Genomic DNA, 227,523 nt, shown 5'->3' on the forward strand with positions numbered 1-227,523 from the left:
CTCGGCTAGCGTGCAGCTGGTAAAGCAGAAAGAAGAAGTAGCTGCCTAAGCGGCACCTGCCACACACCTATTGCCTTCATAGCAAAAGCGCCGGCTGCCCCAGGGCGGCCGGCGCTTTTGCTATGAAGGCGGGGGTAGGGGCTGGGGTTGCAACTCCAATAGCCTGTTGCGACTGCAGCCCGATACGGTGCACAGCGGCAGCAATAACCCATTGGGCGCCGTATAACAGGCTTTTTGTTGCGTTGTTGCGGCGGTTAATGCCGTATACTTGAGTCAGAAACCCCTTGCTATGCCTTCTTCCCAGCCTACCATCCTGTTCCTGCACGGCTTCGCCGAAAACCGGGAAATCTGGACTGAGTTTACCCGCGAGTTTCCGGAAGGCTACCGCCTGCTGACCCTGGATCTGCCCGGCCACGGCACCAACGTGCACCACATCCTGGACTACAGCATGGAAGCCCAGGCCGACTATGTGGCCGAGCAGTTACGCGAAGAAACTATTGACCGAGTTTTAGTGGTGGGCCACAGCATGGGTGGGTACGTGGCTCTGGCGCTGGCCGAGCGCTACCCCCACTTAGTGGCCGGACTGGTACTGTTCCATTCTACTGCCCTCCCGGATACTGACGAGAAGAAGGCTAACCGCGACAAAAACCAGGACTTCGTGCACCGCCATGGGGTAGGGAAGTTTATGGATTCCTTTATCCGGCCCTTGTTCGCGCCCGCCAACCGCGACACTCTGCGAGAACAGCGCGAGCAGCTGGAAGCCATTGGCCGCGCCACGCCCGAAGCCACCGTGCTGGGTGGTCTGGAGGCCATGAAAAACCGCCCCGACCGCACCAGCGTGCTCCGGGAGGCAACCTTCCCCGTGTTATTTATTGCCGGCAAAGACGACGTAGCCGTGCCCACTGAAAGCCTGCTACCCCAACTGGCCCTGCCCACCCAAAGCCACGCCCTGCTGCTGAGCAACGTTGGGCACCTGGGCTACCTGGAGGCCCCTGAGCTGACGCGCCGGGCGTTGCTAAACTTTGCGGGGGTAGTGTTTGCGTCCGGGCAATAACCGGGGGTAGGCGCGCCGGCACAACAGTAAGGGCGCTTGTTCCAGTGCTTTGAATACGAAGTGGTTATAGTGTCCTGAACGTCAGAGGGAATATCTGGCACACACGGACGGGTTGGCCGTTGTACTGAACCGGCTGGCAGGGTAGCGCGGCTTCTACGGCGCGCTTAGCTTCGTCATCCAGCGCTTTAGATACGGAACGGATTACCTCCACCCGCTCCGGCCGGCCCTGCTCCGATACTTCCACGTAAAGCAGCACTACTCCCTGTACCCTGTTATGGATAGCGCTGGGTGGGTAGCGCAGCGCCCGCGCTACCATTTCCATGGCCCGGGGCTGCAGGGCCGGCAGCTCTCCGGTATTGACCAGAGGAACCGACTCCGGAGTACCGCCGAAAACCACCGGCACCCGCTGCACCGAAAAATCGGGTTTCCCTTTGTTTACGGCGGGTGTCCAGGCGGGCATGGCGGCAATAAGCTCGGCGGCGGCGATTAGCAGCTCGGCCGGGGCAGCAGGTAGCACGGGCTGCTGGTGCAGGCGGCGCTGGTCCTGAACGGGTAGGGGCTGCACGGGCGTAACGTGGGTTACCTGGCCGGTAGGAGCTACCACAAACTCTACGTACACTCGCGTGGGCTTCTCGGTGGGTTGGTAGCCCGCCGGATAAGGTGCCGAAGCAAGATAGGTCCGAAGCGCGGCCAGGCCCCCCGGAAAGCGGGCAACGCTGTTGGCGGAGGCTGCGGGCAGCACCTCGGCCTGCGGCACAGCTGCCAGGGACGGGTGAGGAGGCTGGGCCTGAGCCAGGCTGAGAAAGGGCAGAGCCAACAGGCAAACACTGCCGGGTATAGCGCGTAGCTGCATAAAAATGAGGTTATAGTGTGGGTAACGTAGCCATAAAAGCCCCAGAACATCAATAGCGGGGCGGGCGGCGGGCAAAGTAAGCAAAAAGCCTTGGCTGCGGTGGCTACTGCCGGGCGGTATTGCGGGCTGCCGGAGGGGTAGCGGGGCTGATATGCCGATGAGGCCCCGCCCTGCACCCTGGGCCCAGCCAGTCCGTAAGAGGCAAGTGTATGCCCCATGCCAGCCCTACCCTCGTTTTTCTGCACGGCTTTCTGGAAAGCAATGAAATCTGGGATGATTTCCTGCAGGACTTTCCGGCCGAATTTCAGACCCTGCGGCCCAACTTGCCCGGCTATGGGCCAGACCCGGCCCCCAGCCCCAACTACTCGCTGGAAGCTGCCGCCGACTACGTGCAGACCCAACTGCAGGCTGCCGGCGTACACCAGGCTTTGCTGGTGGGCCACAGCATGGGCGGCTACGTAGCGCTGGCCTTCGCCGAGAAATTTCCGGCCCAGGTCGCCGGCCTTTGCCTGTTTCATTCGTCCGCCCTGCCCGATTCGGAGGAAGACCGGGAGCGGCGCCAGCGCAACCGCGAGTTTCTGGAGCAGCATGGGGTAGCGGCCTTCACCGAGGAGTTTCTGAAACCACAATTTTCCGCTGCTCACCGCGAGTCCATGGAACACCATGTAGAAATGCTGCAACGCATAGGGGCCGCCGTGCCGCTGGCAACGGCGTTGGGCAGTATGGATGCTATGGCCCACCGTCCCGACCGGCGTCAGGTGTTGGAAAAAGCTACTTATCCCGTTCTTTTTATTGCGGGCAAGGACGACAAAGCGGTACCCTTAGCGAAAACTCACGAGGAAAGCCTGCTGCCTGATTACTCTACCGTGCTCTGGTTGGCTAACGTAGGGCACCTAGGGTTTCTGGAACGCCCCGCCGATACGCGCAAGGCTATTGAAGGCTTTGCGGAGCTGGTTTTCGGTAAATAGGGAATGTGCTCAGCTCTTCCAAAAACTGCTTATAAAACAACAACGTCGAGGCTTATATAGCCTCGGCGTTGTTGCCCTGGGGAGTTTAGGATAACTGAATCTGCTCTTCATTTGAAGCACAGGAAGATGCTAGAGCTGGGAGACTTATTTAATGGCAAACGTCACCGGAACGACGAAAAACATGCTGGCTGGTTTGCCGTTCTGGCGGCCTGGGGTGAAATCGGCGAAGCCCTTTACCACGCGCAACGCCTCCTCATCGAGGACCGGGTCCACGGAGCGAATGACCGTTGGCTGCGTAACTTTCCCCTGTTCATCTACAACGAAGTACACGAGTACTTCCCCTTGAATTTGGTTACGCAGGGCCGAAGCGGGGTACCTGATACGATAAGACGAAGCGCTGATCAGGTCTTCCTTCAGCGGGACCGGCATCTCATCCAGGTACGGGTAAATAGGCTGGGCCAGAAGCTGTGCTAAAAGATTAGCAGAGTCTTCTTGATAGCTAACAGGCAGCGTAATCGTGCTGGCGGTTGGCTGCCCTTTGGCAACGGCTGGCTCCCAAGCCGGCATCTGGCTCAGATATTCTTGTGCAGCCGAGTGCAAGGCCGCCACATCTGCAGGCAGCTTTTTGCCTTTGCCCGAAGGGACAATAGATGTGGCCTTGGTTACGTGACCATCTGCGTCAAGGTCAACTGTCACAAATACTTTTCCTACAAGCTTGCTAGAACGAGCAGACTCGGGGTAAGGAGCCTTGCGCAAGTAAGAATACAAGGCTTCTGGGCCGCCCGGAAATCGGGCATGCCTCTTTTCAGGTAGGGCTGGGGCTTTTCCAAGTCGCTCAGCCAGAATCTCCTCCACATTTAAGGGCAGCCGAAAGGTGATAGGCACGGCATAAGACACTGCCACGGGGCGACCTACCTGCCTACCTGGCTCCCAGGCCGGAAGGTTGTTGATGGCCTTAACTGCCTCCGCGTCGAGAAGCGGATGCAGGCTTTTTACTACCGTGGCTCCTTCTACCTTACCTGAAGCGGCTACAATAAACTTCACGAATACTCGCCCCTGCAAGCGTTGCTGTAACGCTTCCGTAGGGTAAATAATAGACTGGCCAATTGCCTGATACAGGGCGGTTTGTCCGCCAGGGAATACAGGCATCTGCTCCACATAGGTGTACACTGTGCCATTGGCCGGAGCCTGCTCAGGCGCTTGCGCCTGAGCAGTACCACATGCCGCTAGTATAAGGCCGCTGACAATCAGCCGCCGAAATTCAGAAAGCATATAATCGACTATAATAGCTAGGATAAAGTGTGCTGGCTAGGCCTGCAGCAGGCCCATCTGCAGCATTTTTTCGGCAATCTGGACGGCGTTGGTAGCGGCGCCTTTGCGCAGGTTGTCGGCCACTACCCACATATTGAGGGTGCGGGGCTGGGTTTCGTCGCGGCGGAGGCGACCTACGAGCACGGCGTCACGGCCATGGGCGTCTTTGGGCATGGGGTACACGTTGTTCTTCACGTCGTCCACCACTTCCACGCCTTCCGTTTCGCGCAGGATGCGGAGCACGTCTTCCAACTCGAATTCCTGCTCAAACTCCACGTTCACGGCTTCGGAGTGGCCGCCTACTACCGGAATCCGCACGGTGGTAGCCGTCACCCGGATGCTGTCGTCGCCGAGGATTTTCTTGGTTTCCTTCACCATCTTCATCTCCTCCTTGGTGTAGCCGTTGTCCTCGAACACGTCGATGTGGGGCAGCACGTTCAGGTCGATAGGGTGGGGGTAAGCTTGGCTCGTTACTTCCTGGCCGGAGCGCTCCTGCATGAGCTGGTCCACGGCTTTTTTGCCGGTGCCCGTCACGCTCTGGTAGGTGCTCACCACAATGCGCTGCACCTTGTAGGTTTCGTGCAGCTTGTTGAGGGCCACCACCATTTGAATGGTAGAGCAGTTGGGGTTGGCAATGATTTTATCGTCGGGGGTAATTTCCTTGGCGTTGATTTCGGGTACCACCAGCTTTTTAGTGGGGTCCATGCGCCAGGCCGAGGAGTTGTCGATAACCACGGTGCCGACTTCAGCGAAGCGCGGGGCCTGCTCTTTGGAAATGGAGCCGCCGGCCGAGAAGATGGCCACGGCCGGGCGGGCCGCAATGGCGTCGTCCATGCTCACCACCTTGTATTTCTTGCCCTGGAATTCGATTTCCTGACCTACCGAGCGTTCGGAGGCCACGGGCAGGAGTTCAGTGACCGGGAAGTTGCGCTCGGCCAGTACTTTCAGCATTTCGCCCCCGACCAGGCCGGTGGCGCCTACTACGGCTACTTTCATGGGGTTTTGGTGTTTACGAGGGCGTAAAGGTACATCACGATTTGTGGTTATATTTCACCCAGTGAAAGAAGGAAGGTAGCCCTGGCTTCGGCTGATTATCAGGTTGGTCGCCTTCGCTCACAGTGTATTTTATCCTACCCCCTGATTTCGCGTGAAACTATTGCTACTGCTGGCCCTGTGCCTGGGCGCCACCACAGCTACGGCCCAGCTGACCGATTCCTTTGCCGACGGCAACTTCACCCAGAATCCCGCTTGGACCGGCGAGGTGGCCGCTTTTCAGGTTAACCCGGCCCAGCAGCTGCAAACCAACGGCCCCTCCGTAACGGGGTCCGAAGTGCAGCTGGTTACGCCATGCGCCGCCACCACGGGCACTACCTGGGAGTTCTGGGCCAACCTGAAGCTGGCTACCAGCGGCGGCAACTACGCCGATGTGTGGCTGATGGCCGATGCTCCCGACCTGAAAGCGGCCGGTACCAAAGGCTACTTCGTGCGGCTGGGCGGTACCCCCGATGAGGTGGCCCTGTTCCGGAAAGATGCCACCGGCAGCCCGGTTTATGTGATTAACGGGCAAGATGCTACCCTTAACTCCGCCACCAATAACCTGGTGCGGGTGCGCGTGACGCGCAGCACCTCCAACGTCTGGACCCTGGAGCGCGACCTGACCGGCGGCACCTCCTACACTCCCGAAGGCACGGCCACCGATGCTACCTATCAGCGCAGTGCCTACTTCGGGGTGTATGCTACCTACTCTTCAGCCAATAACCGCGGGTTTTACTTCGATGATTTCCGGGTGACGGATAGCACGGCGCCCCTGCTCTTGCGGGCCGCCGCGCCCGGCGCCCGCCAGCTCACCCTGACCTTCAACGAGGCGGTAGCCGCTAGCCAGTCGGCCGGCAATTACCGGCTGGCAGGCAGCGGCGGCCCGGCCGTAACTGCTGCCCTCCGGGATGCCACCGACCCTACGCTGGTGCACCTGACCCTGGCCGCCGACCTATCACTGGGCAGCGTAACGGTAGAGGCCCGTAACGTGGCCGATGTGTTCGGAAGCGTGGCGGCGGGCCCACTCACGGCGACTTTTCAGAACAACGGCTTTGCGGTAGCACCGGCGCTGAACCAACTGCTCATCACCGAAATTCTGGCCGATGAAACGCCCAGTGTAGGGCTGCCGGCTTCTGAGTTCGTGGAGATTCACAATCCTTCAGCCACCGCCGTACTGGATTTGGCCGGGGTTCGGCTCCTGAAGCAGGGTAGCACCGGCAACCCGGCCGTGTTTCCGGCCGGCGCGGTACTGCTGCCAGGCGAGTACGCGGTGGTGTGCGGGAGCACCCGCACAGCGCAATTCGCGGGCTACGGTAAAGTATTCGGGCTAACTAACTTCCCCAGCCTGACCAACAGCGGCGACCAGCTGGTGCTACGGGGAAAAGACGGCCGTACCCTGTTTGAAGTCAGCTACTCCGATGCCTGGTACCGCGACGCCCGCAAGAAGGAAGGCGGCTGGACCCTGGAAATAATAGACCCCGCCAACCCCTGCGGCGGCCCCGAAAACTGGCAGGCCAGCCAGGATGCCAGCGGCGGTACGCCCGGCCGCACCAACTCCGTGCGCGCCACCAACCCCGACCGCACCGCGCCCACTTTGCTCCGGACTCTGGCCCTTACCCCAACCACAGTGCGGCTGTATTTCGGGGAAAAGCTGGACAGCGCTGCGGCGGCCGTTCCGGCCCTCTACACCCTCACGCCTGCTACTGCCATTACCCGCGTAGTGCCTGTTGGCCCCAATTTCCGGTTGGTGGATTTGACCCTAGCAACTCCCCTGACGGCTAACCAGCCCGTGACGGTAATCGTGCAGCGCTTCCTCGATTGTGTAGGCAACGCCAGCGGCCCGGCTACCTCGGCCACGTTTGCTTTGCCCGCCTCGGTAGCCGCCGGCGACGTGGTTATCAACGAAATTCTATTCAACCCGCGCTCTGGTGGGGTTGATTTTGTGGAGGTGCTGAACCGCTCCGGCAAGTACCTAGATGTGCAGGGCTGGCAGGTGGGTAGTGAGCGGGCCGGCGGCACCCTGGATGCGGAACCCGTGAGCGGCTCCCCGGTATTGCTGCCACCCGGCGGCTTATTGGCCTTTACCACCAGCCTGCCGGTGCTGCAAAGCCAGTACCCCGCCAGCATCAATCCGGCCAATGTGCTGCAGGTGCCTGCCCTGCCCACCCTGCCCGATGATGCCGGGGTAGCAGTACTGCTCGATGCCCAGGCCCGGCCCCTGGACCGTGTGGCCTACTCCGAAAAACAACACCTCAAGCTTCTTGACGACGTGAATGGCGTGTCGCTGGAGCGGATTCGGGCTACGGGGCCGAGTGAGGCCGGCAATTTTCACTCGGCAGCCGGCAGCGCGGGCTACGCTACACCCGGCCGCCCGAACTCCCAGCAGCAGGCGGACCCTACTGGCTCAGATGTATTGACCTTGGCGCCCGAGCTGTTCACCCCCGATGACGACGGCCAGCAGGATTTCACTACCCTCAGCTATCAGTTAGATGCTCCGGGCTACGTGGGCTCCGTGAAGATTTATGACGCCCAAGGCCGCTTGGCCCGCCAACTGGTGCGCAACGAAACCCTGAACACGAAAGGCTTCTGGCAGTGGGACGGCCTCACCGACCGGGGCCAGAAAGCCGCCGTGGGCTACTACGTGCTGCTCATTGAGCTGTTCAAGCCCAGTGGCGGACAGAAGCAGCAATATCGGAAAACGGTGGTGGTAGGAGCCCGTTTCTGACCAAGAAAGCTCCCGGTTTACGGTTGAGTCGTCAGCACCGAATCAAGCTCAACCTTGCGCGGGAATCTAAATAAAAACTGCAAAAAAATCTATACTCGACAATATCCTTTCGAAAAACAGGGCGTAAGAAGAGGCAGTCAAGGACTTCAACCTCAAACTGTCTACCCCATGAAAGTTATATCACCCCGCATGCACGGCATGCTCGACTACGGCACCATCGCCATTTTTGCTCTGGCTCCCACGCTGTTCAACTTCGATGGCCCCTATGCCACGGCTTGCTACGTGCTGGCCGCCGGCTACCTGCTGATTACCCTGATGACCGACTTCCCGATGGGCGTCATGCGGATGATTCCCTTCCCCATGCACGGCGGTCTGGAACTGGTGAGTGGCCTGGCCCTGCTGGCAGCCCCTTTCATCTTTGGCTTCAACGATGACAACACCGTAGCCCGTAATTTCTTCATGATTATGGGTGTGGTATTTCTGGGTTCCTGGATGCTGACCGACTGGCGCGCCAATACCCACACAGCGAATGATATGAACGCCCGTGGCCATAAAAACATGGCTCCCCAGCACTAAGCTGCGGTAGCTAGTATTGATTAAGTGAAAGAGCCTGATGACGCTATGTTATCAGGCTCTTTTGCTTGAGCGGTAGCGTGTTATAAGCAAGCTTGGCTATACCCTTGCTGCTTCGCCGCCGTACGAGTTTTATCCTTCCACCCCAACTTCTGACTTTATGAAAATCCTGTCACCAACTGCGCACGGCTTCATCGATGTAGCCTTTATCACGGTGCTGGCCATGGCCCCCATCATGTTCGACCTGGAACCGGCCGTAGATACTGCCTGCTTCGTGCTGGCTGGGGGCTACCTGCTCATTACTCTGCTCACCGATTTCAAGCTGGGCATCTTCCGCGTAATTCTGTTTCCGGTGCACGGCTGGCTGGATTTGCTGACGGGTATTGCCCTGCTGGCCGCACCGTTTCTGTTTCATTTTGAAAATGGCAGCGCCGAGCGAAATCTGTCGTGGCTGCTGGGGGTAGTATCGATAGTGACTTGGTTTATCACCGACTGGAAAGGCCAGACTCGCAGCATGATGACCGACCGGGGCTAACCCACCAGAAAATACCGGCCGCCAGCCAACCAAAAGGCCCGGCAATCCAGACCAAGGAGTGCCGGGCCTTTTGCTATAGCATGCTTTGCTACCTACCGCCGAAACGTGAACCCCACAAAAAACTCCCGGTCCATTTCTTTGCTTAGGGCCAAGTGGGTGCCGAAATCTACCTGCAGGTTTTCGTTGAGGGTGAAGATGGGAGCAAGGTTGAGGGAGGAGCGCCAGCCTTTCCGCTGGGCATCCCACTGCGTTACGCCCTCTGCCAGAAAGCTGAATACGTCCGTGAATTCGTGGTCGAGGGCAATGGAAGGCATCACGCGGGCATAATGCTTGCCCTGTTCCCGGTCGTAATTCAGGTCGCCCTGCACCTGCAAATCGAGGTTGAATCGGTCGGGTAGCTCGATATTCACGGGCACAATCAGGCCGCCTTCTACGGCGCCGCTGCCGGTTTTGCTGCCCGTAGGCAGGCGAGTGTAGGCTACCACGGCCATGGCAATGGGGCCTTCCTGGTCGTCGCCGAGGAAGTTGTGCTTGAGCCGCACGGCCACGTCGCCGAAGCTAGCCTGGCGCTGCCAGTCGGTTTCGCCGGCTTCGCGTTCCTTCTCTACCTTGTAAAGCGGCATTTCCACCTGCACATCAGTACGGCGACTCAGGCCCATTTTCAGGGTAGTGTAAGCCACCTTCAACTCCCGGCCGCGTGAGGTGCCTTCCCGCTCATTCACCACGCGGAGGGCGTCGGTTTCCGTCTGGAAGTGTCCGGCATCCACTGTAAATGGGCTTTCCGTCACGCCGGGGCGGTCGGGCCGCAGGGGCCGCAGCTGGTTGCGCGGCACCGGCTTGAACAGGTTGAAGTGGGCCGAGTCGTAGGGACAAGTCTTGGGCTTGTCCTGGGCCTGGGCCAGGCCGGCCGAAGCCAGTAGGCCCAGCAGTGCGAGGTAACGGGAGATGAACATGAAATGAGGGGAGAAAAGAGTACGGTGCCCCTCATACGCAGTCCGCCCCCAATTGGTGCCCGCCCTACCCCCTGGGTAAAACCAAACGTCTGCTGTTCAAAGGGAAACTTGCTTACAACGTATACCGCACCCCCAAAAACAGCCGCCGGCCCTGAATAGGGGCGTAGTTGTAGCTGGTATCGAAGGTGTAGCCTTGCGGATTATCGACCCCCACGTTTTTGTCGAAGGGGTCGAAGGGACGCAACAAGGCGTGGCGGGGCAGGAAGTTGAAAAGGTTCTTCATGCCCCCGTACAGCTCCAGTCCTTCGCGCAGCTTGCGCGTAGCCTGCAGATTCTGTAAAGCGTACCAGGGCGAGCGGCCGGGCCGAAAGTCATTCGGGAAGACAGGCAGCGCCATGGGGCTGCTCACCTGACCCGTATAATCCAGGGCGAGGCCCAGCTTTTCCCAGGTGTAGCTGACAGCCCAAGTACCCGAGAAAGGTGGCGAATGGAACTGCGCTACCCGGCGCCGCGGACCGCCTTCCAGGGGCTTTTCCCGCCGAAATACGTCCAGCAAGGTCACGCCCAACATCACCTTTAGGGGGCGGGACAGGGCCAGATCCGTGTTCAGCGTTACGCCCCGGCTGATGGCGTACCCATCGAGGTTGCGGTAGATAATCTGGTTGGGGTTGGTGTCGTAGTCGGGGCTGATTTTGTTGGTGAAGTAGGTGTAGAACACGCTGCCATCGAGGGTGAGGGTAGCGCCGCCGGGCAGCTGCAGAAAGCGGTTGTAGTTCACGTTCACGTTCCAGCTGCGCTCGGGCTCCAGAGCTTCGGGCACCACTACCTGCCGGGCGCCGGTAAGGGCCGCGTGGTCCTCGGTGAACAGATTTACTACCCGGTAGCCGTTGCCCAACCCCACACGCCACACCTGGCTGCCATCGGGCCGCCCCCACTTGTAGTTCAGGCGCGGACTCAGGATGCTGCCGTGGCGGGAGTTGTAATCGTAGCGCAGGCCCATGAGCAGGGTCGCGTCGGGCGTGAGGCGCCACTCGTCCTGCACGAACAAGCCGGGCAGCTGCACCAGGTCGGGGGCGTTGCGGCGGGTATCGTTAGGGCCAACTGAGGCGGTAGCAGGCGTATTGTCGTCGTACCAGGTGAGGCGGTAGGTAGCGCCCGTGAGCAGGTTGTGCCGGATGCTCAGCTCCTTGGCCCAGGTCAGCTGCCCGAAGCCGACCCGTTGCACCGCTTTATAGAGGGTAGTGCCGTAAGCCGAGTTCTGGTTGTGCTGGTTGAAGGTGCCGCTGAGCAGGAGCTTCTGCTCCCGCACCGGCAGCTGGTACTGGCCCAGTAGTTCATACCGGCTTGTGTACACGCTTTCCCCATAAATGCTGTCCAGACCGCGGTGCTCGGGGCTCCAGTTCAGCTGGCCCCCAAACCGGTCTTCGTAATAATAGCGCCCGGCTAAGCTAGCTACTTGCTGCTCGGGCCGGGCCCAGGTCCACTTGTTGAACACCGATACTCGCTGCTGGGTAGGCACGTCGGTAAAGCCGTCGTTGTTTACGTCGCGGCGCTGGTTGTAGTGGTAGAGGTTGGTGCTGAGTAGGGTAGAGGCCGCCCCGATTTTGCGCGCTACCCCAAGATCGAGGTTCACGTCGCGGTGGGAGGTAGCAAACACATCGGCCGAGAAGCGCGGGGCCTTCGCCGGGTTTTTGGTGATGACGTTGATGAGCCCCCCCACGGCCTCGGAGCCGTAGAGCGTGGATGCAGGTCCTTTCACTACCTCCACCCGCTCAATGAGGCTGCTCGGAATGCCGCTCAGGCCGTACACCGTGCTCAGGGAGCTCACCAGCGGCATGCCATCAATCAGCACCATGGTGTACGGTCCTTCCAGCCCGTTGATGTGGATGTCGCCGGTACCGCACACGTTGCAGTTCAGCTGAGGCCGCACCCCGTTGATCATCGTCAGGTTCTCGAACAGGCACACCGCCGGATTTTTCCGAAACAGTTTGGGCGAGTACAGCTCCACCGCCACCGGCGACTCACTTTTTATCACCTCGTTTAGCGTCCCGCTCACCACCACGTCGCCGAGGGCGTTGGGGCCGGGGTTCAGGCTGAGGTGGAGGGTAGTAGTTTGGCCGGCCGTTACGGTTATGTTTCGCTCGGTGGGTAGCAACCCCACGGCGCTACCCACCAGCCGGTAGCTGCCCGCCGGCACGCCCGTCACCACGTAGCTACCGTGCTCGTCGGCAGTGGTACCCAGGGTAGTACCCTTCAGCCCGATGCTGGCAAACGGCACTTCTTTCCCTTCTGAGCGCACAACACCCCGCACGGTTCCGGTAGGTTGAGCTACAGCGGCTACACCGCTCATCATCAAGGCCAACCAAAGTAAGAGCTGTTTCATTTTAGCGGGGTATGGTGATAATATTTAGATGAGTCTAAATCTGTCGAGCTTAAAAAAGCGCGGCAATGCGCGCTGGGGTTCTTTAGTGGCCTCACCCCTAGCCCCTCTCCGGAAAAGGAGAGGGGCTAGGGGTGAGGCGTACCCTACCCGAAGAATGTCTCCCAGAGCAGGTACACGTTCAGCAGAATGATGACGCCGGATACCAGCCAAGCCAGTAACTGCACCCAGGACTTGTTGGCGAATACGCCCATTTTAGCCTTACTGCCGGTAAACATCACCAGCGGTACTACCGCGAAGCTGAGTTGAAATGACAGAATTACCTGGCTCAGGACCAGCAGCTCGCCGGTGCCTTTTTCTCCGTAGAGCAGGGTCACGATAAGGGCCGGCACCACGGCAATGGCGCGGGTAATCAGGCGGCGCAGCCAGGGCTTGAGGCGCAGGTTCAGGAAGCCCTCCATTACAATCTGCCCGGCCAGGGTGCCCGTGAGGGTAGAGTTCTGGCCCGAAGCCAGCAAGGCCACGGCAAACACAATGGACGCCGCCCCGGCCCCCAGCACCGGAGCCAGCAGCTCATAGGCCTGGTTGATATCAGCTACCTCGTGGTGGCCGTTTTTGTGAAAGGCGGCCGCGGCCGTAATCAGAATGGCGGCATTCACGAAGAAGGCTAGAAACAGGGCCACCGTGCTGTCGATGGTGGCAAACTTGATGGCCATGCGCTTGCCCTGCTCCGTCTGCTCAATGGCGCGGGTTTGTACAATGCTGGAGTGCAGATACAGGTTATGAGGCATGACGGTGGCGCCCAGAATACCGATGGCCACATACAGCATGCCCGGTGTGGTGACTACCTCCGGTCGGGGTACCAACCCGCTCAGAATCCCGAAATAATCGGGGTTCGATACGATGATTTCGTACAGAAAGCAGCCGAAAATCAGCACAATCAGGCCAGCCACGATGCTTTCCAGCACCCGGAACCCCTTGTTCTGAAAAAAGAGCACCACCATCACGTCCAGAATGGTCAGCACTACCCCCCAGGGCAGGGGCAACCCAAATAGCAGGTTCAGGGCAATGGCCGAGCCGATAACCTCGGCCAGGTCGCAGGCGGCAATGGCTACCTCGCACAAAAACCAGAGCACCATGCTTACCGGCTTCGAAAAATGGTCGCGGCAGGCCTGGGCCAGGTCGCGCCCCGTTACAATGCCCAGCTTGGCCGCGAGGTGCTGGAGCAGCATGGCAAACAAATTGGAAATCAGAATGACGGAAAGCAACGTATAGCCAAAGCGGGAGCCACCGGCAATGTCGGTGGCCCAGTTGCCGGGGTCCATGTAGCCCACGGCCACCATCAGCCCAGGGCCCCAGAAGGCCATGAGCTTTCGCCAGAACGAGGCATCGTGGGCGGGCACCCGGATGGTGGCAAACACCTCCTGCAGCGAGGGGGCCGTGCGGGCACGGCGCCAGCCCGCTTCGGGTGGCGTTTGAGGAGTAACTTCCGTATCGGGGGTAGAGGGTAACACTGAAGGCATATCGGCAGGCAGAAGGTCCGGCTAGTAACCGGAGGCACTGGAAGTCACAAAGAAAGGTAAATTTAGAGTAGCCTAAATTTATTTTTAAGACAGTCTATCTACTGCTTTTGTTTGAAAAAGTTGCCGCCGCTGTCACATCCGAGGATTTTGCCGGAATTTTGCGCCCCTTTTCCGTGTCTTTGCTTGCCCGACCCCGGAACCTGAAGTAGCCGCCCCGCGCTATACTACTCCCCTCATTGCTCCTCATGGCCTCTCGACTGCTTGCCCGCTCCATGTTTTCGTTGCCGCTGAAAACGCGCTTCGCCCTGCTTTCCCTGGTTGTAAGCGTGGTGTTGGTAGCCGTGAAGTTCTACGCCTGGCTGCTGACCCGCTCCCAGGCCGTACTGACCGATGCGCTGGAGTCCATTATCAACGTGGTAGCCAGCGGTTTTGCGCTGTACAGCATCTACCTGGCCAGCTTGCCCAAGGACGAAAACCACCCTTACGGACACGGTAAAGTGGAGTATCTGTCGGTGGGCTTCGAAGGTGGGCTGATCTGGATGGCGGGCGTGTACATCTTCTATACCGCGCTGCAGTCTTTGCTGCACCCACACGCCATAGCCCGCCCCGACTGGGGCATGGGCCTGCTGGCCTTTACGGCCCTGGTCAACCTGGGCACCGGGTTTCTGCTGGTACAGGCGGGCCGCAAGCACCATTCGCCTACCCTGGTCGGCGACGGGCAACACCTGTATTTAGATGCCGTGAGCACTCTAGTTTCGTGCGCGGCCCTGCTGCTGGTGGTGTTCACCGGCAATGTAGTCTATGACTCGGCCGCCGCCCTGATTCTGGGCGTGTTCATCGTGGTGAATGGGTACCGCATGGTGCGCCGCTCCGTTTCGGGGCTGATGGATGAGGTGGACGTAGCCACCGTGCAGCACGTAGTGGCTGAGCTGCAGGAGCACCGGGAGCCGGCCTGGATTGATGTGCACAACTTGCGCGTGGTACGCTACGGGGCCAATCTGCACATCGACTGCCACATCACCATGCCCTACTATTTCAGTCTGGAGCAAACCCATGCTGAGGTGCACCGCATTGAGGTGCTGGTGGATCAGGAGTTTGAGGTGCAGGTAGAAATGTTCGTGCACGCCGACCCCTGCAACTTCGCTGCCTGCTCCCACTGCCGGATGCCCGAGTGCCCCGTACGCCAGCATCCCTTCAGTCAGGAAATCCCCTGGACCCTAGCCAACGTCGTGAAAAACGAACGGCACCAGCTGGCAGAAGTGGTGGAGTGAAGAGGTGAATGGAAAAAAAAGACTGTCATCCTGAGCGCAGCGAAGGACCTTATCACGCAAGAACGACCATCGTAACAACGACTCGTTTTACCGTGGTAAGGTCCTTCGCTGCGCTCAAGATGACAGTTGCTACCACAACGTCAGCACGCGAGATTCCTCGGCTGCACTCGGAATGACGTGCTGTTTGTCACCTTTCACCATTCACCTCATCACCTCAAAACTATTCTACTACCAATCGTTGCGTCCCCAGGTCTGATTTCACGGAGTAGAAGCCGGGTTGCAGGCCTTGGAGGGGTAGGGAAAGGCTGGACTGGCCGGCCGCGAATTGCGCGGTGCGTACCGTCCGGCCCAGGGCATCGTGGACCTGTACGGGGCTGGTCGCGCTGGCGGGGGTAGGGCGCTGCAGGGTTACGGCGTGGCGGGCGGGGTTAGGCCAGAGGTTGAGCTGACTGGTGCGGCGGGCCGTGGTGGAGGTCGGCACGAAGGCCCGATTTTCCAGCACCAGAATCTGGTCGTCGGAAGCGCCAGGGGTAGCGCGGCCGTCGCGGTTGCTGGTGCTCACGTACACCCGGCCCTGCGGCGAAACGCAGATGGCCCGGAGCCGCCCGAACGAGGTAAGTGTAAACACGCCCTCACCGGCCGTGGTACCCGCCGCGTTCAGCGGAATCTGGGTGAGCTTGTTGCCGCGCAGGGTAGCCGCCAGCAAACTGTTGCGCCAGCCCGGAATGGCGGGGTGGTCGTAGTAAGTGATGCCAGCTACCCCTACGGTGGGAGCCCAGGTGAAAATGGGCTGCCGCACGTTGTTGGCCGTGCAGAACGACTGCTCGGCAGCAAGGTTGCAAAGGCCTTCCACGGTAGGCCAGCCGTAGTTCTGGTTAGCCTCGATGATGTTTACTTCATCCTCGGCGTTTTCGCCGTGCTCCGAGCTGTAGAGGCGGCCGTTGCTGGCGCGCACCAGCCCCTGTGGGTTGCGGTGCCCAAAGCTGTAGCTGGCGTTACCAGCCATGGGGTTGTCGGCCGGAATGGTGCCATCAAGGTTCAGGCGCAGGATTTTGCCGTTGAGGGAAGCCCGGTCCTGGGCCGACGGACGATTCTGGGCGTCGCCGGTGGTCATGAGCAGGGTGCGGTCGGGGAGGATGAGCAGACGGGAGCCGCTGTGGGTACTCACGGCCGGAATATCGCCCAGCAACACCTGGGGGCTACCCAGCGCGCCGTTGGCGTAGGTCAGGCGCACCAGCTTTTCCTTGTAACCATTGTCGTTGTAGTTATACACCACATACACGTAGGGCGAGGTAGCAAAATCGGGGTGGAGCACCATGCCCAGCAGGCCGCCTTCGGAGGAAGTAGCCACATCGGGCAGGGTAGTAAGCACTGTTACCTGGCCGGAGGTGGGGTCAACGCGACTGATACGGCCGCCGCGCTCCGTCATCCAGATAAAGTTATCGGGGCCCCATACCAGCTCCCACGGAACCTGCAGGCCCGTAGCCAGGGCCGAAACCGTAACCGTGGTAGCACCCACCGGAAAGGTTGTCAGGGTAGGAGCGGTTTGGCCAAGCGCCTGGGCGCTGCATAAAAAACTGCCAATAAGAAGCGTGTTCAGGTATTTCATAGCCAGATAGTTAAGTGAAAGATGAAGTATAGGGCTAACGTAATGCCTCAGCTTTTGGATGAGGATCAGCCGTAGTTTTACCGGAACCCCCGTTCTTCCAGCATTCATCTGCTTCTCCTTGGTCATGTATACCGTCAGCACCGATCCTCACCGCCTGGATATTCCCCTGATTCACCGCTACCTGGCCGAGGGCTCGTACTGGGCTACCAACATCCCGCTGGAAACCGTAGAGCGGGCCATTGCCAACTCCCTCTGCTTTGGCGTGTATGGCCCCGATGGCGAGCAGGTGGCCTTCGCCCGCGTCATTACCGACCGGGCCACCTTCGCCTGGCTCTGCGACGTGTTTGTGCTACCCGAGTTTCAGGGGCAGGGCATCAGTAAGCAGCTGATGCGGGAAGTCTGGAGCCACCCCGATATTCGGGATGTGCGTCGCCAAATGCTGGCTACCTTAGATGCGCACGGCCTCTACGAGCAGTTCGGCTTCCGCCCAATAGCTAACCCTGAGCGGTACATGGAGGTAAAACGGAGCAACCCCTACGGCGTCCCAACCGGCAACTAGCGTTTCAGCTTAATTTTCTATTTCTGCTACACCGCCCTGATTTTACCCGATTCGATTATTGGCTATGAATACGACTCTGCTTGCCCGTTGGAACCGACTTACTACCCCGCTACTGTCGGACGAAGCGCGGCAAAAAGCTACCTATCAGCAACTCTCTGAAGCCTATGGTGCCTCTGACCGCCATTACCACGGCTTGGCTCACATTCGGACCCTGCTGGATGCTGTTATCCAGCACCCTACCCTCATTCAGGACCGGGAAGTGGTAGAGCTAGCCATCTGGTTTCATGATGCCGTGTACAGCACCCTGCGCGACGACAACGAAGCCCGCAGCGCCGCTCTGGCCCTGGAGTTTCTGCGGCATACCACTCTCTCGCCGGAGCGCCGCCAGCGCGTGGCCTACCTCATTGAGCGCACCAAAGACCACACCCAGCCCCAGCCCGCCGCCGACCCGGACCTGCACTTTTTCCTGGATGCGGACCTGCAAATTCTGGGCGCTTCGGAGGCCGATTATTGGCAGTACGCCCGCCAGGTGCGCCAAGAGTACCGCCTCGTGCCCGACTTTATGTACCGCCGCGGCCGCCGCAAGGTGCTGGAGAAGCTGCTCAACGTTCCGGTCCTTTATCAAACTCCCGCCTTCCGGGAGCGGCTGGATGCTCTGGCCCGCCGCAACCTACGGGCCGAGCTGAAGGTGTGGGAAAGCGGGGGAGAAGTGTGAGGTAATAAGAGTGGAGTCAGAGTATAGCCGACGGATTAAGATTGGCCATGACACGGCACTCCGGCCTGTTCACGTCAATCAAATTTCACCCAGTCAATTTCAACGGGCATGGTGGTTTTGGCTGATACCACCAGCGTGTGCGTGCCGGGCTTAAAGGCAGATAGAGGGGCTTTCACCTCCTGCCAGCGGCTTCCCTTCGGTACAGCAACCTGAGCTAGCATGGGGCCAGAGGCTCCATCAACCCTGATCTGCACGGTGGCTCCGGCCGCGGCTGTTACGCGCATGGTCACCGTCTGGAGGGGCTTTGTGCCAAAGGCTACCCCATTGTACCGCACCCAACCCTGGCTGCCATTGAATACCGTCTTCCAGCCCTGAAACGTGTTGGCCGTATCTAGGAAGGCAATGGAAGCACCGCCGGGGCTGAGCTGGCTGTAACGGTCCAGCTGAATTTTCTGCCGGGCATCCGTCAGGCCTACACCGCGCAGGGTCGGGACTACTTTTCGGATGGCGCCATCTGGCTCGAAGAACAGGCTGTCGAGCCGCACGGAACGGTTTTTATCGAAAGCGGGCGACAGATCATTGTGGTGGTAGAACAGGTACCACTGATTTTTGAACGGAAGAATAGAGTGGTGATTGGTCCAGCAGCCCGTCGGCGACTCGTCCATAATCACGCCCTGCACTTTAAACGGCCCCAGGGGGGTAGGGCTGGTGGCGTATTCGAGGCGCTCGGTTTTGTTGGCTACGTGGGGGTAGGTCAAGTAATAAGTGCCCTGGCGCTCAAACACGTACGGTCCCTCCTTCAGGCCCTGCGTGGGCAGCTCGCCCAGCACTTGGGGCTCGGAGGCCAGCTCCAGCATATTTTCCTTGAGCTTGGCCCCGTAAATATGCCCCTCCGACCAGTAGAGGTAGGCCTGCCCATCCTTGTCGATTATCACGTTGGGGTCGATGCCGCGCACGCCTTTGATGGGCAGTGGCTGCGGCACGAAGGGGCCCGTAGGGCTGTCGGACACAGCTACGCCAATGGTGAAGCCCTTCACGTTGGTCGTGTCCTTGGGGGTAGAAGGGAAGTAGAAGTAGTACTTGCCGTTGCGGAACACGCAGTCCGGAGCCCACATGCTGTAGCTGTTGGGCTTCACCCAGGGCACCTTATTCTGGGTTATAATAACGCCGTGGTCAGTCCAGTCGGTGAGGTTGGCCGAGGAGAAAACGTGGTAGTCTTCCATGACAAACCAACCGGCGCGCCCGCGCCCCGGAGCAGCCGGAATATCGTGCGAGGGGTACACGTACACCTTATCCCCGAATACGCGCGCCGTGGGGTCAGCCGTAAACTGGTTGGTGATAAACGGGTTTTGCGCCAGGGCACTACCCCCAACCAGGCAGGCAAGTACACTCAGAAAATGCGGTAGTTTACGAAGCAGCATGAGTTTATTTTCGGTGGTGGAGGTAATCAAGTAGGAGGGATGCAACTGGATCAAAAGAGGCCTTACCCATCGTAGTGTGCTGAGCTTCTCAAAGCAGTAATACACTAAGCTTAGAAACTAGCTCCCCTCCTCAGATGAGGAGGGGTTGGGGGTGGCTGATGTGGTAGGAAGGACTTCTAGAACTAGCCTACTGTTCAACGATTGGTCAACCACCCCCAGCCCCTCCTCATCTGAGGAGGGGAGCTAGACTCTAGCCCTAGTCTGCCGCTTGCTAAGGTTTCTCTCCTGTTATCGGATTCGCAATCCGGAAGTAGTCGAAATCGGCGTAGCCGCCGGCCTTCTTGGTAGCGTAGTTGAAGAGCCCGAACCGGTAGCCCATAAAGTGCGGCAGGGTGTAGGCCATTTTCAGCGGCTGCCCGATGGGGTGCCACGCCTTGCCGTCGAGGCTGTAATAGAAAGTAGCCACGTCCTTACGCTCCCGAAAGTCGCACTCCGCTTTGAAGTGAATGACCGACTGCGACAGGGGTAGGCGCTGCAATTCCACGGGCTTTTCCGATTCCGCGCTTATCATCACAATGAACTTCGCGCCGTTGCGGGCTTCAACTCCCACTAGGCCGTACCTTTTTTGCAGCAAGGCTAGACCAGCAAAATCCCCCTCCTGCAGGTGAGTTACGTCGAGGGCGGTGGTGCCGGCGCAGGTGGGCCCGATGGTGCGCTGGGTTAGGGTGTTGCGGGCCAGCAGAAAGGTGGTATCAGTGCGGTCGGTTTTCAGACGCAGGTAGCCGGCGCGGTCCGTCACCGACCAGAGCGAGTTTTCGGGGTTGTGGTTCCACTGCCACACCAGGGGTAGGGCAGGCTCACCCTTGCGCCGCTCGAACTCATCCGAGGCGACGATACCCGGAATCAGGCCTTTGCTGGGGGGTAGGGGTAGCGTGGTGGGTACCTTACCCGCCGTGCCCGGCACGGGCCAGCCTTCGGCCCAAGTCACGGGCACCAGGTAGGGGATGCGGCCCACGGCTCCGTAGTCGCGGAACAGGTAGGAAAACCAGCGCCCGTCGGGCGTGTCAATGAGGCCACCTTGCGCTACACCCAGATCTTGCAGCGCCACCCGGCCTTCGTAGGGACCCATCAGCTTATCGGCCCGGTGCACTACTACCGTGCGCATGCCGTCCTTGGGCCACACAATGTTGAAGAGGTAATACTTGCCTTTGATTTTGAAGAGCTGCGAGCCTTCCGCCTGCAAATTAATATTCGGGCCGGCCGGGGCACTGGCGTTTTCAATCAGTACCTGCTCGGTAGCGCCGGGCTTCACGGCGGAGGCATCGGCCGTTAGTTCCAGTAGCCGCAGCTTACCCGCCCCGTACACCAGATACACGCGGCCGTCGTCATCGAAAAACAAGGAATGGTCGTGGTAGCTGGGCCTGAATGACGCGACCTTCCAGGGACCTTTCTCAATGTTTCGGGTGGAATACACGTAGGTCTTGCCGGTAGTTTGGGCGAACGTTGTGACGTAGTACGTGCCGTTGTGAAACCGCAGGCTGCTGGCCCAGGAACCCCGACCGTAAGTGCTTTTGCCGTTCCGGAGCGCCAGCTCATCCAGGCTGCCTAGCGTGTCGGACGCGTAGCTGACCAGCTGCCAGTTCACCAGGTCCGTGGACTTCATAATGGGCACGCCCGGACTCATGTGCATGGTCGTGCTGCTCATGTAGTAGGTCTTGCCCACCCGAATCATCGACAGGTCCGGCACATCGGCGAAGACGATGGGGTTCTGGGCCTGCTTTTCCTGCGCAGCCAAAGGCAACATAGCCCCCGCCGCCAGGAATATGCCGAGGAGTAAAGCACTTCGCTTAAAGTAGTAGGGCATGAGAAGAAGCACCGGAACCGGTAGATTAACGCTGCTGAGGATGAATGGCCTGGTATTTTCCGCTCAGGTGGAGCAGGCTGAACAGGTACAGAATGCCGTCGTAGTAGGGGTCGAAGTAGCCATCGGCGTAGGGCTCCATCTTGGCGTTCCAGAGAGCGTGCACAAAGTCGAGGTCCTTGGTGTTGCCCCGGATCAGGGAGGCCGAGGCGCTGGTAGCTACCAGCCCCAGGGAGTGGCGCAGCTTCTTGACGTTGCCGGCGGGTAGGATAAAGTCGGGCCGGGAGCCATCCACGTTGAACTGATCCTCGAAGGTGGTCAGCCCCTTGCCGCGCAGGAAGCCCTGAAAGCGCTGGGCGTACTGCTCCTGCCAAGCTTTGTCCTTGCCAAACCACACGTAGTCCATGGCAATATTCATGGGCACCCGCCAAGAGTCGTAGCGGAAGGCAGGCGGCGCCCACTTGGTTTCCCGGGGCTGCCCGCTAAACTCGGTATAGTCGTAGTTGAGGCCGGTAGGGGCACGGCAGGCGCGGTGCAGAAACGCCCGCGAGGTATCGGCGCAGGCCCGGTAAAACGCCTCGTGCCCGTCCTTGGCGTACTCGGCCCACACCTCCATAAAGGCCGGAACGTGGTAGGACGGATCGGTCCAGTTGTACATGTCGCCGACGGGCACAAACGTTATCTGCTTGTGCTGGGTGTTAATCAGGTTGTACACGTCGCCGGTGCCATCTTTCTTCCACATGGCATCCAGAATGCGGCGGGCCTCCTGGTAGTAATTGATGCCGGTGGTGTTTCCCCAGCGGTTGGAGGCAAACAGCAGGCTGGTAATAAAGTACAGCTCCCCATCAGAGGCCGGCCCTTCCGAGTTACGCTTCAGTGTAGTGGGGTCGATGCTCCAGGCAAAATAGCCTTCCAAGGGGCCGCTTTGGTGCTGTAAGTACTTTTTCGACCAGCGCCACAAACGGTCAAACTCGCCTTTCTTGTTCAGCTGCACGGCTATCATCATGCCGTACGAGAGACCTTCGGTGCGGGCATCGTGGTTTTTCAGGTCCGATACGTAGGCCATCGAATCGCCTACCTCGAAGTACACCTTGTTGGGGCCCTTGAAAAGCGCCTGATAAGTTTGGGCTATCTTCTGGTCGATGTCGGCCTGACTGTAACCCGCCTCCCGAAATAAGTTGGGGTACTTGCGGGTGTAAAAAGCCCCCTTCTGGCTGGCCGAAGCCTGTTTGGGCGCGCGTTGGGCAGCCGCGCTACCCAGGCCCGCGTACAGCAGGCCCAGCAGCAACAGGCTAACCCGGCTAAGGTGAGGGAAAGTGAAGCGTGTTTTCATAGAGTCAGGGCACCCGGGCCTCCGTGCGGCGCTTCGCACAGGTTGCCCGCTGGGTGAGGGGTAGGAGGAAAATGCTAGCCAATGGCTTAAGGCTGCACCACGAAGCCGCCCTGCGCGGGTAGCGTCACGCTGATAGTATTGCCTGCCGCCCGCGTGCTGAAGCTACGGTTGGTGTTTCCGTCGGTGATGAGTGTGCCGCTTTGAAGACCCAGCTTGCTGAGGTTAACCTGAATGGTTTTGGGTGCGTCGGTGGCGTTGATGCCGGCCACGTACCAGGCGCCGCCGGGTGCCTGCCGGGCCAATACCACGTACTCGCCAGGGAAACCGTCGAGCAGCTTCACATCGGCCCAACGCGGCGGCAGCTTCTTCACGAAGTCCTGCACATAGGTCGGCTGCGCGGCCATGCCCTCAGGCACCTCGGCGTAATGCTGTATGCCCGATTGAAACAACACCGACAAGGCCAGCTCGAAGGCGTTGCTGGTGCGGCGCTCTTTGCCCCGTATCTCCGAAAACGCCATGGGCGTGAAGTCCATCGGGCCCACGGCGTTGCGGGTGAAGGGCAGCGTGGCGCAGTGAGTGGCCTCCTGGTCGGTGTTGCGCTGGTCGAAGGTCAGGAACTCAAAGCCCTTCACGGCTTCCATGGTCATCAGGTTGGGGTAGGTGCGGTTCCAGCCCCGGGGTAGGGTAGCGCCGTGAAAGTTCACGAGCAGGCCCGCCTGCGCGGCATCCACGAGCAAATCCTGGTAGTAGTTCATGAACGACTGCCCATCGCCCCCGAAGAAGTCGATTTTCACTCCGGCCACGCCCATCTGCTTGATGCGGGCAAACTCCTGGCGGCGGCTTTCGGGCTCAAACAGCACGTTGGTGGGCGTTTGCGGAGCCTCGTTCCAGCGGCCGTTCGAGTTGTACCACACCAGCAGGCCCACGTTTTGCGAGCGGGCGTACCGGGCCAGCTCCTGGGTTTTGTCGTAGCCGATTTGCTTGTCCCAGAGCGCATCGACCAGGCAGTAGCGCCAGCCCATGCCCGCGGCGTAGTCGATGAAGCGGCGCTGCACGTCGTAGGTGGTGTTTTGGTCGCCCATCAGCACCCACGACCACGACGATTTGCCGGGCGCCTCGGTGAGCACCGGCGTGGTGGCGGGTGCGCTCAGGTCCGTCGTCAGCGTCGATTCAACGATGGGCGCCAGCGAGTTGCCGACCACCACTACGCGCCAGGGTGTGCTCCACGGCAGGCGGCTTTCGGGCAGTAGGGCCGCGTCGGGCGTGGTTTTTTCGGGGGGCTGCGGAAAGGCAATGCCGTACTCCGCATCCGGCGACTCGTGGGCTAGGTGGGTGCCCGCGTAATTGCGGCCCATACCGGCCTCGGTCAGCAGCACCCAGTGCCCATTGGTTTGAAACAAGGCCGGGAATGACCAGCCCTGCCCGATGGTAGAGGGCGTGCCGGCTGCTATACCACGCTGGTAATTCTCCTCGTACGAGGGCTGGGTGTTGGCAAACCCGGTTTGGGCTTTGGCATGGGGGTGCAGCCAGCCCTTGGCCCCGGCCGGCAGGTGAAACGTAGTGCTTTCGGCCGTGATGCGCTGCACCTCCTGGCTTGGTCCTTCCAGTACGTACTGAAATGCTACCCCATCATTCGACACCTGAAACACCACACTAAGCTCCGGCGCTCCGGCTGCCCCCGTAAAGTGCAGCACGCGCCGGTTGGCCTGGTAGCGGCAGTTTTCGCGCTTGTCAGTGGTCAGCTGGTAGCTGTCGGTTACGGTGGTTTGCTTGTCGGCTTTCTTGAATTTGAGTCCCTGGGTGAGGTCGGCGCTAGCCAGGCGCAGGCCCAGGTGGGAGGGCCGCAGCAGCTCGGTCTGGCGGTAGCGCACGGTGTAGGTGGGCTGCCCCTGAGCGGTTACAGCTACCGTCACCTGCACGTCCCCATTGGGGCTTTTGATACGGATGGGCTTAGCGGCCTGGGCTGCGGCGAGGGGCAGTACCAGCAAGCAAAGCAGTGGAAAGAAGCGCATAGAAAAAGAAGGTAGGAGCTGGCAAACCGCGGATTATTTCTTGTACATGGGGTCGTGCCCTTCGTACTTCAGCCACTTGAAGGAGGCCGTATTGGTAGTGGGCTGCCCGGCCGAGGTGCCGTACATGCCATATAGGCAGCCAATGAAGCCGCCCGCTACCTGCGTGCTCAGGAAGCGCGCATCCACCTTGTCTTTCAGCAGCGTGTAGTTATTCCCGTCCTCCGAAAAGCGGAAGCTGTAGGTGTCGCCATCGGCATTGATGCGCAGTTGCACCTTGCCGGCTGCTGCTTTCAGGGGCGCTTTGGCCAGCAGTTCGGTGTTCTTCGCGTCGGCGGTGCTCTTGAGCAGCTGCACCACGGGCTTGCCACCTTCTACCGATTTGCAGAGGTAGTAGAAGTGCTTCTCATCCTGGAACACCACCAGGCCCGCCGTTTCATTTTCGGCCTTGGCGGCAAACGTCAGCTCGGTTTCGGCGCTGCCGTACATGTGCTGCTGCCGCTTGCCGATGAATGCCGGGTTGCCGAGCTCGGCTATGGTTTCGGGTTTCAGCTTCAGCGTAAGGCCTTTGGCTTTACTCAAGGAGAAATTGGTGCTGTCCACGGTGCGCATGAACAGCAACGCAGGGTCGAGTTGCTTCTCGAAGGTGAGCGTGTAGCTGAAGTTGCCGCTTTGGGGCCGGGCATCTTTTTGCTTGACTTCCGGGAACTTGGCGGGGTAGGAGTACTGCACGCCGTTCGGGCCCGGCACCGTAACCGGCCACTCGTCTTTCCACTCCACGGGCACGATAAACGTTTCGCGGCCGGTATTATAGAAATTGCCCTCGTAAGGCCGCACAGCCAGGAAAATGGCGTAGGTCTTGCCATCGGGCCCTTCCACAAACTGCGCGTGGCCTGCCGAGGTAATGGGGTCTTTGCGGTCTTTGGGCAGCTCACGCTGCGAGAGGATGGGGTTTTTCTCGTAGGGTACAAACGGCCCCAGCGCCGACTTGCTGCGGAACACTACCTCGGTGTGGTTCACCGAGGTGCCGCCCTCAGCTGCATAGAGGTAGTACCAGTCGCCGCGCTTCATAATGTGCGGCCCTTCAATCCAGACGGGCTTTTTGCTCAAGTCCACGCCACCGTTCACCAGCATTTTGGCCTCGCCCACGGTTTGCAGCTTCACGGGGTCCAGCTCAATCATCTTGATGGAGCGGTGGCCGTCGTAGAGTGGCTTGTTATCGGGTGGGTCGCTGTTGTAGATGACGTAGGCTTTGCTACCCTCGAAGAACAGGGAAGGATCAATGCCCTTTACCTCCGGCAGGAAAATAGGGTCGCTCCAGGGGCCAGCGGGGTTTTTGGCCGTCACCACGAAGTTGCCTTTGTGGTCAATCAGCGTGCAGGTGACGTAAAATGTGCCGTTGTGGTGTTCAATAGCCGGGGCAAACAGACCGCGCGTCATCCGGTCGCCCAGGAAGTTCATCTGGGAAGGCCGGCTAATTACATTGCCGATCTGCTTCCAGTTTTTGAGGTCTTTGCTGTGAAAAACCGGAATGCCGGGGAAATAGGAGAAAGTAGAGTTAACCAGGTAATAATCAGAACCTACCTTGATGACGCTGGGGTCAGGGTAGAAGCCTGTCATGATAGGATTAGTCAACTCAATCGATTGTGCGGAAAGCACGAAGCTGCGAAGCAGCAAGGCCATCAGGAAAACAAAAGATGTCTTCGTTCGTGGTAGTCGCATGCGGAGGAAGGAAGGTGAATGTTCTGCAATGTTTAAGCAAGTTGCCCGGCAATGACAAGGATTTATTTGAAAGGCCGCATAAGAGGGGCTCCAGCTTGGGGCCCGACAGCTCGTCAGTATTATTCCTGCTGCTTCCTGTTAAACTGCGCAACGCCGAAGCATAAGAAGCACCCTCTAGCTGCTGCCGCGTGAGTTGCGACCGGACATTTCCTACCCTTATGTTTATGGCGAAGCCTTTCGTGTTGCTGCTAGGTGTGGCTTTGGGGCTGCTGAGCGGTTCGGCGCGGGGGCAGGCTCCCACACCCCTGCACGCATTCCTGCAGCAGAATTTCGACAGCACCGTTGTCTTCCAGAGCTGCTCTGGTTCGATCAATTCGCCCGACTACCTGATTCTGGCTAAGTACCAGGGGCGGCTGGAGTTTTTTACTTACCGCAGCCCGTACCGTCAGGCCCTGGGGCACTACTTCCCCGGCCGGCTGCAGCAGAAATTCGCGGAGGAAGAACGCCGATTCCGGGCGACTCTGCCGGATACTAACCGGTATCTGCTGCCCCAGCTGGTGGGCAGCGCCACCCTTGGCGGCAGCTGGCGCCTCCTGAATCCGCCCGGCTTATGGGAGTTGCGAGGGGATCAACAGCTTCCCAAAGCCGCCTCCAGGTGCGTGATAGAAGATGGGGAAGAGAATACCTTCTATTTGATTACCAGGAAATCAATCCGGGTTGCGCGCTTTTACGCGCCTGAATTTTATGAGCAGTGCGCCGGAACCGACCCGGACCGGCAACGGGCCATCAGGGCCAGAGATGCGCTGCGTGCCTTGCTTCAGGAACCCCGGTAGCAGCCAAGCGGGTGGTAAGCGGGAGCGTGCCTTTCTGCCGCAACGTAATGCAACGCCGGCCCGCTGGCTATGTCCATTGCAAGCCGTGGCGTAAGTTGCGGCTCGACACACTTCCTACCCCTGCTTTCATGTTGAAGTCTTCCGTATTGCCGCTGGGTGCGGTGCTGATGTTGCTGGCCGGCTCGGCCAAAGCCCAGCAGCTGGGCCCGCTCACCGTTGAGAAGATTATGCGCGACCCGGCCCAGTGGCTGGGCAGCTCCCCTAATAATATTGCCTGGGCCGAGGATGGCAAAACCATCTACTTCACCTGGAACCCCGAAAAAGCCCGCCGCGACTCTCTCTACCGCCTTTCGCCTACCGGGGGCGCCCCGCGCAAAGTGAGCCTGCGGGAGCAGCAAAGCCTGCCCACCCAGGCCGGCGAGTACGACCAGCGCTACACCCGTAAGGTGTACGAGAAGGACGGCGACATCTACCTGCTCGACCTGAAAACCCAGCGCGTGCGCCGCGTAACCAACACCGCCGAGCGCGAAACCGATGCCCAGTTTGCCCTCCAGGGCCGCGCCATCAGCTACACCCGCGCCGGCAACCTGTTCACCTGGGACCCTACCACCGGCGAAACCACCCAGCGCACCGATTTCCGCCGCGGCAACAAGCCGGCCTCGGGCGAGCCAACCGATAAATCGGAGAAGTTTCTGAAGGCCCAGCAGCTGGCTTTGTTTGAGGTGCTGCGCGGCAAGGATCAGGACGCCAAGGCCCGGCAGCAGCTGCAGAAAGCATTGTCCAAATTGCGCCCTAAGGCCATTTGGCTGGGCCAGCAAACCGTGCGCAACCTGCGCCTCTCACCCAATGGCCGCTACGTAACCTACACCCTGGTGCAGGAGCCCGCCGCGGAGAAAGTAGCCTTGGTGCCCAACTTCGTGACGGCCTCCGGCTTCACCGAGGACATCAGCACCCGCACCAAGGTAGGCGCCGCCCAAACCGCCTACCAGCTGGGCCTCTACGATGTGGGTCGGGATACTACCTTCGTGCTGGGCTATAAGGAGTTGAAAGGCCTCGATGAGCAGCCGGCCTACCGCAAGGAGTACCCGCTGCAGGCCAAAGCGCCTACCCCCCCCGACGCGGCCAAAGCCTCCGACGCGAAAAAAGAAAAGCCCGCCACTGAGGTGCGCCGCGTGATTCCGTTTGGTCCGTTCTGGTCTGATAACGGGCAGCATGCCTTCCTCGTCATCCGCAGCACCGATAACAAGGACCGATGGATTGTGGCCCTCGACCCGGCCACCCAGAAAATCAGCCTCCTGGACCGCCAGCATGACGACGCCTGGATTAACGGCCCTGGCATTGGCTACGATGAAGGCAATGTGGGCTGGATGCCCGACAACCGCCGTATCTGGTTCCAGAGCGAAGAAACTGGTTTCAGTCACCTCTACACCGCCGATATTACTTCGGGCCAGAAAAAGGCCCTGACCAATGGCCGCTGGGAAGTGCAGAAAGCCCAGCTCAGTCGCGACCGGAAAACCTGGTACCTCACGGCCAACAAAACCCACCCCGGCGAGCAGCACTTTTACCGCATGCCCCTGGAAGGCGGTGCCATGACCCAGATTACGACCCTGCCCGGCGCCAGTGAAGTCACCCTTTCCCCCGACGAGAAGACCCTCGCCGTGCGCTACAGCACCTCCAATAAGCCCTGGGAGCTGTTTGTGATGGATAACAAGCCCGGCGCCAAAATGCGCCAGCTCACCCACAGCACTACCCCCGAGTTTGAGAGCTACCCCTGGCGCGCCCCCGAAGTCATCAGCTACAAGGCCCGCGACGGAGCCGAGGTGTACGCCCGCCTCTACCGCCCGGCCAATGCCGTGGCTCAGGGCCCGGCCGTGATTTTCGTGCACGGGGCCGGCTACCTCCAGAACGCTCATAAGTGGTGGAGCCAGTACTTCCGGGAGTACATGTTTCATAACCTGCTGGCTGACAAGGGATACACTGTACTCGACATCGACTACCGGGGCTCCGCTGGCTACGGCCGCGACGTGCGCACGGGCATCTACCGCTACATGGGCGGCAAGGACCTCACCGACCAGGTGGACGGGGCCAAACTCCTGACCGAGAAGTACGGCGTCAGCCCCCAGCGCATTGGTATTTACGGTGGCTCCTATGGCGGCTTCATCACCCTGATGGCCATGTTCACCCAGCCCGACGTGTTCCAGGCCGGAGCCGCCCTACGCTCGGTTACCGACTGGGCCCACTACAACCACGGCTACACCGACAACATCCTCAACGAGCCCTACAACGACAGCCTGGCCTACGCCCGATCCTCGCCCATTAACTACGCCGCCGGCCTGAAAGGCCACCTGCTCATGTGCCACGGCATGGTCGATACCAACGTGCACTTCCAGGACATTGTGCGCCTCTCGCAGCGCCTCATCGAGCTGAAAAAGGACAACTGGGAGCTGGCCGTGTACCCGGTGGAGGACCACGGCTTCGTGGAGCCCTCCTCCTGGACCGACGAGTACAAGCGCATTCTGAAGCTGTTCGAAGCCACCCTGAACCCTGCCGCGCCGGCCGCGCGCACAACGGGCGGGCAGTAGCCGATGGCCAGCCGATTTTCCGGGCTGCTCCGGCAGGCAGTAGGGTGTACCTTGCTGATGCTGCTGGCAACCGTCTCGTTTCTGTTTTCGCCTCCGCCCCGTACCGAAGCTGAATACTGCGGCACCTACCTGCACCTGACCTCATGGGCTGGCTTCACGGCCAACTGCGACGGGTTTGTGTACATGGAAGACGCCCGGCACCCCCAGCACCTTCTGGAGCCGAAGGAAGTCCGCCAGTCGCGCCCCTTGTTTATTCTGCTGGGTACGGCCGTGGGCTACCCCTGCACATGGTTGGTAAAAGGGCTTACGGCCAGTGGCCTGCTACCCCCGCAGGTACTGGCCCACCTGCCGGCCAAGTATCAGCCCCTGCTGGGGTTTTACATCGGCTATGTGCTGCTCAACTACTTGGTGCTGCTGGGCAGTATGCTGCTCTTCATCCGGCTATACCATCAGCTAAGGCCAGGGCGTAATGAGTCTGTAATGTTGGGTACCCTGCTCGTGTTTTTCGTTTCGAATCAGGTAACCAAAGCCTTTTTCTGGACGGTGCACCAGCAGATGTTTACGTTTCTGGTGCCGCTGTTTTGCGTGTACCTGCTCCTGGAGCCCACCCGGCCTGCCCTGCGCACTCCCGCCCAAATAGCAGGCTGGGCTTTTTTGACGGGAGCTCTGGCGCTGGTGTACGGCAGCTTTGTGCTGGTGCTGCCCTGCCTGCTCTACAGCCTGTGGCGGCAAAACCGACCCATGCGCCTGCCTTACCTCCTGGGGCTGGGGGTAGGCGCCGGACTGCTGTTCATGCTCCCAACCCTGGCCTGGATTGGCCTGCTGCGCCTGCGGGGCGTTACATACTATAATCACGAGGCCCAAGCCTACCACCAGCTGGTCTGGCTGCTGGAGGTGTTTCGGCTGCCCGCCGCCGGTTTTGCGGCCTTGGTGCGGCAGAATGCCGGCCGCTACTTCGCCACGTTGCCCGCCGTGGGAGTGTTTATCGGGCTGGTACTGGGGCTGCTAGGGCTGCGGAGCTACTTCCAGTGGCCGGTTAAGCGGCCGGCGCTAGGAGTGCTAGCCGGGCTCCTGGGGCTGTTTGTGGGGTTTTTCGCGGTGCTGGGTTACTACCAGGAGCGCCTTACGTTTATTTTGGTGTCGCTGCTGCTGTGCCTGCTGGTAGCCCTGCTGCCGCCCCGGTTACCCCGGTGGTCGGGGTGGGTAGCGGTGGGTGGAGCCCTGGGGTGGCACTTATGGCAGGTGGTATCCTACGGTCCGTTTTCCTGATGGCAGGTAAGGGTAAACTGCTTTGGTTCACTGGCATGCGACTGGCCTGTAGTGCGCGAAAAAGCAAATCCGGGTACTTGGTACAGTAGGTTTCAGGTTGCTGCTTCGGGTAGGTAGCGGCCCGGGGGTAGCAGTTAGGGGCGTTATATCGAAAGACACATTCACGGCCAAGCACCCCGGCTGTATTCGATAGTATCTGGTAGAGGAGGCACTTAGCGGGAATTGATAATTCAGCCGCTCACCCATCTATAAAACTTGTAGCTTTGCAGCCCCATCCGACAGTTCCGGCTGGCTGGGGCAGGGGCTGCCGGCCCCTCGCGTACTTCTACCTTACAAGCTGATGCCCTACCTGTTCACCTCCGAATCCGTTTCGGAGGGCCACCCCGATAAAGTAGCCGACCAGATTTCCGACGCCATTCTCGACGAATACCTGCGTCAGGACCCCACGGCCAAAGTGGCCTGCGAAACCTTGGTTACCACCGATTTTGCCCTGGTGGCCGGTGAAATAAAATCGACGGCCCACGTAGAGGCCGAACCCATCATCCGGGAGGTTATTCGTGGCATCGGCTACAACAAGCCCGAGTACCTGTTTAATGCCGACACCTGCCAGGTGATGAATCGCCTGCACGAGCAGTCGGCCGACATTAACCAGGGCGTGGAGCGTGCCAAGCCTGAGGAGCAGGGCGCCGGCGACCAGGGCATGATGTTCGGGTACGCCACCCGCGAAACCGAAAACTACATGCCCCTGGCCCTCGACCTCTCGCACCGCCTGTTGCGCGAGCTGTCGGCCATCCGCAAGGCCGGCCAGGAAATGACCTACCTGCGCCCCGACGCCAAAAGCCAGGTAACCATCCGCTACAACGACGACAACACGCCGGAGGCCATCGAAACCATCGTGGTCAGTACCCAGCACGACGAGTTCAGCGAGGATGAGCAGGCGATGCTTCACCAGATTGAACAGGATATCAAGAACATTCTGATTCCGCGCGTGAAGGCGCAATTGGGCGAAGAAGTGCAGGCTCTGTTCACTTCCGACATCAAGTACCACATCAACCCCACCGGCAAGTTCGTAATTGGGGGGCCCCACGGCGACTCCGGCCTGACCGGCCGCAAAATCATTGTGGATACGTACGGCGGCAAAGGGGCGCACGGCGGTGGCGCCTTCTCCGGCAAAGACTCCTCGAAAGTGGACCGTTCGGCGGCCTACGCGGCTCGTCATATCGCCAAAAACCTGGTGGCGGCCGGCGTCGCCGATCAGGTGCTGGTGCAGGTAGCCTACGCCATTGGGGTAGCCGAGCCGGTGGGCGTATTCGTGACCACCTACGGCACCACCAAGGCCACCGGCTCCTTCGGCCACCAGCTCACCGACGGCGAAATTGCCGAGAAGGTGCAGCGCCTCTTCGATCTGCGCCCTTATGCCATTGTGCAGCGCCTGGGCCTGCAGAACCCCATCTTTGCCGAGTCGGCCGCCTACGGGCACATGGGCCGTCAACCCGGCACTAAGCAGGTGCAGCTGGCTGATGGCACCACCAAAACCGTCGAAACCTTCACCTGGGAAAAGCTCGACTACGTAGATAAAATCAAGGCCGAGTTCAGCCTGTAGCGGCTGCGCTTCACTTAAAAAGCAACAGCCCCTGGCTCATACGGAGCCAGGGGCTGTTGCTTTTTGCTTATGCTATATCTGTCATGTATCAGTGGCTGAGCAGCTTCTCCTTGTATTTCGTGATTTGGCGCTTCAGGTTTTCGGCGGCGGCATCGGCAGCGGCTTCGAAGGTACCGGCATCTTCCTGCGAGAAGAGGGTAGTGCCGGGTACGTGCAGCTTTACTTCTACCGTTTTATTATTGATTCCATCTTTGTTATTCAGGCGAAGAATAACTTCACCCTCTGTCACGCGGTCATAGAAGGTTTCGAGCTTATCGAGGCGCTTCTGGATGAAGTCAAGCAGTTTTTGGTCGGCGTCGAAATGCACCGATTGCATCTGTAATTTCATCGGTTGGGGGGTTAAGGAGTACGAAAAGAAACAAAATCAGGCCTTGGGGTGGGCCTTCTCAAATACGGATTTCAGCTTGTCAATGCTCAGGTGCGTGTACACCTGGGTAGCCGCCAGACTAGCGTGCCCGAGCAGCTCCTTAATGGCGTTCAAATCAGCCCCTTTGCCCAGCAAGTGGGTAGCAAAGGAATGACGAAGCACGTGCGGATGCTGCTGACCCGAAGCCGTGGTTATCTGGCTTAAATAGTGCTTCACGGTCCGGTACACAAACTTTTCATAGAGCGGCTCTCCTTTATCCGTAACGAGGAGGACCGGCCGGGCGTTGCTCTCCGGGCCAAATTCCCGTTGCTTGGTTTCTATATAACGGCTGAGCACGAGCAGCAGAGTAGGGTTCAGGGGCACTACGCGCTGCTTGTTGCCCTTGCCCGTTACGCGCACCGTTTTGCCCGGCAGGCTCAGCTCATCCGTCCGAATGCCAATCAGCTCCGAGAGCCGGATGCCGGTGCCGTACAGCAGCTCCAGCACCAGCTGGTCGCGCGCGCCGGCAAACGTATCCGGAAACTCGAAGGAGTTAAGCAGGCCGTTCAACGAGTCCTCCGCCACGAAATCGGGGAGCTTCTTGGCAGCTTTGGGCGCCGTGATGCGCAGCATAGGGTTTTTCTGGATAACCCCTGTCCGTAGCAGATACTTGTAGTAGGAGCGGAGGGTAGCAATTTTGCGGTTGACGGTGCGCGGGTCCTGTTGCTTCTGCATCAGGGCCACCACCCACGAGCGGATCAGCGTATGGTCGGCCTGGGTAGGGTCGGTTAGCTCGTAGGTAGCCAGCAGAAACTCCGCGAACTGCCGCAGGTCCGTCTGGTACGAAAGCAGGGTGTGCGGGCTGTAGCGTCGCTCGAAGCGCAGGTAGTCAAAAAATAATTCCATACAAAGGCGCTGGCCATCTAGGGCCGGACAACCAATGTATGGAATTCAGGAGAAGAAAACGAACCCGCCCGGACGCGAAAAAGCCGGCTGACTTGCTTCGGAAAGCAAATCAGCCGGCTTTTTCGTCCTGGCTTCGGCAGGGCTACAGCTTACGCGTTGTTAGCGTCGGGGCCGTAGGTAGCCAGCTTGTAGATGGCCTTCTGCTTCTGCTTGCGGTTGGTGATGGAAGGCTTCTGGAAGAAAGTGCGACGACGCAGCTCTTTCAGAACGCCCGTGCGCTCAAATTTCTTCTTGAAGCGCTTCAGCGCACGGTCAACCGACTCGTTTTCTTTGATTTGGACGATGATCATATCTTCAGTGAACTTAGAAACCCGAACTTGGAGGGGCCGCAAAGATAAGAAAGTCTGAACCGCAGATGCAAATGATTTAAGGATTAACTGTGATTCAACGACCTAATCAACAGGTAGAATCTGATTCAAAGCTTTCCTTTAATCATTCGCGGCTGCGGTTCAGGTGGTTATTTAAGCAAGGCGCGGGCAATTACCAGCTTCTGGATTTCCGAGGTGCCCTCACCAATGGTGCACAGCTTGGCGTCGCGGTAATACTTTTCGGCGGGGTAGTCTTTAGTATAGCCGTAGCCCCCGAAAATCTGCACGCCCTCGTTAGCTACCCGCACCGACACCTCCGAGGCATACAGCTTGGCCATGGCCGACTCCAGGTTTACGTTCAGGCCGCGGTCCTTCATATCGGCAGCCCGGTAGGTAAGCAGCGAAGCCGCTTCAATTTCGGTAGCCATATCAGCCAGCTTGAAGCTGATGCCCTGGAAGTTGCTGATGGGCTGGTTGAACTGCTGACGCTCTTTAGAATACTGCAGGGCAGCCTCGTAAGCGCCCTGGGCAATACCCAGGCTCAGAGCCGCGATGCTGATACGGCCACCGTCGAGCACCTTCAGAGCTTGCACGAAACCGTCGCCTACCTGCCCGATTACGTTTTCCTTGGGTACGCGGCAATCCGTGAAAATCAACTCAGTGGTTTCTGAGGCGCGCATGCCCAGCTTGTCTTCCTTGCGGCCCGCCTCAAAACCGGGGGTCCCTCGCTCAATGATAAAAGCCGTCATGCCCCGCGAGTCGCCTACCTCACCTGTACGGGCAATAACCACGGCCACGTTGCCGCTCTTGCCGTGGGTAATAAAGTTCTTGGCCCCGTTCAGCACGTAGTCGTCGCCGTCCAGCACAGCCGTGGTACGCATGTTGCCGGCGTCGGAGCCGGTGTTGGGCTCCGTCAGGCCCCAGGCCCCAATCCACTCACCGGAAGCCAGCTTGGGTAGGTACTTGTGCTTCTGCTCTTCGGAGGCGTGCTGCAGAATATGGCCGGTGCAAAGCGAGTTGTGGGCGGCCATGCTCAGGCCAATGCTGCCATCAATTTTGGCCAGCTCGGCAATGGCCGTTACGTACTCCACGTAGCCAAAGCCGGCTCCGCCGTATTCCTGCGGAACCAGTACCCCCATTAGGCCCAGCTCGCCGAGCTTATGAAATACTTCAATGGGGAATTCCTGCGTTTCATCCCAGCGCATCATGTGGGGCTTGATGTATTGGGCGCCGAAGTCGCGCACCATCTGGGCAATCATTGTCTGGTTTTCAGTAGTGACCAGTTCCATGGTAGTGGGGGGTGGGGTGGTGGAGTTTAGTGGGAACCAAGCAAGCCGGTTGCGAGTAACAGCAACCAAAATGGCCCGGTTTTGGGTCCGCGAAAGTAGGATTTTACTGGCGTACAAGCCAGTGCAGGATTAGGGCCTCCACAACGGAATTTTGAAAGGGGGCACTAATTCGGTTTCTTTGATGGTTTTTTAGGGGAAAACTGCCCATGCGAAGGTAGCCCTAGTTATTCTGATCCTCCATCTGGTTTTTCCAGTCTGCATGAATCAAGCTTCTCCGCGTTCTTTGTTGCGTCTCTGGCTGTTAGGCCTGCCTCTGCTCCTGCTTACCTTTTCGTGCACCACTTCCCGGGTCCGGCAGCAGAACATCCTGTTTCGCACCGATGGAGCCGGGCGCCTGGATACGGCCCGGCTGCGGGACGTGGTAAATCGGGCAGAGCGCAACTACATCATTCAGCCCAATGACTACCTGGATGTGCGGGTGTACACCAACAAGGGTGAGCGAATTTTGGACCCTAACGGGGAATTGTTCTTCGGCTCTCCCGGCGGAACCAATACTGGTGGCGGAGGATTTTCCCGGCAGGGTACCAGCGGCGGCATTCAGCGTGGTGGCGGGCAGCAACAACAGCAGCAGCGCGGCAATGGTCAGCAGGGTGGTATCTCCGAGTTTCTGGTGCAGCATGATGGTATCGTGAAGCTGCCGATGATTGACTACGTCAAGATTTCGGGGTTAACGCTGCTGCAGGCCGATAGTTTGTTGCAGGTGAGGTACACGGAATTTTACAAGGATGTGTTTGTAACCACCCGGGTCACCAACAACCGCATCATCGTGCTGGGAGCCACGGCCGGTGGGGCGCGCGTGGTGCAGATGTTCGACGACAATATGAACTTGCTGGAAGTGCTAGCTCAGGTAGGCGGTATATCCGGCGGCTTTGTGGGGCCTTCCGGCGGTGGAGGTGGGTCTGGCCGGGCGGATAACATCAGACTGATTCGGGGAGACCTTAAGAATCCTCAGGTGCAGATCATCGACCTGACTACCATTGACGGTATGCGGCGGGCTAACCTGCAGGTAGAGCCCAATGATATTATTTACGTGGAGCCTATTCGGAGACCTTTCTACGAGGCCTTGGCTGATGCAAATCCTCTCTTCTCATTTCTGGGCGGACTCTCGGGTATTGCTACTCTCATCATTGCCATTTCACGATAAGTACAAGCCTGCAGCATTTCTTTTAGGCGTTGCCTAAAAGATCGTCTCACTACTCATTATTACATGGCGGCAAAAGAAGAGGCTGAACTGGAAGAACTAATTCGTAATGCGGGCGGTGGCGAGGCCGAACAAGCCGACGAAGGCGAAGGCCTTGATTTAACCACCCTGCTCATGGTGGTGCGCAAGAGTATCCCCTGGATGCTCCTGCTTATCCTGCTGGGTCTCACCGCATCGTGGTTGTTTCTGCGCTATACGCCCCCTCTCTACAAATCCAGTTCATCCATCAAGATTGATGAGAAAACCGAGGCCGGGGTACTGGGCCTGGAAGGCATTGGGGGCGCCGTGGAAAAGCAGCAGAGCATCAACAAGCTTTCTGGTGAGGTAGAACTTATTAAGTCCGATATCATTTACCGGCGGTTGAAGGATTCCCTGAACCTGTCGGTGAGCTACTACGCCCAGGGCACGGTGCTGGAAAACGAACTGTATCGGAGCTCTCCGTTCCGGGTGGAATACACGGCTTCTTCGCAGGCGGTGTATAACGTGAAAATTGGAGTGCGGCTGTTACCGGCCAACCGGGTGCGTATTCAGTATGAGTACCAGAATCAGGAAGAAAGCGGAGAGTATGCCTTTGGGCAAACCATTCAGGCCCTGGGCTTCACGTTCCGGATTTATCCCACGAATCTGTACTCGACTGACAAGCTGGAGGCTGACTACCAGTTCGTTATTCATGATGAGGGCAGCCTGAATGCCTACCTGAGTCAGAATCTGCTAGTGGAAATTGGGAATGCCGACGCCAATGTGATTGGTATCTCCTTCACGGACCACAATCCGCTGAAAGCCCGGGATATCGTCAACAAGGTTGACTCAGCATATCTGGTTGAAAAGCTGGCCCGGAAACAGGAGCAAGCCGCCCGGGCTACCCGCTACATCAACGAGCAGCTAGGCGAGAATCGTAAGGATCTGCAGAGCGCGGAGGAAAACATGCAGGCCTTCGTGAAGCGCAATGGCACGTATGATGTGAAGGGTGAAGTAGGGCTGATTACAACTGCGTTGGAGGAGCAGGAGCAGGAGCGGGAAAAGCTGCAAACCCAGGTTGACATGCTGGATGAACTTGGCCGACTACTAAACCAGAAGCGCCTGACCGAGCGCGAGGACGGGGATATCTTCCAGACCATTCCGGCGCTAACCGAAGTCAAGGATCCGCAGCTGGCCCAGCGCATTACCGAGCTGAGCGACTTGCAGCTGGATCTGAAGCGGGCGGAACTTTCTTATCAGCCAGGGGCTACCACGGCGCTGCAGCTAAAGGAGTTGCAGATAACCAATACCAAAAAGGTTATCCGGGAGCTGCTGCAGCGAAACCAGCAGCTGGTGCGACGGCAGCTTGCCAAAATGGACGGTAAGCGGGCAGAGCTGGAAGCTCGTCTCCGGGCGCTACCCGAAAAGCAAACCGAGCTGGCCCGTCTGCAGCGCCCATTGGAGTTATACGAAAAGTATAACCTGAGCATGATGGACAAGAAGATAGAGTTTGGTATTTCGATGGCAGGTACCACTGCCGATTTCCAGATTCTCTCGCCGGCGACGTTGCCTGCTACCCCCATTTCGCCCGTGAAGCTGATGGTGTATGCCATCGGGCTGGCTGCGGGTATTCTTCTGGGCCTGGGCCTAATAGCCGTGCGCTACCTGATGCACAATACTGTCACGAACGTGCGGGAGCTGGAACGCAATACATCCGCCTCGGTGCTGGGTATTATTCCCACGTATGACAAGGAAAAGATGGCCGTCTCGAAACTGGTTGTGGATAAGAATCCTAAATCGGCATTATCGGAAGCTATTCGCTCTATACGGACCAACCTGGAATTCATTTCCTCCTCCAAGAAAAAGCGCCTGATTTCCATTACCTCCACTATCAGTGGGGAGGGTAAAACCTTCGTGACGGTAAACCTGGCTGGCATCATTGCCGCCTCTGACCAGCGGGTGATTATCCTGGACCTGGACATGCGCAAGCCCAAAGTAAACTTAGCCTTTAACGCCGAGAACGTGAAGGGCGTGAGCACCGTCCTGATTGAGAAGCACAGCTGGCAGGAGTGCGTACAGCACACGTCCATTCCTACGCTGGACTTTATTTCGGCCGGTCCTACCCCCCCCAACCCCTCGGAGCTGATCTTGAGCCCACGCTTTGATGAGCTGATTCAGGCCTTGCATGAGCACTACGATGTAGTGATGATTGACACCCCGCCGGTAGGCTTGGTAACGGATGGCATCCTGATTATGCGCAAGGCCGATGTCCCGATTTATATTGTCCGCAGCAACTACTCGAAAAAGGCCTTCCTGAAAAATATCAACAAGCTGATCCGAGTGAACGGCTTTACCAAGCTCAGCACCATTCTGAATGATGCGAAGGGCAGTGGGGGATATGGCTATGGCTATGGTTACGGCTACGGCTACGGCTACGGACAGGGGTATTACGAGGAGCCTACGGCCAATCGGGGGTTGCTGAGCCGTTTCCGGAAGCGGGCATCTTAATACCGTATTCCTCGGGGCATGTCCTTTCTGCAGAAGTTATTTGGCTCGGCCGCTAAAGAACCCGCGGCTTTTGCTACGCTGGCCGGGCTGGGCACCGATATGCACTCTCATGTGCTGCCTGGCCTCGACGATGGTGCCGAAACCCTGGAACAGTCCCTGGAGCTGTTGCGCCAACTGCAGGAGCTAGGCTACCGCAAGCTGGTCATGACGCCCCACATCATGGGCGACTTCTACCGCAATACTCCCGATGGGATTCGGGGCGCCCTCGGGGCGCTCCGAACTGCCGCGGCCCAGGCCGGTATTACAGGTCTGGAGCTGGATTGTGCCGCCGAATATTACCTGGATGAATGGCTGGGACGCAAACTGGAGCAGAAGGAGCCCCTCCTGACCTTCGGGGGCGAGCGGCGTTACGTCCTGTTTGAAACCTCCTACATCAACGAGCCTTTCAACTTCGCTGAAACAGTGTTTAATATGCAGGCGGCTGGCTACCAACCGGTGCTGGCCCACCCCGAGCGGTACACCTACCTCTACGGCCGTTTTGAAGAGCTGATCCGGATTAGGGAAAACGGCGTGCTGCTGCAAGTAAACTTGAACTCCCTGGTAGGCTACTACTCGGCCGGCGCCAAGCGGGTAGCCGAGAAGCTGATTGACGCCGGCATGGTGGATATGGTAGGCTCGGACGCACACAATGGAAAACACCTGGAAAGCATCCGCAGCAAGGTACTGCGCAGCGACTACCTGCCCCGGCTGCTGAGCCTGCCGCTGCTCAACGCTTCCTTGTAGCCTTTTTATCCCTTTCTCCCCACCCTCTGTACCTCGCATTCATGATTTTTGTCACCGGTGGCAGCGGCCTGGTTGGAAGCTTTCTGATTTCGGCGCTGCTGGAGCGAGGCCTGCCGGTACGGGCACTTTACCGGAAACAGCCCCCGACCTTCACGGGTGCTGAGCGGGTAGAGTGGATGGAAGGAGATATCCGGGATGCCCTGGGTCTGCGCACCGCGCTGGAAGGCGTAACCCATGTGTTCCATTGCGCCGGGCTGGTGTCCTACGCCCCCCAGGACGAGGAGGCGCTGCTGCACATCAACGTAGAGGGGGCTGCTAACCTGGTAGATGCCTGCCTGGAGCGGCCCGGCATTCGGTTGGGCTTTGTGTCGTCGGTGGCGGCGCTGGGTGGGGGCGCAACGCCGGAGCATCCGGAAACAACCGGCCCCCTGGTGCTGGATGAAAATAGTAAATGGGACCTGGGTGCTGAGCACAACGCCTATGCTACCTCCAAATACCTCGGAGAGTTGGAAGTGTGGCGCGGGGTATCAGAAGGATTGCGTGCCGTAATGGTTAACCCGTCGGTTATTCTGGGGCCGGCCGACTGGGACCGGACGAGTACCCGCCTGTTTCGGTATGCTCATAATGAGCATCGGTTCTATACCCCCGGCAGCATTAACCTGGTGGACGTGCGCGACGTGGTGGATGCCCTGCTGCGCCTCACGCTGGACACCGACTACAGCGGGGAACGGTACGTGCTGAACGGCGGCTCCTTACCCCTGCGCGAGTTCTTAACCCAAGCGGCCTCCTGCTTCGGTAAGCGTCCGCCTTCCGTGGCCGTACCCGAGTGGGCCGCTGAAATCATCTGGCGTCTGGAACACGTGCGGTCCTTGCTGACGGGAGCCCGCCCCCTCATCACCAAGGATACCGCCCGTGCCGGCCGCCGGCCTACCGAGTACCGCACCCGCAAGATTGAACAGGCGCTGAACATGCGGTTTCGGCCCCTGTCGGAAACCATTGCCTGGTGCTGCGCGGGGCTGCGCGAGACGAATAACGGAATTCTAGCGTAGCGTAGTAATCGTTTCAATAGCGCATCCGACGTTATTGAACGACTGCTCCGCTCCGCGGGAATTCTGTTGCTCCCAACCAGATAACTCCTCAAGAACCCATCGGGCTCCGGTGCGGTTATTGTATATTCAGGGCATAAGGTTTTCCTGAGAAAAAGAGCCTTATTGGCCCCACAAAGTCTGCCGTTTTGGCGGCTGCGTGTCGATTGAAGCAGTATGAGAATGAACGAGAACTTTGAGGACCGGGACGAAGTGCTGGCTACTGTGCGTCGGTTTGAGCACATGGTAGCTCAGAACGAGCCCGTGTTTTTTGACCTGGCCGATTTTGAAAACATCATCGACCACTATACCACTAACACCCAATACGATAAAGCCTTGCAGGCCTGCGAGGCGGCCATTGCGCTCTACCCTTTCAGCACCGAACTACTCATTGACCGCTCGCAGGTACTGGCCATGAAGGGCGAATACGCCGCGGCCAGCACCCAGATTGAGGACGTAGCCCAACTCGACCCCGATAACCCCGACGTAGCCGTGACGCGCGGCATCATTGCCACCCAGAAGGGGGAGTTTGCCGAGGCCGTGGCCTTTTTCCACCAGGCGGCTGAGCGTGCCGAGGACCGCGACGACATCTTCTTCAACCTGGGCCTGGCTTACCAGAGCTGGCAGAAGTTCAAGAGTGCCGCCAAGTTCTACAAGCAAAGCCTGCGCCTGAACCCCGACAACGACGTGGCCGTGCAGGAACTGCTGTACTGCCTGGAGGTGAGCGAGCGGCTGGAGAAAAACCTGGAGTTCTTCCGGCGCTTCACCGACGAAGACCCGTACTCGGCGGTGGCGTGGTACAACCTGGGGCAGGCCTACTACCGGGCCGGCAAGCTCGATGATGCCATCAGTGCTTTCGAGTACGCTATCCTGATTGACGGTAAGTTTCACGAGGCGCACGGCTTCCTGGCCAGCGTGTACGTGAGCCAAGAGCGCTACCGGGCGGCCATCAGTGAGTTTGAGCTGAGTTACCCCGAAGGCCAGCCTACCCCCGAGGCGCTCTGCAACATTGGCGAGTGCCACGAGAAACTGGCTGAATGGGACCTGGCCCGCCGTTTCTACCAACGCTCCATCGACTTGGATCCGGAAATGGACGAGGCCTGGTTCGGCATCGGCATTGTGATGAACGTGCAGGAAAAGTACTTCGAGGCCATTCACTTCTTCCGGAAGGCGGTGAGCCTTTACGAGGAAAGCGTAGAGTATTGGATGGCCCTGGCGGCGGCAGAATACCAGATTGGCAACATCGTATCGGCCATTGAGGCTTATGAGAAAGCCGTGGAGGTAGCCCCCGACAATAAGGACGCCTGGCTGAACTGGAGCATCATCCTGTACGAGCAAGGCAACTTCGATGGGGCCATTGACCTGATGCGCAATGCCGTGGAAATTCAGCCTCTGGAGGCCGAGTTGCACTACCGCCTGTGCGCCTACCTGCTGGCCGGCGGCCGCTACCGCGAAGCCTACCAGTGCCTGGAAAACGCCCTGGTGCTCGACTTCGACAAGCACCGCCTGCTGTTCGATTACTTCCCGGAGCTGGAGTCGCAGAAGGCGCTGGCCCGGCTGATTGACCAGTACCGGAAGTAAAGAAGACAGTACCAGAAACAAGGGCCTTACCTGCCGGATCGGGGGTAGGGCCCTTTTGCTTTTTAACTGGTTACAGAATTCGGGCGTACTTTTGGGCCTAGCGGCGGCGCTATATAGTCGGCGCATTTGGTTCTTCGTCCCCCGGACTTTCCGTCTTTAAGACCCTACAGCATGAATTACACGCTTAACCAACTCCCCGAACGCACCCAGAAACCGCGCGAGCAAGGCTTTACCATGGTCATGGATAAAGGCCTGAGCGTGCGCGAGGTAGAAGACTTTCTGGAGGTAGGGGCTACCTACACGGACATTGTAAAGCTGGGCTGGGCTACGTCCTACGTGAACCCCAACCTCAAGCGCAAGCTGGCGGTGTACAAGGAGGCCGGCATTCCGGTGTACTTCGGCGGAACGCTGTTTGAGGCCTTCATCATCCGCAATCAGTTCGACGATTACCGCCGCCTGCTGGATACGTTCGGGATGGAGTACGCCGAGGTATCGGACGGGTCCATCGACCTGAACCACGACAAGAAGCTGGAGTTTATCCGCACCCTGAGCCAGGACGTGAAGGTGCTCTCGGAGGTAGGATCCAAGGACGCGGAGAAAATCATTCCGCCCTACAAGTGGATTTCGCAGATGAAAACGGAGCTGGAAGCTGGCGCCGTGAAAGTAATCGGCGAAGCGCGGGAGGCCGGCAACGTAGGCTTGTTCCGGAGCACCGGCGAGGTGCGCTCGGGCCTGGTAGAAGAAATTCTGACCCAGATTCCCTTCGAAAAAATCATTTGGGAAGCACCCCAGAAGGCCCAGCAGGTGTGGTTTATTAAGCTGCTGGGGGCCAACGTGAACCTGGGCAACATCGCGCCCAACGAAATCATCAGCCTCGAAACGATTCGGCTGGGCCTGCGCGGCGACACGTTCACCGACTTCCTGGACATGGACAACGTGGACGAGATGTTCAAGCCCGAGCCCAAGGTAGCCGGCAAGCCCGGTACCTCCATGCCCCGCGGCTAACCGCTTGCAGAAACCACCGTTTTGCGGTACACTTACGAAGGCTGCGTCAACTGTTGGCGCAGCCTTTTTCTATGCCTATGCTTCACTTTCTACGACGCGCCGGTTACCAAACCCTTCTGGGACTAGCTCTGCTGCTGCCCGGCCTAGCCTGTGCGCAGGCACCGGCCGCCCCTGCGGATACCACCACTTACAACCCCGCCAATACCCTGCTGTGGCGGGTTTCCGGGCCCGGCGTTACGGGCGCTTCTTACGTGTTCGGGACCATGCACGCCCTCTGCCCCGACGACGCGGCCATGCCGGCTGAAATGGCCACCGCCTTCCAGGAAAGCCAGCAGCTGGTACTGGAGCTAGATATGGACGCGCCCGATTTCAACAAGCAGATGCGCCGGGCCGTGCAGCTGCCCTGGCCCAACAGCCTGCGCCGCGTGCGCAAGCAGAGCGACTACCGGGTGGTGCGCAAGTTTTTCAAGTTCCGCCTGCACCAGCCCATTCTGCCGTTTATCCTGATGAAGCCCGCCTTTGTGGAGTCGTACGTGTACAGCACCCTGCTGCCGTGCACGCCGGTAAGCTACGAGGAACAGCTGGTGCAGCTGGCCCAGCAGCAGCACAAGGAGCTACTGGGGCTGGAAACCATTCAGCAGCAGATGGCCTCGCTGGATAGTATTTCCTACCCCCGGCAGATGCTGGCCCTGGTGAAAGCCATTCAGGAGTACGACACCTACGCGCCCCTCATGCAGCAGATGGTGGCCATGTACCAGGCCCGGAACGTGGACGCCCTCTACCGCTTCGTGGTGGACCCTACCCGCAACCCCGACCAAAGCGAGGTAGCCGACCTGGCCCAGCGCAATCAGAACTGGATTCCGCAGATGAAAACCCTGATGCAGGCCAAGCCCACGTTTTTTGCCGTAGGGGCCGGGCACTTGGGCGGCCCTACAGGCGTGCTGCAGCTTCTGCGCCAGCAGGGCTACCAGCTGGAGCCCGTACTGCTCTCGAAAGCCCCGGCGGCTCAGGCGCCTACCCCCGTGCGGTAGCCCAACCTCAACGCCTTCAATTCAGTAAGAGAAAAGCCCGGCCGTATCAGGTCGGGCTTTTGTTGTCTTCTATGCTTACTGAAATGAATCGGAATCTTTCGGGCCCTGCCCTGAGCCTGCTTACGTTGCTGGCGGCCTGCGGCGGCCCCTCGAAGCAGGAAAAAGCCGAAGCGGCAGCCACTACCCCCGCCGACACGGTTGCTACCCCCACCACCGCCGTAAACCTGCCCGAGCCCTACGCTTCGGAGTCAACGACCAAGCGCAGCAAGGTAATTGGCTGGCCCCAGGGCAAAACGCCCACCGCGCCGGCCGGTTTTGTGGTAACCAAGTACGCCGATGGCTTCGAGAGCCCGCGCAACGCCTACGTGCTGCCCAACGGCGACGTGTTGGTGGCCGAGTCGAACACCATTCCCAAGGACCCGAAGAAGAAAGTAGTAGCGGCCCTCGATCTGGACCCCTCCCGGTCGTTGCGGGCCACCAGCGCCAACCGTATCACCCTGCTCCGCGACGCCGACAAAGACGGCAAGCCCGAGCTGCGCGAAACGTTCCTGGCCGGCCTGAACCAGCCCTTCGGCATGCTGGTGCTCGATAAGTATTTCTATGTGGCCAACACCAACGGCGTGTGGCGCTACCCCTACCAGGTGGGCCAAACCAAAATTGCGGGCCAGGGCCAGAAAATTATGGATTTGCCCGCTGGCGGCTACAACAACCACTGGACCCGCAATCTGCTGGGCGGCCCCAAGGGCTCCAAGATTTACGTGTCGGTGGGCTCGTCGTCGAACGTGGCCGAGCATGGCATAAAGGAGGAAGAGCGCCGGGCCAACGTGCTGGAAATAAACCCCGATGGCTCGGGTGAGAAAGTGTACGCCGCCGGCCTGCGCAACCCCGTAGGCCTCGACTGGGCCCCCGGCACCCAAACCCTCTGGACGGCCGTGAATGAGCGGGACGAGCTGGGCGACGAGCTGGTGCCTGACTACCTGACCAGCGTGAAGCCGGGCGCTTTCTACGGCTGGCCCTACGCCTATTTCGGGCAGCACGAAGACCCGCGCCGCAAGGGTGAGCGGCCTGATCTGGTGCAGAAAACGGTGGTGCCCGAGGTGCCGCTGGGGGCACATACGGCCTCGCTGGGCTTGGCTTTCTACAAGGGCGACGCCTTCCCGGCTCAGTACCGCAACGGCGCCTTCATTGGGCAGCACGGCTCCTGGAACCGCTCCGAGTTTTCGGGCTACAAAGTGGTGTTCGTGCCCTTCAAAGACGGTAAACCCAGCGGCCCCATGCAGGATTTCCTGACGGGCTTTATTGCCAACGCCGCCGAGAAGGAAGTGTACGGCCGCCCCGTAGGCATCACCTACCTGCCCGATGGCTCCCTGCTGGTGGCCGATGATGCCGCCGATACGCTCTGGCGCGTGGCTGCCCGCTAAACCCCCGTGGCCCTTTGCCCTTCCTGCTACCCCGCGCCTGCTTCCGAAGGCGCGGGGTTTATTTTGCCAGCAAACAAAATCATCCTTAAAAAGCAGTTCCCGAAGCTGCTAAGTTTGCGACCTATGAACAGGTTGTTGGCTACCCTGCGTCGCTGGCTTCGCCAGGCCGTTCCTCCCTCGCGCCGGATAAAATCGGAGCACAGTGGGGTACTGGAAATTACCTGGCAGGAAGGCCGGAAGGTGCTGAATACGGCGCACGCCAACTACTCCTACGGTCCTCTGCACACCGTAATGCGCTATGGCCTGCTGTTCACGGAACCCGCCACCGCCGGGGCCATACTGGTGCTGGGCCTGGGCGGGGGCTCGGTGGTGCAGATGCTGCGTCAGGAGTACCTGGCCCCGGGCCCTATTACGGCCGTGGAGCTGGACCCAGTAGTTATCGGGGTGGCGGCGGAGGAGTTTGCCATTCGGCCCGACGATACGCTGCGGATTGTGTGCGCCGACGCCTTTGCGTGGGTAGCCACGGCCCCGGCGGGTGGGTTCGGCCTCGTGGTAGTCGATTTGTTTATTGACCTCGACCTGCCGGCCGGATTGTACCAGGCGGCCTTCTGGCAGCATTTGTGGCGTTTGTTGCGGCCCGGCGGCCACGTGGTGTTCAATACGTTGCTCAGCACGGAGGTGTGGGTTGAAAACCAGGAGGTGAGCCAGTACCTAGAGCAGCTGGGGTTTGAGGTGAAGGAAGTGGAAGTGGAAGAGTTTAACCGCCTGCTCATTCTGCGCAAGCCTGCCTGAGCCTCGCCAGGGGTTGAGTGCTTTGGGTGGGGTAGGGTTTTGCCGGGCAAGTGCTTTCTTTGCAGGCTCAACCCCCGTTCTATGGAAATCCTGAAGCATCTCATCGATTTTGTTCTCCACCTCGATAAGCACTTAGCCGAAATTATTCAGGACTATGGCGCCTGGACGTATGCCATCCTGTTCCTTATCATTTTCGTGGAAACGGGGGTAGTGGTGCTGCCCTTCCTGCCCGGCGATTCTCTGCTGTTCGCGGCGGGCTCTTTGGCTGCTATGCCGGCCAACGGGCTGAACGTGTGGACCATGATGGGCCTGCTGATTCTGGCTGCCGTGCTCGGCGATACGCTCAACTACCACATCGGCGACTTCCTGGGGCCCCGGGTGTTCCGCGAGAACTCGCGGTTTCTGAAGCGCGAGCACCTCGAAAAAACCCAGGCCTTCTACCAGAAGCACGGCGCGAAAACCATCATCATTGCCCGCTTCATTCCCATTATCCGCACGTTTGCGCCGTTCGTGGCCGGGGTAGGCACCATGAGCTACGCCAAGTTTCTATCGTACAACGTGGTAGGAGCGGTGCTGTGGGTGGTGCTGCTTACAGGCGCCGGCTACTTCCTGGGGAGCATTCCCTGGATTCAGAAGAATTTCGGTCTGTTCACCATCGGCATTATCGTTGTATCGGTGCTGCCGGCCGTGTTCGAATTTATGAAGGGCCGCCGGACCAGCAGCCGGCGGGTGGCTTAAGCTGGACTATTAAATAAATGATAAGAACCGTTCGGCCTGGTTTGGGGCCGAACGGTTTTTTGTTGTTGTTTACAAAGCAATTATCTGTGCCTTATGCCTGAATTCGGACTTCTGGGACGTTCCTTGCGTCACTCCTTTTCTCAAACCTATTTTTCCCAGAAATTTCACAATCTGGACCTGTCCGATCATCGGTACGAGCTGTTCGAGCTGGCTACGATGGACGAGCTGCCTGCCCTGCTGACCCGCCACCCGGACCTGCGGGGCCTGAACGTAACTATTCCCTATAAAGAGCAGGTGTGGCCCTTTCTGAACGAGGTAGCGCCTTCCGCCGCTCGCGTAGGGGCCGTGAACGTAATTGAGTTTCGGGAAGATGGACAGCTGATCGGGCACAACACCGACTACCTGGGCTTCCGCGACTCGCTTCGTTCGTTTCTGCCCAAAGGCGGCCTTGCCGGGGTTCGGGCCCTGATTCTGGGTAGCGGGGGCGCCTCTAAAGCCGTGGAAGTGGCTCTGCGCGAGTTGGATATTGCTTACTGGGTGGTGTCGCGCAACCCGCTGGGCCCCGGGCTTACCTACCAGGACCTGACGCCCCAGTTGCTGCAGGAACATGCCCTCATCATCAATACCACTCCTTTGGGCACCACCCCAAACGTAGAGGAGTGCCCGCCCATTCCCTACCCCTACCTGCGCGCCCATCACTACCTCTACGACCTCATCTACAACCCTACCGAAACCGAGTTCATGAAGCGCGGCGCTGCGGCCGGGGCACAAACCAAAAACGGCTTCGAGATGCTCTGCCTCCAGGCCGAAGCCGCCTGGAAAATCTGGAATCAGTGAAATAACACCTGTCATCCTGACGAAGGAAGGACCTCTACCTAGGGCACTTACTCCCGGTAGAGGTCCTTCCTTCGTTAGGATGACAGGGTTTCCTTTACCTCGCCACCTCACTACCCCACCACTTCTCCGCTAGCCTCCCGTGTTGCCGCTGCCTTGCTTGGAGTCGTCGTTGCGGATGGTGCGGCGCTGGCGCTGGGCGCTGTTGTCAACTTTGCCGAAGCGGTAATTGAAGGATAGCCGCATGGAGCGCTGGTACTGGTAGAAGCTGCCAACGCTGCGAAACTGGTCGGTAACAGTTGTATTGCGGAACTCGCGGCCGGGTGCAAGAAAGTTGTTGGCGCTCAGCGTCAGGTCGGCCTTCTCCTGCAGAAGCATCCGCTTCAGGCCCAGGCCGTAGTACACGCCCCCGGAGTAGCGCGTCTGGAGCTGCACGCCGCCCGTCCAGAAACCGCTGTAGCCCTGCAGGGTATAATGGGTCCTGAACTTCCACGACGAGTTCAGGTTCATGAACATAGAGGCTCGGCGGCTGGTGCGGTTGAGGGCTGTGCTGCGCAGCTGCGTGTAGTCGGCACTGATGTTGCTGCTCACGTTCCAGTCTTTGGCGGGCTTCAGGGAGCCGTAGAAGCTCAGACCGTAGGTAGTGTTGGTAGCCAGGTTGCCAAAGGTGGTTTCGGAGCGGGCCAGTTCCTCGTTGTAGCGGTAGAACTGCTCAATAGAGTTGCCGGTGCGCCGGGCGTAGGCCGAGAGGTTCAGGGAGCTTTTCTCGCCGTAGGTGCCGTAGCTCAGCTCGTAGCTGTCGGTTACCTCGGGGCGCAGGTTGGGGTTGCCAAACTGAATGCTGTTGGGCGTCACCTGATTTACGTACGGGTTGAGAAAGTAAATGTGCGGGCGCTGGATGCGCCGCGAGTAGCTGAAGCGCAGGGTCTGGCCTTCTTTCTTAAGCGTGCGGGTGGCGCTCAGGTTCGGCAGCACATTGAGGTAGTCGTTCGAGAAACGGCCGTTTTCGCCCTGAAACTCGCCGGCAATAGCGGTGCGCTCCAGGCGGGTACCCAGGCTAAGCGTGTGCTTTTTGCCCCAGGCGAAATTGTAGGTGCCATAAGCCGCCAGCACGTTCTGCTGGTAGTCGAAGGCGTTGGAGCGGCGCGGGTTTCGCACAAACCCGTTGTGCTGGTCCGTCAGCAGGGTGTCCAGAGTGTAGTCGCTGGTTACCTGGCGCAGGATCATCTTGGCCCCCGTTTCCAGTGTGTTCTTCTCGCCGAAAGGGTGCGTGTAATCGGTCTGAATGGTGGTTTCGAGGTTGCGAGCCAGGTTGAGGCTTTGCTCCCGGTATTCCAGGGGGCCACCCCGCAGCTCGGCGGCCCCATACTGGTCGAGGCGGTAGCTTTCATCGGAGCGGTTGCGGGTGTGCTGGGCCAGCACGGCCCACTCCCGCCGGGGCTGGCTTTCCCCAAAGGTACGGGTGTAGCCGGCATTCAGGTCGTAGTTGCGGTTTTCCCCGCGTCGGGTAATGTCGCGGGTATAAAGGGTATCGAGCTGGGGCTGGCCGCGGTACTGATTGAAAAAATCCTGGGGCGAGCGGCTGCTGTACAGGTTGCCGTTGCCGCTGAGCGTGAAGCTGTGCATAGCCGAGGGGTCGTAGGTAAGCTCTACCTGGCCGTAGCCGCCGCTGCCCACGTTGCGGGAGGTAGTGCGCTCCGTGAGCTGGCCGGTAGCGCCGTCGGGCAGGAAATCGGTGCGCTCGTTGCTGCTCTTGTACGGGTACACGTTGTGAAAGCCACTGAGCTTGGTATTCACCCCCACTTTGCCGCGCCGCGCGTTCAGGCTGCCATTCAGGCCCTGGTTGCGGTTGCCGGTGTTGGCTCCTACGCTGCCATTTACGCCCTGCAGGCTGTTCTTCTTCAGTACAATATTGATAACCCCACCCGAACCCTCGGCATCGTAGCGGGCCGAAGGGGCTGTTACCACTTCAATGGCCTTGATCTGGTCGGCCGGAATCTGCTTGAGCGCCTCCGCCAGGTTGCCCGCAAGCATGGAGGAGGGTTTGTTGTTGATGAGGATGCGCACGTTGCCGGTACCGCGCAGCTGCGGGTTGCCCTCGGCATCGAGGTTCACCATGGGCGTTTTGCGCAGAATGTCGGCCGCCGTGCCGTCGGCGTTGGTAGCATCCTGGTCGGCGTTGTAAACGAGGCGGTCGGGCTTGGTTTCGATAACGGGCCGCTCGCCGGTTACTTTCACCTCACCCAGGTTCTGGGCTGCGGCCGGCAAGGGTAGCGCGCCCAGGTCAGTGGCCTGCTCAGTTACGGTTACTTCTTTCACCTGGGTGCTGTAGCCCACAAAGCTGATTTGCAGCCGGAATGCGCCCATAGGCAAGTCCTTCAGCTCAAACCGGCCTTGCGCATCGCAGGTGGCGCCGGTGAGCGGGGTAGGGCCGCTGGCGGGCAGCAGGGCCACGGTAGCGTATTCCACTGGCTTTTGGGTGGCGGCATCCACTACCCGGCCGGTCAGGCGGCCTGGGCCTTTGGGGGCAGTAGCGCGGGGAGGGGAGGTAGTTTGCGCCTGAACCGCAGGCGCGGCCAACACGGCCAGCAGCAGCAGAGTAGCAGTATGTTTCATGCAGGTATAGAAAGAGAGTAGATAAAGCAGCCGGAGGCCAGGTGACAAGGCCTTGGCAGGTAACAGAGCCTCGTCCGATAAGAATGGTGGCAGAACGCTGCGAACCTACTCTCTATTTTTAGCCTACCCCGCAGAAATCAACCAACCGATGGTTTTCCTCAACTATTACTATAGAAAAGCGAACCAGAGGAAATAGCTCCGCTCCCAGAATACCCCGGTTTGGGTAAGATACCCGGGTAGGGGCCGGAGTACTGATAGGCCAGAAGCAGGCGGTAATTGAGCTGGTTAGCGCAGTGGTTGAAAAAGCGGCGGTACTTGCAGCGGGCTTACTACATTACTTGCTCTGCGGCTCTGTTTCACGCTGCTGCGCCTATGCTTCCTTCTTCCACCCGCCGTACGTTGTTGCCATTGGGGCTGCCGCAACTGCCGTGGCCGCATCTGGTGTGGCTGGGGCTGCTGGTGTACACCGATGTCCAATTATGGCTTACCCGGGCCGGGCTGTACTACCAGGCGCCCGAAAGCCCGGCGGTGTTCTGGCGCAACGCCCTGCTGGCCGATGCGCTTAACAGCGGCTTGTTCTACCTCAACTACCTGGTGCTGCTGCCCCGGCTGTTCAGGGCGCGGCGGTGGCTGATGTTTCTGGGGGCAGCAGTGGTAGCGCTGCTGCTGTTTGCCGCCGCCCGGATAGGCGCGAGCGTGCTTTGGCAGGAAGGGGTACAGCAGGGGCTTATGCGTCTGAACCTGGCGGCGCACGTGCAGCTGCTGCTGGCCTACCATGTGCCCTTGGGCGGACTGATTCTGCTGCTCAGCAGCGGCCTGCGCCTGGCCGGCGACTACCTGCGGGAGCGGGAAAGCCGCCGCGAGCTGGAACAGCAGCACCTGCGCACCGAGCTGTCGTTGTTGAAAACCCAGCTGCATCCGCACTTCCTCTTCAACACGCTCAACAACATCTACTCCCTCACCTTGCAAGCCTCGCCGCAGGCCCCCGAAGCGGTGATGCGCCTGGCTGAGCTCATGCGCTACCAGCTCTACGACAGCCCCGACGACCTGGTCCCGCTGGCTCGGGAAATCAACCACCTGCGCGGCTTTTTGGCCCTGCAGCTGCTGCGCCTGCCGCCCGAAGACGCCGATGAGGTACTGCCTTTTATAATTCTTTTGCCGCCTGGTGCCGAGTATGCCCGCCGCCTGCCGCCCATGCTGCTGCTACCCCTGGTAGAAAATGCCTTCAAACACGGCGACTTAGCGGCCCGGCCTCACGTAGCCCACTTTCATCTCCAGCTGGAAACAGATGGGCGGTTGCGGTTCAGAGCTCAGAACTACGTAGCCGCGGGCGGCGGACCGGCCCTGGAGGCGGCCGGTGGGGTAGGGCTGGCTAACCTGCGCCGCCGCCTGCAACTGCTGTACCCGGGGCGGCACGCTCTGTCCACCACAACTACTGCTACCACGTTTTGCGCTACACTGGAAGTGAAGCTGTAGCCGCCTGCCCTCACTTGCCGGGGTGTATGTTTACTGTCTTATGATGCATGCCATGGAACCTGCCTGGGGGCGCCGCCCGCTTACCTGCCTTCTTGTGGATGACGAGCCTCTGGCCCTGAACGTGCTGGTAGAATATTGTGCGCAGGTGCCTTTCCTGGAGCTCAAAGGACGTTTTCATGAGGCGCTGGCGGCAGTAGAGTTTTTGCACGAAAACCCCGTGGACGTACTATTTCTGGACATTCACATGCCGCGCCTGAGTGGGTTGCAACTGGCGCAGCTGCTACCTCAGCCAGCGCCGCGCATCATCTTCACTACGGCCCACGCGCAGTACGCCGCTGAAAGCTACGAGCTGCCCGCCCTGGATTACCTCCTGAAGCCCGTGCGCTTCGAGCGGTTTGTGCAGGCGGCTCACCGGGCCCAGGCTGCCCTGCGCCCAACCCTTGCGCCTACCCCCACCGAGCCCCTGGAACACGCCGACGAAGTGTTGTTTATTCGTCAGGACAGCCGGCTGCACCGCGTGCCCGTAGCCGATCTGTACTATGCTGAGGGGCAGAAGGAGTATCTGATGCTTTACACCGCTGCGGGCCGCATGCTCACGCTACAGTCGTTTCGGGGGCTGGAGGAACTGCTGCCGCCCGGCCGCTTTGCCCGTATTTACCGGTCCTACCTCATCAACCTGCGCCACTTGGAGTTTGTGGAGCGCAACCGGGCGCAGGTGCACGGCACGCTGCTGCCCATAGGCGAAACCTACCGCGAAGCCTTCCTGGAACAGCTCCGCTTCCACGGCCGGGCGGTGAAATGGTGAGTTGATGAAACAGTGAGCTAAGTGAGCGAAACAACGCCCGTCATCCTGAGCAACGCGAAGGACCTCTACCGTTACGTTGTATAGTAACAGTAGAGGTCCTTCGCGCTGCTCAGGATAACAGCCTAAGTCACCAGTTCACTACTCGCCATTTCACTTATTGCTGGCCCTGGCCGTTGCTTTCGCCCTGCTTCACGTCATCGTTCTGGATGCTGCGGCGGCGCTTCTGGGGCTGGGCGGTAGTTTTACCGAAGCGGTAATTGAAGGCGAGGCGTACCCCACGCAGGTAGATGTAGTTGTTGCTGACCTGACGGAACTGCTCCGTGTTCAGTTCTGAGCGCAGGTTGCGGGTAGCCTGCAGGAAGTTGTCGGCGTTCAGGGTGAGGTCGGCTTTGTCCTTGAGCAGGTTTTTACGCAGACCCAGCGAGTAGAACGTCCAGGCGGCTTGCTTGCCCTGCAACTGTACCCGCGGCGAGTTCAGGCCGCCATAGAACTGTACGCTCAGCCCCTTCTCAAACTTGTAGCTGGAGTTCAGGTTCAGGTTGTACATCACCCCGTCGTTGGAGTAAGCCGATGTATTGACGGTGCCTTCCGCGAGGCTGAGCGCGGGGCTTTTCAGCGACACGTAGTACACGTTCACGTTGCCGCTCAAATCCCACTTCGGCACTGGCTTCACAGAGGTAAACAGGCTCACCCCGAAGGTAGCGTTGCGGCCGATGTTGGCAAACGTCTGGTTATTAATACCGTTACGGATGAAGCGCACCGCTTCAATGGCATTGCCCGTGCGGCGGGCGTAGGCCGAAAGGTTCAGCACCGAGCCCTTAATAAAGGTAGTGTAGTTCAGCTCGTAGCTGTCCGTCAGCTCCGGGCGCAGCTGCGGCTCCCCATAGCTCACGTTCAGGGTATCGGAGGTGTTGCGGAAGGGGTTCAGGTAGAAAATCTGGGGGCGCTGAATGCGGCGCGAATATGCCAGACGCACGCTCTGGCCGGGCTTCTTGGGGTTCTGGGGCTGGTAGCTCAGGCTCAGGTTCGGCAGCAGGTTGAAGTAATCCTGCTGCACGCCCGAGTTCTGGCTTTCCTGCTGTTGAAAGCTGCCCCGAATGCGGGTATTTTCCATGCGTGCCCCCAGCTTGAAGCTTACTTTCTTCGAGGCCGAAAACCCATACGTCCCGTAGGCCGACAGCACATCCTGGTTGTAGTCGAAGAGGTTGGAGCGGTTGGGGTTGTACACCGGGTCAATGCCGCCGCCGTTGCTGCCCGGGCTGTTGAATACGTCGTAGTCGCTGCTCACCCGGCGCAGAATGGCCTTGGCGCCGGTTTCCAGCAGGGCTGTTTCGGAGAAGGGGTGGGCGTAGTCGGTTTGCAGGGTGGTTTCCAGGTTGCGCGAGAGGTTGTTGCTTTCCTCGCGGTAGTCCTTGTCGGAGTTACGTTCCGAGCGGCCCCGGAACTGGTCGAGGTAATAATCCTGGAAGTTGCGATTGCGGGTGTGCTGGGCCAGCACGCTCCACTCGCGGCGCTTTTGCTCAAAGGTGCGGGTGTAGGAGCCGCTCACGTCGTAGCTTTGGGTGCGGAAGCGGCGGTCCGTGTCGCGGGTGAACTGGTTGGCCAGAGTGGCAGGCAGCAGCACGTCGTTGAACTGGTCGTAGTTGCCGCTGTTGCGGAACAGGCTGCCCTGCACGTTCAGGGTCAGGTTGTGGTACTGAGCCGGGTCGTAGTCCAGGCCCAGCCGCCCGAAGCCGCCACCCCCGAGGGTGTTGCCGTCGCCTTCCTGCCGCAGGGAGGTTACTTCCGTGCCTTCGGGCGTTTTCAGGTAGCGGGTCAGGTCGTTGCGGTTGGGGCTGTAAAAGCCGAAGCCGCTCAGGGAGCTGGTCAGGCCCACTTTGCCCTTGCGGTAGTTGAGCGAGGCGTTGCCGTTGGAGCTGCGCGTGCCCGCCGCCAGGCCCAACGAGCCGTTTATGCCCTCCAGATTATTTTTCTTGAGAATGATGTTGATGATACCGCCCGTACCCTCCGCATCGTACTTGGCCGAAGGCGTCGTAATCACCTCCACGCTCTTGATCTGGTCGGCCGGAATCTGCTTCATGGCATCGGCCACCGAGGAGGCCACAATGCCCGAGGGCTTGTTGTTGATGAGCACGCGCACGTTGCTGGTGCCGCGCAGCTCCACGTTACCATCAGGGTCCACGTTTACCAGGGGCACTTTGCGCAGTACGTCGGCAGCCGTACCGCCCGCATTGGTCAGGTCCTTATCGGCGTTATATACGATGCGGTCGGGCTTGGTTTCCACCACGTCCCGCTCCCCGGTTACCGTCACCTCGCCCAGCTTCTGCGCCGAGGACTCCAGCTGAATGGGGGGTAGGGTAGCGGCACCCGTGCCCACCGTTACGTTGCGCGTTTGGGTGGCGTAGCCCACAAAGCTGATTTGCAGCCGGAACTCGCCGGCGGGCAGGCCCCGCAGCGAAAACCGGCCCCGCTCGTCGCACACGCCCCCATCTACGGGCGTATTGCCGCTCAGGGGCAGCAGGGTAACGGTAGCAAATTCCACCGGCTTTTTGGTAGCGGCGTCCAGCACCGTACCATCCAGCCGGCCGGCGCCCCTGGACGCTGTGGGCAGCACCGGCTTGGCCGTTGCGGGCCCGGCGGGCGCTCCGGCCGGGCGCTGGCCCGCCGCCGGGGTGGTTTGGGCCAGTGCTGGGGCTGTAAGCAGGGTGGTCAGGAGCAGGGGCAGGGTAGCGTGTTTCATGAGGATAAGGTAGAAGCAGGTAGCAAAGAGAGGGGTAGGCGCCGGGCGCCGCAAACGGTAGTTGCTGAAGTGTAGGGAGAAGGGGCCGAAGCGTAGAAAGCGCCGGCCAAGGCAATGGTTGAGCTAAAGGACTACAAAGCGCCGGGGCAGTTGCCGGAGCCGGCCGTTTATTCAACCAACCCGATATAAGTGGCCCATAACGCCGGCTGCGGGGCCCGCTACAGAGGCGCAGGTGGACGAAGCCCAGCCGAGTTTTATTGGGTCATGTTGCGGCGGTAGAGCAGCGCGTAGCCCAGCACCAGCGCGCCGCCGAACCACGCCAGCGAGTACCATTCGTGGTTGGTCAGCGTGTGGCTGGCTTCCAGCACTCCGGCTTTGCTCATGCGCATGGAAACCGAGGTAAGCAGGGGCGCGGCGTACGGAATTTTGTTGGCGTGCTCCCAGGAAAGCAACGCCACGGTAGCCACCACGGCTCCCATTCCTACCCCCACCGGAACCACGAAGGAGCGCCAGTACAAGCTTACGATATACTGCACGGCCAGCAGCCCCAGGGTGGCTACGTACGTGCGGCCCAGCATCCAGAGTACCGCTTCCAGCGGTACGGGGTGGGCCTGGAAGCCCAGCTTAGGCCGAAGCAACCCCAGCAGGGCGCCGGCCCCCAGCACCAGCCCCACAAACAGGAGCAGGGCTACCGCGTTCAGGGCCAGAATCAGCAGCAGCTTCGACAAAAAAACGGCTCCGCGGCCCACGGGCTGGGCGTAGAGGTGCTTCCAGGCCGTGGCCTTGGTTTCGATGTTCACTACCAGGCTCGTCAGCAGCACCACAAACAGCGGCAGCAGCAGAGTGCCGGCCGTTTGCCAGGCCATGCTGATAAAGCGCGGCCAGGGCGTACCGCCCGCTTTCAGAATCTCGTGGCCTTTGAAAAAGAAAATCAGGAAGGCGAGCAGCACCGGAAACGCGCCGCTAAGCAACGTCAGACGCAGGGCGGCCGTGCGGCGCAGCTTCAGGGTGTCGGCGGCCAGGGTGCGGCGGAGTTGGCGGAAGGGCGCCGCCGCGGCGGGCAGGGTGGCTAGCTCAGGAAGGGTAGGCGTCAGGACAAAATTCATACCTCGGCAGCTAAAGGAAGAAAGTAGTAGGATGAAAACGGGCACTACCGCGCCAGCTCAGAACGAGTTTCGGTGAGGTGCAGGAACGTGTCTTCGAGGCTGGGCTGCTCCAGGTGCAGCCCGTACAGAGGTTGCCCGGCGGCGGTAATGGCGGCCGCTACCTCGGCGGTGTGCTCCCGCGAAACCCAGGGCAGCCAGAGGGTGCCTGGTCCGACCGGAGTGGCGCCTTCCAGCAGGCGGGGCAACAGGTTGCGGCAGGTATCGGCGTCCTGGGTTTCCAGCACCAGGCGGGCCCGGCCGGTTTGCAGGCGCTGCAGGTCTGGCAGGCTGCCCTGAAACACCAGCTTGCCCTGCTGAATCACGCCTACGTGGGTAGCCACCTTCTCAATTTCGTTGATGAGGTGGCTGCTGACCACAATGGTTTTGCCGTGCTCCTGGCGCAGGTGCCGCATCAGCTCCCGCATTTCAATGATACCGTTGGGGTCAAGGCCATTGGTAGGCTCATCCAGCAGCAACAGATCGGGGTCAGAAAGCAGGGCAATAGCCAGGCCCAGGCGCTGCCGCATACCCAGGGAGTATTCACGGGCCGGGCGGTGGGCATTGTCTGAGAGGCCCACCAGGGCCAGCACCTCGGCGGTGCGGTGGACCGCTACCCCGCGCAGGCGGCGGGTAGCTTCCACGTTTTCGCGGCCTGTAAGGTGGTCGTAGAGAGAGGGGTTTTCGATGAGGGCACCCACCCGGCCGAGCAGGGCCACCCGATGCTGGGCCAGATCATGCCCGAATAGGTGTACTGAGCCGCTGGCCGGCCGCAGCAGGCCCAGCAGCAGGCGCATGGTAGTGCTTTTGCCGGCCCCGTTCGGCCCCAGAAAACCATAGATGCTGCCCGGCTCTACCCGCAGGTTTACATCGTGCAGAATGGGCCGCTTCCCGAAGCTGAAGTGCAGGCCGTGGGTTGTAAGCAGGGCAGGAGAAGATGGGGTCATAGGAGTGGCTGGAAGAAAGACGTCAGCAAACCTAGGATACCTGCTATACCGTGGTGGTACTATTCAACCAACCTGCCGGCCGTTTCCCGTAACAAGCGCTTTTGGTAGCCCAACCCCGCCCAAGGCGCCTTAAACCAGCTGCCGTAGGGTTGAGCGCAGTAGCAGGGGCGTTGGTGGGCGCCGGTGCGGAGTTCATTGAAAAGAAGGACGTTTTGGACCCCCAAAGGCGTATGTTTAAGCATGGAAGTCCCTCTTTCGCCCAGTGCTGCCCCCGTCATGGAAGAACGAGCCGCGCCCCGGCCGGGCCGGCGGAACTGGCTGCGGCTTATGCTCTGGCCTGCTACCTGGTCCGCAGCGTCGGAGCATAGCCCCATTCCGCGCTCGGTGCATGTGCTGCTCTGGCTCTGGCTGTTTGCCCTCGATGCGCTGAAGCTGGGCAACGCCCTATCCATGCTTCCTCACTGGCCGGCCACGGCGGCCGAATGGCAACCCATGCTACCCCTGCTGGGGCGCCTGCTGCTGGAGGATGCGTGCGGAGCCCTGCTGTTCTACCTGACCTGGCGCTGGCTGATTCCGCGGACCCTGGGCCGGGCCCGGATAGGGCAGTACGTGGCGCTGGCTACCCTGCTGGTACTGCCCTATGCCACGCTGGTGGGGTGGGGCACTACCCAGGCCTTACGCAAGAGCACGCAAATTTCAGCGTACCGGGTGCCGGCCACGGCCGACAAGCAGAAGGCAGTAGCTGAGGCTGTAAAAGCACACGAGGAAAAGCCCCCGATGCCGGAGTCGTGGATGCGCATCATCAGCGCCGGCATTATTGGGGTGTTTATTGTAGGAAGCAGCTCGGCCCTGCGCATCACCGGCGACTACATCCGGGGGCAGCGCAACCGCCGCGAAATGGAGCGCCAGCAGCTGCTTACGGAGCTGGCCATGCTCAAAACCCAGATCAACCCGCACTTCCTCTTCAACACGCTCAACAACATTTACTCCCTTACCAGCCGCAAATCGGACAAGGCCCCTGAAGCCGTGCTGCGCTTGGCCGAAATCATGCGCTACCTGCTGTATGAGAGCAGCACCGATACCGTGCCGCTAAGCCGGGAGCTGGCCCATTTGCGCAGCTTTCTGGACCTGCAGCGCCTACGCCTGCCGGCCTCGGCCCAGGAGGCCATTCAGCTGGAGGTGAGTGGCACCTCGCCCGAGTGCGTCCACCCGGTTGCGCCCCTGCTGCTACTACCCCTGGTAGAAAACGCCTTCAAGCACGGCGACCTGACCGCCCGGCCCGTGGCCGTGCACATTTCCCTGGTGCTGGCCCCCGACGGGCTGCTGCGCTTCTCGGTGCTCAACCACGTAGCCCCCGCCGATGCCGAGCGGGAGTTGCCCCGGCAGCCCGGCGGGGTCGGCCTCGTGAACCTGCGCCGCCGCCTGGAGCTGCTCTACCCCGGCCGCTACGCCCTGGATGTGCAAACCCCGCCCGGCCGGCACTTGGTTACCCTGGTGCTGTTGGGGTAGGGGATTTTTTAGGGTAGGAGGGTGTGAGGGTAGGAGTTTAGGAGGGGTGATGGGAGGAAAGGGATAAACGGACTGGTTGCAACCTTAGGCAGCTTCGCCGTTAGAGTTGCTTGGGCCAGCCTCACAGTTCCTGCAGGTGTAATGGCTCGTGGTTTTTTCCGTTCTTTCTGCTCCTCAGTAAATTCAGCTCAACGCCTCCTACCCCTGCCTGAGGCCGGAAGTATTTCTGCCCATGCCGTTGCGACTCACCAAGAGTCGCTGCAGTAGCAAAGCCAAGCAAAGTGTCGGTTTCAATTCCGGAGCGGGGTAGGGACTCCCCGGGCGGCTCCCGACTTGCCTTACTTCCCGTCGGGCAGTGGAAGCCAGAAATGTGCCGCTAGTCCTGTTTACCTCATCACCTTCTCACCTCTCCTAAACTCCTACCCTCACACCCTCCTACCCTAAAAACCCATGACCTGTGCTATCCTCGATGATGAGCCCCTGGCGCTGGACCTGCTGGCCGACTATTGTACCCAGGTGCCAGGCCTGGAGCTGAAGGGGCAGTTTGACGATGCCCTGGCCGGCTTGGCCTTTCTGCAGGATAATCCCGTGGATGTGGTGTTTCTGGACATTCACATGCCCCGCCTTACGGGTCTGCAGTTGGCCCAGCTGCTGCCGCAGCCCGGGCCACGCATCGTCTTCACCACTGCCTACGACCAGTACGCCGTGCGCAGCTACGAGCTTAACGCTGCCGATTACCTGCTGAAGCCCATTGCCTTCGAGCGGTTTGTGCAGGCCGTGCAGAAAGTGCGGCAGCAGCTGAGCGCAGCCCCTGTGGCATCCTCCGTTGCCCACGCCGCTGAGGCACCACCCACCGCGCCGGATGCCATGTTCGTTAAAAACGAGCACCGGCTGCAGCGCGTCGCCTTCGACGACATCCTGTACATCGAGGGCATGAAGGAATACCTCATGATTTATACCACCACTGGCAAGGTGCTCACCCTGCAGTCGTTCCGGCGGGTAGAGGAGGTGCTGCCACCCGAGCGGTTTGCCCGCATCCACAAATCGTACCTGGTGGCCCTAAGCCGCATTGAGCACGTAGAGCGCGGCAAGGTGCAGGTGGCCGGCCGCCTGCTGCCCATCGGCGACACCTACCGCGACTCGTTCAACGCCCTCATCAAAGCCTACAACCAGCTATAGCGCGTTGGAGCCGCGGTGGCTTTAGCTAACGGAGCGCAGCCACTGGCCGGCCTCCGCCGGGTTGTCGAAAATCCGGGCCTCGAAGGCCGTGAGCAGGCTGGAGAAGCTGTCGGCGGAACTTTGGGCCAGCGTTTCGGGGCTAGTTACCATGGCAAAGTACCGCAGCCCGGCCTGGGCCGCGCTGGGCGCCCACTCGTTTACCACCCACTCCAGGGAATGGTCCCAGGGGCCGCGCACGGCGCGGGTATCGTTGAGCACGCACGCGAAGCCCGCCTGGGCCAGGGCGGCGGTGTAAGCCCGGGCCCCAGCCTGCACGTTGGCGGCCGTGAGGTAGCCCTGCCACTGTACGGCTATCCAGCGGTTTTCGTAATCCGTGTCTATGGTGAGAAACACCCGGCCCAGTGAAGACGTTAGTTCCTGCATTCGAATCAGATAAAGGTGCTGAGTAAAGTACGGCTGCTCTTGCCAAAGCGCAAGCCTGGCCAGGTAACAAGGGGGTAGGCGTGCATCAGTTAAGCGCAGGCCCAGGCGCGGGCAGTTGGTAGGTCAGTGAAGGCTTGTACCTCGAAGGCTAAATCGGGGGTAGCCTCCTGGTACATGGAGCCGATCAGCATGCGGTTCAGGGTTTCCTGCGACTCCAGGCGGGCAAAGCGCCTGATGCCCAGGGCCACCATAGCCGGCAGCACCTCCTGGGCCACCCACTCCAGGTCAACGGGCCGCACCGCCCCCAACCGGCTGTCGTTGGCAATCCAGCCCCTCGCGCCGTGCTGCCGCGCCAGCTCCAGAGCTTCCGTGATATAACGGCGAAAGTTGGAGCTGCTGGTAAACCCGAGCCACTCGGTTTCCAGCGCAGAGTGCAGCCCTGTGTGCAGGTGTAGTACCAGGGAGGGGTAAGAAGTAAGAACAGCCATGCAAAAGCAAGTAAAGAAACGGGGCGCGCCCGGCCTATCGTGAGGTCCGGCGCCGCGCACTTACTGCTACGGCGCGGTACGCTTTATACGCAGGCACTGCCCCCGAAGGCGAAAAGAATCCCAGCCAGTGCTTGGCGGCCCCGCGTTGCATGCTATGCCTTTGGGCAGGTGGCCGGCCCCGACCTTTGTAACGTGCAGCCCCCGTGTATAGCGGCAGAATACTACCTTAGCCTACCCGCCGTGGGTAGCCGGAGGTGGCCCGGCCGCAGTTTGGCCGAAATCAGGCGGCCGGGCGCCGGGGCCGCTCCCATACTACATAGCCCCGCCGCCTGCCCTCGCCCGTATTGTTTGCCCGTCCTCTGTTTCGATGCTTGCCCTGCCTGATTCCGTTTCCGCCCCCGACCTGCTGCACGATGCGCTGGACCTCTCGCTCACGCCGCTGGCGTTGCTGCGTCCGGCCTATGCTGCCACGGGCGAGCTAACGGATTTTTATCTGGAGTACCTGAACCCGGCCAGCCAGCGGGCCACGGGCCTACCCCAGCGGCCGCCTCAAACCCTGGCTACCTACTTCCTGACCATCGAGGCCACCGGTACGCTGCCGTTTCTGCGGCAGGTGTTCGAAACCGGCGAGGCCGGCCAGCACGAGGTCAGCTACCAGGACCCCAGCCTCAATGTAAAGCTCCGGCTAACCGCCCGCCGCCGTGGCAGCCTGCTGATTGTTGCCTTCACTGAACCCTCTGGTACCGACCGCTCCGCCGTAGAGCAAGCCCTGCGCGAAAGCCGGGGCCGCGAGCAGGTAGCCCGGGCCGAGGCGGAAGCGCAACGCCAGCAGCTGCAGGACCTGTTTATGCAGGCTCCCGCCTGCATTGCCCAGCTGGAGGGCCCCGAACTGGTGTTTACCATGGTAAACCCCCTGTACCAACAGCTGGTAGGTGAGCGGCCCCTGCTGGGCTTGTCCCTGCGCCAGGCCTGGCCCGAGCTGGCCGGGCAGCCCTTCTATGACCTGCTGGAAAGCGTTTACCGAACCGGCAAAACAGTGTACGGCACCGAGCAGGTAGCCTACCTGGACCGCACCAACTCCGGCCGGCTGGAGCCCGTGTATTTCAACTTCATCTATGAGCCCGTACGCGCCGCCCCGGAGCTGATAACGGGCGTAACCATTTTTGCCTACGACGTTACGGAGCAGGTAGTGGCCCGCCAGCAGGTGCAGCGGCTCAACGAGGAGCTGGCCGAGGCCAATGAGGAGATGCAAGCCGCCAACGAAGAGCTGCAAACCAACAACGTGGCCCTGCAGCAAGCCCAGCAGCAGCTCCGGCAGCTCAACCTCGAGCTGGAGGCCCGGGTGCTGAGCCGGACCCGCCAGGTGCAGGCCGCCCGGGCGGCCGCCGAAAACCAGCGGGCCCACCTGGAGCGCCTGTTTATGCAGGCCCCGGCCGCCATCTGCATCCTCACGGGGCCGCAGCTGGTGTTTGAGCTGGTGAACCCGGCCTACCAGCAGCTGTTTCCTAGGCGCGCCCTGCGGGGGCGGCCTCTGCGGGAGGCTCTGCCCGAAATTACCGACCATGCCGTGTACCACACGCTGGAGCAAGTGTACCAAACCGGCCGGGCCCACGAGGAGCTGGGTATTCTCATTCCGATTGAGGGGCCGGATTCCGGCAAGCTGGAGGAACGCTACTTCGACTACGTGCAGCAAGCGTACTACGACGAGCAAGGCCAGATTAAAGGCGTGGTGGTATTTGCCTTTGAAGTAACGGCGCAAGTAAGGGCCCGCCAGGCCAGCGAGGCAGCTGCCCGCCAGCTGCAGCTTATCACCGACTCGCTGCCCATCCTCATCAGCTACGTAGATCGGGCCCAAACCTACCAGTTTGCCAATCAGGCCTACGAAACCTGGTTTCAGATCCAGCCTCAGCAGATGCTGGGCCAGCCGGTAATCGAAATCATCGGGGAGCAGGCTTATCAGAACGTGCAGGGATACATTCGGCGGGCCCTGGCCGGCGAGCGGCTCGATTTTGAAGCCCGCATGCCTTACCGCAATGGCTTTACCCGCCACATCCGTACCAGCTACGTGCCCGATGTGCAGGATGGGCAGGTGGCCGGCTTCTACAGTATGGTGCTGGACATTACGGCCCAGGTAGCAGCCCAGCAGGAGGCCGAGCGCCAGCGCCTGCTGCTGCATACGCTGTTCATGGAGGCCCCGGCCCCCATCGTGATTCTCGACGGCCCGACGTTTGTGTATCAGCTGGTGAACCCGGCCTACCAGCACATTTTCCCCGAGCGTGAGCTGCTGGGCCGGCCGTTGGTGGAGGCCTTTCCCGAGGTGAAGGATACCTCCTTTATTGATATTCTGGAGCAAGTGTACCGCACCGGCGAAGCCTTTGTGGCCCAGGAGCTGCCCCTGATGCTGGCCCGCCACGAGGGCGGCCCTTTAGAGGAAATGTACTGGACCTTTACCTACCAGGCCCGCCGTAACTTAGAGGGGGCTGTGGACGGAATTCTGGCGTTTGCCCACGAGGTAACCGACCAGGTGCAGGCCCGCCGGGTAGTAGAGCAAAGCGAGCAGTACGTGCGGGAGCTGGCCGATAATGTGCCGGCCATGATTTGGGTAACCGACCCCGAGGGCAGCTGCACCTACCTCAACCAGCAGTGGTTTGCCTACACCGGCCAGACCCGCTCCGAAGCCCTGGGTATGGGCTGGCTCCAGGCCATTCATCCGGAGGATGTAGCCAAAACCACCGAAGTATTTCTGGAAGCCAACGCCCGGCAAACCTCGTTTACGCTGCTTTACCGGCAGCGCCGCCATGATGGGCAGTACCGCTGGGCCATTGATACCGGTTTGCCACGCTTCAACGCCCAGGGCGAGTTTGAGGGCCACATCGGAACCGTATTCGACATTCATGAGCAGAAGCAGGCTGAGCAGTCGTTGCGCCGACTGGCCCAGCAGCTGCGCGCCACCAACCAGCAGCTGGTGCGCACCAACGTGGACCTGGACAACTTCATCTACACCGCCTCTCACGATCTGAAAGCACCCATCACCAACATCGAAGGCCTGGTGGATGCCCTGCAGTCGCAGCTACCCCCCCAGGAGGCCCTAACCCAGCAGGTAGCTCCGCTGCTGACCATGATGAAGGAGTCGGTGGAGCGCTTTCAACGGACCATCAACCACCTCAGTGATGTAACCAAGCTCCAGAAGGAGTACGGAGAGCCTACCTCGCTCGTGGCCTTACCGCCCGTGGTAACCGATGTACTGCTGGATCTGCAGCGGCTGGTGGAGCAGGTAGGGGCCCAGGTAGAGGTGGACGTAGCCGAGTGCCCCAGCGTGTTGTTTTCGGCCAAAAACCTGCGCTCGGTGGTGTACAACCTGCTCAGCAACGCCCTCAAGTATCATCACCCCGGGCGGGTGCCGCGCATCCGGGTATCGTGCCGACAGGAGAGCGGCTTTACGGTTCTGGTGATAGAAGACAACGGCCTGGGGCTCGAAGCCAGCAAACAGGCGCAGCTTTTTACCATGTTTCGCCGCTTTCATACCCACGTCGAGGGCTCGGGCATTGGCCTCTACATGGTGAAGCGCAGCGTAGAAAACGCCGGGGGCCGGGTAACCGTGCAGAGCGAGCCCGACCAGGGCTCCGTCTTCTCGGTGTACTTCCGCAACGCCGCCCCGGAGCCACCAGCCGCCACCTGAGGCGCACCAACGGCTTGTTAGGGTTTAGTTGCTCAGGACCCTTGCTTTGGCCGGTAAATCAGCTTCTGCTTTACACAGTAGGCCGTAGCCAAAACATGAGAAGGGGCAAGGTCAGCCGTGACCTTGCCCCTTCTCATGTTATGCCCGCTGCAGGCTTATTTGGCTAGCTTGCTGGCAATCTGGGCGGTATGTTCGCCTTGGTGGCGGGCGCCTTCCAGCTCGTTGGCGCTGGGCTGACGCTCGCCCTGGCCCCCGGCCACGGTGCTGGCGCCGTAGGGCGTGCCGCCCGTAACTTCTTCGTGGCCCATCTGGCCCTGCCAGGCGTAGGGCAGGCCTACTATCACCATGCCGTGGTGCAGCAGCTCGGTGTGCAGGGCCCGGATGGTGGTTTCCTGGCCGCCGTGCTGGGTGGCGGTGCTCACAAAAGCGCCCCCTACTTTGCCGATCAGCTTGCCCTGGGCCCAAAGGCCGCCGGTAGCATCCAGGAAGGCCTGCACCTGTCCGCACACGTTGCCGTAGCGCGTGGGCGTCCCGATGATGATGGCATCGTACTGCTCCAGCTCCTGGGGGGTAGCCACCGGAACATGCTCAAACGCCTTCTGTGCCTGCGTAGCCCCAATCTGGTCAAGCAAGGCAGCGGGCAGGGTTTCGGGCACGCGCTTGAGGGCTACCTCGTTGCCAGCCACGCGCCGGGCGCCTTCGGCCACGGCTTCCGCCAGCTTGTACACATGACCATAGGTGGAGTAAAACAGCACAAGAGTTTTCATAAGCAGGAAGTTGAGTTGAATGATGAGGAAAATCAGAAAAAGGAAACAGCCCAGTGCGTCAGCCGGGCTGCCTACCCCCTCTACGGCTCCCAAGCCTGAACAGCCGAGGTTAGTGGGGGCAGGACAACGCATGTATGTACATAGCAAGGCCGAAATAGGTTGTGCTGGTCTGTGTTTTTAGAAGCCTGATTTTCAGGGAACAGAGGCTCAGCGCAAGCTCCCCGAAAAAAGGCGGCCCCGGCATGCAACCTTCCCGGGCGCTGGTAGCATCTACCCTGCACAACCTTCCTTTCCAGTCAGAAGGCATCCTTATCTTTATCTGTCTGTCATTGCAGCGTATGCAGCATTCTTACTTGCGCGGAACCGGGCCCCTGTGGAAGGCGCCGGCCGCTGGTGAGCCTCTTAAAGCCGGACCCCGTCAGGGCCGGAGCGCCCGATGAGCGCCCTGTCGGCCGCCTTGGGAGGGAGCGGGCTACGCAGCCTGTTACCGGGCAGTGCCCCTGCGGCCCGCCCGGAATCCCTGTCTTCGTCGTTATCCGCTCCCGTGCGCACCCTTACCCCGCCTTCCCAGCTCTCCGATCTGGAGCTGATTGACGGTTGCCTGGCCGGTAGCCGCCTGATGCAGAAGTATCTCTACGAACGATTTGCCGGCCGCATGATGGCCGTTTGCCTGCGCTACGCCCAAACCACCTTCGAGGCCGAAGACGTATTGCAGGAAGGCTTTCTGACTGTGTTTAAGAACCTGGCCAGCTTCCGCCGCGAGTGTCCGCTGGAATTTTGGATTCGCCGTATCATGGTGAATGCCGCCCTCCGGCAGCACCGCCGCAACGCCCCGCTGGTGGCAGTCAGCGACGGAGGCGAGTACCCCGAGGACCTGGCCGGGGAGGAGTTCACGCTTTCCAATTACAATTTCGAGGAGCTGCTGAATATGATTCAGGACCTGGCTCCGCGCTACCGCATGGTGTTCAACCTGTTCGCCATTGAAGGTTACGGGCACAAGGAAATCGGCGAGATGCTGGGTATTTCGGAAGGAACCAGCAAGTCGCAGTATTCCCGGGCCCGGGCCATTTTGAAAAGTAAACTCGAGCGTCTCGACGCCCACCGTACCCATGGCAGCATCCGCTCCTAATACCTCTGATACTCCCGACCAGCGCCCCTCCGGCAACCTGGAGCATCTGTTCCGGCAAAAGTTTGCCGAAGCGGAAGTAGCTCCGCGCGCCAGCTTCTGGGACCAGCTCGACCACGAGCTGGTAGTGCAGCAGAACGAGCAGGTGGTGCAGGAAAACGTGACCTACCGCCGCCGCCTGCTGGTGCACCGCTGGGTGGCCGCCGCCTGCCTGCTGCTGGCCCTGGGCTGTGGCGGCTGGGCTTTCCTGTGGCAGAAGGGCTCCGTGGCGGGCCCCGATCTGGCCGTACTGCTGCCGACTGATTCCACTGACCAAACTGCTACCCCCGGCGCCGGCCTGAACCCCCGAACCACCACGCCCGGTGCTGAAATGTCGGTTGCTTCGGCGGCCGCAGAGGAAACGGCCGGTCTGGCCCTGGCGGCTGGCAGCGCCGCTGAATCGGCAACTGCCGCTGAGCTGGGCTACGCCGCAATGGCGCCGGGTAGCACTTACAACCGTAGCGGCCAGGTAGCCGGTGAGCGGGCCGCATCGGGCCTGTTCTATTCTGCTGCCCCGTCAAACTCCGGGGCCGACCATTACGCTACCCTGTACCGGGCGGTAGGGGCCGGAGCTGAACGCCGGGCGCTTGAGGGCGGCTCTTCCTTCCTGGCCAGCTTTGCCGGCATGCAGCCCCGGGCTGCCCAGCTGCGCAACTACCTGGGCCTACTGCACCCCGACAGCCTCAAGCCCGCGCTTGTTACCGTACCGCAGCCCGTTACCATCCCGGCTGAGCTGGCCGATGTGGCAGAGCCCGAGCAGAAAGAACCCCCGAAGCTGTGGCGGCGCCTGCGCCTGGGCGGCGGCTACGCCGTGGGCTCTTACAATCCCAACATCAACTTCTCGCGCGCCGATGGCCGCATGAGCTCCAGCACCGTTACCAATGCCCTGCGCAGCTACTACCAGGATGAAGCCGAGGAAGAGTACCGCCGCAACCTGCGGGCCGGCGTCAGCCAGCGGGCGGCCCTGATGGTTTCCTATGCCCTGAACAACCACTGGACCGTTACTTCGGGTGCCGAAGTGGCTGAGCAGCGCGCCAGCTCCGCTACCTCCTACGGGTTTGTGAATGGCAAGCAGATTGGCCCCACGGCCGCTGACCTGTTCAACCGCCCGGCGGCCTACAGTGCGGCTCCCGCCCAGCCGCGCGTAACCAACTACCGCTACCGCTCCGCCGCCGTGCCCGTGAGTGTGCGCTACGGCTCTACCAAACAGGGCCTTTCTCTGTACGCCAAGGTAGGCGCGGCGGTAAGCGTGCTGCTAAGCAGCCGCTCCGATGTGGAAGGCACCCCGGAGGCTACCCTCAACTACACCCTGAAGTCGGCCGAGTCGCCGTACCGGCAGGTGCTGACCTCGGTGCGCGGCGGTACGGGTGTGCGCTATCAGCCCACGGCCTCGGGCTGGAACGTGGTGGTAGGTCCCACCGCCGAAGCCGGCCTGACGACGCTCAATGCCAACCCCAACCAGCGCGGCTCGCGCCAGAACCGGCCGTACAGCTTCGGGCTGGAAGCCAGCGTGGAGTTTGGCGCAGCCAAGCCTCAACCCATTGTTCAATAGTCGGAGTCCGGGAGCTCCTTAATTGTTTCATGAGCCGCTTACGCCTACGCTTTCTGTTGTGGCTTTTCCTGCTGGGCCTCGGGGCTACTTCCTGCTCCGATGCGCTGGAGGAGCCCTCCAGCCTTACCTGCCCCGGCAACTTTTCTGCTACCCTCATTGAGGAGCTTAAGCAGAAACCCAAGCAAACACCCGCGGCCGAGGTAATCCAGTACACCTATCAGAACCGCACGGTTTACCTTGTAACGGGGGGTAGCAGCTTCAACTACCTCTTCGATGCCTGCGGCAACGTGCTGTGCGCGGCCACCCTGGGACCCAGCAACGCCGGCGACGGCCGCTGCCCCGACTTCGCCACGGCCGCTACTAACCCCCTCGTACTCTGGCGCGACCCGCGGTAGGAGCCGTGCATTCCTGATCAGCAGATCAGTTTACTATAAACCACCTTACTACTGGAAGTATGAAGCGGTACTGTTACCTGTTGTGTGCGTTTTTGCTGCTAGGATGCGACAAAAAGGAAGAGGCGCTGGATTTTGTGCCAGGGCAAGTAGCAGTTGGTACCCAGGATGCCACCACGATACCTCAAGTATTCACGTTGGTGAACGCGCGCAGCCTGTCCATAGCCTATCTGTTTCCGGCCAGGTATGGCTCTACCTTGCCCGCCGACAGCCTCGACTACCTGCGCCAGCAGTTGGCTACTAAATCCTACGCCAACGCCCCCGATTGGCCCGTGCAGATAGCACGCAACGCCCAAACCAATGCCGTGCAGCTCACCGTCCGGCTCGTGGACATGACGGCTCCCAACCAGCAGGATTGGCTGACTACAGTGCAGCAGCTGCAGCTACGGGAGCTGCCCGGCAGCAAATCGTTTATGCTGCGGGTGCCCGTAGGTGAGGAAAAGCGGTGGGTGGCGGAGCTCCAGCAGAATGCGGCGCTTCGTTGGGCCGAGCTCAACCACATAAACAAGCGTACGCCGCAGTAACGGCTTCGCAATTCGCCGGGAAAACCTGTCCGCCAGCCGGACGGGTTTTTTCTTTTTCCGGGAAACCTCCCTCTAGTGAATTCAGTTATCATAGGCTACCCTTTCTGGCCTATCTTTCCCCGCATGGAATACCAACTGACCTCGGAATTCAAACCCACCGGCGACCAGCCCCAGGCCATCCGCCAATTGGTGGAAGGCATCAACAACGGGGAACCGGCGCAGGTGCTGCTCGGGGCCACGGGTACGGGCAAAACGTTCACCATGGCCAACGTTATTGCCCAAACCGGCAAGCCCACGCTGGTGCTCTGCCACAACAAAACCCTGGCCGCCCAGCTCTACGGCGAGTTCAAGCAGTTCTTCCCCAACAATGCCGTCGAGTACTACATCAGCTACTACGACTACTACCAGCCCGAGGCCTATATAGCCTCCACCGACGTTTTCATCGAGAAAGACCTGGCCATCAACCAGGAAATTGAGAAGCTACGTCTGCACTGCACCTCCACGCTGCTTTCGGGCCGCCGCGACGTGGTGGTAATTGCGTCGGTGTCGTGTATTTATGGTATCGGTAACCCCGAGGAGTTCGGGAAAAACGTGATTTATCTGGCGCCGGGCCTGCGCTATTCGCGCAATAATCTGCTTTATTCCTTCGTCCAGATTCTGTACTCGCGGACGGAGCAGGAGTTTACCCGTGGTACCTTCCGGGTGAAGGGCGACACCGTGGACCTGTTCCCGGCCTACGCCGACCACGCGTTCCGTATTTTCTTCTTTGGGGACGAAATTGAGGCCATCCACAAGATTGATCCGGTGAGCGGCAAAAAGCTCAGCGACGAGAAGTCGGTGACGCTTTACCCAGCCAACCTGTTCGTAACCGGCAAGGACACGCTCAACCAAGCCATCAAGGAAATCCAGTTCGACATGGTGCAGCAGCACGCCTACTTCGAGAAGGAGGGGCGCGATGCCGAAGCCAAGCGCATCATGGAGCGCACGGAGTTCGACCTGGAAATGATTCGGGAGTTGGGCTACTGCTCGGGCATCGAGAACTACTCGCGCTACTTCGACGGCCGCCAGCCCGGCTCCCGGCCCTTCTGCCTGCTCGACTATTTCCCCGATGACTTCCTGCTGGTAGTGGATGAAAGCCACGTCACCATGCCCCAGATTCGGGCCATGTGGGGCGGCGACCGTAGCCGCAAAACGGCGCTGGTGGAATACGGCTTCCGTCTGCCCTCGGCCATGGACAACCGCCCCCTGACGTTCAATGAGTTTGAAGGGATGGTGCGCCAGGCCGTGTTCGTGTCGGCCACGCCTGCCGACTACGAGTTGACCCAGGCCAACGGGGTAGTGGTGGAGCAGGTAATTCGCCCGACGGGCCTGCTCGACCCTGAAATCGACCTGCGCCCCAGCGTGAATCAGATTGACGACCTGCTGGATGAGGTGGACAACCGCGTGAAAATGGGCGACCGGGTGCTGGTAACAACCCTCACCAAGCGCATGGCCGAGGAGTTGCAGAAGTACATGGAGCGCCTGGGTATCAAATCGAGCTACGTGCACTCCGATGTGAAAACCCTGGACCGCGTGGAGATTCTGCGCCAGCTGCGCCTCGGCGAAATCGACGTGCTGATTGGGGTAAACCTGCTCCGCGAGGGCCTCGACTTACCGGAAGTAAGCCTGGTCGCCATTCTGGATGCTGATAAGGAAGGCTTCCTACGCGACCAGCGCAGCCTTATCCAGACCATGGGCCGCGCTGCCCGTAACGACCGGGGCAAGGTGATTATGTACGCCGACCGCATCACGGGCTCCATGCAGCGCGCCATCGACGAAACCAACCGCCGCCGCGCCGTGCAGATGGCGTACAACGAGGAAAACGGCATCACGCCCAAAACCGTGCGCAAGTCGCGAGAGGCTATTATGGAGCAAACCTCGCTGTCGGACTACCGCATTGCGGAAACTCCGAACTACGCCAGTCCCGAAGCCGACGTGGCCCTGGCTATTGCCGCCGAGCCGGTGGTGTCGATGATGAGCAAGGTGGAGCTGGAAAAGCTGGTGAAGCAGACCGAAAAGCAGATGGAAGCCGCCGCCAAGGACCTCGACTTCCTCACGGCCGCTAAGCTTCGCGACGAGCTGGCCGCGCTTAAGCAGGTACTCAAAACCAAGCGCGACTAACGCTCTGGCATAATAATAGGAGAAGGCAGAGGGCGCCGCCACCGTAGGCGGCGCCCTCTGCCTTTTTTATGAAATATACTGTACTCTTAGCCGTACTCTTACTTCTGCAAAGCGCCGCCTACGCGCAAGCTACCGCCCCACCGAAAGCTGCGCGGCCGGTGCCGGCCTTCCCGGCACTGCCCGAAACGGCTATGCAGCCCACGGCCACCGTAACCCGGGCGCCGGGCACTCCGGCCGGTACCCGCTTTCAGTACCAGCTGCTGAAAATTACGGATGGGCAGCTGGCTATTCTGGCGCCGGCCTGGCGAGGCATCACGAAGCTGGAGCCTGAGCGTGTTCAGAAAGGCCTGTGGCGTGAGGCAGTGCCGGGCTCCCTGGACAGTAAGGTGATGGACGTCCTCAACGAGCTGTCCGCTGAAGGCTGGGAGCTGCTGGAAGTGTACAACCTGTCGCAGCCGGTAAGCGCCAAGCAAAGCGTTGAAACCAGCCTGACCTTCAACGACCCCAACCGGCCCACGTACTCGGGCACCACTTCCATCACTACGTACACCGAAACCCGGTATCTGCTGCGCCGCGCCCTGCCCTGACGCCTACCCCAGCTCCGTCAATAAAGCCGGTATTTCGGCCAGGGAGGCTACCTGCCGGTACGGGATGCCTGCCAGCTGTTCGGCGGGCACTTCCTCCATCACCCAGGTGGTGTGGTAGGGTACGTGCACGGCGTGGGCGCCCAGCCGGGCCACTGGCAGCACATCCGACTTCAGGGAGTTGCCCACCATCAGAAACTCCTGGGGGCGCACCTGGTAGCGCGTGAGCAGGCGCTGGTAAGTATTTTCGTTTTTCTCGCTCACGATTTCCACGTAGTCGAATAAGTCGCCGAGGCCGGAGCGGGCCAGCTTGCTTTCCTGGTCGAACAGGTCGCCTTTGGTCAGCAGCATCAGCGGGAAGCTCTGCTGTTTCAGCGTTGTCAGAACCTCGGGCACGTCGGGCAGCAGTTCAATCGGGAAGCTGAGCAGGTACTTGCCGTGGTCGAGAATGTGCTGAATTTCCGTGCCGGTTACTTTGCCCTCGGTCAGCTGAATCACGGTTTCAATCATCGAGAGCATAAACGACTTGGCCCCGTAGCCGAACAGGTGCATGTTCTGGCGCTGCACCTCATAAAAGCGGCTCCCGATAACGGCCGGCTCGCCGTAGTGCGTCAGCAGCTCATAGAGCTGGGCCTCGGCGGAGTCGAAGTACGGTTGGTTGGGCCACAGGGTATCGTCGGCGTCGAAGGCAATCAGGCGCGGGGTTGGCATAGAAAGCAGGGGTAGGGGACAGGTAACAGCAAGGCAAAGTTACCGAACTTGCCGGCCTATGAAGCAGCTGATAGACCTGAGCACCTGGAACCGGCAGGAGCACTTTGCCTTCTTCTCCGCCTTCGAAGAGCCGTTTTTCGGGCTGGTAGCCGAAGTGGACGCCCGCCAGGCCTACGCCCGTGCCAAGGCCCTGGGCGTGTCGTTTTTCCAGCTCTACCTGCACTGCGCCCTCCAGGCCGTGAACCAGGTGGAGGCCCTGCGCTACCGCATCGAGGACGGGCAGGTGTACTGCTACGACCAGATTCACGTCTCGGCAACTCTCACCCGCCCCGACCACACCTTCGCGTTTTCCTTTGTGCCCTACGCGGCTTCCCTGGCAGAGTTCGGGGTAGGGCTGGCCGCCGAAATGGAAGCCGTGCGCCAGAGCACCGGCCTGCGCCTGACCCCCACCACTGCCCGCCCCGATGTTATCCACTTCTCGGCTATTCCCTGGGTTTCCTTCACCGGCCTCACCCACGCCCGGGCCTTCGCCCACCCCGACAGCATTCCGAAGATTTCAGTGGGGAGGGCGCGCCAACAAGGCGAGGCCCTGCTGCTGCCGGTAGCCATCAACGTGCATCACGGCCTGGCCGACGGCTACCACGTAGGCCTGTTCCTGGACGCTTTTCAGCGGGAGCTGAATGCTGGGTTATAGTCGCCTTACTGCTAAATAGAAGTGTGTTACTTGGGTCGCCAGGTAAAGCGCAAACCCGGCCCGCCCCCAAAGGCGCTGACCTGGCCGGGGACGTAGCCGCTTTGCCAGGTGGGCGTGAAGCTCATGCCCTCGGGTAGGCGGGGCTTGCGGCCCCAACGGTTGCGGTGGGTGAGGTAGCCCAGGTGGGCCGACAGAATCCCGAAGCCCGCACCGGCCACCACGTCGCTCTGCCAGTGCTTGTTATTAATCATGCGCAGGGCCGCTACGCTGGTGGCAATGGTGTAGGCCCCAATGCCGTACCACTGGCTTTTGTCGCGGAATTCGTTGTGTACGATGCTGGCGGCCAGAAACGCCTGCGCCGTGTGGCCCGAGGGAAACGAAAGGTTATCCGAGCCATCGGGGCGGGTTTCGCGGGTCAGGTTTTTCACCGCGAATACCGTCGTGAGCATAATCAGCTCACTTTTCAGCACCACCAGCCCCACGTTAATCCGGTCGTTTTTCGACTCTACCCCCGCCAGGGCCACCAACCCCAGCTCGGCGTACGGCGCGAAAATCAGGATGTCATCGGCCTTGGTGCGGAACGTAGGGAACAGCTTGTGAATGTCGCGGTTGGCATCCTGGTTGGTGTAGAAACCGCCTCCGTTGAAGGTGTAGGCCCCGTAGCCGATGAGTACGGCCGGCACGGCCACCGCCTTCACCAGCTTGCCCTTGTACCAGGGCTGCTTCACCGGGGCCGGCACCCCAGCCGGGTTTTCGAACTTGTGGGTGGTATCCGTGGGAGCGGCTGGGGTAGGGGCCGGGGCAACCTGGGCCGTAACGGGAGCCAGAGAAGCAGCACCAAGCGCAAAGCTCAGCGCCGCCCGATGAAGAAAGGAGCGTATCAAAGCACGAGGGGGTAAAGTGGGCAGGTCAGAAGGGTAGGTAAGCGCGGGGAAGTGTGTACGGACAAGGCGCCTACCCCGTCGAAGTATGTGAACGTTTTGTTAGCCCAACTTTCGTATTTCGTGCCAGTAGAGGTAGCAGGCTCGCTGCGTTGTATGCATCACGGTGGGCACTGCCAACAAAAAATCCACTTGCCTGGAAAGGCAAGTGGCTGATTTACAACGAGCGGGAAACGAGGCTCGAACTCGTGACCCTCAGCTTGGGAAGCTGATGCTCTACCCGTGGAAGTCCCCCGAAGAAGGGCTCCGTACACGAGAAACACGCTTCTGGAGACTACGACACACTGTTTTTCATCCTGGTTGGCATCACTTGTATGCCCCGTTGTATGCCCCGGCAACAGCGGTCAAAACCATGAGTAAGTCAACTGACCACAAAGAAGGACGGGCCACTGTCAAAGTGTTCTACAAGACCGGAAAAACACTCGCTGACGGTTCACACCCTTTCTACATCCGAGTCACCAAGAACCGGAAACAGATTTATCGATCTACGGGATTGTCACTGCATCCACGGTACTGGAACGCCGAAAAACAGGAGATAAGACGTAGCTATCCTGAGCCGCAACGGACTGATTTACTGCAGAAACTCGACAAATGGTTGCAGAAGTATGTTGGAGCAGCTGAGGCCTTATCGGATGCGGACGAGCACCATGAGGCTGATGATGTGCTCAGCAGAGCTGCGGAAGAGCGTAAACAACTCCGTCGAGTCAAGATTCTGGGTTTTATACAGGAATTAGTCGACGAGCTCATGACAACTGGCCAGATCGGAAATGCTAGTGTGTACCGTGACTTGCGTAATCAACTCTCAAAATTCATTAGCAGCGAGTACCATGCAGATGACATGCCCTTTGATCGGGTAAACGTACTGTTCTGTAATCGATGGGAAACTGTCCTCCGCACTTCAGGCATCAAGGAAATCACGCTGTCGTTTCGTTTCCGTACCCTCCGCGCTGTGTTAAACAAAGCAGTTGCCAATGGTGACGCAAAGCTTGAGCACTATCCATTCGCACGGAATGCTGCAGAAAAACACAAATTCAGCATTGGCAAGTTCGATGTCACAACACAGAAGCGAGCTGTCAGCCGTGATGCCGTGCGTCTACTGGAACAGTACAAGCCTCTGACCGAGCGACTGAAACTCGCAAAAGACGTGTTTTTATTTTCGTTTTACTGTGGAGGTATCAATTTCGTCGACCTAGCACAACTTCGCTGGTCGAATCTGAGTGCTGAAGATGCGGATTGGCGGATCTTACGACTGCGATACGAGCGACAGAAGACTGGAGGTAAGTTCTTCCTGAAATTACTTCCTCCGGCTGTAGAAATCGTGAGGTGCTACCGGTTGTCCCCTGACAATGCATTGATGAGTTATGTCTTTCCAATCTTAAGACACGACACGCATACGACCCCTATACAGATCAAGAATAGGTTGCATAAAGTACTTGGTCAGGTGAACAAAGACCTGAAAGTCATTGCTCAACAGGTAGGCATCGACACTGTGTTAACGACTTATGTTGCGCGTCATTCATTCGCGACTAGTCTGAAAAAGAGTGAGGTAGCTACAGGTATTATCAGTGAGGCGATGGGACACAAGTCTGAAGCGGTGACTGCGATATACCTCGGATCATTCGATTCTGAAGCGCTGGAACAGGCTTTCGAAACCCTACTGTGACAAAGAGTACGGAGTAGATGTGATGCCGAATTGAGGACTTCATTCCATCTACTCCGTGCGGGTTTCTGTATTATTTCGTGATTCTGAGTAGAAGAAAACACCTCAGTAAATACATTACTGACGAATACTGGTAAATTGGTTCGCGTAAATCACTTATGATCTCGATAACGCTATGACGAGAAAGTTACCCCACCTATTACTTGTGAATGAGCACGAGCGTGCATCAAAGATTAAGAAGCGACCTCGTGGAAAAGCGCGAGATGAAGAGAGTTTACCTCAAGTCATAACCGAGGAGGCTATTCAAGAGAAGGCAGCGGTGTTCAGTGCCAATCTCGCAGCGTTCGGGCGAGAGCAACGGCGTCGAGAAAGTGAGCGCAATCCAGAGTTACAGGTGCCCGCGACGCTTACGTCCGTGGAAATAGAGTTCCATGACTGGTTCGATGCCTTTACTTACGAACGAAGGTATTATGGGACTTTTGGACTACGCCTGAACAAGTATGCAGAATACAATACACGTGGTCTTGAGGTGGTCTAGCTAAGCCGGACACAATTGGGACGTTGTTTGAAGATAGGTTTCGAAGTGGTTGGGCGAGAGGTAGCCGAGGGCGGAATGTCGTCGTTCGGCATTGTAATAGGCGATGTGGTGGCTGATTTCGAGCTTGGCTTCGGCCAGACCGGGGAAGCTGCCGCCGTCGAGCAGTTCGGCCTTGAAGCGGCTCCAAAACGATTCGGCGTGGGCGTTATCGTAGCAGTTGCCCCGCCGGCTCATGCTTTGCTGGGCGCCGTGTTTGGCGACCAGGCTTTTGAAGCGGGTGGCTGTGTACTGGCTGCCCTGGTCCGAGTGCACGATAAGCCCGGCCGGGGGGCGGCGCACCACCAGGGCCCGGCGCAGGGCTTCGCTGACCAGGTCTTCGGGCATGGTGTCGCGCACGTCCCAGCCGACGATTTTGCGCGAGCAGCGGTCGAGCCACACGGCCAGGTAGAGCCAGCCCCCGCCCTGGCGGGGCAAATACGTGATGTCGCCCACCCAGACCCGATTCGGGGCCGTGGGGCTGGCTGGCCGAGCAAGCGGTTGGGTGCGGCCCGCACGGCCGGGTCCGAGTCGGTGGTGCGCGGCACGAACGAGCGCGGCTGCTGGGCCCGCAGGCCGTGGGCGTGGAGCACGCGGCGGATGCGCCAGCGGCCGACGGCATGGCCCTGGGCCTGCACTTCGGCGCGCAGCCGACGCGTGCCGTAGCGCTGGCTGTGGTAGGCAAACGCTTCACGCACGGCCACTTGCCAGGCCGGCTCGACCACTGGCTGCTGCCGGCGGCGCTGCCAGGCGTAATAGGCGGCCGGGGCCACGTGCAGCACCTGGCAGAGCTGGCGCACGGGCACGTGGGCGGCACGCTGGGCGATGTGCTCGTAGGTGCTCACCGGGTCGGCTGGCCGAAGATGACCAAGGCTTTTTTTAAAATGTCGAGCTCCTGCTCCGCCCGCTTCAGCCGGGCGCGCAGGGCGCGGACCTCCGGGTCACGGGCCACTTCCTCACTGCCCACTTCGGCCACGAGCTGCGCCTGCTGCCAGCGGTAGAGCAGTTTGGGACTGATGCCCAGCTGCCGCGCCGCCGCCTGCGTGCTGCGGCTTTCGCTGGCCAGACGCAGCGCCTCGGCCTTAAACGCCTCGTCGTATTTACGCCGTTTGTCGGGCGACGCCCCGCTGGGTTTTGCTGCCATAACAGAAGAAAGATACGTCCTTCTTCTGTCCACCTTGCTTAGACCACCTCAGTCGTCTTTGTGCATATTTGTTGACTGAACACAAGACGTTAGTACAGCTCTTTCAAAGGGTTTCCAGCTGTGATGGTAAACCTGGGTTTCCTCTCCACGCCGGCCATGGTGGTGAGCAGTATGACCCGTAGTATGCCCCAAAAGCAAAACAGGCACCTAGCCTTATAGCTAAATGCCTGTTAATGAATGAGCGGGAAACGAGGCTCGAACTCGCGACCCTCAGCTTGGGAAGCTGATGCTCTACCAACTGAGCTACTCCCGCGTGGTAAGGCAAAAGTACGGCTGGAAAATCAAATTCCAACTGCTTGCGTATTTCTGAGCTCCTTTGTGTTGTGTTTCACCACCGGCGTGCTTTGCGCCCGGTTCAGCTGCTGCTTATGTCCTGGCCCCTTCCGCCTACAACGCGCCGCCTGGTTGGCTGGCTTTTCCTGATTGCTGGGTTTTTGCTGCTGCTGGGGGTAGGGCTGCGGCTGGGCGTGGTGTACTACGAGTACCAGCAATTGGGCGAAGGCGCCCTGAACTCAACCCGGCTTATCCTGAGCCTGATGATGCTGGTAGCAGCCATGCTGATGCTGCGCTACGGCTGGCGCGAGCGGCGCGGCAACGATACCGTGGATTAGGAACTGTTAACAGTCACGCAACCACAGGACGGTTGCAGCCAGGTGAACAAAAGCTAAAAAATGCGCATCCAATTTGTCATAGCGGGTGGCTACGCGGCGGAACTGCTTGAGGCGGCTGAACAGCCGTTCGATGGGGTGGCGCTGCGCGTAGCGAGCCGCATCGAAAGGGCGCGGGTATCGGCGCTTGCGCCGGGGCGGAATCACGGCGTGGGTGCCGCGGGCGGCCAAGGCGGCCACCAACGGGTCGGAATCGTAGCCGCGGTCGGCGATGACGTAAGCCGGGGCCAGCCCGTCAAGCAGCGGCAAGGCCTGCGGGGCGTCGTGGCGCTGGCCCGCGCTCAAGCCCAGGCGCACGGACCGGCCGCGGGCGTCGGCCACGGCGTGCACTTTGGTCGTCAGCCCGCCGCGGCTGCGCCCGAGGGACTGCGGTCCGTTTTTTTGCGCGCGCCGCTGGCGTGCTGGTGGGCCCGCACCGTGGTCGAGTCCACCAGCAGCGTGTGCAAGGCGTCGTCCTGCTGCACGGCTGCAAAAATCCGGGCCCAGATGCCGGCCCGGGCCCAGCGCTGGAAGCGCGTGTACGTCGTGTGCCAATTGCCGCGTTCGGCCGGTAGCGCCCGCCACCGCGCCCCGTTGCGGGCCAACCAGAGCACGGCTTCCACGAACTGGCGGTTGTCGCGTCCGCGCCCGCCACTCGTGCCGGCCCGGCCCGGCAGTAGCGGAGCCAGCCGCGCCCATTGCGCATCGGTAAGCATCGTTTCCATGCCACAAGTTACTACTCACTGTTAACAGCTCCTAGCCCCTTACCTTTGCCGCTTTCCGCCGAACTGGTTTTCTGCTATGTCTTTTCCGCTCCGCATTCTGGTAGCCAAGCGCAACGCGGCCACCGCCGCTCAACTCGCCGAACTGGGCCAACGCCTGTTTCATGAAACCTATGCCGACCAAAACTCGGCCGAGGACATGGCAGCCTACGAAGCGGCTACCTTCCACCCCGAAAAGCAGCTGCGTGAGCTGGAGGACCCCGATACCGTGTTTTTGCTGGCCCAGATGGAGCAGGAGGTAGTAGGCTACGCCAAGCTGAAGCTACACGCTACCCTTGGCCTCGACCCCGAGAAAACCCCCGAGGAGCGCCTGGAGATTGAGCGGCTTTACGTGAGTGAAGACTGGATTGGCACCGGTCTTGGGGCAGCCCTCATGCGGCGAGCTATTGAGGAGGCGCGCCAGCAGGGCTGCCGGGCCGTAGTGCTGGGCGTGTGGGAGAAGAACGACCGTGCCCTGGAGTTTTACCGCCGCTTTGGCTTCCGCCAGATCGGGCAGCATAAGTTTGTAATCGGTTCCGATGAGCAAACGGATTTTATTTTGCGCAAAGGCCTGCACTAAAGGCGCTGGCCGCCAGGTGCCAGACTGTTGTTGCTGATCCGGGCTTGCTTCCCGGGCGTGGTTGTACTTAGCCTTCTGTTCTTGAAATCGATACGGTCCGTGTATAGTATTGGCGCCCTGGCGGTGAGCGGGGCCGGGCTGCTGTTGCTGGCCGCCTGTTCCGCTGATCCGGACGGCAGCCAGGCCGATGCTAGCGCGCCCCTGCCCACAGGCCACTACGAAGGTCCCATCAGCTACCAGGGCACCGAGCTGCGGGTAGCTCTTGACTTGTGCGAGGTAGCGCCCGGCAAGCTGCAGGCCGATGTCAGCTTCCCGCAGGTGCCCGGCCTGGAGTTTGAAGCCGCCCGCCTGAAGTACCAGGAGCCGCAGTTGCGGCTGGAGCAGGGGGTAGGGGGCATCAGTCTGCAGGCCGTGCGGGAGGGCGACTTTTTGCGCGGCGTGCTGAGCTGGGACAGTGTGCGCACCGATTTTGTGTGGGCCCGCCGGGGCGAGGCCGCCCCGCGCCCGTTCCGGGAGCAAACCCTGGCTGTGCGAACCGCAGGGGGTGCCCAGGCCGGGCAGCTGCGCCTCCCCGATGATACCGTGACCCACCACCCGGCCGTGGCCCTGGTGGCCCAGCCCCAGACCCTGGCCGCCGCCCAAACCCGGGCCGCCTACCTGGCGCGGCGCGGCTTCGTGACGTTGGTGGTAACGGCTGCTACCCCCGCGCAGCCTACCGACTCCGGGGCGTACCAGGTCGCGGCAGCCGCGTTGGCCGCGTTGCGCCGGCAAGCCGCCGTTGATTCGGGAAGGGTAGGGTACTGGGTGCGCGGGAGTCTGGCTCCGCAGGTGGCCGTGGCGGCTGGTAAGGATAAGCCCGCAGCTTTTGTGGTGATGGAAGCCGCGCCCGCCGCCACCCGCGAGCAGGCCGCCGCCTACCTCCCCCTGAGCCGCCAACGGGTGCCGGTGCTGGCCCTATATGCCGGCCTCGATACCACAACCAATGTGCGCGAGAGTGCTCAGCGCCTCCGTGCCGCGCTGGGGTACCGGAGTGGCTCCCAGGTGCGCGTGTATCCCCAAGCCGGCTCCGAGTTCCGGCAGCGCGGCCGCCTCGGCCCCGATGGGCAATGGCAATGGCCCAGACCGGCGGAGGGCTACTGGGAAGGCCTCGTGGAGTGGCTGCGGCAGCGCGGCAAGTAGCACCCCTAAGCAGCCTGGCAGGCAACTACAGAATCAGCAGGCCTTTCTCTCGCAGCAGCTGCCACCCCTGCGACAACAGGAACTGCTCCCAGGGTTGGGGCGCGCCCGAGGGGTAGGAAGCTGCGGCGTCTTTTAGCAGCAGCTTCGTATCGTAGTCGGTGGCGAGGCGGGTGAGCAGATCCTGCAGCCAGGGGCCCAACACGGCCGGCACCTTCACCTCGAAGTCCTCGGCCTGCTCATAGAACGTGAGGATGGCGCGCTGGCCTTTTTTGGCGGGCTCATAGCGCAGCTCTGGGGCATTGCCCAGCCAGAACAGGCGGTTGTTAGGCCGGGAAGCATCGGGTTTGCCGGGCTCCTGCAGGGCCTGCTGAATCAGGTGGCGGGGCAGGGTGGGCTTGGGCGTCCGGAAATCAAACCAGAAGCTGAGCGGCTCCTGCAGTGCTACCCCGTGCAGGTAGTTGTACAGGGCTTTGGTCAGGCCGGGGCCGAAGGCTTCGTGGTCGGTGCCGGTGGGGTCCTCATGCCACAGGTCGTTCCAGGCAAACGGGCCGGGCTCGGGGCCTACGGCGGCCACTTTATACTTGGCCGGGTTCTTCCCAACCGGCGAGTGGGCCGTCATCGAGAAGCGGTGCCAGTAGCCGCTCTGCACAATGCCCGCCTGAAACAGCTGCCGGACCACTTCCAATGAGTCCACGGTTTCCTGGGTGGTTTGGGTGGGGAAGCCGTACATGAGGTAGGCATGCACCATAATGCCGGCTTGGGTGAAGCCATCCGTCACGCGGGCTACCTGCGCTATGGTTACGCCCTTTTCCATCAGGGCCAGCAGCCTATCCGAAGCTACCTCCAGGCCCCCGCTCACGGCAATGCAGCCCGAGGCGGCCAGCAGGCGGCACAGGTCGGGGGTGAAAGTTTTCTCGAAGCGGATATTGCCCCACCACGTAATGCTTACCCGCCGCTTCAGCAGCTCCACGGCCAGGTCACGCAGGGCCAGGGGCGGGGCGGCCTCATCCACGAAGTGGAAGCCGGTCTGGCCGGTTTGGGCAATAATCTGCTCGATGCGGTCCACGAGCAGGGTAGCCGGAGCCGTTTCGTAGCGACTGATGTAGTCCAGCGTCACGTCGCAGAAGGAGCAGCGCTTCCAGTAGCAGCCGTGGGCCACCGTGAGCTTGTTCCAGCGCCCGTCGCTCCAGAGCCGGTGCATGGGGTTCAGCACCTCAATCACCGACAAATACTCCGTCAGGGGCAAATCGGAATAGTCCGGCGTACCTACCTCCGGGTGGGGCACATCCGGGAAGGGCTGATTGATGTACTCAACTTCCCCGGCTTCGTTCCGCCGGAAGGTGCGTTGTAACTGGTCAGTTGCTAAGTGCTGGTTGCCGGTTGTTAGTGGCAGACTTTCTGGAAATTCAGTGGGGTATCCTGAAAGTTGATTATCAACTAGCGCTTCCTGGTAGTTGGCATCCACTTCCTGATAACTGCCAACCGACACCTGAGAACTGGCAACTGACAACTGGTGACTGATAGCCTCCAGCAGGCGCAGCCAGGGGCCTTCGCCATCGTCCAGCGTCAGGTAGTCGATGTAATCGAAAAAGCGGGGCTCCTTGATGGTTCGGAGCTCGGTGTTGGGGTAGCCGCCGCCCATTAGGGTCAGGGTGCGGGGGCTGATTTCCTTGATGCGGCCAGCTAAGCGCAGAGCTCCGTAAAGGTTGCCCGGAAACGGCACCGTAAATCCAGTCACATCGGGCTGCACGCGGGCCACCAGCTCATCTAGTAGCTCCTGCAGCATCTGGTCCAGCAGGTTCGGCGGGGCCTGCAGGGCTTCGTGCAGGCCATCGAAGGTAGTGGCCGACATAGCCAGCTTCTCGGCGTAGCGTGAAAAGCCGAACTGCGGGCCCACGGTTTCCTTGATCAGGTCGCCGAGGTCTTCCAGATAAAGCGTGGCCAGGTGGCGGGCCTGATCGGTGAGGCCCATGGTGCCGAAGGCCGATTCCAGATCCGCTACGTTGTCGAAGCGGCCGGCCTCGGGCAGAAACCGCGAGTGGCAGATGCGTGGGGCCAGGGTGTTGTCCTTATTCTGCAGAAACCGGATGACCGGCCCGATGGTGCTCAGGTAGCTCTGCTGCAGGCGCATCATGCGGCGGGCGTTGTCGCTGAGCTCGAAGCTGCCCGTTTCAATGGCCCGGAAAACGCGCGTCAGTCCTTCCCGCGAAAACAGCTTCAGCACCAACTCCAGCCCGAGGTCGGCCTGGGTTACCTGATAGCCGCGCGGGGCCAGAAAGCCCTTGAGGTAGGCCGTGGCCGGGTAGGGCGTATTCAGCTGGGTAAGCGGCGGAGTAACAAGCAGGATGCGAAGCGAGGACGACACGGGCACTGGGTCAGAAAGAACCACAAAGATACGCCAGTTTAACCCGTAGCCGGCGGGCTCCGTTCCCCGGCCACGCCGGGGCCGGCGGTTTTCCTACCCCCATAAACGCAGCAAAGCCCCGAAGCGCCGGTGGCAGCTTCGGGGCTTTAAGCAGCAGGCAAAACGTGCGTTAGGCCAGCTGATCCAAGGAAAGGCGCTTGGGCATCAGGTCGCGGCGGAATTCGCTGACGGAGCGGCCGGTTACCTGCCGGAACTGATTGCTCAGGTGCTGGCCGGAGCTGTAGCGCATTTGCTCGGCAATTTCGCTCAGCGTCATTTCATTATAGCTCAGCATCTCCTTCACGCGCTCAATTTTCAGACGGATCAGGTATTTCTCGATAGTGAGGTTCGCCGTGCGCGAGAACACCTTGCTCAGGTGCGAGTAGGTAGCGGCAAACCGGTCGGTGAGGAAGGCCGAGGTAGTCAGGGGCATGCGCGCCGTGCGCAGGTGCTCCAAGTACTCGACCAGGGCGCTCTTGATTTGCTCGGTGAGCTGATCGGCGCGGCCCATCAGCACATCGAAGCCCGCTTCGCGCAGAATGGGTGCTACGGAGGCCGGATCGGCCGGCGTGCTGTGGTCGAGCTGAGCCTGGCCCAGCGTAACATCGGTGGGGCGGTAGCCCGCTTGCTCAAGCAGGTTGCGCACGGCTTCGATGCAACGTGGGCAAACCATATTTTTAATGTGGAGGAGCGTCGTTTTCACGGTTGTTGGGTTGAGTTCAGCCGCGTTGCGGTTCGCGTGGGTTTACGAGTAGGAGCCGGGTTTGGGTTAGGTCGCGGACGCCGCAGGGGTTCCGCGTGGGATTCTGCCCAACCTTTCCCGAACCAATTCATGGCCGCCCAGTTTACAAAGGGAACAACCCCCATAAATGTTACGGCCAACAGGGAGAAAAATACGAAAAAAGCGCCGAAGAGCCGGCCGAAGAAGGAGTCCTGCACTCCAAACAGGTAGGCTACCAGCGCCAGCGCCAGCACGAGGCTGATGCCGGCCAGCACGATAACCCGCCGCAGAGGCGCTTTAGAAGTGGCAAGCTGAAGAACAGAACGGTTCATGGCAACAGGGACAGGAGGACAAATATAAAGGTCTATCCTATTCGGGAGCCAGGGCGGGCCGAGGGGCCGAAGCCGTCAGGAGTAACAACAACGCATACGGATGGGGTAGGTTTTGGTCGTGGAAAATAAAAGGAGAGGCAGGGGAAATCATCTTACGTAAAAACCAGCGGCGCGGTCAGCCGTACAGGCCAAAATAGCATACGTCTTACTTCTCTTCCCTACCAAGCACATGAAAACCTCTGTTTTTCTTCGACTTATAGCCGCTACGGCCCTGCTGGCCGGCCCGCTTACTGCCTGCAACACCGGTAACGAAGCCGGTGACACCAATGTAGAGCGTGGCGCCGCCAAAGACCTGGGCATGGACACCAACATGCCCAGCCAGAACCCCTCAGCTGATTCTGCTACCTCGGGCATGAACCGCGACACGATGAAAACGCCCACCGGCCGCCAGGTGTATGAGGGTGCCGCTGACCGCAAAGACCGCAACAACGACGGCCTGGCCGACTAGCGTTTTCCTACCCCCCTACACACGCCAAACGGCCCGCCTCCTGCAAGGGAAGCGGGCCGTTTGGATTTCGGAGAATCGGTGGGGCTTAGTTGAACACGAAGCCGTTGGGGCCGATGTTGACCGTGAAGGAATCGATGGGGGCGCCGGTGGGCCGGTAGCGAATTACCTTGTCGGTGCTGGTGAAGGACGCTACCCCACCGTAGATGGTGCGGTCCGTGGGGTCCACGGCCAGGGCATACAGGTTGCGCCGAATCAGGGGCTGGGTCGGAAGCGTAGTGTTGCCGATGGTGTACATATACACGCCGCCCTGGTAAGTATAGTACAGCTCGTTTTTGGCGCCGTTGGTGGTCAGGCGGCCCGGCGAGCTGGTGTTGGTGGGCATTTCGAGGGTAGTAACCCCGGCCTGGCCCGGCACAATCTTCGAGAGGCTACCCTTGGTCGTGCGGGTATAGTCCACCGAAAAGTCGGCGTTATAGGCTACCCGGCCCCCGCTCAGCACCCAGATGTTGCCGTCGCTGCCCTGCACAAGGCTGTTAGGCGCATCCCCAACCAGTATGTTGCCTATGGCCTCGTCGGTGTCGGTATTGATGATGGTGACGGTGCTGCCGCCGCTGTTGGTTACGTACAGGCGGTTGCCTATGGCCAGGAGGCGCTCCGGCTGCTTGCCCACGGCAATGGTTTTCACTACTGAGTTGGAGCGCAGATCAATCACGGAAACCTGCCCGGCCGTAGCCGAGTACGACACGGTTTCCGTGACGTAGCCCTTGGTGCCGGAAACCGCCGCGAAGTAGCGCGGGAGCTTCAGGCCCTCAATAGTAGCCACCGATTTGAAGTTGGGCAGCGATACTACCTCCAGCTTGTTGCTGTTATTGACCACGATGTACGCCGTGGAGCCCTGCAGGCTCATGCTCTGGGCTACGTCGCCGAGGCTGCGCTTATTGGCCGCACTGAACGCCGACGAGTACAGCACCGAGCTAGAAGTTTTGCTCAGCACGCTGACCTCGGCGTTGGCTTTCTGGAAGTTGCCCTCATTCAGCACCAGTACGCTGTTGTTGGGGATGGTAACGGCCTCAGGGTCATCGTCGGAGCCGCAGGAGACCAGGCCCAGGGCCAAGAAGGAGCCCCACAGCAGGCGGGAAGTAGCAGGGGCGAAGGGAAAAAATCGGGTCATGAAGGGAAGCGTATATAAAAAAAGAGTAAGGAAGAAATTGCGGTAAGCAGGGCCCACCTAGTGCCACAGCACCCGCAAACTCAGGGTGCCGTAGCGCAGGGGCGTGGCGCGGTTGTCGTAGCTTTGGTAGCTATGGTTGGTGAGGTTGTAACCCTGGGCCAGTACCAGCAGCTTCCAGTCGGTACCCACAGCCACTGTGCGCCCCAGGGTAGCGTTCAGCAGTGGGTAAGAGGGCAAAAACCGGGTGGCCGAGGCATCGGTGTAGCGCTGCCCCGTGAAGGTGAGGGTGGTGCTTAGCTGCCAGTCGCGCCAGCGGTGGTCGGTGCTCAGGGCGGCTGTATGCAGGGGGACAAAGGGCAACTGCCGCCCGGCCGGGTCGGTGTCGGCAGCCGTGCCTTTGGTCTTTTCTGATTGGGTAAAGGCGTAAGAAGCCCGGGCCGTGAAGTAGTAGGCTCCTGGCTTCCAGCCCAGCTGGGTACTGGCCTCCACCCCGTGGGCGCGCACCTGCCGCAGGTTGCGCGGCGACCAGTAGGTAGCCCCCGGCGTCCATTGCACCCAGTTATCTACCAGTTGGTGGTAGGTCGTCAGCTCCGTTTGTAGCTGCAGATGAGTGGGGGCCAGAGTCAGAACGTGTACTACCCCGCCCTCATAGCCCAAGCCTTCTTCGGGCAGCAGATCGGGGTTACCGCCGGGGCGCCAGTACCGCTCGTTGAGGGTAGGAACCCGGTAGCTGCGCGAGGCGCTGGCCTTCAGGCTTACCGTGTGCCGAAGGGCCCGCAGAGCCTCCCATTCGGCGCCGGCAGTGGGGGTAAGCGGGGGCTGCCGGCCGGGCAGCAGGGCCTGGCGCACGTTCAGGGACAGGTGCAGGCGGGGGCGCGGGTCGTAGCGGAGCAGGGCAAAGCCCGAGAAACGGTTCTCGGTGTGCCGGCCGGCGCCGTAGCCATCTACCTGCGCCGCGAAGTGCTGAGCCTCGGCTCCAACCCGCAGTGAAGCGTTGGGCGCGAAGCTCCACGTATGCTCGGCCTGCGCCTGCGTAGTGCGCACCCCGGATTCACTCAGCCCACTCACCTCGTCGCGGTAGTTGATGATGTCTTCAAACCAAGCCACCCGGGCGGCCCACTCGTGGCGGAAGCTTACGTGGCGGTAGCCGGCCATCAGGCGGCGGCTCTGGTCCCGCTCCCGGGCCTGGGTGTTGTTCGTGCCGATGCCGGGCTGAATCTGCCGGTCGGCGTCGGTTAGCCAAACGGCTGCCGTTAGTTCGCCCTGCTGGCCCAGGCGCAAGCTCAGGTCCTGGCTAAGGCTGGCCTGCTGCAGGGCCGCATTGGCCTGGCGGCGGCGGGTACGCCCCGCCGCAGTCTGCTCGTAGTACGTGAAATCGTTCTGGGCCTGCCGGTACAGCAGGCTGGTACGCACGGCCAGCTTGTGATTGCTGAAACTGGCCTCCAGGTTACCAGCCCGCAGCCCGAAGCTGCCGTAATCGGCCTGGGCTACCGCCCGCGCGCCCGCTCCCCACCTCACCCCCGACGAGAGCAGGATCGTTCCGCCTACGGCGCCGTTGCCGTAGGTAGCACTGGCCGGCCCCGGCTGAATGTCCACCTGGGTCGCGCCAGTGGTTGTTAGCAGCGAAAAGTCGGTTTCGCCCAGGGAAGGGAGGCTAATGTTGAAGCCGTTCCAGAGCACGGCCGTGTGCCGGGCCGAGGTACCGCGCATGGTAATGGACGCCAGCTGACCGGGTCCGTAGTTTTTCAGGTAGAGGGCTGTGCGAGCCGTCAGCACATCGGCCAGCGTACCGGAGCGGTAGGTGTCCAGGGCCAGAGAATCCAGCGTGAGCCGCCGGCTGCCCACCGCAAACCGGTCGGGGCGGGTGCCGGCCACGCGCACGGTAGGCAGGTGCTGGGCGCGGGCCGAGTCGGGAGCCAGCAGGGCCGATTGAGCCGCAGCCGGCAAGCTCGCGGCGACCAGCAGCCCGCTGCCAAGCGCAGCCGCCACCCAGCCACACGGCGGGAAAAGAGAAAAACGCATCTTCCGAACCAAATTTTCGCAATCGAAAAATTCAGTTCAAAACCTCAGGAACCAGACAGCCGCCAGGCAGCTACCCCCTCCCCGAAGCCGAGGCCGAAAACAGATGATAATTCTGCGCCGCCGAAGCGCCGCCACTGCATTCATTCTCCGCCCTTCCTCCGCAGGCGCTGAACATAGGAAATACAGAGGCAGGTCTCCTGGCTTGCTCCGGGCGCGTCGCCTTCCCATTTCTCCGGCCTGCCGGGGCAGGGCCTTCTTTGAAACAGTGGCCGGTGATGACGCGCCGACTCATGAAGCGTACAGTTGCGGGGACAGCTCCGGATTTTAACCGGATTCCCTTTTCAGCCTCGCCCCGCATTTAGGGTCCGGCCACCTCTACGGGGGCAAAGGTAGGGCAAATTGAGGAAGAAGCCAGCCCTAGCCAGGGTGGAGGTGCCCGAGGGGGTAGGGCAGGCACAGGGCCCGCAACCTTCCGACGCTAATCGGGTAACATGCTAGCGCCTACCCCCGCTTTCCGCATGAAACTTCCCGCCGCCTTTTACCGCCGCCCCGATCCTGTTGCCATTGCCCGCGAGCTGCTGGGCAAATACCTGTTCACCCGCATCAACGGCGTGCTTACCGGCGGCCGCATCGTGGAAACCGAGGCCTACGCCCACCTCAACGACCAGGCCTGCCACTCGCACCTGGGCCGCTATACGGCGCGCACCAAGGTAATGTACGAGCCCGGCGGCGTGGCCTACACCTACCTGATTTATGGCCGCTACGTGCTGTTCAACATTATCACCAACGAGGCCGGCAAAGCCGACGCGGTCCTGATCCGGGGCCTGGAGCCTACCGAAGGAATTCCGGAAATGCTCCTGCGCCGGGATATGACCCAGGTGCGCCGCAACCTCACCGGCGGCCCCGGCCTGCTTACCCAGGCCTTGGGCATTACCAAGGCCCATTATGGCTTCGATGTAACCGGAGACACCATCTGGCTGGAAGACCAGGGAGAGGTAGTGCCCGAAGCCGAAATCCTCGCCTCACCGCGCGTTGGCATTGACTACGCCGGCGAAGACGCCGCGCTGCCCTGGCGCTTCCGCATCAAAAGCAGCCCCTGGACCAGCCCGGCGAAGTGATGATAAGGTGAAAAAATGAGGTAAATGGTAGCACGGCTTCTGTCACTTGCTACCACTTACCTCATTTCTTCCTCACCTCATTACTTTATCACAGCTTCTCACACACCAGTACCATCAGCTTGCCTTCCAGATTGGTGGTGGCAAACAGGTACAGGTCGCCGCCCTCGCGGATGCCGGTACGGTGGCGGAACTCGGCTACCGTGTCGGGAAAGTTGCGGGTCGTGACGTGGGCGCGGGCTTCGGGGCCTAAGTGAGTGCGCAGGGCCTGACCATCGTATTTCTCCACGGCCCGGATGCGGAAAATACGGCCCGGAAACTCCGGTCGCAGCGTATCGGAGGTGTAGAGGTGGCTGTGCTGGTGCAACTTCAGCATCTCGAAGGCCGTGCCTACGCTGCGGAAGGCGCCGGCTTTCAGCACGGCCACGTTGGGCTCGTAGAGAAACTGCCGGGGCTCAGCGTAGCGGGCAACGGCACGGGCCTCGCGGGCGCGGTTCAGCCGGAACTCCTGCTGCTGGCCGCTACGGAGCAAATTCACCGTAAACCGCTCCGGGTCGATGGCCGGCTCGGGTCCCAACTCATAGAGTACCTCCTTGCACTCATTATCCACGGCCACTACCCACAGCCGCCGCACATGCCGCAGCTCCTGAATAGCCTGCTCAATATCGAGCATGGGCGAGGTTTTCAACAGCACGCTCCGGCCCTTCTGCAGCAGCAACGGCATCAGGCGTAGTACGTCGGGCTCACAGTCCTGCAGTCGGAAAATCTTCTTGGCGGCCGTATCGCGCCGGGCCGGGTCGAGGTAGAGCCAGTCGAAGGTGTCGGGGGTGTTGCGCAGAAAGTGTACCGCGTCCTCGTTGTGGCACACCACATTCCCGATGCCCAGCTGGGCCAGGTTAAAGCGCACCACTTCCGTCAGGGCTGCGTTGCGTTCCACATAGTGCACCTCCGCCACCGTAGCCGCGAAGTGAGCCGAGTCAACCCCGAAGCCGCCGGTGAGGTCGGCCAGGCGCTGGCCCTGCACCAGGGAAGCCTTGAAAGCCGCCGTACGGGCCGAGGAAGCCTGCTCTACCGAGAGGGTAGGCGGAAACACCAAGTCGGGGTTATCGGCCCAGGCAGGGAGCTTGGTGCGGGCCTTCTGGCGCGCCTGAATCTGGCGCACCAGGTCGGGAACGGGCAGGCCGGGGTAGCGGCGGGCCTGCAGGGCAAGCTGAGCGGGGTCGTCGTGCAGGTGGTCGGCAACGTATTGCCGAGCCGCTGCCGGCAGGGGGTATTCCATGTAGGGGGCCTACGAAAATGCGGCAGGCCCAGGCGCAGCGCCGGACCTGCAAGATCAACAGATAGCCAAACGTAAGCAGGAATCGGGCAAGAGCCAGCAGCCCGGCCTGGCGTTTGGATGGGTATAAACAAAAAATCATTCCGGTTAGCGCCAGCTTTCGGGGTAGAAAGCCGGCCGCTAACCGGAATGATTTGTAACGCGCGTAAGGCTAGCGCAGGTTCCAGGTAAGGGCTACCAGTGGGCGCCCCGTAGCGCTGGCCGTGAGGCCCACGGCGCTGGGCCGCAGCTGCACGGCCCCGGTGCGGGCTGCTGGCCGGTCGGCATTGTAGGCCTCCACCGCCCGCTGAAAGTGCGAGTTGGTGTTTCTGGAAATAAAGACGTTGCTCAGCAGGCTGGCCAAGGCAATGCCGGCGGCGGCCTTCTGGGTATTGTTAAAGTACTGCTGCTTCTCATCCAGGGCCAGTACCTGCTGACTGTACAGGCCTACGGCTCCCACAAACGTGAGGCGCTCGGCCAAGAACAGCCACTTCTGACGGCGGTAGCGGTTGAGGTTGTCCAGGGCCTCCTCGTTGCCTGCCAGGTAAGGGCGCAGCCGATGTCCGAAGAAACCGGCGTTCTGGTATTCGGCCTCCGTGGAACCGTTGCCGGTGGTAAAAAAGAAGTTTTTCTGCGCCCCGTTCAGGCCCCGCTGCTGATCCTCGGGGCTCAGGCGGATAACGGTAGGAGCCTGCTGGGCCTGGGCGCCCAGTGCCAGACCAAAGGAGCAGGAAGCAACAAGTACAGAGCGGCGCACAAGGCCCAGAAGCCGGGCGGAAATCGGTTGAAGCATGAGTACAAATCTATACTACTATCATTGAGTGTCCTAAGCGCTCCGGCGGGAAAAAAGTGCAATTCGCCGAGGAAAATTTCTGCTTCCACTCAACAAAAGCCCAAAGGCCTTCGTTCTGACGGGCGATTCACTAAGCTACGTGCTATGAAAACCCTGACATCCTTTTTGCGCCCCGCCGTTTTGCTGGCCGCTTTGCCGGCCGCGCTAACCTTCACGGCCTGTTCCGATGATGACGACAACACCAATACCCCTAAGCCCGACCAGGGCAGAGTAATGGTAGTGCATGCCGCCGCCGCGACCAACGTGCGGGTAAAAGCCTTTATTAAAAATAATGAGGTAGGGCAGCTCGACTACGGCCAGGCCAGCCCGTACGTGGCAACCAATGTCGATACCACCACAGTGAGTGTTAACGTAGCCAGCACGAATATAAAGGCCGCCAGAACTGTGGTAAAAGTCGAAAAAGACCAGAGCTACTCAGTGTTTGCCTATTCGCCCACAGCTACCATCGGCAGCATTTCCCTTCTCACTACCGCCGATGATTTGACCGCCCCGGCAGCTAATCAAGCCAAAGTGCGGCTAGTGCATCTGGCCGTGGGGGCACCCACACCGGTTCGGCTGAGCGTACCTTCTCCCATTCCGGGCGGGGCCGTCACTGACCTTACTCCCGACGTAGCCTTCGGGGCGGCCTCCGGCTTTGTGGCCGTAAATGCCGGCTCGCCTACTCTTACCATCACCTCCACCGCTACTCCCCGTACCCAGGTGCTGGCCGTAGGCGACGGTTCAGGTTCGGGTACTGGCGCCAAGGCCTTCGAGGCCGGCAAGATCTACACCATCGTAGTGCGCGGTATTGTCGGGGCCGGGGTTCCGGCAAACCAGCAAGCACAAGCGGTTATTATTCAGAACAATTAGGTTTAGGTTGTCCCGGTTCGAGCGCCTGCTCCGGCTAAGCTGGGGCAGGCGCTTTTCGTGATAAGCAGTTGGCAATCAGGAATGACAGAAAAGGATAACAAATCAAGTATCTTTGCAGTTGAAACGCGACAACGCATCCAGTATTCTGCATCATGGTTGATACCAAGACCACGGCCTACGTTCCGTACAAAGTAAAAGACATGTCTCTGGCCGAGTGGGGCCGGAAAGAAATACGTCTGGCCGAAGCCGAAATGCCCGGCCTGATGGCCCTGCGCGAGGAGTATGGCAGCAGCCAGCCCCTGAAGGGCGCCCGTATTGCCGGCTGCCTGCACATGACCATCCAGACGGCTGTGCTCATTGAAACGCTGATTGCGCTGGGCGCCGACGTAACCTGGTCCTCGTGCAACATCTTCTCAACCCAGGACCATGCTGCTGCTGCTATTGCTGCAGCTGGTATTCCGGTGTATGCCTGGAAAGGCATGAACGAAGAGGAGTTTAACTGGTGCATTGAGCAGACGCTGTTCTTCGGCGAAAAGCGCGAGCCCCTGAACATGATCCTCGATGACGGTGGCGACCTGACCAACATGGTGCTGAACCAGTACCCCGAGCTGGCCGCCGGCATCAAAGGCATTTCGGAGGAAACCACCACCGGCGTGCTGCGCCTGATTGAGCGCGTGAAAAACGGCACGCTGCCCATGCCCGCCTTCAACATCAACGACTCGGTTACTAAATCGAAGTTCGACAACAAATACGGCTGCAAAGAGTCGGCGGTGGATGCTATCCGCCGGGCTACCGACGTGATGATGGCTGGCAAAATTGCTGTGGTAGCCGGTTACGGCGACGTAGGAAAAGGTACCGCCGCTTCACTGCGTGGTGCTGGTGCCCGCGTTATCGTGACGGAAATTGACCCCATCTGCGCCCTGCAGGCCGCCATGGACGGCTACGCAGTGAAGAAGATGGCCAATGCCATCAAGGAAGCTGACATTGTGGTAACTGCCACCGGCAACTGCGACATCATCACGGAAGAGCACTTCCGCGCCCTTAAGGACAAAGCCATCGTCTGCAACATCGGCCACTTCGACGATGAAATTGACATGGCCTGGCTGAACAAAAACTACGGCCACACCAAAGACACGGTAAAGCCCCAGGTGGACCTGTACAACATCGAAGGCAAAGAGGTAATTATTCTGGCCGAAGGCCGCCTCGTGAACCTAGGCTGCGCTACCGGGCACCCTTCCTTCGTGATGTCGAACTCGTTCACGAACCAGACGCTGGCTCAGCTGGAGCTGTGGCAGAACGCCGATAAGTACGAGAATAAAGTGTATACCCTGCCCAAGCACCTCGATGAGAAGGTGGCCCGCCTGCACCTCGCCAAAATTGGCGTGGAGCTGGATGAGCTGAAGCCCAAGCAGGCCGACTACATTAACGTACCGGTGGAAGGCCCCTTCAAGTCGGACCTGTACCGCTACTAGGCGGTCCTACCCCCGCAGAAATACTAAACCCCGCCCGGCACTGCGCCGGGCGGGGTTTTCTGTTAAGCCGGAATTACGGACGAGTATGCAGGGGAATGAATATGTGGTATTTATCGGCCTTTAGATAGTATATTAGCTGCCATTCCTGCCGTGCTTATTTCTTTGATCTGTGACTTCAATTTCCCTGCGGATGTATGCCTCCTGGCCCGACGCGGCGTTGCTCGATGCGATGCGCACGGATGAGGAAGGCGCGTTCGGGGAATTGTACAAGCGCTATTGCTACCGCCTGTTCACGGTGGCTTATCAAAAGCTCAAAAGCCGTGAGGTAGCCGAGGAACTGGTGCAGGACCTGTTCGCTGACCTGTGGAGCCGCCGCGCTACCCACCAGGTTCAGCAGGTGGAATATTACCTGTTTGCGGCCTTGCGCTACCGCATCATTAACTATATCAAGGCTCAGAAAGTCAGGAGCGGCTACGAGCTGTACTGCCGCCTTGCCCCCACGGAGGCCAGCACCGAAACGGAAGAAACCCTGGCTGCGCAGGACTTAAGTGCGGCGCTGCTGGCCGGCGTGCGGAATCTGCCCGAAAAGTCACGCGAAATCTTTCAGCTCAGCCGGCTGGAGCATTACTCCGTGCCGGAAATATCGGTGCGGGTAAACCTGTCGGAGAAATCGGTGGAGTATCACCTGACCAAATCCTTGAAGCTGCTACGGAGCTACCTGCGCGATTTTCTGGTGGCGGCCCTGCCGCTGTTACTGCTACAGCTATATAAGTAGCGCCCGCCTGCGGTGTGGTGTAGATGGCGGGGTAGGGAATATTTTTTATAAAAAGTTTGCGGTGGGTTTAGGGCTGCGGGCCGGTTGGCTGACTTGTTAGATAGAAGCCTCCCTAACTTTTGCCTCCCGTGACGGAATCCGAGTTCCATCTGCTACTTCAGCGCTACCTCGACGGGCAGTGCACACCCGCTGAGCAAGCGGTGGTGGAACAGTGGTATAACCGTTTGGAAGAAGCGGAGGGGGTAGCCCTACCCACCCAAAACCAGGAAGCTGTGGAAGATGCCATCTGGCAGCGGCTCCCGCACCCGCTGGTGGCTCCCGCGCCCGTTGCGCCCCAGGTACGGCAGCACCCGGCATCTCAGCCGAGCTGGGTGTGGTGGGCGGCGGCCATGCTGGTGTTTGCCTTGGGCCTTGGCGCACTATTCACTTACGTGCACGGGCCTTTGGGGTCGCTGGTAGGGGTAGCACAGGAAAACTGGACGCGCCACCGCAACGCTACCCGCCACGAGCAGGAGCTGCAGCTGCCCGATGGTACCCGCGTGACGTTGCATCCTGGTAGTCAGCTGCGGTACGCTACCTCCCTGGCAGGGCCCAAGCGGGAAGTGTACCTGGAAGGGGAAGCCTTCTTCAAGGTCAGTAAGAATCCGGCCCGGCCTTTCCTGGTTTTCTCCAAGCAAGTGGTTACCACGGTGCTGGGTACCAGCTTCCGGGTGAAAGATTACGCTGATGGGGTGAAGGCCTCAGTAGCGGTAAGTGAAGGCAAAGTGTCGGTGCAGGCCCGCGAGAAAGCGGAGCTGGATGCTACCCCTGCCAAGCCCGCCGAAGCCGGCGTAATACTGCTACCCAACCAGCAGGTCGTGTATTCGGCTGCCACGCGCCAGCTGCGCAAAAAGCTGGTGGAAAAGCCCGTGGTATTGTCGGCGCAGACGCTGGAGTTTGATGCACGCCCGGTGCCGGAGGTACTCACGGCGCTGGAAAAGGCCTATGGAGTTACAATCGTGTATGATGAGCAGAAGCTGGCGGGCTGTACCGTAAGCATTGCTTTCTACGATGAGCCCCTACTGGAAAAGATAGGTCTGCTGTGCCAGTCGTTGGGGGCCTCCTATAGCTTATCCGATGCTCAGATTATCATTCACAGTTCCGGCTGCCAAGCGCGCCCCATTGAATAGAGTTACCTGGCGCGCTGATTAGCCGCCGTCCGTTCCCTACCCCAGCCTTGGGCTGAAACACACCTCCTGTGCAAGTTACTGCATTGCAGCTTGTTACGACGTTTTCCAAAACGTCGCCCGCTACTGTTTTCTCTTTAGTTCCCACCACATAGTGAAAATCAGTCATGAAAAACCTCGTCCACATCCCACCCCCTTTTTCGAACCCCGGCCAAAGCACTGATTTTGCAAGGCGTACTGGGCTGCCTGCTGACCAGCATGGCTACCGCCCGGCCCGTTTTCGTGCAAACGGTACTGGACCGCAAAATTACCCTGCAGGTAGAAGGTCAGACCATTAAAGAAGCTCTTAACCGCATTGCCAAGCAGGCCGACGTGCGGTTTGTGTACAGCCAGCAGCTGATTAAATCGGACCGCCGCGTGACCGTGCGCGCTACCGATGAGCCCCTGGCCACGGTACTCGACGAAGTGCTGGCTCCGCTGAAGCTGGAGTATGAAGTAAACAATGGCCGCGTGGTGTTACGGATTCCTGCGAAACCCACCTCCGCAAACGCTTCCAACACAAACGATTTCGTAGTAGCGGACGTCACCATTTCGGGGCGGGTAGTAGATGCCAAAGGAGCGGGGTTGCCGGGCGTAACGGTGGTAGTAAAAGGTACTACCATTGGCGCCAGCACGGGCTCCGACGGCGAGTTTACTTTGCAGGCTCCCGAAAACAGCGTGCTGATATTCAGCTTCGTGGGGTTCACGCGCCGCGAGGTGCCCGTAACCGGTGCTACCACCAATCTGTCGGTGACGCTGGTTGAGGATTCGCAGGCGCTAAGTGAGGTAGTGGTTATCGGCTACGGCACGGCCCGTAAAAGCGACCTGACGGGTGCCGTAGCTTCCGTAAGCGGCACCCAACTCACCCAGGTAGCCACCTCCGACCCCGTGCAGTCGTTGCAAGGCCGCGTGTCGGGCGTGGAAGTAACCTCGAACAGCGGGCAGCCGGGCTCCGGCACGCGCATCCGGGTGCGCGGCGTGGGCACTATCAACAACAGCGCCCCGCTGTACGTGGTGGACGGCATCCAGACCAGCGACATCGGCTTTTTGCTGCCCGCCGATATCGAGTCGACGGAGATTCTGAAGGATGCTTCGGCCACGGCCATCTATGGCTCGCGCGGCGCGAACGGGGTAGTGCTCATCACCACCAAACACGGCAAGGCCGGCGCTACGCAGTTCAACCTGTCGGGCTATACGGGCTTTCAGCAGATTCGGCGCACGCTGCCCCCTTACCACCGCCGCGCAGTACGCCACGCTTGTAACGGAGGCCTTCAACAATGCCAATAAGCCTCTACCCGACTATGCGCCGCAGCTGCAGGAGGCCATTGCTACCAACGCCAAAGGCGTTGACTACCAGGACTTAGTTACGCAGCGGGGCCTGATTACCAACTACAGCTTGTCGGCCTCCGGCGGCACCGAGCAGAACCGCTTCCTGGTAAGTGGCAGCTACTTCCAGCAAGATGGTATCATCAAGAACTCGGGCTTCAAGAAGTACGTGCTGCGGGTGAACGACGACATCGTGCTTACCAAGCGTATTAAGGCGGGTGTGGCAGCCACCTTTACCCACAACGACCAGACCGGCTCTGGCGACGGCCAGGGCGGCTCGCAGCCTTACCTGGTGCTGCAATACGCCCTGCAAACCAACCCGGTGCTCAACCCGTTCGGCCCCAACGGCACCTATAACGAGGACGTTATCACGCGCAATGCCCTGAACGTGCCGCGCTACCTCGACGAGCAGAAATACAATAAGGTTCAGAACAACAACCTGTTCAGCAGCAACTACCTTGATATTTCGCTGTTCAAGAACCTGTCGTTCCGCTCTACGTTTGGCATCAACTACTTCAACAACCACCCCAAACTATACCAGCCGCAGTACTACATCGGGCCGGTAGACCAGCGGGCTCAGAGCGCGCTCATCGAAACGCGCACGGAAAACGTTTCGTGGGTGTGGTCGAACTATGCCAACTACAACAAAACTTTCGCCGACAACAGCTCCTTTTCGGCTACGCTAGGCCAGGAGGCACAGCGCGGCTATGGCAACGGTATTTCCATCACGGCCTACAACGTGCCGGCTGCTACCTCGCTGCAATACGCTTCGGCCTCGCGTAGCACTGGCAACGTAGTGCGCAGCTCCCAGTACGACGGGGGCCTGATATCTTACTTTGGCCGGGCCAACTACAACTTCCGCGACAAATACCTCATCACGGGTACTCTGCGCTTCGACCAGACCTCGAAGTTCCTCGGGCCAGTGCGCACGGGCACGTTCCCGTCGGTGGGGGCCGCCTGGAATATCTCCAACGAAAACTTCCTGAAGAGCGCCAGCTACCTGTCGGTGCTGAAGCTGCGGGCCAGCTACGGCCAGGTGGGCAACCAGAACGCGGCCCCCAACTATGGCTATGCCTCGGTGGCGGCCAACAACCAAACCTACTCCTTCAACGGCGTGGCGGCTCCGGGCCTAGCCATCAGCCAGATCAACAACCCGGACCTGAAGTGGGAAACGGCCGTCACTACCGACGTGGGTATTGATGCCGAGCTGTTTAACAGCAAACTGAGCTTGACGGCCGACTACTACGAGCGGCGCACCCGCGACATGATTGCCCTGCTTCCGGTGCCCGATTACGTAGGTCAAGCACCCGCCAGCGCCAACGTGGGCGCTCTGCGCAACCGTGGCCTAGAGTTGGCCCTTAACTACCGCAACGCGGTGGGCAAGCTCCAGTACAACGTAGGCCTCAACTTCACCAAAATCAACAACGAAGTAACCAGCCTGGGCGGCGGCAACCCCATCTCCAGCGGCAACGTGCTGACGCAGATCGGTAACACCACCCGCACCGGCGTGGGCCGCGAAATAGCCTACTTCTACGGTTTGAAGGCCGATGGCGTGTTTCACAATCAGGGCGAGATTGACGCGTATAAAAACGCTGCCGGAGCCCTGGTGCAACCGGGCGCGCGGCCCGGCGACGTACGGTACCAGGACACCAACGGCGACGGCACAATTACGGCGGCCGACAATACCTACCTCGGCAGCGCTACCCCCGATTTCAGCTACGGCGCCTCTGTTAACCTGAACTACTCGGGCTTTGACTTCAAGATTCTGCTGTACGGGGTGCAGGGGGCCGAAGCCCTGAACGGCGCGGCCTTCAACCTGAACAAGTCGGCTGACTTTGTGGGCGTGTGGAGCAACTTCTACGCCAGCCGCATGGACCGCTGGACGCCCAGCAACCCCAACAGCAACCAGCCCCGCGTCACCTCCGACGATACCAACGGCAACGACCGCCTCAGCAGCCGCTACGTGGAAGACGCCAGCTACCTGCGCGCCCGCAACATGGAGCTGGGCTATACGCTGCCCCAGGCTTTCCTGAGCAAGATTCAGGTGAAGGGTGCCCGGGTGTTTGCTTCGGTTGATAACGTGTTTACCATCACCAAGTACACCGGCTACGACCCCGAAATTTCAACGGCGGCCTTCTACAACAACCCCCTGGCCTACGGCGTCGACTACGGCAACTATCCGCAGGCGCGCACCTATCGCCTGGGCTTCAATGTGCAGTTCTAATTAGCTTTTCCTACCCCCGCATATGAAATTCACCCGCGTTGCTTTGCTCGGCCTGCTCCTGACTACGGTCCTGGCTCCGGGCTGCCAGAGCTTTCTGGATAAGGAACCCCTGGGTACTACCACTCAGGATAATCTTTTCAAAGATCCCACCAACGCCGTACAAGCCATCAATGCCGTGTACGATGTGGCTGCCTGGGACCAGGGCCCCAAATGGGGCGACCCCAGTGGCGAATACGTGCCCCAGACCTACGAATGGATGTTTGGGGACTTAATGACCGATGATTCTGAAAAGGGTGGCAGCTCACCCAGCGACTTCCTTCCCCTGATTGAGCTCAAATCCTGGAATATTCCGCCCTCTAACGGGCCCGTCACCACGCTGTGGGTGCACAGCTTTACGGGTATTGCCCGCGCCAACACAGTCATCAACAACGTTGATGCGGGTACTATTGATGCAGCCCTAAAGGCACGTTTGAAGGGTGAAGCGCTCTTCCTGCGGGCGTATTTCTATTTCAACCTGGTGAAGGGCTTCGGGGGTGTGCCGCTGTTTGAGAAAACGCCTACCCCTACGGAAGCGCCCAACGTAACCCGCGCCACCATCGCCCAGACGTATGCATTCATTGAGAAGGATTTGAAGGAAGCCGCCACGCTGCTGCCGGAGAAAAGCGCCTACCCCGCCGCCGACCTGGGCCGCGCGACCAAAGGGGCGGCCATCGGCTACCTGGCCCGCGCCATTATGTACCAGCTGGGCACCGTAAATGGCAACAACCACACCTGGCAGGAGGTGTACGACCTGACGAGCACCATCATCAACTCAGGCCAGTACAGCCTGTTGGCCAACTACGCGGCCATTCACCAGGATATCGGCGAGAACAGCAGTGAGTCGTTGTTTGAAATTCAGTTCGGCTCCTCTAACGACACGTATGGTCCTATCTCGATAGGTACCACCAACAACATCTTCCAGAACAACCGCCGCACGTTTGGCTACGGTTTCAATAACCCCACCCAGAACTTGGTGGACGAGTTTGAGTCTAACGACCCGCGCCTCGAAGTCACGGTTATCAAGAACAACGACATCGTGCTGGGCGTCCTCAACCCCGTAGACCTCACGCAAAACGCTACGGGCTATTTTAACCGCAAGGCGGCCATTCTCGCCCCCAATGCTCCGGAATCGGGACCCCAGAACATTCGGAAGCTGCGCTATGCCGACATTCTGCTGATGAAGGCCGAAGCCGCTGCTCAACTCAACCGGTCGGCCGAAGCCGTGACTTTGGTTAATCAGGTACGGCAGCGGGCGCGCATGTCTACCCGGCCGCCCGGCACCCGGTTGGGTACCCTCTCCTACGATCCGGCCAACACCCCGGCCGGCACCCTGCCCGACCTGTCTCCTGGCCTTTCGGGGCAGGCGCTGCTGAATGCCATCTGGCACGAGCGTCGCGTGGAGTTTGGCGAGGAGTCGCTGCGCCTGTGGGACCTGATTCGGACGGGCCGCTACATGGCCACCCTGCTGCCCGATGTGCGCGGGCGGGCCATGTCGCACCTAGCTATGGAGTCTTCCGTAAACCCCTTCCCGCTGCTGCCCATCTCTCTGAACGACGCCCAAAGCTGGAAACTCCCCCAGAACCCCGGGTATTAAATTGCTTCTGTGCGGGCCCTGCGGTGGGTTTACTCATCGGATGGTGGTAGCACAGGTTAACGAAAAGGGTCGTTCCTGCGCAGGAACGACCCTTTTCGTTAACCTGTGTTAGTCGTGGCTACTAGCTATAATACCTGTGTACTCGTCGGAGTTGGTGTATATAGTGTTGCCGAATAGCTTCCAGTTGTGCAGTACGACTATCTGGTAGTGCAGCTGCTTTTCATCGGCGTTTACTGCTCCCGCTATTGGCTTCCATTCATGGCCTGCCAGCAGCCCGGAAACGGTAGCATACAGGCCGTATGCCTGGAAGGTAGAGTCCGTCCATTTGCCTTCTATGATAAGATTGAGCTTGTTATTCACGTTCATCGGAATAACCGCATGCGTACTCCAATTACCCAGCCCCTTGCGTGTAGGGTCAGGCGTGGCCAGGTTTTGAGCCTTCCCTGAAGCCTCGTCGCGGCCGCTTCTGAAAGCACTAAGGCTTAGCAGAAACAACAGGGCCAGGCCTACTCCTATTTCTCGTCGCAAGAGCTTGAAGACTCTTACCCACGCATACACAACCAGAACAAACAATAGAACATTCAGGGCGGTCCAGGCTAATGCTAACATATTGGTAAATAGTAAGTGAAACGCGCGGTAAGATGGGAAGAAGTAAGCCCTTCTCTCTATAGTTTTACATGAATAGCAATGAATTCTATTTCACAGGGTAGGGCAAGTCGCTCTAACTTCGTCGCACACGGTGCTGAATATGCTTGCAGAAAACCCTACCCCCTCCGGCACGGTTAATCCTGATAAATAGCGGAAACTAGTGCTCTGCAGTCTAATTGTATCAGAGTACCGGAAACAACAACGCCACCCCCGAAAATCAGAGGTGGCGGTTTGCATTAGAATTTGGTAGTACTTACACCGCCTGTGGTGCCAGGGCCCGCTGCACGGCCGGGGACACCACCTGCCCGAATAGCTCGGTGGAACGGAGCACTGCCTCGTGAGGCATGCCTTCTAGCATGAGCTGGCCAATGAAGCGGGTATTCTGGAACAGGCCGTGCAGGCGCACGAGCTTATCGGCTACCTGCTGGGGCGTGCCCACAAACAGCGGACCTTCCGGGCCGCAGAGGTAGTCGAACTGCTGACGCGACATCGGGCGCCAGCCCCGCTCCCGGCCAATGCGGTTCATGACCAGGGAGTAGGCCGGGAAAAACTCATCGGCCGCCTGTTTCGAGGTGTCGGCTATATGGAAATGACAGTTCAGGCAAAGCGGGAGGGTAGCGGGGTCGTGGCCGGCCTGTTGGGCCGAGCGACGGTAGAGGTCGGCGAAGGGTACGTACTGGTCCGGGGCGCCGCCCAGGATGGCAATGGTAAGCCCCAGGCCCAGGGAGCCGGCCCGCGCCGCGGAGGCCGGCGTGCCGCCCACGCCAATCCAAACAGGAATCCGGGGTTGTAAGGGACGCGGATATACGCCTTTGCCCGTAATGGCCGCCCGGTGCCGGCCCTGCCAGGTTACCACTTCCTGCTCATTGAGCTGCAGCAGCAGCCCCAGCTTCTCGGCGAACAGGGCATCGTAGTCATTCAGATCCTGCCCAAACAGCGGAAACGACTCAATAAACGACCCGCGGCCGGCAATAATTTCGGCCCGACCGTTGGAAATCAAATCGAGGGTAGCAAAATTCTGGAAGGTGCGCACCGGGTCGGTGGAGCTGAGCACCGTAACGGCGCTGGTGAGCCGTACCCGCTGGGTTACGGCCGCAATAGCCGCCAGCACCACTTCCGGCGCCGATACCACGTAGTCGGCGCGATGGTGTTCCCCGATGGATACCACATCGAGGCCGGCCTCATCGGCGCGGCGCCCCAGGGCTACCAGCTCCTGCAGGCGTCGGGCGGCTGCGGTGTCGCCGCCAGCTACGTGGGCGGGGGCTATTTCCCCGAAAGAGCTTATGCCGAGTTCCATAGGAAAGAGAAATCAGGTAGGTACATAGATTTATCAGCGTAAAGCCGCTACCCCGGGAAATGTTTTGCCTTGCGCCTGTATTCTGCTTTATGCCCCCGGAGCTTCAGCCAGAAACGTGGTACCAGTAAGCTCTTCGCTGCACTGCCAGAGCCGGCGGGCATTTTCGAGTGTATTGAAGCCCGATTTCACGGCTTCGGGCCGTTTCTTTACAAAATATCCGCCACTGATGTCGGCCACTTCCGGAGCCGTAGCCAAGTAAATGCTGGTCTGAGCGCCTTCCTCCGCCGACGTCATGAACGGAGCAGCCGCTTTGTAGAAGGCCCGCGTGAGCCACGTTGAGCCGCTCCCGAAACTGCTGGCCACCACGCCCGGGTGCAGGCTGTTGGTAGTCACGTTGCGGATGCCTTGCTGCCGCAGCCGTCGGGCCAGCTCCTGCGTGAACATAATGTTGTAGAGCTTGGAGTTGGCGTAGGCCCGCATGGGCGAATACTTGCCGGCTACTTCCAGCGTTTCAAAATCGGGCTTGGCAAACATGTAGGCCATAGAGGCCACGTTCACGATGCGGGCCGCCGGGCTCTGCCGCAGCTTCTCCAGCAGCAGGCTGGTGAGCAGAAACGGGCCCAGGTGGTTGGTCGCCAGCGTCAGCTCATGGCCTCCGTTCGATTCTTGCCTTTTATCTCCCAGCACCAGCCCGGCATTGTTCACCAGCACGTCGAGGTGACCGTAGCGCTGGCTGAACTCCTCGGCCGCCCGCCGCACCTGGGCCAGGTCCGACAGGTCGCAGAGCAGCACATCCACGCGGCGGCCGGGCCAGGCCAGCTGCTGAATTTCGTGGCGGGTGCGTGCGGCTTTGTCGGCGTTGCGGGCCAGCAGCACAACGTGGTAGCCCTGCTGGGCCAGGGCCCGGGCCGTAACGGTGCCGATGCCGGCCGTGGCCCCCGTTACCAGGGCCAGAAGAGACCGAGAAGTTGTCATGGGAAAGAAGAATGGTTGGCTGCCTATACGCAGGCCTCAGTGCGGAGTTAGAGCCAGTTACGCAATATCCGCTCCGCATTGGCGCACCCGCGGTGGGTAGGAGAGAGGTGCTTCGGCACCGTTTACTGTTCGGAGAAGACACACCGATTCCTGTGCCGCGCTAGCGCGTTACTTCCAGCCGAAGCGTTGCCGTGGCCCCGGTTGCAATGGTTAGCACGCGCAGAAAGTAGGTGCCGGCTGGCAGGTGCGTAACCGACAAGGCAAGTTGGGAGGCCAGGCAGGGGTAGGAACCCAGCATCGCTCCGGCCGCATTCCGCACCGGAATCATACGCTGATCAGCTGAGCCAGAATCCAGGGCGGGAGCCGATGAAAACGAATACACCAGGCCTGCTGCAGGCAAGCGCGGGCTACCCGCGCAAAACCCCCGATATTTGCCCGCGCTATGCCCCAGGTTCCGCTGTCCGTCGTCATCATCACCTTCAACGAAGAAGCCAACATTGCCCGCTGCCTCGAAGCCGCTCGTCCCATCGCCGATGAGCTGCTGGTAGTGGATAGCTTCTCTACGGATGGCACCGTGGAAATTTGCCAAAAGCTGGGCGCGCGGGTAATTCAGCATGCCTTTGCCGGCTACGTGGAGCAGAAAAACTACGCTACCCAACAGGCCCGTCACGACTACGTACTCCAACTCGATGCCGATGAAGTGCTGACTGAAGAGCTGCGCCAGAGCATTCAGGCGGCCCGGCAGAACTGGCAGGGGGCCGGCTACACCCTGGCCCGCCTCACCAACTACTGCGGCTCCTGGGTGCGCCACGGCGGCTGGTATCCCGACCGCAAGCTGCGCCTCTACGACCGGCGCCTGGGTCGGTGGGAAGGCCTGCTCCTGCACGAGCGGTACGAGCTGCAGCCTCATCAGCCGGCACCCCTGCCCCTGGCCGGCGACGCCCTACACTATTCTTACGATTCCGTGGAGCAGCACGTCAGTCAGCTCAACCGCTTCACCAGCATTGCCGCCCATGAGCTCTGGCTGCGGGGTAAGCGCCGCGTTTCCGTGTTTCATCTGCTCCTGAAGCCCTGGTGGAAATTCACGCACGGCTACTTTTTCCGGTTGGGTTTTCTCGATGGATTCGCGGGCCTGAGCATTGCCGTTATTTCGGCCTGGGGCGTGTTTTTGAAGTTCGCCAAGCTCAAAACCAAAGCCGCCGCATGAAAACCTTCCTGATTAGCCGCACCGATGCCATCGGCGACGTGGTGCTGACCTTGCCGGTGGCGGGCCGGTTGAAGCAGCTGTACCCCGGCTGCCGGGTAGTGCTTATTGGGCGCACCTACACTCAGGCTGTAGCCGAAGCCTGTCCGTGGGTTGATGCGTTTCTCAATATTGATGAGTTCCAGCAGCTGACTCCCGCCGGACAGGTAGCCGCCCTGCAGGCCCAGCAGGCCGATGTTATCCTGCACGTATTCCCGAACAAGCTGCTGGCCCGGGCCGCCCGTCAGGCCGGCATTCCGGTCCGCATTGGCACCCGCAACCGGTGGTTTCACTGGCTTACCTGCAACCGCCTGGTAGCCCTGAGCCGGAAAAACTCCCCGCTGCACGAGGCGCAATTGAATCTGCAGCTGCTCCAGCCGCTTACTCAAACCGCCGAGGTGCTACCCCTCACAACGGTGGCAACTCTCGTGCAGCTGGTCCCGGCGGTAGCGCTGCAGCCAGCCCTGCGCGAGCTGCTGGCGGCCCGTTCTCCCGCGCAGTGTAACGTTATTCTGCACCCGCGCAGCCGGGGCAGCGCCCGGGAGTGGGGTTTGGCTCACTTCGGTACGTTGGCTCGCCTGCTCCACCAGGCCGGGCACCGCGTGTTTATCACGGGCACGGCGGCGGAAGGGGAGGCGCTGCGCGACTGGCTGCGGGAGCACCAGCCCTTCATCGCCGCCGACCTTACTGGTACGCTCGCCCTCCCGGAGTTCATTGCCTTCATTGGGGCAGCCGATGGGCTGGTGGCCGGTAGCACGGGGCCCCTGCACCTGGCAGCGGCCCTGGGTCGTCAGGCTCTGGGCCTGTATCCGCCCATCCGGCCCATGCACCCGGGCCGCTGGGCTCCGCTGGGGCCCCACGCCGATTATCTGGTGTTCAACCGCCCCGATTGTGAGGATTGCCGCGCTCAGCCTGCGGCCTGCAGCTGCATCAAAGCCTTGGAGCCCGTGCAGGCATTAGCCCGTATTCAGCACTGGCAAGCCTTGTCGTCTGCTGCTTTCTAAGCTACTTGCCGGCCGAATGACCGTACCAACCACTTCTGCTACTACCCCCACGCCGGTATGGAAGGCTTGGTGGCGCACCGGCCGCCTGTCGCAATACCTGCTGCTGCTGGCCTGTGTGGCGGGGGTAGCCGGGTTACTCACGTCCCGGGCACTGGTAGCCCTCAGCCCGGTGGCAGGGGTGCTGGCCGCGCTAACCGCGCCGCAGCTGCGCCAGCAGCTGCCCCGCTACCTGCGCCTCCGGACCGTGTGGGCGCCGGCCGCGCTCTATGGGCTGCTGCTGCTCAGTAGTCTCTACACCCAGGAGTGGGCTACCTGGCGCCACGAAATGTATCGGCTGCTTCCTTGGCTGGGAGTTCCGCTGGCGTTTGGCCTGGCCGTGCCCCTAAGCAGCCGGCAGCGGTTTGGCGTGGGGTTGCTATTTGTGGGCGGGGTAGCCCTTGTTGGGGCGGCCACCACAGTTCAGTATTTTCTGGACCCGGCCGCCGCCAACCTGGCATTTGGGTTGGGCCAGAGCATGCCTTCCATTACCCGCATCTTCCACATCCATTTCGGGCTGATGCTGGCCTTGGCTACCTTCTTCGGCCTGTCGTTACGCCGCGAGGCGGTAGCTACGGCTGTGGTCCGCGTTGGCCTGCTGGTCGCCGTTGCCCTTTGTGTGCTTACGTTGCACGTGCTGGCGTATCGTACCGGGCTCATGGTCCTGTACGGCATGCTGCTGATAGATGCGCTGCTAGTACTGGTAGTGCAGGGCCGGCTTTGGCTGGGTATTGCGCTGGTGCTGGCCCTGGTCTTGGCTCCCTGGGCGGCCTACAACACGCTGGAGTCCGTTCGGCAGCGGGTCAGAGCCACTACCTACGATATCGAGCAGTTCCAGCTCAACCGCGACATCAACGAGTATTCCTTATCGCGCCGGCTGGCTGCCTGGCAAACGGCTTTGGTGGTAGCGCGGCAGCACCCGGTAGCCGGCGTAGGGCCCGCCGATGCCTACCAGGCTATGATGCAACAGTACGATTGGCAGAATTACGGCCTGCGGCCCGAAAACCGCGTAATGATTCATAATCAATACCTCCACCAGCTGGTGGGAGGCGGCTTAGTGGGCCTGAGTCTATGGCTTCTGGTGTTATTCGGGCCTTTGGTGCAACCTGCCCAGCGTCGAAACCCGTACGTGTATCGGTTCCTGCTGCTGCAGGCACTGGCCATGATGGTCGATTCGCTGCTGGAATTGCAGACCAGCTTTAACCTGTTCGTGTTTCTGTACGGGTTTCTGGTAGTAGCAACCGAGCGGCGAGCAGCCGGTAAAACCTTCCTTCCCGCGGATGGTATAAGTTCTACACTTGTCTAACGGCGGTATTTTTCCAATATTCAGCCGAATTTTTTTTGTGTCCATGAGCGACTCCCCCGAACGAGTACCAAAACTGAGCAAAGAGGAAAAAGACCGGCGTTTTCAGGCCGAACTGATGCCTGTGCTCGATTCTCTGTACAACTTCGCCTTCCGTCTCACCCTCGATGAAGATGATGCAAATGACCTCGTACAGGAAACTTATCTGAAAGCATATCGCTTCTTTGAGTACTTCGAGCCGGGAACGAACGCCAAAGCGTGGCTGTTTCGCATCCTGAAAAATTCGTTCATCAACGACTTTCGCAAGAAAAGTAAGCAACCCGCCAAGGTTGACTACAGCGAAATCGAAGGGTACTACAACTCGGAAGATGTGGAGGCCGAAGGCGACGCCGGCAGCACCTCAACCGACATGCGGCAGCAAGCCGTGCGCGACCTCATCGGCGACGAAGTAGCCAGCGCACTCAACTCGCTGCCCGTGGATTTCCGTACCGTCATTATCCTCTGCGACCTGGAAGGGTTCACCTATGAGGAAATGGCTAAGGTGCTGGACATCCCCATCGGAACGGTGCGCTCTCGGTTGCACCGGGCTCGTAACTTTCTGAAGGACAAGCTTGAACGCTATGCCAAATCTATGGGTTATGGCTCTGAAGGCGAAGGCGACGACGAATTGACAAACGACGACAACGAATAAACTCCTCAAGGATAGGACCCCGTTATGGAAACGACCTCTACTAAGCAAACCAACCAGAACTCGGCGGCCGCCAACGGCCCCGACTGTGAACGCGTGAATACAATTCTTGACCAAATCATCGTAGGGCAGGACCCCACGGCTGAGGATGAGGACTACTTTGTCCATCATGCCCAAGATTGCTCTCCGTGCTTCGATAGCATCGAGAAGCAGCACATATTCATCGACTTTCTGGCGCAACACGTAGGACGTAAAGGGGCACCTTCTTCGTTGTCGAACTCAATTCTTGCGCGAGTTAAAGCGGAAATGGCCTAATTTTGCCCGATGCAGGGTAAAATCATCGCCTTTTCGGCTCCTTCCGGCGCCGGTAAGACCACTATCGTTCACCGGCTGCTGGAGCGAATTCCGGAGCTAAGTTTCTCTATTTCAGCGTGCACCCGCGATAAGCGTGGCCGCACCGAAGCCAACGGCAAGGACTACTACTTTATCTCCGTTCAGGAGTTTCAGGAGAAAATCCGCCACGATGACTTCGTAGAATGGGAAGAGGTGTATGAAGGTGCCTTCTATGGTACGCTGAAGTCGGAGATTGAACGCATCTGGAGCAACGGCCAACATTCCGTGCTGGATGTGGACGTGAAAGGCGGCCTCAGCATCAAGGAGTTTTACAAAGACCGCGCCCTTGCGGTGTTCGTAAAACCTCCGTCGCTGGAGGTTTTGGAGCAGCGCCTCCGCAACCGCGCCACCGACTCTGATGCCAGCATCTCTGCCCGCCTTTACAAAGCCAACTTCGAGCTGACATTCGAGGACCGCTTCGACGTCACTATCGTAAATGATGACCTCGAGCGAGCTATTGACGAGGCCGAAAGGTTGGTTCGTAACTTTATTACCGCCGAGCCTGCTATCTTGTGAGCAGCCCCGCTTCTGTCCCTGATGAAGGCCGGAAAGTGGGGCTGCTTTTTGGTTCGTTCAACCCCATCCACACGGGGCACCTGATTCTGGCCAACTTCATGGCAACCCATACCGATCTGGAGGAGGTCTGGCTGGTGGTATCTCCCCAGAGCCCTTTCAAAGTAGGGCAGGAACTGTTGCCCGAGCAGGATCGGTTGCAGCTGGTAGAACTGGCTATTGCCGGTAATACCCGGCTGCGGGCGCTGGATGTGGAGTTCACCATGCCCAAGCCCAGCTATACCGCCGACACGTTGAGTAAGCTTCGGGGCCGCTACCCTGGTACGCGCTTCGTGCTGCTGATGGGAGAAGACAACGTGGCGGGCCTACCCCGCTGGAAACACGCCGACCAGATTCTGGCTGAGCACGAAGTGTATGTGTACCCGCGGCCGGGAGTAGCTGGCTCCGAGCCAGGCACTTATCCGGCCGTGCGGATAGTAAAAGCTCCCTTGTTGGATATTTCGGCCACCTTCATACGCGACTGTGTGCGGGCAGGCAAGTCTATTCGCTACCTAGTGCCTGAGGCTGTGGAGCAGCACATTCAGGCTTCCGGTTACTGGCAGCAGTAGAAGTCAGCTATATGAAATAACGCAAAGCCCCGGCGGATAGCATCCACCGGGGCTTTGCATTGAGAAGGGGGGTAGGGAAATCAGATGGTCATGATTTCGGATTCCTTCTTGCCGAGCAGCTCATCTACCTTGCTGATGTAGGTATCGGTAAACTTCTGCACTTTGGCCTCCGCGTCTTTAATATCATCCTCGGCGGCACCGTCTTTCAGCAGCTTACGCAGGGAGTCATTAACATCCTTCCGGATACCACGGATGCGCACCTTGCCGCTTTCCGATTCGTTTTTGGCTTGCTTCACCAGGTCGCGGCGGCGCTCCTCCGTCATGGGCGGAATGTTCAGGCGTACCCCTTCCGCATCCGACTGGGGGTTCAGGCCCAGGTCGCTGTTCTTGATGGCCTTGGCAATTTCGCTGATCATGTTCTTTTCCCAGGGCTTGATGAACAGCGTCCGGGCGTCGGGGGCAGCCACGTTGGCTACCTGCCCAATGGGGGTAGGGGTGCCGTAGTAGTCCACCCGCAGCGAGTCGAGCATGGCGGGAGTAGCCTTACCGGCCCGGATGCGGGCAAACTCCTGCTGCGTGTGCTGCAGCGCTTTGCCCATCGACTCTTCTGCCTCGTCCAGATAAAACTTTATTTCTTCGTCCACTTCTAAAAAGTTAAGTGTTGAAAGGTGTGTGTTGAGTTACGCTTGTAAGGCCCGGCGACTGCCAGGCACTTGCGGAAAAATTAGGCTTGCTGGCCCGGAGCGCCTTTTACCGCCGGCTGCAGAACGCTGGGTCTGGCGGCCTGGTAGGCTTCGGAGCCATGCATGCTCACCAGCGTACCCACGCTTTGCCCGTCCAACAGGCGCTGTAGGTTGCCTTCCTTATTCATATCGAATACAATGATAGGAAGGTTATTTTCCTTGCAGAGCGTGAAGGCCGTCATGTCCATCACGTTGAGGTTTTTCTCCATTACCTCATCAAAGGTAATTTCGGGGTAGCGAACCGCCGTGGGATCTTTTTCCGGATCAGCCGTATAGATACCATCTACCCGGGTACCTTTCAGTACCACATCGGCCTCAATTTCGATAGCGCGCAGGGAAGCTGCCGAGTCGGTGGTGAAATACGGAGAACCTATGCCCGCGCCGAAAATAACCACGCGGCCCTTCTCCAGGTGGCGCAGGGCCCGCCGGCGAATGTAGGGCTCGCACACCCGCTGAATGGTAACGCCTGAAAGCAAACGGGTATTCACATCGAGCTTTTCCAGGGCGCTTTGCAAAGCCATGGAGTTGATGACCGTAGCCAGCATACCCATATAGTCGCCCTGCACCCGGTCTAGCCCGAAGGCCTCGGCCTGTACGCCCCGGAAGATGTTACCTCCTCCGATAACCACGGCTACCTGCGTGCCGGTGGCGGCTACGGCCTTAATTTCTTCGGCGTATTGCATGAGCCGGGTGGCATCAATGCCGTACTGTTGCTGGCCCATCAAGGCCTCGCCGCTTAGCTTCAGCAGGATTCGGTTGTACTTCAAAACGAAAGAGGTTAAGCGTGGAACGCGGATGTACGTAGTGAGGCCGCAAGGGGTGCCGGGGCGGAAAGCCACATGGCACCCATTACGGCCGTAATGGAAAAACGAAAAGCAGGTTAGCTGAACTGAATCAGAACCTGCCCCTTGGTTACGTTGTCGCGTAAATTGACTTTGATGGCTGCTACCGTGCCTTCGCCCGGGGCTTTCAGAATATTTTCCATTTTCATGGCCTCCAGTACCAGCAGCGGGTCACCCTTCTGCACCGTCTGGCCCGGCGCTACCCGGATATCTACAATCAGGCCGGGCATAGGAGCTTTCAACTCATTCACCTTGCTGGAGGCGGCATTGCTCATGCCCAGCTTGTCCAGCAACAGATCAAACCGGTCTTTCGCCTGCAGCTCAAGCTGCTGCCCATTTAGCTTAAGCACTACCGTTTTGGTAGCGTAGTCCGCCGAAACCAGCTCAACCGTGTAGGAGCGGTTTTCATGTACCACATGATAGCGGCCATTGCCGAGCGGCAACAGGTCCCAGTGGAAAGGCTGGCCATTAACCGTAATCGCCCCATTCGGGCGATAATCAACCTCCCAGGCATGGTCGGGGGTAGTGCCAGTGCGTACCTGTAGCATATAACGAGGGCAGGGGTGGGTGGAAAAGGCCTTAAAGATAGGCCAATTCTGAAATAAATTCGGAACTTGACCCTCCAATACCCTAGTGCCTTTCTGCATGAAATACCCGGTCCTCGGCGCCCTTGCTCTAACACTATTGTGTCAGTTTACGGCTTCCGCTCAGGCAGTTAAATCCAGCCGCCCGGCTTCTACTGTCAGCCACCCGGCTCGCAAGAAAACTCCTGTTACCGAAGCTCCTGTTTCTGCTCCGGCCGCGTTGCCCATTCCCAACTGGCTACCCTCCACCAACCCGGTACAGCCGGCGGCTACCCTGCTGCACGATCTGATCGATACCAAGCTGGACGTCCGCTTCGACTGGGCAAAGCAGTGGCTGCTGGGCACAGCTTCGCTTACCGTGCGGCCCCATTTTTACCCCCAGAACCAGCTGGTGCTCGATGCGAAGGGTCTTGATATAAAAAGCGTAGAGCTGCTCAATGGTGGGAAGAAAGGCAAGGACCTGAAGTACAGCTACGATAAGAAAAAGCTGACTATCAGCCTCGACCGGCAATACCAGCGCACCGAACAGTATCAGGTGCGGATTCAGTACGTGGCCAAACCCAATGAGCTGCCCAAAGGTGGGAGTGAGGCTATTACGGAGGACAAAGGCCTGTACTTTATCAATCCGCTGGGCACCGAAAAGGACAAGCCGCGTCAGGTCTGGACCCAGGGCGAAACGGAGGGCAGTTCCTGCTGGTTTCCGACCATTGATAAGCCCAACCAGCGGATGACCCAGGAAATCAGCTTAACCGTGGAAAGTGGGTTTAAGACTCTTTCCAACGGATTGCTCGTTTCCTCGCGCCGCAACCCTGATGGTACCCGGACCGATGTCTGGAAGCAAAGCCTACCGCACGCGCCCTACCTGGCCATGCTGGCCGTCGGCGATTTTGCAGTAGTTACGGATACATGGCGGGGCAAGCCGGTGGAGTACTACGTTGATCCGCCTTTTCAGCACACCGCCAAGACTGTGTTTGGCAACACGCCCGAAATGCTGGAGTTCTTCTCCAAAAAGCTGGGCGTAGAATATCCATGGGAGAAGTATGCCCAGGTAGCCGTGCATGACTTTGTATCCGGGGCCATGGAGAATACTACGGCCTCTACCTTTCAGCAACAGTTGGTGCAGTTCAGCGCCCGCGAGTTGCCCGATATGTCCTACGAGCCGGAGTCAGTTATTGCGCACGAGCTTTTCCATCAGTGGTTCGGCGACTATGTAACAACCGAATCGTGGGCCAACCTGCCCCTAAACGAGTCGTTCGCCGATTATTCAGAGCTGCTGTGGGCCGAACACAAATACGGTCCCGATGCCGCTGCCCTGGTCCAGCAAACCAAGCTTCGCAACTACCTTGAAGAAGCCCAGACCAAGCGTGAGCCACTCATTCGCTACCGCTACGCCGACCAAGAAGACATGTTCGACCGCCACTCCTATGACAAAGGTGGCCGGGTACTGCACATGCTGCGCAACTATGTAGGCGACGATGCCTTCTTCGTGGCCCTGAACCGTTATCTAAACCAGAACAAGTTTTCGACTACCGAAATAGCCAAGCTGCGCTTAGCCTTTGAGGAAACGACAGGTGAGGATTTGACGTGGTTTTTCGACCAGTGGTTTATGCAGCGCGGCCACCCGGAGTTAAGGGTTACGCATTCCTACGAGAGCAACCAGGTAGTTGTGCGCGTGCAACAAGTACAGGATACCCTGTACCAGCCCGTATATCGGCTGCCCGTGGTGGTAGCCACTTGGAATAACAATCAACCCACCGAGCACCGGATTCTGGTCACCAAAGCCGACCAAACGTTTCGCCTGCCCGCCAGCCAGCGTCCTAGCCTAGTAAAATTCGACCACGAAGGCGTACTGCTGGCCCAGATAGATGAGGTCCAGAGCCAGGAGGAGTTGCTATACCAGCTAAGTCATGCCCGCGGTTATCAGCAGAAATACGATGCTATTCAGGGACTGCGCAGTAAATCCGCCGACTTGACCGTCAGTTCCGCGTTTCGGAATGCATTAAACGACCCCTTTTGGGCCGTGCGCGTAGCCGCACTTGATGGTTTGCGTCGCTACCGTGGTGCGGAAGGCAACGCTGTCCGCAAGGATCTGCAGCGGGTTGCCATGACGGAAAAGAGGGGGGTAGTACGCGCCACAGCTATTAGCGTCCTATCCTCCTTTCCTAACGAGGATTTTAATGAAGTGTATGCCGCTGCCCTCAAGGATAGCTCTTACTTAGTAGTAGGGGCGGCTGTAGAGGCTTTATCTAAAGCACCTACCCCCAATACCCGGGCTCAGATGGCAGCCCTGCAGGAAACCAAAAATTCTGCCTTGCTTACGGCGCTTTCGAATTATTATGGCCTCAATGGTAATCTGGAAGACTACCAGTGGTTTTTGCGCCGGAGTCAGGACGCACCTGCTGAGGTGCTTTACGTAATGCTGGAAAACTTCGGAACGCTTATGCAGCGCATCCCGCCTATAGAGCGAGAAAAAGGTATTCAGCGCTTGGAGTCCCTAGCCAGGAATCACTCCCAGATGTATGTGCGGTTGGGCGCTTATAAGGGTTTACACCAGCTCGTAGCCAGCATGCCTACCCTCAAGCCCATCCTGCAGGACATCCGTAACAAAGAGAAAGACGCTGACCTAAAGTCAATGTATAGCCTTATTCAGTAATTTTTTTCAGGCTTGCGCCGCGTATTTTATTTCTTTGTTTCAGATAGGAAGTCAATAGGTTAGCTAGTCTCGAATCCAACAAAGACTGTAAACAGAAAGAAAAAAATAAAACCTTTTTAATCCGGAGACTTGACTTACGTCAGAAAGCCTCTAATTTTGCAACTCCAATCGACACAGTAACGGCTTCGGCCGCTTAAGGTTGAAAGGGTAATTTCCTTGTAAGCGACAAGGAAAACAAGCTGGGGGGATTCCAGAGCGGCCAAATGGGACGGACTGTAACTCCGTTGTCTTACGACTTCGAAGGTTCGAATCCTTCTCCCCCCACACGTGACATAGTGAGATGGTGAAATGGTGAGTTAGACTCGCGGTTCACCATTTCGCCGTATCACTTACGCGGGAGTAGCTCAGTTGGTAGAGCGGCAGCCTTCCAAGCTGCAGGTCGCGGGTTCGAACCTCGTCTCCCGCTCGGTGCCCGGAATGGCAGCGAGAAGTAACAAGCTCCAGTTGTACTGGCATAAGTTCTTTCGCTGTTGTATCTTTGCCAAACCAAAATAAGCCGTTTTAGCTCAGTGGTAGAGCACTTCCTTGGTAAGGAAGAGGTCATGGGTTCAAATCCCATAAATGGCTCAGAATTACGAGTACCAACGGGGCAGCGCGACTGCACCGTTTGGAAACTGTCAGCAAAGTAAAGCGACGTGCAGTCCCGACTAAACGGAGCTGTGTTTCGCTTTCTTACTGTATAGTCTAGTCGCGTTTCCCCCTCTTTACCTCAAAATTCCTCTTAATCTCTTTACAATGGCTAAAGAAAATTTTGACCGGTCCAAGCCGCACGTAAACATCGGCACGATTGGTCACGTGGACCACGGCAAAACCACCCTTACCGCTGCCATCACCACGGTTCTGGCTAACAAGGGTCTGGCTGCCAAGCGCGACTTCTCTTCGATTGACAATGCTCCCGAAGAAAAAGAGCGTGGTATCACCATCAACACCGCTCACGTAGAATACGCTACCGAAAACCGTCACTACGCTCACGTTGACTGCCCCGGTCACGCTGACTACGTGAAGAACATGGTAACGGGTGCTGCTCAGATGGACGGCGCTATCCTCGTGGTAGCTGCTACCGACGGCCCGATGCCCCAGACCCGTGAGCACATCCTGCTCGCTCGTCAGGTAGGTGTACCTCAGCTGGTAGTGTTCATGAACAAAGTGGACATGGTGGATGACCCCGAGCTGCTCGAGCTGGTGGAAATGGAAATCCGCGAACTGCTCTCGTTCTACGACTTCGACGGCGACAACATTCCGGTTATTCAGGGCTCGGCTCTGGGCGGCCTGAACGGCGACGCTAACTGGGTTCCCAAGATCGAGGAGCTGATGGCTGCTGTTGATAGCTACATTCCGATTCCTGCTCGTCTGACCGACCTGCCCTTCCTGATGCCGGTAGAGGACGTATTCTCTATCACGGGTCGTGGTACGGTTGCTACCGGCCGTATCGAGCGTGGTATCATCAACTCGGGTGAGCAAGTTGACATCCTGGGTATGGGTGCCAAGCAAGGTCTGAAGTCGACGGTTACGGGTGTGGAAATGTTCCGCAAAATCCTGGACCGTGGCGAAGCTGGTGACAACGTAGGTCTGCTGCTCCGCGGTATCGAGAAAGACGATATCCGTCGCGGTATGGTAATCTGCAAGCCGGGTTCGGTTAAGCCGCACACCAAGTTCAAGGCTGAGGTGTACGTGCTGTCAAAAGAAGAAGGTGGTCGTCACACCCCGTTCTTCAACAACTACCGTCCCCAGTTCTATTTCCGCACCACCGACGTAACCGGCATCATCACGCTGGCTGAGGGTGTAGAAATGGTAATGCCCGGTGACAACGTAACCATCTCGGTTGAGCTGATCAACGCCGTAGCTATGGAAAAAGGTCTGCGTTTCGCTATCCGCGAAGGTGGCCGTACCGTAGGTGCCGGTCAGGTTACTGAAATCACCGAGTAGTTTCTAACCAGATTCTGGTGAAATAAGATAATCCGCCCCCGAAATTTTCGGGGGCGGATTTGTTTTGTGTAAAGAGTTCCATACATTTGCAGTCCCAATCCAGCACCTTGACTGGTAAGGATACATACACGGGCGTAGTTCAAGGGTAGAATAGAGGTCTCCAAAACCTTTGATGGGAGTTCGAATCTCTCCGCCCGTGCCAATGAAAACTACGGCTGCTTCGGCAGCCGTAGTTTTAACACACCAAACCGGTGCCATCACTATGAGCAAGCTAACAAACTACTTCCGGGAAACCTCTGAAGAGATGCGCTACAAAGTGACGTGGCCTTCGCTAGAAGAGCTGCAGAAAAGCGCTGGTCTTGTCCTGATCGGCTCGCTGCTTTTCGCTGCAGTAGTAGGTTTGATGGATGTGATTTTCAACAAAGGCTTGGATGCCTTCTATAACTCGTTCCGTTAATCGGTAGAACTAGACGACAGCAATGGGCGAGTTGAAATGGTACGTAGTCCGCTCCGTGAGCGGACAAGAGAAAAAAGCCAAAACCTACCTGGAAACTGAGATTGGCCGCCATGGCCTTTCTGATCTAGTGCCACAGGTATTGATTCCGGTGGAGAAGGTGTTCGAGATGCGCAACGGTAAGAAGCGTGTGCGTGAGCGGAACCTTTACCCTGGCTACATCATCATCCACGCCGACCTTACGCACGGGGAAGTTGACCACATTATTACTAGCACACCTGGCGTAATTGGGTTTCTCAGCGACAAGGAAGGCAAAGCTGCCAACCAGAATACTAAGCCCGTTCCCCTGCATATTTCTGAAGTAAACCGCATCCTTGGGATTGTGGATGAAGTGGAAGAGCAGGCCGCTACCTTGGAAACCCCATTTGTAGTAGGCGAACTGGTTAAGATTGTGGACGGTGGATTTGCAGGTATGTCGGGCACAGTGTCCGAGGTATTTGAGGAACGGAAGAAGCTGAATGTTATCGTGAAAATTTTCGGCCGTAGCACGCCCATGGAGCTGAGCTACACCCAGGTTGAAAAGGAAGCGTAAACCAATAAAACGTCACCGGTTATCCGCTCCGGGCCGGTGGTGCTTCCACTTTGGAGCAATTTTCATCTGAGGGCAAGTACGTGTTACCGTAGGAGCCCGAAGCCTTTCAAACCAAATGGCCAAGGAAATTAGAGGTTATCTGAAGCTTCAGATAAAGGGAGGCGCCGCGAACCCCGCGCCGCCGGTTGGACCTGCACTTGGTAGCAAAGGCCTTAACATCATGGAGTTCTGCAAGCAGTTCAATGCTCGCACCCAAGATAAGGCCGGCCAAGTTTGTCCTGTACTCATCACCATGTACACCGACAAGTCGTTCGACTTCGTGGTGAAGACCCCGCCGGTGCCGGTTCTACTCATGGACGCTGCCAAGCTCCAGGGCGGCTCGAAAGAGCCGAACCGTAACAAGGTAGGGTCGGTATCATGGGACCAAGTGCGCACCATCGCCGAAACGAAAATGCCCGATCTGAATGCCTTCAAGGTGGAGTCGGCTATGCGTCAGGTGGCTGGTACGGCTCGCAGCATGGGCATCACCATCTCGGGTACTTCTCCCTTTGCTGAATAATATAACGACGGAGAAGACACATGGCAAAGATTAGCAAAAAGCGCAAGGAAGCCCTTGCCAAGCATGACCTGACCGAAGTTCGGAACTTGGTGGAAGCCGCCAAAGTGGTGAAGGACATTACCTACACCAAGTTTGATGCTTCTGTTGACATCGACGTTCGCTTGGGCGTTGACCCCCGCAAAGCCGACCAGATGGTACGTGGCGTAGCCACGCTGCCCCACGGTACTGGCAAAACCGTTCGTGTTCTAGCCCTGGTTACCGCCGACAAAGAAGCCGAGGCTACTGCAGCTGGTGCTGATTATGTTGGTCTGGACGACTACATCTCGAAAATCGAGAAAGGCTGGACCGATATCGACGTAATCATCACGATGCCGTCGGTAATGGCCAAGGTTGGTCGTCTGGGCCGTGTACTGGGTCCTCGCGGCCTGATGCCGAACCCCAAGTCGGGCACCGTAACCACGGACGTAGCCAAGGCTGTGCAAGAGGTGAAAGCCGGTAAAATCGACTTCAAGGTTGACAAAACCGGTATCATCCACTGCTCGGTTGGTAAAGTGTCGTTCGATGAGCAGAAGCTCGCCGAAAACGCCATTGAGGTTATCCAGACGCTCCAGCGACTGAAGCCTTCCTCGGCCAAAGGCACTTACATCAAGAGCATCACGCTTTCGAGCACGATGTCGCCTGCTGTTCCGGTTGACACGCAAGTAACTTCCGCCTAAGTTTTAATCAACACGACGATATGATCCGGGAAGACAAACAAGCCCTCGTCGACGAGTTGAGCGAGAAGTTTCAATCGCACAACGCGTTCTACATCGCCGATGCTTCGGGGATGTCGGTGGCGAAAATCAACGAATTCCGTCGCCTGTGCTTCAACCGCGGCATGGAGTTCAAAGTGTACAAGAACACGTTTATCCGCAAGGCTCTCGACACCCTCGGTGGCGATACCGCGGAGATGGACGCAGCTCTGCAAGGCCAGTCGGGTATCCTGTTCTCGAAAGAGTCGGGTAATGCTCCTGCCAAATTGCTGCAGGACTTCTACAAAGCTCAGAACTACGGCAAAGGTGTTGAGCCTAAGCCCGCTCTGAAAGGTGCTTATGTAGATGCCAGCATCTATATCGGCGCTAACCAACTGACTAGCCTCAGCACGCTGAAAGGCAAAAACGAGCTTATCGGTGACGTTATCGGTCTGCTCCAGTCGCCCGCCAAAAATGTTATCTCTGCTCTGTCGAGCGGTGGCAACAAACTGGCTGGCATCCTCAAAACGCTTTCCGAAAAAGAAGAGGTTGCAGGCTAACCGCTGCTCATCTTTTTCACTTTCAATTTCCAAAGTTCAACAACCCCCTTTTTAACAATCTACAGAAATGGCAGATTTGAAAGCATTCGCCGAGCAGCTCGTTAGCCTGACGGTAAAAGAAGTAAACGAACTGGCTACTATCCTGAAAGACGAGTATGGCATTGAGCCTGCTGCTGCTGCTCCCGTAATGGTTGCTGGTGGTGCTGGCGCTGGTGCTGCTGACGCTCCTGAGGAGAAGACTTCGTTCGACGTAATCCTGAAGTCGGCTGGTGCTGGCAAACTGGCTGTGGTGAAACTGGTGAAAGACCTGACCGGTCTGGGCCTGAAAGAAGCTAAAGAACTGGTTGACGGTGCTCCCAAGCCCCTGAAAGAAGGTGTTGCTAAAGACGAAGCTGAGTCGCTGAAAAAGCAACTGGAAGAAGCTGGCGCTGAAGTAGAAGTTAAGTAATTTCTGCTGCCTGCTCTTAAAACCAGCAAATATGGAGAGGCCTGGCAACTAAGCCAGGTCTTTTCCTGTTTGTAGGCAACAAACTAGTCGGAAGTTCGTTTGCGTGCCGCTTAGCGGCTTTTTGTGCCTACGGACGCTAGGAGCGCAAGGTTGAGGCTTTGCGCTTTCGTGCGCCCGAAACTTCCGTTTTTGTTCAGGCTATCGGGACTCCTGACTGCTTGAACCGGATTCTCTCAGTATCCATTTCCTAACCCCACATACATTGGCTACATCGAAAGCACAGGCAGGGCTGCAGAAATTGTCAGCCGCTGACGAGCGGATCAACTTCGCCAAGATTAAAAAGGTTATTGAGTACCCGGATTTCCTAGACGTGCAGGTTCGCTCGTTCATGGATTTCTTCCAGTTGGAAACGGCTGCCGAGAACCGTACCGATGAAGGCCTTTTCAAAGTATTCGCCGAGAACTTTCCGATTTCGGACTCGCGCGAAAACTTTGTGCTGGAGTTCATCGACTACCACGTCGATCCGCCGAAGTACTCCGTGGACGAGTGCATTGACCGGGGTCTGACGTACTCGGTACCGTTGAAAGCCAAGTTGCGCCTGATCTGTAATGATACGGACAACGAGGACTTCGAGACGATTGAGCAAGAGGTTTTTTTGGGGAATATTCCCTACATGACCGAAAAAGGCTCGTTCGTAATCAACGGAGCAGAGCGTGTAATCGTATCGCAGCTGCACCGCTCACCGGGTGTGTTCTTTGCTCAGAGCAAGCACACCAACGGTACCAAGCTGTATTCGGCCCGTATCATTCCGTTCAAGGGTTCGTGGATTGAATTCGCCACGGACGTGAACAACGTGATGTACGCGTACATTGACCGGAAGAAGAAATTCCCGGTTACTACGCTGCTGCGTGCTATCGGCTACGGCACCGATAAAGACATCCTCGACCTGTTCGGGCTGTCGGAAGAGGTGAAAGCCGATAAGAAGAACCTCAAGAAGGCTGTAGGCCGCAAGCTGGCCGCTCGGGTGCTCCGCACCTGGACAGAAGACTTCGTGGACGAGGATACCGGTGAAGTGGTGTCCATCGACCGAAACGAGGTTCTGCTGGAGCGTGACTCAACCATTGAAGAGGAGGACATCGACGTAATCCTGAACGCTGGGGCCAAGTCGGTTATTCTGCACCGCGAGAACGTAAACATTGCGGACTACGCAATCATTTACAACACGCTACAGAAGGACAACTCCAACTCGGAGAAAGAAGCCGTTGAGCAAATCTACCGTCAGCTCCGTAACACGGAAGCTCCTGACGAAGAAACTGCCCGCGACATCATCCAAAAGCTATTCTTCTCGGATAAGCGCTACGACCTAGGTGACGTAGGCCGCTACCGTATCAATAAGAAGCTGGGTATTGACACGAACTGGGACGCCCGCGTGCTGACCAATGAGGACATCGTTCTCATCGTGAAATACCTGATCGGTCTGATCAACTCGAAGGCCATTGTCGATGACATTGACCACTTGAGCAATCGTCGGGTTCGCACGGTAGGGGAGCAGTTGTACGCCCAGTTCGGCGTAGGCTTGGCCCGTATGGCGCGTACCATCAAGGAGCGCATGAACGTGCGCGACAACGAGGACTTCAAGCCGGTTGACCTGATCAACGCCCGTACGCTGTCGTCGGTTATCAACTCATTCTTCGGCACCAACCAGTTGTCGCAGTTCATGGACCAAACCAACCCGCTGGCCGAGGTGACGCACAAGCGTCGCGTATCGGCCCTGGGGCCGGGCGGTCTGTCGCGTGAGCGGGCTGGTTTCGAGGTGCGTGACGTTCACTACACCCATTACGGCCGTCTTTGCACCATTGAAACGCCGGAAGGACCGAACATCGGTTTGATTTCGTCGCTTTGCGTGCACGCCCGGGTAAACTCGATGGGCTTTATCGAAACTCCCTACCGCACCGTTGAAAACGGCAAGGTAGATACCACGGAGAACGTGAAGTACCTGACGGCTGAGGAAGAGGATACCCACCACATCGCACAGGCCAACGCCCGGATTGATGAGGAAGGCAACTTCGTAAATGAGCTTGTTAAAGGCCGTTTTGAAGGTGACTTCCCGGTAGTAGGTCCGACTGAGTATTCCTACATGGACGTAGCACCGAACCAGATTGTATCGGTAGCTGCTTCGCTGATTCCGTTCCTGGAGCACGACGACGCCAACCGCGCCCTGATGGGTTCGAACATGCAGCGTCAGGCCGTGCCCTTGCTGCGTGCAGAAGCACCTATCGTAGGTACTGGTCTGGAAGGACGTGTGGCTATTGACTCCCGCACATTGGTAGTGGCCGAGGGCGACGGGGTTATTGACTACGTGGACGCCAACAAGATTGTGGTGAAGTACGACCTGACGGAAGACGATATCCTCGTAAGCTTTGATGCAGAGAAGATTTCGTACGACCTGATCAAGTTCCGTCGTACCAACCAGGATACCTGCATTAACCTGACGCCCATCGTGAAGAAGGGTGAGCGGGTAACCAAAGGTCAACCTCTCTGCGAAGGCTATGGCACGAACCAGGGTGAACTGGCATTGGGTCGCAACATGCAGGTAGCTTTCATGCCGTGGCAGGGTTACAACTTCGAAGACGCCATCGTTATTTCGGAGCGTGTAGTTCGCGACGACATCTTTACCTCGATTCACATTGAGGAGTTTGAGTTGGAAGTACGCGAGACTAAGCGCGGCGAAGAAGAGCTGACCTCGGAAATTCCGAACGTGAGCGAAGAAGCCGTACGCAACCTCGACGACAACGGCATCATCCGTCTGGGTGCTGAGGTTCGCGAAGGCGACATCCTCATCGGTAAGATTACGCCCAAGGGCGAAACTGACCCGACCCCGGAGGAGAAGCTGCTCCGTGCCATCTTCGGTGACAAAGCCGGCGACGTGAAGGACGCCTCCCTCAAGGCGCCGCCTTCCCTGAACGGGGTAGTAATCGGCACCAAGCTGTTCTCACGTCCGAAGAAAGACAAAAACCTGCGGGCCAAGTCGAAGAAGGAAGTAGAAGAGCTGAAGGAGTCGTATGCTCGCGAACTGCGCGGTATCAAAGCCGTGATGATCGAGAAGCTGGTGCAACTGCTGGAAGGCAAAACTTCCCAAGGCGTGAAGCACAAGTTTGGCGACGAAATTCTGACTAAGGGTGTGAAATTCGGGAAGAAGAACATCACGGAAGCGCTGTTCCCCGAGAAGAACCCCTATAAGGACGAGAGCAACTATGCTGTGCCGGAGGAGGTGAACATGTTCAAAGACCTCATTCTGGAGAACTGGACCGCCGACGATAAAGTGAATGGGATGCTGTCTGAATTGGTGAAGAACTACACCAAGAAGCGCAACACCATCACGGCTCGTTTCAAGCGCGACCGGTTCACGCTGGAAGTGGGCGACGAACTGCCCGCCGGTATCGTGCAGCTGGCTAAAGTGTACATCGCCAAGAAGCGTAAGCTGAAAGTAGGTGACAAGATGGCCGGTCGTCACGGTAATAAAGGGGTAGTAGCCCGCATCGTGCGCGACGAGGACATGCCCTTCCTGCCCGACGGCACCCCGATGGATATCGTGCTCAACCCGCTGGGTGTACCGAGCCGCATGAACATCGGTCAGATTTACGAGACCGTACTGGGCTGGGCTGGCCTGAAGCTAGGCCGCACCTACGCTACCCCCATTTTCGACGGTGCTACTGAAGAGGAAGTATCGCGCGAACTGACGGAAGCTGGGCTACCGCACTTTGGCCGTGCTTACCTGCACGATGGTCTCACGGGTCAGCGTTTCGACCAGCCGGTAACCGTGGGCGTGATTTACATGCTCAAGCTTGGTCACTTGGTTGACGACAAGATGCACGCCCGTTCCATCGGGCCGTACTCGCTCATCACGCAGCAGCCGCTGGGTGGTAAGGCGCAGTTCGGTGGTCAGCGCTTCGGTGAGATGGAGGTGTGGGCGCTGGAGGCCTTCGGTGCTTCCAACGTGCTGCAGGAAATCCTGACAGTGAAGTCGGATGACGTGGTAGGCCGCGCTAAAGCGTACGAAGCCATTGTAAAAGGCGACGTACTACCCAAGCCGAATATCCCTGAGTCATTCAACGTACTCATCCACGAGCTACGTGGTCTGGCCCTGGAAATCACGCTTGACTAATTTTTGAAGGGTAGGGGCTGACGTTTCGATGTTGGCACCTACCCCTTCAAAGCGTATAAACCCGCGGTTCGGGAAACCGATAACCGCCGCTGCCGGCGTCGTTCCGAGATATGGTCAGAACGACACCAACCTCCGGCAGTAGTTGGCCGCAACCGGTTCAGCTAGCTGAGCCACCCGATTGCCAGACCTGGCGAAAAACTACTGCGCGGCGTACCTATCCGACCCACAGAGCACTTTTCGCAGAGTCGAACTGTTATGTTCTTTCCGACTACTCTTAAGAATAGCGGAACCAACGAACAGATAAAAGCCACCAGCTAACAACAGCTACCCTACATGGCGTTTGCAAAAAACAAGAAACTGGTACAGGACTTCTCGAAAGTTACCATTTCGCTGGCCTCGCCCGAATCCATTCTGGAGCGGTCGAACGGTGAAGTTGTAAAGCCCGAGACGATCAACTACCGGACGTACAAGCCCGAGATGGGCGGCCTGTTTTGCGAGCGGATTTTCGGTCCGGTGAAGGACTGGGAATGCCACTGCGGCAAATACAAGCGGATTCGCTACAAAGGCATCATTTGCGACCGTTGCGGCGTGGAGGTGACCGAGAAGAAAGTACGTCGGGAGCGGATGGGCCACATCGAACTGGTGGTGCCCGTTGCGCACATCTGGTACTTTAAGTCCCTGCCCAATAAAATCGGCTACCTGCTGGGCCTGCCCACCAAGAAGCTTGATCAGATTATCTATTACGAGCGGTATGTAGTAGTACAGCCGGGCGTATTGGCCGAAGAAGGTGTGCAGCAGCTCGACTTCCTCACCGAAGACGAATACCTCGACATCATCGACAAGCTCCCCCGCGAGAACCAGATGCTGCCGAACGAGGACCCCAATAAGTTCATCGCCCGCATGGGTGCCGATGCCCTGCAGCTGTTGCTGGAGCGCATCAACCTCGACGAGCTGTCATACTCGCTGCGTGACTCTGCTGCGCACGAAACTTCGCAGCAGCGTAAGGCGGAAGCTCTGAAGCGTCTGCGCGTGGTGGAAGCTTTCCGCGACGCTGCTACTCGCATCGAGAACAAGCCTGAGTGGATGGTAATCCGCATGGTGCCGGTTATTCCCCCGGAACTGCGTCCCCTCGTTCCATTGGATGGTGGCCGTTTCGCTACTTCCGACTTGAACGACTTGTACCGTCGCGTAATCATCCGCAATAACCGCCTCAAGCGCCTGATTGAAATCAAGGCTCCCGAGGTGATTCTGCGGAACGAAAAGCGTATGCTGCAGGAAGCCGTTGACTCGCTCTTCGACAACTCGCGGAAAGTAAACGCCGTGCGTGCCGAAGGTAACCGCGCCCTGAAGTCGCTGTCCGATATGCTGAAAGGTAAGCAGGGCCGCTTCCGTCAGAACCTGCTTGGTAAGCGTGTGGACTACTCCGGCCGTTCGGTTATCGTGGTAGGCCCTGAGTTGAAGCTACACGAGTGCGGTCTGCCCAAGAACATGGCCGCCGAGCTGTTCAAGCCGTTCATCATCCGCAAGCTCATTGAGCGCGGCATCGTGAAAACGGTGAAGTCGGCCAAGAAAATCGTTGACCGCAAGGACGCCGTGGTATGGGACATTCTGGAGAACGTGCTGAAAGGCCACCCAGTGCTCCTGAACCGTGCTCCTACCCTGCACCGTTTGGGTATCCAGGCGTTCCAGCCTCGCCTCATCGAGGGTAAAGCTATTCAGCTGCACCCATTGGTGTGTACGGCTTTCAACGCTGACTTTGACGGTGACCAGATGGCTGTGCACGTTCCGCTCGGACCGGCCGCTATTCTGGAAGCCTCTATGCTGATGCTGGCCTCGCACAACATCCTGAACCCCGCTAACGGCGCGCCCATTGCGGTACCGTCGCAGGACATGGTTCTGGGTCTATATTACGTGACCAAAGGCAAGCGCAGCACCGACGACGAGAAGATCCAGGGCGAAGGCCGCATGTTCTACTCCGATGAAGAGGTAGTAATTGCCATCAACGAAGGTCAGCTGTCGAAGCACGCCTATATTAAGGTGCGCACGAAAGTTCGGGACGAGGAAGATAACCTCGTAACGAAGATCATCGAAACCGTAGCCGGCCGCGTACTCTTCAACCAGCTCGTGCCTGAGGAAGTAGGTTTCGTAGATGAGCTGCTGACCAAGAAAAAGCTCCAGCAAATCATTTCGCTGGTGTTCAAGCGCACGGGTATGGCTCGTACCGCGCAGTTCCTCGACGACATCAAGACGCTGGGTTTCCAGTCGGCTTACAAAGGTGGCCTGTCGATGGGTCTGGGCGACATCAACATCCCCGCCGAGAAAGACGCCCTTATTGCCCAAGCTCAGGCCGACGTAGCTGCCGTAACGCAGAACTACCAGATGGGTCTGATTACGGACAACGAGCGTTACAACCAGGTTATCGACATCTGGACCCGCATCAACAACCAAATCACTGAAACCCTCATGGGTCGCCTCGAAAAGGAGAACCAGGGCTTCAACTCGATTTACATGATGATGCACTCCGGTGCCCGTGGTTCGCGTGAGCAGATTCGTCAGCTCGGCGGTATGCGGGGTCTGATGGCTAAGCCACAGAAGTCGCTACAGGGTTCGGTAGGCGAGATTATTGAAAACCCGATTCTGTCTAACTTCAAAGAAGGTCTGGACGTAATCGAGTACTTCATCTCAACTCACGGTGCCCGTAAGGGTCTGGCCGATACCGCTCTGAAGACGGCTGACGCCGGCTACCTGACCCGTCGTCTGGTGGACGTGTCACAGGACGTAATCGTAAACGAAACTGACTGCGGTACGCTGCGCGGTATCGAAACCTTCGCCCTGAAAGACAACGAGGATATCGTGGAGCCGCTGGCCGAGCGTATCCTGGGCCGCGTGGCGGTACACGACATCGTGGACCCGCTGACCGACGAGGTTATCCTGCCGGCTGGTACGGAAATCACCGAGGACATTACTCGCCGCATTGATGCTACCAGCATCGAATCGGTAGAAATCCGCTCGGTGCTGACCTGCGAATCGAAGCGTGGTATCTGCGCCAAGTGCTACGGCCGCAACCTGTCGTCGGGCCGCATGGTACAGAAAGGTGAGGCTGTCGGCGTAATTGCTGCTCAGTCTATCGGTGAGCCCGGTACTCAGCTGACCCTGCGTACCTTCCACGTAGGTGGTACGGCTTCGAACATTGCTGTAGAAGCTAGCCTGCGGGCCAAGTTCAACGGTGTAATTGAGTTCGAAGACATCCGCACTGTAGACACCGCCAACGCCGATGGCGAGCCGGTGAAAGTAGTAATGGGTCGCTCGGGCGAGATTCGCATCGTGGAGAAAGGCACTGGTAAGGTGTACATCACCCACCACGTACCGTACGGCTCGTTCCTGCTGGTTGACGAAGGCCAGGAGGTAGAGAAAGGCCAAGAGCTGAACAACTGGGACCCCTACAACGCCGTTATTCTGGCCGAGTTCGATGGTACCGTTCAGTACGACGCCATCACCGAAGGCATCACCTACCGCGAAGAATCGGACGAACAGACCGGTCACCGTGAGAAGGTGATTATCGAATCGAAGGCGAAGGATCAGAACCCGGCCATCATTGTTCGCCCTGGCAAGAAGGGTGACATGGAAGGCTCGAAGGGCTATTCCATCCCCGTAGGTTCGCACTTGAACGTAGAGAACGGCGAGAAAATCAAGGCTGGTCAGATTCTGGCCAAGATTCCGCGTGCTGTGGGCAAAACCCGCGACATTACCGGTGGTCTGCCCCGCGTTACCGAGCTGTTCGAAGCACGTAACCCCTCGAACCCGGCCGTTGTGGCTGAAATTGATGGGGTAGTAACCTACGGTACGGTGAAGCGTGGTAACCGTGAAATCTTCGTGGAGTCGAAAGACGGCGTGAAGAAGAAGTACATGGTGCCGCTGTCCAAGCACATTCTGGTGCAGGACAACGACTTCATCCGGGCCGGTGCTCCGCTTTCCGACGGTGCCATCACCCCGACTGACATCCTGAACATTCAGGGTCCGGGCGCGGTGCAGGAATACCTCGTGAACGAGATTCAGGAAGTATACCGCTTGCAGGGTGTGAAAATCAACGATAAGCACATCGAGGTGGTCGTTCGCCAGATGATGCAGAAGGTGGTTATCCTCGATGCTGGCGACACGACCTTCCTGGAACACCAAGTGGTGGACAAGATTTCCTTTATGGAGGAAAACGATACCATCATCGACATGAAGGTGGTTACCGAAGCCGGTGACTCCAGCAACCTGAAGCCTGGCCAGATTGTAACGGCCCGCCGTCTGCGCGACGAAAACTCGTCGCTCAAGCGTCGTGACCTTGCCCTGGTACAGGTGCGTGACGCACAGCCGGCCGTATCGCGGCCCACACTGCAGGGTATCACGCAGGCGTCGCTGGGTACGCAGTCGTTCATCTCGGCCGCTTCCTTCCAGGAAACGACCAAGGTGCTGTCGGAAGCCGCCATCCGTGGCAAGGCCGACGAACTGCTGGGCCTGAAGGAGAACGTAATCGTAGGTCACCTCATCCCGGCTGGTACCGGTCTGCGCGAGTACACGCGTCAGATTGTGGGCTCGAAGGAAGAGCTGGAAGCCGCCCAAGCTGCCAAGACCGACGATACGCCCGCTCCCGCCAAGCGTGGCGCCCGTGCCTCGCGCCGCGAGTCGGTATCGGAGTAATCTGAACCGGAATACATAAGAGAAGCCGGCTGGGGAAACCCGGCCGGCTTTTTCTTTACATAAAGGGTAGTAGTTTCAAGCTATGACACGATATGTATTGCTAATTGTATGCGCAATCTGGCTACTCGCGTATCAGATAATAATGGGTGTATTCAGGTTTGCTAACATCTACAATAGCTCAACTCCCTTAGATAGCTTTGTTTTGATCGATTATGTTAGCAATCTGATAACTGTTATCGTATGTCTTTTTACCATTTCCGTCGCCAAGCAAAAGCGTCGTCAACTAAAAGCTGACCGCAAACAACAAGCAATATGAACCAACCAACCCAACCCGAAACTGACGCTACCCAACCCCAGGACCCCAACGCCATCAGCATCGAGCTGTCGGAGGAAATTGCCGAGGGCGAGTACGCTAACCTCGCCATGATTGCGCATAGCAACAGCGAGTTTGTCATTGATTTCATCCGGCTGATGCCCGGCCTGCCCAAAGCCAAGGTAAAGTCGCGCATCATCCTCACGCCTGAGCACGCTAAACGGCTGGTAGCTGCCCTGAACGAGAACATTGAGCGGTTTGAGAAAACTAACGGCGCTATCAAGGAGCAGCCCAACGAAGGCCCGCTGTACCCCATGGGATTCGGGGGTAAGGTAGGGGAGGCGTAAACCAGGAAAAGTTATACGCAGGTAAGGGCTTTTATCGAGAAGATAGAAGCCCTTTCTTCTTTATGTCTTATTCGTGTACTTCGTGAAGGCTGAGGTATGGTCCGTTATCTTTGCCAGATGAATTACCTGATCTACCTGGCGTACGGCTCAGAAGCCATCCGGTGCGAAGCATACTTCAGCATCCTGTCGTATTACGAGCAGGTAGCTAGCCTAGCACCGGATATGCATATCCTGGTGTACACCGATGCCCCGGACGCTTTTCAGCAGGTGCTGGGCAACCGGCCCGATGTGCACTACCCCCCCGTGAGCCAGGAACAGTGGCAGGCCTGGCGGGGCGGGGCCAACAAGGTATATCTGCTCAAAATTGGCGTTCTGCAACACGCCGCGTCTCACTACCCTGGTAACCTGCTGTTTCTGGATACGGACACCATCTGGCGGCGCGACCCGGCGCCGCTGTTCGTTTCCATTGCGGCCGGGCATTTCTACATGCACCAGAACGAGGGCCAACTCATCAGCGGGAATACCTTGAGCCGCAAGGTGTATCGCCACCTCAAAACACACCAATGGGAAGTGGCAGGCCGCGTGTTTCGCGTAACACCGGAAACAGACCTGTACAACTCCGGCGTCATTGCCCTGCGAAGCGACAAAGCTTACCTGCTACCGGAAGTTATGGCACTTGCCGAGCAGCTGTACGCTACCTATAACAAGCACATGATGGAGCAATTGGCCTTCAGCCTGCGCTTTGCCGCCGAAGGCCCCATCGCCGACGTACCCGACTACTTATGGCATTACTGGAACCTGAAGGAAGTGCGGCCAACTCTGGTTCGTGTCCTCGCCGCAGCAGGTAACCAAAGCTCTACAAATCTGCTGGCCCGGTTGCACCAACTGGCGCTACCTAAGCTGCATGAGGAGGAACTAGCCTACCGGAATCTGCCGGGCTGGCGCCGGACGTTGCGCAAGATCACGGGGCGCCGTTGGCGCTTACCCCCACTGGAAGGTTAAGCTTAGAGAAAGTGGTAGGAGAGAGGCCGCAGCCATAAGGAGTAAGCAGGGCCGTGACCGGGGCAGAAGACTCGCCGGGCCCTCCTAAAATTAACTCTTTCAACCCGTTTGCTATTTGATCTGAACTTCTCTACCTTTGCAAGCCTAATTTTTGGGAGAGAACCCTCCTTGACAAAACCTACCGTAGATGCCTACTATCAACCAGTTAGTACGAAAAGGCCGCGAGAAACTGACGACCAAGTCGAAGTCGCCGGCTCTTGATTCGTGCCCGCAGCGCCGTGGCGTTTGCACCCGTGTGTACACCACCACGCCTAAGAAGCCGAACTCGGCTATGCGTAAAGTTGCCCGCGTGCGCCTCACCAACGGCAAAGAAGTTAACGCCTACATCCCCGGTGAAGGCCACAACCTGCAGGAGCACAGCATCGTGCTGATCCGTGGTGGCCGTGTGAAAGACCTTCCCGGTGTACGTTACCACATCATCCGTGGCGCTCTTGACACCGCCGGCGTAAACGGCCGTCTGCAGCGTCGTTCCAAGTACGGCGCTAAGCGTCCGAAGCCCGGCCAGGCTCCCGCAGCTGGCAAAGGTGGCAAACCCGCACCCGGCAAGAAAAAGTAATTGAAAACGAGGGCGGCAGCGCCCGGCGCCGGCTAGCAAATGGTTCTTAGTCCGTTGCCTGCTGTCCGTCGCTCATTTCTACTCCCATGAGAAAGTCAAAACCGAAAAAGCGCATCCTCCTGCCTGACCCCAAGTTCAAGGAGACGCTGGTAACCCGCTTCGTCAACTACATGATGTACGACGGGAAGAAAAACCTGGCCTACACCATTTTCTACGATGCCTGCGAGTTGGTTGAGCAGCGCACCAAGGAAAGCGGCCTGGAAATGTGGCGCAAAGCCCTTAACAACGTAATGCCGACTGTGGAGGTGAAGAGCCGCCGCGTAGGTGGTGCTACCTTCCAGGTGCCCACCGAGGTTCGTCCGGACCGTCGTATTGCCGTTGGCTCGAAGTGGCTGATCCAATACGCTCGTCGTCGTGGTGAGAAAACCATGAAGGACAAGCTGGCTGGCGAAATCATTGCCGCCGCCAAAGGTGAAGGTGCTGCCGTGAAGAAAAAGGACGACACGCACCGGATGGCAGAAGCCAACAAGGCTTTCTCGCACTTCCGCTTCTAATCAGACCGAGCAGGGGCTTTAGAAGTTGTAGGCTCCGGGAATGAGAAAAGAGATTTTCGCGTTCTACGAGCTCAACTACTGAAGTCCCTACGTCACAAAAAAAGCAATGGCTGTTAATAAAGATCTGCAATACCTCCGGAACATCGGGATTATGGCGCACATCGACGCCGGTAAGACCACCACGTCGGAGCGCATTCTCTACTACACCGGTAAAACCCACAAAATCGGGGAGGTGCACGAAGGTGCTGCCACGATGGACTGGATGGAGCAGGAGCAGGAGCGTGGTATCACCATCACGTCGGCCGCTACTACTACCTTCTGGAACTACCCGACCGTACAGGGCGACCCGACTCCGGAGACCAAACAATACAAAATCAACCTGATCGACACTCCCGGTCACGTGGACTTCACCGTGGAGGTGGAACGTTCGCTGCGTGTTCTGGACGGTGCCGTAGCTCTGTTCTGTGCCGTTTCGGGCGTAGAGCCGCAGTCGGAAACCGTTTGGCGTCAGGCTGACAAATACAAAGTACCGCGCATCTGCTTCGTGAACAAGATGGACCGCGCTGGTGCTGACTTCTTCAAGGCCGTATCGGAAATTAAGGAGAAGCTGGGTGCTAACCCTGTGCCTCTGCAAATCCCGATTGGCGCTGAGGATACCTTCAAAGGCGTAGTTGACCTGCTGACTGGAAAAGCCATCGTATGGGACGACGCTACCCAGGGCAAAACCTACAAGGAAGTGGAAGTTCCCGAAGACCTCGTGGACACCGTTGCCGAGTGGCGTGAGAAGCTCGTGGAAAGCGTAGCCGAGTATGATGACACCTTGATGGAGAAATTCTTCGAGGATCCGGACAGCATCACCCGCGAGGAAATGATGACGGTAATCCGCAAAGCGGTTATTGACATGAAGTTCTCGCCGGTAATGTGCGGCTCAGCCTTCAAAAACAAGGGTGTTCAGGCTATGCTGGACGCTGTTATGGCCTACCTGCCTTCGCCGCTGGACATGCCCGCCATCATCGGTACCAACCCCGACACTGGTGAGGAAATCGAGCGTCACCCCGACAACGACGAGCCCTTCACAGCTCTGGCGTTTAAGATTGCTACCGACCCCTTCGTAGGTCGTCTGTGCTTCTTCCGTTGCTACAGCGGTCAGTTGGATGCTGGTTCGTACGTGTTCAACAACCGTACGGGCAAGAAAGAGCGTATCTCGCGCCTGATGCAGATGCACTCCAACAAGCAGAACCCCATTGACAAAATCCAGGCTGGTGACATTGCTGCGGGCGTTGGTTTCAAAGACATCAAAACTGGTGATACGCTGACCGACGAGAAGTCGCGCGTAGTACTGGAGTCGATGTCGTTCCCTGAGCCCGTTATCGGTTACGCTATTGAGCCGAAAACTCAGGCTGACGTGGATAAGATGGGTATGGCTATTGCCAAACTCGTAGAAGAAGACCCCACCCTCGTGGTACAGACCGACCAGGAAACTGGTCAGACCGTACTGCGTGGTATGGGTGAACTTCACCTTGAAATCATCATCGACCGTATGCGTCGTGAGTTCAAGGTTGAAATCAACCAGGGTGCTCCTCAGGTAGCCTATAAGGAAGTTCTCACCAAGAAGGTGGAACACCGCGAAACCTATAAGAAGCAGACCGGTGGTCGTGGTAAATTCGGTGATATCGTGTTCGAACTGGGCCCGAAAGAAACCGACCCCGAGAAGCCTGGCCTGGAGTTCGTGAACGATATCACGGGTGGTGTAATCCCCCGCGAATTCATTGCTCCGGTACAGAAAGGTTTCGAAGAAGCTATGAAGAACGGCCCGCTGGCTGGCTTCCCGCTGGACAACATGAAAGTGCGTCTGTTCTTCGGTTCTTACCACGATGTGGACTCGGACGCTCTGTCGTTCGAACTCGCTGCTCGTGGTGGCTTCCGCGAAGCTGCCAAGCAAGCTGGTCCGAAACTGCTCGAGCCCATCATGGCCGTTGAAGTAGTAACGCCGGATGAGTACACGGGTTCGGTAACCGGTGACTTGAACCGTCGTCGGGGCATCATGAAAGGCATGGACACCAAAGGCGGTGCTAACGTGGTAAAAGCTGATGTTCCGCTGTCGGAGCTGTTCGGCTACGTAACCTCGCTGCGTACCATCACTTCGGGTCGTGCTTCGGCCTCGCTGACCTTCTCGCACTACGACCAGGTTCCCACGAACTTGGCTGAAGGCATCATCGCTAAGCAAAAGGGTAACGCCATCCGCTAATACCGCTTCCTCATTACAGACATGAACCAGAAAATTCGCATCAAACTGAAATCCTACGACCACAACCTGGTGGACAAATCGTCGGAGAAGATTGTGAAGGCGGTAAAGGCTACGGGCGCTATCGTAAGCGGCCCCATTCCGCTGCCGACCGATAAGGAGAAGTTCACCGTACTCCGTTCGCCCCACGTGAACAAGAAGTCGCGGGAGCAATTCCAGCTCTGCACCTACAAGCGCCTCGTGGATATCTACTCGACTTCGTCGAAGACGGTAGATGCCCTGATGAAGCTGGAACTGCCCAGCGGCGTTGACGTAGAAATCAAAGTCTGAGGACTGGTTTCGGCGTCTGAATAAGACCAACACCCCACTGGTTCTACGGAGCCGGTGGGGTGTTTTCTTTTATTGGTTGCAACTTGTGCCTAAGGTAAGAACTCCACTGTAGGTGGGGCTTACTCATAGGTTTAGACAGGTGCAGTTTAGCTGCTCCCTCATTTTGTTGCATGATTTCTTCTCTGGGCTCAATATTCACACTTCACCGGCTACAGATAGCTGCTGCCTTTTTCTGCGTTTGCGTTATTCTGGGGTTGTTCACGAGCTCTTTCTTCCGGATTCTGCCCAGTATTGGAATGGCCGGGCTACTGGCAACCGGCATTGCAAGTTTCAGCTTGCACAGAAAGGCTTACCTCCGACCAAATGGCGTAGTCTATGGAGCTTTCTTTTTGGTATATCTTATCCATTTGGCATCAGGACTGGTAAGCTCAGATGCAAACTGGGGCGAGTTTCAGCAGGATATAGTGCTGCAGCTACCATTTCTGATTTTGCCACTAGCCTTCTGGCTGCTACCGCCCCTGCCTGCCCCAACTCTCCGGGGACTGTGGCTCTCCCTTGTCGGAGCCGCCGTAGTAGCAGCCTTGCTCAGTACAGTCAACTACATCCTGCACTTCGAGCAAATCAATGAGTTGTATCTGCACTCCAAGGTGATGCCCACTGAGCCGGATCATATTCGCTTTAGCCTGATTATTACTCTCGCTATTGCTGCCGGCGGGGTGTTATTGTGGCACCAGAGCGTAACAGGGATTGGCAAGAAGCTACTCGCGGGAGCAGTGCTTTTTCTGGCGCTTTACCTACACCTGCTGGCCGTGCGCAGTGGTCTGCTGACGTTCTACTTTCTGGGAGGGGTAGGGTGCTTATGGCTTATTGTGCGCCGGCGGCACTACTACCAGGCCCTACGACTGGCAGCCGGGCTATTGCTGCTGCCGGTGTTGAGCTACGTGTGTTTTCCAACATTCCGGAACAAGTCAGCAAATACTCGCGAGGATGTCGGTCGTGTAGAGCATACTGCTTCTGCCAATAATTATTCGTTGGTAGGACGAGTGTATTCTTACAAAGTGGCTTTGAAGGTTATTGAGGATAATCTATGGTTCGGGGTAGGCAAGGCAGATATTAAAGCAGAAATGGCTGTGCATTACCGCCGCGACTACCCCACTATTCAGCCCGAAGCCTATATCCAGCCTCACAATCAATACCTGTATTCCACGGTGGCGTTTGGCGTGGTTGGGCTGCTGTTGTTTATCATCGGCTTTTACTACCCAGGGCTGAGCATGTGGCCCCGGCATGCTCCTTTGCTGCTGGCCCAGTACATTATTACTACCCTGTCGTTTCTGGTTGAGTACACGCTGGAAACCCAGATAGGGCTGGCTTTTGCCCTGTTTTTCCTGCTGCTGGCACTAGAGGGATGCAAAGCCCCCACAAGCCCAGAGCAAGAGTGGCGCCCAGCCTAGTATCCGTGCGCTAGGTTCATTCCTTACACTGGATTGGATTTTCCCGCAACAGCCTCGAGCCCTCCAGCTCTTTATAGGCAAAGAAGAGCGCATTGCAGGAAGCATAATCGTGCTATACATTCAGAAAGCAAGCCCCTGAGTGTCAGAGCAACCTGCTTTAAAAGGGGATACCTGAGTGAGTCTAGAAATATTTCGAAACTCAATTAGATAATCAGGTAACAATTCCCTAGCTTTGCACTCCATTTCCGAAAACGCCACTTGGGCGTTTTCAAGTGTGTCTTTTTCTAAAACCCCAATCGAATGCCTGGCATCATCGGTAAAAAAATCGGTATGACAAGCCTCTTCACTCCGGACGGGAAGAACATCCCTGTTACGCTCATTGAAGCGGGTCCGTGCGTAGTGACGCAGGTTAAGACCATCGAAACGGACGGCTATACGGCCATCCAGCTCGGCTACGGCGAAAAGAAGGCGAAGAATACCACCAAAGCACTGGCTGGTCACTTCGCTAAAGCCGGAACCACTCCCAAGAAAAAACTCGTTGAGTTCCGCACTGACGAGGCCAGCTCCTTCACGGCTGGTTCCACTATCGATGCTACCTTGTTTGAAGAAGGTGAGTTCGTTGATGTGGTAGGCACCTCAAAAGGCAAAGGTTTCCAGGGCGTTGTAAAGCGCTACAACTTTGCTGGTGTAGGTGGTCAAACGCACGGCCAGCACAACCGCGGCCGTCACCCCGGTTCTATCGGTGCCTGCTCTTGGCCCTCTCGCGTGTTCAAAGGCATGCGCATGGGTGGCCGTATGGGCAACGACCGGGTGAAAGTGCAGAACCTGAAGGTGATGCGCATTGTAGCCGACAAAAACCTCATCGTGGTGAGCGGCTCGGTTCCCGGTGCCAAGAACTCTTTCGTGGTCCTGGAAAAATAAGCTAGCAAGATGGAACTGTCAGTAATTAACATCAAAGGCGAGGACACCGGCCGTAAGGTTACCCTGTCCGACGCCATCTTCGGCCTCGAGCCGAATGAGCACGTGATGTACCTCGACGTGAAGCAGTACTTGGCTAACCAGCGCCAAGGCACGCACAAGTCGAAGCAGCGTAACGAAGTACACGGCACTACTAAAAAGCTGAAAAAGCAAAAAGGTACTGGTGGCGCCCGTGCTGGCTCCATGAAGTCAGGTGTATTCGTAGGTGGCGGCCGTATTTTCGGTCCCCAGCCCCGTGACTATGGCTTCAAGCTGAACAAGAAAACCAAGCGTCTGGCCCGCCTGTCGGCTCTTTCTAGCCTGGCTAAAGACGGCAAGGTAGCCGTAGTGGAAAACATCACGCTGTCGGCTCCTAAAACCAAGGAGTTTGCTGCCATCCTAGCTGATCTGAAGCTGAACAATGGCCGCAAGACCCTGCTGGTAACTGGCTCGGTTGACAAGAATGTGGTGCTGTCGGCCCGCAACATTCAGCGAGTGAGCGTGGCTACCCCCGTAGCCCTGAACACCCACGACCTGCTGAACACCGACACCCTGTTGCTGTCGGAAGATGGGTTGAGCGCACTGGAACAACTCTATACCACTGCTGAGTAATGAGCATCCTGAAGAAACCCATCGTAACTGAAAAGGCTACGGGTCTGAACGAGAAAAGCCAGTACGCTTTCGAAGTGGCTATCGACGCCAACAAGGTTCAGATCAAAAAAGAGATTGAGCAACTGTACGGAGTGACGGTAACGGGCATCAGCACCATCCGCACCATCGGCAAGGTGAAATCGAAATTCACGAAAGGCGGTGCCGTTTCTGGCCGTCGCCCTCATGGCAAAAAAGCCATCGTGACCGTGAAAGAAGGCGACGTTATCGACTTCTACAGCGGCCTGTAAGCCTGCTTCCCGCCAAGATTTTTTTCCTAAGCAAGAGTAATGGCACTCAAAAAACTAAGACCAACATCACCGGGTCAGCGCTTCCGCATCGCCCCGGCCTTCGACGAGATTACCGCGTCGACGCCGGAGAAGTCGCTGTTGGCACCCCTCAAAAACTCCGGTGGCCGTAACAATTCGGGCAAAATGTCCAACCGCTACATCGGCGGTGGTCACAAAGCCAAATACCGTATCATCGACTTCAAGCGTGACAAGGCCACGGTGCCCGCTACGGTGAAGACGATTGAGTACGACCCCAACCGCACCGCCCGTATTGCCCTGCTGCAGTACGCCGATGGTGAGAAACGCTACATCATTGCTCCCGCCGGCTTGGCCGTGGGTGCTACCGTTGTATCGGGTTCGGGCGTAGCTCCGGAAGTAGGCAATGCCCTGCCCCTGCGCGAAATTCCGCTGGGTACCATCGTACACAACATCGAGCTGATGCCCGGTGGTGGTGCTGCTATGGCCCGCTCGGCTGGTACTTACGCCCAGTTGGTAGCCCGCGAAGACAAGTACGCCACCCTGAAACTGCCTTCCGGCGAAATGCGCATGGTACTGGTTACCTGCATGGCTACGGTAGGCACCGTTTCTAATGGCGACCACATGAACGTACGTCTCGGCAAGGCTGGTCGTAACCGGTGGTTGGGTCGTCGTCCGCGCGTACGTGGTGTGGCTATGAACCCTGTCGATCACCCCATGGGTGGTGGTGAAGGTAAGTCGTCGGGTGGTCACCCGCGCAGCCGTAACGGTATCTTCTCGAAAGGCCAGAAGACCCGTAACAAGAACAAGTATTCCGAGAACCTGATCGTAAGCCGGAAAGGCAAGAAATAAGCAATGGCACGTTCACTAAAAAAAGGGCCGTACATTGACTTCCGGCTCGAGAAGAAAGTATCGGCAATGGACGAATCCGGCAAAAAATCGGTGGTGAAGACCTGGTCGCGCCGCTCGATGATTTCGCCTGATTTCGTTGGCCACACCTTCGCCGTGCACAACGGCAATAAGTTCATCCCGGTGTATGTAACGGAGAACATGGTAGGACACAAACTCGGCGAGTTTGCCCCGACCCGTAACTTCCGTGGCCACATCGCCAAGAAAGATAAAGGCAAGCGCTAAGATGGAAGCAGTAGCTAAACTCCGTAACGTGCCCACCTCGCCGCGCAAAATGCGCTTGGTGGCCAACCTGGTGCGCGGTCAGAAAGTAACCCGTGCCCTCGGCCTGCTGAAATTCGAGGCTAACTCAGGTGCTGCCCGTGTTGAAAAGCTGCTCCTGTCGGCCCTGGCTAACTGGCAGCAGAAAAATGAGGACGAGCGTATCGAAGATGCCAACCTCTATATCAAAGAGATTTTCGTGGACGAAGGCCGCCAGCTGAAGCGTCTGCGCCCCGCCCCCCAGGGTCGTGGCCACCGTATTCGCAAGCGTAGCAACCACGTAACGCTGGTTATTGACAGTAAAGTAGAGCCCCTCGGCAGCAAAGCTGCTGCTAAACAGGCTGCTGAAACTAAACCAGCTGCTACGGTTGTTGACGAGGCTCCCAAGAAAATTCGTCGCAGCTCGGCTAAGAAATCCAACGAAACCACGGCAGAAGCCACCGCATAAGCACTATGGGACAGAAAGTAAATCCGGTTGGCTTCCGTCTGGGCGTCATCAAAGGATGGGACTCGAACTGGTACGGCGGCAAGGACTTTGCCGACAAACTGGTTGAGGACGAAAAAATCCGCAAATACATCAACGCTCGTATCCCGAAAGGTGGCATCAGCCGCATCGTAATCGAGCGTACGCTGAAGCGCGTTACCATTACTATCAACACGGCTCGTCCGGGTGTTGTAATCGGTAAAGGTGGTGCTGAAGTTGACAAGATCAAGGACGAGCTGAAGCAGATTACTGGCAAAGACGTTCAGATCAACATCTTCGAGATTAAGCGTCCGGAACTCGACGCTAAGCTGGTAGGTGAGAGCATTGCTCAGCAGCTCCAGGCTCGTATCTCGTTCCGTCGCGCTATGAAAATGGCGATTCAGGCTGCGCTGCGTGTTGGTGCCGAAGGCATTAAGATCCAATGCGGTGGCCGTCTGGGCGGTGCTGAAATTGCTCGCTCGGAGCAATATAAAGAAGGCCGTACTCCACTACACACCCTGCGTGCTGATATCGATTATGCTCTGTCGGAAGCTCAGACGGTGTATGGCAAAATTGGCATCAAAGTGTGGGTTATGCGTGGTGAGGTGTTCGGTAAGCCCGACCTCTCCCCGAACCAACAGCCTGCCGGTAGCCAAGGCGGCGAAAGCCGTGGCAACGACCGTGGCCCGCGCGGCGAGCGTGGTGACCGGGGTGGTGACCGTGGCCCACGTCGTGACCGGAATGACCGAGGCGGCGAAGGCCGTGGCGGTGACAACCGGGGCGGCCAAGGTGGTGGACAGCGTCGCGGTGGCGGCCCTGGCCAAAACCGTGGCGGTCAGGGCGGTGGTGCTCCCCGTCGCTAGCCTTTTTCTTTTCTCTCGAATTTCAATTCAAGATAACTCATGTTACAACCGAAAAGGACCAAGTATCGCAAGATGCAAAAGGGTCGCGTGCATGGCTTAGCCCACCGCGGCAGCTCCATTGACTTCGGTTCGTTCGCTATCAAGTCGCTGGAACAAGCATGGATTACGGCTCGCCAGATTGAGGCTGCTCGTATTGCCATGACCCGCGCCATGAAACGCGAAGGTCAAGTATGGATCCGCATTTTCCCGGATAAGCCTATCACTAAGAAGCCCGCTGAGGTTCGTATGGGTAAGGGTAAAGGTTCGCCCGAGTATTGGGTGGCCGTAGTGAAGCCCGGCACTATCCTGTTCGAATCCGACGGTGTTTCGCTGGAAGTGGCGCAGGAGTCGCTGCGTCTGGCTGCTCAGAAGCTGCCGGTACGTACCTCGTTTGTTGTTCGTCGCGACTATCAAGAAGCTTAAGCAAGATGAAGAACACCGAAATCCGCGCCCTCTCCCTGGAGGACCTCAAAAATCAAATCAAGACGGAGCAGACTAATGGCCAGACCCTGCGCTTTGCGCATGCCATCTCGCCCTTGGAAAACCCGATCCGTTTGAAGCAAGCCCGCAAAAATGTCGCCCGTCTGCTGACCGAGTTGAAGCGTCGCGAGAACGAGCAGGCAACTAACTCTGCTAACTAACGATGGCAAGCAACGAAGAACAGCAGGCAACCACCGCTACTGAGCGGAACCTGCGCAAAGAAATCATCGGGCGTGTTTCCTCTTCCAAGATGGACAAATCCATCACGGTAGTAGTGGAAAGCAAAATGAAGCACCCCATCTACGGCAAGTTCGTTACCAAGTCGACCAAATTCATGGCTCACGACGAGAACAACGAATGTGGCGAAGGGGATACGGTCCGCATCATGTCGACTCGCCCCCTGAGCAAGAACAAACGCTGGAGACTGGTAGAAATCGTAGAACGCGCCAAGTAAGATGATACAGCAAGAATCCCGTCTGACCGTCGCTGATAATAGCGGCGCCAAAGAAGTTCTCTGCATTCGTGTCCTCGGTGGCACGGGCAAGAAATACGCCAGTGTAGGCGACAAGATTGTAGTAGCAATCAAGTCGGCTCTGCCCTCCGGTAACGCCAAGAAAGGTGCCGTATCGAAAGCCGTAGTAGTTCGGACGAAAAAGGAAATCCGTCGTAAAGACGGTTCCTATATCCGTTTCGACGATAACGCAGCGGTACTGCTCAACAATAACGACGAGCCCCGCGGTACTCGCATCTTCGGCCCCGTGGCCCGCGAACTGCGCGAAAAGCAGTTCATGAAGATTGTTTCGCTGGCTCCTGAAGTTCTCTAAGCAATGGCAACGAAAACGAAAGCAACGCCCGCGAAACTGCACGTAAAAACCGGCGACACCGTTCTGGTGATTTCCGGTGACGAGAAAGGCAAAACCGGTGTAATTAAATCGGTGAACCGTTCTACGCAGCGTGTTATCGTGGAAGGCCTAAACCTGGCGACCAAGCACAACAAACCCAGTGCGAAGAACCCCCAGGGCGGCATCACCAAGATCGAGGCACCGATTCACGTGAGCAACGTGAAGCGCGTTGAATCGACCAACGCCTAAACCGCTCTACGACCATGGCTCGACTAAAAGATAAATATCAAAAAGAAGTAGTACCCGCGCTCCAGGAGAAATTCCAGTTCAAGAGCATCATGCAGGTACCGCGCATAACCAAGATCTGCATCAACCGCGGCATTGGATCAGCAGTAGCTGACAAGAAGCTGGTGGACAATGGTGTTGACGAGCTGACGACCATTACTGGTCAGAAAGCCGTTGCTACTATTGCTAAACGGTCGGTATCGAACTTTAAGCTGCGTGAAGGCATGCCTATCGGGGCCCGCGTTACTCTGCGCGGCAACCAGATGTACGAATTCCTTGACCGTCTGCTGACCGTGGCTCTGCCCCGAGTTCGTGACTTCAAAGGCATTAACGATAAAGGCTTCGATGGCCGCGGTAACTACACCCTGGGCATTAAGGAGCAAATTATCTTCCCGGAAATTTCGATTGACAAAATCAAGTCGATTGCCGGTATGGATATTACCTTCGTAACGACGGCTGAGAATGATGAGCAGAGCTACGAGCTGCTGCGCGCCTTCGGAATGCCGTTCGCTAACGCCAAGAAACAGAACAATGGCTAAGGAATCAATGAAAGCACGGGAGCGGAAGCGTATTGCTACCGTAGCCCGTTACGCTGAGAAGCGCAAGGCTCTGAAAGAGGCTGGCGACTACGAAGCTCTGGACAAGCTGCCCCGCAATGCTTCACCTGTGCGTCTGCACAACCGTGATAAGATTGACGGTCGTCCTCGTGGTTACATGCGTAAGTTTGGCATTAGCCGCGTACGCTTCCGTGAGATGGCTCTCGCCGGCAAAATTCCTGGCGTAACCAAATCCAGCTGGTAGTACTACTATTTTTGCCTAACCAGATTTTTCTGTAAGGCATTGTTACTTGGCAGGTTGCCGAAAGAAACCATCAGCCGAGCCCTTCAAAGGCCGAGTTGAGTAGTCTTAACCGAAAATTTCGTCGCCTCTTTCCGTGGCGGCGAAATTTTCATATCTTTGCGGCTCCCTAAAAATGGGTGCTTCATTTTCATAATCAAATGAACACAGATCCGATTGCCGACTACCTCACCCGGGTGCGCAATGCCATTAAGGCTAACCACCGGGTAGTAGAAATCCCGGCCAGCAACATCAAAAAGGAGATTACGAAAGTGCTCTACAAAAAGGGCTACATTCAGAGCTACCGATTTGATGACGCCGCTGTACAGGGCACGATCAAAATCGCGCTGAAGTACAACCCGGCTACCAAGAAACCCGCCATTACGAAACTGGAGCGCATCAGCACCCCGGGTCTGCGTCAGTATGCTCACGTGGAAAATCTGCCGCGCGTACTGAGCGGTTTGGGTATTGCAATCCTGTCGACGTCGAAAGGCGTAATGACCGAGAAAGAGGCGAAAGCCGAGAACGTGGGCGGCGAAGTGCTGTGCTACGTCTACTAATCTGAAAGGAAAACGAGACTATGTCACGCATTGGTAAACTGCCCATCAGCCTGCCCACTAACGTGCAGGTTGAAGTGAGCAACGAAAACACGGTTACCGTGAAGGGCCCTAAGGGTACCCTGACCGTTCCGGTTGACCGCGACATTACCGTAGCTACCGAAGACGGCCAGCTGGTAGTGACCCGTCCTACCGAGCAGAAGCGTCATAAAGCTATGCACGGCCTCTATCGTTCATTGCTGAATAACGCCGTTAATGGTGTTAGCAACGGGCTGGAAGAAAAGCTGGAGCTAGTAGGTGTAGGTTACAAGGCCTCTATGTCGGGTACTACGCTGGAACTGTCGCTGGGTTACTCGCACAACATCTTCCTGGCTCTGCCGAAGGAGGTGACGGCTACGGCTGTAACGGAAAAGGGTAAGAACCCCATCGTTACGCTGACCAGCATTGATAAGCAACTGCTGGGCCAGGTAGCCGCTAAGATTCGCTCGTTGCGCAAGGTTGAGCCCTACAAAGGCAAAGGCGTGCGCTTCGTGGGTGAGCAGATTCGTCGTAAGGCTGGTAAAACAGCTTCGAAATAACATCACACCATGGCTTTCGATAAAGCAACTAGAAGAAAACGGATCCAGCGCATCATCCGCACCAAGGTCGCTGGCACGTCCGAGCGTCCGCGTCTGTCGGTCTTTCGTAGCAACACGGGCATTTACGCCCAGATTATTGATGACACGAATGGTCACACGCTGGCGTCTGCTTCCTCGAAGCACGTTTCGGTGGAAGGGGGTAACGGAGTAGCCCTCGCTGCCGCAGTCGGCAAAGAAATTGCCGCCCGTGCTCAGGCAAAAGGAATTTCGAAAGTGGTATTTGACCGTTCCGGTTACCTCTACCACGGCCGCGTAAAATCATTGGCAGAAGGAGCCCGCGAAGGCGGCCTCAATTTCTAAATCATCATGGCAGAATTTAACACCGGCAACCGTGGTGGTGGCAATGACCGTGGCGGCAACGACCGTCGGGGTGGTGGCAATGACCGTCGCGGCAATGACCGTAACAACGAGCAGCAGTCCCGTACTGGCGACTCTGATCTGAAAGAAAAAGTGGTTGCCATCAACCGCGTAGCTAAAGTAGTGAAGGGCGGTCGTCGCTTCAGCTTCTCGGCTATTGTGGTAGTAGGTGACGGTAACGGCACGGTAGGCTACGGCCTCGGTAAAGCCAACGAAGTAACCGACGCCATTGCCAAAGGCATTGACGATGCGAAGAAAAACCTGGTGAAGGTGCCGCTGTACAAGCATACGGTTCCTCACGTTATGGAAGGTAAGTACTCGGGCGGTTTCGTATTGGTTCAGCCGGCTGCTGCTGGTACGGGTGTAATTGCGGGCGGTGCTATGCGTGCCGTATTCGAAAGCGCTGGTATCAAAGACGTACTGGCTAAGTCGAAAGGCTCGTCGAACCCTCATAACGTAGTAAAAGCTACTTTCGACGCACTGCTGAAGATGCGTGACCCGATGCAAATCGCGCAGGCTCGCGGCATTACTCTCTCCCAAGTATTTAACGGCTAAGAGCAGATGGCGCAGATCCAAATCAAACTCGTTAAGAGCGTTATCGACCGCCCCGAGCGGCAGAAGCGCACTGTGCAGGCCTTGGGCCTCGGCAAAATCGGTAGCACCAAGGCGGTAGAAAATACGCCCCAGGTAGCTGGCATGATTAACGCCGTAAAGCACTTGTTGGAAGTAACCGAACTCTAGGAATCTCCCGAAAATGAATCTCAGCAATCTCCAACCTGCCGCTGGCTCTACGCGCAACGAAAAGCGCATTGGTCGTGGTACAGGTTCCGGCCGTGGCGGCACGTCAACGCGCGGTCATAAAGGTGCCAAGTCCCGTTCGGGTTACTCCAAGAAGTCGGGCTTTGAAGGCGGTCAGATGCCTCTGCAGCGCCGGGTACCGAAATTCGGTTTCAAGAACATCAACCGTGTTGAATACAAAGCCGTCAACCTTGATGTGCTGGCTGCTCTCACGGAAAATGGCACCACTACCTTGGATGCCACGTTCTTTGTAACTGCTGGCTTGGCTTCTAAAAACGCCAAAATTAAAGTTCTGGGTCGTGGTGAAATCACCAAGGCACTTGAAGTACATGCCCATGCTTTCTCTAAGTCAGCTGTTGAAGCTATCGAGAAAGCTGGTGGCAAAGCTGTGACGCTGTAAGCCTGACTGGCAATGAACAAGTTCATCACCACGATTAAGAACATTTTTGCGATTGAAGATCTGCGTATGCGGATCTTCAATACGCTTTTTTTCATTGCCATCTACCGGCTGGGTTCTTACGTGGTGCTCCCCGGCGTCGATCCGACTCGGCTAACCCAAGGAGGCGCTACCGGAGTATTAGGTATCCTAGATACCTTACTCGGGGGCGCCTTCAGCCATGCCTCGATTTTCGCGCTAGGCATCATGCCTTATATCTCGGCCTCCATCGTGTTGCAACTCCTCACGATTGCGGTTCCTTACTTCCAGAAATTACAGAAGGAAGGCGAATCGGGACGTAAGAAGATCAACCAGTACACGCGCGTACTCACGATTCCAATTGTAGCATTACAGTCAGTTGGCTTTATTGCTACAATTAATGCGGATGCCATTATTAATCCGGGCGTCTTTTTTACCATCTCTACCGCCATGATTGTAACGGCTGGCACGCTGTTCTGCATGTGGCTGGGAGAGAAAATTACCGATAAGGGTATTGGCAACGGTATTTCTATGATCATTATGATCGGGATTGTATCGCGTCTGCCTGGTGCCCTAATCGGGGAAGCTACGGCCCGTACTATGCGAGGCTCGCTGATCTTCCTGATTGAGCTGGTAGTACTGTTCCTAGTGGTTATGGCGGTTATCATCCTGACCCAGGCTGTGCGTCAGATTCCGGTGCAGTATGCCAAACAAATAGGCGGGGCTGCCAGCCTCAGCTCACAGCGCCAGTATATCCCGATGAAAGTGAATGCAGCCGGCGTTATGCCGATTATATTCGCTCAGTCGTTGATGTTTGTCCCTGCTATTGCTGCATCAGCTTGGAATAAGAATAGCGATACTGCAACTCTTATTGGAACCTGGTTTCAACCAGACCATCTGGTGTACAATGTGGTATTCGGCTTACTCATCATCATCTTTACTTACTTCTACACGGCTATCAGTGTTAATCCCAATCAAATTGCGGATGATCTGAAGCGCAGTGGTGGTTTCATCCCGGGCGTAAAGCCAGGGCGCGATACCTCGGAGTATATTGATGAGGTGCTTACCCGCATTACCTTGCCTGGTGCAGTAGCCTTGGCCGTCATTGCCATTCTGCCTTCTCTGGCAACAGTGGCTGGCGTAACCCGTCCGTTCGCTCAGTTCTATGGCGGTACCTCGCTCATCATTATGGTAGGGGTGGTACTGGATACCATGAACCAAGTGAAAAGCTACCTGCTCATGCGTCATTATGATGGCATGATGAAAACGGGCAAGGTGCGTGGCCGCTCGCAGAATATTGCTCTCGCCTCGTAAGATGATTTTTTACAAGACCGAAGAGGAAATAGCACTCATGCGGGCCAGCGCCAAAGTGCTAGCCCAAGCCCACGGAGAAGTGGCCAGCATGATTCGGGAAGGAGTTACCACGCGCGCATTAGATCAGCGGGCTGAGGAGTTCATTCGCGACCATGGTGGACAACCTTCATTCAAAGGTTACAATGGCTTTGAGTACAGCCTCTGTATCTCACCTAACTCAGTTGTAGTACACGGTTTTCCGGGAGGCTATACATTGAAGAGTGGAGATGTTGTCTCAATCGACTGCGGAGTCCTACTCAACGGTTATCATGCTGACAGTGCTTATACTTACCCAGTAGGGGAAGTTGCTCCAGAAGTCGCCAAATTGCTGGAGGAAACCAAAAAGTCATTGTATCTCGGTATCGAGCAAGCAGTAGCAGGTAACCGAATGGGTGATGTTAGCTATGCCATCCAAAACCATGTTGAGAAACAAGGCTACGGAGTGGTTCGCGAATTGGTAGGCCATGGTATTGGTAAAAAGCTACACGAGCGGCCTGAAGTACCTAACTACGGAAAGCGTGGTGCGGGTCTGAAGCTGCAAACCGGGCTAGTGCTTGCCATCGAGCCTATGGTGAACCTTGGTAAGAAGGATGTAATCCAAGAGAAGGATGGTTGGACCATCCGGACCAAGGATTTGAAACCTTCTGCACACTTTGAGCACACCGTAGTTGTTCGCAAAGACAAGGCGGAAATACTTACCTCCTTCGAATACATAGAAAAAGCCTTACAGTAGCCTTATGGCCAAACAAACTTCCATTGAGCAGGACGGTGTCATCCTGGAAGCCTTATCCAACGCCATGTTCCGTGTGGAGCTGGAAAACGGTCACCAGTTGATTGCCCACATTTCGGGCAAGATGCGGATGCACTACATCAAGATCCTGCCGGGAGATAAGGTAAAACTCGAAATGTCGCCCTACGATTTGTCGAAGGGACGAATTGTGTACCGTTACAAATAACCCGACGACATGAAAGTCAAAGCGTCAGTAAAAAAGCGTAGCGTTGATTGCAAAATCATTCGCCGCAAGGGCAAGCTCTACGTGATTAACAAAAAGAACCCGCGCTATAAGCAGCGTCAGGGCTAGTAGCACCAGACTTTTTAAGAAAGCACATGGCTCGTATTGCAGGGGTAGATATCCCAGACAACAAGCGCGGTGAAATCGCGCTGACCTACATCTTCGGCATTGGCCGTCCTTCTGCTCAGCAGATCCTTACCAAAGCAGGCGTTGACCTGAACAAAAAGGTTAAGGATTGGACTGAAGCCGAAGCCGGCGAGATCCGCGGCGTGATTGCCGCCGAGTATAAGACCGAAGGTGTGCTGCGCTCAGAAGTGCAGTTGAACATCAAGCGCCTGATGGACATCGGTTGCTACCGGGGTCTGCGTCACCGCAAAGGTCTGCCGGTTCGTGGTCAGCGCACCAAGAACAACTCGCGTACCCGTAAGGGCAAGCGCAAGACCGTTGCTGGCAAGAAAAAGGCTACTAAATAATCTGTAGCGGGAATCGAAGCCTAGCTTCTCGTGTTAGAGGCGGGCTTCAACACCTTCCGCAGTTTTTTGCGATAACCAAATGGCACAAAAAAGAAAAGACAAAGCCAAAAAGCGCGTTGTCGTTGTAGAACCTGTAGGTCAAGTACACATCAAGGCCTCGTTCAACAACATCATCATTTCCATCACCAACAACAATGGCCAAGTAATCTCCTGGGCTTCTGCTGGTAAGATGGGCTTCCGGGGTTCTAAGAAGAACACCCCCTACGCAGCTCAGATGGCTGCTACGGACTGCGGCAAAGTAGCCCACGACCTGGGTCTGCGTAAAGCTGAGGTGTTCGTGAAGGGTCCGGGCGCTGGCCGTGAGTCGGCTATCCGTACGCTGGGTAACGTGGGTATTGAGGTAACGACCATTAAGGACGTGACGCCGCTGCCCCACAATGGCTGCCGTCCTCCCAAACGTCGTCGCGTTTGATTTAGTGAACAGGCCTGCACTGCAGGTCACCGGTGTCGGATTCCGGTTGCGCCTTTTCACCCCTGCAAGGTGCGCCTCGGGAGTCCGACACGCGCGGTTCAACCCCCTCAAAACTCAACAAACCTGAAATGGCACGTTATACTGGTCCTAAAACCAAGATTGCCCGTCGCTTCAATGAGCCGATTTTCGGCCCGAGCAAGGCACTCACCAAAAAAGCATATCCTCCGGGCCAGCACGGCCGCGGTCGTCGTAAGAAGCAGAGCGAGTACGCTGTCCAGCTGATGGAAAAGCAGAAAGTGAAGTACATGTACGGCGTACTGGAGAAGCAGTTCGAAAACTTGTTCCACAAAGCCGCTACTCTGCCCGGTATCACCGGCGACAACCTGCTGGCTTTGCTGGAGTCGCGTCTTGATAACACGGTTTACCGTTTGGGTATCGCCCCTACCCGTCGTGCTGCTCGTCAACTGGTGCTGCACAAGCACATCACGGTAAACGGAGAGGTAGTAAATATTGCCTCTTACCGTCTGCGTGCTGGTGACGTAGTTGCCGTACGTGAAAAATCAAAGTCGCTGGAGGCTATTACGACCAGCCTGAGCGCCCGCAACGCCCGCGCTTTCTCGTGGCTGGAGTGGGATGGCAAGGAACTGGTGGGCAAGTTCATCAGCGCCCCCTCGCGTGACCTGATTCCGGAGAAAATCACGGAGCAGCTCATCGTCGAGTTGTACTCGAAGTAATTCTTGGAACGGCCCGGCAGTCCGGGCCGTTTCTCTGCTTCGGCTTTTAATGGATTCAAGTATTGGGTATTAGGTATTAGGACTGTTTTAGCTGTCTTACTACCTGATACCTTTTACTCAATACTAATAAACCGCCCCACTTATGTCAATCTTAGCTTTTCAAATGCCGGAGAAGGTGGTAATGGAGAAATCCGACGACTTCTACGGAACGTTTGAATTCAAACCGCTGGAGAAAGGCTACGGCGTCACGATCGGCAACGCTTTGCGCCGTATCCTGCTGTCGTCGCTGGAGGGCTATGCCATCACGTCGGTGCGCACCAACAGCGTTCTGCACGAGTTCATGACGATTGAAGGGGTGATTGAGGATATGTCCGAAATCATCCTGAACCTGAAACAGGTTCGCTTCAAGAAAGTGAGCGACGCCATCGAGGATAAAATCACGGTGCGCGTAAAAGGGCAGGATACCTTCTCGGCCGGCGATATCAATAAGTTTACGACTGGCTTCCAGGTGCTGAACCCGGAGCTGGTAATCTGCAATGTGGACCCGGCTACCGAACTGGAGTTTGAGTTCACGATTCAGAAAGGCCGTGGCTACGTTCCCGCCGAAGAGAACAAGCCCGCTGATCAGGTATTTGGTCAGATTGCCATTGATGCCATCTTCACGCCGATCAAAAACGTGAAGTACAGCATCGAAAATACCCGTGTGGAGCAGAAGACGGACTATGAGAAACTCGTTATCGAGATTCACACGGACGGCTCGATTCATCCGGAAGACGCACTGAAAGGGGCTGCCAACATCCTGATCCAGCACTTCATGCTGTTCTCCGACAGCACCATGACCTTCGAAACGGCCAAGGCTGAGGAAGAGGAAACGGTTGATGAAGAAACGCTGCACATGCGCAAAGTGCTGAAGACGCCCCTGGCGGACATGGACCTGAGTGTACGTGCTTACAACTGCCTCAAGGCTGCCGACATTAAGACGCTCGGTGACCTGGTGCAGCTTGACATGGCCGACATGATGAAGTTCCGCAACTTCGGCAAGAAGTCGCTGACCGAGTTGGAGAACCTGGTAGAGGAAAAAGGCCTGACTTTCGGCATGGACCTGAGCCGCTACAAGCTCGACGAAGAATAGTAAATTCGATGAGACTGGGCTGAATGTGAATGGTGTGTTGTGCACATATTCACTTCAGCCCATTTTTCATAGCAAGGTATTGTGTACCTTTGCACTCCGTTTTCACACTTTATTAACTCAGTAGGCCCTGAGGGACAGCGGTTCTAATGTGAGAGTAGTCTGGTAACAGACCGTTTTCCGCCGTGGTCGTTGTCCGCAAGCTTACACCTCTTTTCATTTTATGCGTCACGGTAAAACCATCAACCACCTCGGCCGGACGGCCTCGCACCGCAACGCCATGCTTTCAAACATGGCTTCGTCGCTGATTCTGCACAAGCGTATCTCAACGACGGTTGCCAAAGCAAAAGCACTGCGCAAGTTTGTAGAGCCCCTGCTGACCAAGTCGAAAAACGACACTACGCACTCGCGTCGTCTGGTTTTCGCTGAGCTGGGCAACAAAGAAGCGCTGAAAGAGCTGTTCGGCACGGTATCGAGCAAAGTAGCTAACCGCCCGGGTGGTTACACTCGTATCATCAAGCTGAGCGACGTGCGTCTGGGCGACAACGCTGAGATGTGCATCATCGAGCTGGTTGACTTCAACGAAACCCTGCTGGAAGCTAAGAATGCTGGCGAAGCTAAAGCTGCTGCTCCGGCTACCCGTCGTTCGCGCAGCAAGAAGAAAGCTGACGCTCCGGCTGGCGAGGCTGTAGCTCCGGCTGCAGTAGTAGAAACTGCTGCTCCTGCTGACACGGCTACTACCACCGTACAGGAAGGTGAAACCCGCGACGAAGCCAAGGCTGACGAAGAAGCTGCTTCGTAAGCTGTAGTCACGGCGTCATTAGAAAAAGAGGCTGCTCCATTCGGGGCAGCCTCTTTTTTATTGTCGGTGCTATAATGACAAGGAAGTAAACAGACAGGCTTAGTAACGTGCTGACGAGCTTTAGCTGATGGAGAGGGGTAGGAGGCTAGCAGAATCCTTTAGTTTGATTGAGCGAGCCTGGGTTACATACGAGCTTAGGCTTAACGGCACATGAGGGGTAGGAGGGGAAGCGCAGGAATGAGCGAAATTCTGAAGCTGAAACGTCGGGGCTAATTTTTACCTTGCGGCGCAAACCCTGACAGGCAGCTGTCGGGCTTCAACCTTGATTCATTTCACCCATTTCCTCATTCCTTATGAGCATTATCACCGAAATTCACGCTCGTCAGATTTTCGATTCCCGCGGCAACCCAACCGTTGAGGTGGATGTAACCACTGAAAACGGCACTGTAGGCCGCGCGGCTGTGCCGTCAGGTGCCTCTACAGGCAAACACGAAGCCGTGGAACTGCGCGACGACGACAAGTCGAAGTATATGGGCAAGGGCGTGCTGAAGGCGGTGGAGAATGTAAACAGCAAAATTGCTGAAGAGCTGATTGGCTTCTCAGTATTCGAGCAGGGCCTGCTCGATAAAATTATGCTGGAGCTGGATGGCACCCCGAACAAAGCCAACCTGGGCGCCAACGCTATCCTGGGCGCTTCGCTGGCCATTGCCCGCGCTGCTGCTGCCGAGGCCGGCATGCCCCTGTACCGCTACGTAGGGGGGGTAAACGCTACCACGCTGCCCGTGCCGATGATGAACATCCTGAACGGTGGCTCGCACGCCGACAACAGCATCGACTTCCAGGAGTTCATGATTATGCCTGTAGGTGCTTCTTCGTTTTCGGAGGCTCTGCGCTGGGGTACGGAAATTTTTCATCACCTGAAAAACGTGCTCAAGAAGCAAGGTCTGAGCACGAACGTAGGCGATGAAGGTGGTTTTGCCCCGAACATCAAATCCAACGAAGACGCCATTAAGGTAGTACTGCAGGCCATTGAAACGGCTGGCTACAAGCCCGGCGACGACGTGATGATTGCCATGGATGCTGCTGCCTCGGAGTTCTACTCCGATGGGCACTATCACTTCAAGAAGAGCACCGGCGACAAGCTGACTTCTTCGGAAATGGTAGCTTACTGGACCGATTGGACCAAGAAGTACCCCATCATCAGCATTGAGGACGGCATGGACGAAGACGACTGGACCGGTTGGAAAAACCTGACGGACAGCATCGGCTCGACTACCCAGCTGGTGGGCGACGACCTGTTTGTGACCAACGTAAACCGCCTGCAGCGCGGCATTGACGAGCAAATTGCCAACGCCATCCTGATCAAGGTAAACCAGATTGGTACCCTGACCGAGACGATTGACGCCATCAACCTGGGCCGCCGCCACGGCTACAAGAGCATCATGTCGCACCGCTCGGGTGAGACGGAAGACAACACCATTTCTGACCTGGCCGTGGCCCTGAACACCGGCCAGATCAAGACGGGCTCGGCATCGCGCTCCGACCGGATGGCTAAGTACAACCAGTTGCTCCGCATTGAGGAAGAACTGGGCGAAACGGCTTACTTCCCGGGCAAGAAAATGTAGTAGGAACGGCCACGCCGACTTTCGGTGTGCCTACTCACGTAAAAAGGCACCGCTGGCTTAGGCTGGTGGTGCCTTTTTTAGTGCGCAGCGGCCGGTTGAAGCCAGAGCGAGGTAGGTAGCTGGGATGTGGGCAGAAAATAGGATATTTGCTCAACGGCCTACCCCCGAATCAGTCCTCAACCAGCGTCTTTGCGATGAGCTTCTCCGGAATATTTGAGCGGATTCCCCGCCTGTTGCGCAGCTTCTACTTTCTGACGGGACTGAGCTTTATGGCGTGGATGTTTCTGTTTGATGCCAACGACTTCCTGAAGCAGTACGACATGTACGCCAAGTGGCAGGAGTTGCAGAATGACAAAGAGTACTACCTCCGCGAAATCGATAAGGTGAAAAAGGATCGGGCCGAGCTACTGAGCAGCCCTGAACTGCTGGAGAAATTTGCCCGCGAAAAGTACATCATGAAACGCCCCGGCGAAGATGTGTTTGTACTCGTGCCCCCCGCGAAAGACGGAGAATAAGCCAGGTTTTATCTGACCCTGCCCAATCCATCGTATGAAATCTGCTGTTATCTTGGCTGTAAGCCTGCTGCTTGGCTGGTTGCCGTTGTACGCCACTGCCCAGATCAGGCCCGACCTGGTGGTAGTAGAGCCTTACTTGATACCTGCGCTGATGTACAGCGGCGCTACCTACCCTTTATCAGCTACCATTCGGGTGCAGGGTACAAACGGTTCCCAGTTCAACTGCATTGGCTATTATCTGTCGGTTGATGCGACCTGGGATGCTACTGATGCTTATCTGGGCTCCAGCTGCCGGTCGTTGATGTTTCCTGGGGAAAGCGGCACCTGCCCCATCAACGGCACGATTCCGCCGCTCACCCCGGCCGGAAAGTATTACATGTTGCTGGTAGCCGACCCGCTAAACGCGGAGCAGGAGCTGAATGAAACCAACAACGTAGTGAGCGTGCCCGTTACGGTTATGCGTGGGGTTACGCCACTACCGGATCTGATGCTCTGGCGCCCTTCTCTGTCGTTCGGGGAGGTGCCGACAGGGGGCAGCACCGGGGCTTTTACTTTTATTCAGAACCGGGGAGCTGGGGACAGCGGAGCCTACGAGGTGGGGTTCTACTTGTCGGCGGATACTGTATTCTCAGCCAGCAACGACATTTTTCTGGACTTGATAGGGGGCGGTATCAACCTGCCCCCGAATGGCGGTACTATTCACTCCGCGCCGATGCTCACTATTCCGGCCTCTACCGTGCCCGGCAACTATTACCTGCTATTGATAGCGGACCCACGAAGCCGCATCAGCGAATCGGATGAAACCAACAATTCGCGGGCCCTACCCCTGCGCGTGACCGGAACGGTAACGGCCGCTGCTACCTCCCGCGAGGCGTCTGTGGAAGTATTTCCGAACCCGGTGGATAACCGTGGGTGCACCGTCCGGTGGGTTGGCTCCGGCATCAGCCGGGTAGAGGTGTTTAATACCCTGGGGCAACTGGTGGCCTCGGATGCTACTTCTGGTAGCCCACGCTCCGAGGTACTCCTGCATACGCAGGGCTGGGCGGCAGGCGTTTATACGCTGCGGCTTTTTGGAGGGAAGGAACAGGTCATTACCCGTCAGCTCATCTGCCAATAGGTCGGCTTTCGATTCTTCAGGCCGTAGCTACGCACAACCGTTTCCTATGACTTCTGGTGTCTTGTTTTTTCTGTTTGGACAGTTGGTTGGACCGGCGGAGCCGGCTGGCCCTCCGCGGACGACATTAGCGCCAGCACCAGAGAGCCGCCATAGCGTCGCGGGCCAGAATCAGGCCGCTCCTCTCTCGCAGGTGCAGGTAGCGCGCCGGTTTCTGCTGGCAGTAGTACAGGGCGAGTGGGCCGTGGCCTATGCCTACCTGGCGCCCGACGTGCGGCAGTCGATAACCGTAGAGCAGCTACAGGTGGCTGCCCGGCCTTTCGGGGTGCAGGCCGGCCGCTATGGCAAAACCATTGATTTGTACAAGCTGGGTTACCGGCTGCGCGGCGCGGAGACGCCTGAACCGTTCGTTGGGTTTTCCTTCCGTGCCGACACCCTGCGGCGCGTACCGCATTTTCAGTTGGATGTCACTTTCCGCGACTCCACCAGCCGGCAGGTAGCCGGTTTCACCCTGATACCCCTGGCTGGCGCCGAAAACTAGCTCACTGCTACCCCGGCCATGAAATTTTACCCATGCTGACGGCCGGCACCCGCTGCCGTCCGCTGCTGAGGCTGATGGGCGTGCCCGCTACGGCTTCATTGGCCAGCACAGCGAAAAGAATGGCTTCCTTGGCATCGGGTAGCAGGCCCAAGGCCTCGGTGGTGGCAAAGCGGCAGGCCGGCAGATGGCGTCGCAGGGCCGCCAGCAGGGTAGGGTTATGAGCCCCGCCCCCACTTACATAAACAGCCAGCTCTGGCCTCGGTCCGAAAGTCTGGCCGGCTGCCCGGGCTACGCCCAGGGCACTAAACTCAGTTAGGGTGGCCAATAGGTCCTCGGGGGCCAACGTGAGCGTAGCGCTGCTTTCCTGGGCCTGCCGGAGGTAAGCGGCATTAAACAGCTCCGGGCCGGTGGTTTTAGGCAGAGCGGCTGCGAAGAACGGGTGATGGAGCAAAGCAGCCAGCAAACCCTGGTGCACGTGGCCCACGGCAGCCAGCCGGCCATCGGCGTCATAAGCCAGGGTAGGGAAATGGGCGCGCACCGTGGCATCGAGCAGGGTGTTGCCGGGGCCGGTGTCGGTGCTGAATACCGTGTGGGCATCCTGCCCGGTACGAGGCAGGTAAGTGAAGTTGGCAATACCACCCAGGTTCAGGAGCAGCCGCTCTTCGTGAGGGCTGCTAAGCAGCAGATAGTCGCCGTAGGCGGCCAGTGGGGCTCCTTCACCGCCCGCGGCTATGTGTTTCTGTCGGAAGTCGCTGACGGTGATAATGCCCGTGCGCACGGCAAGATGGTCGGCGTCGCCGAGTTGCAGGGTAGCGTTCAGCGGAAAATCGGGGTGCTGGTGCTGGTGTTGGGGGGCATGGTACACGGTCTGGCCGTGGCTGGCAATCAGGTCAACCTCGGCAGGGGCTACTTGCCACTGCTTCAGGCAGGCTGCTACCATATCCCCATGCGTACGGCCTAGCCAGGCGTGCAGTAGCGTCAGGTACTCTAGGCTTACCTGCGGGCGTGCAAATACCTCCCGGATGCGCTGGCGCATATCGGTGGGGTAGGGCACAGTCGTAAACTCTTCCAGCTCCAGGCGGGTAGCCAGTCCGTGTCCGTGCAGGCGGCAAAGCGCCACATCCAGCCCATCCAGCGAAGTACCCGACATCAGACCGATGATGCGGCGGCTGCGCTGTTGGGCGAGTTGAGCAAGCCGGGAGAGGTAGGGATTCATCTAAGCAGAGGTTTGTACTGTTTACTACCGAGTTCCCGGGAAGAAATTATTTTTTGTACTGCCTAATACTAAACCAGCGGCGCAGCCCGTAAACCAAGTCGGAGCGCAAAGAAAGGAAAAGGGCCTTACCAGCGTATGGTAAAGCCCTTTTCCTTTCTTTGTTGCTCCGGCGTGGCTAGCCTGTTACTCTATTTTTTTGCCGGCCATAGCTTGGCTGATGCTGATATTCATGACGCGCTCGGCGAAGGGGCGGGTGAGTTCTTCCAACTCGTCCACGGCTTTCAGAATAGTGTCCTTGTCCTGAGTGTCCAAGGCTGCCTTCAGGCGGTCCACACCAGCCGTGGTCTGGCTGATTTCTTCCTCGGTGAGGTGCTGGCTATTCTTCGCCACAAAGCGCTCCACTTGGTACAGCATCTGCTCGGCTACGGTGCGGGCCTCGATGACCATGCGAGCCGCCACGTCCTCGCGGGCGTGGGTTAGGGAGTCCATCAGCATCTGCTCCACCTGGTCGTCGGTGAGGCCATACTGGGGCTTGATTTCCACGGCCTGCCGGGTGTTGGAGCGCAGCTCAATGGCTTCTACCTTCAGAATACCGTCGGCGTTCAGGATGAAATTCACATCGACTTTGGGCAGGCCGGCGGGCATGGCCGGAATACCGCGTAGGTCGAACTCAGCCAGTTTGCGGTTTTCCTTTACCAGGTCCCGCTCGCCCTGGTACACCGAAATCTTCAGGTTTACCTGCCCGTCAACGGAGGTAGTATACTGGCGGCCGGCTTTCGTCGGGATTTTGGAGTTACGTGGAATGATGGGGTCCATCAGGCCGCCCAAGGTTTCAATGCCCAACGTGAGCGGCGTAACGTCCAGCAGCAGCACGTCGCGGCGGTTACCCCCCAGAATATCGGCCTGAATGGCGGCTCCCAGGGCCACTACCTCATCAGGATTGAGGGAGTTATTAGCCGGCTGCTGGAAAAACTCCGAAACCGAATCATACACCAGCGGCACGCGGGTAGAGCCGCCCACCAGCAGCACGGCATCCAGGTCCTGAGGCGCAAGTTTGGCATCGGCTAGGGCCTGGCGGCAAGAAGCAATGGTGCGGGCCACCAGGGGCTGCACCAGCTCGTTGAATTTCGCCTTGGTGAGGGGTAGGGTCGTGCCCCCGAACTCGGCTGCAAACGTGTCCTGCTGGCTTAGCTGCCGTTTGGCCTGCTCGGCCAGCAGGCGCAGCTCCTGCTGGGCCGAAGAATTCTGATACAGCACCGTCGAGAGCTGATACTCAGCGGCCCAGTAGTCATAGATGGCGCGGTCCAGGTCGTCGCCACCCAGGTAGGTGTCGCCGTTGGTGCTTAGTACCTCAAAAATGCCCTGCTGAATGCGCAGAATGCTTACATCGAAGGTGCCACCGCCCAGGTCGTACACGGCCACGGTTTTTTCTTCATCAGGCGAAAGACCAATGCCGTAGGCCAGGGCCGCGGCCGTGGGCTCGTTCACAATGCGCAGCACCTCCAGGCCAGCCAGGCGGCCGGCGTCGCGGGTAGCCTGGCGCTGGGAGTCGTTGAAGTAGGCGGGTACCGTAATAACGGCCTTATTGACGGGCGTTTTCAGGGCGTGCTCCGCCCGGAAGCGCAGCTCCTTCAGAATCTCGGCCGACAGCTCGATGGGAGAGTAGAACTTCTCGCCCACCCGGATTTTCACCAGGCCTTCCGAGTTGTCGTCAATTACCTTGTAGCCCAGCTCCTGGGCGTGCTGGCCCAGGTCATGGTAAGATTTGCCTAGCAGGCGCTTCACCGAATAGATGGTGTTCTGCGGGTCAGTGAGCAGATACTGCTTTGCATCGGTGCCCACAATGGGTGCGTCGGCAGCGCCGGGAAAGTGCACTACCGAAGGCACAATGGTACCGCGGCCCTGGTCGTTGATGGCGAGGGGGTGGCGGCCGTCGGGGTGAATATAGGCCACCAGGGAGTTGGTGGTACCCAAATCAATCCCGACGATAATTTCTTCCTGCTGGATGCTGCCAGTGGAGAGGTTAATTGCAACTTTAGCCATAAGCAACAAAGCGCGCCGCGGCGCGCCGAAGAAGTACGAAAACAAAGAGAGCAGCTCTTATAACCAGCCTACGCCCCGAATGGCACAAAAGTACGGAACAAATAAGCGCAAAGCCGAGGCCACTCCTGACCAGTGCCTGCCCCTGGCAGGCAGGGGTTTCGGTGGTGGGTAGGGGTAGGGGCCGGTGGCGGTGCTCAAGCTACTGGCGTCGAGGCCGGACGGTAGAGAGAAAGTAGCCCGGACCCGGCTTGTGTAGTGTGGCATAAATGCGGATTTTTGGCTTCCCCAACCGTATTTCTATGATACTATCCGCTGCTCCTGCCCCTATCACTTCTGCCCAGGGTAGCGGGTGGCGGCGCTACCTGTTGCTGGCCGCCGTGGGCGCGGCCATGGCCGGGTGTCAACCCTCGGGGGCAGAAGTAGCCGCCTTACGCCGGCCCGCAGTGGCTGTGTCCCGGCCGGCCGGGGGAGCCCCGGGGGCCACCTCGCCGGCAGCCGTCGTGCCCGATTCTCTGGAGCTAACGCCCCTAACCCCCCTGTCCGCCGTGCCCGATTCGGTGCGGCAGGCCGTGGAGGCACTGCATGCCAAACTAGGGCCGGCTGCGGCCGGACTGCGCCTGCAGGTGCTGGAACGCGCCTGCGTGGGCTACCTGAATCTGCGCAAGGCCGGCCTTGTGCGGCAGGCCGGTATCCTGGCCGTAGCCGACATGGATATGCCGTCCTCGGAGCCGCGGCTGTGGGTGCTCGATCTGGCGGCAGGGCAGGTGCTACACCACAGCCATGTAGCACACGGCCGCGGCTCCGGTCATTTGCGGGCCCGGCGTTTTTCCAATGTGCTGAAATCGGCCTGTACGGCCCTGGGATTTTACCAGACCCTGGATACATACCAGGGCAAGCATGGCCTCTCGCGGCGGCTGCGCGGGCTGGATGCCGGCCAGAATAACAACGCCCTGCGCCGCTACGTGGTGCTTCACGCCGCCGATTACGTGAGCCGGCAGTACCGCGAGCAGCACGGGCAGGTGGGCTACAGCCGGGGCTGCCCGGCCCTACCCCCCGATCAGTATCGGGCCATCATCCGGACTGTGGGACAGGGGGCTTGCCTCTACCTGAGCGGTCCTGGGCTGGAGTCGGAATGGCTTAAGGGCTCCGTAGCAGCAGAGCGGCTGGCAGCATACGGCTGGCGCTGAGAACCAATCTATGAGGTGCCACGAAGGATAAATTCTATGGAGTTATAATTATATAAATATGATAAGTGATTTTATTACATTACTTATATTTGAATCATTTGTAAATTGTTTGTTCAATTGATTGAATTATGAAATAAAAACATATAACTATTTGTAGGACAGTGTTTAGACATTAATTTATGTAAAATAGTTATAAATTTACTTGGTATAAGTAAAAATTAAAAATTCCATGTTTAGACGGGGGCAAATCCTACTTCGTCGGGCGATTAGTGAGTTTCAGCTAAAAGGGAAGGCCGATTAAAGCCGGAGCTTAGTTCCCTACGTAGATTTGGAATCCAAAATGGGAGTTGTGTTCCCGTTTTGGGTATTGCCTTTTATTATCAACTAGTTTTCTCCAAACGATACGCTGCCAAAGTAATCTGCAGGCTAAGAGGGCCTTTGGGGGCTTGGTCAGGCTCCGTTGCAAAGCGTCGGCAGACCTGGGTTGAGCGAGCAATATTGGTATTCCCTTTTTGGGAATGAAATTATTGTTCAGTCTCCGGGGTGCTGATCGAAGCAGGTCACCATTGGGTAAACCAGCTATAACATAGCAATGTGAGTATTCTACAAATCCGCTTAGACCTCCTACCCCTGGGCACTGTGCCTAGGGCAGCCTGCTACGCATCGTACACACCTAACTAGAGGCCGCGTGAAAGCTTGCCTGGCTTTCTCTACCTCTGCATACCGTTTTTCAATGACTAAAATCTCTACTGTGCTGTGCTTACTGCTGAGCTTTATGCTAGGCAGCTGCGCTTACGATAAAGCCGATGAAATAGCAGGGCCCAAAGTGCCCTGTACCACCCCGGATGTAGTTTCTTACAGTGTTTCCATCTCGCCTTTGCTGGATAGAAACTGCCGGAGCTGCCACAACCCAACCCTGCTCACGGGCAGCGTTAACCTGGAGGATTTCTCGGTAATTCAGAAGTACATTCGCTCGGGCGAGCTGATGGGAAACGTGAAGCACCTGCCGGGTTATAACCCCATGCCCCAGGGCGGAGCGAAGTTGTCGGATTGTGATATAGAGCTGTTGCAGAGATGGGTAGATGCGGGCGCTCCTAACAACTAAGAAGGATGCGAAGCCTGATCCGATCCGTGAGCTTACCAATTTGTGGCCTGCTGCTCTCCGTTGCCGGAGGCATTACCTCGGGGCAGGCCCAGGGCAAATACATGACCCAGAAGGGGGTAGTGAGCTTCTTTTCCAGTAGCATCCTCGAAGATATTGAGGCCCACACCGAGCAGGCTGCCGGCCTGATAGATCTGCAGACCCAGCAGCTGGCCTTCAGCATCCCGATCAAGTCGTTTCAGTTTAAGCGCACCCTCATGCAGGAGCACTTCAACGAGAACTACATGGAGTCGGACCGCTTTCCGAAGTCGTCGTTTCGGGGAAAAATCCTGGATTTCGACCCGGCCACCCTGGCCAGCGGCCAGTCGCAGCGGGTAACGGTGGAGGGTGACCTGACCATTCACGGCGTCACGAAGCACCTGACTGTAACCGGAGCCCTGCAGCAGCAAAGCGGCCAGCTGATGGTAAACGCCTACTTCAGCGTAGCGCCGGCCGACTACGGCATTGAGATTCCGCTGCTGGTGCGCGAGAACATTGCCAAAATCGTCGGGATTAAAGTGGTTATGTCCTGCGAGGCCGTTTCCCAGCTCACCGCCAAATAAGTTCAGTCTTTATACCGCCGGCCCTGGGGGCCGGGCCTGGTTTCACCGCGTTTGCTTTTCTATATGCATCCAACTTTTCCTCTCTACCGGGGCCGGCTGGCCTCTTTACTTGTGTTGCTGCTAACTGCCTGGGCCGGGCCTGCCTGGGCGCAGGATGATCTGCTGGGGCAGCTGGAAACCCAGGCTACCCCCACGGCAACCACGGAGGTAGTAGCCGCTACCTTCAAAAGTACCCGCCTCATTAACGGGCACACCGTGGAAACGCCCGGGCAGGGCACCATGGTGTTCCTCATTTCGCACCGCTTTGGTACGCTCAACAGCGGAGCCTACAACTTTTTCGGCCTCGACCAGGCCAGCATCCGGCTTGGGCTGGAGTACGCCCTTACGGATAAGCTGGAAATAGGCATCGGCCGCAACTCCCTGGAGAAAACGCTGGATGGCTTCGTGAAATACCGTGCCCTGCGCCAGAGCACCGGCCGCCGGGCCATGCCCGTGAGCGTTACCCTGTTTGCCAGCTCAGCTCTGAATACGCTGCGCGACGACCGGACGTGGTACACTACCTCGCACCGGATGAACTACTCCTACCAGGCCTTGATTGCGCGCAAGTTCAACCCCAGCCTGTCGTTGCAGCTGATGCCCACCCTGATTCACCGCAACCTGGTGGAAGACAAAACCCAGTCGAACGATGTGTACGCCATAGGCGTGGGAGGCCGCCACAAACTCACCAAGCGCACCTCCCTGAACGCGGAGTACTACTACCTGGTGCCGCGCACGGCTCCTACGGGCGTGCGCAATGCCCTGGCTCTGGGCTTCGATATTGAAACGGGCGGCCACATTTTCCAGCTGCACGTGACCAACTCGCAGGGCATGATTGAGAAGTTCTTCGTGGCCAACACCCGGGGCAATTTCTTTAAAGGCGACCTGTATTTCGGGTTCAACGTGAACCGCAATTTCACCATCCGTCCTAAAGAGGGCTTCCGGAAATAGGCATTTCTCCCCCATTTTTTACATTAACCTTCTGCTGTATGAAGCTGAAAATTACCGCTCTTTCCCTGCTGTTGCTGGGCTCCGCCGCTTTGGTCGCCTGCGAAAAGGATGAAACCACCACCGCTACCCCTACCAACTCCGTTGAACTCACGGCTACCCTCGACGGGAAGCAGGAGGTAGGCCCCAACAACTCGGCCGCTACCGGCACCATGACGGGCACCTTCGATAAAACGACCCGGGTGCTCAGCTACCGGGTAACTTACCAGGGTGTCACACCTACCATGGGCCACATTCACCGCGGCGCCGCGGGCACCAACGGCGACCCGTTCATTGCGTTTTCCAACGTTACTACCTCGCCCATAACGGGTACGGCTACCCTCTCGGAGGCCGATGCGGCGCTGCTGCTGAAAGGCGAAACCTACGTGAACCTGCACACCCAAGCCTACGCCGGCGGGGAAATCAGAGGTAAGGTGACCCTGAAGTAACCCTTCCTTCTTTGCCCGGTCCAGAGTTTCGTTTGATGTAAGCAAAACGCGTGAAACACAACCGCTTTCTACAGGCAGGCCTGGCCCTGCTGGTCCTGCTGCTGGTATGGGCCAGCTGGGAAGAGCCCAGCCTGCACAATTACGCGAGGCCCGTCCGCTTTTTGCAGGTTCAGGTAGATGGCCTGGCGGCCCCGGCCGAGGCCGCCACGGTGCAGCGGCAGGTAGCCGCCGTGCCGGGCGTGGCGGCCTGCGTTATCAACAGCAACACACAGATGGCCACCGTCCTCTTTCACGAAGAGGATATTTCGGAGGCTGATATCGAGCGGGTGCTTTCCGTAGGCGGCACCTTCCGGATAACCCGGCCGCAGCTGGCACCGGCCGCGCCCACGGGCCGGCAATGCCCGGTGCCCCCCAGCTACCTCGAAGCCGTGGACAAGATTCGGTTTGCCCTGAATCTGCGGCGGCTGTTCATTTCTGTATAAACACAACTGTCCGTAGCCGGAACCGCATGGTTGCCGGCTACGGCATTGTCTATTTCATCCACCTTTTACCAGTTCTTTTATGTTTCTGCCTCGACTTCAGTTTCCGGCGGTTCTGCTGCTGGCCGGCACCCTGTGTTTCACCACGGCCTGCGGCTCTAAAGAAGCCGACCCCACCCCGACCCTGTATGAGCGCATGGGTGGCCTGAAGGGCGTGGAAGGGTTTGTGGACGTGCTGATGGCAAACGTAGCCGCTGAAACGGAAGTGAAAAACTCCCAGATGCTGCGCACCCACACGCCCCTGCTCACTGACCCCGACAAGCCCGCCCGCCTGGCCCGCCTGCGCAACAACTTTATCAATCAGATGGGGGAAGCTACCGGCGGCCCGCTCAAGTACACTGGTCTGACCATGCTGTCGGCCCACAAAGGCATGATGATTACCGAAACGGAATGGGCCGTGTGGCGCCAGGCAGCGGATGCCTCCATGGCAGCCAACAAACTCGGCGACAAGGAAAAAGCCGAACTGGCCGCCATTCTTGACGATATGAAAGCCGCTACCGTAGGCCACTAAGGCATACCCACAGCTGAACTGCTGCCAGTAAAAAAGCCCCGCCGGATTATCCGGTGGGGCTTTTTTACTGGGAGTGGGGTAGGGCCCCGGCTTATTTGATTACCACTTTCCGGCTCAGGCCCAGCTCCGGCACATGCAGCTGGTACACGCCGGCTGGCAGGGCCTGGCTTACGTGCAGACGCTGCTCCGTGGAGCCAGGGTAGAGGCGCACTGCCTGCTCGTGCACGAGGCGGCCGGTCAGGTCCAGCAGGCGCAGAGTGGCCGTCAGGTCCTTCGGCGACTGCAGCACCACATCAATGCGGTCGGGGCTGGTGGGGTTGGGGTACACGGCCAGGTCGGCGGTGGTGACGGCCTCCGTGGCCGGGGCGGCCGCCAGTACGGCGCTTTCGCGCAGGGCGGTAGTACTCAGCACCGCTGGGGCAGTGTAGGTTACTTTCACGAAGGCCCGCTGGGCGGGGTTGGTGGCCGCGGCGTTCTTGGCACGCAGGGTAATCCAGCCGGTAGCCGTGGGGGTGTAGGTGCCCGTGAGGGTGCCCGTGCCGGTTTGGCTGCTTAGAATAGTACCGCTGCCGTTCACCAGCTCCACGGCCAGGCTGCGGGTAGCGTCCGTCGGAATCAGGCTGTAGGTTACGGCTTTGCCCGACGCCACGTAGATGCGGCCCGCCGTGCGGTAGGCCGTGGAGGATGCCGGCAACTGCCCGCCCTGCTTCAGCGAGGAAGCGTGGGAGTCGCCCAGGTCATCGGCCAATTCCCACTCCTGGGTAGTAGCCAGGGCGGCCCGGATGTAGTTGGTGCTGATGCCTGTGGGGGCCCACACCGAGTAGCCCCGGCGGCCGCCGCTGGCCGTGCCGTTGCAGGGCGGCGTGTTAATGGTCACGGTCTGGGCGCTACTCACCGTTACGGTAGCCGTGCCGTTGGCGCCGGAGTAGTCCTTCAGGACGGTGCCCGGCGCGAAGTCGCAGGAAACGGTGTTGTTCTGCCAGGCCGAGAAGTTGTCGTTGATGCCGATCAGGGCCTTGGTGCTGCGCTCAATCACGAGGTGGTCGGGGGCCTGATAGCGCACTTTGTAGGCCCCATCCTTGAACCGCAGGTTCTGATGGCACCAGATCAGGTTTTCCAGGTCGGAGCGCTGGGGCAGATCGGTGGTGCTGGTGGGCTGGTGCGAGTAGCGCTTACCAGTGCTGCCCACATTAAACAGGTCCTCGAAGAAAATCTGGGGCGAGCCATCCACGGCCAGGGCCGCAGCGTAGGCCGCCGAGAGGCGCGGATCAAACGGGTCGATGTGGGGAGCCAGCTCGGAGCCGGTGTTCCAGCCCGTGTAGTTGCCCCCGGCATCGGTCTGGGGCCGGAAGGTGTCGTGGTTGTTCACGAAGGGCACGGTACGGTGCACGTACTGCCCATTGATGTTCACCACCCGCGCGCCCTGCTGGTAGCCCGGCAGGGAGCCTATATCGAAGTTGCCGCCCCCGCTGATGATGTTATAGAGGCCGTTGCGCAGAGAGAAGTCGAAGGTGCCGGCGCGGTTCTGCACGTTGGCTACCCAACCGTCCATCTGCCCCGCCGAGCCTACCCATTCGCCCACGGCAAACATAGTAGCCCCGCCCGAGGCCCAGCCGGCGTTGCTTTGCAGGTTATAAAGAAAATCCTCGGAGGCGAAGTCCGGGAAGTGTTTCACAGCATCCATGCGCACGCCATCAAAACCCACCTGCTTCTTGTACCACACCAGCCAGTTGCGCACGTTGGTGCGCACGTGGTCGGCGCTTTGGGCCGGGTTGAAGGTAGCGTTGGAGCTTTGCCCATAGGAGCCGCTGTAGTAGCTCACGTCGGGCCCGAAGTACACCGCGTTCCAGTCGCCGGAGGTAGAGTTGTTGCCGGGGTTGGGGTTGAAGTTCTGCCAGTTTTTGGGGAAACGGCCGTTGCGGGCCAGGTAGTTGGCGGCGTCTTCCGAGGTAGCGGGCTTGCTGTAGCTCACGTAGCGGAAGTTCTTGTACTTGCTGGTGGAGCCATCTTCCCAGGCGGCGGGGTCCTGGCCGCCGGCCCCGGTCTGGGAGCCGGCCCCGTCGTTGTGGTTCAGCACAATGTCCTGCACCACCTCAATACCGTTGGCATGCAGCACGGCCACGGCCCGCAGCAGCTCATCTTTGGTGCCCAGGCGCGTGGCCACGAAGCCCTTCTGGTATTTGTCGCCGAGGTCGTAGTTATCGAAGGGCGAGTAGCCGTTGCCCTGGTTGCCGTTCTTGATGCTGGGCGGCAGCCACACGGCATCTATGCCCATGGCTTTCAGGCGCGGGGCCAGCAGGGCAACGTAATTAGCCCAGCCGTTGGGGTAGTTGGTGTTCCAGTAGTCCCACCAGTAGCCTTGCAGAACTACTTTTTGGGCTTGGACTGGTTGTCCGCCCAAAACCAGCAGCGCGGCGGCGGCCAGGGTGAGCTTACGCAACCAGGAGGAGGTACACGTGTGCATGTGGGAAAGTGGGAATTGAGTGGTGGGAAAAAGACATGGCGCGGCATGCGCCGTAAAGAGCGGATTTGGGGCCTCTAATGTGAAAAATCGGGTAGTAAAAAGCTGGTGGTATATTGTCGGATGCCGGTGTTCTTTTTGCCGTTTTTGGCAGAGGGGGAATCTATCAGCCGGAAATAACATTATAGCTGCGGGTGCATATTTTCGTCACCTGCGGCGCATCTGCAACGGGCCAAGTCTCGTAAAGCCTATGGTGTCTGTTTGTAGTAAAGCAAGCGCCTTATCGAAACCCGAAACCAACCTGTGCTGATGGAAAATCAAAGTGTTGTTCGTCGCCAGCGTCTGAAGCTGCGGACCCGCCGGATGGCGCGGCGCGTACTGCCCTTTGTAGCCGCCCTGTTCCTGGCTACTCCGCTGGCTGCCCCGGTAGCAAAATCAAAAGCCGCTACCACCAACCACCAGGCCCGCCTGGTAGCCGCTCCCGTAGTTACCCCCGCTTCTCTCTTCGACCAGCGCCTCCACGACCTGTACCGTGACCTGGGGGTAGAGCAGCAGGGTCTGCGCTACGCAGTGTTTGAAAAGGCTATGACGGGCTACCTCAACCTGGAGGCCGAAGGCAAACTCAGTGGCAAGCAGCTGCTGACCGTCGTGGATTTTGAGCTGCCCTCCACTGAAAAGCGCCTCTGGGTGCTGGATCTGGCCGCCAAGCAGGTGAAGTTTCATACCCTGGTAGCCCACGGCCATAACTCCGGCGAGAACATGGCCACCAACTTCTCCAACGAGAATGAGTCGAACATGAGCAGCCTGGGCTTCTACGTAACTCAGGGTGAATACCAGGGTAAGCACGGCCGCTCCCTGAAGCTGCAGGGCCTCGATGAAGGTTTCAACACCAATGCCTTCTCTCGGGCCGTGGTGATGCACGGCGCCGACTACGTGAGTGAGGACTTTATTCGGCAGTACGGCCGCCTGGGTCGCAGCTTAGGCTGCCCGGCCCTGCCCATGGACCAGAAAGATGCCATTATTGAGGCCGTAGAAGGCCAGACCTGCCTGTTCCTGAACGGCTCCAGCCAGCAGTACGCTTCCAAGTACCTTAACCAGGACGTGGCCATGAGCAAGCTGCTCGGCGAAACTCAGCTGATCTGAGACTCCTGAACTGATATAGAAAAAGCCCGCCCGGTACTCCGGGCGGGCTTTTTGCTGTCGGGTGGGGGTAGCAATTACAGCTTCACGCCAAACTTGGCGCCCACCGTTTCGAGGTCTTTGAGTACGGGTTCCAACAGCGGAATACCCTCCAGCAGCCGGTGCCCCGACATTTCCCGCTCCGGGTCGCCGGGGATGAGGACGTGCTGGCCTTCGGTGGCGCGGGCGTTGCGGAAGGTGGTAATCCAGTTGTCCATGTGGGCTTTGAACTCGGCGGCCGGACGAAAAGCATCGACCCGCATAGCCCCAAAGAAATGGCCCAGGCCTTCACCCACGGGGTTAGCCGAGGGCTGCAGGAAGGCCACGAAGGGCGGAACCCAAGGGCCATAGTTGGCGCCGCTGAGTACGGCCGAGAAAATATCGACCACGGCGCCCAGGCCGTAGCCCTTGTGCGAGCCAGTGGCCCCCCCGAGGGGTAGCAATGCGCCACCATTTTTCACGGCGTTCGGGTCCGTGGAGCCTATGCCGGCCGGGTCCTGGGCCCAGCCTTCGGGGATGGGAATGTTCTTGCGTTGAGCAATTTCGAGCTTACCGTTGGCCGCCGTGGTGGTAGCCATGTCCAGCACGAAATCTGGCTGGTCGCCGGCGGGCACAGCTACGGCAATGGGGTTGGTGCCGAGCAGCCGCTCTAGGGAGTAGGTAGGCGCCACCAAGGGCGAGGCATTGGTCATGGCTACCCCAATCATATCCAGGGCCAGAGCTTTCATGGCGTGGTAGCCGGCAATACCGAAGTGGTTGGAGTTCTTCACCGAAACCCAGCCCGTGCCTACCTGCCGGGCCTTCTCCATCGCCACCTGCATGGCTTTGGGGCCTACCACTAGGCCCAGGCCCCCGTCGCCATCCACTACGGCCGTGCTGGGCGTTTCGTAGGTGACGCCCACGCGGGGGGTAGCATTGATGCGGCCGGCTTCCCAGAGGCGTACGTACCCAACCAGGCGGGCCACGCCGTGCGAGTCGATGCCGCGCAAATCGGCGGAAAGCAGGGTTTCAGTGGCAAGCGTTGCGTCCTCATCGGAGCAGCCCATGCCTTTGAAAACAGATTCCGTGAAGGTGAAAAGCTGGGTATAGGGGAGGGTTGTCGTCATGAGGAGGGGTAGGGATTGGGCCCGGAAACTGATGGGAAAGAAGGCGCCCGCGGAGGCTGTTCTCCGCTGGCGCCTTCATCATAGCCCAAACTTACGCCATCCGAATTTTACTGCTGCTGTTGCATCTGCATTTGCATCTGGAGCTCCAGGTGGCGGCGGTAGGAGTTCACGGCGGCGGGCTTGTCCTTCACCTCGTAGGTATAGCTGGGCTGCTGGGGTAGGGCGTTCTGGCTTTCCGGCTTGCCACTTTCAATGTGCACTGAAACATCGAGGCGGTGGGAGCCGGTGCCTTTGTAGGTGCCTTTCACGGGGGTGCAGTCGGGGAAGTTGCGGCCGATAGCCAGGCGCACGTGCCCATCGTTGACGATGCAGTTATTGGTCGGGTCGAGGCCCAGCCACCCGTAGAACGGAATGTAGGCCTCGACCCAGGCGTGGGTAGCGCCAGAGCCCCGCACCCCTTCCCGGTCAGGGCACACGTAGCCGCTCACGTAGCGGGCCGGAATGCCCACTATCCGCAGCATAGCCAGCAGCATGTGGGCAAAATCCTGACAAACGCCCGCTTTCAGCTGCCAGATTTCCTCGGCCGGCGTTTCTATGTTGGTCACTCCCTGGCGGTACTGGAAATTGTCGTACACGTACTCCGAGAGCACCAGGGCATTTTTGAGGGGCTTATCGGCGCGGTTTACCAACTGGTCGAGGGTAGCCTTCAGGTCCTGAGCCGAAGTGAAGCACTCCTCGCACAGAAAGTCAATGAAGGCCGGGTCGTGGTGTAGCTCCCGCAACTGCTGCCACTGCTGTTCGGCGGGCTGCTCGTCCATCGGAAACTGAATCGGGTGCGTTACCACGTCCTTCGTCGATTCAATAACCAGCACGGTGTGCGGCTCCAGCACCGTGAAAATCCCCACGGTATTACCGAAATAGTCAGTATACGTGCTAATGGGTGTGTCGTGCGTGATGCCCGAATCGTGGGAGATAGTTACCTCGTGACTGGTTACCTCCAGTCGGTCATCCTCGAGGGGGTAGAGCATGACCTGATTGACGCAGTCGATTACCTCGGCCGCGTAGGTATAGCGCGTGATGTGCTTGATGTTGTAGGAAGGCATGAGATTAGCTTCTTCCGAAGTAGTATTTACCGAAGGCCACGGCTACATCCAGCAACTGTTGGCGGGTTTCCAGCAGAAACTCATTGAGCTGCTCCGGCTCCGCCGCCGAGACGGTGCTGTACTTGACGTGGTTGGCCAGGCGGCCTACCATAAACTCCAGCCGCTCGTAGCTTTCGGGCAGGCTGTCGGCTCGCAGGCGCTCAAAGTACCAGCTAAGCCGGCTGAGGCAGGAGGAGAGAGAATGGGCGAAGTGACTGTTGTGGAGCACGAACTGCAGCACGCTGTCGGGGTTGAAGTTGCCGCGGTAGGTTTTCAAATACAGCTCGTGGCCGAACAGAGAGTGCAACAGGTAGCGCAGCTCGGGCGCATCCAGGCCACTGGTCATCGAATCGGCGTTGTTGGCCCACCGGATGCGCAGAATGTCGGTGGTTTGCAGGGCCCGCTCCAGCAGCCGACCCATGGTGAGGTAGCCGTAACCCTCGTCGCGGGGCATGGTGTTCTGCACGGCCCCGGTAAACACCAGTCCATGCCGCATCAGCGCATCAATGCCCGACATGGGGTCGCCCTGCCGAATTTGCTGGGCTATTTCCTCGCTCCGGATGGCATGGTAGTAATCGTTCAGGCACTGCCATACGTCGCGGGTAATGTGGTCCTGGGCCGAGCGGGCGTTTTCGCGGGCCTGCAGCACGTTATTATAGACCGAGGCATCGTTGTGCCGGTCCAGAATCAGGTGCTCCAACACCCGCACCGTGTCGCCCTCCGTGGCGGCCAGCTCCTCCGGCGTCAGGTGTCCGTAGCTGTACAGTACCGGGCGCCAGCTGAAATCCTGGAGGCTGTCCTGGGAAGCCTGGTAGTAAATGCGGATAACCTGCAACATGGCCTGGGTGCGTTCCATGTAGCGGGCCAGCCAGTAAATTGTATCGGCAACGCGACTGAGCATAGTAAGGGGTAGGAGGGTAGGAAAGTGTGAGGGTAGGAGTTGCTAGGGCGTTAGGGTAGATGGGTGGAAGGGGTAGATGAGTTCAGTAGAGTTGATACCCTCTTGCCCTCCTACCCCCATACCCTCTTACCCTAGCTTTCCGGCCCCAGCACCCAGGTGTCTTTGCTGCCTCCGCCCTGGGAAGAATTCACAACCAAGGAGCCTTCCTGCAGGGCCACCCGGGTCAGGCCGCCGGGCACGATGTCGATGCCGCCGGGGCCGTAGAGGGCGAACGGGCGCAGATCTACGCGGCGGGGTTGGAGCACGCCGTTGAGGTAGCAGGGGGTAGAGGACAGGCTGATAATGGGCTGGGCAATGAAGCTGCGCGGGTCTTCGGTAATGGCCTCCCGGAAGGCTTGCATCTGCTCCTCGGTGGCGCTGCTACCAATGAGCATGCCGTATCCGCCCGACTCATTGGTGCGCTTAATCACCATCTTATCCATGCGCTCGAACACCATGCGGCGCTGGTCCGGGTCGCTCATCTGGTAGGTGGGCACCGTTTTCAGAATGGGCTCCTCGTTCAGGTAGTACCGGATCATGTCGGGCACATAGCTGTACACGGCCTTATCGTCGGCCACGCCGTTGCCCATGGCATTTACAATGGCCACGTTGCCTTTGCGGTAAGCCGCATAGATGCCCGGTACGCCCAGGGCGCTGTCGGGCCGGAACACCAAAGGGTCCAGGAATTCATCGTCCACGCGGCGGTAAATCACGTCCACCTGCCTCAGACCCTTCGTGGTTTTCATGAACACATGGTGGTTGTGCACAATCAGGTCGCGGCCTTCTACCAGCTCAATGCCCATGAGGCGGGCCAGGGTTGTGTGTTCGAAGTAGGCCGAGTTGTAGATGCCCGGCGAGAGGAGTACCACCGTCGGGTCGCTGACGTGGCGGTTGCCCAACGCCAGCAGGTTTCGGAACAGCAGGTCAGGGTAGTCTTTCACCGGCTGCACGTTGCTTTTGGGCAGCAAATCGGGGAAGATGCGCGAGGTGATGCTGCGGTTTTCCAGCATGTACGACACCCCCGAGGGCGTGCGCAGATTGTCTTCCAGCACGTAGAACTGCCCGTCCGCGTCCCGAATCAGGTCCACGCCCGCAATGTGGGTGTAGATGTCGTAGGGCACCTGCACATTCACCATTTCGCGCAGAAACTGCGGGCAGGAGTAAATGAGGGCGGCCGGAATCACACCATCCTTCACAATGAACTGCTGGTGGTAAATGTCCTTGAGAAAGATGTTCAGGGCCAGCAGCCGCTGCTTCACGCCGGCCTCAATATGCTTCCACTCCTGGTGCTGGATGATGCGCGGAATGATGTCGAAGGGAAAAATCTTCTCGATGCCTTCGCCGCTGTTGTACTCCGTAAACGTGATGCCCTGGCTCATGAACAGCTTTTTCGCCAGCTCATCTTTGCGGGTCATTTCAGCGTGGGGCAGATTTTCGATGGCCGAAACAAAGCTGCGATACTCCGGGCGAATGTGCTCGGCATGGAACATTTCGTCCCAAACGTTGGGCTGCTCCTGATAGGCGTGCAGAAGGGAGTGGCCTTTCATGATGGGTGGGGGTAGGGAAGGGCATTAACTGCGCGCGTTTCAGCTCTTATTTCTGCCTACGATTAAGAAAATGTGAAGTTGTATTTTGCTTATAGATGGAAGGCTTGTTAGAGCTTAATTCCTCATACTCACGGATAATTATTTTTCAAAGAATGATTTCCGGTAGTGCACCGGCTGAGCTTGCTGAAAGTAGCCTATCTGAGCAGTAAAGGCATTTTAAGCCCGCAGCTGAATTGCTTCCTGGCAGGCATGTAACCAGGCATAAGAAAGCAATGCTACCCTCGATCTATACTCGAAGAGGTATAGAGTAAGTTGGATATAAGAAAGTTAAGCTGCTACCAGAAAACTGGCGCCACGGCAGAAGCTAAACCAGAACCTATCCGCCGGCCGCGCGTTTGACTGGCCTTGAGGCCCCCGGCGGGGGTAGGAAGCTGACCACGAGGAACCGGTATGAAACTGTTTAGGTGCACCCACTGCGGGCAGGTAGTCTATTTCGAAAACACTCACTGCGAGCAATGCCATTACCCCCTGGGCTTCGAGACGCGGCAGCAACGGCTGGTAGCCCTGGAGACACGTGAGAAACAGCGTTTTGCTCAGTATGGCCAGCCCACCGCGGGCCTGTACCGCTACTGCGCCAACCACACGCACGAGGTCTGCAACTGGCTGGTACCCGCCGACAGCACCACCGAGTTTTGTTTGGCCTGCCAGCTCAACCGCACCATTCCGAAGCTCACGGAGCCCGGCCACATAGCCCGCTGGCAGGAGTTGGAAAAGGCCAAGCACCGGCTGGTATTCAGCCTGCTGCAGCTGGGCTTGCCAGTCGTCAGCAAAACGGAAAGCGAGGAAACCGGCCTGGCTTTCGACTTTCTGGCCAGCGAGCAAAAGCCCGAAGGCGAAAAGGTGCTGACCGGGCATGATAACGGCCTCATCACCCTCAACATTGCCGAGGCCGACACCGTGGAGCGGGAAATGGCCCGCAAGGCCATGCACGAAGTGTACCGCACCGTGCTGGGCCACTTTCGCCACGAAGTAGGCCACTACTATTGGGAGCGGCTCATCGAAAACACGCCTTGGATAGAGGAGTATCGCCAGCTATTCGGTGATGAGCGGGAAGATTACGGCGAGGCGCTGAAAAAACACTACGACCAAGGCCCACCCGCCGATTGGGCCGAGCACTACATCAGCGCTTACGCTACCACGCACTCCTGGGAAGACTGGGCTGAAACCTGGGCCCACTACCTCCACATCATGGATACGCTGCAAACCGCCTATGCCTTCGGCCTCAGTGTGAACCCGCGCCGGGCCACCGACGAGCAGAACCTGGACACTACCATTTCGGAAGACCCCTACGAGGTAGCCGACTTCAGCCGCGTGCTGGATATGTGGCTACCCCTCACCTTCGCCATGAACAGCCTGAACCGCAGCATGGGCCAACCCGATTCCTACCCTTTCATCATTGCCCCCGACGTGGTGCGCAAGCTGGATTTCATCCATCGGGTGTGTCGGCAGGCCAAGGCTGAGGGGGTGAAGATGGATGGTTGAGCTGATAGAAGGGGGTAGGGGAGTAGAGAGTAAGGTGCGACTTTGTTCTAAACGCTACGCTTAAATCAAGCTGTGAGGTATAGGGCTCAAATTAAAACCCAGTTCCTCTCCTCATGCGAGGAAGGGAACTGGGTTTTAATCTACAGTTTGAACTGACTACTTTTCCAGCATCTCGGCCAGCAGCCCTTCCTTAAGAGCGTAGGCCGAGGTTTGAATGCGGGTGATGCCGGTCATCTTCAGCACGAAATCAATCAGCACGGAGGCCACCACCAGCATATCGGCGCGCATGGGCAGAATGCCGGGCAGAGCCACGCGCTGCTCGTGGTTAAGGCCAAGGAGCTGTTGGTAGCTGGTTTGGAAGCTGCTGAGGGCCAGTTCCGTGCTGGGCGGCAACTCCGCTTCGGTGCGCAGTTGGCCCAATTGCATATCGGCCAGGCTGTCGAAGCTGCCTGAGGCGCCTACCAAACCTACGGGCCGAAACTCGCGCACTGCGGCTGCCAGCGGGGCCAGTACCTCTGTCAGGTACTGCTGCTCTGCGGCCACGGCTTCGGGCGGAAACACGCCGCTGGGGTCCGGAAAGAACCTGTCGAGCAGCCGCTGGGCGCCAATTTCGAAGCTTTGCTTCCAGAAAATAGTGGTGGCATCGGCAATGATAAACTCCACCGAGCCGCCACCGATGTCTATAATCAGGTGGGGCTGGGTGCCTAGCGGTACGGCCCGGCGCACGCCCTTGGCTATCAGTTCGGCCTCCCGCTCCCCCGGTATCACCTCCACCCGAATTCCGGTTTGCTCGAAGATGGCCTGGGCCAGGGCTGGCCCGTTGCGCGTGACGCGCATAGCGCTGGTGGCCGTAGCCCGCACATCCGTGACTTGATGCAACTCAATTTCCTCTTTGAAGCCCACCAGCGTGTGCAGCGCCCGCTCAAAAGCCGTCGGCGCGATTTCGCCTTTGCTGATGCCGCCCTCGCCCAAGCGCACGCCCACCTTAGTGCGCAATAGCGTAACGGGCTGTTGGTGGCTGGGCTCCGGCAGCTCCACGATGAGCAGGTGAAACGTATTCGTGCCCATATCAATCAGGGCCAGACGGCGGTGGCGCATAAGGGAAGGGTTTGTATAGGGCGTGAGGGTAGGAGGGTGCGCGGAGCAACAGGGAAGTGCGAAGGCCGAAACTCTATCAGAACGTCATTCCGAGCGTAGCCGAGGAATCTTGCGTGCTGACGTTGCATTAGCATTACAACATCAGCACGCGAGATGTCTCGACAAGCTCGACATGACGTTCTTTGTTTCTTTTCACCTCCTCACCTCATTACCTCCTTAGGTCGCAAACCGGCAGAACGTGCCCAGGGGCAGCTTGCGGGCGGCTTTATCGTGCAGGTAAATCTCCCCAATTTCACGGCTTTGGCGGGCCTGCGGAAATATCTCGTGGACCAGGTTTTCCAGAATCAGGGCCGAAAAGCCCAAGGAGTACAGGTTGATGAGGAAGAAGTGGTCTTCGGGGTCCAGTAGCTCCTTGCAGAGTTTAAGCATTTCGTTCAGCTCATCTTCCAGCTGCCACTTCTCGCCGTTAGGGCCACGGCCGTAAGCGGGTGGGTCCAGAATGAGGCCCTGGTACTTGCTGCCGCGCTTCACCTCGCGCCGCACGTATTTCATGGCGTCTTCTACCAGCCAGCGTACGCCATCCAGGTTAGAAGCTTCCATGTTGTCGCGGGCCCAGAAGTTTACCTGCTTTACCGAGTCGAGGTGAGTGACGTCGGCGCCGGCGGCGCGGGCGGCCAGGGTAGCCGCGCCGGTGTAGGCAAACAGGTTTAGCACTCGGGGCTGCGCGGCTTTGCGTTGGCGCGTCTGGTTATAGATGAACTGCCAGTTGGGGTCCTGCTCCGGAAACAGGCCTACGTGCTTAAACGACGACATACCCAGCCGAAACCGCAGCTTCAGCCCATCGGGCCGCTCGTAGCCGATAACCCACTGCTCGGGCGTACCCGGCTTGATTTTCCACTGGCCGCGCTCCTGGCTGCCCTTCTCGCGGGTGAAAATGGCGTTGGCTCGCTGCCACTCCGAGGCAGGCAGGTGCGGGTCCCAGATGGCCTGGGGCTCGGGGCGGGACAGAATGTGTTTGCCGAAGCGCTCCAGCTTCTCAAAGTTGCCGGCGTCGATCAGCTCGTAGTCGGCCCAGGGGCTGGTGGTGAGGAACGTGTACATAGAACTACCGTTAGCTGCCCGTGGGGGCAGGCGGGCAAAGGTACGGCATGGCACAGTCTCGGTGGGCACCGTATCTTCAGGGGAATACGAAGCAGAAGGAAGATGCCACACGAAATCAACCGAATTACCGACCAGCTGCAGCGGGCTTTTGATGGGGATGCCTGGTCCGGGCCTTCCCTGCAGCAAACCCTGGCCGACATCACGGCAGCGCAGGCCGCTGCCTACCCCCTGCCCGGCGTGCATAGTGTAGGGGAACTGGTGCGCCACCTTACTACCTGGGCTGCTACCGTAGCCTGGCGCATAGAGCAGCGGCAAGTAACTCCGCTCACCAATGAGGACTGGCCTGCCTACCCCACAGCGCCCGATGAAGCCCGCTGGCAGCAGGCCCAGCAGGAACTCCGGCAAGCCCACGAGCGGTTACTAACCGCCACCCAAACGCTGACGGAAGCCGACCTGGATACCGTGCTGAAAGAGGCACCCGGCCAGACGGCCAGCTCCCAAGTTTCGCTCTATATTCTGCTGCATGGCACCGTGCAGCATTATCTTTACCACGCCGGCCAAATAGCGCTGCTGCGCAAGTTTCTTTAATCTCTTTTTGCTTTCCCTCAGTGACGCTTTCCTTCTACAAATACCAAGGCACCGGCAACGATTTCGTGATGGTGGACGACCGTGCCCATCAGTTCGATGAGCACAACCACCAGCTCGTGCGCTTCCTCTGCGACCGGCGCCGCGGCATTGGGGCCGATGGCCTGATTCTGCTGCGCCAGCACCAGCAGTACGATTTCGAGATGGTGTACTTCAATGCCGATGGTTACGTGGGCTCCATGTGTGGCAACGGCGGGCGCTGCACCGTGGCCTTTGCCAAGCAGCTGGGGGTAGTAAAAGACACTACCCATTTTCTGGCCGCCGATGGTCCCCACGATGCCCGCGTGGATGCTGATGGCACAGTACACCTGCGCATGCAGGACGTCATCGGGCAGCAGGAGGTAGAAGAATACGGCGTGTTCCTGGATACGGGCTCGCCCCACCTTGTGCGTTTCCAGCCCGCCAGCACCCTGGCCGAGCTGAACGTGTTTACTGAGGGCCGGGCCATCCGCTACAATGAGCGGTTCCGGGAGAAAGGCACCAATGTGAATTTCGTGGAGGCCCCCGCTACCCCCGGCCAGCCCTGGCAAGTGCGCACCTATGAGCGCGGGGTAGAAGATGAAACCCTGAGCTGCGGCACCGGTGTTACGGCCGTGGCCCTGGCCGCCTCCCGCCGGGGCGCCACCAGCCCGGTGCACCTGCGCACTCCCGGCGGCGACCTGCGCGTGTCCTTCGAGGCCCATCCCGATGGCTCTTTCACCAGCATCTTCCTCAGCGGCCCCGCCACGCGGGTCTTCAACGGAAAAATTGAGGTAGCTGACCGGGCAAAATAGCTTTCTGGTAGAAGCAGCACAGTCAGCACAAGAACAGTCATGCAGAGGCGCAGCCGAAGCATCTCGCGTGCTGAGGTTGCCATGGTACTTGTCATTCCGAGCGCAGTCGAGGAATCTCGCGTGCTGACGTACGATTAGCACCACAACATCAGCACGCGAGATTCCTCGACTGCGCTCGGAATGACGTTCTGTTTATATAGGTTCCTCGCTCGGCTCCGAAAAACAGCTGTTTGTTAGCTTATCAATTATCCAGATGGCGTTTTGGCAAACGTTTTAAGCCGGATAGGTATGCCTAGTGTAGCGCTAAAGCCTGTTCCACGCACATGGAGCGTAGTGAAGCCGCGTTGCGAGTTGTATTGATAGTCAACGGGTACCAGAACCATGTCGGTAAGGCCTTGCGTGTAAAACACGCTTAGGTTTAGCCTTTCTTTACCCAGACGGTAGAAGCGTGCTGTTACACCGCCTATCAGAAAGCCACCCCATTTCCTTTTGACGGTAGGTGTTTCTCTAAACTCAATCGTATCGTAAAGCAGGCCTCCTCCAAGTTGGCCACACTCAAGGCAATTGTTGCCAATCCGGTTCAGGCCGCCGCCTAGTACGGCATCCAGCCTGAAGCTGGCAAGGTAAGTGTGCCGGATAGTATCTATTTCCTTGAGGTTATAGGCTCCGATGGTTCTGCTGACCAGCAAGGGCAGCTGGTGCATATACAGACTGGCTCCGTGCCCCTTCCATTCACCGTGGTACGGGTTGACGGTGTACTGTTGGGGCATTTGCAGACTATAAGACCACGCCAGGGCGCTACCGCTGTAACCAGCCGCGATACTCCATTTTTCTCTCATCTGCAAGCGTAGCATGGCTACTGCCTGTTCATCGAAACTGACGTCGCGAAGGGTGCTGTGCGCTTTAAAAGGCTTGGTGCCTTTGCCGAAATATGCTCCCTCCGCCTCATTGTGACTAATGCCCAGCTTCAGGTCAAGATACAGCTTGCTTTGCGCCTTCGCTCCTAATGCGAACATGGAGAGGGGTATAAGCAGTAAATAATATATGAAATTCATTGAATATATAAGCAGTAGTTAGAGCTAAGTAAATGAAACAACGAAAAGTATAATCGGATTAGTGTAGTCTGGTATATAAACATGAGGTTATAAATGCGCTTAAACCAACAATAAAAAACGCCGCGGACCCGGCGGGCTCACGGCGGTAAAACAATCGGTCAGCAAGCCAGAAGCTAGTTACAGCTGCCGGTCGCCTTTGGTGAAGTCCAGCATCCAGCCCGGGTACTCAGGAGCTAGCTTGCTAACCTCATCTAGCTGCTGCAGTTCTTCGGGCGAGAACTGTACGTCCACGGCCTTCAGGTTATCCTCCAGCTGGTCCATCTTTTTGGCCCCGATGATAACGCTACTCACCACCGGTTGGTGCAGGAGCCAGGCCAGGGCCAGTTGAGCCACTGTAGCGCCTTTGGCTTCGGCCATGGGCCGGAGCACGTCAATAATGTCGAAGGCTTTTTCCTTGTCCACGGGCGGGAAGTCGAAGTTGACGCGGCGGGCGCCTTCCTCGTTCTGGTTTTCGCGGTTGAACTTACCGCTGAGGAAACCACCGGCCAGCGGGCTCCACACCATCAGGCCTACCTTCTGATCCTGCAGCAAGGGTACCAACTCCCGCTCCAGGTCACGGCCTGCAATGGTATAGTAAGCCTGCAGCGAAACGTACTTTTCAACGTGGTTGTAGGTGGAGTAGCTCAGCGCCTTCATCAGTTGCCAGGCTGCCACGTTGCTGGCCCCGATGTAGCGGACTTTGCCGCTGCGCACTAAATCATCGAGGGCGCGTAGCGTCTCTTCCAGGGGCGTCAGCGGGTCGTAGCTGTGGGTTTGGTAGAGGTCGATGTAGTCGGTTTTCAAGCGGCGCAGGCTGTCATCCACCTGCTGAAAAATGTGCTTGCGGGTCAGGCCGGCATCGTTCGGACCTTCGCCCATCTTGCCGCGCACTTTGGTGGCCAGCACCACATCATGCCGCGAAATGCCCAGGTTGTGCAACGACTGCCCTGTCAGCTCCTCCGACAGGCCCTCGGAGTACACGTTGGCCGTGTCGATGAAGTTGATGCCGGCATCAAGGGAGCGTTTTACCAGCTCGTCAACAGCTTGCTGATCCAGGGAGCCGATGGCTGCCGCCCAGCCTTTGCCACCAAACGTCATGGTGCCCAGGCATAGCTCCGATACCTTCAGGCCGGTATTGCCTAGCAGGTTATATTTCATGTCAGGAAGATTAATTTGGATGATACCTGACTCAACTTCGCGGCCTGTAGGAATGTTGAAGTAAAATTTGGGCCTCATCCCTTGTTTAGCGGCAAGGCCCGTAGGTTTGCTACCCCCACTCACAGCCTGAACCATGCTCCGTTCCGAATTGATTTTTTTGCGCCCCCTGGAAGCCGAAGACCTCGATTTTCTGTACGCGCTGGAAAATAATCCGGAAGTCTGGGGTGTGTCCGACACGCTGGTTCCTGTGTCGCGGCACGTGCTGCGGCAGTACCTGGATAGTGCCGCAGCCGATTTTTTTGAGGTGCGGCAGCTACGGTTGGTTATTTGTGCAGTAGCTACTAGACAGGCCGTAGGTACATTGGATATTTTTGGGTTTGAGCCTTTGCACCAACGGGCGGGGGTAGGAATTACTATTTTATCGGAATTCAGGCAGCAGGGATACGCCCGCGCGGCTCTAATCCTGCTGCTATCCTACGCCCGGCAACAACTGCAACTTCACCAAGTCTATTGTACTATTTCGGTATTAAATGTAGCTAGCTTGCAGCTGTTTGAGGGAGTAGGATTCAGTAGGGTAGGGGTCCGGAGAGAGTGGCTTCGAACTCCTGATGGGTGGCAGGATGTTGTAGAAATGCAATATATTCTGGGCTGAGGTAATAAATATCCCGTATGTTAGGCTCAACAGAGCCCAGCGCATTTAGTTAGAGCTCATCTATACCCTTTTTTCACGGGTGGCGTATGAGGGATAAACAGTAGCCTGCCATCGTGCTGTACGGTCCGGCGAAAGCGTTGCTGTTCTAACGTATTATCCCGCCTTTATGTCGCTGTCTCCACCAGCGGAGCCGCCAGTGCGCGCCTCCCAGTCTTCCCTCGCTACCCAATCTGCTGCCCCTGCCGAAACGCTACCCTACGCCCTGCCTGATTTAGTTTGTTTTGCCCACCTGCACTGGGATTTTGTATGGCAGCGGCCCCAACACCTGATGTCGCGCTTTGCGCAACAGGGTCGGGTGTTCTACGTGGAAGATGCCTTCTACCACGCCGATAATCTGATTGAGCCGCACATGGAAGTGAAAGAGCGGCAACATGGCCTGAAAGTGCTGGTAGTTCACCTGCCAGATCATTTGCGCCACAACGAGGAAGCCTCCGAAGAGGCCCAATATGAAGTATTGCGTCAATACTTCACGGAGCACAACATCGAGAATTTCATTGCCTGGTACTATACCCCTATGGCCCTGGGCAAGTCGCGCAAATTCACGCCGGCGCTTACCATCTATGACTGCATGGATGAGCTGGCAGCTTTCAAGTTTGCGCCGCCGGCCCTGCGCGAGCGGGAGCAGGAGCTGTTCAAGAAGGCTGACTACGTATTCACGGGAGGCCATACGCTCTACGAAGCCAAAAGCCAGCAGCACTCCGATGCGCACCCCTTCCCCAGCAGCATCGACAAAGACCACTTCGGGCAGGCCCGCCAGGAAATGCCCGAGCCCGCCGACCAGGCTGGCATTGCCCACCCCCGCGTGGGTTTCTTTGGAGTAGTAGATGAGCGCCTCGACATTGAGCTGCTCCGCCAGCTGGCCGACGCCCACCCCGAGTGGCAGTTCGTGATTATCGGCCCGGTAGTGAAAATCGACCCGGCTATGCTGCCCCGCCAGCAAAACATCCACTACCTCGGGGGCAAAGACTACCAAGAGCTGCCCGCCTACCTGCGCGGCTGGGATGTGGCTACCCTGCTCTTCGCCGACAACGAAAGCACGAAATTCATTTCGCCCACCAAAACGCCCGAGTACCTCGCGGCTGGCCGCCCGGTAGTAAGCACCCCTATCCGCGACGTGGTGCGCCCCTACGGGGACCTGAACCTGGTGCACATAGCTGATAACGCCAAGGACTTTGGCGCCGCCATTGAAAAAGCCCTGCTTCAGCACCAGGATGCCGACTGGCGCCAGCGCACCGATGATTACCTCGCGACTATCAGCTGGGACCAGACCTGGCAGCAGATGGTGGCCTTGATGCAGAAAAAACTGACCGCTACCCGCTAGCGGATCATCTTAAGTTATCTGCCAACCGGCTGGTGCACGCAAGGGGCCGAAAGGCCACCAGGCTACCCAGCTACCCAGCTACCCTCCCCGGAATTCTCGCCCTCCTGTCCAACCCTGCCCGTTCATCCCCCTCATTCTTTCCTTAAAACTCCGCTTAGCTATGTTCGATTATCTCATCGTCGGAGCCGGATTTGCCGGCAGTGTATTGGCCGAGCGGCTCGCTACGCGCTCCAATAAAAAAGTGCTCATCGTAGATAAGCGCAGCCACATTGCGGGCAACGCCTACGACCACTACAACGAGGAAGGCATCCTGGTCCACAAGTACGGACCTCACATTTTCCACACCAACTCGAAAGACGTTTTCGAGTACCTCTCCAACTTCACCGATTGGCGCCCCTATGAGCACCGCGTACTGGCTTCCGTGGATGGCCAGATGGTGCCCATGCCTATCAACCTCGACACCATCAACAAGCTCTACGGCCTCTCGCTCAATAGCTTCGAGGTAGAGCAGTTCTTCGAGTCAGTAGCCGAGCAGGTACCGGTTATCAAAACGTCGGAAGACGTAGTGGTAAGCAAGGTAGGCCGCGAGCTGTACGAGAAGTTCTTCAAGAACTACACCCGCAAGCAGTGGGGCATGGACCCTTCGGAGCTGGATAAGTCGGTAACGAGCCGGGTGCCTACCCGCACCAACCGCGACGACCGGTACTTCACCGACACCTACCAGGCCATGCCGCTGCACGGCTACACCCGCATGTTTGAGCGCATGCTGGACCACCCCAACATCAAGGTGATGCTCAACACCGACTACCACGACATCGTGGACTTCATTCCCTTCAAAGAGATGATTTTCACGGGCCCCGTGGACGAGTACTTTGACTTCAAGTACGGCAAGCTGCCCTACCGTTCCCTGGAGTTCAAGCACGAGACATTGAACCAGGAAAATTACCTGGCGGCGCCGGTGGTGAACTACCCCAACGACAACCTGTACACGCGCATCACGGAGTTTAAGGCCCTCACCGGCCAGAAGCACCCCAAAACCAGCATTGTGTACGAGTATCCGAAGGCTGAAGGCGACCCGTACTACCCCGTGCCGCGCCTCGAAAACGCCGAGCTCTACAATAAGTACAAGAAGCTGGCCGACGAAACCCCGAACGTACACTTTGTGGGTCGCCTGGCTACCTACAAGTACTACAACATGGACCAGGTAGTAGCCCAGGCCCTGACGCTGTACAAGAAACTCACCGAAAAAACCGAAGAAGCCCAGAAGGCTGCCAAGCCCACCATCATCGGCTCGGCCTCCATTATGGAGAAACTGGTGCCCCGCGACCCGGCCAAGGAATAGCGCGCATCAAAATACCTGGTACCCAGAGTCTGTCACTCTGAGCTGGTAGCAAGAAGCCGATGGTAGCGGCTGCCCGGTGCGGGTAGCAACCCTCCGGCGCTTGCTCCCTGCTCAGGGTGACAGAGCTGTTTTCAGATGGTAGTAACTCAACACTGCCACCCTGATGCAAGGCAGCTACAAACGGATGGAAGTATGGAAAATGTAGAAGTATGGGGAGGTGTAGAGTGCACCATTCGGCGGGTTGGCGAGGGCTACTCCGACCAGCTCCTGAGCAGCGGACACCGCACCCGAATTGAGGACCTGGACCTGTTTGCTGAGCTGGGCATTAAAAAGCTGCGCTACCCCATTCTGTGGGAGCAGGTAGCCCCCGAAAGCCTGGACCACCCCGACTGGACCTGGACCGACGAGCGAATGGAGCGTTTGCGGGAGCTGGGCATTGACCCCATCGTAACGCTCCTGCACCACGGCAGCGGCCCGCGCTACACCGCCCTTCACAAAAAGAACTTTGTGCCCGGCCTGGCCCGCTTTGCCGGCATGGTGGCCGAGCGCTACCCCTGGATCAAGCACTACACCCCCGTCAACGAGCCCCTGACCACGGCGCGCTTCAGCGGCCTCTACGGCATCTGGTATCCGCACGCTCTCGACGACAAAACGTTCGTGCGTATTCAGCTCAACCACATCAAGGGCGTAAAGCAAGCCATGAAGGCCATCCGGCGGGTAACCCCCGACGCCCAACTGGTACAGACCGAGGACCTGGGCAAAACCCACTGCACGCCTAAGCTAAAAGCCCAGGCTGAGTTCGAAAACAGCCGCCGATGGCTCACTTTCGACCTGCTCTGCGGCCGACTTGACCAAAGCCACCTCATGTGGCCCTACTTGCGCAAGCACGGTGCTTCCGAAGCCGAGCTGCTGGAGCTGGTGCACGACCCCCTACCCCCCGATGTGCTTGGAATCAACCACTATATCACCAGTGAGAGGTTCCTCGACGACAACCACCACTATTTCCCGGCTCACCACCTGTGCCAGAGCGAGGCGCGGGTTGATTACGCCGATGTGGAGGCCGTGCGTGTACGGCTGGTGAAAATGGCCGGCATTCATGACTTGCTGCTGGAAGCCTGGGAGCGGTATAAGCTACCCATTGCCGTGACGGAAGTTCACCTCGACTGCACCCGCGAGGAGCAGATGCGCTGGATAAAATACGTCTGGGATGCGGCCAACCAGCTCAAGGAAGAAGGCGTTGACGTGCGCGCCATTACCATCTGGTCGTTGCTGGGCGCTTACGACTGGAACACCCTGCTGACCCGGGAAGGGGCTTTCTATGAAAGCGGGGTGTTTGATATGCGCGGGGGCAAGCCCCGCCCCACCGCTCTTTTCAAAATGGTAAAGGCGCTGGCTACTGAAGGCCAGTATCACCATCCGGTGCTCCGCAACAAAGGCTGGTGGGAGCGGGACGACCGTTTCCTCTACCACCATCATTGTCCCACCTCCAAGTCCACCTAACCCATGCAGATTCTTGACTTTAGTGACCTGTCCACCGCCCAGCTGCCGGCGCAGCCCCTGTTGATTGCAGGCGCTAACGGCACCCTGGGCCGGGCTTTCCAGCGCATCTGTGCCATACGGGGCATCGATTTTGTTGCCCTGAGCCGCCAGGAACTGGATATTTCCGATCCGCTTTCTGTTGAGAAGACCCTGACCCGCTACCAGCCCTGGGCCGTGGTAAATGCCGCCGGCTACGTGCGCGTAGATGAGGCCGAAACCGATTTCAGGGAATGCTACCGCCAGAACACGACCGGGCCGGCCATTCTGGCGGCGGCCTGTGCCTACCGCGACCTTCACTTCCTGACCTTTTCCTCTGACTTGGTCTTCGATGGTAGTAAGTTGGCCGCTTATGTGGAAAACGACACTCCGTGCCCACTAAATGTATATGGCAACAGCAAACGCCTGGCCGAGCGCGACGTGCTGCTGCGCATGCCGCAGGCCCTGGTAGTGCGCACCAGCGCATTTTTTAGCCACTGGGACGAATATAACTTCGTGTACGCGGCCCTGCACGCCGGCTACCGCAAGCAGGCCTTCGAAGCCGCCGACAATGTACTGATTTCGCCTACTTACGTGCCGGATCTGGTGAACGTGTCCCTGGACCTGCTCCTGGATGAGGAGCGGGGCGTATGGCACCTGGCCAACCAGGGCGCCTACACCTGGGCCGACTTGGCCCGCCTGGCCGCCGATATGGCCAGCCTGGACACTTCGTTTGTGGTGCCCCGCTCTATGCAGGCCTTTGGGTTGCCGGCCGCTCGTCCGGCCTATAGCGTGTTGGGTAGCCACCAGGGCAACCTGCTGCCTTCCGTTGAGGACCGCCTGCAGCAGTGCGTATCGGAGGTGATGACCACCCTGGCGGCTTCGCCCGAAGAAGAATCTATGGCCGTTGCCTCCTAGGCTACCGCGTCACCACATTCCTTTTACCGTCCCTTATCTCTTTTCCTTTCGTGAAAACCCCGCGCCTCAGGGTAGCGGGGTTTCCTCGTTTCAGACCCTGGCCCAAGCGTTGCCCCTCGGCGCCCCGATAGGGGAGGCCCAAAAAACGGTGGGGTGACGGAATGCGGCGGGCGGCTGTATTTTGCGCCCTATTTCTAGCTGCGCTCCATGCAAAACAACTTCGATGCCGTGCGCCTGGGGCTGGCCCTGACGGTGGTCCTGTGCCATTTGGCGGTGCTATCGGGGCTGCCGGCGTTTCAGCCTTTTCTGGCGGCATTATCGGCTGATTTTGCAGTGAAGGGCTTCTTCGTTATCAGCGGCTGCCTAGTTACGCGCAGCTTCCTGAGCAGTGCCAGCGGCCGGGAATACGCCGAAAAACGGGCTAGACGTATTTATCCGGCGTATCTGGTGACCCTGGGGCTGGCTTGGCTGGTGGGTTTGGTGAATACTACCCTCCCGGTAGGGGAGTACCTGGGGCACCCGGCTACCTACCGCTACCTGGGAGCCAATGCCATCTTCCTGAATTTTCTGCAGCCTACCCTGCCGGGCGTATTCGGGCAGCAGCTCGTGCCGGTGCTCAACGGCTCCCTCTGGACCATTAAGGTAGAGCTGTGCCTGTACGCCTGCGTGCCGCTGCTGGTGTGGCTCTGCCGCCGGCTGGGCCCCTACCCGGCTGTGGGGCTGGTGTACGTGGGAGCCCTGGCCTGGGGCTGGCTGCTACCCCATGTACCCGGCCTAAGCCCCCGGGCCGTAACCGAGCTCAGCCGGCAGTTTCCCGGCATGCTGCATTTTTTCGCCTTGGGGGCCCTGTTTACACTGCAGGAGCGCCGGCTAGGCCCATGGCTGGGCGGGTTAGCGCTGATAACGGGGGTAGCCTTCCTGCTGCTGCGCCACAACGCTGCGCGCGAGGTGATGGAGCCGGCCTGCTATGCCAGCCTCGTGCTGTTTCTGGCTACTCGCCTACCCGTTCAGCTCCCCCTGGGCAAGTGGGGCGACGTATCATATGGCGTCTATCTGGTGCACTTTCCGCTGATTCAGTTGTTTGTGTGCTGGGGCGTTTTCACGTCGGCCCCGTGGCTGGGGTTAGGTAGCGTGCTGTTGCTGATCTGGCTGGTGGCTTTCGGGATGTGGCACCTGGTAGAGAAGCGCTGGCTCCGGCGCAGCCCCCGCAACAGTGAGCCGGCGCAAAGCAACTGGGTTGCTGCCCGAGGTGGGAAGCCCTGAAATTACACCAGTTGCCCTTGCAGCCGCCTGCCCTGTAGCTAGCAGAACCGGCCAGATTGTCTGTTGATTATGATATGGGGCGATTTTGGCTAGAAATCCTGTAAATTTGGGGAGCGCCCCGGCGTTTCAATTAAGGTAAACCAGCATGTTTGATTTTCTAGGGAAAACCGTCGCCAAGATTTTCGGTACCAAATCGGACCGGGATTTGAAGGAGATTGTTCCGTACGTGGCGCTCGTAAACGCCGAATATGCCAACTTGGCACAACTCAGCGACGATGAGCTGCGCGCCCGCACCGATGAAGTCCGGGCCCGGATCGACGCTTACCTGAAAGCCATCGACGACCAGATTGCCGCCCTGCACCAGCGCGTAAACGAGGATGCCTCGCTCGACGCCGTGCAGAAAGAGCAGCTGTTTGATCAGATTGACACGCTGGAAAAGCAGCGCAACAAGGAGCTGGAGGTGGTACTCATGGAAGTGCTGCCCGTGGCTTTTGCCATTGCCAAAGAAACTGCCCGCCGCTATACCCAGAACGGCCAGCTGGTAGTTACCGCCACCGACTACGACCGGGAATACGCCCGCCGCAAGTCCAACGTAACCATCCAGGGCGACAAGGCCATCTGGAGCAACAAGTGGACCGCCGCCGGCGCCGAAGTAACCTGGGACATGATCCACTACGATGTGCAGATCATTGGGGGGGTAGTGCTGCACCAGGGCAAGATTTCGGAAATGGCGACTGGTGAGGGCAAAACCCTGGTTTCTACCCTGCCTGCCTTCCTCAATGCCCTGGCCCGCCGTGGTGTACACCTGGTAACCGTAAACGACTACCTGGCCAAGCGTGACTCGGAGTGGAACGCGCCCTTGTTCGAGTTCCACCGCATCACGGTGGACTGCATTGACAAGCACCAGCCTAACACAGATGCCCGCCGCCAGGCCTACCTCGCCGACATCACCTACGGCACCAACAACGAGTTCGGCTTCGACTACCTGCGCGACAACATGGCCCGCGACCCGCAGGAGTTGGTGCAGCGTCGTCACCACTACGCCATGGTCGATGAGGTGGACTCCGTACTGATTGACGATGCCCGGACCCCGCTCATCATCTCGGGCCCCGTGCCCCGCGGCGACGTGCACGAGTTCTATCAGCTTAAGCCCCGCATTGAGCGGCTGGTGAACGAGCAGAAAAAGCAGGTGCAGCAGTACCTGGTAGATGCCCGCCGCCTCATTAAGGAAGGTAAGGACGGAGCTAAGGAAGGCGAAGGTGGGCTGGCCCTGTTCCGCGCCTACCGGGGCCTACCCAAGAGCAAGCCCCTGATCAAGTTCCTGTCGGAAACCGGCATGCGCGCCATTCTGCAGAAGACGGAGAACTACTACCTCCAGGACAACCAGCGCCAGATGCCCAAGGCTGATGAGCCGCTGTTCTTCACCATCGACGAGAAAAACAATCAGATCGAGCTGACCGAAAAAGGCATCGACCTGATTACCGGTCAGGGTGAAGACCACAGCTTCTTCATCATGCCCGATATCGGCTCCGAACTGGCCGTTATTGAGAACAGTAAGGAGCTGAGCGCCGAGGACAAGCTGCACACCAAGGAGAAGCTCATGGACGACTTCCAGGTGAAGTCGGAGCGTATCCACACCATTAACCAGCTGCTGAAAGCCTATACCCTCTTCGAGAAGGATGACCAGTACATCCTCACCGACGACGGCAAGGTGAAAATCGTGGACGAGCAGACCGGCCGCGTAATGGAGGGCCGTCGCTATTCCGATGGTCTGCACCAGGCTATTGAAGCCAAGGAAAACGTGCGCGTGGAAGACGCCACCCAGACCTACGCCACAGTAACTCTGCAGAACTACTTCCGCATGTACCACAAGCTGGGCGGCATGACGGGTACAGCTGAAACCGAAGCCGGCGAGTTCTGGGAAATCTATAAGCTCGACGTGGTAGTAATTCCTACCAACCGTGGTATTGCCCGCAAAGACGAGCACGACAAGGTGTACAAGACCGTTCGCGAGAAGTACAACGCCGTAGCCGAGGAAATCCAGACGCTGGTGCAAGCTGGCCGCCCTGTGCTGGTAGGTACTACCTCCGTCGAAATTTCGGAGCTGGTAAGCCGCATGCTCAACCTGCGCAAGATTCCGCACCAGGTACTGAACGCCAAGCAAAACCAGCGCGAAGCCGAGATTGTAGCGGCTGCCGGCTACCCTGGCACCGTGACCATTGCCACCAACATGGCTGGCCGTGGTACCGACATCAAGCTGCGCGGCACCGCCAAGGAAGCCGGTGGTCTGGCCATCATCGGCACGGAGCGCCACGAGTCGCGCCGCGTTGACCGCCAGCTGCGGGGCCGTGCCGGCCGCCAGGGCGACCCGGGTTCTTCTCAGTTCTTCGTGAGCCTCGAGGACAACCTGATGCGTCTGTTCGGCTCCGACCGCATTGCCAAGCTCATGGACCGTATGGGTCTGGAAGAAGGCGAGGTAATTCAGCACTCCATGATTACTTCTTCTATTGAGCGTGCTCAGAAGAAAGTGGAGGAAAACAACTTCGGCATCCGGAAGCGCCTGCTGGAGTACGACGACGTGATGAATGCCCAGCGCGAGGTAGTGTACAAGCGTCGCCGCAACGCCCTGCACGGCGAGCGTCTGGAGCTGGACATCTGGAACATGATCTACGACGTCTGCGAAGACATCGTCATCGGCCACAAAGGCAACAACGACTTCGAGGACTTCAAGCTGGCCATCATCCGCGTGTTCGGCTACGATACGCACCTGACCGCTCAGGACCTGACCGGCATGCAGCCCGGCCCGCTCACCCAGCGCCTCTACGATGAAGCCCTCGGCTATTATCACTCGAAAAACGAGTTCATTGCCGGCAACTCCCTGCCCCTCATCAACGATTTGCTGGGTCAGAACTCGCCCTACGAGAATATTGCCATTCCCTTCACCGACGGCCGCAAGCAGATTCAGGCCATTGCCAACCTGCGCCGTGCTCAGGGTAACGGTGGCCACGAGGTAATCCGGAGCATGGAGAAGGTGGTGGTGCTGTCGGTGATTGACGAGGCCTGGACCAAGCACCTGCGCGCCATGGACGACCTGAAGCAGGTGGTGCAGAACGCCGTGTACGAGCAGAAAGACCCGCTGCTGGTGTACAAGTTCGAGTCGTTCGAGCTGTTCAAGCAGATGATCAGCAAGGTCAATGAGGATACCATCCAGTTCCTGTTCCGCGCCGACGTGCCCATGCAGGCCGGCCAGGACGGCTACGACGAGCCCGAGTATTTCACCGAAGACGAGCTGCCCGTAGCCCCGCCCCAGCCCCGCCTGAAGGCTGAGAAAGAAGTATCGTCGGCTTCGCTGGGTGCCGGCCCCGAGGATCTGGAGCAGGATGGCGCCCAGGTACTGGAAAAGCAGCAGCCCGCCAAATCGCAGAAAGTGGCCAACCGCAACGAGAAGGTAAGCGTGCAGTACATGGACGGCCGTATCGTGCGCGACGTGAAGTTTAAGCAGGTAGAAGACGACCTGCTCAACGACCGGGCCGTGCTGATCGACTAACGGCCAGCAGGTAAATAGCAAACAGGCCGCGTTTCCAGTTGGAAGCGCGGCCTGTTTGTTGTAGCATGCAGGTCACTTCGCTAGTGCCGCTCACGTCCGTTACCTTTGCCTTCTTATGTCGCAAAAGCTCGCCGCCGCCATCGACCATACCTTGCTGAAGCCGGACGCCACCCCGGATCAGATAACCCAGCTCTGCCAGGAGGCTGCGGCCCACCGCTTCGCCAGCGTGTGCGTGCCGCCCTGCTACGTGCGCTTTGCCGCTGAGCAGCTCCAGAACACCGGAGTGCCCGTATGCACGGTTATTGGGTTTCCGCTGGGCTATGCGCTGGCCAAAGTGAAGTTCTTCGAGGCTCACCAGGCGCTGGCCGATGGGGCCACGGAGCTCGACATGGTGATTAACATAGGGGCACTGAAAGCGGGGCGGTTGGAAGAAGTGGAAGAGGAAATAGGGCAGCTGGCGGAGCTGTGTCACCTGCGCGGCGCTATTCTTAAAGTCATCATTGAAACGGCCCTGCTTGAGGAGGCAGAAATAATTACGGCCTGCCAGCTATGCGTAGAGGCCGGGGCTGACTTCGTGAAAACATCCACCGGCTTTGCCAACCGGGGCGCTTCCGTGGCCGATATTATGCTCATGCGCCGGTCGTTGCCGGGCGGGGTGCGTATCAAGGCGTCGGGTGGCATCCGGACCCGCACGGCCGCGCTGGCCCTGCTGGCGGCCGGCGCCGACCGAATCGGCTCCTCCAATAGTCTGGCTTTGCTGGAAGAACCCTCCCATGAAACATCTGCTACGTAACGTGCCGCTGCTGTCCACTTTGTTTGTACTGGGCGCCTGTGCCTCGTCGGGTCCGGCCGCGCCTGCCGCTTCCACGGCTACCCCTGATACCACGCGGCGGACTCCTGCGGCTGCTACCCCCACCGAGGATCTGAGCCGGTACCGGCCGGTGTTTGCCGCGCCCAAAGCGCCAGCCGCTGCGCCTGCTACCCCTGCCCGTCCGGTTACCCCCACCAACCACGTCAACCCCCAGATTGAGCAGCGCCTCCGCGACCAGGCCTTCACTAACCAGAACGTGAAGTACGCCCAGGGCTACCGCATTCTGGCCTACGTAGGTCTGGAAAAGGAGCAAGCTATGGCAGTGCGCCGCGCCGTCATCAGCCGCTACCCCGAGGAAACCGACTACCTTACCTACAAGCAGCCCATCTTCCGGCTCTGGATTGGCGACTACCTCACCCGCCTAGAAGCAGAGCAGGCCCTGCTGCGCATCCGGCCCCTGGCCCCAAAGGCCGAGCTGGAATCGGCGCAGGTGATTATCAACAAAACCACTTTCTAACCAGATCGGCACACTAAAATCCGGGGCCCCGAACGGTGGTGCCGGGTTCTTAGGCCGCCGCGGCTGTTTTTCTCCGCCACCACACGCGAAGCCGCAGCTTTGCGCCACTGCTATGCAACATCTACTGCCCCGCATTAAAACCCTGGCGGCCGAAACGGCGGCCGATACCGTAGCCCTGCGTGAGCATCTGCACGCCCACCCAGAGCTGTCGTTTCAGGAACATAACACCGTGGCTTTCGTGACGGAGCAGTTGCGGCAGTTGGGCCTGCAGCCTCAGCCCATTGCCGGCACGGGGGTAGTGGCCCTCATTGAGGGGCGCAACCCCGGCTCCCGCACCGTGGCTCTGCGCGCCGACATGGACGCCCTACCCATTACGGAGCAAAACGACGTGCCTTACAAATCCCGGAACCCCGGCGTGATGCACGCCTGCGGCCACGATGTGCACACGGCCTCCCTGCTGGGCGCGGCCCGCATCCTGACCCAGCTGCGCGACGAGTTTGAAGGCACCGTGAAGCTGATGTTCCAGCCTGGTGAGGAGCTGCTGCCCGGGGGCGCTTCTCTTATGATTAAGGAAGGAGTGCTGGAAAATCCACGGCCGACCAGCGTGCTGGGCCAGCACGTATTTCCGCGCCTGCCCGCCGGCAAAGTAGGCTTGCGGGCCGGCCGCTATATGGCTAGCACCGATGAGCTCTACCTGACTGTGCGCGGCCAGGGCGGCCACGGTGCCATGCCCGAGCAGAACATTGATCCGGTAGTAGTAGCCGCGCATATTATCGTGGCGGCCCAGCAGATTGTCAGCCGCCGCGCCAACCCCAAGCTGCCCTCCGTGCTGTCGTTTGGGAAGGTAATTGCCCAGGGTGCCACCAACGTTATTCCCAACGAAGTCTATATCGAAGGCACGTTCCGGACCCTGAACGAGGAGTGGCGCAACGAGGCTCACCAGCACCTGCGCCGCCTCTGCGAGGGCCTGGCCGAAAGCATGGGTGCTACCTGCGAGCTGGAAATCCGCCGGGGCTACCCCTACCTCGAGAACGAACCCGCCCTGACGGCCCGCGCTGAACAAGCCGCTGTAGAATATCTGGGTCGTGAAAATGTGGTCGAGCTGGATCAGTGGATGGCCGCCGAGGACTTTGCCTACTTCAGCCAGGCCGCCAGCGCCTGCTTCTACCGCCTGGGCACGGCCGCCGCCGACGGCAGCGGCCGCCACACCTCCTCCGTGCATACTCCCACTTTCGATATTGACCCCCGGGCCCTGGAAACCGGCCCCGGCCTGATGGCCTGGCTGACGCTACGGGAGCTGGCCGAAAAGTAGCCTTTCCCTACCCCCTGGTATAAGTCAGGGGTAGGGAAAGGCTACTTCGGATGCGCGGACGCTGGATCAAGCAGGAAGGTATGGTAAGGCTTCGTCAGCCTGCTAAATTATAAAAGCGTCAATTTGTCATTGTCTTGGAAAGCTGAATATGCTTGTTTAAACGATAATGAGCTGTGTTTATTCGAAATACTAAAGTTTGCTGCAGCGGATTATTTTCGGAGTAATGACAAATTGGCTGTAATGCTGCATTGGTATAGAATTTATAGAGTACAGGAGTCGCCGCACTGCTGGCGGCACTCAAACCTGAACTCAAAACTTCTATAGCACCATGGCAACTCTGCTGTATAACAACCTGCCTGCCCTGCGTCCTTCCCGCGCTTTCAGCTCGGTACTCAATGAAATGCTGCGCGACACGTTGCCCTCGCAAACCGCGCCTTCTCAGAGCTTCATTCCGCAAGCCGATATTGTGGAACTGGAGCAGGGCTTTGAACTGCACCTGATGCTGCCCGGTGTAGCTAAGGAAAACGTGAAGATTGACTTCCACGAGGGCAAACTCACGGTAACCGGTGAGCGCAAAGCGCCGGAAGCCACCGAGAACGGACCGAAGTTCCGGCGTGTGGAGTCGGGCTACGGGGCCTTTACCCGCACCTTCCGTCTGCCCGACACCGTGGACGTAACCGCCATTGATGCCCAGCTCCAGGACGGGGTGCTCCGCCTGTCGCTGCCCTTCGACAGCAAGAAGGTAACCAAGCATCAGATTGAAGTGCGCTAAGCGCGGCAGTTCAGGAAAAAAGGCACCCTTGCTGGTGCCTTTTTTCTTGTTTCGGGTGTTCTTACACCAGTAGCCGAAGGGTAGGAGCGGGCCGTTACCAGGCAAGTAATCTACCAACCGGGTTATTTCCTCCTTCAACAGGCATGCAACCGGACACCATTCGCCAGGTATCCAGCGTTAGGTAAGCAGCCAAGAAGCTCGGGCAGCTTAGAAAGCCCCGCCTCATGGTTCGCTCACGATTCTGTTGTATTTTCAACTCGATATCTTTCATCTCACCTCTTTCTTACCCATGCAAGCAAAACAAATGATGCTCGGTCTGCTCGGTTCCGCCATTCTGGGTGGAGGCGTGGCCGTGGGTGGGTACAAGCTGCTGGAACCGGAGCGCGGCCTTGCGCCCCAAACCGTAGCTGCCGACCCGAACGTTCGGTACACCAGTGAGTTGCGCAATAGCACTTACACCGTGCCCGAAGGGTTAAATTTTACGGCTGCCGCTGCTTCCGTAACCCCGGCCGTGGTGCACGTCATGACGGAGTATGCTCCCAAGTCCAGCCAGGGCGGCGACCTTTCACGCATGGACCCCTTCCTGCGCCAGTTTTTCGGGGAGGAGTTTGATCAGTACCAGGGCCGCGGCCGTCAGCAAGGACCCCAGCAGGGTTCGGGCTCGGGCGTTATTATCGCCGCCAACGGCTACATCGTGACCAATAACCACGTCATTGAGAAGGCCGACAAGATTGAGGTGGTGATGGACGACAAGCGTAAGTTTCAGGCGGAGCTGGTGGGCGCCGACCCCACCACCGACCTGGCCTTGCTGAAAGTGAAGGCCGATAACCTGCCCTTCGTGCGCTATGGCAACTCCGATAACGTGAAAGTAGGGGAGTGGGTACTGGCCGTGGGCAACCCCTTCAACCTGAACTCGACCGTTACGGCTGGTATCATCTCGGCCAAGGGCCGCAACATCAATATTCTGCGTCGCGAGGACAACATGGGCATCGAGTCGTTTTTGCAGACGGATGCTGTGGTGAACCCCGGCAATTCGGGCGGGGCCCTGGTGAACCTGAACGGTGACCTGATCGGCATTAACTCGGCCATTGCCTCGCACACGGGCTCGTTTGAGGGCTACTCGTTTGCCGTACCCAGCTCCATCGTGAGCAAGGTGGTGGACGACCTGCTGAAATACAAAACCGTGCAGCGTGCCCTGCTGGGCGTGCAAATCCGGGAGGTAGATGCTGCCCTGGCCTCGGAGAAAAAGCTGCCTACCCTGAACGGCGTGTACGTGATGGGCTTTAACAAGACCAGCTCGGCCGCCGATGCTGGCCTGCAGGAAGGCGACATCATCACGGAAATTAACGGCGTGAAGGTGAACACCTCCTCGCAGCTGCAGGAGCAGGTAGCCCGCTTCCGCCCCGGCGACAAAATCAAAGTAACCTACCTGCGCGGCAACAGCTCGCGCGTGGCTACGGCTACTTTGCGCAACGCCACCGGCACTACCGACATCGTTCGGGATGAAGTAGCTTCGACCCTGAAGTACGAAGGCGCCACCCTGGCACCGGTAAGCCGCCAGGAGCAGAGCAAGCTGGGTATTGAAGGCGGGGCCAAGATCAACGGCATCAAAGGCTCCAACTTCCGCGAAACCGGCATTGCCGACGGTTTCATCATCACCCGCATCGATAAGAACAAGGTGACCAAGCCCCAGGACGTGCAGCGCTACCTCGAAGCCGCCAAAGAAACTGATGGCGCCCTGGTAGAAGGTGTATATCCCGATGGCCGCAAAGCCTATTACCCCATCGGCCAGGCCCAGTAAACCTGCCGTTATAGAAAATGAAAACGCCCTCTGCGACCTTAGCTGAGGGCGTTTTCGTTTTCTATAGCCCGCTATTGCTACCCGAGCAGCCACTGCAATGCGGGGCCTTCTTCAATAAAGAGGTGCATGTGGTAGGTGCGCTCCGGAGCCAGCCCGAAGTTCAGGTACTGCTCCTGCGCCGGATCGGCCTTGTACACTTCCAGCCGCGCCGGGGAGCACAACACGGCTATGCGTAGGGGCTGGGGTGCCAGCTGGGCGGCCGCCTCGGGGTAAAACTCGTGGGTGGTCCACTGCCCGATTTCCGGGTCCAGCTCGTTGCGGCGGCGCACATCCAGCAGCCAACGGCTCAGGTGGTTGTGGGTAGCGGCCGCTAGGATGGCCTGGTAGTCGGCCCGCAGTTGTGCCGGAGCGGCCTGCATGGGCCAGCGAACTACCAGGATTCCCAGATCGGGGCGGCAAGTGATGGTGCAGGCGGTATCCGACATAGTGTGAAGATACGCAGCGTCCCGCGAATCCGGATTCCGGGGGCGTGTTGCGGCTGGCGCTCGGCTCGTCTGCCCGGTGGCTTTAGGCCGGCAAAGCGTAAGGGGCCCCTACCTCCTCCGACAGCAGCCACTGCATTACATCGGATTCGTTGAGGAAAATGCGCATCAGGTACGGCTGGGTCGGGTCCTGGCTGCGGGCAATGGCGGCGTGCCGGGCGGCAGGTTCGGCCAGAATAGTTTCCAGGCGGGTAGGCGAAATGAGGTAGCCCACCCGCAGCAGAGCCGGCTGCAGACGCACGGCTGCCGCGGGCAGGAATGTGTCCGACATCCAAGCCGAGCGCTCGGCTTGAACGGTTACGCGCCGGCGCACATCCACTACCCAGTGCACGATGCCGTGGTGCTGGGCCAGCTCCAGCGCAGCCTGACAGCCGGTCTGCAGTTCGGGCAGCGTAGTATCGCGCAGCCAGCGTAAAACCAGCACCTGCAAATCGGGTCGGTGCGTGAGCTGGAGGTAGTCGGAGTAGGAAGCAGACATGAAAAGCAGAAATAACGCGCCCCAAAAATAGGCGCTTACCCGGTAACGAAACAGCCGGCCCGGCAGTACCTCCTGCCGCAGTGCCGGCGCTGAGCTTCACGGAAGAACCCAGTGCGCCGGGCGTATTAGTTTTTATAGCTTGCTTTGCAGATGGCAGCCCGCTGGTACGCCGCGCCGCCCCACGCCTGGTTGCCCTTGACTCCCACCCAACCCTCTCTTTCCATGAAACAAGCCCTTGAAGAAGCTACCGCCACCGGTACCGATGTGCAGGAGCACGACCCCCACGGCATTCAGCAGGTACTGCAGGAACTGGGCATAGAGGCCCATAGCGCCGCCTGGAGCACCGGCCTGCAATGGGGTAGCCCCACCAGCGGCAACGTGCGTGCCATTCACTCGCCCACCGATGGCCGCCTGATTGGCACCGTAGCCATGGCTACCCCCCAGGATTACGACAAAGTAGTGGAGCAGGCCCAGCAGGCCTTCCAGACCTGGCGGCTGGTGCCAGCTCCCAAGCGCGGCGACATCGTGCGCCAGATTGGCAACAAGCTCCGCGAAAACAAGGAAGCCCTGGGTAAGCTGGTGAGCTACGAAATGGGCAAGATTTTGCAGGAAGGCCTCGGCGAAGTGCAGGAAATGATTGACATCTGCGACTTTGCGGTGGGCCTTTCGCGCCAGCTCACGGGCTACACCATGCACTCCGAGCGGCCCGCCCACCGCATGTATGAGCAGTACCACCCGCTGGGGGTAGTGGGCATTATTTCGGCTTTCAACTTCCCGGTGGCCGTGTGGAGCTGGAACGCCATGCTGGCTGCCGTCTGTGGCGACGTGTGCATCTGGAAACCCTCCGAGAAAACGCCGCTGGTAGCCGTGGCCGTGCAGCACATTCTGCGCGACGTGCTGCAAGAAAATGAGCTGCCGGAAGGCATCTTCAACCTCGTTATCGGGGATGCGGAAATTGGCGCGGCCATGGCCGCTGATGGCCGTGTGCCCCTGGTATCGGCTACGGGCAGCACCCGCATGGGCAAGAAAGTAGGCGAAGTCGTAGGCGGCCGCCTGGGTCGGGCCCTGCTGGAGCTGGGCGGCAATAACGCCATCATCCTGACTGAGCACGCCGACCTGGACATGGCCATGCGCGCCGTAGTGTTCGGGGCCGTGGGCACGGCCGGGCAGCGTTGTACCACCACCCGCCGCCTCATCATTCACGATTCGATTTACGAGGATGTGAAGGCTCGCCTGCTGAAAATCTACCCCAACCTGCCCATCGGCCACCCCCTGCAGGAAGGCAACCTGGTTGGTCCGCTGATTGACAAGGCCGCCGTGGAATCCTTCAGCAAAGCGCTGGCAACCGTGCAGCAGGAGGGAGGTACGCTGCTCATGGGGGGTGAAGTGCTGGAAGGTGCCGGCTACGAAACCGGTACCTACGTGAAGCCCGCCCTGGTAGAAGCCCGCAACGAGTACCACACGGTGCAGGAAGAAACCTTCGCGCCTATTCTTTACCTCATCCGGTACAGCGGTGGGGTTGAGGAAGCCATTACCCTGCAGAACGGAGTGCGGCAGGGCCTTTCCTCCAGCATCTTCTCCTTAAACATGCGCGAAACCGAAACCTACCTCAGCCACGCCGGCTCCGACTGCGGTATTGCCAACGTGAACATTGGCACGAGCGGTGCCGAAATCGGGGGGGCTTTCGGGGGCGAGAAGGAAACCGGCGGCGGCCGCGAGTCCGGCTCCGACGCCTGGCGGATTTACATGCGCCGCCAGACTAATACCATCAACTACAGCACCCAGCTGCCCCTGGCTCAGGGGATTAAGTTTGACGTGTAAACAGGGGTAGCACCGCATCCAATGGCCCGCCGGATTCTGTCTGGCGGGCCATTGTGCTTATTAGGGAGGCTAGTGAATGGTACTCCGGGCGGCTGCAGGTTGAGAAAAGGAGAGGGGGTAGGGAAGGAATTCAGGAAAGAGATGGTTAGAAGGCTAAGGATGGTTAGCGGCGGCGAACCGGCTCCGGCACTGAATACCAGCGCCCCGTGCAACCCCGCCCGCCGCCGGCTGTCTTTCACTTGCTTACCCGATAGCCCCAGCCGATTTTTGCCCGGAAAGTTGGATATTTACCATTCTCTCGTTTCCGAACCCTGCCAACCCAGCACTCTATGGAGGCATTTGCGTACACCGACATCAATGCCCCACTAGTGGAGCGCTGCCGCCTGGGCGACCGGCGGGCCCAGGCCGAAATATACAAGCGCTACTCCAAGGCCATGTTCAACGCCTCCCTGCGCATTACCGGCGACTATGCCGAGGCTGAGGACGTGCTGCAGGAGTCGTTTCTGAGCGCCTTCCGGGAGCTGCACAGCTATAAAGGCGACTCGTCTTTCGGCTCCTGGCTGAAGCGCATCGTCATCAACAAAAGCATTAACTGCCTGCGCAACCGGCGCCTGCAACTGGTGCCCCTGGCCGACCAGCACGACGGGGCCGCTCCTGACACGGACGACCACGGTCCCGACATGGAAGATCTGGGTTGGCGGGCCGATGTGGTGCGCCGCTGCGTACAGGAGCTGCCTGATGGCTACCGGGTAGTCCTCTCCCTTTACCTGCTGGAAGGCTACGACCACGCCGAAATTGCCGGTATTCTCAATATCACTGAATCCACTTCGAAGTCGCAGTACAGCCGTGCCCGCAAGAAGCTGTTGGAGCTGGCCCGCCAGCACGGTTTGTAAAGCCCGCGACCTGATTTATCCCTCCTGACGACGACCTGCTGCCCCTGTTGCGCTGGCCCACCCCAACCCCGACCAGCGCGCCGCCCTTGGCAGCCTGCCCATTACTACCGCACATGAACGAGAAGAAAACCGGACTGGAAGCCTTTGTTGAGCGCCACCGCGCCGACTTCGATGTGTTCGAGCCGCGCCCGAATCTGTGGGACGACATTGAACTGGAATTGACTGCGCCCGAAGCCGCCGAGGAGGAAGCTCTTTTGCGCATACTACCCCTGTACACGGCTCCTGAGGCTACGCCGGAGGTAGCGGCCTTGGTGCCGGCTGCCACGGATACCCCTGATCCGGCCGTCCGCTCGGCCCGCCCCTACGGCATTGCCGCCGCCGTAGCGGCCCTGCTGATGGCCGGCACCTGGTTCTGGCAGCACCACTCTGGCCCTGCTCCCTGGACCAGTAAAGGACCGGTAGCAGTAGCTGCTCCCAGTGGTTCCGGCGCCAGTGCGGTGGCCGCAGTGGAGGCTGGGGCCGGCCTGGCCGCTACTCCCGCCGCCGCGGGCCCCGAGCAGCGCCTGGCCGGGGCGGTACACCGCATGGAAGCCTACTACGCCAGCCAGATTGCCGAGCGCCAGCAGGAGTTGCGCGCCCTGGATCAGGAAACGCCCGCCACTGCCCCTCGCGCCGACTGGCAACAGGAGCTGCACAGCCTCGACTCTACTTACCAGCAGCTGCGCACGGAGCTTTACCGCAACCCCGAGCCGGAAGTAGTGCTGGATGCTATGGACCGCAACCTGCAGATCCGGCTCGATCTGCTGAATCAGCAGCTGCGTACCCGGGAGCAGATCCGGGACTACCATTCGCAGCCTAACATGGTGGCCGAAGGTCGCCGCAAGCCTTAACCTATGCCTGATACATTGCTTTCTGCGGGTGGGGTAGGGCGGTGGCTGCTGGCCGCCGGGCTGCTGGCCGCATTGGGTACACCCGCCCGGGCCCAGCAGCCGGAGGCCCCCGGCAGCGCCCCCCTGCACTACGTTCAGCCCCCGGCCCAGCCGGAGCCGGGTGTACTTCTGGATGCGCGCCAGGGTGGCGGCCAGGGTCCGCAGGAGGAGGCCCAGCCCACGCCGGCCGTGGAAAAGGTTCGTAAAATCAGCCGGACGTTTCCGGCCAGCGCCACCAAGCTCTACACTCTCGATACCCGCTATGGAAGGGTGCAGGTTAACGTGTGGAACCGGTCCGAGATTCGCACCGATGTGGATATTATTACCCGCGCTGACACCGAGGACAAAGCCCAGCAGCTGCAGGACATGATTCAGGTGCAGCTCCAAGATCAGGACCCGGCTACCGGCGGCATCGTGGCCCGCTCGCGCTTTGGCGCTATGCCCCGCGAATGCTGGAGCCGTACCAAGCTTTATGAGGTAAACTACACCGTGTGGGTGCCCAAAAATACGCCTCTGGCCCTGCACAACACCTTCGGCGAAATCAGCCTGACCAGCGACCTGACCGGGGCCACCGAGCTGGCCATTGAGTACGGTACCCTGCGCACGGCCCGCCTGGAAGGCCCCCGCAACTCGGTGCGCGTGTGCAATGCCCAGTGCACCGTGCCTTACGCCGGCCGCGCCACCGTAGATGCCTCTTACTCCAAGCTGCGCCTGACGGAAGGCGGCACCGTAGAGCTGCGCAACAACTACTCAGATATTGATATCGGCTCAGTGCAGGACCTGACAGTGCACAGCAAGTACGGCGACGTAGCTCTGGGCACGGTGCGTAACCTGCGCGGCTCCTCGGGCTACTCCCGCTTTAGCATTGATAAGCTCAGCAACCAGCTGGATATGAAGCTGCAGTACTGCCCCACCTTCGAGGTGCGCAGCACCGGCAAAAACTTCCGGCAGATAAACGTAGATGGCGGCTACAGCACCATCCTACTCAACTTTCCGGACGGGGCTGGCTTTAACTTCGATGTAAATACTGAGCACGGCAAGCTGCTGGTTGATAAGCGCCTGGTTAAGGTTGATTCCGAGGAAAGCAGCCCCTCCTCCAGCGACATGCAGGGTACCTTCGGGGCCGTGCAAACGCGCAACCTGAGCAACGTGAACATCCGGGTGCGCTACGGCAACGTGAGCTTTAAACGCTAGGCGCCGCCTTTTTTCGGCACCAACAGGGCCCGGGGGCCGGGTGGTACTATTGCGGTGCCGCCCGGCCCCCGGGCTTTTATTTGCTTATTTGCCGACATGCGTACCTTTTCCCTGGTGGCTATACTGACTTTTTCGGCCGTAGCCGCCGCTGCCCAATCCTTGCCTGCTGTTATGCCCGCTGCTGCTCCTGGCCTTGCACCTTCGTCCTCGCTGCGCACCTATGCCCTGCGCCTGAAACCCGGCCAGGATCTGCGCCGGGAACTACAGGCCTTTGCCGAGCAGCACCAGCTGCGGGCGGCGGCCGTGCTTACCTGCGTAGGCAGCCTGACTACGGCCATCCTGCGCCTGGCCAACCAGCCGGGGCCCACCCAGTATCAGGGGCACTTCGAAATTGTATCCCTGGTGGGTATCCTGTCCATCAACGGCAGCCACTTGCACCTGTCCATAGCCGATTCCACGGGGCGCACCCTAGGCGGGCATCTGGTGGAAGGCAACCTGGTTTATACTACGGCCGAGCTGGTAATTGGAGAAATGCCGGAGCTGGATTTCCGGCGCGAGCCCGATGCTACGTATGGCTACCAGGAACTGGTAGTTTATCCTGCGGAGCGTAAAAAATCTAAGTCATTAAAAAATCTCAAGCGCAAAAAAGACTAGCCTTCCAACGGCCGCCTACCTGCTGCTCCTTCTTCGCTTCATTAGCTCGGCTGCGGGGCCCTTATCTTTCTCTGTTTCGTGTATCTACGTATTCTTCGCGGTCCTAAGGACTGGGGGCGCTGTTATTGCCGACCGGTGTGCATGCCCAAACGGCGGCCCAGGCTCTGCCCGCCACGCTCAGCTACGCGGTAGGCACGCTGCTGGGGCCGCAGTCGGAGTTATACCAGAGTGAGGAGCGGCAATTCGACGTGGAAAACGAGTTTGACCGCCGCTACAACCGCACCATCACGTTTGAGGTGCCGGCCGGTTACCAGGTGCGCAACCTCCAGGATCTGAACTTCAGTGTGGAAGCGGGCCCCACGGCCGCCGGCCCCGAGTTCCTGTTCAAATCAAGCTACCAGTAGCAGGGCCAGAAAGTAACCGTCACCATTCAGGAGTACTACCGCCAGATCCGGTGGCCCAAGCAGGACTTCGAGGCCTTCCGGGGGGTAGTAAACGCCGCCGCCAACTTCAACAAAGTGGTGCTGGTGCTGGAAAAGAAAGGGTAACTCTCAGGCTACCCAACAACCGCGGCCCTTCGTAATCCGGGGCGCTGAGCCCGGCTCAGCGCCCCGGATTCTTGTTTTCCGCTGAATCCCTATCTTCCGGTATGAGCCAGGCCCTTGCCCCCACCACTTCTTCGGCGGCCGCCCGCATGGAGAAATTCCGCCGCGACATCAGTAATCCGCTGAAGCTGCGGCTGTTCATGCTGCGGCGCCTGCCAATGGCCTACCTAGCCGGGTTGCGCGTAGCCGCCCTCAGGCCCGAAGCGGCTACCGTAACTGTGCGCTACAAATACCTGACGCAAAACCCTTTCCGTAGCATCTACTTTGCCTGCCTAAGCATGGCGGCCGAAATGGCCAGCGGCCTGCTGGCCATGATGCACGTACAAAGCGGCCCGCCGGTGTCCATGCTGGTGGTGGGGCTGGAAGCGGAGTTTACCAAGAAAGCAGTTGGGCTTATCCGCTTCACCAGCGAAGATGGCGCCGCCATTGGCCAGGCCATAGCCGAAAGCCGCGCCACCGGGGAGGGCCGCACGGTGGTTTGCACCAGCACCGGCCTCGACGAGGCCGGCGACGTAGTAGCTACCTTCCGCATCACCTGGTCGTTTAGGGCTAAAAAGGAGTGAGGAACGGCAAACTCACCACCTCACTCCTCCCTCAAGCTTTCCTTGGTAATGACATCTACCAGGCCGTCTTCGCTGACTACGATGGCCAGGCAGGGGTAGGGCGAGCTTTCTACGTAACGGATGGCCGAGTTGTAGCGGGCGCCGCGGGTGCTAGTGCCGTGCCCGGAAGCTTTGCCGTCGAGAATCACCCCGATGGAGTAGCAGTAGCCTTCCGGATCCAGCAGCACGGCCCCGTCGATGGCCGTAACCAGGCGGGTGATAAGTGGGGTGAGGGGTACCGGCTCGATGAGCGTGCATTGCAGCTTGAGGCGGTCGGCTTCGGCCAGGGCTTCGGTGGTGATAACCAGCAGCGTACCATGCTTCTGGCGGCTGGCCTCCACTACCACCTCCCATAAACGCTCAATTTTCGCGGCATCGGTCAGCTGAAACGTGTGCTTTAGGTCGCGGCGAAAGCGGGCCCGGTGCAGGCGGGTACGCGGTAGGCTGGGCAGGCCGTAGTGGGCGCGCATCAGCACCTGGCCGCCGTGCTGAAACTCCCAGGCGTAGTGATTCACGAAGTTGATGATGAACAGGTCTTCGCGGCTGGCATCGTAGGAGCCTACCTGTTTGCCCAGGGCATACACGTTTTCCCCATCGGCCAGCAGGCTAACCTCGGGGGTCGTCATTTCCAGCAGCTTGCGCACGGCCCGGTAGTCGGTGAGGGGGGTAGGGCAGGTGAGGGCAAATATTTCCGTGAGGTTGGGGTGGCCGCGGCGGGCCAGCAACACCTTGCCTACCCCCTCGGCGCCCTCATATCGCAGGGAAGAAATAGTGTTGCAGGTAGCAAACAGCTTGGCGGCGGAGGGATTAGCGCCCAAGTCCTGCGCGGGCGTATCCATGAACAGCTTGCCGGCCGCCCGAATAATCTCGTCGGTGTCGCGGGGGCGCACCAGTAGCCCCGAGCCGGGCTCCGGCTCCGTGAGCGACTTCAGGCACTCCTCGTGAAAGCGCAGCACCGCCGACATCAGCAGGGAGTGCGACAAGGGGCGGCCATCGGTGTAGTAGCGGTTTTTCTGGAGGGTAGGGTAGGCCTGCATGGCCTTGCGGTTGAGGCGCAGTACCGGTACTACCGAGTGATGCTGAATGGCCACTGGGGCGCCCGCGAAGTACGTGTGGCGCGAGCCGGTGGCTACCTCATCGAGGACTTCCTGCACGGCCTGGCGTAGCGCTACGGCCGTTTTCTTGCGCTCAATCATTTCCTCACTCATCAGTTCCCGCTCGGGCGAGTTCCAGGGGTGCAGATACTGGTAGTAACGGCCGCGGGCCTGAGCCTCGGTGAAGGCCACGGTGTCGAGGCCACAGTCGGCGGGCTCCAGGCACACGGGCACGGCCTCTTCCAGCTGATCCGAATCGACGGGCAGCGCCAACAGCAGCACGTAAGGGGCCAGGTCTTCGTCGAGGGCCTCGAAAATGCCTTCGGCTACGGCTTGCGCTGCCTGCCGGAAGCGGGCCTGATAAGGCCAAATGGAGTAGCTGGCGGGCAGGGGCAGGGGCGTGCCAAAGGCAACGGGCGGGGCAGAAACGAGCGGCAGGGGAGAAAGCATAGCAAAAGAGAAAGGCAGAGCAGGACCAGGGGGCTGCTCCGAGCGCATCGGCCAACCCTGGTAGGTAAGCCGACGAAAACGAGGGGAAACTACTTTAAAAGAGGCCGAAAATCATTGCCGCGTTGCCCGCCAACGAACAGGTAGCAAAAAATATTCTGCCCGCCTTATATATACCGCGGGCTCAGACCCGCACCCGGCGCAGCAGCCACACAACGGCTACGGGACTGCTAAAGCGTGAATACCACGGGCAGCACCATTTTCTGGCGCATGGGCTGGCCCTGGTAGGTGGCCGGCTGCCACTTGGGGGCGGCCTTAATCAGCCGGATGGCTTCCTCATCGAGGCCCGAGCCCAGGCGCTTGATGGGTTTGATGTCGGTGAGGGAGCCGTCTTTGTCCACTACAAACTCCATCATTACGCGGCCCTGCATCTTGCGCTGCCGGGCCAGGGCGGGGTACTTCTGGTTTTGCTGAATCCACTCGAAAAAAGCGTCCGTGCCGCCCACAGGCCGGGCCGGCGAATCGGGCTTTACCAGCTGGGTAGTGGGGGCAGTGCCCGTTGGCGTAGCGCCGGCCGCCGTGCCGGTGCCGCCCGCTTCGCCCGGAATCTGGAAGCTGATGGGCACCGAAACCCGCTGGCGCACGATGCCGCCGCGGTGCTGGGCGGGCGTCCAGCGCGGGCCGCCTTTAATCAGCCGGATGGCCTCGGCATCCAGGGCCGGGTTGACGGGCTGCGTTACGGCCACATTGGAAATGGAGCCGGTTTTTTCCACCACAAACGTAACCGTAACCGTGCCCTGCGCCCCCGCCTGCAGGGCCGCGGTGGGGTACTGCTGCTGATCGGCAAGATACTGGGCATAGGCCTCCAGGCCACCTACCGGAACGGCCGGCTGCGCCACGGCATCATAGATTGCGGAGGCAGCAGGCTGCTTGGGGTATTTCAGCTTCTGCTGGGCCAAGGCCGGGGCGGCAGCGGCTAGCAGGCCGGACAGCAGGAAGAGGCGGAAAGCGTGTTTCATGTAAGGCAGAAAAGCAGGGGAGAGGCCAGGGGCTGGCACAACAACCGCACCAGCCCCCGTTGGGGTTTCCGGTTTTCTACGAAAAGTGCCGGTTTTCGGTAGCTTTGGCCGATGGCCTCTAACGCAACTTCCGCCGCCCATAATTCCTCACGCGCCCCCGAGCCGGTGGGCCTGTATCCGCACGCCCGGCGCGCGGGCAACCTGCTGTTTCTGTCGGGGGTAGGGCCCCGGCAGCGGGGGCAGCAGCAGGTGCCGGGGGTAGTGCTGAACGACGACGGCAGCATTCGGCACTACGATTTTGAAAGCCAGTGCCATGCTGTTTTCCAGAACGTGCGCTACATTCTGGAAGAAGCCGGAGCCCGCTGGGAAGACCTCGTGGACGTGACCGTGTTCCTGACCAACATGCAGGCCGACTTCCCGACCTATAACCGCCTCTACGCCGAGTATTTCCAGACGAGCCAGCCCTGCCGCACTACGGTGGAAGTGAACTGCCTGCCCACCCCCATAGCCATTGAGCTGAAGTGCATTGCCGTGGTAGCAGGCTAGGCGCCGGCCGCGCCGCTACTGCCCTCCCCAGGGGCTGCGTACCTTCGTGGCCTCACCTGATGCCGCCGCCGTGCCTGCTACTACTGCTTTTCGTCCTCTTACCGTTCCGCCCGCTGAGTTATTCCAGGAAAACCTCGCGCATTATACGGAGCGCGAAAATTACTTTGCCGGCCGGCATAGGGTAGTAGCCCTGGTGCGGCTGCTAGTGTTCGGGGGGGCGGCGGCCGGGGCCTGGGCCTTGTTCAGCCAGGGGCAGGTAGCGGCTGGTTTTGGAGTGATAGGAGCAGCCTACCTGGTGTTTCTGGGGCTGGTGCGCTGGCACACGCGGGTGGGCTATAAGCGGGAACATCAGCGCCTGCTGGCCCAGCTCAACCAGGGCGAGCTGGCCCGGCTGGAAGGCAACCTTGCGGGCTTCGACCCCGGCCTACGCTACCTCGACGCCCAGCACGCCTACGCCGCCGACCTCGATGTATTCGGCTCCCACTCCCTGTTTCAGCTCCTGAACCGCAGCACGTCCCGTCTGGGGCAGGATTGGCTGGCCGGCTGGCTGCTGGCGCCCGGTCCAGTGGCGGCAGTGCAGGAGCGGCAGCAGGCTACCGCCGAGCTGGCCCCGGATGTGGCCTGGCAGCAGGAGTGGCAGGCCCGCGCCCGGCACTATCCCCGGCAGGAGTCAGACCCGCGCGGTTTTGCGGCCTGGCTGCGGGAGCCTGACTTTTTTAAGGGGAAAGGCTGGCTGCTGCCTTTTATGGCTTTACTACCCATTATGGGGGTAGGAAGTATTCTGGTTGCGCTGAATGGCTACGGCACCTGGCCCTTGCTGGTGCTGCTGCTGACCAGCGCCCTGAACGCCCGGTTCGGTGCTATCCGGGCCGCGTATTACCAGCATGCCACCACCATGCGCGACGCCCTGCGCGCCGCCCACGACCAGTTGGCTTTGTTTGAGGCCAGCCAGTGGCAGAGCCCGGCCCTGCGCCGCCTGCACCGCACCTTACACGATACGGGCGGGGTAGCGGCGGCCCGGCTCCTGGAGCAACTTTCGGGGGTAGCGGGCTGGTTTTCGGCCCGCCAGAACCCGGCCGTGGCGGGCCTGCTGAACACGGTGCTGCTCTGGGATTTGTGGGGTATGTGGCAGCTGGAGCGCTGGAAACGCCGCCTGCCCGATGGTCTGGAGCCCCTGCTGGAAGCCGCCGCCGAGCTGGATGCCCTGGTTAGCCTGGCTGCCTTCCGGGCCGCCAACCCCACCTTCACGCAGCCCGCCCTGACGGAAGCGCCCCTGACCGTGGCGGCCCAGGCCATGGGCCACCCCCTACTGTTTGGGGGCACTGGGGTACGTAACGATTTCCGGACCGAAGGCGCGGGCCAGACGGTGGTAGTCACGGGCTCGAACATGGCCGGCAAAAGCACGTTTCTGCGCACGGTAGGTCTGAATCTGGTGTTGGCGCAGGCCGGAGGGGTAGTACCCGCGGCGGCCTTCCACTGTGGCCCGGCCCAGGTGTACACGGCCATGCGCACCAACGACAACCTGGCCGAAAGCACTTCCTCGTTCTACGCTGAGCTCAAGCGCCTGCGCCTACTGCTCGACCTCACTACCCCCGAAGCCACGGCCAACTCCCTGCCGGTTTTCTATCTGCTCGATGAGATTCTGAAAGGCACCAACTCCCAGGACCGCCACCGCGGGGCCCGGGCCCTGGTGCACCAGCTGCGGCAGCGCGCCGCCAGTGGCCTCATCAGCACCCACGATCTGGAGCTGGCGGCCCTGGAAGAAGAGCTGCCCGGGCAGGTGCGTAACGTGAGCTTCAACAGCTTCCTGAACCCCGATGGCACCCTGCGCTTCGACTACCGCCTCACGCCGGGTGTGTGCCGCTCCTTCAATGCCAGCCAACTTATGCGCCTGATGGGCATTGTGCTCAGCGAGGAGTAAATATTCCGGCTTAACCAGTGCGTAAGTAACTGTCGGGCTAAGGGAATTCGTAGAAAGAGCAAGCAGTCAGCATTTAACCCGAGGTTAATGTTAGGTGCCTACTTTACCGCGCCTACCTGCTTCTAGCACCTTAACTTCTTCTGCGTGTACATCCGCGAAAACCTCCGCTGGCACATCATCTGGAAACTCGGCTGGAAGGCTGTCACGATTTTTACCGTGTACAGCCTGCTGGTCTGCATCGTTTACGGCCCGTTGGGGTTCCACTCCGTGGCCATTCCGTGGCAGCCGGTGGCTACCCTCGGTACGGCTGTGGCCTTCTACATTGGCTTCAAGAATAACGGCTCTTACGACCGTTTCTGGGAGGGTAGGCAGCTCTGGGGCGGTATCGTGAACAGCAGCCGCACCACCGCCATCCAGATCCTGGAATTTGTAACGTCCGTGGTGGATGCACCCGGTATTGATGCTCCCGCCGCTTCGGCCGAGGAATTAACCGGCCGGCATCGGCGCATGGTGTACCGTCAGATTGCCTGGTGCAACGCCCTGCGCATTCATCTGCGCCGCCAGCCTGAGCAGTGGGATGCTGCCGTGGCGCCGTTCTTGGAAGAGGAAGAATCGGAAAAGTTGCGCCAGATGGCCAACCCCCCGGCCCAGCTGATCCGGCGGCAGGCCGCTGAGCTGCGCATGCTGCGCGAGGAGCGGGGCCTGCTCAATGATTTCCAGCATGTGACCATGATGAACACGCTGGAAGTGCTCTATAACCTGCAAGGAGGCTGCGAGAGAATCAAAAATACGCCTTTCCCGCGCCAGTACGCCTTTTTTAGCATGGTGTTCGTGTACTTGTTTACGGCCCTGATGCCGTTGGGGCTGGTTATGGAATTCGCCAAAATCGGCCCCCAGCACATCTGGCTGACGGTACCCTTTTCGGTGTTGGTTTCCTGGGTGTTTGCCACCATTGAAAAGGTAGGACACAACAGCGAAAACCCCTTTGAAAACAACATGAACGATGTGCCCATGACGGCCATCTGCCGCTCCATTGAAATTGACCTGCGCCAAATGCTGGGTGAAACCGAAGTGCCGCCCAAGCTGGATCCGGTAGAAGACATTCTGTATTAAAGGCAGCGTCCGACTTCCGACCCTGAGCCGGGGTAGGAAAACGTGTCGCCTGGCCGGGAGAAAGCAAGCTGGGTTTCCCGAATGGGGGCCGACTTAGCCGGCTCACTCCCGGCCGGGTGACACGTTTTTATTGGCTTCTGCCTTAACCTCCGCCGGGGGGGCGGCGTACCTCATCAGGACACTTGCCTTCTGAACCTGAACCAACGCAGCTATGCCCACGCCCAACCCCGCCCAAACTTCCGGTACTACCCTTTCATCCTGGCTGGGTACCGCCCCGGCCCTGCCTTCTTTCCAGCCCCTGACCAGCAACCTGACGGCCGATGTAGTGGTAGTGGGCGGGGGCATTGCCGGCCTGACTACGGCTTACCTGCTGGGCCTGGAGGGTAAAAAAGTAGTGCTGCTGGAAGACGGGGAGTTGGCCAGCGGCGAAACCGGTCGCACTACGGCCCACCTCAGCTTCGCTCTTGATGACCGGTACACCACCCTGGAGCAGCTGTTCGGCGAAGAGGGTGCCCGCCTAGCCGCCGATAGCCACCGCGCCGCCGTGGACCGCATTGAGCGCATTGTAAAGCAGGAGCAGATTGACTGCGACTTTACCCGCCTGCCCGGTTACTTGTTCCTGCCCCAGAACGGCACGGTGCAGGAACTGGACGACGAGCAGAAAGCAGCGCACCGGGCCGGCCTCGTGGACGTAGAGCGCCTGCCCGACGCCGGGGCCCAGGGCTTCCGGACGGGCGAGTGCCTGGTGTTCCCGAACCAGGGACAGTTTCACATTCTAAAGTATCTGCGGGGGGTAGCCCAGGCCATTGAGCAGCAGGGCGGCCGCATCTTCACCCGCACCCACGTAAAAACGGTGCACGGTGGCTCGGACGCCCGTGTCGTAACCGATGGCGGCCAGGAGGTGCGGGCCCAGGCCATTGTGCTGGCCACCAACACGCCCTTCAACGACCTGGTGGTGATGCACACCAAGCAGCACCCCTACCGTACCTACGTTATTGGGGCCCGCGTGCCCAAGGGCTCCGTTACCAAAGCCCTCTACTGGGACACGGCCGACCCCTACCACTACATCCGGCTGCAAGAGGTGGAAAACGCCGATTATGACCTGCTGATTGTGGGCGGCGAGGACCACAAAACCGGCCAGGAGCCCAACCCCGAGGAGAACCTACGCTGCCTCGAAACTTGGACCAAAGACCACTTCCCCACCGCCGGGCAGATTGACTACCGTTGGTCGGGGCAGGTGATGGAGCCGGTGGACGGGCTGGGCTACGCCGGCCGCAACCCCCTTGACGACGACAATGTGTACATCATCACCGGCGACTCGGGCCACGGCATGACCCACGGTACGCTCGGTCCTATCATCATCACCGACCTGATTCTGGGCCGCGAAAACCCTTGGGCCAAGCTCTATGACCCCGGCCGCGTAACCGTGAAGTTGGAGTCGGTGAAGGAATACGTGAAGGAGAACCTCAACGTGGCGGCCGAGTACACTGAGCTGCTCACCGGCGGCGAGGCCAAAACCGCCGAGGAGGTAGCCCCCGGCACCGGCGCCGTTATCGGCCGCGGCCCCCTGAAAGTGGCCGTGTACAAGGACCCCGCCGGCCAGGTACACGAGTGCTCGGCCGTGTGCCCCCACCTGCACTGCATTGTGCACTGGAACGGCCTGGAAAACAGCTGGGACTGCCCCTGCCACGGCTCCCGGTTCGATGCCTACGGCAAGCTGCTGGCCGGCCCCGCCAACTCTGACCTGCCAGCCGTAGAGTAGGGAGCGGGGCTTTCCCCGCCCGGCGTCTGCTTGTCGTAGCTATATTAAGCATGCGGCGGGCGGGGGCGAGCCCGCTCCCTACGTACCACATGCTTACCTTTCGCCCCCGAACCGAAGCTGGTGCGTATAAGCCGGGTTTACCTTTCGGTGTAGCTTCCTCCATGAACGAACGGGTCCGTTCCTTTCAGTACTTCTTTACCAGTCAGGAATTTTCGGATGGTCTGCGGACCACGCTTTCCATTCTGTTGCCTGGCCTGGTGCTGGGGCTGCTGGGGCACCTCACCGAGGGCCTGACCGTATCGTTGGGGGCCGTGTGCGTCAGCCTGACGGATACGCCCGGCCCCGTGGTGCACAAGCGCAACGGCATGCTGGCGGCCACCTGCCTGATTGGGCTGATGGCCGCCATTACGGGCTTTCTGCACCCTTATCCCTGGCTGCTGAGTCTGGAGGTAGTGCTGTGCAGCTTCGCGTTTACCATGCTGCTGGTGTACGGCAACCGGGCCGGCGCCGTGGGCACGGCGGGTTTGCTGGTTATTATTCTGATGCTGGAGCGGCCGCTTAAGCCCGAGGAGGTGCTGCCCTACGCCGGGATGGTAGTGGCCGGCGGCCTTTGGTACCTGAGCGTAACCATGCTGCTCTACACCCTGCGGCCTTACCGCCCGGCCCAGCAGGCCCTCGGCGACTGTATCCGGACTATTGCCGATTTCCTGCGCCTGAAGGCCGAGTTCTACCGCACCGGCACCAACCTGGAGGCCGACTACCGCCGCCTGGTAACCCAGCAGGTAACCGTGAGCGAGAAGCAGGATGCCGTGCGCGAGCTGCTGTTCAAAACCCGCCAGACCATCAAGGAATCGACCGGGACGGGGCGCCGGCTGGTGCTCACGTTCGTGGATGTGGTGGACCTCTACGAGCAAATAACCATTACCTACCACGACTACGCCGCCCTGCACCAGCGCTTCGAGGCTACCGGCGTGCTCGACCTGATAGCCCGGGAAATTGAGGAGCACGCCGCCGAGCTGGAAAACATCGGCTTCGCCATTCAGGCCAACCACGGCTACACCTCCCGGCGTAACCTGCTGGCGGGGCTGGAGAAAATAAAGGCCCGGATTGATACCCTGGAGGACCCGGCCCGGCCCGGCCATACCCTCATGCTCAAGAAGATTCTGGTAAACCTGCGCAACCTCAGCCAGCGCCTCCAGGACATTCGGGCCTACTTCGATGCCAATGCCCCGGCCCCCTCCGGGCGGGAGCTGGAGTTTGGGCGCTTTGTGGGCCACCAGAGTTTCGACCTCAAGCAGCTGCGCGACCACCTGACGCTGCAGTCGGGCATTTTCCGGCACTCGGTGCGCATGTTTGTGGCCTGCTCCGTGGGCCTGCTTCTTACGCGGGTGCTGTCGGGCCACCACAGCTACTGGGTTATCATGACGATAACCTACATGCTGAAGCCCGCCTTCAGCTTGACCAAGGAGCGCAACGTGCAGCGTGTGCTGGGCACCCTGGCCGGCGGAGCCCTGGGCGCGGCCGTGCTCTGGCTGATTCCTGACCACCGCATTCTGCTGGGCCTGATGGTGCTGTTCATGCTGATTTCCTACAGTCTGGTCCGCATCAACTACCTCGTCACGGTTACGTTCATGACTCCCTTCATCCTGATTCTGTTCAGCTTTCTGGGGCTGGGCTACGTGCAGGTAGTGGAGGAACGAGTGTTCGATACGGTGCTGGGCTGTCTGATTGCTTTTTCCACGGGCTATTTGCTGTTCCCTAACTGGGAATCGGGCCAACTGCACGACTACCTCAAGGCCGTGCTGCGGGCCAACCTCCACTACCTGCGCACCTTGCAGGAAACCCTTACCGGCTCGCCGGTGGCCTTGCTGGACTATAAGCTGGCCCGGAAAGACGTGTATGTGAGCTCAGCTAACCTGGGGGCGGCGTTTCAGCGCATGATGTCGGAGCCGCGGGCCAAGCAGCACCGGCCCACCGAGGTGCACGAGTTCGTAGTGCTCAACCATATTCTGTCGTCGAACGTGGCGGCCATTACCTCCGCCGTGCTGGCCGGCGAGCTGGAGCCCCGCCTACCCCTGGCCAGCTTGAAAGCCTTGCGCCAGGCCCAGCAGGCCCTGCACCGCAGCCTCCGCCGCCTCGATCCGCAGGAGCCCGAAACTACTCCCACCGAGCCCGCCGTGCCTACCCCGCCCGCCGTGCCCGATGCCCAGCTGATCGAGCAGCTAGAGTTTATCCAGAAAGTCAGCAGTGACATTAACAAGGTGACGGAAGCCGTGCTGAAGTAGCATCCTACCCGGTAGGACTAGGCGGAACTCATCCGACCGATTGACGGTGCTGACGTTTGTCCGACTGGGTTCAGGCAGTATTCGGGGGTAGGCGAATGGTGTTATGCTGGCGCGGACGGCAACTGGTCAGACGGGCTCTGCCCGTCGGATGGGAGCGTGGGTAGCAACTCAACGGGAATTGGTTAGATTCGTGGGCTATCCTGTTCACTATCAGCTGCCCGCCCGTGAATCATCTTGTCCTGCGTGAGAGTGCCGGCCTGCGGTACTTTACCTTTTTCTACCTCTATGTAATGCAGGGCATCCCGGCGGGCTTCGGGCTGACGGCCGTGGTAAACTACCTGATCGGGCAGGGGCTGGATTCGGCTGCGGTGGCTTCCTTTTCGGCGGCGGTGGGCTTGCCCTGGACCCTGCAGTTCGTGTGGGGCCCACTGATTGACAAGTATCAGGAATCCATCATTGGGCAGCGCAAGCACTGGGTGGTGCTCACGCAGCTGCTGGCTGCTGTGGCCTCGTTGGCGCTGCTGCTAGTCCATGACCCCGCCGCCCAGCTCCGGCTAATGCTGCTGGCCTTTGTGGTGCACAGTGTCTTCGCCTCCGTTCAGGATGCCAGCGTGGATGCCATTGCCATTGCGGTGGTTCCGGAGGCGGAGCGGGGTAGGGTAAATGCCTTTATGCGCGGGGGCTTTCTGCTGGGTTCCTCACTGGGGGCGGCCGGGCTGTCGTGGATGCTGCACCGCTATGGGTTTTTTCAGGCCGCGCTGGCGCAGTCGGTGGCGCTACTGGCTTTCACGGTGCTCACCTTCTTTATCCGGCTGGAGCGCACTGATCGGCTGGTGCCGCGCTTCGGGGCCCTACCCCCCGGCGCCCGCCGCAACGCCGATAACCCCCCGGTGGCCTGGCTGTTTCGGGAGTTGCTGCGCGCCATCACGGAGCCGCGCACCCTGCGCCTGTTTGGCATCATTGCCTTGGCCTACTTGTGCTTTGGGGTGTTCGGCTGGGCCTATTCCTATCACCTTATCCAGAAGCTGGGCTGGCCCGACGCCGACGTATCTATTCTGCAGGGCAGCTGGGGCAGCGCGGCCACGCTGTGCCTGATTGTGGCCGGGGGCGTGCTGGCCGACCGCCTTGGGGCCGCCCGGCTGCAGCGGCAGGTGCTGCTGGTACTGGGGTGTTTTCTGGTGGTGTTCTGCGGCCTGAGCTTCTGGTGGCACTACCGGCCGGTGGCTACCCTGGGGCTGCTGATCTGGAACCTCGCCGACCCCAGCCTGAGCGTGGCGGCCATGCCCCTGCTCATGGCCCTGTGCCGCCCCCGCATCGAAGGCTCGCAGTTTACTACCTACATGGCCCTGGTAAACCTGTGCGGAGTCAGTGGCTCCTACATCACGGGCTGGGCCCTGCGGGTGGTGTCGGCGCCGGTATTGGGGCTGGGGTGTGGGGTAGTGGTGCTGGGCCTCTGGGCCGTGCTGCGCCGCCAGGGGCGGGCCGTGCGGCCCGCTAAAGTCAGGGCGGTTTCCTAGCAGGGCACTTTCACGGTAATGCAGGTGCCTGCGGCCGTGCTATCCACGCTCATTTGCCCCCGCAGGTAGTCAACGCGGGCCTGCACCCCGCGCAGGCCAATGCCACTGGCTGTCTTGCTCTGGTCGAAGCCCCGGCCATTGTCCTGCACCCGAATGTGCAGGGCGGCGGGCAGACGCTGCAGCTCCACCTGCACCGTGGTAGCGCTGGCGTGGCGCACGGCGTTGTTGAGCAACTCGGCGGCGATGCGGTAGGCTACCTGTTGCAGAGCCGTGGGTAGCTCATCTAAAGAAGCAGGGGCCTGCAGGTGCACCGCGGGGCCACCGTAGAGGTTGAGCAGCTCCGTTAGGGTAGCCATAGCCTCGCGCAGAGTACCGGTGCCCGGCTCGGCCGGAAGCAGGGTATGGCTAAAGGTGCGCACCTCGTCGGTGAGGTGGCGCAGCAGCAGCTCCGTCTGGCGGCCCGCCGTGGCAGCTTCCGGCGAGGAAGCCAGGGCCTGGCGCAGGGCCGGGCCCTGCCAGGCGAAGTGCAGGGCCGCCAGGTTGGGCCCGATGGCATCGTGCAGCTCCCGGGCCAGCTGCTTTCGTTCTTCTTCCTGGGCGGCAATCAGGCGGGCGCCCTGGGCGTTGCGCTGGCGCAGCTGCCGGATGCGCAGGCGGGCATTCTGGCGCAGGGTGTGGCGGAAGCGGCCCGTCAGCAGCCCGCTCAGCACCAGCAGCTCCAGAAACAACCCCCAGGCCAGCGGATTAGGATAAACGGGGTTGAAGCTGCTCAGCCCTACGTGGTTGCTCCAGAAAATGGCAAAGCCCGTGAAGAAGAACAGGTAGGTAAGCGCGTAGTACGCGGCCAGACTCCGCCGGGACCGGGAGCGGGCCACTAGCAGCAGGGTAACCCACCCGTAGGCGAACAGGCCCAGCAGCAGTACCTCGCGCCCGATATTCAGCACCTGCAGAAAAGCCAGGCTGTGGCGCACGGCCCACGGAGCCAGGGCCGCGTACAGCGCCACAAACAGCACGGCCAGGCCCGCCAGGCCGCTGCCCAACTGGTGCAAGCGGGGCCAGCCGGTGCGCAGCCGCACGAACAGCTGCATAATCCGGATGCCGGCGGCGGCGGCCAGCACCAGAAAGTTGAACTGCCCTATCGTCCAGAGCAGCTGGTAGGGGGCCGTGGGCAGCAGCATGGCGTCCAGGCCATCTTCCATCATCAGAAACACCGTTACGCACGCCACGTAGGCCACGTACCACACATGAATTTTGTCGCGCAGGAAGGTAAACAGGACCAGGTTGAACAGGGCGCTACCCAGGTAAAAACCCAGCAGCCAGACCCAGTGCCGCTCAAACGGGAAGTTCATCTCCCAGGCCAGGAAGTGCTCGGCCGTTTCAATGTAGGTAGGCAGATACAGGGCCCCGGCGTGCAGATCAATGCGCAGATAAAGGACGGCCGTTTCCTGGGGCGCCAGGGCAAACGGAAAGCTTAGGGACCGGGCCGGGTAGGCCCGCCCGGCGGCCGGTACCCAGGAGCTGGCCGCCCCCAGTTGCCGGAAAGTGGCTTCGCCCTGACGCCGGCAGTACAAGGCGGCGCTATCCGTGAAGTTGAAGATGCTCCATAGAAAGCGCAGACGCAGGGTATCGGTGTTGCGCACCGTCAGGCGCAGCCATACCCGCTCGTGGCGCAGGCCCAGGTTCAGGGGTTTGTGCCAGGGTCCGGCCCGGAACTTGCCGGCCCGCCACTGGGCCTCCACCTGCTCCGGGTTTACCGGCTCCGTAAAAGGCTCGGTGTAGTAGCGGTAGGCCTCCGAAATATGGGCGCCTTTCGGGTCCTTCAGAAGCAGGGTGTCGCGCAGGGGGCCGGGTGGGGCCGCGGCCCGGCCGGGTACGGCCAGCAGCCAGCCGCTCAGCAGAAAAAGTATCAGAAGACGGAGCCACATAGGTGTGCGAGCAGAAATGTCTGTCTCCGTAAGTAACTACTATTTTATAGCACAATAAATATATTTATTGTTGAAAAGGAGATGCTGCCAGCGGGACCAGAACGGTGCAGAGTCGCTTGTTTGTGGCTCTGTTGCCTGGCCACTGCTGCATATTCGCTGGCCCTACGTGGCAACTATAGCTCTGGGCCTTGCTGTTTTCGTTTCAGGGCCGCAGGTTCAGGCCCGTTGAGACGAAGGCTGCCTTCGCTTAATAGTAGGTATAGCGGTATTCGTAGCGTGCCACAGAGCGGCCATTGTTCTGTGTTTCGGTAAGCAGCAGCCCTTTGCCAGAATAGGTTTTCTCTATGACAACGTGAATTCGAGGCGCTGATAGCAACCCCTGCCGCGTTGGCGCGAAATTGCTCCGGATTTCTTCCCGTATCATCCGGCCCTGCTTATCATACTGATACACATGCTGGCTGGACGTGGCGCTGCTGATCGTCATGGTACCGTACTGGCCCTGGGTAGTGGACGGGGTTGTTTTCTGCTGCCGACTGCGGTTCTCCGTTTTGATCAGCCGGCCTTTTTCATCGTACCAGAAGTAGGCAGTAGGCTGGTATCGGCCCTTAAGCTCGCCGCCCTGCCGGGCAATAAGTACCGCATCGGTTACCCCTTGGCTCCGCTGCTGCCTGGCCTTGGCCGAGGTAGCGAGCAGGTGTTGCAGGGCCTGCTCATAGGTTACCTCCCCACTCTCTACCAACGCCTTTTGCTTGTAAATGAAATACAGCGCCTCGTGCACCCGTACCTGCCCGGTTTCATCGTACCCAAATAAGTCGAGGCGAGTGGTATCGGGGCCTGCGGTGTACTTCCTCGACACTACGCGGGTTAGGGTATAGCCCTGGCGCACCTCGGGCTGATGTAGCTCCGCCGTGCCTACTAGCGTATCGGCGTGGTAGCGGTGCGTAACGGTCCGGTATAAGTGGTTGGGCGCCTCTGAGAGGTAGTGATATGCGGTGTAGGTATTCCTGGCGGGGTCCATTACCTCCCGAACCTGGTAGGGGTAGCCGGGGTGGGGCGACTGCAAAATCTCAATGAGGTGGTTGCGGGCATCGTAGCGGCGCATGGTACGAGCCTGGAAAGTGGGGTTATACAGCAGTACTTTATTACCACGGCGGTCCAGCTCCAGGTATTCCAGCGAATCAATTTCGCCACTCTTCTCCCACACCTGAATCTTAGTGATACTCCGAACCTTATTTCTGGCATAAGCCGCGCGCGCCAGCGAATCCTGCAGGCTGATACCAAAGTTGTCGCCGGGCACCAGCGCTATCAGCGGCAGCTGAAACGGCAGGGCTGCAGTTATGGTTTGCGTCTGGCTCGTATCGGGGGTAGTTTGTTGGCCTTGGCTGGTAAGAACAGGTAGGCAGAGAGTAGCACTGGCGAGCAATCGGGTTAAGAAAGACATAGCGTAAGCATAAGTTAATCGGCCAAAAGTAGATTTTTCCGGAGCAAGGAGGTATAATAATAAAGCCTACCCAGCACCTGGGTAGGCTTTATTATCAGGAAGGGGGTAGGGGCTACTTAGCTGCTTGTCCCTCGGGCTTCAGAGTACGGGCCAGCCAGTCGAAGAACACGCGGTTCCAGAGCACCGAGTTCTGGGGCTTGCTGATCCAGTGGCCTTCGTTGGGAAAGTACAGGAAGCGGCTGGGGATGCCACGCAGCTGGGCGGTGCCAAAAGCTTCCATTCCTTGGCCTTCGGGCACCCGGAAATCCTTACCGCCATGAATCACCAGCATGGGCGTATCCCAGTTTCTCGCGAAAAGCTGCGGGTTGAAGTGGGTGTAAGCTTTGTGGGGCGGCCTGTGCATCAGCACATCCCAGGGCGCGCCGCCCATATCGTGCTTGGCGAAGAACATTTCCTCCGTGCTGGGGTACCAGCTGGTGAGGTTGTAGAGGCCGGCGTGTGCAATAAAAGTCTTGAAGCGGCCTTCGTGATTACCCGCGAGGTAGTACACCGAATAGCCACCGTAGGAGGCGCCCACGCAGCCACGGCGGTCCTTGTCCACGTAGGGCTCCTGGCTCACAGCGTCAATGGCCGAGAGGTAGTCGCGGATGGGCTGCCCGCCCCAGTCGCCCGAAATGCTGTTATTCCACTCCGTGCCGAAGCCCGGCAGGCCGCGGCGGTTCGGGGCCACCACAATGTAGCCGTTGGCCGCCAGCAGCTGGAAGTTCCAGCGGTACGAGAAGCTCTGGGTGATGGGACTTTGCGGCCCGCCCTGGCAGTAGAGCAGGGTAGGGTACTTTTTGCTGGGGTCGAAATCGGGTGGGTAGATAACGTACACCTGCATTTGCTTGCCGTCGGTGGTGCGCACCCAGCGGGCTTCCGTTTTGCCGGGTTGAACGCCCGCCAGCTCCTGCTCATTGATGCGGGTGAGCGAGGTTTCGCGGCCGGTTTTCAGGTCGAGGCGCACGAGGTCGGCGGGCTGGGCCTGGGTGGTTTTATTGGCAATGGCCGCGTCCGGACCGGCCAGCTCGAAGCTGTTGTAGTTCTGGGCTCCTTTGGTCAGCTGTTTCAGCTTGCCGCCCTTGCTCGGGATGGAGAACAGCTGCTCAGTACCTTCCAGCACGCTCAGGAAGTAGATGGTCTTGCCATCTGGGCTCCAACGGATGTTGGCCGCCGATTGCTCCGAGCCTTTCGTAATGTCCTCGCGCTTTTTCGTCTTGAAGTCATACACCACAATGCCGTTGCGGTCCGACTCGAAGCCGGGGGTAGCCATGCTCAGCCACGCTACCTTGGTGCCATCGGGCGAGAAAACGGGCTCCACATCGTAGCCGCCCAGGCCCTCACTCAGGTTCTGAGTTTTGCCCTCCCGGATGTCGTAGAGGTAGATATCAGAATTGGTGCTTTCGGCCTCGGCCTTGCCGTAGAGCTTGCGCGAGGTGTAGGCCAGCCGGTAGCCATCGGGTGAAAATGCCAGCTGCTCGGAGCCGCCCAGCGGGGCCAGGGGCGCGTCAAACCGCTCGCCGGGCATCACATCCTTGCCGTAGCCGGTGGGCTTGCCATCATCGCCGAGGGGCTGAAAGAAAACGTGGCTCGACTTATAATCGTCCCACACGTTCCAGTGGCGGTAGTTCAGGTCGTCGATGATGCGGGCGTCGGCCTTGGGCAGGTCGGGGTACCAGTCCTGCACCGACTTGCCGGTTTTCACATCCTGGGTGTAGAGGATAAACTTGCCGGTGGGCGCGTATTTCAGGTTAGCCAGCCCCTCGTCGGGAAACTCGCTGAGCTTCTGCTTGCCCGAGCCGTCGGCATTCATCACGTAGAGCTGCTCCGTGCCGCCTTCGCCGGAGAGAAAGGTCAGCTTGCCATCGGGCCGCCAGTTTAGGGTGCTTTCCGAACCCGGCGTGTTGGTGAGTTGACGGGCCGCGCCGCCCGCTACCGGCACCACCCAGATATCGGTGTTGCCTTTGTTTTCGCCGAGGTTGTAGCGCGTTACGGTGTAGGCCACCGTTTTGCGGTCCGGCGACACCTGCATTTCGCCCAGGCGGCCCAGCTTCCAGAGTAGCTCGGGGGTGTACACGGAACTTTGTTGAGCGGCTGCGGCCAGCGGCAACAACGCCAGCGCAGTCAGGAAAGGTCTTTTCATGGGGTGGATTCAGGGAGACAGAGGAAAGAAGCAAGTTAGGCAGAAGCAGGTTTGCATCAGCGGAAGGGGGTAGGCCAGCGGGGCTGCTCTTGCCCTGTTCGCCTACCCGCGTACCTTGCATCTATGCCCGATTTTCGTTTGCGCGTTTTTCAGTCGGTAGCCCGGCACCTAAGCTTTACCAAGGCAGCGCAGGAGCTTTACATTACCCAGCCCGCCATTACCAAGCACATCCGGGAGCTGGAGCGCACCTACGGGCAGCGCCTGTTTGAGCGGCGCGGCAACCGCGTGAGCCTCACCGAAGCCGGCACCCTGCTCCTGTCCCACGCCGACGAGGTAGCTCAGCTGCACCAGCAGCTCACGGAGCAGCTGCACAACCTGCACGGCGAAGCGGCCGGCCGTCTGCGCCTGGGCGCCAGCACCACTCTCACCCAGTACGTGCTGCCCGGTATTCTGCCCGGCTTCCAGAAACGCTACCCCCAGGTAGAGCTGACCCTGCTCAACGGCAACTCCGAGCAAATTGCCGAAGCCATCCTCAGCGGCCAGCTCGACCTCGGTTTCGTGGAGGGCCGCTCCAAAAGCCGCGACCTGCACTACGAGCCCCTGCTGGCCGATGAGTTGGTGGCGGTGCGCAAGGCCACCCCTGCCGGTCCGCCTCCGGTGCCCATGCCCCTGGCCGAGGCCGTAGCCCACCCGCTGGTGCTGCGGGAGCGGGGCTCAGGCACGCTGGAGGTACTGGAATTCGCCCTGCGCGAGCGAAAAATCAAGCTCACCGACCTGCGCGTAGCCTTTTACTTTGATAACACCGAGGCCATCAAATCCTACCTCGAAGCCGCGCCCGAAGCCCTGGGGTTTGTGTCGAGGCGGGCCCTGGCGCGGGAGCTGGAAGCAGGCTTGCTGGAGATAGTACCCATTCAGGACCTGCAGCTGCCGCGCAGCTTCGAGGCGCTGTGGGTGCAGGGCCAACCCTTGCCCAGGGCTGCCGAGCGTTTTCTGCGCTACGCACACCAACAGTATAACTTTAAGTAATACTAGATAACCATTTGGGATTATCATGGGGGTAGGGGCTCCCGTACTTTTGACCAGCAGTACCCGCCCCTCACCCATGAAAACCACCCGCCCCGTTAGCCACCTCTCGGCCTTCGTTGATGCTCCCGAGCCGCATCCGCAGGCCTTGCAAACCCCGCCTACTCCAACGCTGGTAGGTGCTACCCCCGCTCCGGCGGCCAACCGCTCCGGGCGCTTGCCTCAGGTGGTGTTTGTCATGCTGCTGGGTTTCTGCCTTACGCCCTGGGCGACGCCACCGGTGGCTTTGGCGCTGGGCCTGGTGCTGGCGCAAACGGTGGGAAATCCGTTTCTGGCGCAAACCCGCAAGCTCACGGCCAAGCTTCTGCAATACTCGGTTATCGGGTTGGGCTTTGGCATGAACGCGCAAGCGGCCGTGCAGGCGGGCCAGCAAGGGCTGCTGTTTACGGTAGCTTCCATTGCCGGCACCCTCGGGCTGGGCTACGTGGCCGGCCGCTGGCTGGGGCTGGGCCGCCACATCACCCACCTGATTTCCTGCGGTACCGCCATCTGTGGGGGCTCGGCCATTGCGGCGGTGGGGCCGGTGCTGCGGGCCAAGGAAGAGGAAATGTCGGTGGCGCTGGCCACGGTGTTCGTGCTCAATGCTATGGCCTTGTTCGCGTTTCCGGTGGTAGGGCACGCGCTCAGCATGACCCAGAACCAGTTTGGCCTGTGGTGCGCCATTGCCATTCACGATACCAGCTCGGTAGTCGGAGCTGCCGCCGCCTACGGTGAGCAGGCCCTGCAGGTAGCTACCACCGTGAAGCTGGCCCGCGCCCTCTGGATTATTCCGGTGGCGCTCGGTACGGCGCTGGTGTTCCGGCAGAAGGATGTGAAAGTCAAGATTCCCTACTTCATTCTGGGCTTTATCGGGGCCATGCTCCTGAACACCTACGTGCCAGCTACGCATGTGGTAGCGCCCTACCTGGTGCAGCTGGCCAAGCTGGGCCTCACCGTTACCCTGTTCTTCATTGGGGCGGGCCTCTCCATGCGGGCGGTGAAAGCCGTCGGGCCGAAGCCTTTCATCCTGGGTAGCGGGCTGTGGCTGGTAGTTTCCCTGGTTTCGCTCTACGTTATTCTGCATAGCCTGTAAGCGCCAGGGCCTACCCCTGCTGCTTTCAGCACCGCTGTCGGATGGGGTTGTAAGCTATTGGTCAGGAGTGTGTTTACTATAGTAAGCAGGGGGAGCGGCTTGGCGACTTCGCTGGTCTGGCGGTAAGAGCAGAGAGGGAGTCGCAGCGGCTGCGCTGGTACGCGTAGCGCAGTAGTCCGGCGCGGGCACAAAAGCTGGCGCGCACTCCTGCCGGTGAAGGTATGTGCCACCCATGTGTCATGGCGTGCGTATGAGTTGAGCAGAGTGCGGGCGGTAACTCCCGCCCTTGAGTCACCGGGGCCGCCTACCTTAGGGCGCGGCCATACTCCCGCTTGCTATGGATGTATTTACCCTGCTTACGCTGCTGATTGTGGTAGCGGCAACGTTTGCCTACCTCAACTCCCGGTTTCTGAAGCTACCCGATGCTATCGGCATCATGGTCGTGTCGTTGGGTTTCTCGCTGCTGTTGCTGGGGGTAGGCGCGGTGCAGCCGACGTGGTTTGCCCTGACCCGGCAGGCCGTGGCTGCTATTGATTTCGACCGGGTACTCTTCGATGTGATGCTGAGCATGCTGCTTTTCGCCGGCGCCTTCCACACCGATGCGGCCCAGTTGCGGGTGGAGCGGCGGTCGGTGATGCTTTTTGCCCTGGCCGGGACGGTGCTGAGCACCTTTCTCATTGGCACGGGCCTCTACGGGATAAGTGCCTGGCTGGGACTGGGCCTGGCTTATCCACTGTGCCTGCTGTTCGGGGCCCTGATTTCGCCCACCGACCCTATTGCGGTGCTTGGTATCCTGGCCCGCTTCAAGCTGCCCGAGAGCGTGAAAACCAACATCGTGGGCGAGTCGCTCTTCAACGATGGAGTAGGGGTAGTCGTTTTCGCTACTATTTATGAGTTGGTGCTGGGCCAGGAGCTGAGCGTGGGAGGCATCGGGCTGCTATTTCTACAGGAAGCCGGCGGGGGCATCATATTCGGACTGGTACTGGGCTATATTCTTTACCGTCTGCTACGCTCTATTAACCACTACCAAACCGAGGTGCTGCTCACGCTGGCGGCCGTGGTGGGCGGCTACCTGCTGGCCCAGCACCTGCATGTGTCGGGGCCGCTGGCCATGGTAGTGGCGGGCCTGCTGGTGGGCGCCCGGGGCCGGCAGGATGCCATGAGCCATCAGACAGAGGAGTACGTGGACAAATTCTGGGAGCTGCTCGATGTGGTGCTCAATGCGCTTTTGTTTGTGCTCATCGGCATCGAGCTGCTGGTCATTGAGTTTAAGGCAGCTTACTGGCTTATCAGCGCATTGGCTGTAGTGCTGGTGCTGCTAGCTCGCTACGCTGCCGTGTGGCTGCCGTACCGGCTGGCCCGCCGCTGGCTCACCCTCGATAGCAAAGCCCCGCTGATGATGACCTGGGGCGGATTGCGCGGGGGTATTTCGGTGGCGCTAGCCTTGTCCATCAGCAGCGAGGTGCCCAACAAAAACCTTATCGTGGCTATTACTTACGCCGTGGTGCTGTTCTCGGTCATCGGGCAGGGCCTCACGCTGGAGCGCCTGATCCGGCGCCTGTACCCCACTACCCAGGACGCTCCGGAGGCGTTGGCTGATTAATGCGCGAACTAGTTGCCGGGAGCTTCTTCGGTGCTACTTGCGCACCGGAGGATGCTCCTGGCTAAGCGTTTCGCGCAGAAAACCCATCTTGAGATGCTCGTAGAAGGAGTGGGAATCAACCAGTGAGGCAACGGCCTGAGCCATCATGCCACTGAGCAGCAGCTGAAAGATGGCGCCGTGGCGGTCGGTCATTTCCAGCACCAGAATGGCTGCCGTAAACGGGGAGCGCACTACCCCCGTCAGAAAGCCTACCATGCTCACCAGAATAAGCAGGTTGCGGTCATCTGCTGGCACCTGACCCAGGCGGCACAGGGCATCGCCAAGTACCGCGCCCGCGCTCAAGGAAGTGGCGAATACCCCGCCCGCGCCGCCCCCACTGTAGCTCAGAGCCATGCCCGCGAAGCGCACCGGAAACAGGTGCCAGGGCGTCAGGCCGTCGTTCTGGAACAGCAGACGGTTAATGATGGGCTTGCCCGTGCCTACACCTTCGGTTCCTACCCAGTAAGCCAGGCCGGCCATCAACAGGCCGCAGCCCAGCACCCAGCCCGCCTGTTGGGCCAGCGTGGTAAAGCGGCGGCGGTAGGCGCTGATCCACAGCAGGGTTTTGGCAAACAAGGCCCCGGCCAGCCCGCAAATAACAGCCATCAGCGCCACTGTGGCCAGAAACCAGCCGGCATGCGGCGTCACGCGGGGGTAGCCCAGGTAGAGGTAGGGCCCCAGGATGGCCTGGGCCGTGAGGCCCGCCACGATAACCGCCGAAAAGACCGCCATGCGGAAGCGCGCCATGTGCATCTGCGTCAGCTCCTCTACCACAAACACGATGCCGCCTAGCGGGGTGTTGAAGGCGGCGGCCAGCCCCGCCGCACCGCCCGTTACCAGGGCAATCTGCCGCGAAAGCTGCGGCCAGCCCGGCGGCTGCAGGCGGTTGATGGCCCGAAAGATAGCGGCTGAAATCTGGATGGTAGGCCCCTCGCGGCCGATTACGCCCCCACCAAGCAGCAGCACCACGCTGCTGAGCACCTTCACGAAGGCCACCTTCAGGCTGAGCAGGTAGCCCGTGCGGTGGTGCTGGCCGGGTGTTGATAGCTCGATGCCGGCCATTACCTGCGGAATGCCGCTGCCGCGCGCGGCCGGAGCCCACCGTTGTACCAGCCACCAGGATGCCAGAAAGGCCAGCGGCGTCAGTCCGAAGGCCAGCAGCGGCTGCTCGCGCAACCAGGCAAAGCTGGTTTGCTCGGCCCAGACGAACAGCTTTTCGTAGCCTACGGCAACAATGCCTACTACCACGGAAGCAAACCAAAACGGGAAGCTCTGCAGAATTAACCGGCGCACTCGGTCAGAGTACAGGCGTTGGATCAGGTGGCGGTCCAGCCAGGCCAGGGCCCGGGCGTAACGAGTGGGCGAATTGAGCATTCGAAGCAATGATAATCACAAGCTGCTGCCCTCCGGGAAGAGGGTGCGACTCATAAGGTAACAGCAGGTAGTACGGCCGTCCGCCACAAGAGGGCCACCCTATTTCCCAGGCTACTGCACGTATAACCCGCTGGCATTCGTTGTTGCGTGCAGCCTTGGCGGCAGACGGAGCGCCTGCGTTGCCCCTAGTGGACCCGGTTTAGTTTTTACTTCCGTGCTGCGAGCACCTTGGGCTTTAATACTTACATCAGCAATCCGGCAGCGGTAGAAGCCCTGACGATGCCCGCACCAACGGATGCCGTGGCAGAACCCTACACATCAGGCATAGCCCATGCCTGGAAGCAAAGCCCGTTACAGCAGCCGGCGCAGCAGGTTGCGCACGTCGGTTACGCCGGGCACATGGTAGCGGGCCAAAGAGCGCGGCGCGCTACCCACCTTTACGGTGTAAGCCTGGGGCGGCATCGTGCGGAAGGTGTCCTCGTCGGTGCGGTCGTCGCCCAGTGCCAGCATAAAGTCGGCCGGCTGGGCTTCCAGCCAGCGGGCCGCTGCGGTGCCTTTATTAATGCCGCTGTGCTTAAGCTCCACTACGCGGTTGCCTTCCAGCACCTGCAGCTCGGTGTTAGCTATCAGAAAGGTGAGGTGGCTCATCAGCTCCCTGGCCCGCTGTTGGCCCAAGTCGGGGTCGGCGCGGCGGTGGTGCCATACCAGCGAGTAATCTTTCTCCTCGATGAATGAGCCCGGCGTACGGCGCACGTACAGTTCCAGCACCGGCCGAATCTCGCTTTTCCAGTCGGCCTGTAGTTCCCGGGATAACGTCCACTGGCTGCCGGCCGGGCGCAGCCATACGCCGTGCTCGGCAATGAAGTGCACCGGCAAATGCCCCAGCCAGGTCTCCAGCGTAGCTCGGTCGCGGCCAGTGATAACCACCACGCGGTTGCGCGGGTCGTCGGCGAGGGCGCGCAGCAGGAGGCGCAGCTCCTGGTCGGGGCGGGCACGCTGCGGATTGGCGTGGAAGGGAGCCAACGTACCATCGTAGTCGAGCAAGAGTAGGCGCGTCTCGGCCCGGCGGTATTCGGTCACCAGCTGTTCCGTAGTGAGCTCGTCGAGCAGAGCGGTGGCCAGGGTGCGCTGCCGCTCCTTGGCGTCGGCCAGGCGACTCATAAACAGCTGGGTCCACTCAAACACGTCGTAGCGCCGCACCAGGTCCTGCAAATGCGCCAGACGCTGCTGCTGCTCCTCCTCGGGCATAATCAAGGCTTCGTGCAGGGCAGCCACCAGCTCGCGGGTGCTGGTGGGGTTGATGATGAGGGCGTCGGATAGCTCGCGGGCAGCCCCGGCCCGCTCACTGAGGATAAGTACGCCGCGCTGGTCGGTTTTGCAGGCCACAAACT

208 protein-coding genes, 5 tRNA genes, 1 pseudogene and 1 riboswitch (2 of these 215 cut by a window edge) are annotated in these 227,523 nt (G+C 59.1%); of the genes and pseudogenes, 150 read left to right on the forward strand and 64 right to left on the reverse strand.

Going from position 1 to position 227,523, the window contains the following annotated elements:
- On the forward strand, positions 1 to 49 hold the 3' end of the coding sequence (locus FGZ14_RS17980; protein ID WP_139925565.1) for a YceI family protein. The gene continues 500 nt to the left of window position 1, outside the view; 49 of the gene's 549 nt are visible here — the last part of the coding sequence; its start codon lies off the left edge, out of view; it ends in the stop codon at positions 47 to 49.
- Positions 50 to 289: 240 nt separating this feature from the next.
- Positions 290 to 1,054, forward strand: coding sequence for an alpha/beta fold hydrolase (locus tag FGZ14_RS17985; protein ID WP_139925566.1), 765 nt, complete (start codon positions 290 to 292; stop codon positions 1,052 to 1,054).
- 64 nt (positions 1,055 to 1,118) lie between these two features.
- Here FGZ14_RS17985 and FGZ14_RS17990 read toward each other — a convergent pair whose 3' ends face one another.
- Positions 1,119 to 1,871 (reverse strand): energy transducer TonB, encoded by a 753-nt coding sequence (locus FGZ14_RS17990; RefSeq protein WP_180754404.1) that lies wholly within the window; start codon positions 1,869 to 1,871, stop codon positions 1,119 to 1,121.
- A gap of 245 nt (positions 1,872 to 2,116) precedes the next feature.
- Between FGZ14_RS17990 and FGZ14_RS17995 the strand changes: the two genes are divergently transcribed.
- On the forward strand, positions 2,117 to 2,875 hold the full coding sequence (locus tag FGZ14_RS17995; RefSeq protein ID WP_139925568.1) for an alpha/beta fold hydrolase: 759 nt from the start codon (positions 2,117 to 2,119) through the stop codon (positions 2,873 to 2,875).
- Positions 2,876 to 3,019: 144 nt separating this feature from the next.
- Here the strand turns inward: FGZ14_RS17995 and FGZ14_RS18000 are convergent, their stop codons facing one another.
- Positions 3,020 to 4,147, reverse strand: coding sequence for a TonB family protein (locus FGZ14_RS18000; protein WP_139925569.1), 1,128 nt, complete (start codon positions 4,145 to 4,147; stop codon positions 3,020 to 3,022).
- Positions 4,148 to 4,183: 36 nt separating this feature from the next.
- Positions 4,184 to 5,182, reverse strand: coding sequence for an aspartate-semialdehyde dehydrogenase (locus tag FGZ14_RS18005; protein ID WP_139925570.1), 999 nt, complete (start codon positions 5,180 to 5,182; stop codon positions 4,184 to 4,186).
- 151 nt (positions 5,183 to 5,333) lie between these two features.
- Between FGZ14_RS18005 and FGZ14_RS18010 the strand changes: the two genes are divergently transcribed.
- The 3 genes from FGZ14_RS18010 (at position 5,334) to FGZ14_RS18020 (ending at position 9,054) form a co-directional block, all read left to right on the forward strand.
- Complete coding sequence (locus FGZ14_RS18010) at positions 5,334 to 7,946, forward strand: lamin tail domain-containing protein (RefSeq protein ID WP_139925571.1); 2,613 nt, start codon at positions 5,334 to 5,336, stop codon at positions 7,944 to 7,946.
- A gap of 168 nt (positions 7,947 to 8,114) precedes the next feature.
- Positions 8,115 to 8,522 (forward strand): hypothetical protein, encoded by a 408-nt coding sequence (locus FGZ14_RS18015; RefSeq protein WP_123823048.1) that lies wholly within the window; start codon positions 8,115 to 8,117, stop codon positions 8,520 to 8,522.
- Between the two features lie 157 nt (positions 8,523 to 8,679).
- Positions 8,680 to 9,054: a hypothetical protein gene (locus FGZ14_RS18020; RefSeq protein ID WP_139925572.1), complete on the forward strand. Its 375-nt coding sequence runs from the start codon at positions 8,680 to 8,682 to the stop codon at positions 9,052 to 9,054.
- 92 nt (positions 9,055 to 9,146) lie between these two features.
- Here FGZ14_RS18020 and FGZ14_RS18025 read toward each other — a convergent pair whose 3' ends face one another.
- The 3 genes from FGZ14_RS18025 to FGZ14_RS18035 form a co-directional block, all read right to left on the reverse strand.
- The gene (locus tag FGZ14_RS18025; RefSeq protein ID WP_139925573.1) at positions 9,147 to 10,007 is read right to left on the reverse strand and encodes a transporter; all 861 of its coding nucleotides are present in this window, start codon (positions 10,005 to 10,007) and stop codon (positions 9,147 to 9,149) included.
- Positions 10,008 to 10,119: 112 nt separating this feature from the next.
- The gene (locus tag FGZ14_RS18030) at positions 10,120 to 12,390 is read right to left on the reverse strand and encodes a TonB-dependent receptor (protein WP_139925574.1); all 2,271 of its coding nucleotides are present in this window, start codon (positions 12,388 to 12,390) and stop codon (positions 10,120 to 10,122) included.
- Between the two features lie 143 nt (positions 12,391 to 12,533).
- A complete protein-coding gene (locus tag FGZ14_RS18035; protein WP_139925575.1) occupies positions 12,534 to 13,910 on the reverse strand; it encodes an Nramp family divalent metal transporter in 1,377 nt (458 codons plus the stop codon).
- A gap of 245 nt (positions 13,911 to 14,155) precedes the next feature.
- Here FGZ14_RS18035 and FGZ14_RS18040 point away from each other — a divergent pair, with 245 nt between their 5' ends.
- Positions 14,156 to 15,181, forward strand: a complete 1,026-nt coding sequence (locus FGZ14_RS18040) for a cation diffusion facilitator family transporter (RefSeq protein ID WP_257883271.1) — start codon at positions 14,156 to 14,158, stop codon at positions 15,179 to 15,181.
- Between the two features lie 220 nt (positions 15,182 to 15,401).
- Here the strand turns inward: FGZ14_RS18040 and FGZ14_RS18045 are convergent, their stop codons facing one another.
- Complete coding sequence (locus FGZ14_RS18045; protein WP_180754405.1) at positions 15,402 to 16,790, reverse strand: PQQ-dependent sugar dehydrogenase; 1,389 nt, start codon at positions 16,788 to 16,790, stop codon at positions 15,402 to 15,404.
- A 124-nt stretch (positions 16,791 to 16,914) separates the two neighbouring features.
- Between FGZ14_RS18045 and FGZ14_RS18050 the strand changes: the two genes are divergently transcribed.
- Together FGZ14_RS18050 and FGZ14_RS18055 are read left to right on the forward strand one after the other, a co-directional pair.
- Entirely contained in the window at positions 16,915 to 17,349 is a 435-nt protein-coding gene (locus FGZ14_RS18050) for a GNAT family N-acetyltransferase (RefSeq protein WP_139925577.1), read from the forward strand.
- A gap of 64 nt (positions 17,350 to 17,413) precedes the next feature.
- The gene (locus FGZ14_RS18055) at positions 17,414 to 18,064 is read left to right on the forward strand and encodes a hypothetical protein (protein ID WP_139925578.1); all 651 of its coding nucleotides are present in this window, start codon (positions 17,414 to 17,416) and stop codon (positions 18,062 to 18,064) included.
- A gap of 74 nt (positions 18,065 to 18,138) precedes the next feature.
- Here FGZ14_RS18055 and FGZ14_RS18060 read toward each other — a convergent pair whose 3' ends face one another.
- The 5 genes from FGZ14_RS18060 to FGZ14_RS18080 form a co-directional block, all read right to left on the reverse strand.
- Positions 18,139 to 19,485 carry a family 43 glycosylhydrolase gene (locus FGZ14_RS18060; RefSeq protein WP_139925579.1) on the reverse strand — a complete coding sequence of 449 codons (1,347 nt, stop codon included), beginning with the start codon at positions 19,483 to 19,485 and terminating at the stop codon, positions 18,139 to 18,141.
- Positions 19,486 to 19,756: 271 nt separating this feature from the next.
- Positions 19,757 to 21,289, reverse strand: coding sequence for a glycoside hydrolase 43 family protein (locus FGZ14_RS18065; protein ID WP_257883272.1), 1,533 nt, complete (start codon positions 21,287 to 21,289; stop codon positions 19,757 to 19,759).
- Between the two features lie 85 nt (positions 21,290 to 21,374).
- Entirely contained in the window at positions 21,375 to 22,679 is a 1,305-nt protein-coding gene (locus FGZ14_RS18070; RefSeq protein ID WP_139925581.1) for a glycosyl hydrolase family 8, read from the reverse strand.
- Positions 22,680 to 22,765: 86 nt separating this feature from the next.
- Positions 22,766 to 24,691, reverse strand: a complete 1,926-nt coding sequence (locus tag FGZ14_RS18075) for a glycoside hydrolase family 97 protein (protein ID WP_139925582.1) — start codon at positions 24,689 to 24,691, stop codon at positions 22,766 to 22,768.
- Between the two features lie 33 nt (positions 24,692 to 24,724).
- Positions 24,725 to 26,371 (reverse strand): glycoside hydrolase family 43 protein, encoded by a 1,647-nt coding sequence (locus FGZ14_RS18080; RefSeq protein WP_139926163.1) that lies wholly within the window; start codon positions 26,369 to 26,371, stop codon positions 24,725 to 24,727.
- A gap of 263 nt (positions 26,372 to 26,634) precedes the next feature.
- Here FGZ14_RS18080 and FGZ14_RS18085 point away from each other — a divergent pair, with 263 nt between their 5' ends.
- The 4 genes from FGZ14_RS18085 to metK all read left to right on the forward strand — a co-directional run bounded on the left by FGZ14_RS18085 (position 26,635) and on the right by metK (position 32,697).
- Positions 26,635 to 27,243 (forward strand): hypothetical protein, encoded by a 609-nt coding sequence (locus FGZ14_RS18085; RefSeq protein ID WP_139925583.1) that lies wholly within the window; start codon positions 26,635 to 26,637, stop codon positions 27,241 to 27,243.
- Between the two features lie 128 nt (positions 27,244 to 27,371).
- On the forward strand, positions 27,372 to 29,825 hold the full coding sequence (locus FGZ14_RS18090) for a prolyl oligopeptidase family serine peptidase (RefSeq protein ID WP_139925584.1): 2,454 nt from the start codon (positions 27,372 to 27,374) through the stop codon (positions 29,823 to 29,825).
- Positions 29,826 to 29,882: 57 nt separating this feature from the next.
- Positions 29,883 to 31,094 carry a hypothetical protein gene (locus tag FGZ14_RS18095; RefSeq protein WP_139925585.1) on the forward strand — a complete coding sequence of 404 codons (1,212 nt, stop codon included), beginning with the start codon at positions 29,883 to 29,885 and terminating at the stop codon, positions 31,092 to 31,094.
- Between the two features lie 340 nt (positions 31,095 to 31,434).
- Positions 31,435 to 32,697, forward strand: a complete 1,263-nt coding sequence (gene metK, locus FGZ14_RS18100; RefSeq protein ID WP_139925586.1) for a methionine adenosyltransferase — start codon at positions 31,435 to 31,437, stop codon at positions 32,695 to 32,697.
- Between the two features lie 88 nt (positions 32,698 to 32,785).
- Here the strand turns inward: metK and hpf are convergent, their stop codons facing one another.
- From hpf to FGZ14_RS18120, 4 genes are all read right to left on the reverse strand, one after another.
- Positions 32,786 to 33,085, reverse strand: a complete 300-nt coding sequence (gene hpf / locus FGZ14_RS18105) for a ribosome hibernation-promoting factor, HPF/YfiA family (protein ID WP_139925587.1) — start codon at positions 33,083 to 33,085, stop codon at positions 32,786 to 32,788.
- Between the two features lie 36 nt (positions 33,086 to 33,121).
- Positions 33,122 to 34,009, reverse strand: a complete 888-nt coding sequence (locus FGZ14_RS18110; protein WP_139925588.1) for a tyrosine-type recombinase/integrase — start codon at positions 34,007 to 34,009, stop codon at positions 33,122 to 33,124.
- 149 nt (positions 34,010 to 34,158) lie between these two features.
- Positions 34,159 to 34,359 carry a 30S ribosomal protein S21 gene (gene rpsU / locus FGZ14_RS18115; RefSeq protein ID WP_110976620.1) on the reverse strand — a complete coding sequence of 67 codons (201 nt, stop codon included), beginning with the start codon at positions 34,357 to 34,359 and terminating at the stop codon, positions 34,159 to 34,161.
- 167 nt (positions 34,360 to 34,526) lie between these two features.
- Positions 34,527 to 35,666 (reverse strand): acyl-CoA dehydrogenase, encoded by a 1,140-nt coding sequence (locus tag FGZ14_RS18120; RefSeq protein ID WP_139925589.1) that lies wholly within the window; start codon positions 35,664 to 35,666, stop codon positions 34,527 to 34,529.
- 259 nt (positions 35,667 to 35,925) lie between these two features.
- Between FGZ14_RS18120 and FGZ14_RS18125 the strand changes: the two genes are divergently transcribed.
- From FGZ14_RS18125 to FGZ14_RS18175, 11 genes are all read left to right on the forward strand, one after another.
- Positions 35,926 to 36,870, forward strand: coding sequence for a polysaccharide biosynthesis/export family protein (locus FGZ14_RS18125; RefSeq protein ID WP_139925590.1), 945 nt, complete (start codon positions 35,926 to 35,928; stop codon positions 36,868 to 36,870).
- A gap of 63 nt (positions 36,871 to 36,933) precedes the next feature.
- Positions 36,934 to 39,393, forward strand: a complete 2,460-nt coding sequence (locus FGZ14_RS18130; protein ID WP_139925591.1) for a polysaccharide biosynthesis tyrosine autokinase — start codon at positions 36,934 to 36,936, stop codon at positions 39,391 to 39,393.
- Positions 39,394 to 39,411: 18 nt separating this feature from the next.
- Positions 39,412 to 40,176 carry a tyrosine-protein phosphatase gene (locus FGZ14_RS18135; protein ID WP_139925592.1) on the forward strand — a complete coding sequence of 255 codons (765 nt, stop codon included), beginning with the start codon at positions 39,412 to 39,414 and terminating at the stop codon, positions 40,174 to 40,176.
- A 41-nt stretch (positions 40,177 to 40,217) separates the two neighbouring features.
- Positions 40,218 to 41,225: an NAD-dependent epimerase/dehydratase family protein gene (locus FGZ14_RS18140; protein WP_139925593.1), complete on the forward strand. Its 1,008-nt coding sequence runs from the start codon at positions 40,218 to 40,220 to the stop codon at positions 41,223 to 41,225.
- A 219-nt stretch (positions 41,226 to 41,444) separates the two neighbouring features.
- Positions 41,445 to 42,842: a tetratricopeptide repeat protein gene (locus FGZ14_RS18145; RefSeq protein ID WP_139925594.1), complete on the forward strand. Its 1,398-nt coding sequence runs from the start codon at positions 41,445 to 41,447 to the stop codon at positions 42,840 to 42,842.
- Positions 42,843 to 43,013: 171 nt separating this feature from the next.
- On the forward strand, positions 43,014 to 43,847 hold the full coding sequence (locus FGZ14_RS18150; RefSeq protein ID WP_139925595.1) for a phosphosulfolactate synthase: 834 nt from the start codon (positions 43,014 to 43,016) through the stop codon (positions 43,845 to 43,847).
- Positions 43,848 to 43,924: 77 nt separating this feature from the next.
- Entirely contained in the window at positions 43,925 to 44,878 is a 954-nt protein-coding gene (locus FGZ14_RS18155) for a TraB/GumN family protein (protein ID WP_180754406.1), read from the forward strand.
- 83 nt (positions 44,879 to 44,961) lie between these two features.
- On the forward strand, positions 44,962 to 46,299 hold the full coding sequence (locus FGZ14_RS18160; RefSeq protein WP_139925597.1) for a sorbosone dehydrogenase family protein: 1,338 nt from the start codon (positions 44,962 to 44,964) through the stop codon (positions 46,297 to 46,299).
- 123 nt (positions 46,300 to 46,422) lie between these two features.
- Positions 46,423 to 47,091, forward strand: a complete 669-nt coding sequence (locus tag FGZ14_RS18165; protein WP_139925598.1) for a spermidine synthase — start codon at positions 46,423 to 46,425, stop codon at positions 47,089 to 47,091.
- An 81-nt stretch (positions 47,092 to 47,172) separates the two neighbouring features.
- Entirely contained in the window at positions 47,173 to 47,829 is a 657-nt protein-coding gene (locus FGZ14_RS18170; protein ID WP_139925599.1) for a DedA family protein, read from the forward strand.
- A gap of 93 nt (positions 47,830 to 47,922) precedes the next feature.
- Complete coding sequence (locus tag FGZ14_RS18175; protein ID WP_139925600.1) at positions 47,923 to 48,666, forward strand: shikimate dehydrogenase; 744 nt, start codon at positions 47,923 to 47,925, stop codon at positions 48,664 to 48,666.
- 129 nt (positions 48,667 to 48,795) lie between these two features.
- Here FGZ14_RS18175 and FGZ14_RS18180 read toward each other — a convergent pair whose 3' ends face one another.
- Positions 48,796 to 51,279 (reverse strand): outer membrane beta-barrel family protein, encoded by a 2,484-nt coding sequence (locus tag FGZ14_RS18180; RefSeq protein WP_139925601.1) that lies wholly within the window; start codon positions 51,277 to 51,279, stop codon positions 48,796 to 48,798.
- Positions 51,280 to 51,651: 372 nt separating this feature from the next.
- Between FGZ14_RS18180 and FGZ14_RS18185 the strand changes: the two genes are divergently transcribed.
- Both FGZ14_RS18185 and FGZ14_RS18190 read left to right on the forward strand, forming a co-directional pair.
- Positions 51,652 to 52,755, forward strand: coding sequence for a sensor histidine kinase (locus tag FGZ14_RS18185; RefSeq protein WP_139925602.1), 1,104 nt, complete (start codon positions 51,652 to 51,654; stop codon positions 52,753 to 52,755).
- A gap of 94 nt (positions 52,756 to 52,849) precedes the next feature.
- Positions 52,850 to 53,560: a LytTR family DNA-binding domain-containing protein gene (locus tag FGZ14_RS18190; RefSeq protein ID WP_257883273.1), complete on the forward strand. Its 711-nt coding sequence runs from the start codon at positions 52,850 to 52,852 to the stop codon at positions 53,558 to 53,560.
- A 154-nt stretch (positions 53,561 to 53,714) separates the two neighbouring features.
- Here the strand turns inward: FGZ14_RS18190 and FGZ14_RS18195 are convergent, their stop codons facing one another.
- The 3 genes from FGZ14_RS18195 to FGZ14_RS18205 all read right to left on the reverse strand — a co-directional run bounded on the left by FGZ14_RS18195 (position 53,715) and on the right by FGZ14_RS18205 (position 58,389).
- Positions 53,715 to 56,300, reverse strand: coding sequence for an outer membrane beta-barrel family protein (locus tag FGZ14_RS18195; RefSeq protein WP_139925604.1), 2,586 nt, complete (start codon positions 56,298 to 56,300; stop codon positions 53,715 to 53,717).
- A gap of 254 nt (positions 56,301 to 56,554) precedes the next feature.
- Entirely contained in the window at positions 56,555 to 57,406 is an 852-nt protein-coding gene (locus FGZ14_RS18200; protein ID WP_139925605.1) for an ABC transporter permease, read from the reverse strand.
- Positions 57,407 to 57,450: 44 nt separating this feature from the next.
- Positions 57,451 to 58,389, reverse strand: a complete 939-nt coding sequence (locus FGZ14_RS18205) for an ABC transporter ATP-binding protein (protein WP_257883274.1) — start codon at positions 58,387 to 58,389, stop codon at positions 57,451 to 57,453.
- Positions 58,390 to 58,629: 240 nt separating this feature from the next.
- On the opposite strand from FGZ14_RS18205, the gene FGZ14_RS18210 reads away from it, so the two are divergent.
- Complete coding sequence (locus FGZ14_RS18210) at positions 58,630 to 59,898, forward strand: sensor histidine kinase (RefSeq protein ID WP_139925606.1); 1,269 nt, start codon at positions 58,630 to 58,632, stop codon at positions 59,896 to 59,898.
- Positions 59,899 to 60,348: 450 nt separating this feature from the next.
- Complete coding sequence (locus tag FGZ14_RS18215; protein ID WP_139925607.1) at positions 60,349 to 61,077, forward strand: LytTR family DNA-binding domain-containing protein; 729 nt, start codon at positions 60,349 to 60,351, stop codon at positions 61,075 to 61,077.
- Positions 61,078 to 61,098: 21 nt separating this feature from the next.
- Here FGZ14_RS18215 and FGZ14_RS18220 read toward each other — a convergent pair whose 3' ends face one another.
- Together FGZ14_RS18220 and FGZ14_RS18225 are read right to left on the reverse strand one after the other, a co-directional pair.
- A complete protein-coding gene (locus FGZ14_RS18220) occupies positions 61,099 to 61,500 on the reverse strand; it encodes an STAS/SEC14 domain-containing protein (protein WP_139925608.1) in 402 nt (133 codons plus the stop codon).
- A gap of 89 nt (positions 61,501 to 61,589) precedes the next feature.
- Positions 61,590 to 61,988, reverse strand: coding sequence for a hypothetical protein (locus tag FGZ14_RS18225; protein WP_139925609.1), 399 nt, complete (start codon positions 61,986 to 61,988; stop codon positions 61,590 to 61,592).
- A gap of 367 nt (positions 61,989 to 62,355) precedes the next feature.
- Here FGZ14_RS18225 and FGZ14_RS18230 point away from each other — a divergent pair, with 367 nt between their 5' ends.
- Positions 62,356 to 65,667: a PAS domain-containing protein gene (locus FGZ14_RS18230; RefSeq protein WP_139925610.1), complete on the forward strand. Its 3,312-nt coding sequence runs from the start codon at positions 62,356 to 62,358 to the stop codon at positions 65,665 to 65,667.
- A 155-nt stretch (positions 65,668 to 65,822) separates the two neighbouring features.
- On the opposite strand, the gene wrbA is transcribed toward FGZ14_RS18230, so the two are convergent.
- Positions 65,823 to 66,434, reverse strand: a complete 612-nt coding sequence (wrbA, locus tag FGZ14_RS18235; RefSeq protein WP_139925611.1) for an NAD(P)H:quinone oxidoreductase — start codon at positions 66,432 to 66,434, stop codon at positions 65,823 to 65,825.
- 544 nt (positions 66,435 to 66,978) lie between these two features.
- On the opposite strand from wrbA, the gene FGZ14_RS18240 reads away from it, so the two are divergent.
- From FGZ14_RS18240 to FGZ14_RS18265, 6 genes are all read left to right on the forward strand, one after another.
- Positions 66,979 to 67,563 (forward strand): sigma-70 family RNA polymerase sigma factor, encoded by a 585-nt coding sequence (locus FGZ14_RS18240; RefSeq protein ID WP_308217160.1) that lies wholly within the window; start codon positions 66,979 to 66,981, stop codon positions 67,561 to 67,563.
- Complete coding sequence (locus FGZ14_RS18245; protein WP_139925613.1) at positions 67,544 to 69,151, forward strand: hypothetical protein; 1,608 nt, start codon at positions 67,544 to 67,546, stop codon at positions 69,149 to 69,151. The genes FGZ14_RS18240 and FGZ14_RS18245 overlap by 20 nt, the downstream gene beginning before the upstream one ends.
- A gap of 29 nt (positions 69,152 to 69,180) precedes the next feature.
- The gene (locus FGZ14_RS18250) at positions 69,181 to 69,546 is read left to right on the forward strand and encodes a hypothetical protein (protein ID WP_139925614.1); all 366 of its coding nucleotides are present in this window, start codon (positions 69,181 to 69,183) and stop codon (positions 69,544 to 69,546) included.
- Between the two features lie 59 nt (positions 69,547 to 69,605).
- Entirely contained in the window at positions 69,606 to 70,127 is a 522-nt protein-coding gene (locus FGZ14_RS18255; protein ID WP_139925615.1) for a hypothetical protein, read from the forward strand.
- Positions 70,128 to 70,250: 123 nt separating this feature from the next.
- A complete protein-coding gene (gene uvrB / locus FGZ14_RS18260) occupies positions 70,251 to 72,287 on the forward strand; it encodes an excinuclease ABC subunit UvrB (RefSeq protein ID WP_139925616.1) in 2,037 nt (678 codons plus the stop codon).
- A gap of 68 nt (positions 72,288 to 72,355) precedes the next feature.
- Positions 72,356 to 72,874, forward strand: coding sequence for a hypothetical protein (locus FGZ14_RS18265; protein ID WP_139925617.1), 519 nt, complete (start codon positions 72,356 to 72,358; stop codon positions 72,872 to 72,874).
- 3 nt (positions 72,875 to 72,877) lie between these two features.
- Here FGZ14_RS18265 and FGZ14_RS18270 read toward each other — a convergent pair whose 3' ends face one another.
- The gene (locus FGZ14_RS18270) at positions 72,878 to 73,582 is read right to left on the reverse strand and encodes an HAD family hydrolase (RefSeq protein WP_139925618.1); all 705 of its coding nucleotides are present in this window, start codon (positions 73,580 to 73,582) and stop codon (positions 72,878 to 72,880) included.
- A gap of 58 nt (positions 73,583 to 73,640) precedes the next feature.
- Between FGZ14_RS18270 and FGZ14_RS18275 the strand changes: the two genes are divergently transcribed.
- A complete protein-coding gene (locus tag FGZ14_RS18275) occupies positions 73,641 to 74,276 on the forward strand; it encodes a chloramphenicol acetyltransferase (RefSeq protein WP_139925619.1) in 636 nt (211 codons plus the stop codon).
- A gap of 26 nt (positions 74,277 to 74,302) precedes the next feature.
- Here the strand turns inward: FGZ14_RS18275 and FGZ14_RS18280 are convergent, their stop codons facing one another.
- Complete coding sequence (locus FGZ14_RS18280; RefSeq protein ID WP_139925620.1) at positions 74,303 to 75,160, reverse strand: phosphatase PAP2 family protein; 858 nt, start codon at positions 75,158 to 75,160, stop codon at positions 74,303 to 74,305.
- Positions 75,161 to 75,365: 205 nt separating this feature from the next.
- Here FGZ14_RS18280 and FGZ14_RS18290 point away from each other — a divergent pair, with 205 nt between their 5' ends.
- Both FGZ14_RS18290 and FGZ14_RS18295 read left to right on the forward strand, forming a co-directional pair.
- Entirely contained in the window at positions 75,366 to 76,880 is a 1,515-nt protein-coding gene (locus FGZ14_RS18290) for a site-specific integrase (protein ID WP_257883275.1), read from the forward strand.
- A gap of 202 nt (positions 76,881 to 77,082) precedes the next feature.
- Positions 77,083 to 77,415 carry a hypothetical protein gene (locus FGZ14_RS18295; RefSeq protein ID WP_139925622.1) on the forward strand — a complete coding sequence of 111 codons (333 nt, stop codon included), beginning with the start codon at positions 77,083 to 77,085 and terminating at the stop codon, positions 77,413 to 77,415.
- Here FGZ14_RS18295 and FGZ14_RS22130 read toward each other — a convergent pair whose 3' ends face one another.
- The 4 genes and pseudogenes from FGZ14_RS22130 to FGZ14_RS18315 form a co-directional block, all read right to left on the reverse strand.
- A complete protein-coding gene (locus tag FGZ14_RS22130) occupies positions 77,416 to 78,060 on the reverse strand; it encodes an IS3 family transposase (RefSeq protein WP_139925623.1) in 645 nt (214 codons plus the stop codon). It lies immediately after the preceding gene.
- A pseudogene (locus FGZ14_RS22365) lies at positions 78,015 to 78,296 on the reverse strand (IS3 family transposase); the annotation flags it as partial. The gene FGZ14_RS22130 and the pseudogene FGZ14_RS22365, both read right to left, overlap by 46 nt.
- A complete protein-coding gene (locus tag FGZ14_RS18310; RefSeq protein ID WP_139924510.1) occupies positions 78,293 to 78,595 on the reverse strand; it encodes a transposase in 303 nt (100 codons plus the stop codon). The gene FGZ14_RS18310 and the pseudogene FGZ14_RS22365, both read right to left, overlap by 4 nt.
- Positions 78,596 to 78,835: 240 nt before the next feature.
- A tRNA-Gly gene (locus FGZ14_RS18315) sits at positions 78,836 to 78,908 on the reverse strand.
- A gap of 115 nt (positions 78,909 to 79,023) precedes the next feature.
- Between FGZ14_RS18315 and FGZ14_RS18320 the strand changes: the two genes are divergently transcribed.
- Positions 79,024 to 79,266: a hypothetical protein gene (locus FGZ14_RS18320; protein WP_139925625.1), complete on the forward strand. Its 243-nt coding sequence runs from the start codon at positions 79,024 to 79,026 to the stop codon at positions 79,264 to 79,266.
- A 6-nt stretch (positions 79,267 to 79,272) separates the two neighbouring features.
- Here FGZ14_RS18320 and FGZ14_RS18325 read toward each other — a convergent pair.
- Positions 79,273 to 80,027 (reverse strand): IS5 family transposase gene (locus tag FGZ14_RS18325; protein ID WP_257883276.1). Its coding sequence is split into 2 segments (ribosomal slippage): positions 79,273 to 79,694 and positions 79,694 to 80,027, totalling 756 coding nucleotides; the frame shifts between segments, so codons are not numbered across the junction.
- 76 nt (positions 80,028 to 80,103) lie between these two features.
- Here FGZ14_RS18325 and FGZ14_RS18330 point away from each other — a divergent pair.
- Positions 80,104 to 80,643 carry a GNAT family N-acetyltransferase gene (locus FGZ14_RS18330; RefSeq protein WP_139925626.1) on the forward strand — a complete coding sequence of 180 codons (540 nt, stop codon included), beginning with the start codon at positions 80,104 to 80,106 and terminating at the stop codon, positions 80,641 to 80,643.
- An 81-nt stretch (positions 80,644 to 80,724) separates the two neighbouring features.
- Complete coding sequence (locus FGZ14_RS18335; protein ID WP_139925627.1) at positions 80,725 to 81,822, forward strand: hypothetical protein; 1,098 nt, start codon at positions 80,725 to 80,727, stop codon at positions 81,820 to 81,822.
- Between the two features lie 25 nt (positions 81,823 to 81,847).
- Here FGZ14_RS18335 and FGZ14_RS18340 read toward each other — a convergent pair whose 3' ends face one another.
- The 3 genes from FGZ14_RS18340 to FGZ14_RS18350 all read right to left on the reverse strand — a co-directional run bounded on the left by FGZ14_RS18340 (position 81,848) and on the right by FGZ14_RS18350 (position 85,279).
- The gene (locus tag FGZ14_RS18340; RefSeq protein ID WP_257883277.1) at positions 81,848 to 84,187 is read right to left on the reverse strand and encodes a radical SAM protein; all 2,340 of its coding nucleotides are present in this window, start codon (positions 84,185 to 84,187) and stop codon (positions 81,848 to 81,850) included.
- Positions 84,188 to 84,356: 169 nt separating this feature from the next.
- A complete protein-coding gene (locus tag FGZ14_RS18345) occupies positions 84,357 to 84,929 on the reverse strand; it encodes an AraC family transcriptional regulator (RefSeq protein WP_139925629.1) in 573 nt (190 codons plus the stop codon).
- Complete coding sequence (locus FGZ14_RS18350) at positions 84,926 to 85,279, reverse strand: hypothetical protein (RefSeq protein WP_139925630.1); 354 nt, start codon at positions 85,277 to 85,279, stop codon at positions 84,926 to 84,928. The genes FGZ14_RS18345 and FGZ14_RS18350 overlap by 4 nt, the downstream gene beginning before the upstream one ends.
- 229 nt (positions 85,280 to 85,508) lie before the next feature.
- On the opposite strand from FGZ14_RS18350, the gene FGZ14_RS18355 reads away from it, so the two are divergent.
- The gene (locus FGZ14_RS18355) at positions 85,509 to 85,787 is read left to right on the forward strand and encodes a hypothetical protein (RefSeq protein ID WP_139925631.1); all 279 of its coding nucleotides are present in this window, start codon (positions 85,509 to 85,511) and stop codon (positions 85,785 to 85,787) included.
- A gap of 85 nt (positions 85,788 to 85,872) precedes the next feature.
- On the opposite strand, the gene FGZ14_RS18360 is transcribed toward FGZ14_RS18355, so the two are convergent.
- Both FGZ14_RS18360 and FGZ14_RS18365 read right to left on the reverse strand, forming a co-directional pair.
- Positions 85,873 to 86,958 carry a DUF5074 domain-containing protein gene (locus FGZ14_RS18360; protein ID WP_139925632.1) on the reverse strand — a complete coding sequence of 362 codons (1,086 nt, stop codon included), beginning with the start codon at positions 86,956 to 86,958 and terminating at the stop codon, positions 85,873 to 85,875.
- Positions 86,959 to 87,015: 57 nt separating this feature from the next.
- Positions 87,016 to 88,980 (reverse strand): TonB-dependent receptor, encoded by a 1,965-nt coding sequence (locus FGZ14_RS18365; protein WP_139925633.1) that lies wholly within the window; start codon positions 88,978 to 88,980, stop codon positions 87,016 to 87,018.
- A 169-nt stretch (positions 88,981 to 89,149) separates the two neighbouring features.
- A riboswitch (cobalamin riboswitch) is annotated at positions 89,150 to 89,372 on the reverse strand.
- 126 nt (positions 89,373 to 89,498) lie between these two features.
- Here FGZ14_RS18365 and FGZ14_RS18370 point away from each other — a divergent pair.
- Positions 89,499 to 90,098 (forward strand): DNA-3-methyladenine glycosylase, encoded by a 600-nt coding sequence (locus FGZ14_RS18370; protein ID WP_139925634.1) that lies wholly within the window; start codon positions 89,499 to 89,501, stop codon positions 90,096 to 90,098.
- Between the two features lie 88 nt (positions 90,099 to 90,186).
- Here the strand turns inward: FGZ14_RS18370 and FGZ14_RS18375 are convergent, their stop codons facing one another.
- Together FGZ14_RS18375 and FGZ14_RS21825 are read right to left on the reverse strand one after the other, a co-directional pair.
- A complete protein-coding gene (locus tag FGZ14_RS18375; RefSeq protein WP_139925635.1) occupies positions 90,187 to 91,374 on the reverse strand; it encodes a class I SAM-dependent methyltransferase in 1,188 nt (395 codons plus the stop codon).
- A gap of 208 nt (positions 91,375 to 91,582) precedes the next feature.
- Positions 91,583 to 92,203, reverse strand: coding sequence for a hypothetical protein (locus tag FGZ14_RS21825; protein WP_180754408.1), 621 nt, complete (start codon positions 92,201 to 92,203; stop codon positions 91,583 to 91,585).
- Positions 92,204 to 92,347: 144 nt separating this feature from the next.
- Here FGZ14_RS21825 and FGZ14_RS18385 point away from each other — a divergent pair, with 144 nt between their 5' ends.
- The 7 genes from FGZ14_RS18385 to FGZ14_RS18415 all read left to right on the forward strand — a co-directional run bounded on the left by FGZ14_RS18385 (position 92,348) and on the right by FGZ14_RS18415 (position 101,747).
- Complete coding sequence (locus tag FGZ14_RS18385) at positions 92,348 to 93,112, forward strand: DUF4397 domain-containing protein (RefSeq protein ID WP_180754409.1); 765 nt, start codon at positions 92,348 to 92,350, stop codon at positions 93,110 to 93,112.
- Between the two features lie 152 nt (positions 93,113 to 93,264).
- Positions 93,265 to 94,584 carry an adenosylhomocysteinase gene (ahcY, locus tag FGZ14_RS18390; protein WP_139925638.1) on the forward strand — a complete coding sequence of 440 codons (1,320 nt, stop codon included), beginning with the start codon at positions 93,265 to 93,267 and terminating at the stop codon, positions 94,582 to 94,584.
- A 169-nt stretch (positions 94,585 to 94,753) separates the two neighbouring features.
- A complete protein-coding gene (locus tag FGZ14_RS18395) occupies positions 94,754 to 95,359 on the forward strand; it encodes an RNA polymerase sigma-70 factor (protein WP_139925639.1) in 606 nt (201 codons plus the stop codon).
- A gap of 128 nt (positions 95,360 to 95,487) precedes the next feature.
- A complete protein-coding gene (locus FGZ14_RS18400) occupies positions 95,488 to 96,528 on the forward strand; it encodes a FecR family protein (protein WP_139925640.1) in 1,041 nt (346 codons plus the stop codon).
- 222 nt (positions 96,529 to 96,750) lie between these two features.
- Positions 96,751 to 97,851: a SusC/RagA family TonB-linked outer membrane protein gene (locus FGZ14_RS18405; protein WP_139925641.1), complete on the forward strand. Its 1,101-nt coding sequence runs from the start codon at positions 96,751 to 96,753 to the stop codon at positions 97,849 to 97,851.
- Positions 97,757 to 100,114: a SusC/RagA family TonB-linked outer membrane protein gene (locus tag FGZ14_RS18410; RefSeq protein WP_139925642.1), complete on the forward strand. Its 2,358-nt coding sequence runs from the start codon at positions 97,757 to 97,759 to the stop codon at positions 100,112 to 100,114. The genes FGZ14_RS18405 and FGZ14_RS18410 overlap by 95 nt, the downstream gene beginning before the upstream one ends.
- A gap of 22 nt (positions 100,115 to 100,136) precedes the next feature.
- Entirely contained in the window at positions 100,137 to 101,747 is a 1,611-nt protein-coding gene (locus FGZ14_RS18415; RefSeq protein WP_139925643.1) for a RagB/SusD family nutrient uptake outer membrane protein, read from the forward strand.
- Between the two features lie 108 nt (positions 101,748 to 101,855).
- On the opposite strand, the gene FGZ14_RS18420 is transcribed toward FGZ14_RS18415, so the two are convergent.
- The 4 genes from FGZ14_RS18420 to FGZ14_RS18435 form a co-directional block, all read right to left on the reverse strand.
- Positions 101,856 to 102,356, reverse strand: a complete 501-nt coding sequence (locus FGZ14_RS18420) for a hypothetical protein (protein ID WP_219601035.1) — start codon at positions 102,354 to 102,356, stop codon at positions 101,856 to 101,858.
- A 292-nt stretch (positions 102,357 to 102,648) separates the two neighbouring features.
- Positions 102,649 to 103,692 carry an LLM class flavin-dependent oxidoreductase gene (locus FGZ14_RS18425; protein WP_139925645.1) on the reverse strand — a complete coding sequence of 348 codons (1,044 nt, stop codon included), beginning with the start codon at positions 103,690 to 103,692 and terminating at the stop codon, positions 102,649 to 102,651.
- Positions 103,693 to 103,779: 87 nt separating this feature from the next.
- Positions 103,780 to 104,667 carry an SDR family oxidoreductase gene (locus FGZ14_RS18430; protein ID WP_139925646.1) on the reverse strand — a complete coding sequence of 296 codons (888 nt, stop codon included), beginning with the start codon at positions 104,665 to 104,667 and terminating at the stop codon, positions 103,780 to 103,782.
- Positions 104,668 to 104,827: 160 nt separating this feature from the next.
- Positions 104,828 to 105,067: a hypothetical protein gene (locus FGZ14_RS18435; RefSeq protein WP_139925647.1), complete on the reverse strand. Its 240-nt coding sequence runs from the start codon at positions 105,065 to 105,067 to the stop codon at positions 104,828 to 104,830.
- Positions 105,068 to 105,109: 42 nt separating this feature from the next.
- Between FGZ14_RS18435 and FGZ14_RS18440 the strand changes: the two genes are divergently transcribed.
- The 7 genes from FGZ14_RS18440 to nadD are packed head-to-tail and all read left to right on the forward strand — an operon-like array spanning position 105,110 to position 110,455.
- Positions 105,110 to 105,874, forward strand: coding sequence for a glycosyltransferase family 2 protein (locus FGZ14_RS18440; protein WP_139925648.1), 765 nt, complete (start codon positions 105,110 to 105,112; stop codon positions 105,872 to 105,874).
- Positions 105,871 to 106,914, forward strand: coding sequence for a glycosyltransferase family 9 protein (locus FGZ14_RS18445; RefSeq protein ID WP_139925649.1), 1,044 nt, complete (start codon positions 105,871 to 105,873; stop codon positions 106,912 to 106,914). Before FGZ14_RS18440 ends, FGZ14_RS18445 begins: the two co-directional genes overlap by 4 nt.
- A 16-nt stretch (positions 106,915 to 106,930) precedes the next feature.
- On the forward strand, positions 106,931 to 108,256 hold the full coding sequence (locus FGZ14_RS18450) for an O-antigen ligase family protein (RefSeq protein ID WP_139925650.1): 1,326 nt from the start codon (positions 106,931 to 106,933) through the stop codon (positions 108,254 to 108,256).
- 43 nt (positions 108,257 to 108,299) lie between these two features.
- Positions 108,300 to 108,944, forward strand: a complete 645-nt coding sequence (locus FGZ14_RS18455) for a sigma-70 family RNA polymerase sigma factor (protein WP_139925651.1) — start codon at positions 108,300 to 108,302, stop codon at positions 108,942 to 108,944.
- A gap of 24 nt (positions 108,945 to 108,968) precedes the next feature.
- A complete protein-coding gene (locus FGZ14_RS21830; RefSeq protein WP_180754411.1) occupies positions 108,969 to 109,256 on the forward strand; it encodes a hypothetical protein in 288 nt (95 codons plus the stop codon).
- Between the two features lie 9 nt (positions 109,257 to 109,265).
- Positions 109,266 to 109,850, forward strand: coding sequence for a guanylate kinase (gmk, locus tag FGZ14_RS18460; RefSeq protein ID WP_139925652.1), 585 nt, complete (start codon positions 109,266 to 109,268; stop codon positions 109,848 to 109,850).
- On the forward strand, positions 109,847 to 110,455 hold the full coding sequence (nadD, locus tag FGZ14_RS18465; RefSeq protein WP_139925653.1) for a nicotinate (nicotinamide) nucleotide adenylyltransferase: 609 nt from the start codon (positions 109,847 to 109,849) through the stop codon (positions 110,453 to 110,455). Before gmk ends, nadD begins: the two co-directional genes overlap by 4 nt.
- 80 nt (positions 110,456 to 110,535) lie before the next feature.
- Here nadD and frr read toward each other — a convergent pair whose 3' ends face one another.
- The 3 genes from frr to FGZ14_RS18480 form a co-directional block, all read right to left on the reverse strand.
- Positions 110,536 to 111,099 carry a ribosome recycling factor gene (gene frr, locus FGZ14_RS18470; protein ID WP_139925654.1) on the reverse strand — a complete coding sequence of 188 codons (564 nt, stop codon included), beginning with the start codon at positions 111,097 to 111,099 and terminating at the stop codon, positions 110,536 to 110,538.
- An 80-nt stretch (positions 111,100 to 111,179) separates the two neighbouring features.
- The gene (gene pyrH, locus FGZ14_RS18475; RefSeq protein ID WP_139925655.1) at positions 111,180 to 111,965 is read right to left on the reverse strand and encodes a UMP kinase; all 786 of its coding nucleotides are present in this window, start codon (positions 111,963 to 111,965) and stop codon (positions 111,180 to 111,182) included.
- Positions 111,966 to 112,078: 113 nt separating this feature from the next.
- Positions 112,079 to 112,588 (reverse strand): biotin/lipoyl-containing protein, encoded by a 510-nt coding sequence (locus FGZ14_RS18480; RefSeq protein ID WP_139925656.1) that lies wholly within the window; start codon positions 112,586 to 112,588, stop codon positions 112,079 to 112,081.
- Positions 112,589 to 112,685: 97 nt separating this feature from the next.
- On the opposite strand from FGZ14_RS18480, the gene FGZ14_RS18485 reads away from it, so the two are divergent.
- The 54 genes from FGZ14_RS18485 (at position 112,686) to FGZ14_RS18750 (ending at position 155,702) form a co-directional block, all read left to right on the forward strand.
- Positions 112,686 to 115,277 (forward strand): M1 family metallopeptidase, encoded by a 2,592-nt coding sequence (locus FGZ14_RS18485; RefSeq protein WP_139925657.1) that lies wholly within the window; start codon positions 112,686 to 112,688, stop codon positions 115,275 to 115,277.
- A 241-nt stretch (positions 115,278 to 115,518) separates the two neighbouring features.
- Positions 115,519 to 115,601, forward strand: a tRNA-Tyr gene (locus tag FGZ14_RS18490).
- 69 nt (positions 115,602 to 115,670) lie between these two features.
- A tRNA-Gly gene (locus tag FGZ14_RS18495) sits at positions 115,671 to 115,743 on the forward strand.
- An 89-nt stretch (positions 115,744 to 115,832) separates the two neighbouring features.
- Positions 115,833 to 115,904 (forward strand) — tRNA-Thr (locus tag FGZ14_RS18500).
- Between the two features lie 168 nt (positions 115,905 to 116,072).
- Positions 116,073 to 117,263, forward strand: coding sequence for an elongation factor Tu (tuf, locus tag FGZ14_RS18505; RefSeq protein WP_139925658.1), 1,191 nt, complete (start codon positions 116,073 to 116,075; stop codon positions 117,261 to 117,263).
- A 128-nt stretch (positions 117,264 to 117,391) separates the two neighbouring features.
- A tRNA-Trp gene (locus FGZ14_RS18510) sits at positions 117,392 to 117,465 on the forward strand.
- Positions 117,466 to 117,720 (forward strand): preprotein translocase subunit SecE, encoded by a 255-nt coding sequence (gene secE, locus FGZ14_RS18515; RefSeq protein ID WP_308217161.1) that lies wholly within the window; start codon positions 117,466 to 117,468, stop codon positions 117,718 to 117,720.
- A 22-nt stretch (positions 117,721 to 117,742) separates the two neighbouring features.
- The gene (gene nusG, locus FGZ14_RS18520) at positions 117,743 to 118,309 is read left to right on the forward strand and encodes a transcription termination/antitermination protein NusG (RefSeq protein WP_125427631.1); all 567 of its coding nucleotides are present in this window, start codon (positions 117,743 to 117,745) and stop codon (positions 118,307 to 118,309) included.
- 115 nt (positions 118,310 to 118,424) lie between these two features.
- Positions 118,425 to 118,868, forward strand: a complete 444-nt coding sequence (rplK, locus tag FGZ14_RS18525) for a 50S ribosomal protein L11 (protein WP_139925659.1) — start codon at positions 118,425 to 118,427, stop codon at positions 118,866 to 118,868.
- A gap of 20 nt (positions 118,869 to 118,888) precedes the next feature.
- Complete coding sequence (rplA, locus tag FGZ14_RS18530; protein ID WP_139925660.1) at positions 118,889 to 119,584, forward strand: 50S ribosomal protein L1; 696 nt, start codon at positions 118,889 to 118,891, stop codon at positions 119,582 to 119,584.
- A gap of 20 nt (positions 119,585 to 119,604) precedes the next feature.
- A complete protein-coding gene (gene rplJ / locus FGZ14_RS18535; protein WP_139925661.1) occupies positions 119,605 to 120,159 on the forward strand; it encodes a 50S ribosomal protein L10 in 555 nt (184 codons plus the stop codon).
- A 67-nt stretch (positions 120,160 to 120,226) separates the two neighbouring features.
- Positions 120,227 to 120,607 (forward strand): 50S ribosomal protein L7/L12, encoded by a 381-nt coding sequence (gene rplL, locus FGZ14_RS18540; protein ID WP_139925662.1) that lies wholly within the window; start codon positions 120,227 to 120,229, stop codon positions 120,605 to 120,607.
- A 289-nt stretch (positions 120,608 to 120,896) separates the two neighbouring features.
- Positions 120,897 to 124,772 carry a DNA-directed RNA polymerase subunit beta gene (rpoB, locus tag FGZ14_RS18545; RefSeq protein ID WP_180754634.1) on the forward strand — a complete coding sequence of 1,292 codons (3,876 nt, stop codon included), beginning with the start codon at positions 120,897 to 120,899 and terminating at the stop codon, positions 124,770 to 124,772.
- Positions 124,773 to 125,105: 333 nt separating this feature from the next.
- A complete protein-coding gene (rpoC, locus tag FGZ14_RS18550; protein ID WP_139925663.1) occupies positions 125,106 to 129,458 on the forward strand; it encodes a DNA-directed RNA polymerase subunit beta' in 4,353 nt (1,450 codons plus the stop codon).
- Positions 129,459 to 129,770: 312 nt separating this feature from the next.
- Positions 129,771 to 130,118, forward strand: a complete 348-nt coding sequence (locus tag FGZ14_RS18555) for a DUF3467 domain-containing protein (protein WP_139925664.1) — start codon at positions 129,771 to 129,773, stop codon at positions 130,116 to 130,118.
- 117 nt (positions 130,119 to 130,235) lie between these two features.
- Positions 130,236 to 131,120, forward strand: coding sequence for a putative nucleotide-diphospho-sugar transferase (locus FGZ14_RS18560; protein WP_180754412.1), 885 nt, complete (start codon positions 130,236 to 130,238; stop codon positions 131,118 to 131,120).
- 187 nt (positions 131,121 to 131,307) lie between these two features.
- On the forward strand, positions 131,308 to 131,736 hold the full coding sequence (rpsL, locus tag FGZ14_RS18565; protein ID WP_110976704.1) for a 30S ribosomal protein S12: 429 nt from the start codon (positions 131,308 to 131,310) through the stop codon (positions 131,734 to 131,736).
- 86 nt (positions 131,737 to 131,822) lie between these two features.
- Positions 131,823 to 132,290, forward strand: a complete 468-nt coding sequence (rpsG, locus tag FGZ14_RS18570; protein ID WP_110976705.1) for a 30S ribosomal protein S7 — start codon at positions 131,823 to 131,825, stop codon at positions 132,288 to 132,290.
- A gap of 106 nt (positions 132,291 to 132,396) precedes the next feature.
- Entirely contained in the window at positions 132,397 to 134,538 is a 2,142-nt protein-coding gene (fusA, locus tag FGZ14_RS18575; protein WP_139925666.1) for an elongation factor G, read from the forward strand.
- A gap of 21 nt (positions 134,539 to 134,559) precedes the next feature.
- Positions 134,560 to 134,865, forward strand: a complete 306-nt coding sequence (rpsJ, locus tag FGZ14_RS18580; RefSeq protein ID WP_022822123.1) for a 30S ribosomal protein S10 — start codon at positions 134,560 to 134,562, stop codon at positions 134,863 to 134,865.
- 407 nt (positions 134,866 to 135,272) lie between these two features.
- Entirely contained in the window at positions 135,273 to 136,316 is a 1,044-nt protein-coding gene (locus FGZ14_RS18585) for an O-antigen ligase (protein WP_180754413.1), read from the forward strand.
- Positions 136,317 to 136,616: 300 nt separating this feature from the next.
- Positions 136,617 to 137,237 (forward strand): 50S ribosomal protein L3, encoded by a 621-nt coding sequence (gene rplC, locus FGZ14_RS18590; protein ID WP_139925668.1) that lies wholly within the window; start codon positions 136,617 to 136,619, stop codon positions 137,235 to 137,237.
- A gap of 9 nt (positions 137,238 to 137,246) precedes the next feature.
- Positions 137,247 to 137,885: a 50S ribosomal protein L4 gene (gene rplD / locus FGZ14_RS18595; protein WP_139925669.1), complete on the forward strand. Its 639-nt coding sequence runs from the start codon at positions 137,247 to 137,249 to the stop codon at positions 137,883 to 137,885.
- Positions 137,885 to 138,172, forward strand: a complete 288-nt coding sequence (gene rplW / locus FGZ14_RS18600) for a 50S ribosomal protein L23 (protein ID WP_139925670.1) — start codon at positions 137,885 to 137,887, stop codon at positions 138,170 to 138,172. Before rplD ends, rplW begins: the two co-directional genes overlap by 1 nt.
- Before the next feature lie 39 nt (positions 138,173 to 138,211).
- Positions 138,212 to 139,039, forward strand: coding sequence for a 50S ribosomal protein L2 (gene rplB / locus FGZ14_RS18605; protein ID WP_139925671.1), 828 nt, complete (start codon positions 138,212 to 138,214; stop codon positions 139,037 to 139,039).
- Positions 139,040 to 139,042: 3 nt separating this feature from the next.
- Positions 139,043 to 139,321 (forward strand): 30S ribosomal protein S19, encoded by a 279-nt coding sequence (gene rpsS, locus FGZ14_RS18610; protein ID WP_110976712.1) that lies wholly within the window; start codon positions 139,043 to 139,045, stop codon positions 139,319 to 139,321.
- 1 nt (position 139,322) lies between these two features.
- A complete protein-coding gene (gene rplV, locus FGZ14_RS18615; RefSeq protein ID WP_139925672.1) occupies positions 139,323 to 139,805 on the forward strand; it encodes a 50S ribosomal protein L22 in 483 nt (160 codons plus the stop codon).
- Positions 139,806 to 139,810: 5 nt separating this feature from the next.
- The gene (gene rpsC / locus FGZ14_RS18620; protein WP_139925673.1) at positions 139,811 to 140,683 is read left to right on the forward strand and encodes a 30S ribosomal protein S3; all 873 of its coding nucleotides are present in this window, start codon (positions 139,811 to 139,813) and stop codon (positions 140,681 to 140,683) included.
- 39 nt (positions 140,684 to 140,722) lie between these two features.
- Positions 140,723 to 141,145 carry a 50S ribosomal protein L16 gene (gene rplP / locus FGZ14_RS18625; protein WP_045688456.1) on the forward strand — a complete coding sequence of 141 codons (423 nt, stop codon included), beginning with the start codon at positions 140,723 to 140,725 and terminating at the stop codon, positions 141,143 to 141,145.
- Positions 141,146 to 141,150: 5 nt separating this feature from the next.
- Complete coding sequence (rpmC, locus tag FGZ14_RS18630; RefSeq protein WP_110976715.1) at positions 141,151 to 141,363, forward strand: 50S ribosomal protein L29; 213 nt, start codon at positions 141,151 to 141,153, stop codon at positions 141,361 to 141,363.
- A 2-nt stretch (positions 141,364 to 141,365) separates the two neighbouring features.
- Positions 141,366 to 141,656, forward strand: a complete 291-nt coding sequence (rpsQ, locus tag FGZ14_RS18635) for a 30S ribosomal protein S17 (protein ID WP_088844269.1) — start codon at positions 141,366 to 141,368, stop codon at positions 141,654 to 141,656.
- 1 nt (position 141,657) lies between these two features.
- Entirely contained in the window at positions 141,658 to 142,026 is a 369-nt protein-coding gene (rplN, locus tag FGZ14_RS18640; RefSeq protein ID WP_139515912.1) for a 50S ribosomal protein L14, read from the forward strand.
- Positions 142,027 to 142,029: 3 nt separating this feature from the next.
- Positions 142,030 to 142,293 carry a 50S ribosomal protein L24 gene (rplX, locus tag FGZ14_RS18645; RefSeq protein ID WP_139925674.1) on the forward strand — a complete coding sequence of 88 codons (264 nt, stop codon included), beginning with the start codon at positions 142,030 to 142,032 and terminating at the stop codon, positions 142,291 to 142,293.
- 14 nt (positions 142,294 to 142,307) lie between these two features.
- The gene (gene rplE / locus FGZ14_RS18650) at positions 142,308 to 142,868 is read left to right on the forward strand and encodes a 50S ribosomal protein L5 (protein WP_139925675.1); all 561 of its coding nucleotides are present in this window, start codon (positions 142,308 to 142,310) and stop codon (positions 142,866 to 142,868) included.
- Entirely contained in the window at positions 142,861 to 143,130 is a 270-nt protein-coding gene (rpsN, locus tag FGZ14_RS18655) for a 30S ribosomal protein S14 (RefSeq protein ID WP_110976720.1), read from the forward strand. Before rplE ends, rpsN begins: the two co-directional genes overlap by 8 nt.
- Positions 143,131 to 143,327: 197 nt before the next feature.
- Positions 143,328 to 143,726 carry a 30S ribosomal protein S8 gene (gene rpsH / locus FGZ14_RS18660; RefSeq protein ID WP_045688463.1) on the forward strand — a complete coding sequence of 133 codons (399 nt, stop codon included), beginning with the start codon at positions 143,328 to 143,330 and terminating at the stop codon, positions 143,724 to 143,726.
- Positions 143,727 to 143,746: 20 nt separating this feature from the next.
- Complete coding sequence (gene rplF, locus FGZ14_RS18665) at positions 143,747 to 144,301, forward strand: 50S ribosomal protein L6 (protein ID WP_110976722.1); 555 nt, start codon at positions 143,747 to 143,749, stop codon at positions 144,299 to 144,301.
- A 9-nt stretch (positions 144,302 to 144,310) separates the two neighbouring features.
- Entirely contained in the window at positions 144,311 to 144,661 is a 351-nt protein-coding gene (gene rplR / locus FGZ14_RS18670) for a 50S ribosomal protein L18 (RefSeq protein WP_139925676.1), read from the forward strand.
- 6 nt (positions 144,662 to 144,667) lie between these two features.
- Positions 144,668 to 145,273 carry a 30S ribosomal protein S5 gene (gene rpsE / locus FGZ14_RS18675; protein ID WP_257883278.1) on the forward strand — a complete coding sequence of 202 codons (606 nt, stop codon included), beginning with the start codon at positions 144,668 to 144,670 and terminating at the stop codon, positions 145,271 to 145,273.
- 6 nt (positions 145,274 to 145,279) lie between these two features.
- Complete coding sequence (gene rpmD, locus FGZ14_RS18680) at positions 145,280 to 145,459, forward strand: 50S ribosomal protein L30 (RefSeq protein ID WP_139925677.1); 180 nt, start codon at positions 145,280 to 145,282, stop codon at positions 145,457 to 145,459.
- Between the two features lie 13 nt (positions 145,460 to 145,472).
- Positions 145,473 to 145,916, forward strand: coding sequence for a 50S ribosomal protein L15 (rplO, locus tag FGZ14_RS18685; protein ID WP_139925678.1), 444 nt, complete (start codon positions 145,473 to 145,475; stop codon positions 145,914 to 145,916).
- Positions 145,917 to 145,928: 12 nt separating this feature from the next.
- Positions 145,929 to 147,245, forward strand: a complete 1,317-nt coding sequence (gene secY / locus FGZ14_RS18690; protein ID WP_139925679.1) for a preprotein translocase subunit SecY — start codon at positions 145,929 to 145,931, stop codon at positions 147,243 to 147,245.
- Position 147,246: 1 nt separating this feature from the next.
- Entirely contained in the window at positions 147,247 to 148,017 is a 771-nt protein-coding gene (map, locus tag FGZ14_RS18695) for a type I methionyl aminopeptidase (RefSeq protein ID WP_139925680.1), read from the forward strand.
- Between the two features lie 4 nt (positions 148,018 to 148,021).
- Complete coding sequence (gene infA, locus FGZ14_RS18700; RefSeq protein ID WP_022822146.1) at positions 148,022 to 148,240, forward strand: translation initiation factor IF-1; 219 nt, start codon at positions 148,022 to 148,024, stop codon at positions 148,238 to 148,240.
- 9 nt (positions 148,241 to 148,249) lie between these two features.
- Complete coding sequence (gene rpmJ / locus FGZ14_RS18705) at positions 148,250 to 148,366, forward strand: 50S ribosomal protein L36 (protein WP_045688470.1); 117 nt, start codon at positions 148,250 to 148,252, stop codon at positions 148,364 to 148,366.
- Between the two features lie 26 nt (positions 148,367 to 148,392).
- Entirely contained in the window at positions 148,393 to 148,770 is a 378-nt protein-coding gene (rpsM, locus tag FGZ14_RS18710; protein ID WP_045688471.1) for a 30S ribosomal protein S13, read from the forward strand.
- 79 nt (positions 148,771 to 148,849) lie between these two features.
- Positions 148,850 to 149,242, forward strand: coding sequence for a 30S ribosomal protein S11 (gene rpsK, locus FGZ14_RS18715; protein ID WP_110977283.1), 393 nt, complete (start codon positions 148,850 to 148,852; stop codon positions 149,240 to 149,242).
- 128 nt (positions 149,243 to 149,370) lie between these two features.
- Positions 149,371 to 149,976: a 30S ribosomal protein S4 gene (gene rpsD, locus FGZ14_RS18720; protein ID WP_110976728.1), complete on the forward strand. Its 606-nt coding sequence runs from the start codon at positions 149,371 to 149,373 to the stop codon at positions 149,974 to 149,976.
- A gap of 142 nt (positions 149,977 to 150,118) precedes the next feature.
- Complete coding sequence (locus FGZ14_RS18725; protein ID WP_139925681.1) at positions 150,119 to 151,108, forward strand: DNA-directed RNA polymerase subunit alpha; 990 nt, start codon at positions 150,119 to 150,121, stop codon at positions 151,106 to 151,108.
- Between the two features lie 220 nt (positions 151,109 to 151,328).
- On the forward strand, positions 151,329 to 151,907 hold the full coding sequence (gene rplQ, locus FGZ14_RS18730; protein ID WP_110976730.1) for a 50S ribosomal protein L17: 579 nt from the start codon (positions 151,329 to 151,331) through the stop codon (positions 151,905 to 151,907).
- A 353-nt stretch (positions 151,908 to 152,260) separates the two neighbouring features.
- Positions 152,261 to 153,532, forward strand: a complete 1,272-nt coding sequence (eno, locus tag FGZ14_RS18735; protein WP_139925682.1) for a phosphopyruvate hydratase — start codon at positions 152,261 to 152,263, stop codon at positions 153,530 to 153,532.
- 194 nt (positions 153,533 to 153,726) lie between these two features.
- Positions 153,727 to 154,047, forward strand: coding sequence for a septum formation initiator family protein (locus FGZ14_RS18740; RefSeq protein WP_139925683.1), 321 nt, complete (start codon positions 153,727 to 153,729; stop codon positions 154,045 to 154,047).
- A 34-nt stretch (positions 154,048 to 154,081) separates the two neighbouring features.
- A complete protein-coding gene (locus FGZ14_RS18745; RefSeq protein ID WP_139925684.1) occupies positions 154,082 to 155,164 on the forward strand; it encodes a CARDB domain-containing protein in 1,083 nt (360 codons plus the stop codon).
- Positions 155,165 to 155,210: 46 nt separating this feature from the next.
- A complete protein-coding gene (locus FGZ14_RS18750; protein WP_139925685.1) occupies positions 155,211 to 155,702 on the forward strand; it encodes a hypothetical protein in 492 nt (163 codons plus the stop codon).
- Positions 155,703 to 155,709: 7 nt separating this feature from the next.
- Here the strand turns inward: FGZ14_RS18750 and FGZ14_RS18755 are convergent, their stop codons facing one another.
- Together FGZ14_RS18755 and hscA are read right to left on the reverse strand one after the other, a co-directional pair.
- Positions 155,710 to 156,918: an anhydro-N-acetylmuramic acid kinase gene (locus FGZ14_RS18755; RefSeq protein ID WP_139925686.1), complete on the reverse strand. Its 1,209-nt coding sequence runs from the start codon at positions 156,916 to 156,918 to the stop codon at positions 155,710 to 155,712.
- Positions 156,919 to 157,101: 183 nt separating this feature from the next.
- Positions 157,102 to 158,961 (reverse strand): Fe-S protein assembly chaperone HscA, encoded by a 1,860-nt coding sequence (gene hscA / locus FGZ14_RS18760; RefSeq protein ID WP_139925687.1) that lies wholly within the window; start codon positions 158,959 to 158,961, stop codon positions 157,102 to 157,104.
- A 299-nt stretch (positions 158,962 to 159,260) separates the two neighbouring features.
- Between hscA and FGZ14_RS18765 the strand changes: the two genes are divergently transcribed.
- The 7 genes from FGZ14_RS18765 (at position 159,261) to FGZ14_RS18795 (ending at position 164,374) form a co-directional block, all read left to right on the forward strand.
- The gene (locus tag FGZ14_RS18765) at positions 159,261 to 160,148 is read left to right on the forward strand and encodes a murein L,D-transpeptidase catalytic domain family protein (protein ID WP_180754414.1); all 888 of its coding nucleotides are present in this window, start codon (positions 159,261 to 159,263) and stop codon (positions 160,146 to 160,148) included.
- 733 nt (positions 160,149 to 160,881) lie between these two features.
- Positions 160,882 to 161,253, forward strand: a complete 372-nt coding sequence (locus tag FGZ14_RS18770; protein ID WP_139925689.1) for a hypothetical protein — start codon at positions 160,882 to 160,884, stop codon at positions 161,251 to 161,253.
- Positions 161,254 to 161,279: 26 nt separating this feature from the next.
- Positions 161,280 to 161,852 (forward strand): YceI family protein, encoded by a 573-nt coding sequence (locus tag FGZ14_RS18775; RefSeq protein ID WP_257883279.1) that lies wholly within the window; start codon positions 161,280 to 161,282, stop codon positions 161,850 to 161,852.
- A 63-nt stretch (positions 161,853 to 161,915) separates the two neighbouring features.
- Positions 161,916 to 162,839, forward strand: a complete 924-nt coding sequence (locus FGZ14_RS18780) for a DUF5777 family beta-barrel protein (protein ID WP_139925690.1) — start codon at positions 161,916 to 161,918, stop codon at positions 162,837 to 162,839.
- Between the two features lie 38 nt (positions 162,840 to 162,877).
- Positions 162,878 to 163,324 (forward strand): CHRD domain-containing protein, encoded by a 447-nt coding sequence (locus FGZ14_RS18785; protein ID WP_257883280.1) that lies wholly within the window; start codon positions 162,878 to 162,880, stop codon positions 163,322 to 163,324.
- 50 nt (positions 163,325 to 163,374) lie between these two features.
- Entirely contained in the window at positions 163,375 to 163,806 is a 432-nt protein-coding gene (locus tag FGZ14_RS18790; RefSeq protein ID WP_139925691.1) for a heavy-metal-associated domain-containing protein, read from the forward strand.
- Positions 163,807 to 163,885: 79 nt separating this feature from the next.
- A complete protein-coding gene (locus FGZ14_RS18795) occupies positions 163,886 to 164,374 on the forward strand; it encodes a group 1 truncated hemoglobin (RefSeq protein ID WP_139925692.1) in 489 nt (162 codons plus the stop codon).
- Between the two features lie 91 nt (positions 164,375 to 164,465).
- Here the strand turns inward: FGZ14_RS18795 and FGZ14_RS18800 are convergent, their stop codons facing one another.
- Positions 164,466 to 166,838 (reverse strand): alpha-amylase family glycosyl hydrolase, encoded by a 2,373-nt coding sequence (locus FGZ14_RS18800; RefSeq protein ID WP_180754415.1) that lies wholly within the window; start codon positions 166,836 to 166,838, stop codon positions 164,466 to 164,468.
- A gap of 306 nt (positions 166,839 to 167,144) precedes the next feature.
- On the opposite strand from FGZ14_RS18800, the gene FGZ14_RS18805 reads away from it, so the two are divergent.
- Positions 167,145 to 167,978: a murein L,D-transpeptidase catalytic domain family protein gene (locus tag FGZ14_RS18805; protein WP_139925694.1), complete on the forward strand. Its 834-nt coding sequence runs from the start codon at positions 167,145 to 167,147 to the stop codon at positions 167,976 to 167,978.
- Between the two features lie 74 nt (positions 167,979 to 168,052).
- Here the strand turns inward: FGZ14_RS18805 and FGZ14_RS18810 are convergent, their stop codons facing one another.
- The 4 genes from FGZ14_RS18810 to FGZ14_RS18825 form a co-directional block, all read right to left on the reverse strand.
- Positions 168,053 to 169,120, reverse strand: coding sequence for an Ldh family oxidoreductase (locus FGZ14_RS18810; RefSeq protein WP_139925695.1), 1,068 nt, complete (start codon positions 169,118 to 169,120; stop codon positions 168,053 to 168,055).
- 107 nt (positions 169,121 to 169,227) lie between these two features.
- Positions 169,228 to 170,223: a transglutaminase family protein gene (locus FGZ14_RS18815; protein ID WP_139925696.1), complete on the reverse strand. Its 996-nt coding sequence runs from the start codon at positions 170,221 to 170,223 to the stop codon at positions 169,228 to 169,230.
- Between the two features lie 4 nt (positions 170,224 to 170,227).
- A complete protein-coding gene (locus FGZ14_RS18820) occupies positions 170,228 to 171,163 on the reverse strand; it encodes an alpha-E domain-containing protein (protein WP_139925697.1) in 936 nt (311 codons plus the stop codon).
- Positions 171,164 to 171,294: 131 nt separating this feature from the next.
- The gene (locus tag FGZ14_RS18825) at positions 171,295 to 172,749 is read right to left on the reverse strand and encodes a circularly permuted type 2 ATP-grasp protein (protein ID WP_139925698.1); all 1,455 of its coding nucleotides are present in this window, start codon (positions 172,747 to 172,749) and stop codon (positions 171,295 to 171,297) included.
- Positions 172,750 to 173,199: 450 nt separating this feature from the next.
- On the opposite strand from FGZ14_RS18825, the gene FGZ14_RS18830 reads away from it, so the two are divergent.
- Positions 173,200 to 174,291: a putative zinc-binding metallopeptidase gene (locus tag FGZ14_RS18830; protein WP_139925699.1), complete on the forward strand. Its 1,092-nt coding sequence runs from the start codon at positions 173,200 to 173,202 to the stop codon at positions 174,289 to 174,291.
- Between the two features lie 156 nt (positions 174,292 to 174,447).
- On the opposite strand, the gene FGZ14_RS18835 is transcribed toward FGZ14_RS18830, so the two are convergent.
- Both FGZ14_RS18835 and FGZ14_RS18840 read right to left on the reverse strand, forming a co-directional pair.
- Positions 174,448 to 175,389: a phosphatase gene (locus tag FGZ14_RS18835; RefSeq protein WP_139925700.1), complete on the reverse strand. Its 942-nt coding sequence runs from the start codon at positions 175,387 to 175,389 to the stop codon at positions 174,448 to 174,450.
- A gap of 216 nt (positions 175,390 to 175,605) precedes the next feature.
- Positions 175,606 to 176,490 (reverse strand): class I SAM-dependent methyltransferase, encoded by an 885-nt coding sequence (locus FGZ14_RS18840; protein WP_139925701.1) that lies wholly within the window; start codon positions 176,488 to 176,490, stop codon positions 175,606 to 175,608.
- 102 nt (positions 176,491 to 176,592) lie between these two features.
- Between FGZ14_RS18840 and FGZ14_RS18845 the strand changes: the two genes are divergently transcribed.
- Both FGZ14_RS18845 and dapF read left to right on the forward strand, forming a co-directional pair.
- Entirely contained in the window at positions 176,593 to 177,078 is a 486-nt protein-coding gene (locus FGZ14_RS18845) for a DinB family protein (RefSeq protein WP_139925702.1), read from the forward strand.
- Positions 177,079 to 177,098: 20 nt separating this feature from the next.
- A complete protein-coding gene (dapF, locus tag FGZ14_RS18850; RefSeq protein WP_139925703.1) occupies positions 177,099 to 177,908 on the forward strand; it encodes a diaminopimelate epimerase in 810 nt (269 codons plus the stop codon).
- Between the two features lie 245 nt (positions 177,909 to 178,153).
- On the opposite strand, the gene FGZ14_RS18855 is transcribed toward dapF, so the two are convergent.
- A complete protein-coding gene (locus tag FGZ14_RS18855; protein WP_139925704.1) occupies positions 178,154 to 178,924 on the reverse strand; it encodes a hypothetical protein in 771 nt (256 codons plus the stop codon).
- Positions 178,925 to 179,140: 216 nt separating this feature from the next.
- Positions 179,141 to 180,160, reverse strand: coding sequence for an aldo/keto reductase (locus tag FGZ14_RS18860; RefSeq protein WP_139925705.1), 1,020 nt, complete (start codon positions 180,158 to 180,160; stop codon positions 179,141 to 179,143).
- Between the two features lie 133 nt (positions 180,161 to 180,293).
- On the opposite strand from FGZ14_RS18860, the gene FGZ14_RS18865 reads away from it, so the two are divergent.
- The 12 genes from FGZ14_RS18865 (at position 180,294) to FGZ14_RS18915 (ending at position 195,991) form a co-directional block, all read left to right on the forward strand.
- Complete coding sequence (locus FGZ14_RS18865) at positions 180,294 to 180,812, forward strand: GNAT family N-acetyltransferase (protein ID WP_139925706.1); 519 nt, start codon at positions 180,294 to 180,296, stop codon at positions 180,810 to 180,812.
- 166 nt (positions 180,813 to 180,978) lie between these two features.
- Positions 180,979 to 182,193, forward strand: a complete 1,215-nt coding sequence (locus FGZ14_RS18870) for a glycosyltransferase family 1 protein (protein WP_139925707.1) — start codon at positions 180,979 to 180,981, stop codon at positions 182,191 to 182,193.
- Between the two features lie 160 nt (positions 182,194 to 182,353).
- Complete coding sequence (gene glf / locus FGZ14_RS18875) at positions 182,354 to 183,535, forward strand: UDP-galactopyranose mutase (protein WP_139925708.1); 1,182 nt, start codon at positions 182,354 to 182,356, stop codon at positions 183,533 to 183,535.
- Positions 183,536 to 183,727: 192 nt separating this feature from the next.
- Positions 183,728 to 185,035 (forward strand): family 1 glycosylhydrolase, encoded by a 1,308-nt coding sequence (locus tag FGZ14_RS22135; protein WP_257883281.1) that lies wholly within the window; start codon positions 183,728 to 183,730, stop codon positions 185,033 to 185,035.
- Between the two features lie 3 nt (positions 185,036 to 185,038).
- Positions 185,039 to 185,968 carry an SDR family oxidoreductase gene (locus FGZ14_RS22140; RefSeq protein ID WP_257883282.1) on the forward strand — a complete coding sequence of 310 codons (930 nt, stop codon included), beginning with the start codon at positions 185,039 to 185,041 and terminating at the stop codon, positions 185,966 to 185,968.
- Between the two features lie 207 nt (positions 185,969 to 186,175).
- Positions 186,176 to 187,231 carry an acyltransferase gene (locus FGZ14_RS18885; protein WP_139925709.1) on the forward strand — a complete coding sequence of 352 codons (1,056 nt, stop codon included), beginning with the start codon at positions 186,176 to 186,178 and terminating at the stop codon, positions 187,229 to 187,231.
- Between the two features lie 145 nt (positions 187,232 to 187,376).
- Entirely contained in the window at positions 187,377 to 190,778 is a 3,402-nt protein-coding gene (gene secA / locus FGZ14_RS18890; RefSeq protein WP_139925710.1) for a preprotein translocase subunit SecA, read from the forward strand.
- A 115-nt stretch (positions 190,779 to 190,893) separates the two neighbouring features.
- Positions 190,894 to 191,571: a deoxyribose-phosphate aldolase gene (deoC, locus tag FGZ14_RS18895; protein ID WP_139925711.1), complete on the forward strand. Its 678-nt coding sequence runs from the start codon at positions 190,894 to 190,896 to the stop codon at positions 191,569 to 191,571.
- On the forward strand, positions 191,552 to 192,106 hold the full coding sequence (locus FGZ14_RS18900; protein WP_139925712.1) for a sporulation protein: 555 nt from the start codon (positions 191,552 to 191,554) through the stop codon (positions 192,104 to 192,106). Before deoC ends, FGZ14_RS18900 begins: the two co-directional genes overlap by 20 nt.
- Positions 192,107 to 192,218: 112 nt before the next feature.
- The gene (locus tag FGZ14_RS18905) at positions 192,219 to 193,418 is read left to right on the forward strand and encodes a M20 family metallopeptidase (protein WP_139925713.1); all 1,200 of its coding nucleotides are present in this window, start codon (positions 192,219 to 192,221) and stop codon (positions 193,416 to 193,418) included.
- Between the two features lie 328 nt (positions 193,419 to 193,746).
- Positions 193,747 to 194,190 (forward strand): Hsp20/alpha crystallin family protein, encoded by a 444-nt coding sequence (locus FGZ14_RS18910; protein ID WP_139925714.1) that lies wholly within the window; start codon positions 193,747 to 193,749, stop codon positions 194,188 to 194,190.
- Positions 194,191 to 194,479: 289 nt separating this feature from the next.
- The gene (locus FGZ14_RS18915; protein WP_257883283.1) at positions 194,480 to 195,991 is read left to right on the forward strand and encodes a Do family serine endopeptidase; all 1,512 of its coding nucleotides are present in this window, start codon (positions 194,480 to 194,482) and stop codon (positions 195,989 to 195,991) included.
- A gap of 77 nt (positions 195,992 to 196,068) precedes the next feature.
- Here the strand turns inward: FGZ14_RS18915 and FGZ14_RS18920 are convergent, their stop codons facing one another.
- Together FGZ14_RS18920 and FGZ14_RS18925 are read right to left on the reverse strand one after the other, a co-directional pair.
- A complete protein-coding gene (locus tag FGZ14_RS18920) occupies positions 196,069 to 196,476 on the reverse strand; it encodes a hypothetical protein (RefSeq protein WP_139925715.1) in 408 nt (135 codons plus the stop codon).
- Between the two features lie 82 nt (positions 196,477 to 196,558).
- Complete coding sequence (locus tag FGZ14_RS18925) at positions 196,559 to 197,011, reverse strand: hypothetical protein (RefSeq protein WP_139925716.1); 453 nt, start codon at positions 197,009 to 197,011, stop codon at positions 196,559 to 196,561.
- Between the two features lie 222 nt (positions 197,012 to 197,233).
- On the opposite strand from FGZ14_RS18925, the gene FGZ14_RS18930 reads away from it, so the two are divergent.
- The 7 genes from FGZ14_RS18930 to FGZ14_RS18960 all read left to right on the forward strand — a co-directional run bounded on the left by FGZ14_RS18930 (position 197,234) and on the right by FGZ14_RS18960 (position 203,670).
- Positions 197,234 to 198,832, forward strand: coding sequence for an aldehyde dehydrogenase family protein (locus FGZ14_RS18930; protein WP_139925717.1), 1,599 nt, complete (start codon positions 197,234 to 197,236; stop codon positions 198,830 to 198,832).
- A 329-nt stretch (positions 198,833 to 199,161) separates the two neighbouring features.
- On the forward strand, positions 199,162 to 199,725 hold the full coding sequence (locus FGZ14_RS18935; RefSeq protein WP_139925718.1) for an RNA polymerase sigma factor: 564 nt from the start codon (positions 199,162 to 199,164) through the stop codon (positions 199,723 to 199,725).
- A gap of 113 nt (positions 199,726 to 199,838) precedes the next feature.
- Positions 199,839 to 200,615 carry a hypothetical protein gene (locus tag FGZ14_RS18940; protein ID WP_139925719.1) on the forward strand — a complete coding sequence of 259 codons (777 nt, stop codon included), beginning with the start codon at positions 199,839 to 199,841 and terminating at the stop codon, positions 200,613 to 200,615.
- A 3-nt stretch (positions 200,616 to 200,618) separates the two neighbouring features.
- Entirely contained in the window at positions 200,619 to 201,848 is a 1,230-nt protein-coding gene (locus FGZ14_RS18945; protein ID WP_139925720.1) for a hypothetical protein, read from the forward strand.
- A gap of 96 nt (positions 201,849 to 201,944) precedes the next feature.
- Positions 201,945 to 202,502: a PPC domain-containing DNA-binding protein gene (locus tag FGZ14_RS18950; protein WP_139925721.1), complete on the forward strand. Its 558-nt coding sequence runs from the start codon at positions 201,945 to 201,947 to the stop codon at positions 202,500 to 202,502.
- 137 nt (positions 202,503 to 202,639) lie between these two features.
- Positions 202,640 to 202,906, forward strand: a complete 267-nt coding sequence (locus tag FGZ14_RS18955; protein WP_139925722.1) for a hypothetical protein — start codon at positions 202,640 to 202,642, stop codon at positions 202,904 to 202,906.
- A 245-nt stretch (positions 202,907 to 203,151) separates the two neighbouring features.
- Complete coding sequence (locus FGZ14_RS18960; protein ID WP_139925723.1) at positions 203,152 to 203,670, forward strand: DUF4442 domain-containing protein; 519 nt, start codon at positions 203,152 to 203,154, stop codon at positions 203,668 to 203,670.
- A 20-nt stretch (positions 203,671 to 203,690) separates the two neighbouring features.
- Here FGZ14_RS18960 and FGZ14_RS18965 read toward each other — a convergent pair whose 3' ends face one another.
- Complete coding sequence (locus FGZ14_RS18965; RefSeq protein WP_180754416.1) at positions 203,691 to 205,253, reverse strand: DNA integrity scanning protein DisA nucleotide-binding domain protein; 1,563 nt, start codon at positions 205,251 to 205,253, stop codon at positions 203,691 to 203,693.
- A 227-nt stretch (positions 205,254 to 205,480) separates the two neighbouring features.
- Positions 205,481 to 206,269, reverse strand: coding sequence for an energy transducer TonB (locus tag FGZ14_RS18970; protein ID WP_180754417.1), 789 nt, complete (start codon positions 206,267 to 206,269; stop codon positions 205,481 to 205,483).
- A 111-nt stretch (positions 206,270 to 206,380) separates the two neighbouring features.
- Here FGZ14_RS18970 and FGZ14_RS18975 point away from each other — a divergent pair, with 111 nt between their 5' ends.
- The 6 genes from FGZ14_RS18975 (at position 206,381) to FGZ14_RS19000 (ending at position 215,413) form a co-directional block, all read left to right on the forward strand.
- Positions 206,381 to 206,815, forward strand: a complete 435-nt coding sequence (locus FGZ14_RS18975; protein ID WP_139925726.1) for a RidA family protein — start codon at positions 206,381 to 206,383, stop codon at positions 206,813 to 206,815.
- A gap of 46 nt (positions 206,816 to 206,861) precedes the next feature.
- Positions 206,862 to 208,736, forward strand: a complete 1,875-nt coding sequence (locus tag FGZ14_RS18980; protein ID WP_139925727.1) for a DNA mismatch repair protein MutS — start codon at positions 206,862 to 206,864, stop codon at positions 208,734 to 208,736.
- A 144-nt stretch (positions 208,737 to 208,880) separates the two neighbouring features.
- A complete protein-coding gene (locus tag FGZ14_RS18985; RefSeq protein ID WP_139925728.1) occupies positions 208,881 to 209,849 on the forward strand; it encodes a bestrophin family protein in 969 nt (322 codons plus the stop codon).
- A 211-nt stretch (positions 209,850 to 210,060) separates the two neighbouring features.
- Positions 210,061 to 211,611 (forward strand): FAD-dependent oxidoreductase, encoded by a 1,551-nt coding sequence (locus tag FGZ14_RS18990; protein WP_139925729.1) that lies wholly within the window; start codon positions 210,061 to 210,063, stop codon positions 211,609 to 211,611.
- Positions 211,612 to 211,772: 161 nt separating this feature from the next.
- On the forward strand, positions 211,773 to 213,896 hold the full coding sequence (locus FGZ14_RS18995; protein ID WP_139925730.1) for an FUSC family membrane protein: 2,124 nt from the start codon (positions 211,773 to 211,775) through the stop codon (positions 213,894 to 213,896).
- 224 nt (positions 213,897 to 214,120) lie between these two features.
- Positions 214,121 to 215,413, forward strand: coding sequence for an MFS transporter (locus FGZ14_RS19000; protein ID WP_139925731.1), 1,293 nt, complete (start codon positions 214,121 to 214,123; stop codon positions 215,411 to 215,413).
- Here the strand turns inward: FGZ14_RS19000 and FGZ14_RS19005 are convergent.
- The 3 genes from FGZ14_RS19005 to FGZ14_RS19015 form a co-directional block, all read right to left on the reverse strand.
- A complete protein-coding gene (locus FGZ14_RS19005; protein WP_139925732.1) occupies positions 215,410 to 217,338 on the reverse strand; it encodes a 7TM diverse intracellular signaling domain-containing protein in 1,929 nt (642 codons plus the stop codon). The genes FGZ14_RS19000 and FGZ14_RS19005 overlap by 4 nt on opposite strands.
- Positions 217,339 to 217,585: 247 nt before the next feature.
- Positions 217,586 to 218,779 carry a hypothetical protein gene (locus FGZ14_RS19010; RefSeq protein ID WP_139925733.1) on the reverse strand — a complete coding sequence of 398 codons (1,194 nt, stop codon included), beginning with the start codon at positions 218,777 to 218,779 and terminating at the stop codon, positions 217,586 to 217,588.
- 112 nt (positions 218,780 to 218,891) lie between these two features.
- On the reverse strand, positions 218,892 to 220,961 hold the full coding sequence (locus tag FGZ14_RS19015) for a S9 family peptidase (protein WP_139925734.1): 2,070 nt from the start codon (positions 220,959 to 220,961) through the stop codon (positions 218,892 to 218,894).
- A gap of 123 nt (positions 220,962 to 221,084) precedes the next feature.
- On the opposite strand from FGZ14_RS19015, the gene FGZ14_RS19020 reads away from it, so the two are divergent.
- From FGZ14_RS19020 to FGZ14_RS19030, 3 genes are all read left to right on the forward strand, one after another.
- Complete coding sequence (locus tag FGZ14_RS19020) at positions 221,085 to 221,987, forward strand: LysR substrate-binding domain-containing protein (RefSeq protein ID WP_139925735.1); 903 nt, start codon at positions 221,085 to 221,087, stop codon at positions 221,985 to 221,987.
- Positions 221,988 to 222,063: 76 nt separating this feature from the next.
- The gene (locus FGZ14_RS19025; protein WP_180754418.1) at positions 222,064 to 223,116 is read left to right on the forward strand and encodes a YeiH family protein; all 1,053 of its coding nucleotides are present in this window, start codon (positions 222,064 to 222,066) and stop codon (positions 223,114 to 223,116) included.
- 337 nt (positions 223,117 to 223,453) lie between these two features.
- Positions 223,454 to 224,719 (forward strand): sodium:proton antiporter, encoded by a 1,266-nt coding sequence (locus FGZ14_RS19030; protein ID WP_139925736.1) that lies wholly within the window; start codon positions 223,454 to 223,456, stop codon positions 224,717 to 224,719.
- Positions 224,720 to 224,752: 33 nt separating this feature from the next.
- Here the strand turns inward: FGZ14_RS19030 and FGZ14_RS19035 are convergent, their stop codons facing one another.
- Positions 224,753 to 226,132, reverse strand: coding sequence for a chloride channel protein (locus FGZ14_RS19035; RefSeq protein WP_139925737.1), 1,380 nt, complete (start codon positions 226,130 to 226,132; stop codon positions 224,753 to 224,755).
- Positions 226,133 to 226,483: 351 nt separating this feature from the next.
- Positions 226,484 to 227,523, reverse strand: partial view of a bifunctional alpha,alpha-trehalose-phosphate synthase (UDP-forming)/trehalose-phosphatase gene (locus FGZ14_RS19040; RefSeq protein ID WP_139925738.1) — the final stretch only. The gene runs 1,135 nt beyond the window's last position; the window shows 1,040 of its 2,175 coding nt (coding positions 1,136-2,175); its start codon lies beyond the right edge, outside the window; it ends in the stop codon at positions 226,484 to 226,486.

It is taken from the genome of Hymenobacter sp. DG01 (assembly GCF_006352025.1).
Taxonomy (GTDB): Bacteria; Bacteroidota; Bacteroidia; order Cytophagales; family Hymenobacteraceae; genus Hymenobacter.

Bases quoted from the DNA above. Each gene is read 5' to 3' on its own strand.
- FGZ14_RS17985 (WP_139925566.1), top strand. From the start codon at position 290: ATGCCTTCTTCCCAGCCTACCATCCTGTTCCTGCACGGCTTCGCCGAA.
- FGZ14_RS17995 (WP_139925568.1), top strand. From the start codon at position 2,117: ATGCCCCATGCCAGCCCTACCCTCGTTTTTCTGCACGGCTTTCTGGAA.
- FGZ14_RS18000 (WP_139925569.1), bottom strand. From the start codon at position 4,147: ATGCTTTCTGAATTTCGGCGGCTGATTGTCAGCGGCCTTATACTAGCG.
- FGZ14_RS18005 (WP_139925570.1), bottom strand. From the start codon at position 5,182: ATGAAAGTAGCCGTAGTAGGCGCCACCGGCCTGGTCGGGGGCGAAATG.
- FGZ14_RS18015 (WP_123823048.1), top strand. From the start codon at position 8,115: ATGAAAGTTATATCACCCCGCATGCACGGCATGCTCGACTACGGCACC.
- FGZ14_RS18020 (WP_139925572.1), top strand. From the start codon at position 8,680: ATGAAAATCCTGTCACCAACTGCGCACGGCTTCATCGATGTAGCCTTT.
- FGZ14_RS18025 (WP_139925573.1), bottom strand. From the start codon at position 10,007: ATGTTCATCTCCCGTTACCTCGCACTGCTGGGCCTACTGGCTTCGGCC.
- FGZ14_RS18030 (WP_139925574.1), bottom strand. From the start codon at position 12,390: ATGAAACAGCTCTTACTTTGGTTGGCCTTGATGATGAGCGGTGTAGCC.
- FGZ14_RS18035 (WP_139925575.1), bottom strand. From the start codon at position 13,910: ATGCCTTCAGTGTTACCCTCTACCCCCGATACGGAAGTTACTCCTCAA.
- FGZ14_RS18040 (WP_257883271.1), top strand. From the start codon at position 14,156: ATGGCCTCTCGACTGCTTGCCCGCTCCATGTTTTCGTTGCCGCTGAAA.
- FGZ14_RS18045 (WP_180754405.1), bottom strand. From the start codon at position 16,790: ATGAAATACCTGAACACGCTTCTTATTGGCAGTTTTTTATGCAGCGCC.
- FGZ14_RS18050 (WP_139925577.1), top strand. From the start codon at position 16,915: ATGTATACCGTCAGCACCGATCCTCACCGCCTGGATATTCCCCTGATT.
- FGZ14_RS18055 (WP_139925578.1), top strand. From the start codon at position 17,414: ATGAATACGACTCTGCTTGCCCGTTGGAACCGACTTACTACCCCGCTA.
- FGZ14_RS18060 (WP_139925579.1), bottom strand. From the start codon at position 19,485: ATGCTGCTTCGTAAACTACCGCATTTTCTGAGTGTACTTGCCTGCCTG.
- FGZ14_RS18065 (WP_257883272.1), bottom strand. From the start codon at position 21,289: ATGTTGCCTTTGGCTGCGCAGGAAAAGCAGGCCCAGAACCCCATCGTC.
- FGZ14_RS18070 (WP_139925581.1), bottom strand. From the start codon at position 22,679: ATGAAAACACGCTTCACTTTCCCTCACCTTAGCCGGGTTAGCCTGTTG.
- FGZ14_RS18075 (WP_139925582.1), bottom strand. From the start codon at position 24,691: ATGCGCTTCTTTCCACTGCTTTGCTTGCTGGTACTGCCCCTCGCCGCA.
- FGZ14_RS18080 (WP_139926163.1), bottom strand. From the start codon at position 26,371: ATGGCCTTGCTGCTTCGCAGCTTCGTGCTTTCCGCACAATCGATTGAG.
- FGZ14_RS18085 (WP_139925583.1), top strand. From the start codon at position 26,635: ATGGCGAAGCCTTTCGTGTTGCTGCTAGGTGTGGCTTTGGGGCTGCTG.
- FGZ14_RS18090 (WP_139925584.1), top strand. From the start codon at position 27,372: ATGTTGAAGTCTTCCGTATTGCCGCTGGGTGCGGTGCTGATGTTGCTG.
- FGZ14_RS18095 (WP_139925585.1), top strand. From the start codon at position 29,883: ATGCTGCTGGCAACCGTCTCGTTTCTGTTTTCGCCTCCGCCCCGTACC.
- metK (WP_139925586.1), top strand. From the start codon at position 31,435: ATGCCCTACCTGTTCACCTCCGAATCCGTTTCGGAGGGCCACCCCGAT.
- hpf (WP_139925587.1), bottom strand. From the start codon at position 33,085: ATGAAATTACAGATGCAATCGGTGCATTTCGACGCCGACCAAAAACTG.
- FGZ14_RS18110 (WP_139925588.1), bottom strand. From the start codon at position 34,009: ATGGAATTATTTTTTGACTACCTGCGCTTCGAGCGACGCTACAGCCCG.
- rpsU (WP_110976620.1), bottom strand. From the start codon at position 34,359: ATGATCATCGTCCAAATCAAAGAAAACGAGTCGGTTGACCGTGCGCTG.
- FGZ14_RS18120 (WP_139925589.1), bottom strand. From the start codon at position 35,666: ATGGAACTGGTCACTACTGAAAACCAGACAATGATTGCCCAGATGGTG.
- FGZ14_RS18125 (WP_139925590.1), top strand. From the start codon at position 35,926: ATGAATCAAGCTTCTCCGCGTTCTTTGTTGCGTCTCTGGCTGTTAGGC.
- FGZ14_RS18130 (WP_139925591.1), top strand. From the start codon at position 36,934: ATGGCGGCAAAAGAAGAGGCTGAACTGGAAGAACTAATTCGTAATGCG.
- FGZ14_RS18135 (WP_139925592.1), top strand. From the start codon at position 39,412: ATGTCCTTTCTGCAGAAGTTATTTGGCTCGGCCGCTAAAGAACCCGCG.
- FGZ14_RS18140 (WP_139925593.1), top strand. From the start codon at position 40,218: ATGATTTTTGTCACCGGTGGCAGCGGCCTGGTTGGAAGCTTTCTGATT.
- FGZ14_RS18145 (WP_139925594.1), top strand. From the start codon at position 41,445: ATGAACGAGAACTTTGAGGACCGGGACGAAGTGCTGGCTACTGTGCGT.
- FGZ14_RS18150 (WP_139925595.1), top strand. From the start codon at position 43,014: ATGAATTACACGCTTAACCAACTCCCCGAACGCACCCAGAAACCGCGC.
- FGZ14_RS18155 (WP_180754406.1), top strand. From the start codon at position 43,925: ATGCTTCACTTTCTACGACGCGCCGGTTACCAAACCCTTCTGGGACTA.
- FGZ14_RS18160 (WP_139925597.1), top strand. From the start codon at position 44,962: ATGAATCGGAATCTTTCGGGCCCTGCCCTGAGCCTGCTTACGTTGCTG.
- FGZ14_RS18165 (WP_139925598.1), top strand. From the start codon at position 46,423: ATGAACAGGTTGTTGGCTACCCTGCGTCGCTGGCTTCGCCAGGCCGTT.
- FGZ14_RS18170 (WP_139925599.1), top strand. From the start codon at position 47,173: ATGGAAATCCTGAAGCATCTCATCGATTTTGTTCTCCACCTCGATAAG.
- FGZ14_RS18175 (WP_139925600.1), top strand. From the start codon at position 47,923: ATGCCTGAATTCGGACTTCTGGGACGTTCCTTGCGTCACTCCTTTTCT.
- FGZ14_RS18180 (WP_139925601.1), bottom strand. From the start codon at position 51,279: ATGAAACATACTGCTACTCTGCTGCTGCTGGCCGTGTTGGCCGCGCCT.
- FGZ14_RS18185 (WP_139925602.1), top strand. From the start codon at position 51,652: ATGCTTCCTTCTTCCACCCGCCGTACGTTGTTGCCATTGGGGCTGCCG.
- FGZ14_RS18195 (WP_139925604.1), bottom strand. From the start codon at position 56,300: ATGAAACACGCTACCCTGCCCCTGCTCCTGACCACCCTGCTTACAGCC.
- FGZ14_RS18200 (WP_139925605.1), bottom strand. From the start codon at position 57,406: ATGAATTTTGTCCTGACGCCTACCCTTCCTGAGCTAGCCACCCTGCCC.
- FGZ14_RS18205 (WP_257883274.1), bottom strand. From the start codon at position 58,389: ATGACCCCATCTTCTCCTGCCCTGCTTACAACCCACGGCCTGCACTTC.
- FGZ14_RS18210 (WP_139925606.1), top strand. From the start codon at position 58,630: ATGGAAGTCCCTCTTTCGCCCAGTGCTGCCCCCGTCATGGAAGAACGA.
- FGZ14_RS18215 (WP_139925607.1), top strand. From the start codon at position 60,349: ATGACCTGTGCTATCCTCGATGATGAGCCCCTGGCGCTGGACCTGCTG.
- FGZ14_RS18220 (WP_139925608.1), bottom strand. From the start codon at position 61,500: ATGCAGGAACTAACGTCTTCACTGGGCCGGGTGTTTCTCACCATAGAC.
- FGZ14_RS18225 (WP_139925609.1), bottom strand. From the start codon at position 61,988: ATGGCTGTTCTTACTTCTTACCCCTCCCTGGTACTACACCTGCACACA.
- FGZ14_RS18230 (WP_139925610.1), top strand. From the start codon at position 62,356: ATGCTTGCCCTGCCTGATTCCGTTTCCGCCCCCGACCTGCTGCACGAT.
- wrbA (WP_139925611.1), bottom strand. From the start codon at position 66,434: ATGAAAACTCTTGTGCTGTTTTACTCCACCTATGGTCATGTGTACAAG.
- FGZ14_RS18245 (WP_139925613.1), top strand. From the start codon at position 67,544: ATGGCAGCATCCGCTCCTAATACCTCTGATACTCCCGACCAGCGCCCC.
- FGZ14_RS18250 (WP_139925614.1), top strand. From the start codon at position 69,181: ATGAGCCGCTTACGCCTACGCTTTCTGTTGTGGCTTTTCCTGCTGGGC.
- FGZ14_RS18255 (WP_139925615.1), top strand. From the start codon at position 69,606: ATGAAGCGGTACTGTTACCTGTTGTGTGCGTTTTTGCTGCTAGGATGC.
- uvrB (WP_139925616.1), top strand. From the start codon at position 70,251: ATGGAATACCAACTGACCTCGGAATTCAAACCCACCGGCGACCAGCCC.
- FGZ14_RS18265 (WP_139925617.1), top strand. From the start codon at position 72,356: ATGAAATATACTGTACTCTTAGCCGTACTCTTACTTCTGCAAAGCGCC.
- FGZ14_RS18270 (WP_139925618.1), bottom strand. From the start codon at position 73,582: ATGCCAACCCCGCGCCTGATTGCCTTCGACGCCGACGATACCCTGTGG.
- FGZ14_RS18275 (WP_139925619.1), top strand. From the start codon at position 73,641: ATGAAGCAGCTGATAGACCTGAGCACCTGGAACCGGCAGGAGCACTTT.
- FGZ14_RS18310 (WP_139924510.1), bottom strand. From the start codon at position 78,595: ATGGCAGCAAAACCCAGCGGGGCGTCGCCCGACAAACGGCGTAAATAC.
- FGZ14_RS18320 (WP_139925625.1), top strand. From the start codon at position 79,024: ATGTCCTGGCCCCTTCCGCCTACAACGCGCCGCCTGGTTGGCTGGCTT.
- FGZ14_RS18330 (WP_139925626.1), top strand. From the start codon at position 80,104: ATGTCTTTTCCGCTCCGCATTCTGGTAGCCAAGCGCAACGCGGCCACC.
- FGZ14_RS18350 (WP_139925630.1), bottom strand. From the start codon at position 85,279: ATGAACCGTTCTGTTCTTCAGCTTGCCACTTCTAAAGCGCCTCTGCGG.
- FGZ14_RS18355 (WP_139925631.1), top strand. From the start codon at position 85,509: ATGAAAACCTCTGTTTTTCTTCGACTTATAGCCGCTACGGCCCTGCTG.
- FGZ14_RS18360 (WP_139925632.1), bottom strand. From the start codon at position 86,958: ATGACCCGATTTTTTCCCTTCGCCCCTGCTACTTCCCGCCTGCTGTGG.
- FGZ14_RS18365 (WP_139925633.1), bottom strand. From the start codon at position 88,980: ATGCGTTTTTCTCTTTTCCCGCCGTGTGGCTGGGTGGCGGCTGCGCTT.
- FGZ14_RS18370 (WP_139925634.1), top strand. From the start codon at position 89,499: ATGAAACTTCCCGCCGCCTTTTACCGCCGCCCCGATCCTGTTGCCATT.
- FGZ14_RS18375 (WP_139925635.1), bottom strand. From the start codon at position 91,374: ATGGAATACCCCCTGCCGGCAGCGGCTCGGCAATACGTTGCCGACCAC.
- FGZ14_RS21825 (WP_180754408.1), bottom strand. From the start codon at position 92,203: ATGCTTCAACCGATTTCCGCCCGGCTTCTGGGCCTTGTGCGCCGCTCT.
- FGZ14_RS18385 (WP_180754409.1), top strand. From the start codon at position 92,348: ATGAAAACCCTGACATCCTTTTTGCGCCCCGCCGTTTTGCTGGCCGCT.
- ahcY (WP_139925638.1), top strand. From the start codon at position 93,265: ATGGTTGATACCAAGACCACGGCCTACGTTCCGTACAAAGTAAAAGAC.
- FGZ14_RS18415 (WP_139925643.1), top strand. From the start codon at position 100,137: ATGAAATTCACCCGCGTTGCTTTGCTCGGCCTGCTCCTGACTACGGTC.
- FGZ14_RS18420 (WP_219601035.1), bottom strand. From the start codon at position 102,356: ATGTTAGCATTAGCCTGGACCGCCCTGAATGTTCTATTGTTTGTTCTG.
- FGZ14_RS18425 (WP_139925645.1), bottom strand. From the start codon at position 103,692: ATGGAACTCGGCATAAGCTCTTTCGGGGAAATAGCCCCCGCCCACGTA.
- FGZ14_RS18430 (WP_139925646.1), bottom strand. From the start codon at position 104,667: ATGACAACTTCTCGGTCTCTTCTGGCCCTGGTAACGGGGGCCACGGCC.
- FGZ14_RS18440 (WP_139925648.1), top strand. From the start codon at position 105,110: ATGCCCCAGGTTCCGCTGTCCGTCGTCATCATCACCTTCAACGAAGAA.
- FGZ14_RS18445 (WP_139925649.1), top strand. From the start codon at position 105,871: ATGAAAACCTTCCTGATTAGCCGCACCGATGCCATCGGCGACGTGGTG.
- FGZ14_RS18450 (WP_139925650.1), top strand. From the start codon at position 106,931: ATGACCGTACCAACCACTTCTGCTACTACCCCCACGCCGGTATGGAAG.
- FGZ14_RS18455 (WP_139925651.1), top strand. From the start codon at position 108,300: ATGAGCGACTCCCCCGAACGAGTACCAAAACTGAGCAAAGAGGAAAAA.
- FGZ14_RS21830 (WP_180754411.1), top strand. From the start codon at position 108,969: ATGGAAACGACCTCTACTAAGCAAACCAACCAGAACTCGGCGGCCGCC.
- gmk (WP_139925652.1), top strand. From the start codon at position 109,266: ATGCAGGGTAAAATCATCGCCTTTTCGGCTCCTTCCGGCGCCGGTAAG.
- FGZ14_RS18480 (WP_139925656.1), bottom strand. From the start codon at position 112,588: ATGCTACAGGTACGCACTGGCACTACCCCCGACCATGCCTGGGAGGTT.
- FGZ14_RS18485 (WP_139925657.1), top strand. From the start codon at position 112,686: ATGAAATACCCGGTCCTCGGCGCCCTTGCTCTAACACTATTGTGTCAG.
- tuf (WP_139925658.1), top strand. From the start codon at position 116,073: ATGGCTAAAGAAAATTTTGACCGGTCCAAGCCGCACGTAAACATCGGC.
- secE (WP_308217161.1), top strand. From the start codon at position 117,466: ATGAAAACTACGGCTGCTTCGGCAGCCGTAGTTTTAACACACCAAACC.
- nusG (WP_125427631.1), top strand. From the start codon at position 117,743: ATGGGCGAGTTGAAATGGTACGTAGTCCGCTCCGTGAGCGGACAAGAG.
- rplK (WP_139925659.1), top strand. From the start codon at position 118,425: ATGGCCAAGGAAATTAGAGGTTATCTGAAGCTTCAGATAAAGGGAGGC.
- rplA (WP_139925660.1), top strand. From the start codon at position 118,889: ATGGCAAAGATTAGCAAAAAGCGCAAGGAAGCCCTTGCCAAGCATGAC.
- rplJ (WP_139925661.1), top strand. From the start codon at position 119,605: ATGATCCGGGAAGACAAACAAGCCCTCGTCGACGAGTTGAGCGAGAAG.
- rplL (WP_139925662.1), top strand. From the start codon at position 120,227: ATGGCAGATTTGAAAGCATTCGCCGAGCAGCTCGTTAGCCTGACGGTA.
- rpoC (WP_139925663.1), top strand. From the start codon at position 125,106: ATGGCGTTTGCAAAAAACAAGAAACTGGTACAGGACTTCTCGAAAGTT.
- FGZ14_RS18555 (WP_139925664.1), top strand. From the start codon at position 129,771: ATGAACCAACCAACCCAACCCGAAACTGACGCTACCCAACCCCAGGAC.
- FGZ14_RS18560 (WP_180754412.1), top strand. From the start codon at position 130,236: ATGAATTACCTGATCTACCTGGCGTACGGCTCAGAAGCCATCCGGTGC.
- rpsL (WP_110976704.1), top strand. From the start codon at position 131,308: ATGCCTACTATCAACCAGTTAGTACGAAAAGGCCGCGAGAAACTGACG.
- rpsG (WP_110976705.1), top strand. From the start codon at position 131,823: ATGAGAAAGTCAAAACCGAAAAAGCGCATCCTCCTGCCTGACCCCAAG.
- fusA (WP_139925666.1), top strand. From the start codon at position 132,397: ATGGCTGTTAATAAAGATCTGCAATACCTCCGGAACATCGGGATTATG.
- rpsJ (WP_022822123.1), top strand. From the start codon at position 134,560: ATGAACCAGAAAATTCGCATCAAACTGAAATCCTACGACCACAACCTG.
- rplC (WP_139925668.1), top strand. From the start codon at position 136,617: ATGCCTGGCATCATCGGTAAAAAAATCGGTATGACAAGCCTCTTCACT.
- rplD (WP_139925669.1), top strand. From the start codon at position 137,247: ATGGAACTGTCAGTAATTAACATCAAAGGCGAGGACACCGGCCGTAAG.
- rplW (WP_139925670.1), top strand. From the start codon at position 137,885: ATGAGCATCCTGAAGAAACCCATCGTAACTGAAAAGGCTACGGGTCTG.
- rplB (WP_139925671.1), top strand. From the start codon at position 138,212: ATGGCACTCAAAAAACTAAGACCAACATCACCGGGTCAGCGCTTCCGC.
- rpsS (WP_110976712.1), top strand. From the start codon at position 139,043: ATGGCACGTTCACTAAAAAAAGGGCCGTACATTGACTTCCGGCTCGAG.
- rplV (WP_139925672.1), top strand. From the start codon at position 139,323: ATGGAAGCAGTAGCTAAACTCCGTAACGTGCCCACCTCGCCGCGCAAA.
- rpsC (WP_139925673.1), top strand. From the start codon at position 139,811: ATGGGACAGAAAGTAAATCCGGTTGGCTTCCGTCTGGGCGTCATCAAA.
- rplP (WP_045688456.1), top strand. From the start codon at position 140,723: ATGTTACAACCGAAAAGGACCAAGTATCGCAAGATGCAAAAGGGTCGC.
- rpmC (WP_110976715.1), top strand. From the start codon at position 141,151: ATGAAGAACACCGAAATCCGCGCCCTCTCCCTGGAGGACCTCAAAAAT.
- rpsQ (WP_088844269.1), top strand. From the start codon at position 141,366: ATGGCAAGCAACGAAGAACAGCAGGCAACCACCGCTACTGAGCGGAAC.
- rplN (WP_139515912.1), top strand. From the start codon at position 141,658: ATGATACAGCAAGAATCCCGTCTGACCGTCGCTGATAATAGCGGCGCC.
- rplX (WP_139925674.1), top strand. From the start codon at position 142,030: ATGGCAACGAAAACGAAAGCAACGCCCGCGAAACTGCACGTAAAAACC.
- rplE (WP_139925675.1), top strand. From the start codon at position 142,308: ATGGCTCGACTAAAAGATAAATATCAAAAAGAAGTAGTACCCGCGCTC.
- rpsN (WP_110976720.1), top strand. From the start codon at position 142,861: ATGGCTAAGGAATCAATGAAAGCACGGGAGCGGAAGCGTATTGCTACC.
- rpsH (WP_045688463.1), top strand. From the start codon at position 143,328: ATGAACACAGATCCGATTGCCGACTACCTCACCCGGGTGCGCAATGCC.
- rplF (WP_110976722.1), top strand. From the start codon at position 143,747: ATGTCACGCATTGGTAAACTGCCCATCAGCCTGCCCACTAACGTGCAG.
- rplR (WP_139925676.1), top strand. From the start codon at position 144,311: ATGGCTTTCGATAAAGCAACTAGAAGAAAACGGATCCAGCGCATCATC.
- rpsE (WP_257883278.1), top strand. From the start codon at position 144,668: ATGGCAGAATTTAACACCGGCAACCGTGGTGGTGGCAATGACCGTGGC.
- rpmD (WP_139925677.1), top strand. From the start codon at position 145,280: ATGGCGCAGATCCAAATCAAACTCGTTAAGAGCGTTATCGACCGCCCC.
- rplO (WP_139925678.1), top strand. From the start codon at position 145,473: ATGAATCTCAGCAATCTCCAACCTGCCGCTGGCTCTACGCGCAACGAA.
- secY (WP_139925679.1), top strand. From the start codon at position 145,929: ATGAACAAGTTCATCACCACGATTAAGAACATTTTTGCGATTGAAGAT.
- map (WP_139925680.1), top strand. From the start codon at position 147,247: ATGATTTTTTACAAGACCGAAGAGGAAATAGCACTCATGCGGGCCAGC.
- infA (WP_022822146.1), top strand. From the start codon at position 148,022: ATGGCCAAACAAACTTCCATTGAGCAGGACGGTGTCATCCTGGAAGCC.
- rpmJ (WP_045688470.1), top strand. From the start codon at position 148,250: ATGAAAGTCAAAGCGTCAGTAAAAAAGCGTAGCGTTGATTGCAAAATC.
- rpsM (WP_045688471.1), top strand. From the start codon at position 148,393: ATGGCTCGTATTGCAGGGGTAGATATCCCAGACAACAAGCGCGGTGAA.
- rpsK (WP_110977283.1), top strand. From the start codon at position 148,850: ATGGCACAAAAAAGAAAAGACAAAGCCAAAAAGCGCGTTGTCGTTGTA.
- rpsD (WP_110976728.1), top strand. From the start codon at position 149,371: ATGGCACGTTATACTGGTCCTAAAACCAAGATTGCCCGTCGCTTCAAT.
- FGZ14_RS18725 (WP_139925681.1), top strand. From the start codon at position 150,119: ATGTCAATCTTAGCTTTTCAAATGCCGGAGAAGGTGGTAATGGAGAAA.
- rplQ (WP_110976730.1), top strand. From the start codon at position 151,329: ATGCGTCACGGTAAAACCATCAACCACCTCGGCCGGACGGCCTCGCAC.
- eno (WP_139925682.1), top strand. From the start codon at position 152,261: ATGAGCATTATCACCGAAATTCACGCTCGTCAGATTTTCGATTCCCGC.
- FGZ14_RS18740 (WP_139925683.1), top strand. From the start codon at position 153,727: ATGAGCTTCTCCGGAATATTTGAGCGGATTCCCCGCCTGTTGCGCAGC.
- FGZ14_RS18745 (WP_139925684.1), top strand. From the start codon at position 154,082: ATGAAATCTGCTGTTATCTTGGCTGTAAGCCTGCTGCTTGGCTGGTTG.
- FGZ14_RS18750 (WP_139925685.1), top strand. From the start codon at position 155,211: ATGACTTCTGGTGTCTTGTTTTTTCTGTTTGGACAGTTGGTTGGACCG.
- FGZ14_RS18755 (WP_139925686.1), bottom strand. From the start codon at position 156,918: ATGAATCCCTACCTCTCCCGGCTTGCTCAACTCGCCCAACAGCGCAGC.
- hscA (WP_139925687.1), bottom strand. From the start codon at position 158,961: ATGGCTAAAGTTGCAATTAACCTCTCCACTGGCAGCATCCAGCAGGAA.
- FGZ14_RS18765 (WP_180754414.1), top strand. From the start codon at position 159,261: ATGATACTATCCGCTGCTCCTGCCCCTATCACTTCTGCCCAGGGTAGC.
- FGZ14_RS18770 (WP_139925689.1), top strand. From the start codon at position 160,882: ATGACTAAAATCTCTACTGTGCTGTGCTTACTGCTGAGCTTTATGCTA.
- FGZ14_RS18780 (WP_139925690.1), top strand. From the start codon at position 161,916: ATGCATCCAACTTTTCCTCTCTACCGGGGCCGGCTGGCCTCTTTACTT.
- FGZ14_RS18785 (WP_257883280.1), top strand. From the start codon at position 162,878: ATGAAGCTGAAAATTACCGCTCTTTCCCTGCTGTTGCTGGGCTCCGCC.
- FGZ14_RS18795 (WP_139925692.1), top strand. From the start codon at position 163,886: ATGTTTCTGCCTCGACTTCAGTTTCCGGCGGTTCTGCTGCTGGCCGGC.
- FGZ14_RS18800 (WP_180754415.1), bottom strand. From the start codon at position 166,838: ATGCACACGTGTACCTCCTCCTGGTTGCGTAAGCTCACCCTGGCCGCC.
- FGZ14_RS18805 (WP_139925694.1), top strand. From the start codon at position 167,145: ATGGAAAATCAAAGTGTTGTTCGTCGCCAGCGTCTGAAGCTGCGGACC.
- FGZ14_RS18810 (WP_139925695.1), bottom strand. From the start codon at position 169,120: ATGACGACAACCCTCCCCTATACCCAGCTTTTCACCTTCACGGAATCT.
- FGZ14_RS18815 (WP_139925696.1), bottom strand. From the start codon at position 170,223: ATGCCTTCCTACAACATCAAGCACATCACGCGCTATACCTACGCGGCC.
- FGZ14_RS18820 (WP_139925697.1), bottom strand. From the start codon at position 171,163: ATGCTCAGTCGCGTTGCCGATACAATTTACTGGCTGGCCCGCTACATG.
- FGZ14_RS18825 (WP_139925698.1), bottom strand. From the start codon at position 172,749: ATGAAAGGCCACTCCCTTCTGCACGCCTATCAGGAGCAGCCCAACGTT.
- FGZ14_RS18830 (WP_139925699.1), top strand. From the start codon at position 173,200: ATGAAACTGTTTAGGTGCACCCACTGCGGGCAGGTAGTCTATTTCGAA.
- FGZ14_RS18835 (WP_139925700.1), bottom strand. From the start codon at position 175,389: ATGCGCCACCGCCGTCTGGCCCTGATTGATATGGGCACGAATACGTTT.
- FGZ14_RS18840 (WP_139925701.1), bottom strand. From the start codon at position 176,490: ATGTACACGTTCCTCACCACCAGCCCCTGGGCCGACTACGAGCTGATC.
- FGZ14_RS18845 (WP_139925702.1), top strand. From the start codon at position 176,593: ATGCCACACGAAATCAACCGAATTACCGACCAGCTGCAGCGGGCTTTT.
- FGZ14_RS18855 (WP_139925704.1), bottom strand. From the start codon at position 178,924: ATGTTCGCATTAGGAGCGAAGGCGCAAAGCAAGCTGTATCTTGACCTG.
- FGZ14_RS18860 (WP_139925705.1), bottom strand. From the start codon at position 180,160: ATGAAATATAACCTGCTAGGCAATACCGGCCTGAAGGTATCGGAGCTA.
- FGZ14_RS18865 (WP_139925706.1), top strand. From the start codon at position 180,294: ATGCTCCGTTCCGAATTGATTTTTTTGCGCCCCCTGGAAGCCGAAGAC.
- FGZ14_RS18870 (WP_139925707.1), top strand. From the start codon at position 180,979: ATGTCGCTGTCTCCACCAGCGGAGCCGCCAGTGCGCGCCTCCCAGTCT.
- glf (WP_139925708.1), top strand. From the start codon at position 182,354: ATGTTCGATTATCTCATCGTCGGAGCCGGATTTGCCGGCAGTGTATTG.
- FGZ14_RS22135 (WP_257883281.1), top strand. From the start codon at position 183,728: ATGGAAAATGTAGAAGTATGGGGAGGTGTAGAGTGCACCATTCGGCGG.
- FGZ14_RS22140 (WP_257883282.1), top strand. From the start codon at position 185,039: ATGCAGATTCTTGACTTTAGTGACCTGTCCACCGCCCAGCTGCCGGCG.
- FGZ14_RS18885 (WP_139925709.1), top strand. From the start codon at position 186,176: ATGCAAAACAACTTCGATGCCGTGCGCCTGGGGCTGGCCCTGACGGTG.
- secA (WP_139925710.1), top strand. From the start codon at position 187,377: ATGTTTGATTTTCTAGGGAAAACCGTCGCCAAGATTTTCGGTACCAAA.
- deoC (WP_139925711.1), top strand. From the start codon at position 190,894: ATGTCGCAAAAGCTCGCCGCCGCCATCGACCATACCTTGCTGAAGCCG.
- FGZ14_RS18900 (WP_139925712.1), top strand. From the start codon at position 191,552: ATGAAACATCTGCTACGTAACGTGCCGCTGCTGTCCACTTTGTTTGTA.
- FGZ14_RS18905 (WP_139925713.1), top strand. From the start codon at position 192,219: ATGCAACATCTACTGCCCCGCATTAAAACCCTGGCGGCCGAAACGGCG.
- FGZ14_RS18910 (WP_139925714.1), top strand. From the start codon at position 193,747: ATGGCAACTCTGCTGTATAACAACCTGCCTGCCCTGCGTCCTTCCCGC.
- FGZ14_RS18915 (WP_257883283.1), top strand. From the start codon at position 194,480: ATGCAAGCAAAACAAATGATGCTCGGTCTGCTCGGTTCCGCCATTCTG.
- FGZ14_RS18920 (WP_139925715.1), bottom strand. From the start codon at position 196,476: ATGTCGGATACCGCCTGCACCATCACTTGCCGCCCCGATCTGGGAATC.
- FGZ14_RS18925 (WP_139925716.1), bottom strand. From the start codon at position 197,011: ATGTCTGCTTCCTACTCCGACTACCTCCAGCTCACGCACCGACCCGAT.
- FGZ14_RS18930 (WP_139925717.1), top strand. From the start codon at position 197,234: ATGAAACAAGCCCTTGAAGAAGCTACCGCCACCGGTACCGATGTGCAG.
- FGZ14_RS18935 (WP_139925718.1), top strand. From the start codon at position 199,162: ATGGAGGCATTTGCGTACACCGACATCAATGCCCCACTAGTGGAGCGC.
- FGZ14_RS18940 (WP_139925719.1), top strand. From the start codon at position 199,839: ATGAACGAGAAGAAAACCGGACTGGAAGCCTTTGTTGAGCGCCACCGC.
- FGZ14_RS18945 (WP_139925720.1), top strand. From the start codon at position 200,619: ATGCCTGATACATTGCTTTCTGCGGGTGGGGTAGGGCGGTGGCTGCTG.
- FGZ14_RS18950 (WP_139925721.1), top strand. From the start codon at position 201,945: ATGCGTACCTTTTCCCTGGTGGCTATACTGACTTTTTCGGCCGTAGCC.
- FGZ14_RS18960 (WP_139925723.1), top strand. From the start codon at position 203,152: ATGAGCCAGGCCCTTGCCCCCACCACTTCTTCGGCGGCCGCCCGCATG.
- FGZ14_RS18965 (WP_180754416.1), bottom strand. From the start codon at position 205,253: ATGCTTTCTCCCCTGCCGCTCGTTTCTGCCCCGCCCGTTGCCTTTGGC.
- FGZ14_RS18970 (WP_180754417.1), bottom strand. From the start codon at position 206,269: ATGAAACACGCTTTCCGCCTCTTCCTGCTGTCCGGCCTGCTAGCCGCT.
- FGZ14_RS18975 (WP_139925726.1), top strand. From the start codon at position 206,381: ATGGCCTCTAACGCAACTTCCGCCGCCCATAATTCCTCACGCGCCCCC.
- FGZ14_RS18990 (WP_139925729.1), top strand. From the start codon at position 210,061: ATGCCCACGCCCAACCCCGCCCAAACTTCCGGTACTACCCTTTCATCC.
- FGZ14_RS18995 (WP_139925730.1), top strand. From the start codon at position 211,773: ATGAACGAACGGGTCCGTTCCTTTCAGTACTTCTTTACCAGTCAGGAA.
- FGZ14_RS19005 (WP_139925732.1), bottom strand. From the start codon at position 217,338: ATGTGGCTCCGTCTTCTGATACTTTTTCTGCTGAGCGGCTGGCTGCTG.
- FGZ14_RS19010 (WP_139925733.1), bottom strand. From the start codon at position 218,779: ATGTCTTTCTTAACCCGATTGCTCGCCAGTGCTACTCTCTGCCTACCT.
- FGZ14_RS19015 (WP_139925734.1), bottom strand. From the start codon at position 220,961: ATGAAAAGACCTTTCCTGACTGCGCTGGCGTTGTTGCCGCTGGCCGCA.
- FGZ14_RS19020 (WP_139925735.1), top strand. From the start codon at position 221,085: ATGCCCGATTTTCGTTTGCGCGTTTTTCAGTCGGTAGCCCGGCACCTA.
- FGZ14_RS19025 (WP_180754418.1), top strand. From the start codon at position 222,064: ATGAAAACCACCCGCCCCGTTAGCCACCTCTCGGCCTTCGTTGATGCT.
- FGZ14_RS19030 (WP_139925736.1), top strand. From the start codon at position 223,454: ATGGATGTATTTACCCTGCTTACGCTGCTGATTGTGGTAGCGGCAACG.
- FGZ14_RS19035 (WP_139925737.1), bottom strand. From the start codon at position 226,132: ATGCTCAATTCGCCCACTCGTTACGCCCGGGCCCTGGCCTGGCTGGAC.